This window comes from Exiguobacterium sp. R-39 (assembly GCF_049942815.1).
Lineage (GTDB): Bacteria > Bacillota > Bacilli > Exiguobacteriales > Exiguobacteriaceae > Exiguobacterium_A.
Window position 1 is genome coordinate 2,393,192 of the sequence record NZ_CP187965.1, and the last position, 230,686, is coordinate 2,623,877.

Sequence of the window (230,686 nt, forward strand, 5' to 3'; positions counted from 1 at the left end):
CTGACTTAGACTGTATATTTGTTCGCTTCGATCAAACGTTTCGCAATCAAACGTTTTGTTCCGATCGAGTTGATCGGCTGGTACCGGCTGAACTTCTTCAGTGCCGACAGCAGCATCCGTAACTCGTCGCCGCTCGCTGCGGCGTACAACGTTTCCTTCGCGTCCCGCTCCACGCCTTCAAAGGCTTGTTGTGCGAAGACTTCCGTGTAACGGATTTTCAATTCGTTTTTCTCGACGCCCTTGGCAACAATCGCTTTTTCCGTCCGGACGATGGCTGACTCCAATGCATAGATCGCACTCATGATGTCTGCCGTGTTTGCGAGGATTTCCTGTTCGCCTTGGAGCTTGTCCTGATACTTCTGAACGGCTGTTCCGGCAGTCAGCAGGAAGATTTTTTTCATCATCGCAAGTAAATGACGTTCACGGTCGAGTGGTTCCGATCCGACTTCCGTCGGCATGAAGCTCATGACTTCCTGTTGCAGACGCTGGGCTTCTGCGAGCAACGGTAAGTCCCCTTTCATCGCTTTCTTCAACAGCGTGCCCGGTACGAGCAGACGGTTGATTTCGTTTGTGCCTTCGAAGATCCGGTTGATCCGCGAATCACGGTACATGTTTTCGACTTCGTATTCGGCCATGAAGCCGTATCCGCCGTGAATCTGGACCGCTTCGTCGATGACGTAGTCAAACGTTTCCGATGCAAACACTTTGTTCATCGAGCATTCAATCGCATACTCGGCAATCGCATCGGCGATTTTCTTGCCGTCCTTGCTCTCTTCTTCCGACAACTGATCGAGACTGTCCTGGAACAATCCGCCGGTCCGGTAGACCGAGCTCTCCATCGCATACGTCTGCGCTGCCATCGTCGCCAGTTTTTCCTGGATCAACGGGAATGAGCTGATTGGTGTCTTGAACTGTTTCCGCTCATTGGAATACTGGACGGCAAGGTCGATTGCCCGTTTTGATGAACCGACCGCACCGACTGCTAATTTATAGCGACCGACGTTCAAGATGTTAAAGGCGATGACGTGTCCGCGACCGATTTCACCAAGAACGTTTTCGACCGGTACTTCCGCATCTTGCAGGATCAACGTCCGGGTTGACGATCCTTTGATTCCCATTTTCTGTTCTTCAAGTCCGGTCGAGACACCCGGATACGATCCTTCGACGAGGAATGCTGTAAATTTGTCACCGTCGATTTTAGCATAGACGACGAACAGGCTGGCAAAACCGGCATTCGTGATCCATTGTTTTTCCCCGTTCAGGATATAGTGTGTGCCGGCTTCATTTAGGACAGCCGTCGTTTTCGCACCAAGGGCATCCGAACCTGAGCCCGGTTCTGTCAACGCGTAAGACGCAATCCATTCACCAGACGACAGTTTCGGGAGATATTTTTGTTTTTGCTCTTCGTTCCCGAAGAAGACGATTGGCAATGAACCGATTCCGACGTGGGCACCGTAACTGAGGGCAAACGAACGGCCGCGGGCAAACTTCTCCGTGATGATTGACGATGAAATCTTATCCATTTGATACCCGCCGTATGCTTCCGGGACATCAGCACCAAGCAAGCCGAGCTCGCCTGCTTCGCGTAGAAGACCGACCGACAATTCGAACTCATGTTTTTCGATCCGGTCGAGGACTGGAACGACACGGTCTTCGACGAACTTCGCCGTCATGTCACCAACCATTTTGTGTTCTTCCGAAAAATCTTCCGGTGTAAAGAGACGATCCGCTTGTAACTCATCCAGTACAAAACTTCCACCTTTAATCAATTCGTTTGTTGTTTGGCTCATTGTCCTGTTCCTCCTTCAACTAGTTCGAATACACCGGCAGCACCCATCCCGCCGCCGATACACATCGAGACGACGCCGTATTGGACGTTCCGTCGTTTCATTTCATGCAAGAGTGTTAATGTCAGTTTCGTTCCGGTACACCCGAGTGGATGACCGAGCGCAATCGCGCCGCCGTTGACGTTGACGATGTCTTCATTCAGTCCGAGTTCACGAATGACACCGAGTGACTGGGATGCGAAGGCTTCGTTTAATTCAATCAATCCGACGTCTTCGAGCGTGATGCCGGCGAGTTCCAGTGCCTTCGGAATCGCGACGACCGGTCCGATGCCCATGACTTCCGGACGGACACCGCCGACTGCAAACGATTTGAACTTCCCGAGAATCGGCAGGCCCTGGCGTTCCGCTTCTTCGCGTTCCATGATCAGGACGGCAGCTGCACCGTCTGATGTCTGCGACGAGTTCCCCGCTGTGACACTGCCGCCGAGACGAAATGCCGGACGGAGCTTGGCAAGACCTTCCGGTGACGAATCAGCGCGGACACCTTCGTCATGTTCGACGACCCATGTCTTTTCTTCAATTTTCAACTCATCGTTGACGTACTGTTCCGTGACCGTCACCGGCACGATTTCATCGGCGAATTTGCCGGACGCGATTGCAGCGGCTGCTTTTTGATGGCTTTTCAGGGCAAAGGCATCCTGATCTTCCCGTGAGACGTGGTACGTCGCGGCGACCTGCTCTGCCGTGTGTCCCATGCTCATGTAATATTCAGGCTCCGTTTCGACGATTGACGGATTTGGTCGGACGACGTGTCCCGGCATCGGTACTTGGCTCATCGACTCAAGACCACCGGCAATGACGGCTGTTGCTTGACCCGTCATGATTTTCATCGACGCATCGGCAATCGACTGGAGACCGGACGAGCAATAGCGGTTGATCGTGATCGCCGGCACTTCATGTGACAGTCCGCCGAGGACGGATGCGTACCGGGCGATGTTCATCCCTTGTTCCGCTTCCGGTAAGGCGCACCCGAGAATGACGTCATCAATTGCTCCCGTATAGTTCGCCCGTTTCAACGTTTCCTTGATGGCGATACCTGCGAGTTCATCAGAACGCATTGACTTAAATGATCCTTTTTTTGCTTTGCCGACCGGTGTTCGTGCACCGGCGACGATTACTGCTTCCTTCATTCGAATCCCCCCAGTCATCAGTTACGGAGCGGCTTGCCTTTGACAAGCATATGTTGCATCCGTTGTTGTGTTTTCAGTTCGCCAATCAAGCTCAGGAAGGCTTCCCGTTCGATATCGAGCATATATTGTTCGTCGACTGCCGTTCCGAACGAAACGTTCCCACCGGCAATGACGTGTGCGAGTTTACTGGCAATTTTTAAATCATGTTCCGAGATATAGCCGCCGTAGAACATTTCACGGGTCGCGAGCTCAAGCGTCGCTTTCCCGGCCCGGCCGACGACCGGAATCTTGGTATGTGCCGGCGCCGTGTAGCCTGTCCGGTCGAGTTCGAGCACCAATTGTTTTGCATCAAACGTCAAGTGATCCCGGTTCATCGAAATCTGATCGACGGTCCGGACATAACCGAGTTCCCGTGCTTCAAAGGCCGATTTCGAAACTTTCGCCATCGCGACGTTCTCAAACGTCTTCTGTGCGGCTTTTTCGATGTTGACGAGTCCGTCCGGTGTATTTTCGAGCAGACGACGATACGTGTTGACGTTTCCGCCGCCCCCCGGAATCAGACCGACACCGACTTCGACGAGTCCCATATAGGTTTCAAGACCGGCTTGCAAACGGGCTGCCGGAAGCGAGATCTCCGTTCCACCTCCAAGCGTCATCCCTTGCGGCGCGACGACGATCGGACGCGATGCATAACGGATTTTCTGAATCGATTGCTGGAACTTGTTGATGATCCAGTCGAGTTCGAACCAGTTTTCATCCTCTGCTTCCATCAACATCATCGCCAGGTTCGCCCCGACACAGAAGTTTTTGCCGTCGTTGGCGATGACAAGACCCCGGTGATTTTTTTCAACGAGATCAATCGACTGTTCGATCATCTGCATGATATCGACGCCGATCGCGTTACTCTTCGACGTGAATTCAAGGACGGCGACATCGTCTCCCAGATCAAGCAGACGGGCACCGTTGTTTTCAAGCAGGACGCCGTTTGATTTGCGGACGTCGCGTAAACGGATTTCTTTCGGATTGACCGCACTGCCGACATATTTTTGTGACTGCGCATCGTAAAACTGACCGTCTTCGTTATAGAAGCTGGTGACGCCTGCTGCGAGCATCTCATCGACCCAGACCGGGACATCGTATCCATCCTGTTTCATCTTCGCGACCGTCTTCTCGACGCCGAGGGCATCCCACGTCTCGAACGGTCCCATCTTCCAACCGAAGCCCCATTTCATCGCTTCGTCAATCGCTTTGATGTCATCCGCAATCTCGTGTGTCAGTTGCGCCGAGTACAGCAATGTTTTCGCATGGATCGGCCAAAGTAACGCACCGACACGGTCCTTCGCAAAGACAACGGCTTTCAGTTTATTTTTAGCGCCCGGAAGAGCTTTTGCCTGACCGATCGACGGTTCGGTAAGCGCTCTCTTTTCAACGTATTCAAAAGTCGTTAGATCGAGTTCGAGGATCTGCTTGCCGGCTTTTTTATAGAAGCCTTGACCCGACTTCGCCCCGAGAGATCCTTCGTCAACCAATCGTTTCATTTCTGCCGGTACGGCGAACGTATCTTTTTCCGCCCCGTCCGGTAACAGGTCGTAGACGTTGTTCGCAACGTGAACGAATGTGTCGATCCCGACGACATCAAGCGTCCGGAACGTCGCTGAGCTTGGACGACCGAGTAATGGTCCGGTGACGGAATCGACCTCCCCGATCGAATAGCCGCCTTTTTTCATCTCATCCAGTGTGACGAGCAGACCGTATGTCCCAATCCGGTTGCCGATGAAGTTTGGTGTATCTTTTGCGATGACGACCCCTTTACCGAGACGCTCTTCTGCAAACTGTTTCATGAACCGGACGACTTCCGGATCCGTATCACGTGTCGGAATCAGTTCGAGTAACTTCAAGTAACGCGGCGGGTTAAAGAAGTGGGTCCCGAGGAACCGGGCATTAAACGATTCCGAGCGTCCTTCGCGCATCGCTTCGATAGAAATGCCTGACGTGTTGGAACTGACGATCACATCTTCACGTAAGAACGGTTCGATTGTCGCAAACAACTGTTGTTTGACGTCAAGCCGTTCGACGATGACTTCAATCACCCAGTCCGCTTCTTTGAGGCGTTCCAAGTCGTCTTCGAGGTTTCCGACTTCGATTAAATCAATTAATTGTTTGGAAGCGAGTGGTGCCGGATTTTGTTTGAGTAACTTCTGACGGTTGTCACGGGCAATCCGTGAACGAACTGCCGCATCTTCCAGCGTCAATCCTTGTTTCGTCTCCTGCGCGGTTAATTCTTTTGGTACGATATCAAGCATCAATGTCCGGATTCCCGCGTTCGCGAGGTGTGCGGCAATCCCTGCACCCATGACCCCTGAACCGATAATGACGGCGAATTGAATATGTTTCGTCGTGTGTACTGTGGTCGGCTGACCGATTTGACTCGCCATGATAGACCCCCTGATTCGTAATTGAATGAACAACCATTCATTATTCTGACAAAAAAAGAAGCCGTCCGTTTTTTCACTGCTTCCTTCTACCTCTCCATCATAAATGAATTATCATTCAGTAGCAATAAAAAATCATCTATTGGTCAAATTTTCCTGTTAGACTGAAATCAAAAGGGGGAGTTCTCATGAAATCGACGGAACAACTATGGAATCAAAAAGCGACGGATTGGGCCGACCGGTCGGAGATGATGTGGACGACAGGCAGCCGGAAAACAATCATCCCGTTTCTGAAATCGGTCATCACGTCCGGTAAGTTACTCGATTTAGGATGCGGCGACGGCGCGGCTTGCCGGCTGCTCGCAGACGCGTTTCAAGTGACGGGTCTTGATTTGTCGGAAGAAATGATCCGGATCGCCCGTGACAAATCACCGGCACTCGACTTCGTCGTCGGAACCGGTGAAGCATTGCCGTTTGCGGATGATACGTTTGACGTCATCCTTGCCGTCAATTCACTCGAATGGTCGACGCGTCCCATTACGGCCCTAAAAGAAATCAGCCGGGTCGCCCCGCTCGTCGTCATCAGTCTGCTTGGACCGACGGCAGCACCACGGGCGTTGTCCTACCGTCGCCTGCACGGAGAAGACGCGCCGATGGGCAATACGATGATGCCGTGGGAACTCGTCCAACTGGCAGATGAACTCAGCTGGACGTTGCTTGAGGAAGCCGTCATTCAAAAAGAAGGTGCCGTCCTGACCGGTCACCGGTTGCTCGATCAGGCCCATGCGTTTTCCTGTTTGTTTGCGTTTCGGACGCGGTAAACGGATTGAGTGTTGAAGAACCAAAAAATCATACGTTCTAAAACAGACGTATGTCCACCCGCTTTTCTCGGGCGGGACGCAAGCTAGCTGTCATCTCAGCGATGGCCGGGTCTTGCCTGTCCCTGACGGAAGAAAGCTTCCTTTTCCCGTAGAAGTCGGGTGGATACGTCTTTTTGCTGATAAAACCCATTCAACGCAATCGTTCATCTGCTCACACCTATCAAGTAGAAAAAATCACTCGATTCATGCAACTCCTACAGGAAAAAGCACATTTTTTTTGCGCTGTCAGAGACAAACAAGACCCGACTTGCGAATAGCAAAGTCTGGCTTGTGTCTCGCCTGAGGAAAGTGCATGAATAACGAGTGATTTCTTTTGAGTCTCCCAGCCATATTAGCTACGAAAAGCACGGACAGAAAAAATCTTTCGAACAATTATTAAAAAATGATAAAAAAAGATGAAGCCATGACAGCTCCATCTCACGTTTCCCTATTAACCTTTAACCATGCCTTTAAGGACAAACGCCACGTTCGCTGGACGTTCCGCCAAACGGCGCATGAAGTAGCCGTACCAGTCACGACCGTATGGGACGTAGACGCGGACTTTGTAGCCGAGCTTCACGAGTTCAAGCTGACGTTCGACGCGGATACCGTAGAGCATCTGGAATTCGAATTTGTCGTTGCCGATGCCGTTGTCTTTTGCGTAACGGATGATCTGTTCAATCATCGCATCGTCATGCGTCGCAACCGCGGCATAGTTGCCGAGTGACAATTGCAGTTTGACGAGCTTGATGTAGTTGTGGTCCACATCTTCTTTTTCCGGGAAAGCGACCGTTGCCGGCTCTTTGTATGCCCCTTTGACAATCCGTAAGTTCGTCTCGAATCGTCCGACGCGTTTGATGTCGTCTTCCGACCGGTACAAGTACGACTGAATGACCGTTCCGATGTTATCAAAGGATTGACGTAATTCTTCGAACAATTGAATCGTTTTTTCACAACGCGGCTCATCTTCCATATCGATTGTGACGAAGACGCCGACTTCCTTCGCCCGTGTCAAAATCCGTTCCATGTTCGAGCGGATCAATTCATCCGAGATATCAAGACCAAGTGACGTCAATTTCAGTGAAAGTTGCGAGTCTAGTTTCTCTTCCGCAATCATTTCCACCGCACGAATACATTCCTGCGTCATCATTTCCGCTTCTCCGACCGTCGAAATGAATTCACCGAGGTGATCCATCGTGACGCACAATCCTTTTGAGTTCAAGTCTTGGATCGCGCGTTTTGAGGCTTCGAGTGAATCCCCAGCCACAAAGCGCCCTGCACCGAACTTCAGACCATACCGTTTCGCCAGACCATTCAATGTCTTATTTTGCGATAAGAAGATAAAACCATCCCGTAATACTCGTTCCATCACTCATTACTCCCCCTAAATAAATGCTAGGCTGTTTTACCATGTCGGTTCACATCTCTGCATTCATATTATGACATAAAGCGCTTACATGTGCTCGATGTTTTGTTTTTTTCGTAGTTTTCGTTGGGCAAAAAAACCAACGATGAAAAAGAGCAGGTACAAGAAAATCGCAAAGAAAAATTGCCAGGAAAACGGATCGCGCAGGCTGGCCCCGATATTGTTGTAAACAAAAGCTCCGGGAATGATGCCGAGGTAACTGGCGAGCGCAAACTGACGAAATTTAATTTTCGACAGACCGGACGCATAACTGATCGCGTCAAACGGAAACAGTGGAATCAACCGGACAATCAAGACGACGACGAATCCATTCGTTGCGATCCGTTCATCGAGAACCGTCAATTTACCGGTTCCGATGATCTTTTCGATGCCGCGTCGACCGAGCAGACGGGCAATCCAAAAACTTAATAAACTGCCGGTTCCGGCACCGACGACATCGAGAATCGTCCCGATCCACGGACCGTAGGTATAACCGCCAAACACCGTCAACAGGCTCGCCGGGAAAAAGACGAGCGGACGGATCGTATAAGCCAATATGTACAGCAACATGCCGAAGGCGCCCTGCTGACGAATCCAGTCAGACAAGGCTTGAATATCAAACTGCTCCATCATTCCGGAAAAACGGAAATACAGGAGCAGTCCAAGTCCAACAAGCATGTAGAGTGTAAACGGGAGCCAGTCCCGTAACTTTAAGTTTTTCAAGACATCGGTGCCGGTGTCGGAGCGACGTAATAGAAAATCGATAAGAAAATCAAGATACTGCCGGCGAGGACAAACAAATGCCAAATCGCATGATTATAAGGCAAACGGGCCCAGACGTAAAAGATGACACCAAGGGAATAGGCGAGACCGCCACCGAGCAGAAGTAAAAATCCTTGTAAGCCAAGCGCTTCATACATCGGTTTGATCGCAAACAGACAGCACCAACCGAGAATCAAATACGAGACGTTCGAAATCCAGACGTGTTTTCCGGTCGAATACAGTTTCCAGATGATACCGAGAATACCAACACCCCAGACGATGCCGAGCAACGTCCAGCCGAGTGGTCCGCGTAAGGTGATCAAGGCGAACGGTGTATAGCTCCCGGCAATCAATAAGTAGATTCCCGCGTGATCAAGGATCTGCAGCACTTTATTGGCACGCGTATGCATGAGTGAGTGCATCAATGTCGAGAACAGATAGAGTAAAATCATCGTCGCGCCAAAGATACTGACGGCGGTGATGTTCCAGGCACTGCCCGACTTCGAGGCTTGCAGGACCAGCAATACTAAAGCGACGATGCTGAAGATGACACCGAGTCCGTGGGTGATGGCACTAGCCACCTCTTCTTTAAGCGAGTCGCCTTTCGCAAGCAACTCTTCAATTGTTTCTTTTGATTGTTCTTTGATCGTTTTCGTGATTTCTTTTTTCGTGATCAAGATGACACCTACTTTCTGGACAAACAGACTATGCTCTTGATTATACGCCCGCTTTCTACTAAATGCCTATCAAAATGTTCTGACGATTTGATGACACTTCCTTTGTTGTTTTCCCACTTTTTTCAGCAAAAAAACTCTGCATCCCGTTCGAGGAATGCAGAGCCGTCGATTACCACTGTTCAATATCCGGTCGATCCTTAAACGTCGACTTCGTCCCGTGACGTTCGTTCAAAACCGCTTCAACGTCGGTAAACGATACTCCGCGATCAGCGAGCAACACCGTCAGATGATACAGCAAATCTGCTGTCTCTTCCGCCAGTGTATCGTCGCCCGCGAGGACGACTTCAAACGCTTCTTCGCCAAACTTCTTGGCGATTTTTTCCCGGCCGGCTTTGACCAGATAGTTCGTATAAGACGCCTCATCTTGTGACGCGATTTTTTCTTTTACTGTACGTTCAAGTTCATGTAGCATGCGGCACCTCCACTTCTGTATAGAAACATGTCCGATTGCCGGTATGGCACGTCGGTCCGTTCGCTTTGACAGTGATCAACAGACTGTCCTGATCGCAGTCGATCCACATACGGCGCAGTTCGAGCGTATGTCCGCTCGTCTCGCCCTTCGTCCAAAGGCGGTTCTTCGTCCGCGAGAAAAACGTGACGAGTCCGGTCACAAGCGTTTTGTCGTAAGCCGCCTGATCCATAAAGCCGACCATCAGGACATCGTTCGTCGTTTCATCTAAAATCACGGCCGCGACGAGTCCCTTCGAAAAATTCAATTCGATCATCGGACGTCGACTCCTCTCGCCTTCAAATAGTCTTTTGTCTCCGGCATCGTATAGGTCGCTTCGTGGAAAATCGATGCTGCGAGTGCTGCATCGGCTCCCGCTTCGAGCCCTTCCGCCAAGTGTTCGAGTGTCCCGACACCACCGGAGGCGATCAACGGCACATTGACGACTTCGCGTAAACGTTGAATCAATTCCAAATCGTAGCCATCCTTTGTTCCGTCTGCATCCATCGACGTGACAAGCAGTTCACCGGCTCCAAGCGAGACGGCTTCCTTCGCCCACTCGATTGCATCCCGTCCGACAGCTTGTGTGCCGCCGTGCGAGAAGACGCCCCACGAGTCACCGGTCCGCTTGGCATCGATCGCGACGACCGTCGCCTGAACGCCAAACAAGCGGCTGATGTCTTGAATCAGTTGCGGGTTCTGTAACGCCGACGAATTGAGGGAGACTTTATCGGCACCGGCACGAATCAAGCGTTTCGCGTCTTCCAGCGTCTTGATGCCGCCGCCGACCGTAAACGGCATGTAGATGACTTCTGCCACCCGCTCGACGATATCGAGCATCGTGTCGCGTCCTTCCTGCGTTGCCGAGATATCGAGCAAGACGAGTTCGTCGGCACCTTGTTCGTAATAGTATTTCGCGACGGCGACGGGATCTCCGAGGTCGCGCAGATTTTGAAACTTCACGCCTTTGACGACGCGCCCCTCCTTGACATCGAGGCAAGGAATGATCCGTTTCATCAACATACGCGAAGCACCTCTTTCAATGACAACGAACCGTCGAGCAAGGCACGACCGATGACGGCACCATCCATCCCGATCTCTTTTAAGCGGGCGACGTCTTCAACCGTCGTCACACCACCGGACGCAATCAGTTCAACGCCGTCCCGTTTTAAGCGGTCGAGTCCGTCGACATCCGGTCCCTGCATCATCCCGTCGCGGGAGATGTCCGTGTATAAAAAGGTCTTAATGCCTTTTTGAATCAAGTGTTCAATCGCCCGTTCGAGCGTCCAGTCACTCGCTTCGAGCCAGCCACGTGTCTGGACGATGCCGTCTTTGGCATCAAGTGCCACAGCCAACTTATCGCCGGCCCGCTCAATCATCTGTTCGAGCAACGCTTCGTCTTCGAGCGCGACCGTCCCGATCAAAATCCGGTCAATCCCGGCGCCAACGTAGGCTTCGACCGTTTCGATGTTGCGGACGCCGCCGCCGGCTTCAACGAACAAACCGGTTTCTTTTTTGATGTCCGCGATCAGGCTCAAGTGAAGAGGTTCACCGGCTTTGGCGCCATCAAGATCAATCAGGTGAATCGCTGTCGCACCATCTTCTTTAAACCGTCTCGCAATCGTCAACGCATCTCCGAAAAAGGTCTGCTGTTGAAAATCACCTTGTTTGAGCCGGACGGCCTGTCCGCTCATTAAATCGATTGCTGGGTAGAGTTGCATGTCGTCTCTCTCCATTCCTTAAGTAATTTCAATCCGACTTCGCCACTCTTCTCCGGGTGGAACTGCATCCCTGTCACCAAGTCCTTTTGGACGATGGCCGGGACGAGTCGTCCGTATTCGACCGAGTCGACGATCCAGTCCGGATCACAGACGGCACCGTACGAGTGAACGAAATAAACGGCTTCCCCATGATTCTTCAACTGATGCCAACCCATATGCGGCAAGCGAACGTCACTCGGTAACTTTTCGACTGTTCCCGGTAAAATACCGAGCCCTTGCGTCTGTCCGTCTTCATCACTTGATTCAAACAATAGTTGCATCCCGAGACAAATCCCGAGGAATGGTTTTTTCGTCGCTTGTTCTTGTAAGAACTCAATCAATCCCGTCTCTTCTAACCGGGCCATTGCCGGGGCATAGGCACCGACCCCCGGTAAGACGAGCGCTTCCGCCTGTCCGAGCAATTCCAGATCACTCGTGACGATGACGGCTTCTCCGAGCTCTTTTAACGCCCGTTCGATGTTGGCGATATTGCCGACACCATAATCTACGATCGCGATCATTGGTCAATCAGTCCTTTCGTCGACGGGACGCCGTCACCGGTTACGGCAACCGCTTGACGGACAGCCCGACCCAGTGCCTTGAACAGTCCTTCAATCATGTGGTGCGTATTCGAGCCGTAGAGGACTTGGGCATGAATCGTCATTCGGGCACTGCGGGACAAGCCTTGGAAAAACTCTTCCGCCAGTTCCGTATCGAAATCACCAAGCTTCGGATTCTTGAATTCGGCGAGGAAGACCGTATACGGACGACCGCTGAAGTCGAGGACGACCGAGGCAAGCGTCTCGTCCATCGGCACACGTGATTCGCCGTACCGTTCGATGCCGGCTTTGTCGCCTAACGCTTCCGTCAAGGCAGCTCCGAGAACGATGGCCGTATCTTCAACCGTATGGTGGGCATCGATCCAGAGATCGCCCTTTGCTTCAATCATAAGACCAATCCGGGCCTGGAAGGCAAACAACGTCAACATGTGATCGAAGAAGCCGACACCTGTCTTAATCTCAACCGGTCCGCCACTGAGGTCGACCGCGACCTTGATTTCTGATTCTGAACTTACTCGTTCACTTGTCCCACGACGCATTGCAGTTCCTCCTCTACACATTTCTCTAAGATTTCCATCGCTTCCGTCGAACCGCAACTGACACGGAAGGCTCCGTCAAACAAACGGATCCGCAGTCCGGCGTTGGCACAACGTTCAGTGAAGCGTTCAGCTTCGTCGTATTCAACGTAAACAAAATTCGCCGCACTCGGATACGTTCTGCCGAGCGGTTCGACCAGACGGGCAATCGTGTCCCGGCTCGCGAACGTCTCTTCCAAGACGAGATCCAGTTCCGGCTCGGCCATGATGGCAATCCCGACTGCAGCCGAGAGTCCAGAAACGTTATACGGCGACTTGATTGATTCGACTTCCGCGACGACCTGTTCACTCGCAATCAGGAAGCCGAGTCGCAAGGACGCGAGGCCAAATGCTTTGGATAACGTCCGGAGAATGATCGCGTTCGGATACTCATCGAGTAAACCGACCATCGATTGTTCGAGGGCAAAGTCGATGTAGGCTTCATCAATCACGACATATTTTCCGCTGTCGAGTAATCGGCGGATATCCGCTTCCTTCCGTAAAATCCCCGACGGATTATGCGGGTGACTGAGGAAGATGATGTTGCCCGGCGCAGCGAGCAGTCCGTCGACATCAAGTTCCATCCCATCGAGCAACGGGACTTTACTGAAGTCGGCGCGTGCGCGGTCGGCATAAAACTGATACATGACGAAGTCCGGTTGCGAGGCGATGACCGGTGACTCTGGACCGGCGTAGCGGGCACAGAGGTAACCAATCAGTTCGTCGGAGCCGTTCCCGGCTACGAGTTGCGTCGGACGGACACCGGCATAGGCGCTGTACGATGCTTTGGCTTGGTCGATGACTTCGACCGGGTATTCATTGATCGGAAACGTCTCGACGAGTCGTTTGATCGTCTCGATGCCAACCGGGCTGTGTGCCGTAAATCGTTCGTTTTGGTGTAATCGCATCAGTTCTCCCTCACTTCTATCGCTTGTGCGTGTGCTTCGAGTCCTTCGACGCGGGCGACCGTTTTCGCGGCATTTGCCAGTCGAGCGACACCTTCCTGTGTCGCTTCGAGCATCGTCTGGTGACGTAAGAACGTTCGTGCCGATAAGCCGGACGCAAAGCGGGCCGTCCCCGATGTCGGTAAGACGTGGTTCGTCCCGGCGACATAATCCCCGAGCGTTTCCGGTGTTTCGTGTCCGAGGAAAATCATACCGGCGTGACGGATCAACTTGACGACCTCTTGCGGGTTCGCGACAGCGAGCTCCAAGTGTTCGGCTGCCAAACAGTTTGCTTCTTCAATTGCTTCATCAAGTGAAGCAACGAAGACACCGCCGTTTTCCATCGCCCGGCGTGCAATTTCCTGGCGCGGTAACTGTTGCAAGCGACGTTCGATGTTCGCATCGACGTCCGCTTTCATCGCTTCTGTCGGGACAAAGGCAATCGCAACCGCGTCACGGTCGTGTTCCGCTTGTGCCAGGAGATCGGCGGCAATTCGGTCCGGATGCGCCGTCTCATCAGCGATGACGACGACTTCCGACGGTCCGGCGACCGAGTCGATGCCGACGATGCCGTAGACTTGACGTTTCGCTTCGGCAACAAACCGGTTACCCGGTCCGACGATCAAATCAACCGCTTGAATCGATTCCGTACCAAATGTCAAGGCAGCGACGGCTTGGGCGCCACCAATCGTATAGATTTCCGTCACACCGGCGATTTTCGCCGCGACCAACACTTCCGTGCTGAGTCCGGTGACCGGTGTCACCATGACGACCCGCTCCACACCGGCGACTTTAGCCGGAATCGCATTCATCAGGACGGTCGACGGATAACTTGCTGCTCCGCCCGGGACATAAATCCCGACCGAGTCAACCGGAACAAACCGTTGGCGACGGGTGACGTCCGCTTCGACGAGCTCGATGTCGGACGGCAATTCTTGTTCGTGCCACTCGACGAGTCGAGTCGCCATCAGTTTTAACGAATCGACCAGATTCGGATCGGCTTGATCAAACGCTTCTTGAATCTTCGTTTCATCCAAACGGAAGTCGGTCAGATCCACGCGGTCAAATTCACTTGTATAGCGACGGACGGCTGCATCGCCGTCGTTTGCCACTTGTTCCAGAATCGACCGGACGGCTTGCTCCGTCTCGCGGTCGACACTGAAGTTTTTTGTCGTTGCCATTACCGAGTCACTCCTTCTGTCAGCTGTTCGAGTAATTGAATCACTTCGACGCGTTTGCGTTTCAACGTCCACTCGCTTGTAAAGAATCGGGCGTTGATATCGATGATTTTTTCATATTCATTAAGACCGTTCGCCCGGAGTGTCTCACCCGTTTCGACGATATCGACGATCGCATCGGCAAGTCCGAGCAATGGTGCCAGTTCAACCGAACCGTTCAGCGGCACGATATCGACATCGACACCAAGTTCACTGAAGTAACGTTTCGCGATGACCGGATATTTGGTCGCAATCCGGACCCGGCGTCCGCCTTCGAACTGCAACGGTTCTTTCGCACAAACCGACATCCGGCAAATCCCGAATGGCAGCTCTGCCAGTTCCGACAATTCCTGATCCGATTCGAGCAGGATGTCGCTGCCGGTGATGGCGACGTCGAGGACGCCTTGGGCGACGTACGGAATCAAATCCGATCCTTTCATGAAGACGAATTCGTGTTCGCCGCGTTTGACGATCAATTCACGTTCGATCGCCCCCCATGTTTCGACGCCTGCTTCTTTTAAATACCGTTCCGTCGTTTTCGACAGCCGGCCTTTCGTAATCCCAATCCGCATTTAGAGCACCTCCGCGAGTCGTTCGACGGAAAATCCGATCCCGAACGCTTGTTGTTCCTGACCAAATTGTTCGTACAGCCGGTCGTATCGTCCTCCGACCAATACCGGCTCCGTCACACCTTCGATGAAACCGTGAATCGTCACGCCATCATAGTATGTCTGCAGCCCCATCTGTCCAAAGTCAAGATCGGCATTGACGGCGTCCGCTAAATCGATGACAGCATTTAAGCGGGTTTCGTCGACATACGGCAAGATCTGTTCCGCCCCTTCCCGACCAAACAAGAGCGGGAGTTTGGCGAGCAAGGCATCATCGAGTTCCCGGGCAATCCGTTTCAGTTCGATGACGTTACGTAACCGCAGCATCTGTGTCACTTGATCCCGCAGGTGGTGATCACCGACCCGGGTTTCAATCAAGTGTTCAATCAGTCCGGCGTCGCCGATCGACAACGTCACTTCTTTACCGGTCAATTCTTCGATCAACCGGACACCGAGTTGGATCGCTTCGACCTCGGCAATGACGCCCCGCTCTTCAAAACCGACTTGGAACTTTTCTTCCGGCTGGAAGACCGAACCACTGTAAAAGACGCGTTTATATTGTTCGCGGCCCCGCTCACTGAGCGCCCGCGCGACACTTGTCGTAAAATCCATCCGAATTTGTTCCCGACCACCGACTTCTTCAATTAAAGGGGTGATTAATCGGGTATAGTTAGATTGTTCGAGCCCATCCTCGAGTTGGCGGATGACACGTTGCAGGCGTTCAGCTGATGGCCCGACGTAGTCCGTCGCCCCGTCTTTGAGTCGAATCGTAGAAAATGATTGCATGTCGCCACTCCTTTATCTTGTTATCACTGTACCACGCTAAATTATTTAACGATAAGATACCTTTTTTGTGGTTCGATTGTCAATCCTTTTGCCTGTTTTCGTACTAAAAAAAACATATTGGAGGTTTTGTCATGCAATTGATTAAATGGGACGGTCACGTCCACAGCCCGTATTGTCCGCACGGAACCAAGGATCCACTTGAAGCGTATATCGAACGCGCCCTGTTACAAGGTCTCGAACGGATCAGCTTCACCGAGCACGCCCCGCTGCCGGAAGGACTCGTTGATCCGGCACCCGATAACGATTCCGGGATGTCGTTTGCGACAGCCGAACGCTACCTTGAAGAGTTAAAAACATTACGTGACACATACAAAAACGATATCGATATCCGGATTGGGATGGAGTTTGATTACTGGGAGCATGACGTTGACGGCACGCGGGATATCATCGCCCGTTATGGTCCCGAGCTGACGGACGGCATCCTGTCGCTCCATTACCTCTGGATCGAGGACCGGTATTACATGGTCGACTTCAGCAAGGAAAGTTTTGGTGAGATCGTCACGGCGACCGGCAGTGTCACGGCGGCTCACGAACGCTATTACGAAGGCATCCAGGCGCTCGTCATGACGAACCTCGGGACACATCAACCAAAACGCCTCGGTCACCTGACGTTGCCGACAAAATTCATTCAAGCCTATCCGCTCGAGCAGACGCCGGCGAACCTCGACGAGACGGTCCGGAAAATCCGGCAGGCGGACTTTACGCTTGATCTCAATACGGCAGGATTGCGGAAACCGTTGTGCGGTCTTTCCTATCCTTACCCGGAACTCCTGCAACTCACGCAGTCTTTAGGCATTCCGCTCGTTTACGGATCGGATGCGCACCTCGCGAAAGACGTCGGTGCTGATTTTGATTTGAAGTGGTAACAAAAAAATCCGGATGCCCCATGGCGTCCGGGTTTTATTTTTACGTCGGATACGGAAAACCATCCGAGCTGACAGGAGCGATCGTTACAGCCAACTGTTGCAGTTGAGAAAGCGACAGATTTCCGGTCACAAGGACGAGTTGATCGTCATCCACATAATACAGGTTTGTACCTTGCTTTTTCTGTTGTACGTAAGCCGTTCGACCGTCTGCAAGTGTGCTTGCCTTCCAATCAGATGAAGGAACGTCTTGTTTCGGAAGGACGGTAATTACTACAGCATCAGTTTTCGTATGAAATAGCCACATCCGACTGGAATCTTCACTGGAAATTGAACTACTGCCAATTGCTTGAAATGTCGAGAACGGTAGCTTCAGACCGTTCGCCGCACTTATAATTTTTATCGGTTTGATATCTTCATAGAGACCGCTCTTTAAGATCCAGCTCTTTGCCTGACGTTGGTACGTCAAGATGGCAAGACGCTTAGCACCTTTCGGGTACTGGAGCGTGACATAGGAACGGTCTCCGACGACGACACTACTCCAAAGATCGTTCGCTGTCGGATGAGCCGACGTCCCATCCCTAAATTGAAACTTCAGGTGACGACGGACACCTTCTTCAAATGAATCTGCCTCTTGCGGAAATGCATCAACCTTGATTCTCTTCACGATGGCGTCTGATGTGGTTCCACCATCAACAGTGGTATCGTCTATCCATTTCGTTTCTTGCTGACTGGATGCAGGAATTTGTTCCGGTTCCGCGCAACCGGTCAAGATACCCGTAATCACTAGGGCACTGACCAAACATGTTCGTTGAAATCGCATAGGTCTCTCCCTTTCCTTGTTTTTCCTTTCTTCCAGTATCGCACGGTTTATCATGACGCTTTTCATCAAACTGACAAAGAAGGGAAAATAGAATTTCCTCAAAAAAAGATTAGCCATCTCTTCAATTTAAGAAGAAGACTAATCTTTTTCACATATCTATTTCACTCTAAATTGGCATGTTTGCCGTACATTGTTTTTGAATCAAGTTGTTTCGCCGCCATGATGTGGAGAATCAAAGCATCGTAGAACAGCAACATCGTTTGTTCAAATAATGATCCCATCGGCTGAACCGTTTCGTCTGCCGTAGCCGTCCGTTCTTTCGGCACTCCCGGTAGCTTGACGGTTAAGTCTGCTAACTTCGCCAGTGTCGACGTCGGCTCAATCGTGACGACCGCGACGGTTCCACCGATCTGTTTCGCTTTCTCGACGATTGGGACAAGTGTTTTCGTCTCACCGGATCCTGATCCGATGATCAACAAGTCTCCTTCACGCAAGTTCGCGGTGACCGTCTCACCGACGACATATGCATCGAAGTTCATATGCATCAGACGCATGACAAACGCTTTTCCCATCAAGCCGGAGCGACCGGCTCCAGCGAGAAAAATCCGGTCTGCCTTCAGAACGGCTTCCGCGAGTTGCGTCGTATCGGCTTGATCAATCGCTTCGACCGTCGACGTCAGCTCTTGTAAAATCGTTTGAATATGTGTCATTTACGCCTCTTGCAGCATCCAACGCATCGTTGACGCTGTTCCTTGTTTGTCGTCTTGTCCGGTAATCCCACCACCGACGATGATGAGGTCTGGACGCGCTGCGATGACTTCTGGTAATGTCTCCATCTTGATGCCACCAGCAACTGCTGTTTTTGCGTTTTTAACAACTGATTTGATTGTCGCGAGATCCTCGAACGAGTTTTGACCGACGGCTTGAAGATCGTAACCTGTGTGGACACAGATGTAGTCAACACCGAGTTCATCAAGTTCTTTCGCACGTGTCGCGATATCTTTGACAGCGATCATATCCACCAAAATCTTCTTGCCTGATTTTTTCGCTTCTTCAACGGCACCCTGGATTGACATATCTTCGGCAGCTCCAAGAATCGTCACGATGTCGGCACCGTGTGCGACAGCTTGGCTGACTTCATAGCCGGCAGCATCCATGATTTTTAAGTCGGCGAGAACCGTTAAGTTCGGGAATGCGACTTTCATTTCTTTAACAGCGCGAAGCCCTTCGTTGATGACGACCGGTGTCCCGATCTCAACGATATCCAAGTTTTCTTCACCAATTTCTTTGACTAAAGCGATGGCACCAGCTGTATCGACTAAATCGATTGCGAGTTGTAATTTCATGATCTATCTCTCCCATTCTTCTCTCTATTTATGGATCCTGGCACTTCCTTCTGACGTTCATGAAGGAACATGACTAAATATAATCCTCATAGACGAACTTGGGAAGTACGCACTTTTAATTTACATAGTGCGGTTTTTCATACATAGTGCGGAAAAGTATACTGTCGATGACAAGAGGGCTATACTAAAAAAGGAGGTGGATTGATGCCACATTTTGAAGACCGGCAGTTTAACTGTGAAAAGGAATTGACCCTATCGATCATCGGGGGGAAATGGAAAATGCTGATTCTTTGGCACCTCGGTAAAGAAGGCACCAAACGCTTCGGAGAGCTGAAAAGTCTGATGCCCGGCATTACGCAACGGATGCTCGTCAATCAATTACGGGAGCTGGAAGATCACCATATCATTCACCGGGAAGTCTATCCGGTCGTTCCGCCGAAGGTTGAATATTCATTGACGCCACATGGCTACAGCCTGATGCCGATTTTAGATGCGATGTATGACTGGGGTAAGGATTATGCGAAAAATGTCCTCGAAGTCGAGTTCGAACAACAAAAATTATCACAATAAAAAAGATGCTCGTCTGTCCCGTCTCAATCTGAGAGGAGGCAAGCGAGCATCTTTTTTAGATTTCTTCTGCTGTAAAAATCTTTGACATCGCCAGTTCGTCGACGTATTCGCCGTCAATGAACAGCGAGGCAATCCGCGTTCCTTCGATGTTAAAACCAAACTTATGATACAACTCGATTGCCCGCAGGTTATCTTTCCGAACCGTCAGTTCCAGCCGGACGAGTCCCGCTTCAACGGCAAAGGCATCGACTGCTTCGAGTAATCCGGCACCAAGCCCGCGACCCGTATAAGCATCCAGCAAGCCGATGACGAGATTCGCGCGGTGACGGATCCGACTTGGTTTGCCACCGACGACCAACACATAGCCGACAAGTTGCTCATCGACATCAACAACGAAGATATCTGAGTTCGCGGCCTGACCAAACCGTTCGATGAACGCTTCCGCCTGCTCCGTCGACATGCTGCGTTCTTCCGGTTCATACAACATATATTTCGTTTCCCGATCAATCCGTCGCATCAAATCCGATAAGGCCTTTCCGTCCATCAACGTGGCACGTCGTATCATAGATGTCAGCTCCATTTCCATAAAACATAATATGAAAAAAATTAGTTCTTTTAGTGTACTTGATTAAAACGTAACACGTAACCCTTTTTGACATCTTGAATTGCTCTGCACTGCATTTCTTATCAACAAAGATGTCGTTTAAGTAGTATACGTGTAATTCGGTACATTCCCCTTTTTATGAACAGGGTGATTCTTTGATTTGATGAAGAATTAAGTCCACGATGTCTTGTTGACTCATATCGGTGGTGAGCATTATTTCTCCGTTTATCCCTAACTGATCGTTCGGAATCCACCAGGTATTTAAACGTTCTTCTCCAAACTCTTTTGCAGAGGAACGTAACTTATGTCGCTCGACCGTTTCTGTAAAAGGTAAATCAAAGTAATAGGCAAAGACGTGATAATCAAAGTAGTCAACGAGATCAAGTAGTAGTTCTTCATAAACTTGTTTTTTCAATATTCCCTCTAAAATAACCACTTTGCATGTACCTTTACCAAATTCCGTAATTCTTTTAATTAGCTCGATTGACATATTCCCCAGTGAGTCCGGTACCATTAGCATCTCGCGACGCACAATATCTTGTGAAACAAGCAGCGTTTCTTCCCCTAAATTTTTTTGAAGCATTTTTGCAATTGTTGTTTTCCCGCTTCCAGAATTCCCACGTAAAATAATCAATTTCGTCTCGACTTTAATCAGACCTTTCAAAATTAAATTCCGAAATGAATCATGTACTTTTCTTCTTCTATCGCTTTTGTAATAATCAAAATCAGTTTTTGAAGTTCCTTAGATTTTTTAAAATAACTTGAAGAAATGACGATACTATAAAATAACGAAAGTGACTCAGGTGGAATAATTGTAGTGCCATGGTACGCTAAACCACAAGCTGATCGATTAAATGTCTGGAAATATGTTTTCATAATTAACAGTTGCTCCATTAAGTCGCTAACAATATTGTCACCAACACTAATGCAATTAAACTTCTTTGGTTCATAATCAATATAAATTGAGAGATTTTTGTGGTTATCAATAATCCCAAACTCGTGGGTAAGTGCTATAGTTTTCACCTTCTCATAATTAATGTATTGGGCTTAACTTCATTATTCCAAGTATATCTTTTTAGTATTAATACAACTTTTTATTTTTAAGGTTCAATAAAAATCTATAAAAAAAACCCTTGATTTACAAGGGTTTTGACAATCTTTGAAATCCTTAAGATTTCAGGGTATGGAGACGGTGGGAGTCGAACCCACGTCCGAAGGCATCGTATACTTAAGCTTCTACGTGTGTAGTCAATTTATTGGGATCTCGTCGTCAGGCTGCCAATTGACAGGCGTCCGTCCGACCAGTCTGATTCCATCTCTTCTCTTTCCCTCCAGACGGAAGGGTCCAAGCGTAGCCTGTTTAAAGTGAGACCCTAGAAATCAGCCGACCAGGCGACGGCTGCTAGGATCCGTAGTAGCTATTAAGCTGCTGCGAGTTGTGTGTTAGTTTTGCCAGTTATGGCTGATGCGTTTTAACGAGGCCGACCCCTCGACACGCCACAGAAGACCGAACTACCCCCGTCGAATCCGTAACGTCCCCAAGATATAAAATTGGGGCTTTCCGAATACTATTATAATAGCAGAAAAGTGTTACGGGTTCAATACTTTTGCTTGTCGCGTAACGCACGGTCGATATCACGCTTCGCATCCTTCTTCTTCAGATCGTCACGCTTGTCGAATTTCTTCTTCCCGCGGCCAAGTCCGATCAGACATTTAGCGTAGCCGTTCTTGATGTAGACCTTTAGCGGCACGATCGTGTAGCCGTCTCGCGAGACGAGTCCCATTAAGTTTGCAATCTGTTTTTTGTGCAGCAACAGTTTCCGCGGACGGAGCTGTTCGTGGTTGTACCGGTTCCCTTGTTCGAAGTGGGCGATGTTCGAGTTCCAGAGAATCGCTTCCCCGCCGTCAAAGCGGACGAACGCGTCGCCGATACTGATTTTTCCTTTACGGACCGATTTGATTTCGGTTCCCGTCAAGACGAGACCCGCTTCAATCGTATCTTCAATCGCATAATCAAACGACGCCCGTTTGTTGTTGGCTAATACTTTTGAACTTGTACCTTTTGGCATCTCTCTTCCACCACATTTCTAAACAGAAGCGCTTATTTGCGCTTCCGTTTTTTATTCGAGACCGCTTTATGGAACGGCGGTTTATCCTTCTTGTCCTTCAGCGCGAAGCCTTTGCCTTTCGACTGGTCCTTCGGCTTACTCGGACTCTTCGACTTCCCGCGACGGTCGTCTTTCTTGTCGTCGCGTTTTTGTCCCGGACGGCCGCCGCTTGAACGGATCGTCTTCGACTCAAAGCGTTTTTTCGGTTGGCGTTCCGGCATTCCGACGACTGCAAAGTCGATCGTCTTCTCATCGATGTTGACACCGGTGACTTTAATCTCGACGACGTCGCCGATCCGGAACTGTTGTTTCGTCCGTTCGCCCATCAATTGATAGTTCGCTTCGTCGTAGCGGTAGAAGTCATCAGTCATCGCCTGGATGTGGACGAGTCCTTCAATCGTGTTCGGTAACTCGACGAACATCCCGAAGTTCGTTACGCCACTGACGACACCTTCAAACGTCTCGCCAATGTGTTGTTCCATATACTCGGCTTTCTTGAGTGCATTCGTTTCGCGTTCCGCGTCAACGGCACGACGTTCGCGTTTTGAAGCGTGATCGGCGATTTCCGGCAAAATCGCAGCATAACGGTCCTGTGTGTTTTGCGATTTATCATTAAAGATGATGTACTCGCGCAGGAGACGGTGGACCATCAAGTCCGGATACCGGCGGATCGGTGACGTGAAGTGTGTGTAGAAATCAGTCGACAGACCAAAGTGACCAATCGGTTCGACGTCATATTTAGCTTGTTGGAGCGACCGTAACATGACCGTACTGACGACGGCTTCTTCCGGTTCGCCTTCAACGGCGTTCAGGATCGATTGCAACGTCTTCGGTGCGACCGACTCACCTTTACGTTCAACGTTGATGCCGAAGTTCGCGATGAACTTGAAGAACGTATCGAGACGTTCTGCTTTCGGCTCATCGTGGATCCGGTACATGAACGGCAGTTTTTGGTGCTGGACGTGCTCCGCGACTGTTTCGTTCGCGGCGAGCATGAACTCTTCAATCAATTTTTCAGCAACCGACCGTTCGCGTAAGATGATTTCGCTTGTCTTACCTTCTTCGTTGACGAGGACTTTCGCTTCAGGGAAGTCGAAGTTGATTGCACCACGACGCGAGCGGCGTTCACGGAGAATTGCAGCCAGTTCCGCCATCTGATCGAAGTTCGCGACGAGATCATGATATTTTGCGACCACTTCTTCGTCTTCGCGTTCGATGATTTTACGGACATCGGTATACGTCATCCGCTCCACGGTCTTAATGACACTCTGTAAAATCTCATGGTTGACGACAACCCCGTTTTGATCGATCTCCATGATACAGCTGAGTGTCAACCGATCAACGTGCGGGTTGAGTGAACAGATCCCGTTCGACAGACGGTGCGGAATCATCGGAATTACCCGGTCAACGAGATAGACACTGGTTCCGCGTTCGCGTGCTTCTTCGTCGAGCGGTGAATCTTCCTTGACGTAATGTGAGACGTCGGCGATGTGGACACCGAGCTCGTAGTTGCCGTTTGCAAGTTTCTTGACGTGGACTGCGTCATCGAGGTCTTTTGCGTCCGCGCCGTCAATCGTGACCGTGACTTCCTTGCGTAAGTCGACGCGACCGACGAGATCTTTCTCATCGATTTGATCCGGAATGTCATTTGCTTCCGCAATCGCTGCGTCCGAGAAGTCGACGTTGATGCCGTGCTTGTGGACGATCGACAGGATATCGACACCCGGGTCGTTTTTATGCCCGATGATTTGTAAGACTTTTGCTGTTCCGGCGTAACGGCCGTCCGGATACTTCGTAATCCGCGCGAGGACTTTATGTCCGTCGACGGCACCGAGCGTATCTTCGTTTGCGACGACCGGCAGGAACGTCAACTTCGAATCATCCGGCTCGATGTAGGCGATTGACTCAATCCGTCCTTTTGGACTGACAAACGTCCCGACGAAATCAGCCGGTCCGCGCGAAAGAATCTTGAGTAACTTTCCTTCACGGCGGTCCCCGCCGTTTGATTCAGCAAAAACTTTGACGAGGACACGGTCCCCGTTATAGACATTGCCGAGCTCCGGTGCCGGCAGGAAGATATCGCCTGCAGAACCGTCTTCCGGTGAAACGAATCCGAATCCACGTTGATGGACCGAGATTTTTCCGGCGACTTGTCCGATTTGAGCGAGGGTTCCGTATTTGTTCGAACGGGTCCGCGCGACAAGCGCTTCTTCTTCGAGTTCATTTAACGTCCGGATCAGTTCCTTGAACTGTGCCGTATCCGTTAATTCCAGTTTTTTCGTTAATTGATCAATCGACAACGGACGTTCGTCCGCCGCGATGACCTCTAATATGCGTTCACGTAATTCCAACGTGACACCTCCAGTTAATGGCTCCAGTTCAAGCCGTCCAAAAATTCATGGATGTCTTGGTGGAGCGTTTCTTTTTCTTTGTCGAGCGTAATGACATGACCTGAGTTCTCATACCAGATCAGATCTTTTTGTAAGGCACTGACACCATCATGGATGATATTGGCTGAATCGGTGTTGATCATATGATCATTGCGGGCTTGGATGACGAGTGTCGGTGCATAGACATCTTCGAGTGAATCGCGTGTCTCTTTCAGCAAGGCTTGCAGATCCTTTAAGGTCGGCATCGGTTCGAACACAGCCATCTCCTGTTCGATTTCCTCGACCGATTTTCCTTCTCGCTTCTTAAATTCTCTGGCATACTCCGTGACTCCTGCATACATGACGTCTTCACTTTTGATGTAAGCCGGTGCACACATCGGAATGACCGCTTTGACCGGACGATGCATCGAAAGTCGAAGCGACATGACACCGCCGAGCGACAGTCCGCAGACCGCAATCTCGTCGTATCCTTTCGCTTTTAACTCTTCGTAACCGTCGAGGACATCCTGCCACCAGTCGGCTGGCCCAGTCTTCGTCAGCTCTTCGGGTGGGGCAGCGTGCCCTTTATATTGTGGTGCCAGTGATGTATAACCATGTTTTTGCAGGTAACGTCCGAGCATCCGGACATCGGCGCTTGAGCCAGTGAAGCCGTGCAACAACAGAACGGCCCGGTTGCCGCCTTCAAAAAAGAATGGTTTTGGTAATGTGATTTTCATAAAATGATTCCCCCTCTAACTCTATACCCCAAAATGAAAATTTAGAAATCGAGAAATACGAAAAAACGACAGCGCAATCGGACGGCTGTCGTTTCAGTACTCACTTATAAAAAGCGACGAGTAACGCCAAGATAAAGAATAATGCCCCTAAAATAGACGCTACACGATTTAGGACCGCATCCAAGCCACGGGCTTTTTGGCGACCAAATAATTGTTCTGCTCCACCTGTCAATGCTCCGAGTCCAGCCGTACGGCCTGACATCAAGAGAACGACGATGATGAGAAGAACGGAAACGACGATGAGGCCGACAAGAGCCACGTTATGAATGATCATCGATGATCCTCCTTCAGTAATATACGCTTCTTTCATTATAGAGAAAAACAACTACGGGAACAAGGTATAGATTCGCGAAGTTCATCTTACCTCCAAAAAACACCAGCCGGCTGACAAAATCAGCCCGGCTGGTGAGGAAAATTATTGTTTGATGAGATCGAGTTCGACTGGAATGTTCTTCTCGACTGTTTCCCCTTTAAGGTGTTTGATCGCTGTGTCGATCCCCGTTTTACCGATTTCTGCCGGTTTTTGAGCAACGGTTCCTGCCATTTTACCATCTTCGACTGCTTTGACCGCATCGTCTGTTGCGTCAAACCCGATGACTTTGACATCTTCCATGCCCGCTGCTTTCAACGCTTCGACGGCACCAAGGGCCATTTCATCGTTGTGTGCGAAAACCGCTTTGATGTCTTTGTTGTTTTGCAGAATGTTTTCCATGACCGACAGACCTTTTGCCCGGTCAAAGTTTGCGGATTGTTTCGCAACGACGTCAAGCTTGCTGTCGACTGCCGCATGGAAGCCTTCGCCACGGTCGCGTGTTGCAGATGCGCCCGGGATTCCTTCGAGTTCAACGACTTTCGCTTTGTCACCAACGAGTTCGATCATGTACTCACCCGCTTGTTTCCCACCTGCGACGTTATCCGACGCGATGTGCGCGATGACGTCGCCGGCTTCTGCATTGCGGTCAACTGTGATGACTGGGATGTCAGCATCGTTTGCTGTTTGAACAGCTGCACCGACTGCTGCTGAATCGGTTGGGTTGATCAAGATAAGATCGACTTTCTTTTGAATCATGTCTTCGATGTCGCTTGCTTGTTTGGCCGCATCATCTTGTGCATCCGCGACTTGTAATGTTGCGCCTTGTGCTTTTGCTTCTTTTTCTGCCCCTTCTTTAAGTGAAACAAAGAACGGGTTATTGAGCGTCGAAATCGACAGACCAATCTTGAAATCTTTTGTTTTCTTCTCTTTTTCCGTGTCACTGCCCGGTTGTTCCGTCGAACAAGCCGCTGCGAACACCATTAAAGCCATCATGACGAGTGCGAGTAGTTTTTTCATATCAATATCCTCCTTTTGGATGGTAAATCACGTAGTTTGTTTCCGGTCCGCGAGTACCGCGAACAGGATGACGAGCCCTTTGACGACAAGCTGGAAGAAGGACGAGACACCAAGCAGGTTCAGTCCGTTGTTGAGTGTCCCGATAATCAAGGCACCGATCAACGTCCCGACGATCCAACCGCGTCCGCCGGATAAGCTTGTTCCACCAAGGACGACCGCTGCGATCGCATCGAGTTCGTACGATGTTCCGGCTGTCGGTTGCGCCGAGTTTAGACGCGACGTCAAGATGATTCCAGCAAGTGCTGCCATTAAACCAGACAGCGAGTAGATCAAAATCTTTACTTTGTTGACTTGAATCCCCATCAGTTTTGCAGCTTCTTCGTTACCGCCGATCGCATACGTGTAACGCCCGAACGTCGTTTTCTTCAGGATGAAGTACAGAACGCCAAAGGCAATCAACATCGTGACGACCGGAACCGGGAAGATCCAAATGTAGCCGCGGCCGAATAATTCGAACCAGCCACCCTGGCTAAGTCCCGTAATCGGCTTCCCGTCCGTATAGACGAGTGTCAGACCACGGAAGATCGTCATCGTCGCGAGTGTCGCGATGAATGGTGCGACTTTCCCGAGTGAGATGACCATTCCGTTTAAAGCCCCCATGATCGCGCCGACGATCAAACCGGCAAGCACGGCGAGAATCGCGGACGTTCCGTCGGTCATCAGACCGGCGACGAACGCGGATGACAAGGCGAGGATCGAACCGACCGATAAGTCGATTCCGCCCGTTAAGATGACGAACGTCATCCCGAAAGCAATCAAGGCATTGATCGAAACTTGGCGTAAGATGTTAAATAAGTTATTAAGCGTTAAAAAGTCCGGTTCCATGATCGAAACGACGAGAATGATAGCGAACAGTCCGGCGAGCGGACCGAGCTTTTGACCAATCCCGAGTCGTCTCGGTTTCTTTTCTGTCAGTTTCCCTTGCATCAATTCCATGTCATTGTCCTCCTGTCGCAAGCGTCATGATACTCTCTTGCGTTGCCTCTTCTTGATTGAGCATGCCGCTCACTTGCCCTTCACGCATTACATAGACGCGGTCGCTCATGCCGAGGATTTCCGGCAGATCCGAACTGATCATGATGATTGCAACGCCCGATGCGGCCAGTTCGTTCATAATCATATAAATCTCTTTTTTCGCCCCGACGTCGACACCGCGTGTCGGTTCGTCAAGAATCAGGACATCCGGTTTTGTTCCGAGCCATTTCGCGAGGACGACCTTTTGCTGGTTTCCACCGGACAAGGATTTTGCCGGTTGATCCATCGAGCTGTGCCGGACAGATAACGACTTCAGATACCCTTCCGCGAACTGCCGCTCCGATTGATCGGAGATGACACCGGACTTCGATAACGACCGGATTGTCGGCAAGGAGATGTTTTCCCGGAGTGAAAAATCGAGGAACAATCCTTCGCCTTTTCGGTCTTCCGTCAAGAAGCCGAGTCCCTGTTTGATCGCATCGTGCGGTGATTTGATTTTGACGACGTTGCCGTTTAAGCTGATCGTCCCTGCTTTCATCCGGTCGACCCCGAACAAGCCGCGCATGACTTCTGTCCGTCCTGCGCCCATCAAGCCGGAAAAACCGACGATTTCACCGGCCCGGACTGAAAATGACACGTCTTCAAACCGTTTGCCGGTTGCGCCTGTGACTTCGAGGACCGTCTGACCGAGTGTCACTTGCCGCTCCGGATAGCGTTCGCCCATCTCGCGTCCGACCATTTCGCGGACGATCTGTTCAAATGAGGTGTCGGCAATCCGGTGGGTCGAGACAGAGACACCGTCCCGTAACACCGTGATCCGGTCACACAGTTCGAAGATTTCTTCCATCCGGTGTGAGATATAGACGATCGAGACTCCTTGACCCCGCAATGCCGTCGCGACACTGAACAAGGCGCGGATTTCACGCTCTGTCAAAGCGGCCGTCGGCTCATCCATGATGATGACCTTCGCGTCCGTCATCAAGGCTTTGGCGATTTCAATCATCTGCTGTTGTCCGACCGATAACGTCCGGGCGAGCTGATTCACGTCCATGAAGACATTTAATTCTGCCAGTTCGCGTTCAGCGAGCCGTTTCATTTCCGCCTGTTTCAGGACACCAAATCGGGATTTCAGTTCCCGTCCGAGAAACAGATTTTCAGTGACCGTTAAGTCCGGTAAGATATTCAGTTCCTGGTGGATGAAGGCAATTCCCGCTTCTTCCGCCAGTTTTGGATTTTTATACTGCTGTTCGACGCCGTCGACGAGAATCGTTCCTTGATCGGCTTTATGAACACCGGTCAAAATTTTCATAAGTGTCGATTTTCCGGCACCGTTCTCTCCCATCAAGGCATGAATCTCACCGGTCGCGAGAGTGAAGTCGACTCCCTTCAAGACGGGAACGGGACCAAACGCTTTTGTGATACCTGTCATCTCAATTTGCATCGTACTTCCTCCCCTTAAAAAATGACGCCGGCGTGTAAGATGACGTTCGCATACGGTGTCGCTTCACCCGTCCGGATGATGACTTTCGCCTGCTTCGTCAATTCCTTGAATGCTTCGTGCGATACATAGTCTTGCGGTACGTCGAGTTTCGTTACGGCCTCGAGTGCAACCGAATTAGCTTCTTTGATTTCTGTCGCCAGTGTCACCTGTTCGACGGCCATATCGTCGGCAACGATCCGAACAACATCGACGAACGATGGCGTTCCGAGTTCAAGTGCCAAATCAATCCGTGCTACACCGGCCGGAATCGGCAGACCGCAGTCGGCAATGACGATTGTATCGGTATGACCAAGATCGGCTAAGACTTTACTGATCTGACTGTTTAAAATACCGTGTCGTTTCATGCTTCAACCTCCATCTGTTCACGTGTCGGCATCCCGCCTTGTGCGCCAAGCGCGCGGACGGACATACCGGCTGCTTTATTGGCAAAGCGAATCGCTTCCGTTAAGGTTGCACCGTCGGTCAGGCTGACCGCGAGTGCACCGTTGAACGTATCACCGGCACCTGTCGTATCAACGACGTCCGTCTTGATCGCAGGGACCGTCACGATCGCCTCCCCGTCATAAAAGCGGGCACCCCGGCTGCCTTCCGTCACGATCAATTTATTCGGGTATTGCGTCAACCAATGTTCGAGCGGTTGCTGTTGTCCGAAGATCAAACCGCATTCATGTTCATTTGGTGTCAAATACGTCACGTCTGCAAGTAACTCGTCATCAAGCACGATGGCTGGCGCCGGATTCAAGACGACGGGAATGCCGTGTGTCTTGCCGTAACGCGCCACCTGTTTGACGGTCGCGAGCGGAATTTCGAGCTGTAACAAAATCATGTCTGCCTGACCAAGCAGGCTGTCGAGTTGATTCTCGTCATAGACGACCGCTAAGTTCGCCGACTGGACGACGACAATCGAGTTGTCACCTTCTGCGAGCGTGATGTGGGCCGTTCCGGTCCGTTCATCCGCAATCGTCTGCAGATGGGTCGTCCCGACGTGCTCTGTCTCGAAGTTCTGACGAATCGCCACGCCGTTCGCATCGTCGCCGACACAGCCGACCATTTCGACGTGACCGCCGAGGCGGGCAATCGCAACTGCCTGGTTCGCCCCCTTGCCTCCCGGTACCGTATGGAAAGCGGATCCGATGACCGTTTCGCCTGCTGAGGGACGACGATCGCTTTCGACGACTAAGTCCATCGAGATACTTCCGACTACACTGATTTGTTTCATAACTGTTCATCCTTCCGCTTCGTTGTTTCCCGTTCAATGACTTCGACCATCAATTCGTGATGGACGGCTGCAATCTCATTTCCTTCAATCCGTTGAATCAACAGCTTCGCTGCCAGTTCGCCCATCTGATAAATCGGTTGGGCAATGGTCGTCAGTGGCGGCGAAATCATCTGACCGAGTTCAATTCCGTCATAGCCGATGATTTGCAACTGCTCCGGAATCGCGATTCCCCGCTCCGCTGCAACCTGAATCGTCGCCGCTGCGATGACATCGTTTGCTGCGAAAATTCCGTTGCAGTCGTAATGGTCAAATAAGTAGTTGGCTGCTCCGAGCGCCCCCTGGAAATGAAACGGCGACTCGATGCTTGCGACCAGATGTTTACCGGCAATTTCTTCAAATCCGTCACGCCGCTTGCGGATCGTTGGTAATTTCGAAGGACCGCTGATGACGACCAGTTCGGTTGCCCCGTGATCAAGCAGAAACTGGGCGGCTTTTTTCCCGCCGTCATGCCCGTTTGAGGTCACTGTCGGAATCGCTCCCTGTAACACACGGTCCAGGGCGACGATCGGTACTTCAAGTTTTTCGTAGTTCGGATTGTTCGAATAGTTAGTTGTGATGATCAATCCGTCAACATGCATCGCTTCGAGCGATTGAATATATTCTTGTTCTTTCTGAAACTGTTCGTCTGTGTTACACAAAATCACCTGAAATCCGTGTTGATGTGCCATATCTTCCACAGCACGTGCCAGTTGCGGAAAAAACGGGTTTGTGATGTCAGGTACGATCAAACCGATCAATCCGGATCGTTTTTGAAACAACGACCGGGCGACCCGGTTTGGTCGGTAGTCCAGCTGCTTAATCGCTTGCAGGACGGCTGTTCTTGCTTTTTCGCTGACGTATCCTTTTTCATTCATGACACGCGATACCGTCGCGACGGATACATTGGCCACTTTCGCTACTTCCCGGATGGTCGACATGTTCGCCACCTCTTTCTTTTGATAACGCTTACAATATGTATCATATTGTGTAACCGGTTACACATCAATCCTTTTTACGAAAATATATTTTATTTTTTTCGGAATGCAACAAAAAAAGTCCTGATAAACGTTGCAGCAGAACGTTTGTCAGGACTTTTTCGAATGATTCGGATGACGCTTTTCATAAAACCGGCGAAACAATGCTATCAAAAATGCTAGAATCGCGAGTGGCTCCAGCAAATAAATCAGTAAAAATGTAATATCAATGATGGCATCTTCCGGATTATAGCGAAGAATATAGATAGCTCCCGGCAACAAAGCAATCAGACCCGTCACTCCAAGGAGCGTACCGAGAATCATGCTTTGGCGTGAGAAACGGCTCGTAATTTGAAACAGTCCGATAAAGAAGATCAGTTCTGTAAAATAGATGATGCGCAACTGAATATCGTCCATCGTGGGGTCCAGACCCAAAAACAAGTAACGAAACAGCATCTCCATCCCCCCCTACCTCTTTCTGTACCCGGTTATCCGCTCCCTTAATGCCCTGATTCCAGTTTATCTGCATATCCTATCTGACTTTAGGGAATAGCTTGATAGTAACAGTACTTTTAGAAAGTTGGGGGTTCGTATGAAAGAAGATCATTCGATGAAAGTCGTCAGTTGTTTAAACGATTTTTTTCAACGGAACGAAGAACCACTACAGGTCGACTTATTACGAGGCCTTCCGCCCGTCGTATTATTATTAAAAGATGAGGCCAAACGGTCTTTTACAGCGGAAGAAAATCTTCATGACGAATTGCTCAGTGACATTAAACGGTTGGTGCAGGAATGTCTAGATCCACAGACATTACGTGAACTCGATATCGATGCCGATTTACCCGAGTTTTTCGTCACGCGTGCTCCGCTCTATTCGGCACATCATTACCTCGTTACGTTTATCGAGGACTGATTTATACAGCTTTCATTTTCTGATCACGGGATTCGACAAGACGTCGAATCCCGTTTTTTTTGCTTTTCTATGTAAGGAGTATCAAGCATTTCATGCGACTCCTACAGGAAAAAGCGCAAGTCCGCTTGCGCTGTCGAGACCCGTTTGTGTCTCGCCTGAGGAAAGTGCGTGAAAAAAGCGTGATACTTGAAAAACCTATACGATCCCATTTCACCTCAGAAAAGAAAGAAAATAGCTAATTTCACCTGATACTCAATATAAAAAAACAGCCCTCCGCAATCGGAAGGCTGTCGACTCAAATAATACATCGATGCTTAATTTTCAACTTCAAGAATCGCTTCGATTTCTGCTTCGACTTCTTTATTCACCATCTGCGAACGTTTTTTTCTCAATTCAAGATCCATTTCTTGATCAATGAACTCGTTCGTATGCTTGTCAAAGCAGCTGTAGCAGATCGGGTAAAAGTCTTTTTCTTCTGTCTTCAAAGAATTGAATTCCCATGTGTTCAGTTCCAAATAACTGACTTGGTTCTTCGTCTCTTTTCCGCATATTTCGCACGTCATGTTTTTAGTGCTCCCTTCCTTATGCATCAATCTTCGTTTTTGCTTCTTGACGGTCCTTGATCCGTTTCAAACGCCCGTGATATTTCATGATGTTCGCTTGTGACTGTTTCGCTTCTTCGGTTGTAGGTTGCAGGTTCTCAATATCCCAGTATTTTACGACGACATCTAATACTTGGTCAAAGTATTGGAGTGGTCCGTAGTTTGTATCAATTGCAATCGTCTTCATACGCTCGGTAAAGTCCGGCATGATCGCACCCGGCATTGAGAAATTGATGATGACGTCTTCAAAGAACACGATGAAGTTCGGATCGAGTTCAAGGTGCGCTTTCACCGTGTCACGGTAGAACGCATAATGAAGAGCTTCGTCTTTTGCCAAACGGCGGAGCAGTGTCGCCAAGTCTTTATCATGCGCACCGGCCACTCGTGCTACGTTGTTATAGAAAACGAGTGTCGCAAGCTCTTGCAACGACGTATACGCCATAGTCGCTAATGGATTCGTGAAGTCCGGGAACCAGCCGCTTTCAACGACGCGTCTTCTTAACTGATGCAACCGTGTCGGATTGACGTTTCGCGTCACGAGTAAATACGTTTCCAGTAAGCTCGAATGCTGGTCTTCTTCCGCTGTCCACGTACGGACGAAATCATTGATGACTTCCATCGAGTTTTTAAACGTGTAATCCAAGTGCGACGTATACCAAGGTAAGTTCACTTCTGTCAGTAATGCCGTTTCCACGGCAACGATGACACCTTCCGGAAGCGTGACTTGACTCTCCTCCCAAGGAACGCGTTTAAACGACATCGCCTTGTCCCATGGAATGAATTCGTGATAACTCCAATCAATATTGGCTGAACGCTCCTTATGTAAGCGATACAATTCTTTAATGCGTGGTTCTAAGCGTATATCTAAATCTGAATTTAACATGATCATTTCTCCTTTAGATGTTTTTTGAACCTTCACCCGTTCAAATGTATTTAAGCCTTATAATGATTGTGCTTAAACTTATTTATAACTATAACATTTTAATGACCAGGTAGTAAAAGAAAGGTCTCATAAATTTGATTTTTTACCCCTTGGAATTGAATGGCGTTGGTATGTACTCAATGGCAAAACCATTTGTTTTGAATCATTTCTGATGTCAGATCGAATTCAACTTCTTTTACTCAATGAATCATGAACACAAAAAACCTCCTATTCGTGTGCGGATCGCACACATGAATAGGAGGTTTCGGCTGTACAGTGAATGTACAACACACGTTAAATTATCAACCTGGAATTACTTCTTGAGGTTGTAGAATGATTTGATTCCGTCGTAGACAGCAACGTCTGAAAGCATGTCTTCGATGCGGAGAAGTTGGTTGTATTTCGCGATACGGTCTGTACGTGAAAGTGAACCAGTTTTGATTTGACCAGCGTTTGTCGCAACAGCGATGTCAGCGATTGTTGAATCTTCTGTTTCACCAGAACGGTGAGAAACAACTGCTGTGTAACCAGCTTTTTTCGCCATTTCGATTGCGTCGAATGTTTCAGTCAACGTACCGATTTGGTTAACTTTGATGAGGATCGAGTTCGCGATGCCTTTTTCGATACCTTCAGCGAGTTTCTCTGTGTTTGTTACGAACAAGTCATCACCAACGAGTTGGACTTTGTGTCCGATACGATCTGTAAGAAGTTTGTGGCCATCCCAGTCGTTTTCGTCACAGCCATCTTCGATTGAGATGATTGGGTATTTGTCAACGAGTTGTGCATAGAATTCAACAAGCTCTTCTGTTGTAAGGACTTTGCCTTCGCCAGCGAGGTTGTATTTTCCAGCTGCTTTATCGTAGAACTCAGAAGAAGCGACGTCCATAGCGAGGTAAACATCTTCGCCTGCTTTGTAGCCAGCTTTTTCGATTGCTTCAAGAATAACTGTGATTGCTTCTTCGTTTGATTTCAAGTTTGGAGCGAATCCACCCTCGTCACCGACTGCTGTGTTAAGACCCATTCCGCTAAGAACTGATTTCAACGCGTGGAAGATTTCAGCACCCATACGAAGAGCTTCTTTGAATGTTGGAGCTCCAACAGGCATGATCATGAACTCTTGGAAATCAACGTTGTTGTCAGCGTGTGATCCACCGTTGATGATGTTCATCATTGGAGTTGGCAATGTTTTCGCGTTGAATCCACCGAGGTACGTGTAAAGTGGAAGACCAAGCTCATCTGCAGCAGCACGTGCAGCAGCCATAGAAACACCAAGGATTGCGTTAGCGCCGAAGTTCCCTTTGTTTTTCGTACCGTCGAGGTCGATCATCTTTTTGTCGATTCCTGCTTGGTCGAAAACATCGTAACCGATGATTTCAGGTGCGATTTTTTCGTTGACGTTGTCAACTGCTTTTAAGACACCTTTACCGAGGTAACGTGATTTGTCGCCATCGCGAAGCTCAACTGCTTCGTGCTCACCAGTTGATGCGCCTGATGGGACGAGTGCGCGACCAAAGCCGCCGTCTTCTGTATATACTTCTACTTCTACTGTTGGGTTACCGCGTGAGTCAAGAATCTCGCGTGCATAAATCTCTGTAATCATTGACATTTAAATTCGCTCCTTTTTGTTTGAGAAAGATTAGTTTGTGGTGAGACAGTGACAAGTCGATCGATTGACGGGATTATTTCTTTAATACAATCGATTTCCCCGTCATTTCTGCCGGTTGATCTGCTCCGAGTAAATCGAGAACAGTTGGTGCCAAGTCTGCCAATACGCCAGTCAATGGCTCAAGGAGTTCGACGTCCTCGACCGTGACGATACATGGAACAGGTTCTGTCGTGTGAGCCGTCATCTTGCTACCATCGGCATTGAGGACTTTGTCCGCATTCCCGTGGTCGGCTGTGATGATGGCTGCGCCACCCTTGCTGAGAATCAAATCAACGACTTGTCCAAGACATTTATCTACCGCTTCGATCGCCTTCTTCGTCGGCTCGAGCATACCCGAGTGACCGACCATATCGGGATTGGCGAAGTTGAGGATAATTGCGTCATGTTCGTCCGAGTTGATTGCGTCAACGAGCGCTTCTGTGACTTCATAGACACTCATTTCCGGTTTCAAGTCGTATGTCGCGACTTTTGGAGACGGGATCAGAATCCGATTTTCTCCTTCGTACGGCTCTTCACGTTGACCGTTAAAGAAGAACGTGACGTGCGGGTACTTTTCAGTTTCCGCAATCCGCAATTGTTTAAGGCCTTGTTTCGATAACGTTTCACCGAGCGTATTTTTGATGTCTTCCGGTGGGAAGACGATGTCCGTATCAATCGCATCCGAGTACTTCGTCATCGAGACGAGCAGCAGGTTCTTCGGCGCATTGTCCGGCAATTCAAAACCATTGAAGCCTGTTTTTTCTTTATACGTCTTGGCGAGCTGAATCGCACGGTCCGGACGATAGTTGAAGAACATGATCGCATCGTTATCGTGGATCGGTGCTACTGGAGTACCGTCTTCCTGCACGACTACCGTTGGTTCAATGAACTCATCTGTAACGTCTGTTTTGTACGAAGCTTCGACCATCGCGATTGGGTCTTTTGTTGTCGGACCGTCTGCGAACGTGATGACGTCATAGACTTTCTTGACGCGTTCCCAGCGGTTGTCGCGGTCCATCGCATAATAACGACCAGAGACACTTGCGAATTGACCGACGTTTAACTCGTCCATCTTCGCTTGGGCATCACGGAGGAAACCGGCTCCTGATTGCGGATCACAATCGCGGCCATCCGTGAAGGCATGGAGATAGACTTTTTCGATTTCGTGAAGTTTTGCGAATTCAAGCACGGCATACAAGTGGTTGATGTGACTGTGGATTCCACCGTCAGAGACCAGACCGAAGATATGAAGGGCTGAACCGTATTTTTTCACGTGACCTGCCGCATCGTTCATCGCTTGACGCGAGAAGAACGAGCGATCCTTAATGGCATTGTTGATTCGGGATAGCGATTGGTAGACGACGCGACCTGCACCGATGTTCAAATGACCCACTTCTGAGTTCCCCATTTGACCTTCAGGCAAACCGACGTATTCTCCTTGCGCATTCAACAACGTATGCGGGTACTGTTCCCAGTACCGGTCGAAGTTCGGTTTGTTTGCTGCCGTGACAGCATTTCCGAACTCCTCGTCACGCATACCGAAACCATCAAGGATGATCAGTGCGACTGGACGTTTTTTCATTTAAATCGCCTCCAACAGTTTGAGGAACGATCCTGTCTCAAGACTTGCGCCACCAACTAAAGCACCGTCGATGTCAGGCTGAGCCATATATTCTTTGATGTTGTCCGGTTTGACACTGCCGCCGTACTGGATGCGGACTGCTTCTGCAGCTTCCGTACCGAATTCAGCTGCGATGACATCGCGAACGAATTTACAAGAATCTTGTGCATCTTGTTCTGTTGCTGATTTTCCTGTTCCGATTGCCCAGACAGGCTCATATGCGACAACAAGGTTTTTAACCTGATCGACTGTTAAGCCTTTCAAGCTGTTCGTTGTTTGTTCACGGATGACTGATTCGAATTTCCCGCCTTCGCGTTCTTCGAGTGTTTCACCGACACAAACGATTGGCACGATACCATGCTCAAATGCTTTTTTCGTTTTGCTGTTGATGAACGCATCTGTTTCTCCGAAATACTCACGACGTTCTGAGTGACCGAGGACGACGTATGTTACGCCAAGTTCTTTGAGCATCACTGGGCTGATTTCACCTGTGAATGCGCCGCTCTCTTGGTCATACATGTTTTGAGCGCCGATTTTCAGGTCCGTTCCAGCTGTCGCTTCTGTCAAGTGTGCAAGGAATACAGACGGTGCACAGACAGCCGCGTCGACTTTCGAAGAAGCGGGTACAGTTCCTTTGACTTCCTCAGCGAATGCCACAGCATCCTTGAGGGTAAGATTCATTTTCCAGTTACCTGCGATAATTGGTTTACGCATTGAAAACACTCCCTTGTGAACTTTAGATTACTTGTCGTTAAGCGCTTCGACACCTGGAAGAGCTTTACCTTCCATGAACTCGAGGCTTGCGCCGCCACCAGTAGAAATGTGACTCATTTTATCTGCAAGACCGAATTTCTCAGCCGCTGCAGCAGAATCTCCACCACCGATGATCGAGTATGCATCGCTGTCCGCTAATGCTTGAGCGACACCTTTTGTTCCGTTTGCATATTTATCAAGTTCGAACACACCCATTGGTCCGTTCCAGACAACGAGTTTCGAATCCTTGATTGCTTCTGCATACAGTTCGATTGTTTTCGGACCGATATCGAGTGACATATGATCCGCTGGGATACTGTCGATATCGCGTGGTCCGACGTATGTTTCTTCGCCGAATTCCTTCGTGATGACACAGTCGACCGGCATCAAGAATTTAACGCCTTTATCTTCTGCTTTTTTCATGAATTCCTTCGCCTGTTCGATTTTGTCAACTTCAAGAAGTGACGTACCGACTTCATAACCTTGAGCTTTAAGGAATGTATAAGATAATCCTCCGCCGATGATCAACGTATCGACGATATCAAGCAAGTGATCGATGACGCCGATTTTGTCCGCGACTTTCGAACCACCGATGATCGCTGTAAACGGACGATCCGGGTTTGAGAGGGCTTTACCGAGAACCTGAAGTTCTTTTTCGATCAACAATCCTGCTACAGCTGTCTCGACATGGTGTGCGATTCCTTCTGTAGAAGCGTGCGCACGGTGCGCTGCACCAAATGCGTCGTTGACGAAAACGTCTGCAAGTTTCGCAAAACCTTCTGCGAGTTCAGGATCGTTTTTCGTTTCGCCTGGGTAGAAACGAACGTTTTCAAGAACGATGACGTCTCCTTCTTCAAGCTTGCTGACCGCTTCTTCAGCGACCGGACCGTATGCTTCTTCAACGAGCTTGATGTCCTTACCAAGCAGTTCGCTAAGGCGTGCTACGACTGGTGCAAGTGAGAACTCAGGGTTTTTCTCGCCTTTTGGACGTCCCATATGGCTTGCGAGGATGACTTTCGCTCCACCGTCAACCAAGTGTTTGATTGTCGGAAGGGCAGCACGGATCCGTGTATCATCTGTGATTTTGCCGTCTTCTAGCGGTACGTTGAAGTCCACACGTGTAAACACGCGTTTTCCTTTTACATCGATATCGCGAATTGATTTCTTATTCATACATTCGTCCTCCGTCTCATACGTATAGTGAGGGGCTGATGCGCCCCTCCAGACTTTTTTCCGCAATAAGAGCGGAGACTGTATCGTTTCCGCTCTTATTCAATTGCTATTTAATTGCTCGAATTACTTAGCGATTTCTGCGAAGTGTTTGAGTGTGCGAATGAGCTGGCTAGTGTAAGACATTTCGTTGTCATACCAAGCAACTGTTTTAACGAGTTGTTTGTCGCCGACTGTAACGACTTTCGTTTGTGTTGCATCGAAGAGTGATCCGTAAGAGATACCAACGATGTCAGAAGAAACGATTTCGTCTTCAGTGTAACCGTAAGATTCGTTAGCTGCTGCTTTCATTGCCGCGTTAACTTCTTCAACTGTTACTTTCTTCTCGAGAACTGTTGTGAGCTCAGTGAGTGAACCTGTAGCAACTGGTACACGTTGTGCTGCGCCATCAAGTTTACCTTGAAGTTCTGGAAGAACAAGACCGATTGCTTTAGCAGCACCAGTTGAGTTAGGAACGATGTTAGCTGCCGCTGCACGTGCACGACGGAAGTCACCTTTAGGGTGTGGAGCGTCGAGTGTGTTTTGGTCGCCAGTGTAAGCGTGGATCGTTGTCATGAGACCTTGAACGATTCCGTACTGATCTTGAAGAACTTTAGCCATAGGCGCGAGACAGTTCGTAGTACATGAAGCACCAGAGATAACTGTTTCAGTTCCGTCAAGAATTTCGTGGTTCGTGTTGAAGACAACTGTTTTCATGTCGCCAGTAGCAGGTGCTGAGATAACAACTTTCTTAGCTCCAGCTTTCAAGTGAAGCTCAGCTTTTTCTTTGTCTGTGAAGAAACCAGTACATTCGAGAACGATGTCAACACCGAGCTCGCCCCATGGGAGTTCTTCTGGGTTGCGGTTAGCAAGTGTTTTGATTTCTTTACCGTTGACGAGGAAGTAACCGTCGTGTACTTCAACTTCTCCGTCGAAACGACCTTGAGTCGTATCATATTTCAAGAGGTGTGCAAGCATTTTAGTGTCTGTAAGGTCATTGATTGCGACTACTTCGATTCCGTCAAACTGAAGAATTTGACGAAGTGCCAAACGTCCGATACGTCCAAATCCATTAATACCAACTTTTACTGCCATGATAATTTTCCTCCTTTTAATGTAAAGCGAGTTATCTATTATTCAAAAGGGGGCTACCCTTTCAAAATCGTTGTTGCTGCCCCTTCATCCGTAATCAGGATGATGTCCGGGGACTGTTTGACATACGCATTGATTGCTTCTGCTTTAGAATGTCCTCCGGCGACGACGATGACGTGTTCGACTTGTTTTAAGTCGTCGAGTTGAAGACCAACTGTCTTCACCCGGTGCACGATTTTTCCGTCCCGATCGAAGTAATAACCAAATGCTTCCGCTACCGCATGTTCCTGTTCAAGCTGTTCCAGTAACTCGGTCGAAGCGCGACGACGTTTTGCCATCGTTTTTGCCTCACCAATTCCATGTACCACGATTGAGGCATCTTTAATCATTTGTAACACATTTTTAATGCTTGGCTCTTCCACCATCTTCACAAACGTTTCCTTACTGACCATGTCTGGTATGTGCAATAAGTGATAATCACTTTGTGCACGGGATGCCATCCGTGAGCAGACCGTATTCGCTTGCAATTCAAGGGTTTCGCCTAAGCCGCCACGTGCCGGCACGAACGTCATCGGACGGTTTTCCTTATCGGGCGACATCATCGCCGCGACGGAAGCCATCGTCGTACCTCCTGTGACTGCAATCGTGTTGTGTACTTCTGAAGAAAGTTCCCGTTTCAAGCGTGCGACCGTCGCACGTCCCATATCGCGTTGCACCCAGAAGGTTTGATCCGAATCCCCTGGTACGATGACGACATCCCGGACACCCAGTTTTTCCTGTAAGGCTTTCGCCATGTCAGAAATACCGGCCAGTTCTGCCATCACGCTGTGCATACTTCGTAAGACGATCCGCCCTTCATCCGTCAAAGACATTCCTTGTGTCGCCACTTCGAGCAATCCCTGCTCTTTCAGGAAGTCCACTTCCCGGCGTAATACCCGTTCCGTCAAGCCGAGGCTTGTTGCCAGGGTCCGCCGGCCAATCGGCTGCATGAGCCGGACATAATGAAGTATGTCGTAACGTGTCTGCATTTCTTCGATCAGATCAGGCACGATTCGTTTTTGGATCTGTACTAACTGCCGAATCATGTATTCCCGCTCCTCTCAAGTTGCTGGACACTTTACGTCCCGCGTGTCATATCTTGTCCCACTTGGTACATCCTCATCATAACAGCCCTCGTACAAGGATTCAAGCCTCGCCCTTTAACTTTTTTCAAGTAAGCGGTTTCTTATCGCCTCTGTCTCAAATTTGCCATAACTCCAAATTTCAGACTGATGCATGACGACAGGAATTTCATATAAAAAACGGAGACTGAGCGCAGCATCTTCTTCAATGTTCATTTCTTCGAACGTCCAATCCGGAAATTCATCGAGTACGAAATCAAGTAAGAAGGCGGCTTCCTCACATAGCGTACATCCGGGACGTGAATACAGTGTTAAGGTCGTGTGTTCTTTTGATGGCATCATTCATTCGCCTCTCGTCGTTTCGTCATGTCGGACCGGGTCAAGTGCAGACCCGCCCGATACTTCGCGACTGTCCGTCTTGCGACCCGGATGCCTTCCAGGTCGAGACGGTTGACGATCTGTTGATCCGACAACGGCGAGGTCGCTTCCTGAATCAATTGTGCGATTCGGGCCTTGATTAAAAAGCTCGATGTGCCGCTTTTCGTCTTCGATACAAAAAAATTCTCAAGCTCAAGGGTTCCCTGAACCGTCCGGATCGTTTTGTTGGCAATCGCCCGACCAATCGTCGAAGGATGGTATCCCGTTTGTTCGGCGACTTCTTTTTTCGTCAACGGTTCTAAATGAAGTTCCCCTTTGAACCAACGGATTTGCCGCGCAATGATAACGTCCAGAATCGAATGCAAGGTTTTGCGTCGTCGTTCATAGGCGCTCAAAAAAGGTGTTGCTTCCTCAAGATCCGTCCACGACGTATCAAGTGTTAAGCTATACCAATTGACTTGCACCTGACCGTCGACCCACTCGACATCGGCTTCCGGGATCGTCATCGTGGTCGATGTCGGTAAGAGTGGGGTTTTCGGTAACCGTTCAATCCGTAGCTTCATTTGTTTCCGCTCTGTCCCGTCATTAATCTTTTCCAAGACGTTTGTAAGAGATTGCCCGTCTGACAGATCAGCGACCAAATCAATCAAACGGTCTTCCTCAAGCTCCATGGCATGCAACAGGCGACACTCCGCTTCCGAGCGTGCCGCGATTCCGGTCGGTTCACATTGCTGAAGCAGTTGTCGTGCCTGCTTGATTGTCGACTCCTCACAGTCAAGCAAAACTGCTAATCGTGCATCGGTCGTTCTGAGTAATCCATCCGCGTCTAAGTACAGGATGAGTTGTTCCGCCATATATCCTATTTCCTGTCTGACCGATTCTAAACGTATTTGCTGAAGAAGTTCCGCTTCAAATGAGTCAATCCGGTCTGCAACCTGCGCTAAATCCGGCGGAATCATTTTTCTTCCATTATGTTCAGTCCGAGTAGCACGACGGATGATTCGGTACAATCGTTCCTCGAGTTCTGCCCGCGTCTCTTCCAGCACCGCCAATTGAAACAACTGAGCGGCTGACATCACGAGACGTTGTGCTTGTTCCTGTCTCTGTTCCATCCGTTCCCCTCCCTTTCCCGATTAAAATAGATTCTGCTTCTATTATATAGGATGGACCTTCATTCAATCGTCTCTTACGTTTTGACAAAAAATCAGCAAACTTGAAAATCTAGTATTGCTTTTCTGAAAAAATGTCGGTATACTATTAATTGTTCAGTAATTACATGCACCCGTAGCTCAGGGGATAGAGCACTGGTTTCCGGTACCAGGTGTCGGGAGTTCAAATCTCTCCGGGTGTACCATACTTGAATCTTCAGGCAATGCCGTTTACGGTGTTGCCTTTTTTCTATACTGATATGTTTAGCAGCCACTGTTTCCGGAAAAATACATAAAACCTACAGCGTATCTTTTGACCAATGTTGACCAAAGGATTATGATAAGGACAAGTCGAATATGTGCTACATACCAACCATAAGGAGGCAAAGACTATGTTAATTCCAACAGTCATCGAACAAACCAACCGCGGGGAACGTGCTTACGATATCTATTCCCGTTTGCTCAAAGACCGCATCATCCTTCTCGGGAGCGCGATTGACGACAACGTCGCCAACTCAGTCGTTGCCCAGTTACTTTTCCTAGCAGCAGAAGATCCAGATAAAGAAATCTCACTTTACATCAACAGCCCAGGTGGCTCAATCACAGCAGGTATGGCGATTTACGATACGATGAACTTCATCAAACCGCAAGTTTCAACCATCTGTATCGGAATGGCTGCTTCAATGGGTGCATTCTTGCTTCAAGCCGGCGCTAAAGGAAAACGTTTTGCACTTCCAAACGCCGAAATCATGATCCACCAACCACTCGGTGGAACACAAGGTCAAGCATCGGACATCAAAATCCATGCGGAACGCATCATCAAAATGCGTGAACACTTAAACAAAATCATGGCTGAAAATACAGGACAACCACTTGAAGTCATCGAGCGTGATACAGAGCGCGATAACTTCATGTCTGCTCAAGCAGCCGCTGACTATGGTTTAATCGACCGCGTCATGGAACGTGCGTAATTTTCACCAGACCGTCTTCGCAGATTGCGAGGACGGTTTTTTTCCTGTGTACAAAAAAAGACCACTGTCCTTTGCGTCACTCTTCTCAGAACAGACGCGGACAGAGGTCCTATTTTTTAGTCGATCAAATCTGTGATATCAGATACGATATCGTGGTTTTCGCGAATCAATGTGTAGATTCCGTTCGCATGAGGTGAAAGTTCTTCTTCCGCCTGCAATTGTTTCAGGAACAACGATGTCGCAAAGGCGACGAGCGTACTTTTTGGTACACCGATCGTTTTCGCTTTTTTCGTAAGCACTTCATCAAACTTCGCATCAACTGTCAGCGAAATACGTTTTTTCTCATTAGCCATTTCAAAAACTCCTTAATTCGAACATTTAGTTGCATCGACTATATATTATAGTAGACTATGGTTCATCTCGCAAGTTACTCCCTAAAGAGCCCCGGTCATCGACTCCCCGTTTCGGATTTTATCCGCAATTTGATCAATCTTGCGCAATCGATGATTGATCCCGGATTTCGAGATGGAACCACTCTCGACCATCTCACCGAGTTCCTGTAAGGTTACGTCTTGATGTGTCACCCGCAAGATGGCGATTTCTCTTAATTTGTCCGGCAAGACATCAAGTCCGACCGTCCGTTCGAGAAACTTAATGTTCTCGACCTGGCGTAACGCCGCCCCGACGGTTTTGTTGAGGTTCGCCGTCTCACAGTTGACGAGCCGGTTGACCGAATTCCGCATATCTTTTAAAATCCGGACATCCTCAAACCGTAACATCGAATACGTTGCTCCGACGAGCTTAAGAAAATCAGAAATCTTCTCACTTTCCTTGATGTAGAGAATATGTCCTTTTTTCCGTTCAATCGCTTTTGCATTCAAATCAAACTGATTCGTCAGGCTGCGTAAAGCAGCATTATGTTCTTCGTACAGACTGAATATTTCCAGATGGTACGAAGACGTCGCCGGATTGTTCAACGAGCCTCCGGCTAAAAAGGCACCGCGCAGATAGGCCCGCGCACGCCGTTCGTCGTTGACGATCGAATCACTAATCGAACGGATCATCGTAAACCCTTCCCCTAAAATACCAAGGTCTTGTAAAATCTTATCCGCCTGTTGTTTGACGCGGACGATATAGACATTATTTTTCTTCAGACGCATTTTTTTCCGGACGAGTAAATCCAGATGGACGGCATAGGCGCGTTTGAGCAAGGAATAAATACGGCGGGCAATCGAAGCGTTTTCCGTCGAGATATCCAGTGTCAGTCCACGTCCCAGTCCAAATGAGATTGCTCCATTCATCCGGGCCAAGGCAGCAAGTTCCGCCTTCATTTCATGATCGGTGATCGCGATTTGCGTTAACTCTTTTTTGACTTCTGATGCAAAACTCACGTCAGTTCCTCCTTCCCTTCGAATTGACGCACGCGTCGAATGGATAGAACTTTCCGCATGACGAGGCTTGCGACAGCATCCGAGTCATGACGGATGAAGTGATGGTTATAATCCACGATATCGTCCGCGAGTACTTCAATTCCTGCTTCTTCAAAGCTTGATTCATCATAGGTCACGATGTCGGCATGATCCTTTTGATACTTCCGCAGATAACTGACATCAATCGATTCGTTGTTGACGATGATTGTATCAATCACCCCTTTACCGAGGAATCGTTCCAACACATTCAAGTGATCATTTGCCGTAAAGGCTGTCGTCTCACCCGGTTGCGTCATGACGTTACAAATATAGACGACCGGCGCAAGCGATTGACTGATGGCGTCCCGGATTTCCTCAATCAGGACGTTCGGAATGACACTCGTATAGAGACTGCCGGGACCGAGGACGATGACATCAGCATCAAGAATCGCCTGAATCGCTTCCGGAACCGGACGGACATCCTCTTCCTCGAGGAAAATCCGCTCGATGACTTTGCCGACTTTCGGAATCAGGGATTCCCCTTTGACGATCGTTCCGTCTTCAAACTCGGCGCATAACGTAATCGTCCGTTCCGTCGCCGGATAGACTTTCCCTTCGGCATTCAAGAGTTGTCCCATGACACCGATCGCTTCGACGAAGGAGCCGTTACAGAGCTGCGTCGCTGCCGTCAGCATCAAATTACCGAGTGAGTGCCCGTGCAGACCTTCTCCCGTCTCAAAACGGTACTGCATGATCCGGTCCATCAACGTTTCCGATTTCGACAGCGAGACGATGACGTTCCGGATATCGCCCGGCGGTAACATGTTAAACTCCGTCCGCAGGCGGCCCGAGCTTCCGCCGTCATCCGCGACCGTAACGATGGCCGTGATATCAAGCGGATAGTGTTTTAGTCCGCGCAAGAGAGTCGATAGGCCCGTTCCTCCGCCGATAGCGACGACTTTTCGTTCCCATTTCATTATCTCTCCTCCTTCGCGTGGACATAGTCCCGGTGATTCGTCACGATATGGTATTGGTTCTTAAACTCTTTACTGATCGCTTCAGCAAACGTAATCGACCGGTGTTTTCCACCGGTACAACCGAGCGCCACGACGAGCTGCGATTTTCCTTCCCGCTCATACTGGGGAATCAGGAATTCGAGCATGTCGACGAGCTTTTTATAAAACAGCTTCGCTTCCGGCCACTGCATGACATAAGACGAGACTTCAAGATCGAGACCGGTCTTCGGTCGGAGTTCCGGAATGTAAAACGGGTTCGGCAGGAAACGTAAGTCAAACACGAGATCTGCGTCGAGCGGCAGACCGTGCTTGAAACCAAACGACATGACATTGACGGTGAACGGAATCCGTTCCCCTTCGGTAAACTCTTTTAAGATCCGTTCCTTTAAGGCGAGCGGTTTAATATCACTCGTATCCATCAGCAACTGGGCTTTATCGCGGAATCCTTCGAGCAATGTCCGTTCCCGTTCGATGCCGATCAACGGAGACGCGGTCGGCGCCAACGGATGCGACCGGCGGGATTCTTTATACCGGCGGACGAGTACATCATTGCGGGCATCAAGATACAACATCCGGATTTGCAGATTCGTTTTTTTCAAATCTTCATAAACGACAAAGAAGCTGTCAATGAAATCACGAGCCCGTGTATCGATGGCAACGGCGATTTTCGGACGCACCTGCCCAATCACTTCAATCAATTGTGGCAATAACGTCGGTGGTAGATTGTCGACACAAAAATAGCCTAAGTCTTCAAAGCTGTTCATTGCGACCGTTTTTCCGGCGCCACTCATTCCTGTAATGATGACCAGTTGCGGTTGATTCTGTTCCATCTCTTCGCCCTCCAGACAACAGTTCCGTGTGTATTTTTTACTCTCGTTTCAGTATAACATAAAAAAAGAGCCAGCTTGATGGAAGAGCTTCCCAACCAAGCTGGATCTTGAATTAGACTTGTGATGATTCCTGTAATTCTTCAAGCAACGCTTCGATATAGTGTTGCGCGTTTTGCGCCGCAATCGAACCGTCGTTTGTTGCTGTGACGACTTGACGAAGTGTTTTTTCACGGACATCGCCGGCTGCAAAAATACCTTTGATGTTCGTTTCCATGCCTTCGTTCGTCACGACATATCCTTGATCGTTTAAGATGCCGAGATCCTGCACATATCCTGTGATCGGGTTCATCCCGATGTAGATGAAGACACCATCAATCGGATACGTCGTCGTTTCCGCTGTTTTCGTATTGATCAATTCCACGCCGCCGACTTTTCCGTTATCTTCGTTGATCTGTTTGACCGTATGGTTCCAGATGAAATCGATTTTCGGATTGTCGAATGCACGTTTTTGAAGAATTTTTTGAGCGCGTAACTCTTCACGACGGTGAACAATCGTGACTTTTTTCGCGAAGCGTGTCAAGTAGACACCTTCTTCGACAGCCGAGTCACCGCCACCGATGACGAACAGTTCTTTTTCTTTAAAGAACGCACCGTCACAGACCGCACAGTAGGAGACACCGCGTCCGCCGAGTTCTTCCTCGCCCGGCACACCGATTTTCTTGTACTGGGCTCCTGAAGCGATAATGATCGCCCGAGCATGGTAATCCTTGTTGTGTGCGTGAACGGTCTTGAATGCCGGACCGTCTTCGATGCTGCGAACGTCTCCGTACGCATACTCTGCACCAAATGCTTTGGAATGGTCGAACATTTTTTGTGAAAGATCCGGTCCAAGAATGCTGTCATAGCCCGGATAGTTTTCGATGTCTTCCGTGTTGGCCATCTGTCCGCCCGGAATACCGCGTTCAATCATCAAAGTCGAAAGGTTCGCACGTGATGCGTAAAGTGCCGCTGTCATGCCGGCAGGACCGGCACCAATAATGATGACGTCATAAATTTTCTGTTCAGTTTCTGTCATGATTCCACCCCATCTGTATTTTCGTTGTAATTTGAGTATAGGTGAGAATCGTACAAACGTCTAACACTTTGCACGGGCCGGGTTCAAAACGCGTTGATAGGAACGGATCGTCGCTGCGGTATCATCAAATGAAACATGAACGAGTGACGCACAGTCTTCAATCAACATGCCGTCGCGGACATCGTGAAACAGATAGATCAAGGCCGCAGCCGACTGTTCGACCGAATCAAACGTCTCACCGCTCAGGAAGAGTCGGGCAAATCGTTCGTAAAAATCACCTTCGAGGCTCATTCGTTCTTCATCCGAAACAAAACGTTCCGCCAAACGGATCGTCATCAAGGCACGTTGAATCCGAGCATTGATCACTTCGTGCTCCCCGTTCATCTCATGAATGATTTGTTCGGTCAGTAATAAAACGTCCGGATGATCCGTCACTTCCGGCATCATCGATAATGCGAGCTTCGCTTCTTCATCGTTCAGCTTGCCGAGTAACAAGGCCGTAAAAATCCGCGAGACATCATCTTCCGTCTTCAAGGCCTGGATCAAGGCGGAGCGGAACTGGAGGTTATGACGGATGTCGTAAGCTTCCCGTTCTTCCCGCATGCCTTGCGCTTCTTCTGATTGAAGGAACGCAGCCGCTTCTTCGATGTGTCCCGTCTTGAATGCTGAAATCGACAACCAGTGGCCAAACAACGGGTCTCCCCGGTAGCCGCGACGTTCAAGTAACTTCAGTTCTTCGTACGCCAAATCGTGGCGACCGATGATCGCAAGCGTTGACGCGACCTTATAGCGCGTCTCAAGATTCACAGAGCGGACGTGTTCGAGTTTGTTCGACAAACGGTGTGCTTCTTCATCTTGTCCCATCTCATGCAACAACACGAGCGTGTTACAGAGAGCATGCAGGTTTCCCGGATTTCCATCAAGGACTTGTTCGAGTGAAGCAAACGCACGATCATTTTCACCGAGGTAAAACTCGACGATCGCAAGATTGTTATAGGCCGGCCAAAATGTCGGATACTGGGCAATCAACGACTCCAATGTGTCCTGCGCCGCAAAGAGCATCCCTTTATCGATTTGACGTTGTGCTTGAGCATGTAAACGAATCAATTCATCCTCATCGTCATCTTCCATCTCTTGTTCGAGATCGATTAATTCCACGAGCGCGGCCGATGCCTCTGCGTGTTTCCCGTTTGGTGCACTGGATAAATATTCAAGCGCGTACTTTTTCGCCTCTTCATATAAGGAGACATGCGCGTAGTTATTCGCTAAATAAAACAAGGATTCCGTATTTGACTGGTCGAGCGTCCGCACTTGTTTCAAGACATCATTTGCATGATTGATTTCGCCTGTCTCGAATAAAACACGGGCGTAACGTAAAAGGTAACGGATGTCACTCGGCTGAAGTGTTGTCGCTTCGTCGAGGTGATAGACCGCCTCTTCCAGTCGCCCTTCCCGGTGCGCCTTCCGTCCGCGGAAATAAAAAAGCTCCGCTTGGCGCGTTGTAATCGCAAAGGGGTCTGCTTTGTATTCAGTTAATTCCATCATGATTCAAGCCCCCATAGATCTAAATCTAGTTTCGTAGTTGCAGAGACAAGAATAACCTATCTCGGAAACCGTTGCAACAGAAAAAAACGCCGAGGTTTATCCCCAGCGTTTCGCATAAATCGATTCCAGTTCCTTGTAATTCTCCAAGCATTTTTGTACGAAAGCATCCGTCTCCGGGTTTTGTCCATTCAAACGTTCGACTTCCTTGTCATATGCCTGGCGTAAGCTTTCGGCATAGCTCGGAATCTCACCTTCATAGGCATAGACGACACCGGGGGCGACCGTCACTTTTTCGTGCGGGTGTAAGGCAGTACGGACATGGAAGAGCGGGACGTCGACCTGATTCGGATTGTGCAGATCACCTTGAATCGGATGTTTCTCGACGGCCAATACTTCGACGACCAACCCTTGCGGACGTTCGGCAAATAATCTTCCGAAATACTTTCCTGTTTTATACGTAAAGCGGATTTGATTCATCTCGTCCTCTCCTCCTTCTCACATTTTTGTCACATTTCGTGCCGGCGGAGCGGCTGACTCGAGACCCGTTCGCCGGGCAGAATATCCCGGTGGACGACGGAACCTGCTCCGACCATCGCACCGTCCCCGATCGTCACTCCGGGCAGAATCGTCACATTCGCGCCAATCAACACATCGTTCCCGATCGTCACGTTCCCGATCCGGTATTCGGTCGTCAAGTATTCGTGACAAAGAATCGTCGTATTAAATCCGATGATCGTATTGGAGCCGATCGTAATCCGTTCCGGGAACATCGTATCCGGCATGACCATCAGAGCGAGTGCCGTCCGGTCACCGATTTTCATCCGTAAACACGTCCGGTAGAGGCTGTTCTTGAAACGAAGCGACGGTGAGAACCGGCCAATCGTGATAATCGTAAAACACCACATCACTTTGAAGAACGACACCGTCCGGTACATATGCCAAAGCGGGTTCGTTGCCCCGACGTGATACCGGTCAGTCCGCCGTGGCATTTTCGGCCTCGATCCAGTCACTTAACTGTTCCATCGAATCAATGATTAAATCCGGCTGCAATGCTTCGAGATACGCACGTCCTTTAATGGCCCAGCCGACAGCAACGGTTTTCAGACCGGCATTTTTCCCGCCGTGGATGTCCGTATCATTATCGCCGACCATGATCGTTTCTTCCCGGGTCGAACCGAGTAACGCCATCGCCTTTTCAAACGGTTCGACAGCCGGTTTCTCTTCCGTCACATCATCTGCTGCGATGATGGCATCAAACAGATGCGTCAATCCAAACAGTTCGATTCCTTTTAACGCGACGCGGCGACTCTTCGACGTGACGATCGCTAATTTATAACCTTGTTCCTTCAATTTTCGTAATCCGTCGAGGACACCCGGATACTCGAGGACAAGCGCATCATGCATCGCGATGTTGTAACTCCGGTAAAAAGCGACCATCTCTTTCCACTGGTCCGCATTCATTTCCGAAAACGACTTTTCAAGCGTCGGTCCGATGAACGGAAGCAGTTCCGCTTCCGTAAACGTCCGGTCCGGATAGTAATAATCGAGCGTGTGGGCAAAACTTTTTAGAATGAGCGGGTTCGTATCAATCAACGTCCCGTCGAGATCAAATAGAATCGTTTGAATCATCGGTTCATTTCGCCTCCCGTTTTGTTCCGTCCAAATAACGGACAGCATTTTTACGAACGAATAGCATGATCAGACCAAAGACAATCAAACAAATCGAGACGATTTGCGCGGTCCGGAGTCCGCCTCCCATCATCAAACTGTCCGTACGTAAACCTTCGATGTAAAAACGGCCAATCGAATACCAAATCAGGTAACCGAGGAACACATAACCGCGGCGCGGGTTGAACTTCATCCGCCAAACGATCAATAAGATGACACCGATTATGTTCCAGATACTTTCATATAAGAACGTCGGAATGTAATAGACACCGTCGATGTACATCTGATTGACGATCCAGTCCGGTAAGTGCAACGTATCCTGCAGGAATGTCCATGTCGTTTCTCCGCCGTGGGCTTCCTGGTTAAAGAAGTTCCCCCAGCGTCCGACCGCTTGTCCGAATAACAGCGACGGCGCCAAAATATCAGCAATTTGCCAAAACGAGATGTTTTTCTTGCGCGTATAAATCAGAACGGTCAAAATCGCACCGATGATCGCACCATGAATCGCAATCCCGCCCTGGCGGATGTTGATGATTTGATCAAGATTCTGACCATAATAATCCCATTCAAACGCGACATAATAAATACGGGCACAGATGATACTGATCGGAATCGACCAGATGACAACGTCGACGGCATACTCTTCGTTAAAGCCAATCCGTTTGGATTCAAAAATCGCAATCATCAGACCGACGACAGCGCCAAGCGCGATGACGATCCCGTACCAGTAAATCGGAATCGGGCCCAGTTCGATGGCTACCCGATCAAACGTCGGTTGGACACTCGCTAATGTTCCCATCAAAGACCACCGTTCCCATCTTCAATCGCTTGCGCGAGACGTCCCGCAAACTCTTCTGCTGTGTTGATGCCCATATTTTTCAGACGGTAGTTCATCGCGGCTACCTCGATAATGACGGCTAAGTTTCGTCCGGGACGAACCGGAATCGTCAAGAACGGGATTTCCGTATCGATGATTTGCAGTGTTTCCTGGTCCAGTCCTACCCGATCGTAGACTTTCGCCTGATCCCAAATTTCCAAATTACAGACGAGGCTGATTTTCTTGTGCGAACGAACGGCACCGGCACCGAATAACGTCATGACATCGATGATGCCGATTCCGCGGATTTCAAGCAGATGCTGAATCAATTTCGGAGCCGTCCCGACGAGGATTCCGTCACCGGTTTGACGAATCTCAACCGAATCATCGGCGACCAAACGATGTCCCCGTTTGACGAGTTCAAGTGCCGTCTCGGATTTCCCGACGCCGCTTGCCCCTTTGATGAAGACACCGACGCCGTATATGTCGACGAGCACGCCGTGCATCGCGGTCGTTGGTGCCAGTTCCGCTTCGAGGAAGTTCGTGATTTGCGATTCGACCGATGTCGTATGTCCCTTCGTCGTCAAAAGCGGGACGTTCGTTTCGTCCGCTGCTTTGACGATCGCTTCCGGCACATCAAAACCACGTGTAATCAAAATTCCCGGTGTTTCATCCGTACAGAGAACATTCGCCCGTTCCAGCTGTTCTTCGTACGTCAAGTTGTTGAAAAATGTCAATTCCGTTTTTCCGAGAATCTGGAGACGTTCTGCTGGATAATAGGCATAATACCCGGCGAGAACCAGACCCGGTCGACAAAGATCAGCCGTCAGAATCGGACGGTGTAAGCCCTCTTCTCCGGTGACGATTTTTAAATTGAATTGCTTTACGATTTCAGCTGTTCGCACTTTTGGTTGCACGCTCAATCAGCCCCTTTCACTTGAAGTATTGTACCATATTTTTACGGAAATCAAGGAATTCGATTAGAAGTGGACGATCTTGGGAATGGATTACAGATAACATAAAAAGGAGGGATATTATGATGGACGCTTCAGGCAGTGGCATAGGTTTCATCATCATCATGATTTTATTCGGTATTCTTGCCATCGTCGGCTTTGTTTACCTTATCATCGCACTGATCGACATGTGGAAAGCTTACTCGCGCAATCAGGATCAAACAGCATTACTGTTCTTCATCATCTCGATTATCGGAATCTTTATCAGCGGTTCATTTATCTCGTACATTTTGGCTATCATTTTCTATTGGAACCGCTCACGCCGGAAGAGTTGGATGGGAATCGGATTGATCGTTCTTTCGATCGTCCTCGGCATCATCGGTGTCATCGCATTGCTCTCGTTTGGTTATGACATGAACAATTTCGAAAACATGAATTTTGACGATCCGATGATGGATCAGGATTACGATTATTAATGAGTATCACTTTTTGACTCGGCGACTCCCTATCCTTTGATAGCGGGTCGTCTTTTTTCGGCAAAAAAATCCCTGCCTCCCGATTGATTCAGGGGCAGGGATCACTTTATAGGGTTTGAGGGCTCAAATGAACACCGTGTGTGACTGAAATCGTACCCGTCTTCGTATCGGCAGCGACTTCAATCTTTGGCGTCCGTCCACGACCTGACAGGAAGTGGAGTTTCCGGTTGACGACTTCTTTTTGATCACGAATCAATTCCATCTCATCCAGGTTACAGTTCAATCCGCCAAAGTTCGTTTCCAGTTCACCGTAGACTTCCGCACCATGCGGTAACATCAAGGCGATACTTCCCGCAAGCGATGAGGCCTGAATCTTCGCATCCTGAACCGTCTTCAGTTCACACCGGACGTTTCCGTTCGCCGTCTTCAGCTCAGACCGTTCAAATACACCGGTTGCGATGATTTGACCATTGGCTGTCTTCGCTTTTAACGACTTGATTTCCGATTCTTCGATTTCAATCGAACCGTTGGCTGTTGATGTCTTCACTTCTTCACTGAACAGGTCGCGGACATGGATCCGTCCGTTTGCTGTCATCAGTTGCACCGACGTCGCATCGAGTGACGATAACGTCACTTCCCCGTTTAACGTCTGCAAGATCAATGATTCATAGTGACGGCGCGGAATCTTCAAATGAACCGTCGCCCGAACACGTTTATCTTTTAAACGAATCGATAACGTATTCGCAGAGACAGAGTGCTGAAGTGCTGCTTGCAGTTGCTCCAGTGCCTGTTCTTCGTTAACTTGACGGAGCGGGCGACCGGTAACGGTCAACTCACACTCTTCCAGGTCACCGGGCTCAACGATGGCATTGGCATTAAATAAATCCAAATGAATCGTCTCACCACTGAACGGGAATTGTTTGACGTACGTGACGTTCGGTCCGGATGTTTGGTTGAGTGACAAGTCACTCTCTTTGATCCGGTTGACGAGGCCGTCAAAAGCTGACATGACCTTTGTTGTCAAAGAATCGACCGTATAATGATCGACCCGGTCGTATTGTTCCGGTTCATCCACATATTTATGCTGACTTGCCGACGACGGGTTCTGATCGATTGCTTCAAGCCGTTCGAGTTTGTCGAGCGCTTCGTCAATCGTCAGCTTTCCTTCTTTCACCTGTTCAAGTATCAGTTGGCGCATATCTTGCTTCATCAATATTTCCCTCCTCTGATCTGGTACACGTTAATCGATGTGACTTGCTTATTTACTTCGTTCTACTTTCCTTACTTCCCTTTTTACGATTCCTGAATCAAAAAAGTTTCACGATTCGATTCGGGCAGCGTCTCGTTCAAGAACAGGAGCGAGGTAATGACCTGTATAGGATTCCTTGACTGCTGCGATTTCTTCCGGTGTTCCGGTCGCGACAATCTTCCCGCCACCGTCTCCGCCCTCTGGTCCGAGATCGATCAAATAGTCGGCTGTTTTGATGACATCCAGGTTGTGTTCGATGACGAGCACCGTGTCTCCGTTGTCGACGAGTCGTTGCAAGACTTTCAGCAACCGGGCGATATCGTGGACGTGCAGCCCTGTCGTCGGTTCATCGAGAATATAAATCGTTTTCCCGGTCGACCGTTTATGCAGTTCCGATGCCAGCTTGACCCGTTGTGCTTCTCCGCCGGACAGTTCCGTCGCCGGTTGTCCGAGACGCATGTACGTCAGACCAACGTCGGCAATCGTCTGCAGTTTGCGGCTGATTTTCGGAATCTTTTCAAAGAATTCCAACGCATCTTCGACTGTCATCTCAAGGACATCAGCAATCGTCTTGCCTTTATATTTCACTTCCAGGGTTTCACGGTTGTAGCGTTTCCCGTGACAGATTTCACACGGCACGTAAACATCCGGCAGGAAGTGCATCTCGATCTTGATGATTCCGTCGCCGCGGCAGGCTTCACAACGTCCGCCTTTGATATTGAAACTGAAACGGCCTTTTTTGTAACCGCGGAGTTTTGCTTCATTCGTCGACGCAAAGACATCACGGATATCGTCAAAGACACCGGTGTAGGTTGCCGGATTCGAACGCGGTGTCCGACCAATCGGAGACTGGTCGATATCGATGACTTTATCGATTTGATCGAGTCCGGAAATGCCTTTGTGCGCGCCCGGTTTTTCTTTCGCCCGGTTCATCTCATGGGCAATCGTCTTGTAGAGAATCTCATTGATCAATGTCGATTTTCCGGAACCGGATACTCCGGTCACGGCAACGAACAAACCAAGTGGAATGTCGACATCGACGTTTTTCAAATTGTTTTCCGATGCTTTATGAATCCGTAAGGCCCGACCGTCCGGTTGTTTCCGTTCAGACGGCACCGGAATGAACTTCTTGCCGGAGAGGTATTGTCCCGTCAACGAGTTCGGATCCTGCATCAATTCTTCCGGACGTCCCGCTGCCGTGACGAATCCGCCGTGATCGCCGGCTCCCGGTCCGATATCAATCAGGTAATCCGCCGCCATCATCGTATCTTCATCGTGTTCGACGACAATCAACGTATTCCCGAGATCGCGCATCGTCTTCAATGTATTGATCAGGCGGTCGTTATCGCGTTGGTGGAGTCCGATTGACGGTTCATCGAGGACGTAGAGAACGCCTGTCAAACGCGATCCGATTTGCGTCGCAAGACGAATCCGTTGCGCTTCCCCACCGGATAATGTTCCGGCAGCACGCGAGATTGTCAGATAATCCAAACCAACGTTTTCGAGGAACGACGACCGTTCATGAATTTCGCGGACGATCATCCGTGAAATTGTCTGATCCTTTTCTGATAATTTACTTGGTAACTCTTCAAACCAGACGACTGCTTGTTTGACGGACATCTTCGTTACGTCACCGATGTGAATCCCTGACACTTTGACCGCAAGTGATTCGCGTTTCAAGCGGTGTCCTTTACACGTCGGACAAGCTTTTTTCGCCATATATCCTTCCATCTGTTCACGGATGTAGTCCGATGACGTCTCTTTGAAGCGGCGTTGCAGGTTATTCAAGACGCCTTCAAAAAATAACGATGTATTCCGGACCATCCCGAAGTCATTTTCATAGCGGAACTGAATCTCTTCCTTACTGCTACCATTTAATACAATATCGCGGTGTTCTTCCGACAACTGTTCGAACGGCGTATCCATATCGATGTTGAAGTGACTGCAGACCGCTGCCAATAGCTGCGGATAATACTGTGAACTGGTCGGTTCCCAGGCAATGATTGCCCCTTCGTTGAGCGATTTATCCGGATGCGGCACGACGAGATCGACATCAACTTCCAGTTTCGTTCCGAGACCGTCGCATGACGTACAGGCACCAAACGGTGAGTTGAACGAGAACATCCTTGGTTCAAGTTCACCGATGGAGAAGCCGCAGATCGGGCAGGCATGGTGTTCGCTGAACAACAGTTCGTTCCCATCCATCGTATCTACGATGACGCGGCCGTCGGCAAGACGGAGTGCCGTCTCAAGAGAATCGGCGAGGCGGGCTTCGACGTCCGGACGGACAACGACCCGGTCGACGACGACTTCAATCGAGTGTTTTTTATTTTTCTCGAGTTCGATGTCATCCGTCAAATCAATCGTTTCTCCATCGACACGGACGCGGACGAAACCTTCTTTTTTCAAATCTTCGAAGACTTTGACATGAGCGCCTTTTCGTCCGGAAATGATCGGCGCGAGAATTTGCAGACGGCTGCGTTCCGGCAGTTCCATCACTTGGTCGACCATCTGACTGATCGTCTGGCTCGAAATTTCAATGCCGTGATTCGGACAGATTGGTTTCCCGATCCGTGCATAGAGCAGGCGGAGATAGTCATAGATTTCCGTGACCGTCCCGACCGTCGAACGCGGGTTTTTACTCGTCGTCTTTTGGTCGATTGAAATGGCCGGACTAAGTCCTTCAATCGCATCGACATCCGGTTTGTCCATCTGACCTAAAAACTGACGGGCGTAAGCGGACAGACTTTCGACATAACGCCGTTGTCCTTCCGCATAAATCGTGTCGAACGCGAGCGATGATTTCCCCGATCCTGATAAGCCCGTCAGAACGACGAGCTGATCGCGCGGGATTTCAACATCGATGTTTTGTAAGTTATTGACGCGAGCGCCCTTGATGATGATCTTGTTCTTTTTTTCTGCCAACTTAGGCACCTGCTTTCAATTCTAAGATAAGGTCACGCAATTCTGCTGCCCGTTCAAACTGCATATCTTTCGCCGCTTGACGCATCTCTTGATCGAGTTGTTCGAGCAATGTTTCGCGTTCCGGTTTTTTCAATTTGTTGAACTTCTCGAGTTTTTCGACGGTATCATCATTCTCAATCGTCGTACTGATGACACCCCGGACATCTTTTTGAATCGTTTTCGGCGTAATACCGTGTTCTTTATTAAAGGCGAGCTGAATGTTGCGCCGCCGTTCCGTTTCATCAATGGCCCGCTGCATCGAGTCGGTCATCTTATCGGCAAAGAGAATGACGTGTCCCTCCGAGTTCCTTGCGGCCCGGCCGATCGTCTGAATCAGAGACCGTTCCGACCGCAGGAATCCTTCTTTATCGGCATCGAGAATCGTTACGAGCGAGACTTCCGGAATATCAAGTCCTTCCCGCAACAGGTTAATCCCGACAAGGACATCGTATTTGCCGAGCCGCAGATCGCGGATGATTTCAATCCGTTCGAGGGTCTTGATTTCCGAGTGCATATAGTTGACCTTGACGCCATGTTCTTTCAGGTAGTCCGTCAAGTCTTCCGACATTTTTTTCGTCAGCGTCGTCACGAGAACCCGTTCATTTTTCGCGACACGCTCACGGATGTTATCCATCAAGTAGTCGATTTGTCCCGTGATCGGATGAATCTCGATCGTCGGGTCGACCAGTCCGGTTGGCCGGATGATCTGTTCGACCATCTCTTTTGTATGTTCGATTTCGTAAGGACCCGGTGTCGCCGAGATATAGATCGCTTGGCTGACCTTCTCTTCGAACTCCTCGAACCGGAGAGGTCGGTTATCCTTCGCCGACGGCAGACGGAAACCGTGATCGACGAGGACTTGTTTCCGCGCCTGGTCCCCGTTATACATACCGCGGATTTGCGGCAATGTGACGTGCGACTCATCGGCAACGAGTAAGAAGTCTTTCGGGAAATAGTCGATCAGCGTATACGGTGTCGAGCCCGGTGGCATTAAGTTCAAGTGACGGGAATAGTTTTCAATCCCGGAACAGTAGCCCATTTCACGCATCATCTCGAGATCGTAGTTCGTCCGTTGTTCGAGACGCTGGGCTTCAAGCAACATGCCGTCTTCACGCATCTTCGCGAGTTGCGTTTCGAGCTCAGCCTCAATGTTCGTAATCGCTTTTTGCAGACGGGTATCCCCCGTCACGAAGTGGGATGCCGGGAAAATCGAAATGTGTTCCCGGTCGGCAATGATTTCCCCTGTCAATGGATCCATATCACGAATCCGTTCAATCTCATCTCCGAAAAATTCGATCCGGACACACTGTTCATCGCGGGACGCCGGGAAGATTTCAACAACATCACCCCGAACACGGAACCGCCCGCGCTGGAAGTCGATATCATTTCGTTCATATTGAATGTCGATCAGACGACGCAACATCTCGTTTCGTCCCATCTCGTTTCCGACACGCAACGACAGCACGTGGTTGTTGTACTCTTCCGGATTACCGAGACCATAGATACACGACACCGACGCGACAATCAGGACGTCTTCCCGTTCGAACAGGGAAGATGTCGCCGAGTGACGCAGCTTGTCAATCTCATCGTTGATCGATGAATCTTTTTCGATGAACGTATCCGTCGACGGCACATAGGCTTCCGGTTGGTAATAATCATAAAAGCTGACGAAATATTCGACCGCGTTATTTGGGAAGAACTCTTTGAACTCCGAATACAGCTGACCGGCAAGCGTCTTATTGTGTGCCAAGACCAGCGTCGGCTTCTTAATCTCTTTGATGACGTTCGAGACGGTAAAGGTTTTCCCTGTCCCTGTCGCGCCGAGCAACGTCTGATGGCGTTCACCTTTCTTGACGCCTGCAATCAATTTTTTAATCGCTTCCGGCTGATCGCCACCCGGTTCAAATGGTGATACTAACTCAAAATCCATCGTATTCTTCCCCCTCATCCAGTTCAAAAAATCTATTTTTATTGTACCACTTTACGAACAAACATTCGACTTTGAAGTGCTCCTCTTAGAAGTTACCCGTTTTTCGCCAAAAGAAAAAGTCCAGCCCGTAGGCTGAACTGTTTTTTGAGCTGGATTTTGATTTTGAATCACTGAAGCGTCCGGATTTTCGTCCGTTTATTACCGGGCTCACTGACGAACAAAATCCCGAGATCGTGATGATCCTGTTCATAAAAGGCCCGCTGTGCGAACCGGACGTCTCCGTTATGGTTCATGACTTCGAGACGCAGGTACGGTTTATGTTTTTGAATCGCTTCATAAAATGATTTCTCCGACTCGACGAACTCCCCGTTGACTTTATAGATTGCTTCACCCGGAACAAGCCCCATCTCGGAAGCCGGTTTCTCCGGTAATGTGCCGAGAATGACGACGCCACGTTTACCGTTCAGGAACAACGGGGTCTGGGACCGGTTAAGTCGTTTCGTCCGCTGATGCAGAATCAGGTGAATAATGAGCAGGGCCGGCAACCCGTACAACCAGATGTCCTGTCCGGTCAGGAATGCGCCTACTACGAGCACGACGGACAACAAGAACGTAATCAGCCGCCCTTGGATCAGGGGACGGATCAGCTGGTCCGGCAACTGGCCGGTAAAGAGGAAACTGAAGCCGATCGGCAGGAACAAGACAATCGGAACGAACTCCGGAAACGACCATTGCGGGATCAAGGCTTCGAAACTGCTTCCCGGCACGAAGACGATGAGCGGAATCAGCCACAGTTTGTTGGACGACAGCCCGCCGATGTAACGTCCCCGTTTCGATAAGACGAGCGAAGGCGATAAATTCTTTTTCCCCCGCCAGATCAGCAACAGCAATTCGGCGCCTAACGACAGGGCCGCAAGCAGCATCCAATCGCTGACGCTGACATCACGGAGACCGTCAATCCGGTCACTCGTCATGAACCAGGTGAGACCTGCCAGGATGACAAGCGGTCCGAGCGGTAAATTGAATCGGATGATACCCGTCAACAAAATAAAAAACGTCAACACCATGAAGGCGATCAGAAACTCTGACGAGACCGTCAATGTCAGACTTACACTGATGATGGATAAGACAAGACCAACGACGAAGCCTGGAATAAGCGTTTCGAAGACATCGGTCCGCTTGCTACGCGTGCGTGACCGGAACAGATTCCGTTCGCGTTTAATACGTCGCATACTGAGTAAAAAACTGACTAGAACTGCTAACCACAAGATTGGACTAGCGAAGAGACTAATCACTGTCCAACCGAATCCATCGAGTAATTCCACGCTCATTCAGACCTCTTTCTGTGAGTTATTGTGCTGCGACGTCCAGCGCTTTGATGCGCTGAACATCATTTTTTTCATCTTCCAGTTTCTTCAGGAGACGGGTTTCCATTTCGGACGCCGTCACTTGATCGATTTTACCGGTCACTTCGAGTTTCGCTTCTTTTTGAAGACGCTCGACGGCCTGCTTCATCGTATCGCCATAGTAACCGTCCTGCCCTTTTGGATCGAAGCCGATTGCTTCGAGGACCAGGTGCGCGTTTTCGACGGCTTTGCCGTAATCCCCAGTCGCAAGTGTCTTGTCATCGGTTAGAATCTTCGTCACATTAAAGTAATCTGGCTGCTTGACTTCGACCGTCGGCTTGACCCCCTTTTTATGAATCCAGTTTCCGTCCGGAGTCAGCCATTTATTCGTCGTCAGCTTCAAATCACTGCCGTCTTTTAAATCATAGGCACTTTGGACGATTCCTTTCCCGAACGACTTCGTTCCGACCACTTCCGCACCGGCGCCTTCTTTGAGACCGGCTGCCAGAATTTCCGAAGCCGAGGCCGATCCGCTGTCTTCGAGGACAACAAGCTTATAAGGTTTCTTCTCGTCCGCTTTCCCGAATTCCTGCGTCCGCTCCCCTTTGTTGTCCTCTACCTGGAAAATCGGTGTCTCTTTCGGAATGAACGGCGCAATCATTTGCGAGACGGCCGTCAGCAGGCCGCCCGGATTTCCCCTGACATCGATGACAAGTCCATCAATGTTTTTCTCCTCGAGCGCTGCGAGTTGTTCCTCGAACTCTTTTGCCGTCGGATCCGAGAATTGTGTCACCTGCAGGACACCAATCGTCTTGCCATTAACTTTTTCCGTCTTCGAATAGACGGTTTCAATCGGAATCGTATCGCGGACGATCGAAATCTTCATCGGATCCTGTCCGCCGCGTTGAATCGTCAAGACGACTTTCGTCCCTTTTTCGCCGCGGATTTTCTTGACCGCTTGATCCGTTTTCTGTCCTTTTGTTGATTTACCGTCGATTTCTAAAATAATATCCCCCGGTTTGATACCGGCTTTTTCAGCGGGCGATCCCTTGATCGGTGAGACGATGACAATCGATTCGCCTTTTTGTTCGAGCGTCGCACCGATGCCTTCGAATGAAGACGACAAATTCGTGTTGAACGATGCCGTTTCCGATTCGTCCATATAGACGGAATAGGGATCTTCGAGGACTTCCGTCATTCCCGTCAGTGCCCCTTCGAGCAACTCCTGATCCGTCACGTCCTCGAGATAATTTTGGGAAATCATCTGTCTGACCTGATCAATCTTTTTCCAATCTCCCGTTGCGTTAGACGAAGAACTCGTCACCACTGAATCCGTTCCACCTGCCGCTAACATCCCGACAGCCCCTGCTCCAAGACCCAAACCAAACGTACTGACCGCTATGACGGCCGTTGTCGATTTTTTCACGCGTAATTCCTCGTTTCTGGTGTAAACCTGCTATTTTTTTCAGTATAGCAAAAAAAGATAGGTTACCCTATCTTTTCGTCAGTCGCTCGTTGAAGTTATAAGATGTACGGTGCCGGATTAACCGCATTTGGTTGCCCGACAGCCCACTCGCCGCGATGGATCTCAAAGTGGAGATGCGGTCCTGTCGACCAGCCGGTTGAACCGAGTTTGCCGACGATATCCCCCGGCATGACTGTTTGTCCCGCCTTGACCGAAACCGAATCGAGATGGCCGTAAACAGTCGTCCAGACCTTTCCGTCAATCAGGTGTGTAATCATGACGACATTTCCATAGCCGGTCGCACTTCCGGCGCGGAGGACAATCCCCCCTGCCGCTGCTTTAATCGGGGTTCCTTTAGCATTAACGAGATCCAGTCCGGTATGCCGTTCCGATTTTCCGGTCAACGGATTGTTGCGGGGACCGAACGGGGACGAGACGTAGCCGGTGACAGGCAATAGGAAAGGCTTTACGATCGTGCCCGGTTCCGATGTCTCCGGTTGGGCAGAAGGTGTTTCCGTCACCGGTTCCGAAGCCGTCGGCGGACGGGACGTTGGTTGATTTTGTTCTTGCTGTTCTTTTTCTGCTTTTGCTTCCTGTTCTGCCTGCCGCTCAGCTTCTGCTGCTGCCTCTGCTTCCCGGGCAGCGGCCGCTCTTTGCGCCGCTTCGGCACGTTCTTTTGCTTCTTGTTGCGCCCGTAGTTCGGCCGCCCGCAATTCTTCCAACTGACGGCTGATCAGACGTTGCTGGTCTTCAAGGATTGCAGCTTCTTCCGCTTTCGTGAACTGTTCCTGTTGTAACTGTTCGACCTGACTGTTCAACCGGACAACCAACGTCCGTTTGACTTCTGATTCCGCGATGATCCGGGTCTGCAAAATCAACAGCTTCCGCTGCTCTTTTTTTAATTGTCCGAGTACGAGTTCCTGCTCGGACCGTTGTTCGGTTAACTGTTTGACGTTCGCCTGGTATGTCTGCAGGACACCGTCGTCCTGCTTGATGATTTCGCTGACAGTACTGAAACGTGAAATCAAATCCCCGAAATCCTTGGCATCGAGCAATACTTCGATGTATTTGACATCCCCATCCCGTTGGACGGACCGCAACCGGTCCCCGATCAATTTTTCCTGTGTCCGGAGTTTGGATTCCGTTTGACCGACGGCACGGGTGACGATCGCCAGTTCCTCTTTGGCAACAGAAACAGCCGCCTGTTGATCCGCAATCTTACTCGCTAAATCTTCCAGACGGCTGTTGACTTCATCAAGACGCACTTTCGCTTCCTTGCGCTCCTGTTTCGTCAAGACTAACTTCTCCGATGTCTGATTCTGCGATTGTTCCGTCTCTTGCAGACGGGACTCGACCTCCTGTTGTTCCTTCAACAAATCTTCCTTGGACGTTGCCTGAACGGATACACTTGAACCAATTAATGCCAAGCTTAGGACGGTAGAACAGAATCGGACCTTCATGAGAAGCATCTCTCCTCTATCTTTTATTTGATTTTCAGAATTTAAATCTTCAAGAAACGGCCAAGTGACGTCGTTGATCCCCATACACCGATGAAGGCACCGAGCGCCAGCAGGATGACGGAAACCTGAATCGACAGTTCACCCGGTGGAATCAAGGTGAAGATCGAGGCATTCAATGATACGAGCTGTGGTTGCAACGCATTGTACGTCACTTCGTATCCGAAGTAGACGACGGCAATCGGGATTAAGGCCCCGAGGACACCCATCAACAGTCCTTCAATGAAGAACGGTGCACGAATGAAGCCGTTTTTTGCACCAACGAGTCGCATGATTTCAATCTCACGGCGACGTGAGAAAATCGTGACCTTGATCGTATTCGAAATGAGGAACATCGCCATGAATGTCAAACCGACAATCAGGATGATTCCGCCGATCCGAACCCCTTCAAGGAAGTTGAACATCTTCTCAACATAATCTTCGCCATATTCGACACTATCTATATTTTCCATTTTTTTGACGGTATTTGCAATAGTTTCTGTCTCATTTGGTGAAGTCGCCTTGACGATATACCGGTCGTGGAGCGGATTATCCTTCTCAACCGACTGGTAGGCTTGTGATCCTTCGCCAAGCTGTTCCTTGAAGCGGTCCAGTTCTTCTTCTTTTGAGCTGTAACGAACAGATTCAACACCCGGCATCTGTTCTAGTTTTTTTCCAACTGCATCGATTTTTGCCTGATCGGACTCTCGTTCGACGAACACTTGAATTTCGACGTCTTTTTCGACGTTATCGGAAATCTTGTTGACGTTGAACATGACCATCGCAAAAATCCCGACGAGTAATAAGGTCACGGTAACGGCACTGACGGAAGCGAATGTCATCCAGCCGTTTCGGACGAGACCTTTTGCCCCTTCCCGTAAATGACGGAATCCATTAAACTTCATAGCCGTACATTCCTTTCTCTTCGTCTCGGACGATTTTTCCACCGTCAATTGCGAGGACGCGATGACGCATCTTATTGACGATATCTCGGTTGTGGGTCGCCATTACGACCGTTGTCCCACGGCGATAAATCTCTTCAAATACTTCCATGATCTCCCATGCTGTATCCGGGTCGAGGTTTCCTGTCGGCTCATCGGCGATGACAAGTGAGGGACGATTGACAATGGCTCTCGCGATCGAGATCCGTTGTTGTTCTCCACCGGATAATTCATCTGGATAGTTTCGTTCCTTGTGCTTCAGCTTCACAAGATCGAGTACTTCAAGCACTTTCTTACGGATTTGCGAGCGGTCTTCCCCGACGACTTCAAGGGCGAACGCGACGTTTTCATAAACCGTCAAGGACGGGAGTAGTTTAAAGTCTTGGAAGATGACGCCGATTTGGCGACGAAGTTCGGGGATTTGGCGGTTTTTCAACTTACCTACTTCAATTCCTTTAAATAAAAACGAACCGCTTGTCGGACGTTCTTCGCGATACATCATTTTCATGAATGTCGATTTCCCGGCTCCGGATGGACCAACGATGTAGACGAATTCACCTTGGTTGATCGTCAAATTGACTTCACGAAGTGCCGTGACACCGTTCGGATAAATTTTGCTGACTTGTTGCATCTTGATCACTTGCTTCACATCCTTACTTGATTACTGATGGTGATCAGATAGGTCTTAACGCCTACCGAACCCCATTATAACAGGCAACAATTTTTAAGCACATTACAATCAAATGTCATTTCCGGCTGATTTACATAAAAAAAGGGAGCCGGACAGCGAACATTTGTCATGTTCGTCATCTCTAGCCCCATACTATCACATAATTATTTTTTGTCAGCTAACCAATCCGCAACGGCGACGATTTCTTTATCGTCTTTCAGGATACCGGCCGGCATTTGCCCTTTACCGTTTTTGATGATTTCCTGAATTTCTTCCGAAGAATATTTCGCTCCGACTTTCGTCAAGTTCGGTCCGACATTTCCCTCGAGATTATTCCCGTGACACGAGGCACAGTTGTTGGCGAAGATTTTTTCAGCGTCAACCGCTGTTTCTGTTTTTGACGAATCATCGCTCATCGTCGATTCGTCTTTTGATGTATCCGACGAACTTGAATCGTCACTGCCACATGCACCGAGTACAAGCGTCGCGCCGAGTCCGGCTGCGAGTAAAAGGTTTTTCAGTTTCATCCGTATATCCCCCTTAGTAAGTACCAAATAACGTCGTTTGTTATTAGAGTATAACCGTTATCGCTACTTTTTAAGCGTGATTTCACAAAAACTTCACGAATAATAAACGATTACGGCACATTCCGGTACCGTTTATCATCTGAAAAACCAAGTCCCAGCACTTCATGGGCTTCACTGACGACCAAAAAGGCTGTCGGATCGATGTGCTTGACGATTTCCTTTAACGTCGTGATTTCCCCCTGCCGGACGACGACCATCAACATCGGTTTGCGTGTCCGTGTGAAGGCACCGGCGGCTTCGATTTCCGTCGCTCCCCGGTCAAGCGTTTGGAAAATCTCTTTGACAAGCGCTTCCCGTTGATCCGAGATGATATACGCCAGTTTGTCATTCGTGATACCGAGTTGCACAACATCAATCATCTTGATCGTAATGAACAAGGCGACGAGGGCATACAAGCCGATTTCAAGCGAGAAGATGATCGCAGCACTGATGACGATCGTTCCGTCGAGCATGGCGATGCAGAAATGGAGCGGAATTTTCGTGAAGCGGTGCAGAATCTGGGCAATCAAGTCCATCCCGCCGGTCGAGGCGCGGGCTTTAAAAATCAGACCGAGACCGATTCCGACACCGGCTCCGCCGAAGATGGCAGCAAGCATCGGATTCATCGTCGCTGCCGGTACGTCAAACCGTTCATAAACCAGGATGACGACCGGTAAAAAGATCGAGCCGACCAGTGATTTGACGCCAAATCCCATCCCGAGAATCATCCAGCCGATTGCGAGCAGGACAATGTTGGCAATCAATTGAAACAAGCCCGGTGAAATCCCGAACAGATCGTTTAAAACGATCGACAGACCGCTGACGCCTCCGGAGGCCAACTGGTTCGGTGCCAAAAATAAACTGAAGGCACTGGCGACGAACACAGAACCGAGTAATAAATAAATATAGTCGCGAACGACTTCCTGACGTGTTGATGTCATAACGTTACATTTCCCCTTCTATAAGTTCTACAACCCGTTTTTCATTTTAGCGGAAAAACAGAGGAGCGACTAGAAGGGCTGAGCAACTCGCAGTGGTTCTCTTATACCGCACTAAAGGGTTTCGAGTACCGGACGACACCACGAATCCCTTTTAACGCCTGCCGCTCGAGCGGCATGACGAGAAAGACGTCCGTCGGTACCGGGAATGGCGCTTCGATACCGTAATCGACGGCCCGCTCGAACCCGAACTGTGGATAATAACTGTCATGACCGAGGACGACGATATGCGATTCACCGGCTTCCTGGGCATCTTCAATCACTTGACGGATCAGTTCCGACCCGATACCTTTCCGTTGCCAGTGTGGTTTGACACCGACCGGCGCAAGTGCGAGCGACGGGATGTCTTCGATGTAAATCCGGCTCAGTAAGACATGTCCGACAATCTCTCCCTTGTCCGTGACGGCGACGCGGCTGTAGTGCGGGAGTGACGCCTCGTCTTCCCGTAACGCTTCGACAAGATCGGCTTCCGTCCGCTGACCAAACGCGGCTTGATGGACAAGCCGGATTCCGGCCGCGTCTTTGAATATTTCTGTACGAATCTGCATCTGTTTCGCCTCCTGAATCGATTAGTAGAAAAAAACCGCCGACACAAAGGCCGACGGGATATAAACTTACATATTCATTAAGCGCAGGTACGCATCGATGAAGCCCATGATGTCTCCATCCATTGCCCCTTGCGTATTCCCGACTTCGTAGTTCGTCCGGTGATCCTTGACCATGCTGTATGGGTGGAAGACGTACGAACGAATCTGGCTGCCCCACGCGATGTCTGATTTTTCACCGCGGATTTCGTCGAGTTTCTTTTGCTTCTCTTCGATTTCACGTTGGTAGAGTTTTGCTTTCAACATCTTCATTGCCGCTTCACGGTTCTTGATTTGCGACCGTTCCTGCTGACATGACACGACGACGCCTGTCGGGATGTGTGTGATCCGAACGGCAGAGTCCGTCGTATTGATGTGCTGTCCACCGGCACCGGATGCCCGGTACGTATCGACACGTAAATCTTCCGTGCGGATATCGATATCGATGTCATCGTTGAATTCCGGCATGACGTCACACGACACGAACGACGTATGGCGACGGCCTGACGAATCAAACGGTGAAATCCGGACAAGACGGTGAATCCCTTTTTCCGCTTTCAAATACCCATAGGCATTGTGCCCTTGAATACGGAGCGTGACCGATTTGACACCGGCTTCGTCACCCGGCTGATAGTCCATCGTTTCGACTTTCCAGCCCTGCTTGTCGCAAAAACGCTGGTACATCCGGAGTAACATCGATGCCCAGTCCTGCGACTCGGTTCCGCCGGCTCCCGGGTGTAATTCGAGAATCGCGTTGTTGGCATCGTATTCGCCGTTCAACAGGATTTGCAATTCGAACTCGTCAAACTTCCGTTTGATATCGCCGAGTTCCGACTCCAGTTCTTCCTGCAATTCGACGTCCGGCTCTTCTTTAATCAATTCGTACGTCAGGACGATGTTTTCGTGACCGTCTGCGAGGTGCTGGTATTTATCGACCATTGCCTTCAGACCGTTTGATTCGTCGATGACTTTTTGCGCCGACTCCTGATTGTTCCAAAAGTCCGGGTATGTCATCTCATTTTCAAGCTCCTCGATGCGTGAGATTTTGTTCTCGAGATCGAGTGATGCCTTGTATTCATCGAGTTTCTTTTCCATCCACTCGGCGGTATTGCGTATTTCTGCTAATTCCATTGTGTTCCACCTTCTCTTTCCGTCAAAAGAGGCAGGAATCTCCCGCCTCTCTCAGCCGCTTCGTCACTTATGCCTGACGGCCGTGACAGTTCTTATATTTTTTACCGGATCCGCACCAACATGGGTCGTTACGTCCGATTTGTTCATTTGGATTTTTACGGACCGGTGCTTTTTTGACGACCTTGTCCTCTTTACCGGAAACGGCGACTTCGTCTTTGACGACTTTTTCGCGTTTCAAGTTCGGATCAAGATCCGCCCGGAGAACGAACTGTGTCACTTCTTCCGCAATCGCTGCGTTCATCGTATCAAACATCATCGAACCTTCCGATTGATACTCACGAAGTGGATCGTTTTGACCGTAGGCACGTAAATGAATCCCTTCACGCAATTGATCCATCTGATCGATATGGTTCATCCAGTGCTGATCGACAGCGCGGAGAACGATGACTTTCTCGAACTCGTCAAACGCTTCTGCCGGTACTTCCGAGCGTTTGTGCTCGTAATGGGCGAAAGTCCGTTCTTTTAACAGTTCGATGATTTCTTCGCGTTCCTTGCCGAACAGATCCTGTTCCGACACTTTTTCTTCGAGCGCAAGTGTCTGGTTCGCCCACTCTGCTAACGCACCGATGCTCCACTCTTCCGGCACGAACTCGATTGGCGTGTACTGATGGACACCCGCTTCAATCGTCTGTTCGATCATCGGACGGACGATGTTTGAAACCGACTGGGCATCAAGAATGGCTGCCCGGTCCGCGTACATGACTTTCCGTTGGTCCGCCATGACGTTATCATATCCGAGAACTTGTTTCCGGGCATCAAAGTTATTTCCTTCGACCCGTTTTTGTGCCGATTCAACGGCCCGTGAGACCATCCGGCTTTCGATGGGTTGGGAATCGTCCATTCCGAGACGGTCCATCATCGATTGCAGGGAATCTGATCCGAAACGGCGCATCAATTCATCTTCGAGTGACAGATAGAACTGTGATGCCCCCGGATCTCCTTGACGTCCGGCACGACCACGAAGCTGGTTATCAATCCGGCGTGATTCGTGACGTTCTGTCCCGAGGATATAAAGACCGCCTTTTTCGATGACCCCTTGTCCAAGCTTGATGTCGGTACCACGACCGGCCATGTTCGTTGCGATCGTTACCGAGTTCGGTTGTCCCGCATTTTCAACGATTTCCGCTTCCCGTGCATGGTTTTTCGCATTCAAGACTTCGTGGCGGATGCCGCGTTTCTTGAGGATGCTGCTGAGGAGTTCAGACGTCTCGACCGCTACCGTACCGACAAGGACCGGTTGTCCTTCGCGGTGGGCACGTTCGATTTCGTCCGCGACTGCCGCAAATTTCCCGTTCATCGTCTTGAAGATCAAGTCCGGCTGATCGTCCCGGACGATTGGTTTGTTCGTCGGAACCGGAACGACATGCATGTTATAGATGTTACGGAACTCTTCTTCCTCGGTTTTTGCTGTCCCGGTCATTCCGGCAAGCTTCGTGTACATCCGGAAGAAGTTTTGGTACGTGATCGTCGCAAGTGTCATCGATTCACGTTGAATCTCGACGCCTTCCTTCGCTTCAATCGCCTGGTGCAGACCTTCCGAATAACGGCGGCCTTCCATGACACGTCCCGTGAACTGGTCAATGATCATGACTTCGTCTTCACGAACCATGTAATCAACGTCCCGGTGCATGACGGAGTTCGCACGTAGCGCAAGACTCAAGTGATGGTTCAACGCGATGTGGTCGAGCGCAAACAGGTTATCGATGCCGAAATATTTTTCAGCACGGTCGATTCCCTGTTCCGTCAGTAAAACACTTTTCGTTTTGATGTCGACGGTATAGTCTTCGTCTGCTTTCATCATCTTCGCGAACGTATCCGCCTGCGAATAGAGCGCTGTCGATTTTTCGGCAGAACCGGAAATGATCAGCGGTGTCCGCGCTTCATCGACAAGAATCGAGTCGACTTCATCGACGACAGCGAAGGACAGCGGACGCTGCACGCGGTCTTCTTTATAGAGGACCATGTTGTCACGCAGGTAATCGAATCCGAACTCATTGTTCGTTCCGTATGTGATGTCACAGTTGTAAGCCGCTTGTTTTTCCTGGCGCGACATGCTCGACAAGTTCAGACCGACTGATAAACCGAGTGCTGCGTAAAGTGGTTCCATGATGTCCCGGTCACGTTTCGCCAAATATTCATTGACGGTGATGACGTGGACGCCGTTTCCGGCGAGGGCATTCAAATAGACAGGAAGTGTCGCAACAAGCGTTTTCCCTTCCCCGGTCTTCATTTCAGCGATATCGCCGTTGTGCAGGACGTATCCGCCGATCAGCTGGACACGGTAATGACGCATCCCGAGGACACGCGTTGAAACTTCGCGACAGACCGCAAAAGCTTCCGGTAAAATATCATCGAGGTCTTCCCCGTTCTCAAGACGAGTCCGGAATTCGACCGCTTTTCCTTCTAATTCTTGATCCGATAAGGCAGCGACTTGTGCCTCAAATGATTCCACGGCATCCGCCGCTTTTTCTGCTTTTTTCAGAACACGTTTCGTCGGTGCGAATAACTCTTTTAGAAAATTAGCCATGCCTTACAGTCCCCTTACTTCGAACGATTCTTTAAACGAACAGAATTCCGAGATTTTTCCTTTATTCAGTGTACCGAATACGCCGTCAAATTTCAACACGCGGACCATCCGCGTCACGGGAAATCCAACTTTAGTCTGAGACAACTTCTATTCATGAATAGTTTTTTATCATACCAAAAGAGGACTTACTCCATGGAGTAAGTCCTCTGTAGATTCATTATTCTGGTTCAATCAAGCCGTAACGGCCATCTTTTCGACGGTAGACAACGTTCGTGTTACCCGTTTCAGCGTCCGAGAAGACGAAGAACGTGTGACCGAGCATATCCATTTGAAGAATTGCTTCTTCCGTATCCATCGGTTTGAGTGTGAAACGTTTTGTCCGAACAAGTTCGAGTTCCGCTTCATCCTCTTCGTAGACAGGTGCTTCTGCCTCCGGTCCTTCGAGCGTTTTGAAGTACTCCCCAATACCGCCTTCTTTGGCACGGCCTCTCCGGTTGATCTTCGTTTTATGTTTCCGGATCTGACGTTCGAGCTTATCGACGACAAGGTCGATGGCTGCGTACATGTCGCCATTGACATCCTCTGCCCGTAACAAGAGGTTTGGCATTGGAATCGTCACTTCGACTTTTTGTTTCTCATTGTTAACTTTGAGATTAACATAAGCCGTCTGCGCTTCCGTAGGAGTTGTGAAGTAACGAGTTAACTTTTCAAGCTTTTTCTCGACGTAATCCTTGAGAGCATCTGTGACGTCCAAGTTTTCACCGCGAATGTTGTAGATCATGTAAACTCCTCCTTAAGTAACCGGTTGAACCTATGAATTCGTCATCGTTTCAGACGTTTCCTTCTGAAGATTCAAAATTCTTTTGGTTCGTAATTATTATACCACGATAAGCCATGCAAGGAAATGAAAACGATGACATTCTGTTGAACATCCACCTTGAACCTTAGCGTACTATAATAGTTTTGCATGTTGATACTAGCGTATATACCCTTAACAAATTGAGATGAAACAAAAAAACCGCTTTTAGGAGATTCCTAAAAACGGTGGCGGCTGCTAACGGGATTACAGTTTCGAGACGTTTGCTGCTTGCGGACCACGATCGCCATCGACGATTTCGAATTCTACTTCTTCGCCTTCTTCAAGTGATTTGTAGCCCTCTGCTTGAATTGCCGAGAAGTGGACGAAGACGTCTTTTGCATCCGATGTCTCGATGAAGCCGTAACCTTTTTCAGCATTAAACCATTTTACTTTACCTTGTTCCATTCGAATTCACATTCCCTTCGCAAACTGGATAGCGAGAGCAAGCTCTCTACCATCTATACTAGCAAAAGAAACAATTATTGACAATTAAAAATTCTGATTAATTTGAATTCAATATCATATAAAACCTATTAAAGGCACTTATTACTCTTTTTTTCAAAAAATTACATTGTCATTACAGGTGTAGTATTGTATTATATCGTTAGTAATTACCTATTTTATCCATTGTCCTATCTAAGGAGGATGCAGTCGAATGCGACCATTCCATAATGACGAAAAGTATCGAATCACGAAGCGGACCGTTGCGATTTTACCGTGCTATGACATGATGAAACAATCCATCATCGTCTTAGAGGACGGGTCAACAATCATGACGCCGCTTCGTCCGTATCAACTCCTGCAGTTATCCTGCAGACAGTACAACAGTTCCATTGAGGAACGGATCGTCACAGCCAAACGTGTCGCTTCCGTGAAAGGAAAAGTCCCTGTCGTCATCGAACCGACACTCGGTCTCGTCTTTTTCCCTACCAAATCACCGAAACGTGATGATTGCGAGTGGTACGCCTGGAGCCACATGTCCGAAGTCATCGAGGAAGACGGACAGACTAAACTCAAAACTCGTAATGGCATGATCCTTCCCGTAAACGCCTCTCCTTACATCGTCCGCAACCAAATGAAAGCAACCGGCGAGCTGATGGCTCGTTACCAACAATTAAACGCGATGACATTAGAGGACCGCTTTAATGCAATTAAATCTTAAAAAAAATGGGTTGGGCGATGATTTCGCTCAATCCTTTTTTGTTTGTGCCGATATATAATAAGATGAAGAATTTTTCAAGAAAGGAGGTTCATCGATGAATATCCAGATGAATCCAACAAGTCCGACCCGTTCCGCCCCTGCGGCTACCTTATCGGAGACTAAAACATACAGCGGAACCGTCCTTGAAAAGACAGGACCGAATACAGCCCTCGTCCAAGTCGGTCGCGAAAAGGTCGAGATGACCTTCACGGGAGATGTCCCGGAAGGCACGTTCCAATTCCAGGTCAAAGGCCAAACGACGGAAGGTTACCTGATCGAACAGGTGACGGAGCAGGCCGATGTCCCGGTGACCGGACCTGCCAAACCCGATTCGTCTGGTGTCGATGCCACCTTACTCGACGATCTCCCACCGGAATTAAAACAAGCCGTTGCCCGACTGCTTGCGACCGGTCAACTGCCGCAGACGCCGGAAACGGTTGCCCGCCTCGTCGCTGCCCTGCAGGGGACCTACAAGGACTTGGTTCTCCAGCTCGTGACCCGCCCGTCCGACAGTGCGTTGCCGCCCGATGCCGATGTCTTGATTGCCCAGTTGCTCGGCTCAACCGATGCATTGGTCGACGTTTTACCGGAACGACAGGCCGTCATCGACAAACCGACGCTCAGCAACGTCATCGCGCTCGACGTCGCCCGTACGACGCTTCCGACGCATCACGATATCGATCAAGCAACACCGGTCGCCCTCCGGCAGATCGTAACGCATGTCCCGCACGACGCTCAACCGGACATCCTCGCCCGGATCGACCGTGGTGAGTTGACAGAGGTCCGGGAGCAGCTGCGGTCCTATTTTCCGAGTGAACGCCCCACACTAACGGAACGGCCGGTAGCAAGCAAGCTCGAACAACTGACGGCCGTCATCGCTCAGGCGCAAGCAACGCCGGCAGAAAAAATTAGTCCGCCCGCCGCACCCGTCCGGTCGAATCTGACGGTCATTGCCGAAGTGACACCCCGACTCGCCGAAGTGACAAATGACTTCCGGCGTGAGCAACGGACGATTGTCTCGCAACTGCGGCAAATTGAACCGCTTGTCGAGGAGCGTCCGCTCCAGATGGCCCAAGTCATCGAAAGTACGGCAAATCGCCTGCGGCAAACGTTCCAGCAGACGGACGCAATGTTACATACGAGCATGCGTGATGAAAAACAATTGATCCAACTGTTATCAAAACTCGAACGGGGAACGGAACTCGCCCTGTTCGGACGCGGCGCGGAAGCCAAAGCCGTCGTCCAGGATGTCCGCCAAACACTGGAAGCGTTTCGCTACTCTCCGGCGAATGTCCGGACAGCTTACTTACCGGAACTGAATCCAAGCTTACGGCCGGCTGTTGCAAACACGCAGCAAACACCGGTACCGCAACAAAGCCAGCCGGCTTCGACCGCGCAACGACCGATTCCCTATGAACCGGGACAAAACAGTCCACGGGTTTTACAGGAGACAGTCCAGAAAACGCTCCAGTTGCAGACTTCAGAGTTGAAACTCGCGACACCGGCAGCGAATCCGGAAGCGGCGAAACTGCAAACGTTCCTGAACACACAGCAGCAGGTCAATAAACCGGACAGCAACCAGCAGTTGCAGCAACTGTTGCTCGCCCTGCCCGTCCAGCTCGTCGAAGGCACCGCCGGACTCCACGTCCACTTACAAAACAAACGACCGGATGAAGTGATCGACTGGGAAAACAACACGTTGTATGTCCAGCTCGAGACACCACGTCTCGGTGACATCGGCGTCCGTGTCGAGACCGTCAGCCGGAAGATGCAGATTACGATCGAAAATGATTTCCCGCTCCTCGAGCGTCTGGCAACACCGTTCCTCGAACGGACGACGGAAGCGTTACAAGCAACCGGTTATCAGGACGTCCGTATCCGCTTCGATGCTTTCACGAAAGATCAGACAACACCGGAAACCGTCAAACCGGACGAGACACCAACCGGTTACGATTACCGGATTTAAGGAGGCCCTATGTACCAGAAAATTGATTTAAAACACCGTAAATCAGCGGCCGTCCTCCGGTACGATGAAGCGTCCGGTAATGCGCCGGTCGTCGTCGCCCGGGCAACCGGTGCCGCAGCGGACCGCATTTTGCAAGAGGCGCGTGCCAGCGGCGTCGCGATTGAACAGGATACGTCGCTGCTCGGTCATCTGCTCGACCTTGATCTTGGAACGGCGATCCCGCCGCAACTGTATGATGTAATGGCCGAATTGTTATTATTGATTGAAGAACTTGATCACGCGAAAGGACGGAACTCATGACCGAACAGGAACTGTATCAAATGACTCCCCAACAATTGACGGAGACGATGTTAAAAGGTCTCGTCTTTCAATATGAACAGGCAATTACCGGTCGCGACGAGCGACGGTTCGATGCCGTCAACGTCCGTCTGCAAAAAGCCTACCAATTGCTTGAAAAACTGCAGGCCGGACTGAACGACGAAGGCGGCATCATCACCGCCCAGCTCGATCAACTGTATTATTACTTAGCAGAACAGACGTTACAGGCTTACATCGAGCCAACGCGTTTAAACGAATTGTTGCAACTGACGGAAGAACTGCTGATCACCTGGCAAGCGGCCAGTCTGAAGAAAGACCGTCCCCTCGTCCGGGCGGCACACCATGAGCGTTACGAAGGGATGGACTATTAATGCGGATTTCAAACAACGTACAGGCTTTGAAAGCCTATCGAAACTTAAGTGCCAATCAGATGAACGTCAAGACGACGATGGATAAACTGTCGAGCGGTCAAAAAATTAACCGCGGCGCTGACGATGCGGCCGGTCTCGCGATTTCAGAAAAGATGCGGAACCGTCTCAAAGCACTTGATAAAGCGGAACAGAACGTCCTCGACGGAATTTCAATGGTTCAAACGGTCGAAGGCGGACTCAGTGAAACACACAACCTGTTGCAACGGATGCGGGAACTGGCCGTTCAAGCAGGGAACGGAACACTTGCAACCGAAGACCGGACGGCGATCCAGGAAGAAGTCAATCAGTTGACGAATGAAGTCTCACGGATTGCCGAGACAACCCAGTTCAACGGTAAAAAACTATTGACAGGTGGCTTCAGTACAGAAGACAATGCGGTCTTCATTCAGACGAATGCCGGCGCGAACGAAGGCATTTCTTTAACGATTAATGATATGCGCGCACTCAACATCGGAATCAGTACGACCGTCAAACCCAACGCCGACGCCCGGACACTCGATTATCCAAGCGTCAACACAACACCGGAATACGCGCTCAGCGTCATGACGAACAGCGACGCCGATGAAGCTATCAGCCGTTATACACAGGCCATCGATACGATTTCCCAGCAACGGGCAAAACTCGGAGCGATCCAAAACCGGTTCGAAGCAACATCGTCCGTCCTCAGTGTCAGTAAAGAAAACCTGACGGCGTCCGAGTCACGCATTCGTGATACCGATATGGCGCGTGAGATGATGGAGTACGCGAAGTACAATATCCTCAATCAATCAGGCATGGCGATGATCGCCCAGGCAAACGCCTTACCGCAAGGCGTCTTACAACTACTCAACTAATCAAAGGAGGAATCCCCGATGGACATCCGGCGCATCCAAGAAACAAGCCGCCTGCAGACACCGAAGACCGGACCACGTGAGGTCGAAGCCTCGACGACGTTTTCTGCCTTGATGCAGGATAAGCGTGAACATAAAGGCTACGAACGTCTCCAACAAAAACTGATGCTCGTCGAAGAGCACGGTCAGTTGCTGGCGGAAAGCCAGACAATCGAGAACCTCGAAGAATATAAAGAAAAGATCAAGGACTTCCTAAAAGATGCCCTCGATCAGTCGCAACAACTCGAAGAAAAGCGTGGCTTCAACCGCCGTGGCCGAACGAAAATCTACAAGGTCGTCGAACAGGTCGATGCGAAGTTGCTGCAACTGACCGACAACGTCATTTCCGGCGAATCCCGCCGACTCGAGATTCTCGACCAGATCGGTGAAATCAAAGGAATGCTCGTCAACGTTTTTGTCTAAATTTATCTTGAGGAGCACGTATCATGCCTGATCTTTATCTTAAAAAATGCCGTTGCCCCTACTGTCTCAAAGAAACGGAGACGAAACGTGTCTTGAGCCGCCATATTCGTGTCAAACACACCGATATGGATGGCTTCATTCATTATCAGGGACCTAACGTCTATTTTTACGAACCCATCCAATGTAGCCACTGTCGTTTCATTTTCCATGAAGCGTTTGAAAAACTACGGCCTGATGTCCGAACGCTACTAAAAACGGACATCTTATCAACGCTTCCGGTCTTACCTTTCTCTGCAACAGAACGTTCTGTGAAACAGGTACTGTATCTATACAAACTATGTTTGTATATGGCACAAGTCACGTTACAAAAAGACAGCATCCAAGCGATGCTTGGTATTCGAATTTCATGGATGTATCGGTTGCTGGAAGATTTGGAACAGGAACTTTCTTGGACGATGCGATCTGTCCAAAAATACGAAACCATCTATTTTGAGTATTCGGATGCGGTCCGAACGGGTATTCCTCACGATGTCTTACTTTTACGGATCAGTGATTTGTATGCGACGTTAGGCGATACAGATAACGCCAAACAATGGTACGGTCTCATTTTCCAAAGTAAAACGGTTTCCGATCGAATTAAAAAAGAAGCCCGCGAGCACTGGGAACTGTACCGCGAACAACATCCCATTTAATTTTCTCCCCTGTTTGTCTGCGATGTGTTGGACGAAACAGGGGTTTTCTTTTTGGTTGACGAAATCCATACATATAAGACATCGAGGAAGGAGGCGAACACATGACGAGACCTTACGCAACCAGTCTTTATTTACTTGTGACCTATCTGATTCTAGCATTGACGTTTGACCAGACGTGGACCCCTGCCATCGCCGGCAGCATTACCTTAATCGGCTTAAGTTTCTGTTCCTGGTCAGCGTTTGTTCATTTTTTAAGACGACCGAATCATCCGTACCGTAGAATCGGTCAGGCGATTGTGTTATTTTGGCTCGGAATTGTCATCAACTCTGTTTTAGCATCGTTACCCGACCGGTTCCACCCTGTTTGGTCTGACGCCTTGGCAAATGTGACACTGACACTTTTCTTATTCTTGACCGCGATGACCTTGGCCCAACTAATCGATTGGTCCTCGTTCCGTCAAAATCGGTTGCTTTATCTTGATGGCTTTATTTTATTCGGCATGTCGTTCGTCTTCGGTTACGTGATGATTTTACAGAATGTGCCTGATTTTTCCCGAAATACCGTCGAACTGATTGCGATGACCATCTATTCGCTCTGTTTCATGGCACTGATTTTGTTTTCTCTGATCCTCTACACGACGGGGCTAAGCGATACAGTACGTCACCGGACGCTCATCCAGGCCATTGCCCTGTTTTGTGTGGCGAACTTCGGTTACTACACGTTTTTGATTCGTGGCCAGTTTGATCTTGCCGTTTTTTTCTTACCGCTTTATCCACTCAGCTTGTTTGAACTCATCCGTTACTTCCGCCGCGTCCCGGCATCGACGACACGAAAATATACGTTGTCGCGTCCGTATTTACCGTACATTAGCCTGGTGCTGTTGCTCGTCTGGATTTCCTTTTTCCAAGTTCCGCTTCTTGTTTACGTCTTGTCAATCGCCTTATTGTTTTCGTTGTTTTTAATTCGTCAGTACTTTTCAGAACGGCTAAACCGGCGTTTATTAGAAGAACACGAAGTCATCCAGCTTGATCTCGCGCAGCAGGTCAAGGAACAGACATCCCTCCTCGAACTGCGGAAAGAAGAGTACCGGCGATTGTTTCTCGATCATCCGGAACCGATTCTTCAAGTCAACCGGATGGGGACCCTCCAAACGATGAATCCGCCGGCCTTGCAGCATTTCGGTCAGCAACTCCCGGAATACCTGTCGTCACAACTCCGTCGAGAAGTCGGGCGCCTGGAGACAAGCCGGAAGCTATTGTTGCATGAAGGAACCAGAACATACGATACGACGCTGATTCCCGTTCCGGATCACGAATATGTCTACGTCCTGCTGTCGGATATCACTGAAACGCTCGAACAGCAACAGTGGCTCGAAGAACTTGGCTATCACGACGCCTTGACCCGGTTACCGAACCGCCGGTATTTCGAAGACTTTCTGCAGGACCGATTGGTGCAGATTGAATCCGGTTCGTTGCTGTTCATTGACCTCGACGGGTTCAAACAAGTCAATGACAGGTACGGACATGACGCCGGCGATTATGTCCTGCAGGAGACGGCGAACCGGCTCAGGCTTCATCTCGGGGAAGATGAAGTTGCTGCCCGGCTCGGCGGAGACGAGTTCATCGTTTTCTTACCCCGTTCGAAATCTGAGACAGTTCACTATACTGAAGACTTGATCAATCAGCTCAATCAGCCGTTTTTGTTCCACGGGACAGCAATATCGGTCACGCCGTCGATCGGGATTGCCCGTTACCCGGAAGACGGCGTAACGATAAGTTTGTTACTGATTCAAGCGGACGAAGCGATGTACAGCGTCAAACAACATGAAAAAAATGCATACCGTTTTACATGAAAGAGGACCTCCCACGGTGGAAGGTCCTCTTTCGTTACAACGACTCGCGTCGATATTTTTCTTCTTCATACGCATCCGGTAAATCAGAAATCGGACGTTCGGCTTCTTCCCAGGATTCCGACTCGACATCCGGTTCGATGAACTGATCGTACGATCCATCGGAACGGTAAAATGGTTTGACGACCTTTCGTTTCTTGTCTTCACGTTTTGGCACGCGAGATCCCTCCCTACGTCTAGAAAGTTACTGACGAGAATCAAAATACGGTGAAAAACTACCTTCGACTTCTTCGTACGGATCGATATACGATTTTCGACTTGTTTTCGTCTGACGCAATTGATTGATTTGTACCCCTAATTTAGCGGTTTCTGACGATAATTTCAAGTCGATTTTTTGACTTTCTGCAACCAGCTCTTGAATGACGGCTTGATTGGCGCCGGCCAGTAAGTTCGAATGAGCGGCGATGAACGCTTCCCGTTCGTTCAACAAGTTCTGGATTTTCAGTAACCATTCGTCATAAACGTCTTCGTCCGGTGTCTGCTCAAGCAGTTCCATCAGATGTTTCGTCTTCAGACGGAGCGGATCAAGCGGACTCATCGTTGACGCGCGAGCTTCATCGCTTCTTTCCATGTCTCGCGAAACTCTTCCGCAAAACCGATCACTTCATCAATCGCAACGACATCACTTTTGACATTGGCATCAATCAGACGACCTTGCATATAGTCGTATAGATTATTCAGGTCTTTTGACAAGGCAATCGACTTGTTGAGCGTCAATTGTAACTCGAGAATGATAGATTGTGCTTTTTGAACATTAGTATTTTTTTGTTCAATCAAACCTTGTTCGATTGCCCGTTTCGCAAGCATCGAGAACTTAATCAGTCCTTCATACAGCATCAACGTCAAATCTTGGGGTAAAGCGGTGGTCACTGAGTTCGTTTGGTACGTCGCGTATGGGTTTGCCATCTGAAGTCCTCCTTATTGTCCTAAGTATGAAGCGAGCGTCGCCGACTGGCTGTTCGCTTGATTCATTGCCTGTTCCATCGCCGCAAAGCGACGATAATAACTGTCTTCTTTTGTTTTTAATTTATCTTCCCATGTCAACATGGTCTTATCGAGGTCAGCGAGGGATTTACCAAGTCGATACGTCGTCGAGACAGCACCATCAAGTCCAGCTACTTTCGAAATTTTATCGCGCATCGTCGTTGCGAAACCTTGAATTTGACGAACAAATCCGTCGAGTCCACCTAGATTTGGTGTAACTGAGCCATCAGGATTCTTAACAGGTTCCGGAGCATCAGCTGTAAATAGTTTATAGACGCCTTCTGGCTGTTCTTCTAGCATCTTCTTCAATTTTGTTTCATCGATTTTCAGTTTCCCACCGTCGCGGAAATCATTGGTTGATGTGATACCGATTTGCGACATATAGTTCAATTGAATTGTATCAGTTCCTGACGTATACGAATATCCTGTATCAATCTTTGCAGAGATTGCACTCCGGAACGACGTCATCCCATCACGAAGAAAACTGTCATTTTTCAATACACCGCTCATCGCTTTTTCTTCCCATTTTTTCACTTCGTCTTCACTCAGTTCTTTTCGCTGGGCATTTGTCAATGGTTGGAAGTCACGATATTTTTCTTCCCGGACTTTTTTATTCATTTTATCGATCAAATCGTTATACTTATCAACAAATTTCTTGATGGAATCAAAGTTTGCTTGGGTGTCGAGTTTTGTATTAATCGTTGTGGCTGTTGTAGACGTTCCGTTTAAAGTGATCGTTAGACCGTTTTGGGTGAAGGTGTTTGTCCGTTGTTCGAGCTCTTGCCCACCAATTGTATACTTGGCGTTTTTGCCGTCTTGCCCCATCGTCGCTGACTGTGAATTAACAATCTCAGCATTGGCATTTACATCACGAATTGTTATATCTGCACCATTTGTATTCAGTTTTCCGGTACTTGTTTTCGTTAAAACCAGTTTACCTGTAAGATCGTTATAGACCGCACTCATGCCTAGACTTGTTTTACCATTGATCGCTGAAGTTAAATCGGACAGTTTTTGTGTTGCATCGAGTGAAATCATTTCACTAATTGCTGTTCCGTCAGCAGCAAAGCTATTGATTTGAATATTGACTTTTCCATCAGTCACCGTAAACATGCCACTGTCAGAAAGCGTTATATCAGATGACTTACCTGCTGTTGTCGTCATTGTTACAGATGCTGCTGATGCCAGCTGACCAATTTCATCAATCGTTATACTACCAGCTGTTGATGCTGGACTTGCCGACACAGACACTTTCGAAGTGTCAGAGCTTATTGCAGTTTTAGTAGTATAGTTTTTTGATAACAACATGTCACTTGCAGCTGTTCGTAAATCGAGTAAACCACGGTTCATTTCGCGGTAAGCATCACGTTGCCATGTCAACGTTTGTTTTTTTTGAGAGAGACGATCAACGGGTGCACGTTCTGCCTGCATCAGTTGTTTAATCATCGTTTCTGTATCAATCCCACTTGCCAGACCACTAAGACGTATTCCTGCCATGTAATCAGCCCTTTCCTATTAAATTCGTTTATCAATCAGTTGATTAAATTCCATAAAGGCAGCAAAAAAATCAAGTTCCTTTTTACTCGGTATTTCTTGAACGACGTTGTTATTGGTATCTACGACTTGAATATAAAATTCATTAAGTTTTTCATGTTTAACGAACTTTAAACCTGTACGTTGCGCTTCGAGCTGAACGTTAGCCTTTTCGATTGCGGTTTCAAGCTTTGTGATATGCTGAGGTGTCGGCAAAACGACGATCCCATCCTGCGCCAACTCCAACTGATTCGCTTCGATAAAGACATTCCGAGTCGCTTCGTATGGTAAGACATTTTCAGGCAGGTGAAGCCGAATTTCCGTATTGATGGAATTCATGGACAAACACTCCTTTTTCTTCTCTATGTAGTATATCGGTTTAGACCATTCTTTTTATTAGTTTTATTTTAAACTTCATAAAATCAGGAATAAAGGAACATACGTTCTTTTATGAAAGAAGCTTTGCTATGCTGATTGATAGATTATCAAATGCTCAACAAGCTATCTCACTAGCAAGTATTTTAGTCGAGGGTGAAATCACAAAATGTTATCTAAAATCTCGTAGGAAAAACAAAATAGTGAACGAGAACACTTTGGTGAATCGCAACGATTTTATCGTGAAGACTACTCGTGTCAAAAATACATTTACATTTTTGGAGCAAGTTTCACCGTATGCAGTGGACTTATCAAAGTTTGCTCATTAAGTTAGACTGACAGGCTCGTCTCAACCAACTTAAATATGAACATCCACAGTATCAAGTACTCGCCTCAAACCCTTCTAGACCGTATACATCAGAAGAATGCACTACCATTCTGGAACTCAAGACAAGCGGATGGACGACACAAGCAATCTCTGAAAAATCCAACCGGACATATTGGTCCGTCACCTATAAATTTGGACAACTAAAAAAAGGCCATGGAACAAGTCCATGACCTTTAAGTAAATGATATGACCAATTACGATTAACGGAGTAATTGGAGAACGCCTTGCGGCTGTTGGTTCGCTTGCTACGCGCATTAACTTTCGCTAATGATAAGACTATATCTTCATCCTAGTTTTACTAGGAGCTGGGCGCTTCCCCCGCCGTTTACGGAGTACGGATTTCATAACCATCGGAAGTGTCCATTAGGTCGTCTATCCTAGTCGTTGAACCTTCACCAAGGTTTCCCTACAGGTGCTTGGCTGCTGATTGTCCAATCCTTGACGTTTTTCAGAACGGTCACGCTCGCCGTTTCCAGCCACGTTGTCGTACATCAAGGCTCTAAAGGAGTTCCAGCAATTCACCCAGTCATGCTCTGATCAGTTACCCAATCAGACGCCCGGTGGAATCAAATTACCGAAGGAGTTGAAGCACGCCTTGAGGTGTTTGATTCGATTGAGCCAACATTGCTTGTGCAGCTTGCGCAAGAATCGAGTTCTTTGTTTGGTTCATCATTTCTTTCGCCATGTCAACGTCACGAACACGTGATTCAGCCGCTGTTAGGTTTTCAGAAGATGTTTTAAGGTTATTGATTGTGTGCTCTAAACGATTTTGAGTAGCACCAAGTTTAGAACGCTCTGCTGAAACTGTTTCAATCGCATCGTTTACTGTAGTGATAGCTGTGTTAGCACCAGTCTGAGTAGTAATGTCAATACCAACTGTTGAAGCTTCATCTGTTCCCGTACCAACTGCAAGTGCAGTTGCATCCATGTTACCGATGACTAATGTAAGGTTTTGTGATTCATTTGCACCAATTTGGAACACTTTACCGTCAGTATCTGAACCATCAAGTAATTTTTGAGTGTTAAACTCAGTAGTTTTAGCAATACGTGTAGTTTCTTTTGCTAACTGAGTAAATTCTTTTTGTAATTCTTCACGATCAGTAAGTGTGTTAGTATCGTTGGCAGATTGAGTCGCTAATTCACGCATCCGTTGAAGAATGTCATGCGTTTCGTTCAATGCACCTTCAGCTGTTTGAATCAATGAGATACCGTCTTGTGCGTTACGTGAAGCTTGATCAAGTCCACGAACTTGTCCACGCATTTTTTCAGAGATTGCAAGACCAGCTGCGTCGTCGCCTGCTTTGTTGATGCGAAGACCTGAAGCCAGTTTCTCCATTGATTTCCCTTGAGCTGAAGAAGCTGCAGAAAGTTTGTTGTGTGTGTTAAGTGCTGTAATGTTGTGATTGATAATCATTGTAAGTTTCCCTCCATAGGAATAAATTTTTTGTCTCTTTGAAGATCCTTCTTCTCCGAGATGCGCCCCCTGGCCGGCCCAAGAGTAGCGCGGTGGTTGTAGTCGATGACTGCTTCCACTCTATATATCGTCGCCGTACCGAAATGTTTAACAGTTTCTCTCAAAAAAAATAAAAAAGTTTAAACAAAAATCGCAGACGCTACTTCCGTCTACGATTTCTGATTTACAGACGCGTCGCGCCTGTCTCTTCCTGTAGTTGTTCTGCGACTGCAACCAACTCTTCCATCGCGCCGTTGACCTCACCAAGTGAAGCCGCTTGATGGCTTGATGCCTGCAAGACCTGTTCCGCATGTTTCGATGCTTCTTCGACCATCGCGAGGATATTCGCCGTCGTCAAACCAACCTGATCGATTTCTTTATCTGACTTGATGACGAGTTGATCGACCGACTGAACACGCGAATAAACACTTTCTGTCGACTGATGAATCTCTTCAAACGACGAACCGGCTTGTTCGACGAGACCGACACCGGTTGCCACTTCTTTTTGGACGTCCGTCATCGCGTTCGCTGTATCATTGACGAGACGTTTGACACCGGAAATCAAATCGGTGATTTCTTTCGCTGATGTTGCAGTCTGTTCGGCGAGTTTTTTGACTTCCGCTGCGACGACTGCAAATCCACGTCCCGCATCGCCGGCACGAGCCGCTTCAATCGAGGCATTAAGACTGAGTAAGTTCGTTTGGGCCGAGATGTCACTGATGACATCGGTAATCCGTGAGATTTCACCTGTCATACCGGTCAGTCGACTGTTCAATGTCGCTGATTGTTCCATCTTACTTGAAATCATATGCATCGCTTCGACCGAGTCTGTCGCCAGCGTCTTCCCGTTCTCAGCTTCCGTCTGCATGACCGTTGCTGATTTCAATGCTTCGTTCATTTCTTTGGCGACTTCGTCCATCGTCCGTTTGACGGCGCCGAGCGCATCCATCGACAGATAAGCTTGATCGACGTTTTCATTCATCTTCGTTGAGAGCTCTGCCATCGCCGAGCGGATGCTTTCGCCTGATGCATTACCTTCTTGGACAGCAGCCGCGATTTCCTGCGCTGACGCCGTCAGTTTATCACTTGAATTGCCCATCTGTGTTGCCTGTTTGTGGATATGTAAGACCATGACTTCGAGTTCATGCATCAACTGATCAACTTCGTCGCCGCGTTTTGCTTCTTCGAAATCGACGTTGAAATTACCGTTTGCGACTTCACGTGCTGTTTCCGTCGCTTTTTCAATCGCTTTGATTGGTTGACGGAGAATCAATTGGATCAATGCTGAACCAATGATGGATAAAACTAAGCCAATCCCGGCACCTAACCAAATCGACGGTCCGTCCGCGACATCAAGTCCTCGGTTTAAAAACAACGTCAACTGTGCTGAAATCCCACCGGTAATGACTGAAATCGCCAAGACCCAGACAAACAACCGCATCTTTAAATTTTTGCGTAATCTACTCATCTTCGAAACTCCCTTTCCTGTTTCAAATCTCATCACCCTACTTATCGGCAGGTTCTGAGAACGCTTTAAGTGAATTGACCTGATTTTGCAGTTCACACCTTCATACTTTCGTCACATCGATAATAGACATAACAAAAAAACATCCAGTCAATACCTTCTATAGAAGAAGGAAGTTGACTAGATATCTGTTGGTGTTACTTTATTTGCGGTCAATCTCAACGTATTTATAGGAAATATCTGTTCCGACATTGTGACGGGCCAGGTTTTTCACTTCCGTGTTTTGAAGGAAAGCATTTTTCCGTTGGTAGACCGGTGAAATCGCTTGATCGTCGAGTAACATCGTTTCGGCTTCGCTTAAGAGTTCCAAACGTTTGTCCTGATCGAGTTCGTTTTCCGCCTGTTTCAAGAGTTTGTCATACTGTTTGTTCGAGTAGTCCATCATGTTGAACGGATTTCCTGTCATGAAGAGGTTCAAGTATGTTGTCGCATCTTGATAATCCGGAGCCCAACTCGCGAGTGACAAGTCATAATCCCCTCGTCCTTCACGCGCCAACCGTTCTTTTTTCGGCAGTGACAACAGCTTAACATCGACATTTTGTTGTTTCAGTGAACCTTGGATGTATTCGCCGATTTTCTTTGAGACATCGTCGTCTTCAATGATCATCGTCAACTCGAGGTTTTGATCCGCGAGTACTTGTTTCGCTTGTGCTGCGTCAAACGATGATTCAATTTGACGGGTCTTGTCGTATTTTGGATCGAGTTCCTGCGGGACGATGTAATCGGCCGGCAGTGAGCCGTTTCCGAGTAACGTTTCTGTCAGTGCTTTTTTATCGTACGCCGCATCAATCGCCTGGCGTGTTTTCTGATCTTTCAGCGCGTCCGTTTTTTGATTCATCCGGATGAAGAACATCCGTGAGTCGCTGAACGTGTTGTACTCTTTTTTGTTTTTGTACGTGACGACATTTTCGGAGTTGAGTGGTGCAACATCGAGTTCTCCTGTTTCAAACAGATTGATCGCAAGCATCGGATCTTTGATGATTTTGACATCGACTTCGTCAATCTTGACGTTTTTGCGGTCCGCGTAGTCTGCGTTTTTCGCGAGCGTGTAGCCTTGCTCGGCCTGATATTTTTTGAACGTGAACGGTCCGTTGTAGACGTTTGTTTTTGGATCCGTTCCAAACTTTTTACCTTGTGCTTTGACGATGTCTTCCCGGACCGGCATGTAAGTACCAAACGTCGTCATGCTGAGGAAGTATGGTGTCGGGCGTTTGAGTTCAATTTGTAACGTCTGATCGTCGATGACCTTTGTTTCTTTAACCGGCTCAAGCAGGTACGCGAACGGTGAATTCGTGTCGATGACGCGCTCGTAGGCATAACGGAAGTTTTCCGCTGTGACCGGTTTGCCGTCAGACCATTTAGCGTTTTTGTCCAACTTAAACGTATAGACTTTTCCGTCTTCCGACACGCTGTGCGACTTCGCTGCTGCCGGTACCAGTTCATTGTTTGCGTCAAAGCGGTAGAGTCCTTCATAAATCTGGTTAAAGATATTTGACGTGATGGCGTCTGCCGGGTCGACCGACAGGAGGTCATAACTTTCCATCGTGTGCAGGACTTTCTTGTCATTCTTATTTGGTGTTGCTTGTTCTGTATCCGTTGTGGAGCATCCTGCGAGCAGGAACGCCGTACTTGCCGCCGCGATCAATGTCTTTTTCATAAATAATTCCTCCTAAAGATAATGTGCGTTGGATGATTCGGCGTTCCTTGACGTAAACAAAAAAGACACCCTCTATGCCACAGCAAAAGCTGATGCATAGAGGACGCCTGTATCCGCGCGGTGCCACCTCTAGTTGAGATTAAAAATCTCCTCTTGTCGCTGGTCCAACAACCAGCTAGCCCGGTAACGGGGGCAACCGTCCTGTCTACTGAATCGTTCAACAGGCTCTCAGCGGTCCATTCCCTGATCAGCTTACCGCGTCAGGCTCTCACCTTTCCTGACTCGCTTTGTCGGCAGTGTTGACGGTACTTACTCCGCGTCGTTGATTTGTTTGATATGGCTTAACTTGTTGTTTACTTTACACGGCTTGTTTTCAACTGTCAACGAAAAAAGCTTAGAACGGATGATCCTCTTTGCGTTCCTGCTCTTTCCGGACCGGACGGGGACGAATCGGTTCAACGCGTTCGACATGTGTCCGCGTGATAACCCGATTCCCGAATGCCGCATCCAGCAAGATCGTAATCGCTGCCGCTAGATGCAAGAACATGCCGACGACCGGAATGACACCGACTGTTGATGCGACGATTCCGACGATATTTCCTTTTGACACCCGGCCGGCACGTGCCGTCAAAACGACGACCACGATATGGAACGCTAACATGACCCAAAGCGCATTGTAACCTGTTCCAAAGACAATAAATAATCCACCTAGTACCGGAATCCCGAGCATTGCCTCTAAACCACCTGATACCCACTTCAACGTCCGTAATGAATCTTTACGACATTCCATAACGTCGCCTCCTCTTTTTTTCCATATGTGTAGTATACGACAAAACCGCGAGAAGGTTTCAGATTTCTTTTAGAATGTGAACTTGTTTCCCCCTGTTATTTACTTCACCATTTGTCACAAGTTTCCTAACAAAAAAGTTTCCGTCGTCCGGGTGCGACTCCTGCGGGAAAAGGAAGGGCTTGTCCCTTCCGTCAGGAACAGGCAAGACCCGGTCGTCCGAAGAGGACGATCGCGGCTTGCGTTCCGCCCGAGGAAAGCGCACCAACGGACGACAGGAAACGATATCGTATTTCTTTAAATAGCGGACAGACCTGTGGTCTTTGAATTCTACAAAAAAAAAGCCCACTCGCGTGGACTTTCTGTAAAACAATTATAAGCCAAGTACGTGGAACTGGTAACCACGTCCGACAACGAACCCAGCCTCTTTATAGAGATCAAGTGCCCGGGCATTATCTGTCTCAACATCGAGTTCAAGCTGCGTCCGACCTGTGCGGAACATCGCCTGAACCATCAGCTTCAGCATCTTTTTGCCGTATCCGTTGCCTTGTGCTTCCGGACGGACGGCAAACGCGTGAATGCTCGCCTGCGTCTCGGACGCTAAGTAAGCCCGAATGACACCAACCGGCTTGCCGTTTGAGACACCGATGAACGTGACACGATCATCCGATTCAATCGCTTGATAGATGGATTCCGCTTCATCCGCTGTGTTGCCGAATGACGAACCAAGTGTCTCGACGATGAACGGACGATCGTCCGCTGTCGCTTCCCGCAGTTCAAAATCTGGATCCGCTTTTAGGAACAATTGCGCTTTTTTCAGGACCATGTTGTATTCCGTCATCCGGTACTCGGCACCGAGCTGACCAAGGACGGCCTGGCCCGATTTACTTTCATCATCAATGACGAACGTAAACGCTTCGACCCCTTGCGGACGGGCTGCCTCTTTCGCCGCTTCGACGAGTTGCGTGAAGACACCCTGTTTCCGGTAATCCGGATCGACGAAGACATTGATTTCCCACTCTGTCGGTAAGTAAGCGAACGCTTGCAGATAACCGATTAATTTCGTATCGTCATAAATCGCGAAATCATTTTGTCCGACCCAATCTGCGGCGACTTTCAATTCAATTCCGTCGTGATCGTTGACACATTTCTCAAGTTGTAAGACTTCTGTTGTTTGTTTAACTTCTGTTACTGTCCATTCCATTTCACTTCACCTCAACCTTTACTATATCGGACCATCAAAAGAAGCACTAGCAAAAGCTGGTGCTCCTTGCAGTTTCCTCATTTTAATTTGAATGTCTTCATCATCGCCGGCACATCGTGTGTGATTAAGTCGGCAATCTTTTGTTTCCCGGCTGCGCCTTTGACGGCTTCCGTCGGTTGCACATAATAGTATGTTTTATTGCCTTTTGTGCCGAGATAGGTTCCGAACCCGACTTGTTTCTCAAATTGTTTTTTCGTTAATTTTTTCGGTTCAAAGTTCAAGTTGACGAGCATTTGATCTTTTCCCTTTACTTTATAGTAGAGCGAAAACGTCCCGCTACGTGTCACGATACCGTATTTCGTCTTGACGGTTTTGTTTTTGACGACATCGATCTTATCCTGCTTGATCGCTGTCTGCAAGGCTGTCGTCGCCTTGACGGAATAGCCGAAGTCCTTGTTTTGAATCGTACCTGTTTTGTACGTCACATTACTTGCGCCGAAAGCTGTCACCGGAATTAGACATGCTCCGATTAATACCCCTGTCATTGCTACTCGTTTCATGCTAACTCCCCCTTAACTCTTCGATAGTAAAGGAATTCCCTTTTGTGAAATAGGTAAACTCTATTCTTGAAAAAGATTTGACGGAATTGTCTAAATTTCTTACGATAGAACTAACGAAACGAAATGGGGTTAAACTGATGGCTGAACAAGAACTATTAACGCAAGAACAGCTCGATAATCTGCTGAAAAATTCGTTTGCGATGCAGGTACCAATCCTCGAGAAGTTCATGAAAGATACACATGACCGCTATGCACTTGCAACGACATCGTTCAAACGCGACATGGATACGATGAAAGAATCAGAGTGGCACCAGTTCTTCGCCGGTAAATTGTTACCGCACTTCTTCCTCGAGCATCTTGGTTTCGGGGCGTCGTTCCGCTTTAACGGACACGACAAGGAAGTCGATCTTCCGGAAAACGTTGTCCCAGTTCGCAATGATGCCGATGATCAAATCGCAAAAGTCGTCCTCGGCGTTGAAAAAGCGATGAAGGATATGCACATCAAAAATCATAGTCTGGTGGCGAAATTCTATCAGGAGACACTCGAACTCGCTTGTCAGATGGGCAGCCGCGTCGGGATGAGCGATGAGTTCTATACGCTCGTCAAACCGAGTCTCGTTCAAGCCAACGATTCTGAATAACCAACAGGTCCCGCTCTTCACTCAGGTGAATGACGGGACCTTTTTTTCTTTTGCTTATTTGAACCGGATATAAAAGCAGGCACCACCAAGCATGCTGTCCCGGACACCGTACGCTAAGCCGTGACTGTCGAGAATCAACCGGCTGATGGCAAGACCGAGACCATGCCCGGAGCCGCCGGTCTGTTTGACATACAAATCCCAGATCGTTGACCGGTCGTTTTCTGCGACACCGCTTCCGGCGTCCTCCACCGTCAATTCGGTTGCTGTCAGCCGGACGAACACTTCACTTCCGCTCGGGGCAGCGACATGGGCGTTCATCAGAAAATTAACGAGAACCCGTTCGAACATCCGCCGATCAAGCGAGAACAGGACCGGTTCTGTCTCGACCGTCAAACGAAGACCGTCTTTTTTGAACGTCGATCGTAACCGTTCCGCCGTTTCTTCGACTAATTGATCCACGGCCACCTCCGTCCGGTCAAGCGGCATCATTCCGCCGGCGAGTTTCGAATAGACCAGCGTCTCGTCAATCAACAGCCCGAGCCGATCCGTTTCTTCGATGATACTGGTTGTGACGTCCGGCAGTTCGTCGACTGGAATCACTCCGGCCGCCAGAGCTTCCGTCTCGTTGCGGATGATGGCGAGCGGTGTCCGTAAATCGTGCGTGATTCCGGCAATAAACGATTTTTGTAATGCTTCTTTTTGGACAAGCTGTTCCTGCATCTCATCGACGGCATGAATCAGATCACCGACTTCATCATTCGGTCGGTCCGGTAACAGAACGTCTTTTCGTCCGTCGCCAATCTGTTTGGCGACCGTCCGCAGTTCCATGATCGGTCGGATGAATTGCCGTCCCATATAATAGGCCAGTCCGGTTGCGAGCAGTAAGGCGGCCAGTAACGCAACACCGATCGCCAGATAGACGCCGTCGAGGGCACTGCTTGCGAGCGGTGCTTCGCGAATCGTCGTGATGACCGTATCGCCGCTCTTCAACTGATACGTCAACAGCCGGTTCCCCTGGACTTCGATGATGTCTTTTTGTTTGAGATCGTCAAGAATCGGCAGTTCGACGACTTGCCGTCCCCGTCCTCCGATTCGTTCCGTCACTTCGTCACGGGTGATAAACCCTTGAATTTCACGCGGTACCGGACGATTTTCTGCCAGTGCTTCCTCGATGATATTTGCTTCCCGCATCAACTGACTGTAACGTTCATCTTCCGCAAACCGGTTGACGAGGAACGCCGTCAGACTGAAACTGAGTACGCCCATAATCAATAACGGCGCAATGACCGCCAGCAAAAACTTTCGCATCAACTTACTCATTCGATTGCCTCCAACCGGTAGCCGACCCGGTGGACCGTCTTCAACTGCTGTTTAATCGTCGGCATCTTATCCCGCAACTGTTTGACATGTGTATCGACCGTCCGCGTATCGCCTCCGAACGTATAGCCCCAGACTTCATCGAGAATTTGATCGCGCGTCAGTGCTTCACCCATGTGCTCAAAGAAATAGACCAACAGTTCGAATTCCATTTTCGTGAGACTGACGGTGTCCGTTCCACTTTGGACACGGCGCGCCTTCTCATCAATCGTCACGTCACCTAACTGCCGACCGACCGGCAACCGTTGCTTCAACGCCCGCTCGAGCCGGATGATCAATTCCTTGAGGACAATCGGCTTGACGAGATAATCATCTGCTCCCAGTTCCAGTCCGAACACCCGGTCGTCCGCTTCCCCGCGTGACGTCAGCATGAAGACGACCGGAGCCGGAACCGTCGCTTTGATGCCCGGGACAAGCGACCAGCCGTCCCCGTCCGGCAGGCGGACATCAACGAGGGCAGCGTCAAACGACGTACTCGCAAGTTTTGTTTTAGCCTCCGCAAGCGACGCCGCGATCGTGACCGTATAGCCGTGATGACGCAAAAAACGTTCCGTCACCTGTGCCAGCTTCAGTTCATCTTCTATCACTAAAATGTTCATCTTCATCCCTCCACTTGTAGTGTACCGTCTTTTTTGAACGGTTGACGTTTCTTTGCGATTTCCTTGCAACTTCCTCACAACTTCGCAGACGTATCCCGCTAACATAAAAGGTGAAAGGAGTGATCACCCATGCATTTCAAAAAACAATGGATCACCGCACTGACAATCAGCGCCTTAACAGTAGGAGGGGCTTCTGCTTATGCTGCAACCAATGACAGCTCGACAGAAACGAAATCAGAACGTCCGCATTTCGAAGGGATGAAACGACTCGACTTTACGTTACTGCTCAAAAAACTCAATCTGACCCAAAAACAAGTCGATGCCGCCCGAGAAAAAGGCTTATCAATCGCAGATCTTGCGAAACAAAAAGGAATTTCGTTCAGTGACTATAAAAAGGCGGAACTTGCCGCCGCAAGAGAACAGCTCGCTTCACTCGTCAAATCAGGTGACTTAACGAAGTCGCAGGCAGCGGATATGTTAAAACATCATACGGAACGCTTTAGCGGGGTTTCGAGTTATGCCGATTTAAAAGAACAGATGCCAAAAGGACATCGCGGTGACAAAGGCGGCTTCTTCAACGAATCGTTGATTGCCGACGTCTTGAAGGCACTCGGTCTGAGCCAAGATAAATTCGATGCAGCCAACCAATCGCTCGCTGCTTATGCGAAAGCCCAGTCAATCAAGTTCGCGGATTACAAAAAAGCATTGCTTGCAGCGCAGACGACACAGCTCGATCAATTCGTCAAAGACGGGAAGATGACGAAAAAACAGGCGACCGAGATCAAAGCCCGCCTGACAGAAGAGTTCTCGGATGCCAACAGTTACGATGACTTACCGGACCGCGGTCAACATGGACCAGGCGAACACGGTGGACCCGGTCATGACGTCTTCGGTGATACAACGTCCGCTATCTTGAAACGGCTGAATCTCGATGCGACGAAGTTCAAGGCAGCGAACCAACCGTTACCGGAATTTGCGGAAGCGAACAACATCTCCTTCGCTGCTTTTGAGAAGGCTGTCCTTGCCGAACAAACGAAAGCAATCGATGCGAAAGTCAAAAGCGGTGCCATCACGAAAAAACAAGCGACGGCGATCAAGGAACGGATGCAGGAACGGGCCGATGAAGTCTCAAGCTATGACGACTTACAGCAAGGACCACGCGGACATGGACCGGGACGCCATCATGGCATGAACGATTCCGACCGACCGGATCAGGCTGATCCCAATGCCAGCGAGACTTCTGTTGATCTTGCCATCTAATATGTAAAGCACTGACAAACTCCAGCATATGCCATTCAACAGGCATCGGCGGGGTTTGTCTTTTTGTCTTTTTGTCTTTTTGTCTTTTTGTCTTTTTGTCTTTTTGTCTTTTTGTCTTTTTGTACGTTTCCTTCGTTGATGATTTTTTATATTTTTTACCCGATCGAATGATTCGGGTACGTCTGCTTTCGAAGCTCGACTTCTACGGGAAAAGGAAGCTTTTCTTCCGACAGGAACAAGGAAGACCCGGTCGACGGTCACGACGACCGCGGCTTCCGTTCCGCCCGAGAAAAGCGAGCAAAAGAAAGTAGATTTCCCGTCCCACCCTCTTCTTTTCCATTCCACTTCCTCCCATTCTCCAAAAAATGATTCGCTTTTTTTGAAAAAAAAGTCTATTCTTCGAACTTTGATTGCAATTGATCTTCGTTTACTCCGATACTAAGAGTGAGAGAAAAAATTCGAGTGAGGAGATTTGTCTATGACTTTTTTCGACGCGATGCAACGGCTGAGTCGTTCATCTACATCCCCTCTGCTGATTGGCGGGTTAGAACTGTCACGACCAGAACGTGTGGAACCTTTTTTCCAGCAAAGTACAGATGCTGTCTTTTTCTTTAATCATCTTGGTGAAATCATCTATTTCAACGAACAACTTCCACGGATGCTCGGTTATTCGAAGGAAACTTTATATAATCATTTCGCCGTCTTCAATCCACCGGAACAGCATGCGTCCGTCACGGCATTTTTCGAGCGGGCCCTGGCCGGTGAGACGGTCCACTATACGGCACAAGGTCTGCATGCCGATCAACACCGGCTGACGCTCAAAATCACGAATATGCCGATTGAACAGGATGGGCATGTCGTCGGGGTGTACGGGATCGCACGTGACATCACACGCGAAAAACAGTTGGAGGATGATGTCGTCCACATCCGGTCGCAACTGGAACTGACGGAACAGATTCCGGAACTGGTCGTCTTTCATTACGATCCAGTGAACCGGACGATTGAGTATTCACCCTCTTTGATCAAATATTTGGGAATCGAGTCCAGTCTGGTGAATCCCTTTTCGAATGAACAGTTACATCAACGGATCCATCCGCGTGATTTTGATCCGCTCCGTTTTCAGATGATTCGCCTGCTTGATGGAGAAATCGATACGTTCGAACAGGAAGTGTCCGTCCTGAATGCTGACTACGAATACCAACTGTTACGTCTGAAGGCATTACGACGCGACGGTCCGACCGGATTGATTTCTCTGATTCTCTATGATTTGTCAGAAGTCAGTGAAGCGCGCCGTGAACTGGCACTCGAACGGGAACAGACGCGTGAAATCTATGAAGCACTCGAAGCCGCCATCTCGCAAATCGATTTATCAACCGGACGCCTGTTGTTTCATTCCAAAGGGTTTTTCCAGATTTTCGAAGAGTTGCCGCACGATTTGATCCTCAGTCAGGACTGGCTGTTCGAGCGACTTGACCCGCGTGACGTACCGGCAATGAAACGCTTCATCTTACAGTTGCAGTCTGGTAAAGCAAGTTCGATCCAGTACCGTCTGTCGTTCCCGGATGGGCGTATGAAATGGATTGAGGACCAACAAATCCCGGTCTTCCAGCTGGACGGTTCGATTGCCTATACGAACAGCATCATGCACGACATTACACTCCAAAAAGAGTACGAGGAACGCTTGCAACAGCTGGCGATGTATGACTCGGTCACCGGTCTGCCGAACCGCCTGTCGTTGACGGAGACGATCCGTGACTGGATGCAGGCGAACACGGCATTTTCGATTCTGTCGATTTCGTTTAACCGGATTTCGGATATCAACAATGCGTTTGGTCATGCTTCCGGTGACCAGTGGATTCAGGCGACAAGTGCACTCCTCAACACCTCAAAACCGGAGGGCGTCTTTTTCGGGCACCTCGGAGGCGACGAATATGCGATACTCGTTCCGTCGAGCCTCAAGGACGATATCACGTCCTATGCGGAAACGTTGTTATCTTTATCCGTCGAACCGATTTTGATTGATCCTTATGCCTTGTTCACCCGTGTCTCGATCGGCATCAGCCGTTTTCCGGACGACAGCAACGATCCGGTCGAATTGATGAAACATTCGTATACGGCGCTCCGGCGGTCACGACGTGAAAATCAGAGTACCGTCCATCATTATGCGTCCAATCTCGATATCGATTATTACCGCCGTTACCGGCTCGAACAGGATTTACACTATGCGATTGAACGGAAGCAACTGTTTCTTGAGTACCAACCGAAAGTCGACAGCTGGACGGGGAAAATCATCGGTCTCGAAGCGTTAATCCGCTGGCAACACCCGGAATGGGGACGGATTCCGCCCAATGATTTCATCCCGCTCGCCGAGGAAAGTGCCCTGCATATCGCAATCGGCGACTGGGTCGTCGAGACAGCGTGCCAGGCGATGCTTGACTGGTCCAGTGCCGGTGCTGATCTTGTCCCGGTATCCGTCAACGTCTCGCCGAAACGGTTTTTGATTCCCGGGTTCGAACACCAGATTGAACAGATACTGGCTACGTATCAATTGCCGGCCGAGCTGTTGGAACTGGAAATCACCGAAGCGGCATTGATCATGGATGATCCGAATATCAGCCGGACGCTGGAACATGTCAGCCGGCTCGGTGTCCGGATTGCGCTCGATGATTTCGGAAAAGGATATTCATCAATGGTCTACCTGCAACGTTATCCGATTGATGTCGTCAAGATCGATCGCCAGTTTGCGGTACATATCGCCGAGGATAAGAAAGCACAAGCTATCGTTAAAAGTATTCTCTACATGGCGAAGGAGTTTAATCTTGCCGTCATCGCGGAAGGCATTGAAACGATTCAACAGTTGGAGATGTTCCGGGCTCTTGAATGTCCGAACATCCAAGGGTATTTATTCAGCCGACCGGTGTCCGCGGCCGTCATGGAAAGTTTTCTGATCCGGGAAGTCTTGTATCCGATCGAAGCCTGTTCGCTTGCCTCGGATAACGTACCGAGCTTTACGGTCCAAGGCAAAATCAAGATGCTGCAACATCAAAATCAGACATTCGACTTTAGTTTTTCCGAGATTCAAGCCCACCGGACGAGTACACGTCATCTCTACTTTACGACCGATACTCCCTTACCTCTGCAAACCGCGACGTTTGAAGTCCGGTTGTCGGAAGGTCTTCAGCTGGTCTCCTGCACCCTGACTGTCACTGCTTTTGAGGACGGACAATATGTCGGACGCTATACGACGACGCAAGAAGCGGAACTGGTCTTACGGTTTTTCCAGACATTACGCTACAACGGGTGAAATAAGCACTAAGGTCGTTCTCGCGTGCCTTAGTGCTTTTTTGTTATAGTAATGAAAAGTATATGCAAAAGGAGGGGTTCGATGCCCGCTGCTGAACAGGCCAAACGACACCGCCGTTCAACGAAATGGCAACTGGTCCGTCGTTTGTTGTTGCTCACGATCGGTGCCGTGATTTTCGCCATCGGACTCAAAGGATTCCTTGTCCCAAACAGTATCATCGATGGTGGGATTGTCGGCATTTCCATCATCGGATCGAAGTTGACCGATTCGACACTCGCGTTGTGGTTATTCTTTCTCAACATCCCGTTCATCTTCTTCGGTTATAAACAAATCGGGAAGACGTTTGCCTTATCGACGCTCTACGCCATTTCCGTCATGGCGATTGCGACAAAGTTACTGGAAGACATCGGTCCGATGACACGGGTCGATCTCCTCGCAACCGTCTTCGGTGGGTTGATTCTCGGAATCGGTGTCGGGATTGTCATCCGGGCGAGTGGTTCACTCGACGGGACCGAAATTTTAGCGGTCTCGTTCAGTCGCTCGACACCATTTTCCGTCGGTGAAATCGTCATGTTCTTCAACGTCTTTATTTTAGGCGCTGCCGGTTTCGTCTTCGGTTGGGACCGGGCCATGTATTCCTTGATTACTTACTTCATCGCCTTCAAGACGATTGATGTCGTCATCGACGGGCTCGATCAGTCGAAGAGTGTCTGGATTATTTCTGAAAACCATGAAGAAATCGGTCTTGCCATCATGGACCGGCTTGGTCGGACGATGACGTACCTGAACGGGGAAGGTGCTTTTTCCGGCGACGACAAAAAAATCATTTTTTGTGTCATCAGTCGGTTGGAGGAAACAAAGCTGAAGGAAATCGTCCGCGATTTTGACGAAGAAGCCTTTATCGCGATCGGCAACATCCATGATGTCCATGGCGGTCGTTTCAAGAAAAAAGATATTCATTAACGTATCCTACTGCAGAGAGGAAGAATCGCCGTGTCGTTTTTGAAAAAACATCGCAAGAAATTGATTGCCGGACTGATTGTCCTCATCGTCTTAGTGTTGATTGCCATCGTCGGCATTTCTGCTTATGTCGGTTCTTCCTTAACGGAGCCGCCCCGGGAACCGTTGACGACTAATCCGAAAAAGGCGGAGGATCTGGCGTACGAAAATATCTCGTTCCGCTCTTACAAAGACCGGACCCGTCTGTCCGGCTGGTGGATTCCGAGTGAAGACGCCAAGTTGACGATCGTCTTTGCCCACGGGTACGGAAAAAACCGGGAACAAAACGATGTCCCAGTGTTGCCGCTGTTCAAAAAGTTCCATCAAGCCGGTTATAACGTCCTGACGTTTGATTTCCGCGGCTCCGGTCAATCGGAAGGCAAACGCGTCACGGTCGGAGCGAAGGAACAGGATGATTTATTGACCGCCGTCCGCTATGCGAAGTCCCGGGCATCAGAACCCGTCGTCCTCTACGGAATCTCGATGGGCGCCGCAACGTCTCTCGTCACGGCACCGAAAGCCGAAGTCGCGGGTGTCATCGCGGACAGTCCGTTCAGTGATCTCAAGAACTATCTTGCGACGAATCTGCCGGTCTGGAGCGGTCTGCCGAACTTCCCGTTCACGCCGGTCATCCTCCAGGTGACACCGCCTTTAACGGGACTGAACCCGGAACGCGTCCAACCGCTCGAAGCCATCCGCCGGATTGATTATCCGATTTTGATGATTCACGGGAAGGACGATGATGCGATTCCGGTCACGGAAAGTATGCGGCTGCAAAAAGCGGCTCCACGGTCTGAATTGTATGTGACGGAAAACGGCGGGCACGTCCAGTCGTACAAACATGACCGGCAAGCCTATGAAGAAAAAATTTTATCGTATCTCGAAGATATCCGCTAAAAAAAGAGACATTGTTCCGAGGAACAATGTCTCTTTTCGTCTATCCATTATCGTTTTAGAACGGCACTCCCGACAATCTTCAGGACTTCCGGCCGGCTGAGTTTTTCTTTTCCCCGTGCGAGCGCATCCAGTGTTCCGTGGGCGAGTGCAAGCGGAATCTTGCAGAACTCATAGATCGTCGTCTCTCTTGGAATCGAGGCGAGATATGCATCGGCTTCCGCCAGATTCTCCCGGGCATACTCGAACATCGTCTCCGTCGTCCAACCCGGTGGGAAATAGCCGACACCGCGTTCGGCGTCCTCCTGTTGATTGCGCAGGATGTTGACGGCCTGCAGTCCCCGTCCGAATCCGATCGCCTGCTGCTTGTCCGTCACGATACCGGCTTTCCAGTACCAGATGTCGGATAACATGACACCGACCAGTCCCGCAACGTAATACGTGTACTCGTCAAGATCTGCTGCCGTTTTGACCGTCCAGTCCCGTTCTGCCCAAGTGGCCATGCCTTCTGCCATCTCGGCTGTCGATTCCAGGACTTTCGTTCGAATACCCGCCGGACAATACGCAATCCACTCTGACAGGCGCAGTGTCACTTCCGGCAATTGATTCGCGTAAGGGGCAATCATCGTCCGGTATGTCTGCTCGTCGAATGTTCCCCGCATCATTAACGCCGTTTCGCGCAATAATGTCGTCTTGACCCCGGTCGGCAATTCTTCGTGGTCTTCGATTTCATCGATGGCCCGCATACATAAGTAAGCCGCTCCGACGGCTTCCTGTAGTTCCTGTGACAGACGGCTGATCGGTATATAAAAGGTCCGGCTCGTCGCTTTTAATACACGATTCGCATCTTTCTTCAGCTGCTTCGTCTCATTCATCCATTACACTCCCTCTTTAGTCAAAAAGGTTTCTTTTCTCTACATTACTATACACGATTCAAAAGAATTGAGCATTTTTTTGTTGAACGAAAAAACAGGACCGACATTGAAGTCCGTCCCGTCCTGGTCATGTATCTGTTCGTTGTTTTAATAATTGGCTCATCAGACCGGTACTTTGCGAAGCTTCCGCATTTTCATCCTGAATCGCCAGATAGATTTCTTTGCGGTGGATATCGATTTGCCGGGGCGCATTGATACCGAGTTTGACTTGATCCCCTTCGATCGCGAGAATCGTCAACTCAATATCATCCCCGATTTGAATCGCTTCTCCCGTTTTTCGTTTTAAGACGAGCATCAGCGGCCACCTACTTCGGTCAAACTGCCGATCATCCGACGATTCGCGTACGTTTCATCGAGAATGATTTGTTTCGCTTGACGGCGTTTCGTCTCCATGACGAATGGTGCCCGTAAGTTCGTCGTCGATTCCTGGAACGGTTCACGTAACGTGACCGTCGTATAGACGGCGACTTGTGCCGTTTCCTGAATCCCAAGTTGCTCCTTCGCCGATTCCGGTAATTCAAACACGTAATCCGGATCAATCCAAAATGGATTCGTCACGACAAACGCACACTCCGGCTGGTCAATCGATTGGAATGACCAAAAAGGAATCCCTTCGCCGAACGGTAAGAGGATAAAGCGTCGTGCTTCCGGAAAACCCGGTACTTCCGAAGCGAAAGTAATGATTTCACTTTCGTCCACTTGAACCGGACCAAAAAAATCAGTAATGATTTGCATATGATTATCCTTCCCCATCGAACATGCCGCCGACCGGCCACATATCCAGTTGATTTTGTTCCCGCAGATAAATTTCGACCGTACCTTCCGTCACATTCAACTCCGGTCGATTGACCTGAACCTCGATTCGCGGTCGTTCTGCTGTGTAATTGAGTTGCACTTCCACCGGTGTATAATTGATTTTGACGCGTTCGAGACTGCGTGGCGAAAAGCCGAGTGTCGTCACTTCAGCAGGCGGTGTGTCCCGCGATTTTGCGACGCGGGATACCGCATTTCCCCCTTGCTCGATTCGCATCAATTGATCGCCTTCAGACGCTGCCCGGCCAACTGCCTGTTGCCCCATCTGACGACCATATTCCGCATAACGCTGGACTGACTCAAAAGCTGGAAGTCGTCCCGTTTCAATCATCGCTTGGGTCGAATCAATTTCGAGTCGTGCTGCGACGGTTTCGATCGACAGATTCCCTTTCGGTTGTTCAATCGATAATGTCGCCGGTGCCTGATGTTGCTCAAGTGTCGCACGGGTGGTGTTGATTCCAATCTTCGCTGACGTTTGACGCATCTCAAGATGTGGCAGATTCACCGTCCGTCATCTCCTTCTTAACGTAAGAAATCAAGCAAGGTTGGCTGAATGATCCGCGCCCCCGCGCTGAGTGCCGCACGATGTAACGTTTCATACGACTTCAGTTCCATGATGACTTTTTCGGCTTCGATGTCTTCGTTATCCGACATGACCGATTTTGCGATAATTTCTTGATCTTCCAGACGAGATGCGTTCAGTTCAAGTCGGTTGACCCGCGCCCCAAGGTCAGCACGCGTTTCGACCGTCTGATTGAGCATACTATCAAGATCTTTTAACATCCCTGATAATTCGGCTCCATTATTTGAACTATCGACGGCACCTGCGTCTGAAACCCCACCAAGAGCATCGTATAATTTTTTGAGCGTCGTGAACGTCTCCGGACTAAATACATTTGTCGGTGAAACGTTGACTTGAACTTCAATTCCGGAAGAGATTTCATAACGGATGACTTCTTCTTCTTTTAGAGTTGGATCACCGTCTGTAAATACGGTATTAACCGACTTACCCGGTGTCGTTAAATATTCTTTCAGACCTTCCATCGAAATGAAGGGTTGATCCGTCTTTGTTCCATTAAAAATGGCTTTTTCATTATATTTCGTGTTCGCCAGTGTCCCGATATGTTCAATCAACTGACCCACTTCGCTCTGAATTGCTTTCCGTTGCGTAGCATCATACGTATCCGTCGCAGCTTGTGTCGTCAATTCGCGGACCCGACTCATGGCGGATGTCACTTCGTTGAGTGCCGAGTCCGTCAAGTCCATCCAACCTGTCGCTTCATTGACATTTTTTTTGAACTGTTCGACTTCACGCACTTCTGTCCGGTAACGAATCCCTTGCATTGCGACGACCGGATCTTCAGATGGTCGCTGAATCTTTTTTCCACTGATCAATTGTTCCTGCATCGCACTCAGTTTTTGATAACTGGCAGAGAGATGTCCGATATTTGTTTTCGTCAGCATCGTTTGTGTTACGCGCATTTAGTCATCACCGTCCTACGATTCCCATACCATTGATGATTTTATCAAGCATCTCATCAACCGTAGTAATATTACGCGCTGCCGCGTTGTATGCATGTTGGTACTGAATCATCATCGTCATCTCTTCATCGATTGAAACAGCCGAAACCGACATACGGCGCTGTTCCGCACTTTCCATCAAAACGGCAGAACTCTGACCGAGCCGAGCGACCTGATCCGTTGCGACTGCCATGTCTCCAATGACATTTTGGTAAAACGAACCGATTGTCGTCGTCGTATCGGATCGTTCAAAACGAATGCTTGCCGTCTTCATGTTGGCCAGTTTCAAGGCACCGGCACTATCACCGATGTTTCCGTCTGTCGAGGTAGCAATGTTATCCAGGCTCTTTTTAATGTCTGCTCCAAGCGTGATCGACTTCGCTGTGATTACTCCTCCGTTGGAAGAAACAAAAAATTCACTTGTACCCGCTGTTTTGTCTTTTTTTACATTCGTCGCATGCGCTTCGTTGAATGCTGTCGCAAACGTTGCTGCCATCTCATCCAGGTGTCCCTGCATATTGACATACTCACCCGTTGCTTGACCATCCTCAACGTGTCCGTACATCTCAATCAGACCAATTAATCGACCTGATGAAAAACCGCCGGCTGCGTCAAATGAGATCGTTTGTGAATCTGTTTTGAATCCTGTATAGAGACCATTGTCATCTGTTGTAAAGGTCAACGTTCCTGCTTTTGGTAAATCTGAATCCACTGCAAGCAACTTGTCACCATTCGGTAATTTGATTCGAACATCAATCCGGCCTTCTGCCGTTTTAACCGTATTCCCAAGTGTTCCTTGCTGAATCGCATCACCGTCGACTGATACTTTTTCAAAATCGACGTACTCTGCGAGTTCATCGAAATAACGGTCTCGTTCATCATAAAGTGCATTTGGTAACACACCAAGCGGTTCGACTGTATGAATTTCAGCATTGATATTATGAATCTTTTTGAACAGATCATTTACTTTTTTAGTCGAGACCTCAATTTCACTTTTCAGGTCACCTTGTACTTGATTAAGTGCCTTCGCCATGTAATTAAACGTTTGTGTCAATGTCTCCGCTTTTTGACGGACGACACTCCGGGCACCTGAATCCTGGGGATTCGTTGATAAGGTCTGAAGGGATTCCCAAAACCCGTCAAATGCTTTGGACAAGCCGGTATCGGATGGTTCATTGATGACATCTTCCATACGACCGAATGCTGCTTCTTTTGTACCATAGTAAGATGTCTTCGTTGCCTCGTCTCGATATTGTTTATCGAGCATGACATCGCGGACACGTTCGAGGAGTTCACCTTTTACACCCGTACCGATTTGTCCCATTTTACCCGTACCGATTGCCATCGACAGTTGTTCCGTCGTCGCCATGACAAGACGTTGCCGCGAAAAGCCGGCCGTTCCTGCATTGGCGATATTGTTTCCGGTCGACTGGAGCGCCCACTGATTCGTCGTCAGTGCACGACGACCGGTTTCAAGCCCCATGAATGTTGATCCCATGTATTTGCCTCCTTAAGCATTTCGATTGAAATGTGCGCGATCAAGCGCGGACTGACCATATGTAAAATCATCTGCTTCTGGTATCAACAATTCCAGATGCCAGTTTAAGTAGTGTAACGATTGGGTCAGTAAATCAGCATTTAATTCGTTGAGTACTTTTAACTGACCAATCGTTTGAAGTAACCGACGCATGGAATTGACATCCTCCGGGTGGGCTTGAAGCCACTCCGTCATCGTCATCGTGCCCATCTGCGTCAGGCGTTGTTGTTCCAACTGTTCGATTCGTTTTAAATGAATCGGCTCTTCCTTGACGAGTTGCGAAAGACGTTGCATATCATTTTGAATCAAGACCTGCTTTTTTTCTTTTGCCAATTCAAGTAGTGCGGCATGTTCCGCCGTCAGCTGATCGATGAGTTCCATCCGTCATGGCCTCCTCTTCCGTCTATGTTCGTTCATATAAAAAGCGACCCGCGCATCCGTGCCCCGAGTCGCCTCTATTGTCTAAGTTAGTCTTCTTACAAGTTCAAGAAACGTTCCGCGATTTTCTTCGCATCCGGTTTGTAGGTTCCATCCTGAATGGCTTGTCGAAGGGATTCGATTTTTTCGGTCCGTGAAGGCGTCGTTTCATTGAAACGCAGACGCGCTTCGCTTGAAATCGTCACTTCATCCGGCCGATTCGTGCGTGTTGGTTCTGTTCCTTCTACTTTTTGATTTCTTTCGTACGTTTTAGGCATGTTAACCCATTTCGTAGAATCAATTCGCATGTGAACACCTGCTTTCTAGACTACAAGATTCTTAATTCAAGTTCGATACGTTCGCGGTTTCGAAGGGGTAGAAGAATCTAGCATCGCTTGGGCGAGGTCACGTCGCAGTTTTTCACGACATCCGGCACAAATCGTGCCATCACGGGAGGGCTTCCCGCAACTCTCACACATGATGTCCATCTGAGAAATCTCAGAGATCAACAATCGCCCTTCTTTGATGTAACGGAAGACCGTTTCTCTCTTTACTCCGATAACCATCTCAACATCCTTAGGTGAGGTTCGGACTTTTCGCCGTTCTCGCAGGAACTCACGCACCTTCTCAAAATCAGTATGATCTTTTCTGATACAATCGACACACAGATCAGAAGATTGACGAACAAATAACTTCCCACAAGTTTTGCAGTTTAATACATCCATTTCCTTCACCTCATATTGAGTATCGGCAGAAATGAAGATTTTTTAAACACTTCGAAATAAAGTTACCGCAGAAATTTCTTTGGCGCCGGCTCCATAAAGCCGCGAAGCCGCTTGGTGCAAGGTGATTCCGGTCGTATAGACATCATCGACCAGCAAAATCGTTTTTCCGGTCACCGGCTGAATGACGTGATACGGATTGTCCCGTTCCAGTCGTTCGTGCCTCGTCTGATGGCTGAATGCGGCTCCATCCGCCCGTTCGAGCACAAGCCGGACCCGTCCCCGCATCATCCGGGCGATCAGTTCCGCCTGATTGAATCGGCGTTCGCGCAAACGTTCCGGACTGAGCGGAATCGGGACAATCCAATCCTGTTTGACTTTTACCTTTTTGAGCTCTGTTTTAAACACGTCGAGCAAAGCCGTGTCCCCGAGAAACTTATACCGTTTCATGAACGCCTTTGCTTGTGTCTGATAAAGAAATAGCGGGTGCGTGACCAATCGTCGTCCCTGGTTGCGCCAGTTCTGACAATCCGAACAGAGCGGCAGTCCCGGTTTTCCGCAATCCTCACACCCTCCGCATTCCCCTCTTTTTACAAATTCTATTTTACAGGTCGGACACAGGGTTTGACTAGTCCAGACATTTGATAACGTCCAGCCGGGTAAAAAGTCCTGCCTGCACAGGTAACAGTTCATCGAAATCCCTCCCGGTTCGCTCGTTTAATGTGATGAATCGCTTGGTACATCGCATCGGACCGGTCATTCGCAAACAATACGACGTCCCCTTCCGGAAAATCAGCATTTCGTCCGACCCGTCCGCTGATTTGAATCAAGGCCGCACTGCTGAAAGATTGATCGGCATCGAGAACTGCCACTTGAACGTCGACTAACGTCACGCCCCGTTCGAGGATCGTCGTTGTCAACAAAATACCGGTCGTCTGACGGAAACGGGCGACCTTTGTGACCCGCTCCGGATCGGCAGCATGGACGGTTTCGCACTCGATCCCCTGCTGATGCAAAAAGGTCTGCCATGTCTCAAGCGCCGCGACTTGCGGCACGAACAACAGACGTGGTTTAGTCGCATGCGTCCGAAGCCAGTCTACGATATCCTGTTTCGTATAGGGAATCTGCAGGCGGGGAATCGGCAACGGAAAACCATGATAGCGGCGCATCAAACGAACCGTTGGCAGGCGTTGATCGCGCAACGAAGGTGTCGCACTGAGTAAAATCAAAGAAGAACCGGGAGCCGTCGCCTGACGGACATAGCGGTGTAACGTCCGATCGGTCCGGTACGGAAAGGCATCGACCTCATCAATGAAGACGACGTCAAAACACGCGCGGTAATGAATCAATTGATGGGTCGTACTGATTGTGATGTCGCCGAGTCCCAACCGGTCAGCGGACCCTCCAAACAACGAAACGATGGTTGCCTGTTGAAACGCCCTTCTCAGATGCCCTGTCAATTCCCGGACGACGTCCGCGCGCGGCGTCGTGATCAGGACACGGCGATTCGTACAAAGTGCCCGTTCGATGCCCGGAAACAACATCGGCGTTTTTCCGGCGCCGCAGACGGCATGGACAAGCAGCTTCTCTTGTTGATCAATCGTCCGGATAATCGCATCGGCAATCCGTTGCTGATCACTCGTCAAATTCAGTTCCGTATGATAATCGGGACGGACGGGGTCAAGCGGGCGCGGATCCGTGACAAGGCGGTCACACGTCCGCAGTTTGCCGAAAATCAAACAATGGCGGCAGTAATAACAGCGTTTCCCGCACGTACACGGTCCGCGGGTCGGTAATTTTCCGCACCGCTCGCAACGCCACGTGACAGCCGGCCGGTATTCAAGAGGAGCATCGACCGACATGTCGAGCCGGTAGTCGGGAATCAATCGTCCACGTAAATCCATAAGTCACTTCCTTTCGTTGACTGACTCTCCTTTTCGGCAAGTCGAACGGACTTCCTGCCGCCGCCTGGAAGCATCCATTTAGCATAACGGGACGAAAAAAGCGTACCTGCTTTCGCAGATACGCCGTTGTTCATTGTATGTCCTATGGATAATACAGGGTTACGCTTCTTGATACCAGGTGATGCCGATCGCACCGGGTCCTAAGTGGGTCCCGATGACAGGACCAAACACACTCATCTCAATCCGGGCGTCCGGGAACCGTTCTTGCAGGACGGCAATTTCCGCTTCCGCTTTTGAAGAGTCTTCCGCATGGATGACACCGATGACATGACCGGCACCGGTTCCTTGAATCGTCTCATCCATCATTTCCTCAATCCGTTTGACGGCCCGTTTGAACGTCCGGATTTTTTCGAACGGCACGATTTTCCCGTCAACGAAATGAAGCACCGGTTTGATTTTAAGGAAAGAACCGACGACAGCTTGTGTCATGCTGAGACGTCCGCCGCGTTGGAGGTGTTCCAAGTCATCGACCACGAAATAGGCACGGATGACTTCTTTTAATGCTTCAAGACGGGCGACGATGTCAAGCGCCGTCGCACCGGCATCACGCATCCGAACGGCTTCTTTGACTAAAAAGGCTTGCGGCATACAGGAAATCCGCGAATCAATCGGATGGACCTGAACGTGTTCGACCATCATGTTAATCGTATGTAAGGCCTGGTACGTCCCACTGATTCCGCTTGATAACGTGATACCGATGATATCCGTCCCTTGCGGAAGTTGTTCAAACGAATCAACAAGATCACCGATGTTCGGCTGTGAGGTCGTCGGTAAACTTCCCGTCTGAATCCGTTGATAAAAATCAGGTACGGAAATATCGAGTCCTTCACGATACGCATCTCCGTCAAAGATGACACTGAGCGGTGCAACATGGACATTGTTTTCTTCACAATAGGTAGTTGGCAGATAGGCAGTACTATCCGTTAAAATCACAATCTGGCTCATTCGTGAATTTCCTCGCTTTTAAGAGTTCCGTCGTGACATAAGGTATTCTGACAGGTCACAATCGGTTTTTATCATATCACAGGTTGAAGTCTAAAAAAAAGAAAGACGGAGCCGAATCGGCTTCCGTCCTGACCTTAAACGACGACGACCCAGCCGCGGCGAATCGCTTCGACGACAGCACCGGTCCGATCGGGTACATTCATCTTACGTAAAATAGAGGATACGTGGTTTTTAACGGTTTTCTCACTGATGAACAACGTATCGCTGATCGCCCGGTTCGAGAAACCGTCCGCGAGCAGCTGCAGGACTTCACATTCCCGGCGTGTCAACACATGTAACGGTGCTTCGGCGACACGTTTTTCAATCGGTTGTGAAGACATCGTCTGCTTCATCTTCATCAGACGACGGTATTCCTGTAACAGGTTCGGTGTGACTTTCGGGTGGACATATCCGCCTTCCCGGTACACAGACCGGATCGCATTGACCAGTTCATCCGTCGCCATCTCTTTTAAGAGATAACCGACCGCCCCTGCTCCAAGCGCATGCATGACATACGTTTCATCGTCATGGATTGACAGGATGATGACCCGGACTTCCGGATGGACTTCCATCAAACGTTTCGTTGCTTCGACCCCGTTGACTTTCGGCATATTTATATCCATTAAGACGATATCCGGCTGATGTGCTTCAACGAGTGGAATCACGTCTGCTCCACTCTCGCCCTCCGCGACGACGACGAACTCTTCTTCGAAATCAAGAATCCGTTTGACGCCTTCCCGGAATAACTGATGATCGTCGATGATGACTACTTTTACTTGCTCGTTATTCACAGTGTTTCTCCTCTCACTCCGGATTCCTCAACTGGAATCCTTACCTTGATGACTGTCCCTTTACCTGGCTGCGTCTCAATCTCAAATTCCCCGTCTATCAATTCAATCCGTTCCCGCATCCCGATCAGTCCGAATGACTCATCACACGATTCGACGATGGAATCAAAATCAAATCCGATCCCGTTATCTTTAACATGAATTCGAACGGAATGTTGATACTGTTCTATGATAATACGAATGTCCCCTGCTTTGGAATGCTTAACTGCATTTTGGACCGCTTCCTGCACAATTCGGAAGACGGCGACTTCATATGTGGACTCAATCCGTTCGCCGCCTCCGAGATAATTAAAGTGAATCGGGATGTTGGAAATTTCCTGCATATGTCGTAAATAGCGTTCAAGTGTCGGGACGAATCCGAGATCATCCAGCGTCATCGGCCGTAAATCATAGATGATACGTCGAATGTCAGCTAATCCATCACGAATCAATTTCCGCAGACGATGTATTTCTTCAAAGGCCGCTTCCGCGCCATTATGCTGGTGAATCTTTTCAATCAAATCAGCCCGGATCAACACGTGGGCAAGCGTCTGCGCAGGACCGTCATGCATATCCCGCGACAGGCGGCGGCGCTCATTCTCTGCCGACTGGAATACTTTTAAACCCATCTCTTGTTTTTGCATCGCTTTTTCGTACTTTTCGTTCATGACCTGCATGTCGTCCGTCAGGAAATTCAACACGACCGAAACACGGCTGATCAGCATGTCGGCACGTTCTATCGTTTCGTCCAGTTGAATCAAACGTCGTTCGAGCTCGTCCCGCCGTTTGCGGCAGTTCATCTCATCGCGTTGATTGATGAATGACTCGAGCTGAAGCGAGTTCGCCGTCTCATAAGCAGAACGAATATCTTGTTCCGAGTAGTTGTCGAAGTTTTTGCTCACGATAACGAGTCGCGCTTTCGAATCCTTAATGTGTCGTTCCAGCCGTTCAGCTTCTTTAATGTAGTCGTGAACACGTGTCTTCAACTCCCGTAGCTCCTGCTGAATTTCAGCATACTGCTCACGTGAACTTTCGGTAATCCGGACGATTTCTTCCCGGCTTTCTTCTACGACACCAATGATGTTCTGTACGATATCATTCAAGGACAGTCGCTCCCCCATCTCATTCGTCATACTACTCCCTCCGTTCCTTGCCAGTCCCCACGGTTGTCTCTCTCTCAAATCGTCGTTATGCTAGAAAGAACTAGTTAACGAGGAGGACATTTTTGATTATGACATTATTTAATTATTATACAGTAAAAGAAAACGGTTTCCATGAAATCATTATCCAAAAGTCACGATTTATTACATATTTGGCGCGTGCCACCTCGGAAGAAGAGGCTCAGCGCTTCATTGCGGACCTCAAAAAAAAACATTCGGATGCCAATCATAATTGCTCCGCCTACATCATCGGCGAACGCAATGAGATTCAAAAAGCCAACGATGACGGCGAACCGAGTGGAACGGCAGGCGTCCCGATGCTGGAAGTCTTAAAAAAACGGAATCTCCGCAATACGGTCGTCGTCGTGACCCGATACTTCGGCGGCATCAAGCTCGGCGGCGGCGGATTGATCCGGGCTTACGGCTCGAGTGTCTCGGAAGGCCTGAACGCTGTCGGTATCGTTGAACGGATTGCCCACGATTTAGTGGAAATCACGGTCGACTACACCTGGCTCGGAAAGCTGGAAAATGAATTACGGGCAACCGAACACATCATTGATCAGATTCATTATCTTGATCATGTCAAAATCGATGTCTGGGTCGATGAAACAGCCGTCCCCGCCTTCCTTGAGTGGATGACGAATTTGACGAACGGGCAAGCCCTGCTCGAGAAAACGTATTCGCGCTATGTCGAACGTGACATTCAACCTTGACCTGCTATACTGATTGTAAAGAATTTAAAAATTTTCTAATAATTCAGTAAAGTAAGGAGTAATGAATCGTGGATGATTCCAAACGATCCCGTTCTACCAAACCAAAACCAAAGCGGTCGTGGTTTAAAGTGTTCGTCACCGTTTTTCTAGTCGTATTTATCGCTGGAGGTGCTGCATTTGCCTATGTCGCTAATAAAACGTTCCAAACCGCCAAACAATCAGAAGTCGAACTGTCACGTGGAGATAAATCAGATAAGCGGGCTGCTGCCGTCGACTTAACGAAAGATCATTTTTCCGTCCTGCTCGTCGGAACGGATGAACGTCCGGGTGATACGTCCTCGCGTGCCGATACGATGATTGTCGCAACGTTCAACAAAACGGATAAACAAGTCAGTTTGCTGAGTATTCCTCGTGATTCCCTCGTCATGATCCCGTCTGTCGGGTACGAAGATAAAATCAATCATTCCTATGCGTTCGGCGGCATTGATTCAACGATTGAGACCGTCGAAAAGTTGCTCGATATCCCGATTGATTATTACGGTTCAATCAATTTCAATGGTGTCGTTGCGATTGTCGATGCTGTCGGCGGCATTGAAGTCGATGTCAAATTACCAATCGATACGTTAAACTCTTCCGACAAAAAGGGCGGCGTCAAACTCGAGCCCGGTCTTCAACGCTTAAACGGTGAGGAAGCTCTTGCCTATGCCCGGATGCGTTACGAAGATCCAGAAGGAGATATCGGACGGACGAAACGCCAACAACAGGTTGTCCAAGCGATCATCGATCAATCGACATCCTTTGGATCCATCACAAAGCTGAACAAGTTGATGGATGCGACCGGGGATAATTTCACGACAAACATGTCCCTGACGGAAGCGTTCCAATTACAGCCGTTCGTCAAATCCTTGAATACCGTCAACCGGATTGATTTAAAAGGGACGGATACCAAGATCAACGGTGCCTACTATTATAAGCTCGACCCAGGTTCTCTCGCCGATGCGAAAACGATGTTAAAGGAACAGTTGAACTTGCCTGATACAGCGGATGAATCGACTTCAACACCGGAGGTTACCGATGATTCAACGACTGGAATCAACTGATTATCCCGAACTTTACCGGCTTCAACAACAGGCTTACCGGGTCGAGGCAGAATTGATCGGTGCCGCTCTCTTTCCACCGCTTCTTCAGACAGAAGCCGCGTTGCACGAGGAGCACCCGATCGGTTATATCATGCGTCTTGACGGGCGACTCGTCGGAGCGGTAACAGTCGAAGGTGAGACCATCACCCGGTTGCTCGTTTCCCCGGATTATTTTCGTCAAGGTATCGCCACGCAACTGCTCCGGTATGCCTGCGAAAAACAACCGCTCCGCTTCGTCTCTACAGCTGCCTTAAATGAGCCGGCGATTGCGTTGTATCAAAAATTCGGATTTCAATCCATCCGTCAAGTCAAACAAGATTCAATCGTACTCGTGACACTTGAATGCGATGACGTTTCCGATACGTGATTGGTTATAGAGAGAGGTTAACTTAAACGTCAGTCTCTACAAAGAAAAGGGTGGCAGAACAATTCTGCCACCCTTTGTCTTGTTCAAAATCAGAACCAGCCCATGACGGATCCAATCAATGCACCCAAAATAACAATCCGGAGCGGTGATTGTTTATAAAATCGGAGCAGACAAAACAAACCGAATGCAACGAAAAAATCGACTCCTGTTTTGACGCTCGACGTGAAGATCGGATCATATAACGCAGCAAGCAGAATTCCGACGACCGCCGCATTGACACCAATCAACATCCGGCCGACCTGTTTGTTGCCACGGACCCGGTCCCAAAACGGCAGGACACCGAGGACAAGTAAAAAGCCAGGCAGGAAGATGGCGAGAGTCGCAAGGATTCCGCCCATCAGTCCGTTCACGACCGTCCCGAGGTACGTCGCGAAGGTAAAGAGCGGTCCTGGGACGGCTTGCGCTGCCGCATACCCGGCAAGAAAACTATCACCCGTCAAAAAGTCCGGCACAAGCGACTGCTGTAAGAATGGCAGGACGACATGTCCACCACCAAACACGAGTGCACCTGCACTGTACATGATACTCGTCAGTTGAAGATTTCCTGTCGCGTTAGCGGCTAGGAAAGGTGTCACGACGAGCAGGACGACGAACAAAATCAACGCACCGATGCTGAGAACACGTGGCACACGAATATCTAGTTTCCCACCACCCGCAGGTTCATCTTCAAACCAAAATAGACCAATCAGTGCCGCAACAAGCAAGACACCGACTTGTGCCAATGGATGGGCAAGCACCAAGACACCGGCCAACGCCAGCAACATTAAAAATAACCGTTTCGGACCAACTGCAAGTTTTGTTCCCATACCGAGAACCGCATCCGCAACGATGGCGACCGCAACCAGTTTCAGACCATGGATGAAACCGGCTTCCGTTAAATCAAATTCGGTTGCGAGCAACGCAAAAATGATTAACAGAATACTTGATGGTAACGTAAAGCCGATGAATGAGACGATCGCCCCGACGACTCCACCCCGGACAAGACCAATTCCCATCCCGACCTGACTCGAAGCCGGTCCTGGCAAGAATTGGCAAAGGGCGACGAGATCGGCATAGGCTTTCTCATCCACCCATTTCCTTCGCTTGACGTATTCCTCGTAAAAGTAGCCTAAATGGGCAACCGGTCCGCCAAATGATGTTAATCCAAGCTTCAAGGACACGATAAAAATTTCGATCCATCTGTTCATATAACCACCTCCACGCTGAATTATACGAAAAATTTGTAAATTTTCTGTGACCATTCAGACGTTTCGTGATTTTTCCCCGCCATATGTGACAGTTCTCCAAAAAGTCTCCACAGGACCTTGACGATACCGTTTCAGGTACCAGCTCGAGAACAGGATTTGCATGACTAGTACGACGATAACCAGTAACATTCCCTGCCAGAGCGGAATCGTCCCGTATCGCCCGGTTACGAACAGCACCAGTGTAAAGACAAACGTCTGCGTGAGGTAATTCGTCAAGGCCATCCGTCCCAACACTTGAAATCCCATTAACGGACGTCCTGACCGGACGAGTAAAGCAATCCCCGCTGCATAGGCGACAGCGAGTGTGCGCCCCGACAGCCAGACAAAAAAGTAGTTGGCCAGTCCATCCGGGATGCGCCCCTGATGAATCTGAACGATCGGATAGAGTAACGGTAACGACAGCAACAGACTGACGCCGAACACGAGACCGATTGTTCGGGTCGCCGGCGGTCGGGCCGTGAACCGTTCCATGAAGTAAGCCCCGATTAAAAACAGGGAAAGAATTTCCGGCCAAATCGCCAGTGAATTGTTTAAACCGTGCGGTAATTGAACGGTCGCATGATAGGTGACGAATTCCATAATGTCACGTGCCGCCACGATGGATTGCAGGGCCATATCCGGGTTCGGAATCGACCGGTCCCCGACAGACTGGGCATATTGATAAATCGAGAGATAACGAAAGAAGACATACAGCTGTAAGGCAAGACCAATCCATAGTTTCGTTGATGATCGTGTGTGGACGAAGGCAAGCAACATCAAGCCGCAAAGGGCATACGTCTGCAGAATATCCCCTCTCCAGAACAACAGATGGATAAGACCGAATAGAAATAAAGCCAGCAAGCGGCGGACGAAAATCCACAGTGATTTTTTCTTCACCCGCAAGCGATTGATGAATAAGATAAAGCCGGCTCCAAATAAAACACTGAACAACGTGTAAAATTTCGTTTGGATGAACAGGTCAAAAAGCAGGCGCAACACCTGATCGGCAGTTCCCATCTCATTCGTGAAACGTTCCCCAAGGAAACTCGGCATATTGACAAAGAGGATTCCGCATAAAGCAAATCCCCGCAAAACATCCAGATAGACAATTCGGTCTGCTCGTTCAATCGGATTCATCTCGACTCTCCCATCGCCAAATCAGCCGCTCAAACGGATTTGAGCGGCTGATTGGTCATTTTGATGTCATGCGTTCCAGCAAATCCAGTAACGGTCGATAACGCTCACCCAGTAAGCCCAGCGATTCGACTAAAATATCGAGTACCAGCAATAACATCAGCAAGGATACCAGTGCTCCAAGCGAAGTCGTTTGTGAAAAGAGGATCGCTGTCATCCCGAAAACGGCACATAGTCCGTAAATGACGAGTACCGCCTGCCGCATCGTAAACCCAAGGTCGAGTAACCGGTGATGAAGATGGGCTTTATCCGGCGCAAACGGTGGTTTTCCCTGTAACACCCGTCGAACGATCGCAAACAAGGTATCGGAAATCGGGATACCGAGCAGGATGACCGGAACCGCGAGCGAAAACAAGGTGACGTTCTTGAAACCGAGCAATGACAAGACACCTAACATATATCCGAGGAATAACGCCCCGGTGTCCCCCATGAAAATCTTTGCCGGATAAAAGTTGTGGAACAGAAAACCAAATGTACTCATTAATAAGAGAATCGCGACAATCGTCACGTAGACATTGCCCTGAATGACGGCGAGACTGATCAGCGTCAGCAAAACGATACTCGACACCCCTGCCGCCAGGCCATCCAGCCCGTCAATCAGGTTGACGGCATTCGTGATACCGATAACCCATAGAAACGTCAGCGGGACACTCCACCAGCCGAGAAATAATTGTTGATCGAACGGCAGATTGATGAACTCAATCCGGATACCGCCGTTTAAGACGACCACGGCCGCGACGATCTGCCCCATTAATTTAAGCCGGGCATTTAATTGAAAACGGTCATCGAGTGCTCCCGTCAAAATCACGACAAAGCCTCCGACCAGGATATGTGTCGCATAGGGACTGGAAGGTTGCAAAATAAAGTAACCGATCATGAATGCGATGTAAATCGCAAGTCCGCCTAACCGCGGCATAATTCGTACGTGTACCTTTCGCGCGTCCGGACTGTCAACGGCACCGACTGCAATCGCAAAGCGTTTTACAACGGGTGTGATCAGTAAGGCCGCGATAAAACAGACAATGGACGCCGTCCATAACATAATAACATCACGCTCCTGCGCGAATTATATCATAAAAAAAAAGAGCCGACGAGCGGCTCACATGAAGATCGGGACTTCTGCAGATGGATCATATGTATAGATACCGCGTCCGACTTTTTTAATCGCAGGATTCGCTTGTTCCACTTTGGCCATCAATTGATAGATGTTGCTGATTTGGTGACGGTACCGGAGTTCGAGTTCCATTTGGATATCGCGTGCCGACATCGACTCGCGCTCACGCATCAAGTCACTGATTTGGTGGACATACACTTCCAGCGGGTAACGTTGATTCACTCGGCGTTGTTTAAGGGGACGTTCTTGTGTCACCGCGATTTCTTTTGCTGAATCGCTTGTTCCCCGGCTTAATTCTGCGATTAAATATTCAGCGCGTCGTTGCAAACGACGGTATTCCTCTTCGATTTCCATCAGTTCTCGGTAGATATGTTCACTCGATCCCATTTGTTAACCTACTTTCCTAAATTAAACATAAATATTTCAATTATGTTTCAATTGTATGTTTTTTGAAATAAAACAAACTACATTTTGCCTCTTTAATATATAATTTTATTATATATTTAATTATTCTGTAATATTTTTCTCTCATTGGTTGTCACTTGACTACACTTCATATTAACAGAAAGGAGCTAGAACGGAATAGATAAATTATAAATTAAACTATTTTAAAAATACTTAATTGACTATATAAGGTTTTATACGTATTCATTCTACTTAAAAGGAGACTGGAAATTTAATGGACAAATTAACTAAAATCTTAACAATGGCACTATTACTTTTGCTTCTGACTACCATCGCTTTTCCGTCCCCATTAGTATCGGCTGCATCCGGCGTAACGTTTACGAAAACAATCTATCAAACAACAGATTTATTGAATTTACGTTCGACTGACTCGATCTCTTCGAAAAAATTAACAACGATTCCGAAAAAAACGTCTCTGACGTCCAACTACCGGATCGGGGAATGGTATCGTGTAACACACAATGGCAAGACGGGTTATGTACTCGGTCAATACTTAACGAAAGTCGTCACCGGGACGAACTTTACAAAAACGAATTACCAGACGACAGATGCTTTGTCGTTACGACAGGCAGCCTCGACGTCTTCGGCACGTCTGTTGACGATTCCCTCGAATACGACGCTCGCATCAAGCTTCCGGGACGGCGATTGGTACAAAGTGATGTATAACAAACAGACCGGTTTTGTATCGGGTGCCTATTTAAAGAAAGCGACGGCATCATCGACAGCTTATACGACGACCGAACGGCTGAACTTCCGGAGTGCCCCGACGACATCCGGTGCCTTATTGATGACGATTCCGAGCAATCAAGTCGTCCAGTCCCTATCCGTCAGTTCGAACTGGCATAAAATCAATTACGGGGGCAAGACCGGATACGTCATCGGTACGTATTTGAAAAAGGGAACAGCTTCCCCTACTGCACCGTCTGCCGGAAATGCGGATTACAGCGGTAGCAAGATGTATGTCCTGATTGATGCCGGCAGCACCGTTGCCTTACGGTCATCCGCTTCCGTCCTCAGCGGACAACTCACTCGTCTCGGCCGCGGTACGCCGGTTGTCGTGACAAACAGTCTTCATAAGACACGTGGTTTTGTTGCTGTCCAAACAGCGGACGGACGACGGGGATATGTCGAAGCCACTTACTTGACGATTTTCCAGCCAAGCCCAACGAATCGTCCCTTGATTGTCCTCGATCCCGGACACGGTGCTTATGATCCCGGTGCTGTCCGGGCAGGGCTCGCAGAACGGGACATCGTCCTGTCCGTCGCGCGTCAAGTCGCCGGTCTTCTACAGGGAAAAGTAGATTTGACGCTGACGCGTTACACAAACGATTATTATCCGTCATTAGGCGAACGGAGTGCGATGGCGAATGCCTTGTCAACGTCACGGTTCGTCAGTATCCATATCAATGCTTCAAATGCCGGTAGTGCGTCCGGTGCGGAAAGTTACTACTATAAGGGAACCACTTCGGTTCAACTCGCCCAGGCGATCCAACAACGGATGACAGGTTATGCCGGTATGCGTGACCGGGGTGTCCATTTCGCTAACTATGCCGTCATTCGGGGGACGCAGGCACCAGCCGTCCTGGCGGAACTCGGTTTCCTATCCAATACGTCTGACCGTGCGAAACTGGCGGATCCCGCTTATCAAGCGCGTTATGCCCGGGCGATTGCCGACGGTATTCTCGCGACACTTTAAGTACTGCAAAAACGCTCATTCCGTTTGTCGGAACGAGCGTTTTTTTATATGACAAAAGGACCGCTCAGGGAAGCGGTCCTTTTGTACTCACATGAAAAGAGATCAATCAGATAAACCTATCTGCCATCAGGGAATGGCGGATGGTCATTAGCGACTAGCTAGGATCTGCTCAAGGGAAAGCAAATCCGTCGAATCGACACGATAGTCTGCCTCATGTAACGTCGTTTCCGGACCGACGCCGACAGCATACATACCCGCTGCGTGAATGGCCGTGATTCCTGCTGCTGCATCTTCTACACCGATACAACGTTCAGGTGCGACGTCAAGCGCCTCTGCTGCCCGTAAAAACACTTCAGGGTGTGGTTTTGACCGGGCGACGGTTGCCGCATCGACGATGTCGTCAAAATAATGCCGAACTCCAAGTGCCTCAACGACAGTCAACGCATTTTTAGAAGCTGACGCCATTCCGATCTTCAGCCCAGTCGCACGGATTTCGTCAAGGAACGCAATGATTCCCGGCAGAAGATCCTGTTCTGAGATGTGCTGGATCAACGTGACGTAATGGTCGTTCTTCTTCGTTGCGAGCGCAACTTTCTCTTGTTCCGTGAAAGCATCCTGCTTTCCGCCAAGTGTTAAAATCCGCTCCAGCGAATCAGTCCGACTGACGCCTTTCAGTGTTTCATTGAACTCCCGGTCGAACGGGATATCCAACTCCTCACCCAGTTGTTTCCAAGCCAGATAATGATACTCGGCTGTATCGGTAATTACGCCGTCCAAGTCAAAAATGACCGCTTCAATCGTTGGTGCCATTCGACATCCATCCTTTCATCCATCGTACATGAAAGACAAGAAATCGAATGATTTGCGCAAACGATTGCACTTGCCTCAAGAATTATTTTACCTGTTCCCCACATTGTTTGCAAGCGTTATCAAAAAACAAATCCAAATCATTAGTCTTTCCCCAAAGAAACCGTTTTCAATTTCAAGGGAATGTTTTACTTATTTCGCTCTTTACTATTCGTTTTACAATTTTTAACTGTTATAATAAAAGCGAGTTTGACAGTCGAACCGAAGGAGTGACCAACTATGTTTCAGCGTGTTAAACAATTAATAGATGAACAGAGCCGCAGAATGCGCCGTTATGAAAAAACCGTTTTATTAATTAACAGTCTGGAAGCAGAAATGGAACAAAAAACGGATGAAGAATTAAGGATTTTGACACAATCCTTAAAAACCCGCCTTCAAGCTGGTGAGAAAATCGAAGCCCTCACCGGGACAGCGTTCGCGCTTGTCCGTGAAGCGAGCAAGCGGACACTCGGTCTTCGTCACTACGATGTCCAGTTACTTGGTGGATTGGCCCTTCTGTCCGGACACATCGCCGAAATGGCGACCGGTGAAGGAAAGACACTGGTCGCGTCACTTGCAAGTTTCACCCAGGCTTTACACGGTCAAGGGGTTCATGTCATCACGGTCAACGAATATCTCGCCCGGCGTGATGCGGAACAGATCGGTCAGATTCACCGGTTTTTAGGTTTAACGGTCGGCATCAATTCAGCAGAACTGTCATTCGAAGAAAAACAACAGGCCTATGCGTCTGATATTACATACGGAGTCGGAACGGAATTTGGTTTCGATTATCTGCGCGACCATTTAGTCATGCGACAAGAGGATCGTCTGCAACGCCCCCTCCGCTTCGCCTTGATTGACGAAGTCGACAGCGTCTTGATTGACGAAGCAAAAACACCGCTTATCATGGCGGAACGCGATACCGTCCATGAAGGATTACAGCAATTGGTTCGTCATGTCGTCAAAGACTTTAAAGAAGACGCTGACTATTCATACGACGAAGAAATCAAAGCGGTCGCCTTGACCGATCAAAGTATCGAGACGATCGAACGGATTTTCGGTATCGATCAGCTGTTCGCGGCCGAGCATGCCGTCCTGTTCCACTATGTCATCCAAGCACTTCGGGCCCACGTCGTTCTGAAACGGGATGTCGATTATATCGTCAAGGATGATAAAATCGCGCTCGTCGACTTATTCACCGGACGGTTGATGGAAGGACGAAGTTTATCGGATGGCCTCCATCAAGCGCTCGAGGCGAAGGAACACGTCAGCGTGACCGAAGAAAACCGGACGACGGCGCAAATTACGATTCAGCATTACTTCCGCATGTATCATCATGTGTCCGGAATGACAGGTACTGCTGCCACGTCTCGCGATGAATTTTTGAAGACGTACCGGATGGATGTTGTCTCAATTCCACCGAATCGTCCTAAAATTCGGATTGACGAAGCCGATGTCCTGTTCTTGACGAGTTCCGAGAAATATTCAGCGATTGCGGCAGCGACCGAAACGGCTCATTTGACGGGACAACCCGTCTTGATCGGAACGACTTCAATCGAACAATCCTTAAAGGTTGCCGATGTCCTTGATCAACGTCAGATCCCTTACGAAATACTGAATGCCAAGACCGTCGATCAAGAAATTCGGATTATCGAGTCCGCTGGCCGCCACGGTCGGGTGACGATTGCGACAAACATGGCAGGACGCGGAACGGATATCCTGCTTGATGATGCGGCGAAGGCACAGGGCGGTTTGTTCGTCATCGGCACGGAACGGCACGAGTCCGTCCGGATCGATAACCAGTTGCGTGGTCGGGCAGGACGCCAAGGCGATCCCGGCCTGACCCGGTTCTACCTGTCGCTTGAGGATGATCTGCCCCGCCGGTTTGCGCGCGAACGGTTAGAGCGTGTCACAAAGAAACTTGGTCCTGTCAACGGTCCGGTTCATGCAAAAGAAGCTCAGCAACTGATGGCCTATGCTCAGGAAACGTGTGAATCTGTCAACCGCAGTGTCCGTGACGACCTTGTCCAACTCGAGGAAGTCATCAGTGAACAGCGCCTTGCCATTTATCGTCTTCGCAACCAAATCGTTGATTCGGCGACGCTGGAACAATTTGTTCAGCCGTTTGCGGCTCGGACCATCCATTCCTATCTCGAGCAATATTTGACGGATGATCTCGTTCCGGAAGAATGGCCAATCGAATTATTGACGGCGGAACTGGAGCAGCTGCTGCATCAACCGGTTGAATTGGTCCTGGGTGACTCGATCGAGACCATCCAACAACAAATGGAACCGCTGATTACTTCAGTCGATCAAAAAATGGCCTTGCAGATTGCCGAAGATGAAGAGACGGCACGACGTTTCATGTTACTTGCCCTGGACGAACAGTGGACGAGTCACTTGACGGCGATGAACTCGCTCAAGGAAGGAATTCATTTACGCAGTTACGGTCAAGAACAGCCGGTTCGGATCTTCGAACGGGAAGGCATGGATTATTTCCGTTATGCCATCTTCAGTTTTGAAAAACAAGTCGTGTCTGGACTATGTCGTCTGGACGAGACTACTTTGCAAGGAGGACTGCTTCATGCAACCGTCGATTGATTCTGACATTCAACCCGCGCTTTACTTTACCGAGGATATGCCGATTGTCAAAGAAGACGAGTATGTCTTTCGCTATGCACTCAATCAGTTACCGAAACTCGGACCCAACCAGTTGGCGATCCATCTCTTTCAAGTGTTACAGACCGAACCGTTACACGTGATTGCGTTGTTCCAAAATACGCTTCCGCGTTCTTTCCAGCTGAATGATTTGGTCGTTCTCGTCCTGTCAGGTGACCAGCTCGTCGCCCGGAAAATATTCACGATTGAGGAAGTACCGGTCCTTCTTCCGACAGCGACCTTACCGCTTTGGCTCGAGTTTTCCGATGAAGAACAGTTCGTTGATTTATCGACGCTTGATGCACCGCTCGAACTCGTCTTCTCGAATGAACAGCTGACGGATCTCGTAATCGATGAGTCGTTCTCTGCTCCGGAACAGCGTTTGATTCGCCAAATCGCTTTCTCGCACCCTGCCCCGCCGACAGATGGATGGTCCCTGTTACCGGTCTCGATTTTTAAACAGGAACAAAAGGTCGAGGCCATCGTGCTGGTCCGTAATCCGAGCGGACAGTCTCTCGAGCTGGATTCGCTGTCGTTTGAGTTACTGCTTGGTGATCAGGCCGTCGCTGCAACCCGGCATACTTCGCTGACCGTGTCCTCGCAGAGTGAACACGCAATCCGTTTAAGCTTTGATTACGTAGCACATCCGGCCGATTCACTGGATTTACGGTATCTGCCGGAATAATCCCCTCAAAAAAATGGACTTCTCGTCAATGACGAAAAGTCCATTTTTGATTATCCTTTTAATAAACCGATTACACGTACATTAATCGCTTGCGGTTGGAATGCTAACATGTTTTCCATGTCTTGTGCAATCCGTTCCTGTACTTTTCCTGCTGTCTTGATGATCGACATCCCGTATTTGATATGGACCGAGAGACTGACCGTAATCGCACCGTCCACATCTTCGACCTTCACGAGTTTGACCATCTGTTTTTCCTGTAACTTCGAATCGTCCTGTGTAAAGGCAATTCCTTCTGTTTCCTGAACTGCTACCCCGGCAATCACTTCAATGACTTGTTGGGAAACGTTTACGACACCATCCGCATTGTTTAAGTTATATGACATACTTTCCACGCCCTTCATCTATTAATCGCTCTACTTTAAAGTGTATAGCATTTAGCCTTTTTTTGAAAGGTCTTGTCGTTCTTCGACGATTGGACGAATGTCGATTTCAATCAGTGGACGCATCAGGCGGACAACGAACGGATGAATGATTACTCCGACGATCAACAGGGCGACACCGATGACGACCAGCAAGGCGAGCCAAGTTTGCGGCACGAAGGCTGTCGTCGCGTACTGACGCCATGCCATGACGAAGAAAACATGAAGCAAGTAGACATATAAGCTGAGCTCACCCGCCCGTGTAACAAGCGGCAGACGACGCATCGGAACGAGCATCATGAATCCAAGCGATGCTGTAATCGACAGGAAGTAGATCACACTGTGCTTCAACACACCGATCCAGGCATCACTGTCATATTGTTCGACATACGGGAAGCGGTGCTTGAATGCATTCGCCAGAGCGACGATTTCTTGCGGCGTATCGCGCCACGCTTCATATAGGAGAAAACCGATGACACTCGCGAACGCCAGTCCGCCAATTAACCGGACATTCATTCTCCGTTTGAAGCTTTTCGGCATTTCAAAAATCCGGATGAACTCATGTTCCGACAAGTAGTTACCGAGCAGGAAGTAGGGATAGAACATGATCAATTTCCGTAAGGCCAAAAAACCTGTGTTTTCGAGCTCAAAGCCGTACAATAAAGCAAAGGCGAGTCCGAACCAGACATACCCACGCAGATGGACGACATACGGTGTAACGATATACCAGACGACCATGACGAACAAATACCAGAGTGCCCAGTAGGGACGCAACAGATGCGTGCCGAGATTTTGTCCGGACAACAACGGCAATCCTTCTCCAAACGTCGCCCATGAACCAATCAGGATTTGCCAGACACAATAGACGGCAAACAGTTGGATGACACGCAAGTACTTGTTTTCACGGAAGAAGTAGCCGCTTAAAATAATAAATAATGGCATGTGAAACGAATAAATGATCAAGTACACCGTTTCGAGTAACTTTCCATCGTAATCAAACCGTAAATCCGTCAGCATATGACCAATTACTACGAAAATGACAAGGAATCCTTTGATATTATCAAACCACGGATTTCGATTCATGTTACACTACCCCTTATACTCCCTCGAAAGGAACGATTGTTTTATGAAAAAAGCACTAGTCATTCTCTCGGTCGTCGCAAACGTCGTCCTCCTCGCCCTATTGCTCGGACGCAAACCGATCGAGTTATTCGAGCAGGCCTTTCCTGCCACCACTACACAACCCATCACGACATTCCAATATACGAAAAATCCGAACTACGTCCGGTTGAATAGTCTCTTTCATACTTATCAATACCCAAAATCACCGAATTCTGTCATGCTCGGTGACTCCATGACGAATTTTGGTGATTGGCGGATTTTGCTCAATGATCCGACAATCGTTAACTTCGGGATTCCCGGCGATACGACGGAAGGATTTTTGACCCGGCTTGACCTGATTGTCGAGTTGAAACCGAAACGTGTCTTCCTGATGGGCGGCATCAATGACATCCGTCACTTCACTCCGATTCCGACCATTACGGAAAACATGACGACGATCGTGACGACGCTGCGAAAAAATAACATTGATGTCGTCATTCAGTCAACACTACCCGTCGCACCCAAGTATTCCGATTCGGTCCGCGTCAATCGTGACGTCGAAGCCCTGAACCGGAATCTTGAACAGCTTGCGAAATCTGCTGGTATTCCCTTTGTTGATTTACGACCTGAGTTGACCAATCAGCAAGGTTACCTTCAAAACCGGATGACGTACGACGGGCTTCATTTGGTCGGTGGCGGCTATCTTCGATGGAGCGACGCACTCAAACCGTTTGCTGAAAAAATTCAGATTACGGAAAACAAATAACAGTCATTAAAAAAGGAGATTCCGATTTTTACGGAATCTCCTTTTTTCAGCACTCATCTACACGGTGACAGGCACCATGTCATTAGTCTTCCTGGTTTTTGACACCCATGTATGCGGCAACGCTTGATGCTGAAAATACAGCAATTGCGACGATACCGACTGCAATCCATACCACTTGATCCATCATTTTTCCCCCTTGTATGTAACCGTTCACTTTCTTTTTTTAGCGTACACGAAATTCGTCAAGAAAGAAACACATTTTCTATGTCTAACGACTAGACGTTTCGGGAAAAAGTAACTATAGTAGAAGGACAAGTATAAATTGTCAGAAAATTCGATTATTTAAAAAAGGAGGTGATTCTGATGTCAACCCCAATCCTGAAACCCCGATTTCAGATGAAGCAACAACAACGAAGTATAGTCAACTTTAGTTATTGGCTTGTCATCGGTATCATTGGATGGACGATGATCAGTTTCGTAACCGGACTTCGCAATCAGCTGGCGGGTCTCCCAATCTACGAAAGCATCCCGCTTGTGTTGGCTGTCCTCTTAACCACCGGCGTCCTGTTAAAAATGGCCCGGGATGAATGGTGGATCCGGTATCTCAATCGTCAAACCCAGTTTTACATCGGTCATGAAACCGTCGTGACCTGGTGCCTCATCATCGATAGCATGTGGTTGATCCGTAAACCGATGCGCCGTGAACTCCGTCACCTCTACCGACACATCACCCAAACGAAAACATCATCAGAAGCCATCGAGACGCTTGCGAACGAGCTCGTCGAACGTGGTGTCCTCATCGTCTATTCCCGTCCTAAGAGCGACCATCCTGCTTGAACAAAAAAAGAGCATGGAATGTCAGGACATCTGCTCCCTGCATCCCGTGCTTTTTTGCTGTCGTTATTTTTGAGTCAGCCATTCTGCTGCTGCTTCGATCGTCGGCATGACGAGCTGATGACCGTGCTTTGACCAGGTCACATCAACCGTAGCTCCTGCCTGTTCAAAAATCGCTTTCAAATCTTCCGTCTCCGAAGCCGGACAGATTGGATCGTTCGTTCCGGCTCCGATAAAGATTCGAACCCGCGACGAATCCGGTAACGTCACACCGCGACGCGGTACCATCGGATGCAATAAAATCGCCTGTTCAAATAACCGTTCTTCAAACATCATATTCGCTGCGATGTTGGCACCATTCGAATAACCGACCGGGATGACATCTTGAAGCGAAAAGTCCGACGTGCGGCTCATGTCTTTCACGAACTCCATCAAACGGGCTGTCCGGAGGGCGAGATCCTCTTCATCAAAAACCCCTTCCGCCAATCGTTTGAAGAATCGGGGCATTCCGTTTTCCGTCACCTCACCCCGGACCGACAGATAACCGGCCTCCGGATCGAGGAGCCGGACGAGTCCGACTAAATCCTGTTCCGTCCCGCCTGTTCCGTGCAATAAAAGAAAAATGGGTGCGCCTGGTCGTTTAGCAGGTTCAAATAAATGAATCATATGAGTCTCCCCTTTGGTAGTCTGATGGGTGCGACATGTCCTTCAATTGTCGCCCGGTGTGCTTCGAACTGTTCCGGTAATTTTAACGCTTCTCCTAATACTTCAAATGCTTCATCGACCGCAAATCCCGGATTATCGGTAGCGATTTCATGCAGAATCCGTCCACGGTCGTGGAAGTAGACCGATGTAAAGTAATTCCGGTCTTTCACTTCTGTCGTCATCAAGCCAAACGTATTGATTTGTTTCATCCAGTCCATTTGCTGTGCCTGATCATCGGCCCGCCACGCGATATGGTGGACGGTCCCGGCACCCGGTCGCCCAACCGGTACGTTCGTATGCAGGATATCGACGGTGTTGCCGAATTCGCCTTCCGCTTCATAACGATCCATCGTCTCGGAACGTTTCGCAACCGTTAATCCGAATACATCCGTTAAGAGACGTCCTGTATCTGCCGGATCATGCGACAACAAGGTCGCACCGGCAAACCCTTTGATGGCGACATCGGTTGAGATGCCGTCGATTTCAAAGCGGCTGTTTGCGCCTTTGCTGCGTTCGACGAGTTCAATCTGTAATCCGTGCGGATCCTGAAAGACAAGTTGTTTTTCGCCGAAACGTTCGGCTTCTTCAAAGACAACTCCTTTTTCCGTCAAACGGTTTTTCCAAAAGTCATAGCTCCCAGTCGGAATCGCATATGCCGTCGTTCCAACCTGCCCCGCTCCGACTTTCCCCTGCTGCATGCCTTCAAACGGGAAAAAGGTGATAATCGTCCCGGGTGCACCCGATTCATTGCCAAAATAAAAATGATAGGTTCCCGGATCGTCAAAGTTGACCGTTTTCTTGACGAAACGCAGACCAAGCGTCGTACCGTAAAAATCAAGATTTTCCTGTGGATTACCGACCATTGCTGAAATGTGATGAATGCCTTTTGTTTTCATATTCGTTCACGCTCCCTTCTCATCATTCCCTTTAACACAATAATAGTAACTTATTTACTAAAAGTAAATTATTATGCTTGAACATCTCTTTTTTGGAACCTTTCTTCCATTTCCCCGTAAGAATAAGAGATACTTCAACTGGACCATGCATTTTATCTGAATGAGGGAGGACTGATTCCATGCTTGAAATCAAAGCCATCACGAAACGATTCGGGACGTTCACAGCGGTCGACGATTTATCATTCGAAGTGCCGGAAGGACAGATTTTCGGATTACTCGGAGCGAACGGGGCCGGAAAAACAACGACGTTCCGGATGTTACTCGGTTTATTGAAACCGACGGAAGGGTCGATCACCTGGAAAGGACAGCCGATTCCTTTATCAAAAATCGGTTACCTTCCTGAGGAACGTGGCTTGTATCCGAAAATCCGGGTCGACGAACAATTGATTTTTTTAGCCGAACTACGTGACATGAAACGAAAAGATGCTAAACAGTCTTTACTCGAATGGCTCAATTACTTCCAGATTCCGCAGTACGAAAAGATGCGTGTCGAACAATTATCAAAAGGTAATCAACAAAAGATCCAATTGATTTCTGCCGTCTTACATAAACCGGACCTGCTGATTTTAGATGAACCGTTCAGCGGACTCGATCCCGTTAACGTCGAACAACTGAAAAAAGCGGTCCGGAAACTGACGGCAGAAGGAACGACCATCGTCTTCTCGAGCCACCGAATGGATCATGTTGAAGAACTGTGCGAACATGTCGCTATTCTCGATCACGGGAAACCGGTCGTCGCCGGTTACCTGCCGGAAATCAAGGCCGGATACGGCAAGACACGGGTCTTGTTGACGACAGATGCCCCTGCCCTGCTTTGGGATGCATTGCCGGGAATTCTCCAGGTCGAATCAGACGGAACCGGTCACAATTTACAGGTGGAATCGAAAGAAGCTGCCGATTCCCTGCTCCGTCATTTGATTACGGAAGGATTCCATGTCGAACGATTCGTCTGGGATCAACTATCCCTGCAGGACATCTTCATCGAGGAGGTTGGAAAACGTTATGAACCGTAAATTCCTGACATTGTATCGGTTTAGTCTGTTTCAAAAATTACGCGCGAAAAGTTTTCTCATCTCGACCGTTCTGATGATTGTGTTCCTCGTTGGATTCAGCAACATCGAACGGATCATCGACTGGTTTTCGGGCGATGACCCGAAAATCGCAGTCGTCAGCTCCCTGGAAGCTCCGATCATTCCCGTCTTAAAAGACGTCGGTATCAAAACGAAGATTACCGAAAAAGACTATTCCCTGAAACAGGCGCGACAAGTCGTCGACAAAGGAACGTATGATGCTGTCGCCTTATTGTCCGACGATCCGTACCGGGTGACGTTAATCAGTGCCAGTCCGGAACAGGAGTTGCAGACGCAACTGTCTGCCGCTTTAAAACAGGTCCGTGATCAGACGGTCATCACTGACGCCGACGTCGATCCGGCGTTGCTTGCTTCGCTTGCCGCTCCCATCGACGTCAAACAAGAATTGACATCGACCGGCGGCAAAAGCGAAGACGAATTGTTCGCTGCTTCCGCCCTCGTCTATGTATTGCTGTTCCTGATGTACTTTACGATTGCCATCTACGGCGGCATGATCGTGACGGAAATTGCCAATGAAAAATCATCGCGTGTCATGGAATTGCTGATTTCTGCCGCCAGCCCGATTCAGCATATGTTGGCGAAAATCACCTCGATCGCCACCGTCAGTCTGATTCAATTATCGTTACTCGTCGGAGTCGGCTATTACAGTGCCCAAAGCAGCAGTCTGTTTGATCAGCTGTCGCTTGATTCACTGAGCGTCAAGACGATTGTGTATCTGTTCGTCTTCTTGCTCGGTTATCTGCTGTATGCGACGCTGCTCGCCGCCCTCGGTTCGCTCGTCAGTCGGGTTGAAGATGCCCAACAGGTCACCTTGCCGGTCATCATGTTGATCGTCGCTGCTTTCACGGTGTCGATTTTCAGCCTGAACGCCCCGACGAACCAGGCAGTCGTCATCCTGTCATTCGTGCCGTTCTTTACCCCGATGTTGATGTTCTTACGTGTCATGCTGACGGAAGTCCCGGTCTGGCAAGTCGCGTTATCCCTCCTCCTGATGGGAATCAGCATCGCCCTCGCCCTGTTCGTCGGAACACGATTCTATCGCGGGGGTGTCCTCTTTTACGGATCAAATCCGTTGAAGCAACTGCGTCGTATTTTAGGTGGCCGCCAGTAGTAGTTTACAAGACGAACCGTTTCCGCTATCGTTAGGTGAGAAAAAGCCTTGAGGAGGAATTACGTTATGCGGTCTCGTTTTTGGGCAGCGATTTTATTCACAGCTGCCGCCATCGTCTCGTCCCTTGTCATGTTTACGAAATTTCCACAAGCAAGTGAGACATGGAAGCTGGTCCTCGCTTATGGCGGAGTGACATTCATCGTCAGTTTATTTTATTGGTCTTTCGTCGCTGTACGCGTCCAGTCCTCCCGTTTATATGGAAGCTGGATCGGCGTCTTTATCGGTGGAACAACAGTCTTACTCGTTTGTGTCGCTCGTTTCCTGATTCGGGGAGACTTCATGATGATTTTAAAATGGCAGGCCATGCTTGGCAGTCTGACTTTAAACTTCGGATATGTCGGCTGGGTGCTTGTCATCGCAAATGCCTTCATCGGTTTCTTGATTGGACGGACACGACAAAAAGGACGCCGGGCACCACGTCCTGCGCCACAGCGTTAATTCATTTAAAACAGAACTGACTTGAACGTCAGTGTTCATACAAACGAGGAAGACGGATATTACATCCGCCTTCCTCGTTTGTTTATCCTTCCGTTCGGATCGTTTATTTACGGTGATAACGTGCCCGGTCAACTGATTGACTGAACTTCGTATAACAATCGGTTACTGTCGTCTCGGTTTCTTCCGTCAGACGATTGAGGTATTCATCGAGTTGAAGCATCGTCGGGAGTTTGTCCGCAAACAATTCGAACGTCTCGTTCGCCTCTTCCCGTTGCAGTTCCCCCGCCTCCATGACTGCTTCCACCAATTCGTGAAAAATCCGCTGTTCCGTCGCACTCATGGTCTGTTCAATCCGTTTGACGTCTTCGTCATACATTAAATCGAACAGGCGCATCCGTTCTTCCAGTTGTTGTTCAATCATTGTTTCATCTTGTCCCATCGTCTGTTCATACGCCAATCGCATTTCTTCGAGCGGCGTTCTTTCCTGCATGACGAACTTCAAGGACTCCCCGGTCCAGATGTGTCGTGCCAAGTAACTGGAATCGATATGCAGGGCCTCCGCCAAAGATTCGATATACGCTTTCGTCGGATACACTTCGCTGAGTTCCGTACGACGAATGAAATAGGGGGCAACCCCAAGATTTTCCGCCAACTGGTCGATTGAAATTCCGGCACGTTCCCGTAAGATTCGGATGCGGTCACCGTATCCCCGGTAAGGTGAATGGTCCAGCATATTATCCCTCCTCGCTATGCTATTATCATACCCTTGAATCGGGTATCGGATACATCGAACTTTCGCACGATTTTTTCATCAGATGCCGCGGATAGCGGACCCATAAAGGCAAGATACTGATGAAATAACAGCCGGTGACGATTCCGATCCAGGTGAAGGATAAGGGAAGAAACGGACCGATTTCCAGTCCCCCATTCGATAAGATGACCTGAAAGAGCAACCAGGCATGAAAAATCGAAATGAAGTACGGAACCATCAAGACCGTACCGTATTTGATGAACAGGAAACGACGGATGCTCCGTTTACTGAAACCGAGCGCAGACAATGTCTTTAACCGCTTTTGTTCACGTTCTGCCGTCATCTGCATCCAGACGTGCAGGAAGCTCGCATTGATGACAAACAGCCAGACCGTCAACAGAATGACAACAAACGAGACCAGCCGGATGATGCGAATCCCGTCCAGTTTATCTTCCGTCTCATTGATCAGCTGGTACGGAACCGGAGTGTTTTTACCTAGCTCTGCTTTGGATTGAATTTCCCGGACAATCGACATCCAACGCGTCCAGCGGTCCGTCCCGTAATCGGCATACGATGGTGTATCAAAGACACGGATATGGAATACCGGACGATCCATCGTGGTAAAAGCACGGTCACTGACGACGAATAATGTTTCAATCCGGTCATTGTACCCGAATAGCAGACGATGTTCCGCCATCGGCTCAAGCCGGTAGCCGGCTTGCTTCATCCCGGCTTTTGCTTTTTGCATCGTCGGTGTCACTTCCTTGACTTGAACCGGACGGGCCGGAATCATGAAAGTTTGTTTGTCCGTCAACAGCGTCCGTTGCTCATGACCCAGATGCTTCATCAGTTCGTTATAATCCGATAACGGAATTACGTACCGGGTCTTGACTCCTTTGAGCCGGACATCCTGCCGGTATTTGTCCGGAAACGTTTTTGTCATCGTCCGTTCCAGTTTTTCCAGACGTTCGGACGGGACGGCAGCTTCTTCGTAATAGACCAGTCCGAATTGATTGTTCGACGACAGATCAAATCCGATCAGTTGAAAGATAAAGACGAGACCGACGGCCGTCAAAGCACAGGAGGTCAAGATTGTTCCGAGCGCGACCAGCGTACTGTTCGTTTTTAACTGAATCGCGATTTCCGAGACGATTAACTTCCGTAACGACAACCGTCGCGGACGATACAGTTTAAGCACCATCGGGATGACGTGACGGCAGAAAAAGAACGAGCCGACAAAGATGATGAAAGGAAAGACGAACAGAAAGGTATCTTGTTGTGTCAATGCCATGAAATATCCGTAAAACAGAATGAGCACTGCCACTCCCTGCATCGTAAGACCAAACCGGATCCGGAAGCGCGAACGGGACCGGACAGGACGATCCGGTCGGAATCTATAAATCGCGAGGACGGTCGCAATCAAGAGGGTCAGGAGCGCACCTGCAATCAACACTAAAAACGAGGTAAGGGACAGTTCAATCGTCAGTCGCGGTAAGAACATTACTTTTTCAATCGAGAGTAACATCAGTTTCGTCAGGACGACACCGAGCGTGATACCGCCGATGATCGCCAGCCCGCCGACAATCAGGATTTCAATCATAAAATATTTCAGGAAATGCGAAAATCCGCTTCCGAGCGTCCGCATCACCCGTAAATCGTTTTTCCGGTGCTCGAGCATCGTATACGTTGTCGAATAAATAAACAAGATACTAAAAAACAGGATGATGACTTCGGCAATGAATACAAACAGCATCGTCAGTTCGATGACCTGATTGAGTTGACTTAAAACTTTGGCGATGTTCTGAAACGATTCGCTGACGACGAGGTTCCAGTAACTCGTCGCAATCGTCATCGCGACGATGATCGTCAACGCGTATCCATAGTAGAGACGCTGGTACCGCTTGATGTTACGTAGGGCGTATTGCAGATAAGTGATGTTCATCCCCTCCTAATAACGAGAGCGACTCAATGACACGCTGAAAGAAGACCCGGCGTGGTTCATCCCGGAACAATTCCGTTTGAATGCTGCCGTCTTTCAGGAACAGGACGTGATTGCAATACGAGGCGACCGTCGGATCATGGGTGACGATGACCATCGTCATGCCTGCCGCATTCAATTCTGCCAGCAATTCCATGACGTGTTTCGTCGCCTGAAAATCAAGAGCGCCCGTCGGTTCGTCCGCGAGCATCAGCCGCGGTGCGTGAATCAGGGCACGCCCGATCGCCGTCCGTTGCCGTTGCCCGCCGGATACTTCATCCACCTGTTTGTCGAGCAATTCGTCAATCTGCAACCGTTTTGCGAGATGTTGCATTTCTTCCCGGGCTTCCTTCGTCTTTTTTCCGCTGAGCATCAGAGGAACGAGCATATTTTCAGCCACCGTCAACGAATCCAGCAAGTTGAACTCCTGAAAGATGATTCCGAGCGTCTCACGCCGGAAGCGGGTTGTTTCTTTCCGTTTGAACGTTGCCGTATCGATATCTTCAATCAAAATCGATCCCCAACTGGGTTGATCGAGTGTCGCGAGCAGGTTGATCAAGGTCGACTTTCCGCTGCCGGACGGTCCCATGACGGCGACCATCTCCCCTTCCTCCACCCGAAAGTTGATATCCGTCAATGGTTGTTCCGTCACTTTTCCGGGATAGACTTTTCCTAACTGTTTGACTTCAATCATGTTGTTTCCCTCCTACCAGTGTAAGACGACAGGTCGTTCCGACACCTTCCGTGCTGTCGAGTTCAATCGTATGCCCGAGCTTCAGACAAATCTGACTGACGAAGTACAGTCCCATCCCGGTTGATTCTCCGTAACGTCGTCCATTTTCGCCCGTGAAAAATGCATTGAAGACACGCGGGACGTCACGTTTCGGAATCCCGACGCCGTCATCTTCAATCGTCAGCACGATTTTCCCGGATTGTTCGACCGCCCGAATGCAGACTTCGTGACCATGACCGGCTGTATATTTGACGGCATTCGTGATCAATTGCAACACTAAAAAGCGGAACCACTTCGAGTCGGTATAGATATAAAAATCCGGTGAGAGTTCCAGCTTCGGATACACTTTATTTTTGACGAACAGCCGTTTTTCCTGATTGATGATACTCGTCACCAGCGTCCGAAGATTTAAACGCTCCGCCTTCAAGTCCGTTTCAATCGCTTCGAGACGCGACGAATACAGCATCTGATCCAGTCCGATTCGCATCCGGTCGACTTCATGGCGTAAGTCCGCCTGGAACTGTTCCCCCGGATGCTCGAGAATCAATTCGATGACCGAAAGCGGCGTCTTCATTTGATGAATCCATTGATCGACGTACCGGTGCCGTTCCTTTTCCTTCCGCCGCTCCGCAAACAGACTGTTTCGAAAGACGGTCTGTTGCCGTTCTAAAAAGTGTTCGACGGCTGCCGCAAGCGGTTCGTCGCTGTCCGCCCGGATGGGTTCTGCGACCGATTGAATCGGTGTCTGCAATCGTTTGAGCAACGGTAACATACTAAAGAAACGGTAACTTAAATAAATCAGCAAGGCGATTGCATTTAAAAGAGCAATATAAAAAAAGGCAGCCGGGCGATAGAGGTCATATAACCATAAGATGAGGAACAAGGCTACCATCTGTCCGCTGAAGAAAAGAATGCCCGGAATCGTATGTCTGAAAAAAAGTCTCATTTGTCGAGGACCAGTTTATAGCCGACTCCCCGGACCGTTTCAAGGCCCCCGATTCCGATTTCCGCCAGTCGTTTCCGTACACGGGTGATGTTGACGTTCAGCGTGTTTTCATCGACGAACGCTTCATCATCCCAAATCCGTTCCAACAAGTCACCCCGACTGACAATCCGTGGACTCACCGTCAATAACATCTCTAAAATCAATCCTTCTTTTTTCGATAGTTCAATAGACCGTTCCTCATGTTCGACGATATAACGATCCAAATACAATGTCAGACCGGCACGACTGACCGTCCGCTCCTCACTCTCCTGGGACAATGTCCCATACGCACGTCGAATCTGACTTTTGATTTTCGCAATGACGACGGCTCCCTGGAAGGGTTTGACGATATAGTCATCCGCTCCATATTCGAGTGCCATGACTTGATCCATCTCCCCGACACGGGCCGAGATGAACAGGATGGGTGCCCGCGTCTTCATCCGGAGCTGACGGCACCAATAAAATCCGTCAAACTTTGGCAAGTTGACGTCCAACAGGATGACGTCCGGTTGCGTTTCTTCGAATCGAGCGACGACATCTCCTAATCCATCTTCGTGAATGACATGAAAATCGTACCGTTCCAACAGTTCTTTTAATAACAGTGCAATCTGTTGATCGTCTTCTACTAATAAAATGGTTTCCATCTGCAGATTCAACTCCTTCTTCCTCCATGATACCGAACAAAAAATGGACTGGAAACGATTATTCGTTTCCCGCCCATTTGAATTAGATGACGATCCGCCGATAAGCACGCACCGTGACGAGATAGTACAACAGATAAACGATGGTATAACAACCGATTGCAAGTGACATCGGTAACCGCAAATCATAGTTCAACAATTTTTGCAGAACTTGCATCGCAAACAGACTGTGGACCAGACCAAGCAGATACGGCAAGACGAACATGAAACCGACCGAGCGTCGGATGATACCGGTCTGCTCTTGCTGATCGACACCAATCTTTTGAATGATTTCAAACCGTTGTTTCGATTCTTCTGCTTCCGCAAGCATTTTAAAGTAAATGATGGATCCAGTCGCCAGTAAAAAGACGAGTCCGAGGAATCCGGCGGCAAAGGCAAGCAATCCTGTCGTCGCCGTCGTCATGGCGTAGACCGGATAATAGGCTGCCATCTCTGTCTCTGCTTTTTCACCATACAACTGCTCCAGTCGGTTGATCAGCCCGTCATCCGACCGTTCGTCGGAGAACTGATAGTTCGTCAGCATGGCAGCTTTTTCCGGCATTATCGCAAAGGCATCATCCGAAACAGCAAAGGCCAACCGTTTTTTCGCATACAGTTGAGTAAGTGGTAGATTCGTCGCACCGGTAATCCGAAAGGACGAATGTGTGTCTTTAAACGTCACTCCGATTGGGGACCGAACGGATTCCTCCAATAAATCATTGCCTTTGAACGTCTCAAGGACAATCGCTTCGCCTGTTGCCGGTTCGGGTAGCACACGTTTTCCGTTACTCTTCGCGAGCTTCTGATAATCGGAATAACTGATATAACTGAACTGTCCGGGTTCCCCGTCAAACGCGTATGTCTGGTACGACGTCGTAAACGACAGCGGATTCGGCAGCTCCTCGAGCGTATGATTGACGTTCTTGACGTTGACCATCGTCCGCGACTCAATTGTCTGATTCGATGACCGGATTAATTTTTCTGCCTCTGCTTGTTTGCTTGCAACTGACAAGCTGTATGGCATTTGTTCCTCGACCGTCCGATCGATGTAATAGTAGATCGATGTCGCTGTCCCGACTGTCGTCAGCGTGACGGCAGTGATGACGGTGATCGTCGACAACATGACAGCATTCGATTTAATCCGCGATATCAATTGCCCGTGTAAAATCAAGTTCGTGCCACGGTAATGCCGAAGGCGTTTACTGACGACACGCAGTAAAAAAATCGTGAAGTAGCTCATCGTGCCGAACGTTCCGACAATGATACAGACCATCAAAATCGGTGCGACGATTGTAAAGTGAGCGAGCAACGGTTTCCCCGTCAAGTAATAACCGGTACCAATCAATAAGACGGACACTACGGCAAGAACCGGATGCACTTTCGGGATGGTTTCAACCTGCTGTTTCGCCTTAAACAATTCGATCAAGGTAAACCGGTAAATCGTCCGGGCTGAACGGAGCGCAATCACAAGGAAGATTGTCAAGAAGACAACAACCGTCTGACCGATTGCACCGGCGTTGATCGAAAAATCTGCTTCAATCGTCATTCCCATCACGTACGCCAACAGTTGGACAAAATACTTCGAGGCGACCGTACCAAGCAGAACTCCAATCAACAGCCCAATCAATCCATACCCCATCGTCTCAAGAAACAGCAACTTCGCAATCTGTTGGCGTTCGAGACCAAGTAAGGCATACAGACCGATTTCCTGTTTCCGGCGTCGTAAGAAAAAATCACTCGAATACCAGATAAAGATGGCGGAAAAGAGTGCCAGAATCACACTCGAACCTGTAAAGACCGTCCCGAGTTTTCCGTACAATTCATTGGCTTGTAACATCGCTTCATTGGAGCGGATTGCTAAAAACGTATAGTAAATTAAAATCGCAAACGTGACAGCACCGAGATACATCACATTCTGACGGATGTTCTTTAAATTCCGGAAAGCTAACTTAAACAAGTTCACGAACCGCACCTCCGAGTTCACGTTGAACTTCCATGATTTGCTCGAAAAACTCTTTGCGTGTCCCGAACTGATGAATTTCACGGAACAATTCGCCGTCTTTGACGAACAGAACCCGTTCCGCATACGACGCGGTTACCGGATCATGCGTCACCATCAAAATCGTCGCCCCCTGTTCGTTCAGACCGGCCATTGCTTCAAGCAGACCGGTCGCTGATTTTGAATCGAGTGCACCGGTCGGCTCATCCGCTAAAATCAGTGACGGCTGATGGACGATTGCACGTGCGGCGGCCGTTCGTTGTTTTTGACCACCAGACAGTTCGGACGGCCGTTTCGCGAGTAACTCCCCGATTCCAAGCTCTCGGGCGACAGATGCGACCCGAACCAAAATATCGGCTTTCGGGACCTGCTGTAACGCAAGCGGTAAGGCAATGTTTTCTTCGATGGTCATCGTATCGAGCAGGTTAAAATCCTGAAAGATAAAACCAAGCTGTTCCCGCCGAAAACGGGCCAGCTGTTTTTCCTTCATTGCGGTCACATCTTCCCCGTTAATCTGAATCGTACCGTCCGTCGGTTGATCGATCGTTGACAATAGATTTAACAATGTTGATTTTCCGGCTCCAGACGGACCCATGATACTGACGAATTCTGCGTCGTGAATCGTCAGTGTCGTCGGCCGGAGAGCCTCATGTCGGGCATTTTTCGTCTGATAGACTTTCGTAATCTGTTCTGCGTGTAAGATGGCTTTCATGATGTGTTTCCTCCCGTATTCTTCATGTTGCTTTTAGTATAAGGAACACCATTCCTTTCAAAGAATCGGCTAGACTTTCATTCATCTTACAAAACAGTAAGCTCGGGTATGAGACGACAAAAAAAGCCCCCTCATCTAGGACAAGGGGACTGATTCGGTGTGTAATTATTTATGTGTTGCTTTGAAGAGTTCTGTTTCGCCTGCGACAACAGATGTTCCTTCAGCCGGTACTACAGAAAGTGTAAATTGATCGTGGTTCGTCACGATGATTGGTGTGATTGTTGATGGTGCGTTCGCACGGATGAAGTCGAGGTCGAATTCAACAAGAACGTCACCGGCTTTCACTTTATCACCAGATTGGACGTGTGCTGTGAAGCCTTCACCTTTAAGGTTAACTGTATCTAATCCAACGTGGATCAATAACTCAAGACCGTCTTCGCCTTTAAGACCAATCGCGTGTTTTGTCGGGAAAATGGTTTCGACCGTTGCGTTGATCGGTGAAACGACTTTACCTTCCGTTGGTTCGATGGCGATACCGTCGCCCATCATTTTTTGCGAGAAAACTTGATCGGGTACGTTCTCGATGCTGACGATTTTACCTGTAAGGGCAGAAGCAATTTTCGTGTTTCCTTCATCATTACCACCAAACAATTTTTTAAAGAATCCCATGATACTATCCCTCTACTTTCTCGATCGTTTTCTTCTTGACGAAGATTCGATTTTTTTATAGGAGCCAGTTAAATACGAACTCGCTCACGTTCTCACAAAAAGCATACGTTTGTAACTCTGGTTTTGCAAGTATTTTTGTGTGATAATAGTTAGAAATCACAAGGAGGCGCTTACATGTTAACATTTTCAGAACTTACATATGTCCGTCCTGACCTGAACGTCCTTGAAACTTCCATGCATGCTGCAATCGCTCGTTTGCGTGAAGCAACTGAGGTAGACACAGCAAACAATGCCATCTCTGAGATTAATACCCTTAGAAATCAATTTGAAACAGCCAGTCAACTCGTGGAGATTCGTCACACGATCGATACACGCGATGGTTTCTATGAAACGGAGCAAGGTTTCTTTGACGAAGCAGGTCCGGTTTATCAAGGATATGTCTCGAGTTATTATCAAACGTTAACGACGCATCCCCTCCGCTCTTCACTTGAATCCACATGGGGGAAACAACTTTTCTTACTGGCGGAAGCCAGCTTAAAAACGTTTTCTGACGCCATCATTCCAAAACTCCAGGAAGAAAATCGTCTGGCAAGTGAATATACGAAGCTGATGTCGGCGGCGCAAATTGAATTCGACGGCAAGACATTGAACTTGTCCCAGTTTGGTCCATATCTTCAGTCGGCCGACCGGACTGTCCGAAAAGCCGCTTCTGAAGCACGTTACGGCTACTTAAAAGAGCACGGCGACGCGATTGATACGATTTACGACAAACTTGTTCATGTCCGGACCGATATCGCGAAGACACTTGGTTTCCCGTCATTCGTTGAACTCGGTTACGCCCGGATGTTGCGTGTCGATTACGATCAATCGATGGTCGAAAACTACCGGGAACAGATTCTCGAGACGATTGTCCCGATTGCAACATCCCTCAAAGAACGCCAGCAACGCCGGATTGGTGTCGATTCTCTTTATTATTACGATGAAGGATTTGCTTTCAAATCCGGAAATGCGACACCACAAGGCGAAGAAGCGTTCATCATCGAAGGCGGAAAGAAAATGTACCGCGACATGTCACCGGAGACAAACGAGTTCTTCGAGTATATGCTCGAACGCGGCGCACTCGACTTGACGGCCAAACCGGGGAAAGCCGGCGGCGGTTATTGTACGTATATCGCTGATGAAAAACTGCCGTTCATCTTCTCGAACTTTAACGGAACGGCCGGCGACATCGATGTTCTGACACACGAAGTCGGACACGCCTTCCAAGTCTATGAGAGCCGTCATTTCACGGTGCCGGAATATGGATTCCCGACGTACGAAGCGTGTGAAATCCACTCCATGTCGATGGAATACTTCGCTTACCCGTGGATGGAAGAATTCTTCGGCGATCAGACGGCGAAGTATAAGTTCAGTCACCTTGCCGGTGGCGTCACATTCTTACCATACGGCGTCGCAATCGATGAATTCCAGCATGTCATCTACAATCAACCGGAACTGACACCGGCAGAACGCCGGACGGCATGGCGTGATATTGAGAAGAAATATCTGCCACACCGGAACTATGAAGAAAATGATTATCTCGATTCAGGTGCCTGGTGGCACCAGCAGGGTCACGTCTTCGGCAGCCCGTTCTATTATATCGATTATACGCTCGCACAAGTCTGTGCCTTCCAGTTCTATGCCTGGATGGAACAAGACCGGGAAGCCGCTTGGAAATCGTATCTCGAGCTCTGTAAAGCCGGTGGATCGGAAAGCTTCCTGACACTCGTCGAACGCGCCGGACTGAAATCACCATTCGCTCCTGGTACGGTCGGTGCAGCCGTCGAACCGATCAAAGCTTATTTATCAGAAACGGATGATCTCGCACTCGACCGTGTTTGATTGATTCGCAAGAAAGAACATCAAAAAACGAACCGCCGGATTCCTGATTAGGGTAATCTTCGGTTCGTTTTTTGATTGGTTGTTTCACGAGAAGAATCGAAAGAAAGTTCCGTTCAAACGAAAAATGACCGCTTCCCACCATCAGACGGGAAGCGGTCATTTTGTATCATCGAGCCGGTCATCATCCCGACAGTTTAATATCCTCTTGATACCGGTCATACCAGATTTCAAATTCATCGGCTGGAACCGGACGGGAGTAATAGAAACCTTGACCATATTCACAGTCCAGTTTTCGTAAATTCTCTCCCTGTTCGGCTTGTTCGATTCCTTCCGCCACGACATCATATTTTAACGTGTGGGCGAGTCGGATGATCGTCTCGATCAACGGTGCGTTTGAACAGGCATCGGTCCCGCTGATAAACGACCGGTCAATCTTCAGACGCTGAATCGGAAGACGGCTTAAATACGACAGCGAGGAATAGCCGGTCCCAAAGTCGTCGATCGCCAGTCGGTAACCGAGCTGATGCAACGTCTGCAACGCATCGAATACGCGTGTATCGGAAAAGACACCAAATGATTCTGTAATTTCAAGTTCCATCCGTTGTTCAATCCCGGGATAACGGTCCCTGACATCCGTTAACAACTCGACGATTCGTCCCGAGACCAACTCTTTGACGGATAGATTGGCAGACACACGAAGCGACGCAAGCGGTGTCCCTTCCCATCGTCTGACCTGATTGACGGATTCCTGGACGACCCACATCCCGATTTCTTCGATCAACATCGATCGTTCGGCAATCGGAATAAAGACGGCCGGACTGATCATGCCACGCTCTGGATGGAACCAGCGGAGCAGGGCTTCGCATCCATCGACCGTTTTTGTCTTCAGATTGATTTGAGGCTGATAAAACAGTTGCAGTTCGTTTCGGGCAATCGCTTCCCGTAACTCTGCTTCTAAGACGACCGATTCGCGGTATTCTTCACTCATCCAGGACTCAAACCAGATGGGTCCACCCGTTTGTTCCCGTTTCGCATGTTGCATCGCGATATCGACTGAAGACAGCAACGAGGTCACCGCGACCGCGTCATCCGGATAACGGACCATACTCATACTGATGTTGACATCAATTTTTTCACCATCGATTCGGTAAGGACGTTCCAAAATCGTTTTCAGATCGCGGTAATCGACAATGTCCTGTTGGAAAATCAGGACGGCAAACTCATCGCCGCCAATCCGGGCTGCCGAACCTGTCCCGATGAAATGATGCCGTAAACGATTCGCCATTTCCTTTAAGATTTGGTCACCGGCACTGTGTCCGTAAATATCGTTGATCCGTCTGAACTGACGTACACCGATCGTGACCAATTCTCCCGGTTGCGGTGCAGCGATGGCTTCTGCCATTTTTTGTTCAAACCCGTTCCGGTTCAACAAGGAGGTCAGCACATCATACAATGCCAATTGTGTGATTCGTTCTTCCCGTTTGAATTGATCCGTCTCGTCATGACAGGTTAAATAAAGTGCTGTCCCATTGTCATTTTTCGACGGGACATGAATGATATTGACGAACATGTTCCGGATGTCTTGTTTGAAAATCATTTGGCAACGGATTGTCTGACTGTATCCCTCGATTGCCCGATTGAGTGCCCGGCGAAACCGATTTAAATCCGCCGGGTGAATCAGTTCTTCAATCGTCATCAATTCAGAGGATTGGGCCAGATGCTTGAAACGGTCGTTACTGCTAAGCAATTGAAAATCAGACGACAGCGCGACGATTGGATTCGTATTTTGAGAAAATAAGGACTCGATTTCCGCCTTCTTCTGTTTGATTTCCCTTGTTTTTTTATCGTTATAATCCAACAATCCGGAAATGATTGTCGTCATCGTCCGGAAGGCTTCGACGACCGGATGGAAGTCATTTGATTCCGGCACCTGATGATGCGACTGCTTCGGACCTTCCGCAAAAAAGTCTGCTTCTGCCTGCAGAATATGTAAGTCTTTTCGGAATGCCCGTAATAAGGATAACGTCAACAAAAGCAGCAATAGAATGACACAACACGTCGCGACGAACATTAACCAGGCATTTTGGATAAGTGTTGTCCCGTGTTCAGTCATTTCAGTCTGAACATTAGCAATCCCTTGATCGAACGAACGGTACATACTTGCCTGATACCGCCCTGCCACGTCATCAATCGTTCCATATTGCCGGAGTTCCGGTTGATTGATTGTCGCATCAATCATTCGTAAGTAAGCGTACATCTGGTTGCTCATGACGGAAATATCACGGCGACGATCTTCATATTCCGGTCGCATCGTCGCATAGAGGGACTGGATTAATGCATTGTTCCGCGAATTCAGCTCCTGGCGTATCTGCCGAAGGCGCAACAAATCAATCGAATTCAATTGGTCCTCTTTAGTGACACTGACTAAGAACTGTCCCGCCCTTCCGAACTCTTCCTGCATTAAAAAAAGATTTGAGAAGAACGAGTAATAGGTGCCGGTCTCTCCGCTTAAGTACAGTTGATTAAACAAGACTTCACTTTTATACGCAGTCGCTACCCGAAAGAATTGATGATCCGACTGATATCCTCCGGTCTGCAGACGGTTGATTTCAGCTAGGAGATCCTTTTGAGCAGGTCCTTCCATCTGTATTTTTTTAATCTGTTGACTCAATGCTGTCAGTTCAGTTTTCGTTTGTTGCCACGTATCGGTCCGTGCCGGAACGACATCTCTCGTTGTTTCACTTAAGGTGAGGTAATACTCATTCGTCAAATCCCGTTCGACCTGATTGAGTTGTTCAAAAATATCCATCCTATCACTTGATCGTTTGAACTGATACCCGTCTTCAAGATTTTTAGCCAGTTGTTGCATCGCGATTAGTAACGCTAACAGACCAATAACTGAAATCATCCATGAGAACGTTTTGTAGTAGGAGCGTTTTCGGAATGCTTCTACGATGGAGACTGGTGATAAACGTCGCAACACATCGTCCTCCCTAACTTGTCATTATGTTTCTATATCGTCCAACACAACCGGTTCTTGAAGTGAAAACGGGTCAATAAAAAGCACTTCTCTCCACTTTTCGTGAAAATCAGTGCTTTTTTTACTGGATTTCAGTATTGAACGTTTTCCCGCGCTACTTTTTTAGCAAAGTAGTCAATGATATCGCGTCGGCGAATGATCCCGATGAAGTGTTTTCCATCATCGATGACCGGTACGAAATTTTGATCGGTGATGACTTCAATCATCTCTTCCATCTGCGCTGTGATGGAAACCGGTTTGTACCGGACACGTTGCTTAATATCCGTTAAACGGGTTTGCAGGACATGATCATAATCCGCATGTTCAAGATTTTTTTCAAGTGCCCACAAGACATCCCCTTCCGTCAGGGTTCCTGCATATTTTCCCTTGTCATCAACGAGTGGGACCGACGTGAATCGATGATGTTTCATCTTTTCGAGTGCTTGTCTGACCGTTGATTCCGGATCTAAGTATTTGACTTCGTCTTTTGGTAATAAGAAAAAAGCAATATTCATTTCTGTTCCTCCCTAGCCACTCTGTGACACCCCTTCTATTTTATCATGAACTCCGGTTACGTTCAGTTCCCAAATCATGAAAATCTCCCCACAATTCCTTCATATTTAGTACTACCCTTCCGATAATCAGAATAGACAGATTTTATAGACTATTTCAAAAGATAGGAGAATTACATATGCGTCTTCCGATAACACGCCGTCTTTTCATCGGGTTGATTCTATTACCTGCCCTCACGTTAGGGGTCTCGACCTGGTTTTCCTACGATCAGACGAGTCAGACCGTCGAGCGACTGGTCGATTCGACTTCTCAAACGGCCTTAAAACAACTCGAACAATCCTTTTCCCGCATCATCGATGATACTAAAAAAGATACCACCCTGTTAGCCGGTCTTCCGTTCAACCGGACGAACGGACAACTACCGAATTACATACGCAATACTCCGGAGATTGGTGCGGAACTGCCTTCTCAAAAAGCAAAAGATATCTACAGTGTCCTTGAGAAATATGGTTCATCTAAAATCGAAAATTCCTTTGTTCAGTATGCCGATGTCAAAGGCGGTTATTTAAACTGGCCGAAACAGGAAGCAACGTCGGGTTATGATCCCCGTCAGGACGTTTGGTACAAACAGGCATTAGAAAATTCAAGTACGGTCGCAATGAGCGAACCCTACTATGATCAGGCGACCAAGCTTTCCGTCATCGGTTTTTCAAAAGCAGCGCTCGATGATCAGGCGAACATCAAAGGAGTCTTATCCGTCTACAAGAGTGTCGACCGGTTATCGGAAGACATGAAACGGATTGAAATCGGTCAACAAGGATTCGTCTTCAGTTATACGAAAGACGGTAAAGTCGTCACGCACCCGAATAAAAATTATTTCTTCAAAAAAGTCGATCAGTTACGTGAAGGTGGAAAAGCATACTTTGAAGCACCGAAACAAATGATCGACCAGGAATCCGGTTCGACGATCATGGATGTCGGCGGAAAAAAATCGGTCGTCATCTGGCAGTTGTCCTCGAAGACCGGCTTTAAATTAGCCGTCGTTCTCGACTACGCCTCGTTGTATGCGCCGAAGGATGCGATGCTGAAACAATCGTTAATCAATTTCGTCATTGCGATTGCCTTAGCGACATTGATCGCCTGGCTCATCGGCCGGTCCATCAATCGCCCGTTAGCCGGACTGCGTAATGAAGCATTAGCGATTGCGAGCGGCGATTTGCGATCAACGACCCGTCCGAAACGATGGATCCGCGATGAACTGTCTGATCTTGGCGAAAACTTTGACGCGATGCGCCAAAAGCTTCGTCAAACGATTACCGCGATGACTCAGTCAGCCGGAACCGTCCGGGATGCTTCGCAAGATTTGTCATCAAATGCGACCCACGTTCAAAATGCATCGGTTCAAATCGGACAGACGATGGAAGAAATCGCTTCCGCCGGTGAGACCCAAACCAAGCAAGCGGAACGGTCTTCCCAGGCGGTATATGGCGTCAAGGAACGGTCTGTCGCAATGCAGGCATCGGCTACCCAAACACTGAATGAAGTCGCTTCCGTTGCAACTGCAGCGGCACGCGGCAGCAGCTTAACGAAACAAACCATCACCGATTTATTACAGCATTCCGACTCGCTGGAGCAGGAAATCCAGAATACATCCGATTTCCTCAGCAATCGTTCGGAAGAGATCGGTAAAATCCTCGGAACGTTACAGGCCATCTCGAGTCAAACCAACCTGTTGGCCTTAAACGCGGCCATCGAAGCGGCGCGGGTCGGAGAACAGGGACGCGGGTTCGCCGTCGTCGCAAGCGAAGTACGGAAACTTGCCGAGGAAAGTGATCAGTCCGCGAAACAAATCAAACAGCTGCTCGATAACATCCAACATGAAACACAGACGGCGATGGGCGCGATGAACGGCGTCATGGATGACTTAAAGCAATCGCTCGAATCGGTCAAGACGACCGGTGTCGATTTCGAACAGATCGCCGGATCCGTCCAGCATGTCTCGAAACGGACAGAATCCTTAACGGGTGACATCAGTGCGCTGACGACGGCCACCGAAGAAGTCTCTGACGCGATGGGAACGATTCTTGCCTTGACGGAAGAAAATGCTGCCGGGATCGAGACGAGTGCCGCAAGCATCCAGGAAACGAATGCGACAATCGAAGCGGTTACGACAGCAGCGGCCCATCTCGCGCAAATCGCAACGGAACTTCATGCCCTGACCGTCGATTTCCAAGTGGATGAACCGATTGGCGGGGACGACCTTCTGCCGCCTGCCGAAGTATCTGAACCGGTTGTTAATGACACATCTTACGATCAAGTAGCGACGGCCTCACTCGATGAGCTGCCTGAAACCGAGGACGTATCAACTGATATCGAATCAATTGATACGGTCGACTCAGACTTTGACGACGCGCATCGTTAATCGATTTCACTTAAGACCAAACAGACATCAACAGCCTGAGCACGCAGGCCGTTGATGTCTTTTGATTTTTCGGCGTCCCCCGTGTCCAGGCGATTCTTGCTATACAATCGCCTGGACACGACGTAAACTGAAAACAACACGTTTAGAAGAAAGGAGGATTTCCAGTGTCACCCTTATCAACAGAAGATTTAATTCAGATCGCGGAAAGTCTTTACGGGACGACTGGTTTTTTTGTTTCGTACCAGCCCCTGACCGGTGAAGAACTGGACATCAGTCCTGTTGCCCCCTCCCATCCAAGCCGTTTATCGATCGAACAGGAGTGGCCTGCACCGGATCAGACACCGCTCCTGTATACATTAAAAGACGGGACGGCCTATCTGTTCATTCCTGTCCATGAACAAGGTCAGTACCGGATCGGTCCGGTCTTACTGCAGTCGGCCTTGTTCCGTGCGCATATCCAGGATGAAGCGTTCCATCAATTTTATAAATCCTTGACTCGAACGACGGAAAACCGGCTGATTGACTGTGCTCATCTGGTCCACCGCTTATTGACCGGCCAGCAACTCGCCAAACGGGACATCCGGACTGTATCGGAAAGCGAGGAGCAGGAAATCCCGTTGATTGCCGACGTTTCTCCCCATACGGCCACAACCGCCTACATCAAAGCATGGGAGCGGGAACAACAGATCATTGAATGGATTTCTTCCGGACAAAGCGAACGCTTAGCGACGACCTACTCTCTCCCCGCTTACGGTGAGTTCGGATCATTGGCACGTCATCAACCTTTACGGGCAGAAAAAAATCTTCTGCTCGGTACCGTTTTATTGAGCGCCCGGGCTGCCATCAATGGCGGGTTGGAACCGGATGAAGCCTTTATGCTCAGTGACCGGATGATTGAATCGATTGAGGCGGCAACCAGTATTTCCGAACTGCGAAACCGTCATGTCCGGATTACGGTCAGTTTTGCAGAAGCCGTCAAACAGATCCAGGAGTTACGCCATTCGCCGCACGTACTTGCCGCGATCCGTTATATCCAGCAGCATCTGTATGATCCTCTATCGGTCTCGTCAATCAGCCAGGCCATTCATGTCTCGGCGAATTATTTATCCGTCCTGTTCAAGGAAGAAACGGGTCTTCCACTCGCACGCTATGTCATTCGTGAACGGATCCGTGAAGCGAAAAGGTTATTGCGTTCGACGGATGATTCCTTACTGACCATCTCGAACAAGTTACATTTTTCGAGTCAAAGTCATTTCAGTCAAGCGTTCAAACAGACGACGGGCGAGACGCCGACTCATTACAGACAACATCATTTTTAAAGGAGCATGACATGACACAGCTATTTACGAAAATCCGTCGCAAGAAAATCCATAAAGGATTACTTCTCTATCGACTGTTTCAAAAGCTTCCGGTTCAACAGAATCTTGTCCTGTTTGAAAGTTTTTTAGGACGCGGTTATTCGGACAATCCGAAGGCGCTCTACCTGACGCTTCAAAAACAGCATCCGGAACTGCAACTCGTCTGGATTTTTGCCAAAGAACCGACCGCTACAGTCAAGGCAGCTTGTCCGAACTGGGTATTGCGGAATAGCCCGAAATACTATTATCAGATGGCCCGGGCCAAGTACTGGATTTTCAACACGCGTCAGCCGCTCAGCTTAAAGAAACGGCGGGAGACGCTGTATTTACAGACCTGGCACGGGACACCCTTAAAACGGTTGGGACTCGATATGGACGAAGTTCATATGCCGGGTACGAATACCGAACAATATAAAAAAAACTTTTCGTCACAGGCACAGGAATGGAATTACCTGCTTTCACCCAATGTCTATTCCAGTGAGATTTTTAAACGGGCGTTTGATTTCCGGGGACAACTTCTCGAAACCGGTTATCCGCGAAATGATCTGTTGTATGCCCCGAATCGTCAGCAACAAGCCGAACAGATCAAACAGTCATTACAATTACCGCCTGACAAAAAAGTCATCTTATATGCACCGACTTGGCGTGACGACGAGTTCGTGACGAAGGGACAATACCGTTTCAATCTCAAGCTGGATCTGGAACAGATGCAAGCCCAGTTAGGTGATGACTATATCGTTCTGTTACGAATGCACTACTTGATTGCGGAACATCTCGATCTCAGCGCACAGGCGGACTTCGCTTACGACGTTTCCTCTTACGGCGACATCGCAGAACTGTATCTGATCAGCGATCTGCTGATTACCGATTATTCGTCCGTTTTCTTTGACTATGCCCACCTGAACCGTCCGATGTTGTTTTTTACGTATGATTTAGAGAAATATGCTTCTGTTCTCCGAGGATTCTATTTTGATTTTGAAGCAGTCGTTCCCGGTCCCTTGTTAAAAGAAAGTGACCAGGTAATCGACTATATCGCAGACATCGAGGCACACTCCAGAAAATACGCAGATAAATACACGGCATTCCAGGAACGCTTTTGCAGTTTGGACGACGGGAAAGCCAGTCAACGCGCGGTGGATGCGCTATTCGCTTCTAAGAGCCAGTAAACATTACGCATAAAAAAACGAGAATCACTTCACCGTTCTTGCGGTAAGTGATTCTCGTTTTTTTGTTAGTATAGAGATTTTTAGTTTTCTTCACGTACGAACAAAGCAACGCTCTCAACGTGTGTCGTATGCGGGAACATATCAACAGGTGTCACTTCCATCAGCTTGTAGCCGAGTTCAGCCAAAAGCTTGGCGTCCCGTGCTTGTGTTGAAGCGTTACAAGAGACGTAGACAATCCGCTTTGGCGCGACTTCAGCAGCAGCACGGAGGAATTCTTCGTCACAGCCTTTACGCGGCGGGTCAACGACGATGACGTCAGGCTTGATGCCGCCTTTCACGAGTGCCGGCATGACCGTTTCTGCAGTTCCGTATTCGAACGATACGTTATCGATGCCGTTTGCTTTTGCATTCCGGCGTGCATCGTCAATCGCTTGTGGTACCATCTCGATGCCGTAGACGTGTTTCGCCTGTTGCGCAAGCGACAATGAAATCGAACCGATACCGCAATACGCATCGACAACGATTTCATCGCCAGTTAACTGAGCGTATTCAAGCGCTTTTCCGTACAGTTTTTCCGTTTGTAACGGGTTGACCTGGAAGAACGAATGCGGTGAAATTTCATACGTCAATCCGGCAATTTGATCGCGGATGACAGATGGTCCGTGTAAGACGATGTTACGTTTTCCTAAGATGACGTTCGTCTCATCCGGATTGATATTTTGCTGGATTGATGTGACGTTCGGGACAGCTTTTAAGATGCCTTCGACGATTTTATCAGCACCGCGCAATTGTTTGACCTTCGTCACGAGGACGATCATCAATTCGTTTGTGTGGTAACCGTGGCGTGCCATGATGTGACGGATGACACCGCTGTTTTTCTTTTCGTCGTAAGCCGGAACCTTCAGGTCAGCCAGTACTTTCCGGACGGCTTGAATTGCATCATCATTCTCTTTATTTTGGATCAGACAGTAATCCATGTCGATGATCCGGTGACTGCGTTTTTGATAAAAACCGGCCATTAACTTGTTGGATTGGAACGCGACCGGCACTTGTGCCTTGTTGCGGTAACCCCATGGATCTTCCATACCCATCGTTTCGTGGACCGGAATCTCAAGACCGGCAAGACGCGCGAACGCATCACGGACACGGTTATGTTTGAATTTCAGTTCCGCGTCATACGAGAGATGCTGCAGTTGGCAACCGCCGCACTGGTTATAGACCGGGCAAGGCGGCTCAACACGATCGACACTCTTCGTTTTTTGACGGATGATCCGTCCGAAACCGTACGATTTCGTCGTTTTCGTAATTCTGATTTTGACTTGTTCCGTCGGCAAGGCACCGGGAATGAAGACGGTGTAGCCGTCAATCCGGGCAACCCCTGAACCGTCGTGCGTCAAGTCGACGATATCGACGACGTGCTCATCGTTTTTTTGTACTGGGATCATGTTATTTTCCTCCTAGAAAATCCCGCGTCTTACGCGAGATTCGTTTCCTGTTCTTGTGCCTGTAGCTGTAAATTGATCGTTTCCATCTCGTCGATCCGGAACTTCGGCGTCATGACGTCGAAATGTGATTGAAGATTCGTCATCTCCCCTTCACAAATCCCGCCAAACTCGCCATCGATGTTCAAGCTCATCTCGGATGTATTTCGCATCCGGACAAACGACGTCGTCACATGTTCAATACATGGATCAGAGAAGTGGTCTCCCTTTAACGCCAACCGCATGACACGGATTAACTCAACGAGATTACATTTTTTCAAAATGAATAAATCAAAGCGTCCATCATTGAGGGATGCATTCGGTGAAAGTTTTTCAAAACCGCCTACGGAATTGGTATTCGAAGTCAAAAACAACATGACTTCACCTTTAAATATCCCGCGTTCATGTTCAAGCTCGACATAGGTCGGACGGATTTGCGGGAGTTTTTCCATCCCTTTGACGTAATACGCCAATTGTCCAAGGGCCGTCTTGAGTTTTGATGGAACTTCGTACGAGAGTTCCGTCATGATGCCACCACCTGCGATGTTGATGAAATAGTGGGTACCTGTCGCCCCTTCGATCTTCCCGATGTCGACGGGCATCGTGTACCCTGTACAGATGACATCCATCGCACCCTCGATCGTCAAGGGAATCCGCATTGCCCGACCGAAGTCATTGGTCGTTCCGACCGGTAAGACACCCAGTTTCGGACGAACCGGATACGAGGCCATTCCACTGATTACTTCGTTTAACGTACCATCTCCACCTGCAGCAACGACAAGGTCAAATTCGGCTTCGCAGGCCCGTGCTGCTTCATATGTCGCGTCACCGACCGCTTTCGTCGAATAGACGGAAGTCTCATAACCCGCTGCTTCCAGCCGGTCTAAGATATACGGCAGATTACGCTTTACCATCTCTTTCCCGGAAGTCGGGTTATAAATCACTCGCGCTCTAGGTCTCATAAGATTTTCTCCTTTTTTACTCAACCGATCCATTTGATACATAACTGTTTTATTTTACATGAAGTTCTGACACATTACAAAGGCAAAAAAAGAAGCACCGCTTCCTCCCCCTGATTTAAGGAAGGACACCGGTACTTCAACAAAGCTTATTTTAATTTTTCGAGTTCTTCGTAGAACAGTTGATCGAGCAATGCCGGATTCGCCATTCCTTTTGTTTTTTTCATGATTTGACCGATGACGAAACCTTTTTTCCGGTCACGGCCGTTGACAAGTTCTTCAACAACCGCCGGATTTGCTTCAAACATCTCGACGATAAGTCCGCGAAGGAGTCCTTCGTCCGAAATTTGCGCGAGTCCTTGTTCTTCGACGTAAGCACGCGGCTCGACGCCTTGTTCGATGACAGCCGTGAAGACTTGTTTCGCGATTTTCGATGAAATCGTTCCGCCGGCAATCAGTTCGATCATTTCGGCGAGACGGACTGGTGTCAGCTTGATCGTATCAAACGTTTCCGTCGATTTGTTCAAGTGACCTTGGACTTCCCCGACCGTCCAGTTGGCAGCGGCTTTCGGTTCAGCACCGGCTGCAATCGTTGCTTCGAAGTACTCGGCCATCTCACGTGTGACCGTCAATTGTTTCGCGTCATAGGCCGACAGACCAAGCGCTTCCTGGTAGCGGACACGACGGGCATCCGGTAATTCCGGAATACCGGCGCGGATTGCTTCTTTCCAGTCATGATCGAGGACCAGCTTAACGAGATCCGGTTCCGGGAAGTAGCGGTAATCGGATGCGCCTTCTTTGACCCGCATCAGGACTGTTTGTTTTTTCGTTTCGTCAAAGCGGAGTGTCTCCTGACGCATGACGCCGCCGGATAACAACAGCTTGCGGTGACGGTCTTCTTCGAACTCAAGACCTTTTAAGACATTTCCGAACGAGTTCAAGTTCTTCAGTTCGGTTTTTGTACCGAACTTCTCTTGTCCGTAGGGACGGACGGAGATGTTACAGTCGCAACGTAACGACCCTTCTTCCATCTTAACGTCCGAGACGCCTGCATACTGCAGGACTTCTTTCAGACGCTCGAGGTAAGCGACCGCTTCTTTTGGTGAGCGCATGTCGGCTTCACTGACGATCTCAATCAACGGTGCGCCGGTCCGGTTGAAGTCGACGACCGAATGGTTGGCGCCGGTGTGGTTCATCTTCCCGGCATCTTCTTCGAGGTGGACGCGTTCAATCCGGAAACGTTTTGTTTCGCCGTCGACTTCCGCATCGATGTAGCCGTCAAAACCGATCGGCTGATCAAACTGCGAAATTTGATAGGCTTTTGGCGTATCCGGATAAAAATAGTTTTTCCGGTCGAATTTCGTTTGATCGGCAACGTGACAGTTCAAGGCCATGGCTGCACGAACGGCGAGTTCGACTGCTTTTTCATTGATTTTCGGCAGGACACCGGGATGTCCGAGACAGATCGGGCACGTCTTCGTGTTCGTTTCCGCTCCGTATTCCCGGGCACAGCCGCAAAACATCTTTGTATTTGTATTTAATTCGGCATGGACTTCAATACCGATGACCGTTTCAAAGTTCATAAGGCATTCTCCTTTATAGCTTCGGAAGCGCAAATCCACCGGTCGCAAGCTCGAATGCATGCGCAGCACGATAAATCGTCGCCTCGTCAAAGTGTTTTCCGATGATTTGCAGACCGACCGGTAATCCGTCGACGAGACCGGCTGGAACCGAAATCGCCGGCACACCTGCCAAGTTGATTGGAATCGTCAGGATATCGTTGGCATACATCGTGACCGGATCATCGTTTTGTGCCCCGAGTTCAAAGGCAGGTGTCGGTGCAGTTGGTCCGATGATGACATCGTAGTTGGCAAGGACCTGGTCAAAGTCTTGTTTAATCAATGTCCGTGCTTGTTGTGCTTTTTTATAGTAGGCATCGTAGTAGCCTGAGCTGAGGGCATACGTTCCGAGCATGATCCGGCGTTTGACTTCGTCACCGAAACCTTGAGCGCGCGAATACTTGAAGACATCTTCGAGTGCATCGGCTTCGGCGCGGACACCGTAACGGATACCGTCGAAACGGGCCAGGTTGGATGAAGCTTCTGAAGAAGCAAGCAGGTAATACGTCGCCAACGCATATTTCGAGTTCGGAAGTGACACTTCATCAACCGTCGCACCAAGCGACTCGAGTTTCTTGATGGCGGCACGGATATTTTCCTTGACACCTTCACTGATTCCTTCTCCGAAATATTCTTTCGGAACGGCAATCTTCAGTCCTTTGATATCCCCTGTCAGTGCTTGTGTGTAATCCGTCGGGTTGACGTTCGCTGACGTCGAATCCATGTCACAATGTCCGGCAATCGCACTCAATAAGTACGCATTGTCTTCGACCGTCCGTGTCAATGGACCGATTTGGTCAAGTGACGAGGCGAAGGCAACGAGACCGTAACGCGAGACGAGACCATATGTTGGTTTTAAACCGACGACACCACAGTAAGCAGCCGGTTGACGGATCGAACCACCCGTATCAGAACCGAGGCTGAATAAGACTTCGCCTGCCGCGACAGCTGCTGCTGAGCCGCCTGACGAACCGCCTGGCACGTGTTTCGTATTCCATGGGTTGCGGACCGGTTTATAAGCCGAGTTTTCGTTTGATGAGCCCATCGCGAATTCATCCATGTTCAATTTCCCGATTGTGATGGCTCCTGCTTCATGCAGACGCTCGACGACCGTCGCATCATGCGCCGGAACGAAGTTTTCGAGGAACTTCGAACCACATGTCGTCGTCATCCCTTTCGTGACGATGTTGTCTTTGACACCAATCGGTAACCCGAATAACGGGTTTGCTTCATGTTTTGCAATCTCGTCCATCCGTTTTGCCTGCTCGAAAGCATCTTCGTTCAACGATAAAAATGCGCCGATGTTTCCGTCCACGCGGTCAATCCGGTCAAACGATTCCTGGACAAGCTCGGATACTTTGACTTCTCCGTCTTTGACGAGTGTGTGTAAATTCTTTACACCATGTTCAAAAAGTGACATATCGGTGGTCTCCTCCTTATTCGAATACTGCCGGGACACGGACTTGTCCGTCTTCCCAATCAGGTGAGAGTCGTTCTACTTCCGTGCGCGGAAGCGATGGACGTACTTCATCTTTACGCAAGACGTTTTTGAGATCGAGGACGTGTGTCGTCGGTTCGACGCCTGTCGTATCGAGCTCATTTAATTGTTCAGCAAACCCGAGAATCTTCTCAAGTTGAACGGTAAATTGTTGGACTTCTTCATCTGTTACGGCGAGACGTGCTAAATGCGCCACATGGCGGACTTGTTCTTCATTAATCTTTGCCATCTGATTCCACCTCCGGAACTTTTTCAATATATTTTACACTATTTCTAATCATAGCACTTTTTGTCCAGACAAAAAAGACGATGGTGCATCGGGGGGAGGTCCGCACCATCGTCCTTATAGGGGTAGCAAAGCTTCCGGGCAGAAAGCTTCTAGTAATGAATTACCCGAGCTGCCGGTAAGCAAAACAAAAAATCTGATTATTCAAAATAAAAGATCAGCTAACAGATAGACGTTGAAGATGATAACGATACTGACAATCGTCCAAGCGGAACCTTTCGTCAGCGGCCGATTTTTATATTTGCCCATGATCCGTTCACTTGATGTGGCACGAATTAATGGAATCAACGCAAACGGAATCCCGAACGATAAGGCGACCTGGCTCCAAATCAACGCGCGTGTCGGATCAAATCCGGATAACAGCAAGAGGATAGCCGGTAACATCGTGATACTGCGTCTGAGAAAAAGCGGAATCTCCATCTTCAGGAAACCGCGCATGATGGCGTCGCCGGACATCGTGCCGACACTCGATGAAGCGAGTCCGGAAATCAACAGTGCTCCGCCAAACAGATAAGGTGCTGCACCGCCGAGTGACGTCCCGAGCCCGTGAAAAATACTTTCCAGCGTCTCTGCCTGTTGGCTCGTCCCGAAGAAAACGGTCGCCGCAATGACAAGCATCGCGGCATTGACTGCTCCCGCAATCAACATGGCCGCCCAAATGTCCATTTTCTGAATCCGTAATAATCCTTTTTTATCAGCGATGTTCCCCATCCGTCGTTTCGTTAAGTCGGAATGGAGATAAATCGCGTGTGGCATGACCGTTGCCCCGAGCATCCCCGCTGCGAGAACAATACTCGACGTCCCCGAAAATCCGGGAATCAATCCACCGGCAACATCCTGCAGAACCGGTCTGACTTCGATGACTTGGATCGCAAATGCGAGTGCGATGACAAGGACCAGGGTTCCGATGACGGCTTCAAAATGCCGTAATCCTTTTCGTTCGAATCCAAGGATGATGAACGAAGCAACCGCCGTCAGCAAGGCGGCGATTTTCAAATCGATGCCGAACAGCAGGTTAAAACCGAGTGCCGCCCCGACGAATTCGGCCAAGTCCGTCGCCATGGCAACGAGTTCGGCCTGTGCCCAGTAAATGATCCGCATGACCGGCGATAATTCATCCCGAATCACTTCCGCGAGACTCGTATTGCTGACCAGCCCCAGTTTCGCTGACAGCGTCTGAATCATGACGGCCATCAAGTTTGCTGCGATGATCACCCACAGGAGTAAAAATCCGTACTGCGCTCCTGCCGTCATGTTTGTCGCAAAATTCCCCGGATCGAGGTAAGCGACGGCAGCCACGAACGCCGGTCCGATATAGTGTCTTTTTTTCAAACGCTCCACTGGAACGATCGGTTGACTCATCACTTTGCCTCACCTCTCTTTAGTTGTTAGTATACGCTTTTTTTGCGTATAGGCAACATATATGTTTTACGTAAAGATATGTTCACTTAGTTAGTTTCTTCTATATAAAAAGAATGTCCGGCGCACGAGGCACCGGACATTCTTTTCGTTATCATCATACGATTTTCCGTTGTTGTTCTGCTCCTTTGAGTTGAGCTTGTACTTCATCGAATTCATCATACATCGCTTGACTCGGTGCTTTCGTCAAGAGACTGCCGACAACAAGTGCGACGGTGGAAGCGATGAATGCAGGAATCATTTCATACATCTCCGAGATATAAAACGGAAGATCTTTGACATACACCTTCACCAAAATCCAGACGATGACGACGACTGTTCCTGTAATCATCGAGGCAAGAGCACCATGTTTGTTCATCCGGCGCCATAATAAACTGAACAAGACGACCGGTCCAAATGCAGCGCCGAATCCGGCCCACGCATATCCTACAAGTGTCAGAATGGATTTTTGAGCACCAAATGATAAGCCAATGGCAAGGAGTGCGACGACGAGAACCATGATCCGTCCCATGACCATCAACTCTTTATCTGACGCATTTCGTTTCAGGAAACGCTGATAGAAATCATTAGTTGCGGCACTCGATGACACAAGCAGCTGCGTCGAAATCGTTGACATGATGGCAGCGAGCAATGCCGCCAGTAATAATCCCGTGATGAACCCCGGGAACAGATCACGTGACAGTTGAATGAAGACGTTCTCTGGATTTTCGAGTTTTCCACCTTGTTGCGTGAAATAAGCGTATCCGAATAGTCCGGTTACCATTGCCCCGACAATCGAAAACGTCATCCAGATCATCCCGACCCGACGAGCCGCTTTCATTTCATGCAAGTTTCGAATCGCCATAAAACGGACGATGATGTGCGGTTGACCAAAGTAACCAAGTCCCCAGGCAAGCAGGGAAACGATACCGATCACAGTCGTTCCTTTGAACAGTTCAAGTTTCGAACCATCTGTCGAACGGATCGTCTCAAGCGTCTCATTAATCCCGCCGCTGAGCGCAAGCGTAACGGCTGGGACGATCAGCAAGGCGATGACCATGATCATTCCTTGGACGACGTCCGTCCAACTGACTGCGAGGAAACCACCGAGGAATACATACGCGATGACGACACCTGCCAAAATCCATAAGCCGGTTGTATACTCGAGTCCGAAGACCGATTCAAACAAACGACCGCCGGCGACAAAACCACTTGAAGCGTACATTATAAAGAATATTAAGATAACTCCAGCTGAAACTGTACGCAGGACACCACTTTTATCGTGGAACCGCTTTTCAAAGTAGTCGGGAATCGTAATCGCATCCCCGGCATGCGCCGTATAAGCACGTAAACGTGGTGCAACTAGCAACCAGTTGGCATACGCACCGAGTAGTAACCCGATGACAATCCATCCACTGGACAGACCAGTTGCAAACATAGCGCCTGGTAATCCCATCAATAACCATCCACTCATATCACTCGCTCCGGCTGAGAGCGCTGTGACGACCGGTCCGATCGTTCGTCCTCCAAGCATATAATCGTTCATGTTTTTTGTCCGATAATACGCGACGACGCCTAGTATGACCATCAAACCCAGATACAACAAAATCGCGAACCACATTCCGTTCATCTCGTGCTCCCCCTTTTCTAAAGAAAAACGGGTATGCAGGTCGCATACCCGTTTCATCTATTAAACATCATTTTAGAACATTTCAGAAGTAGTTTTTGCTTGAAGGTGTAAAGTCAAGTAATCCGGTCCGCCTGCTTTTGAATCCGTTCCTGACATGTTGAATCCGCCAAACGGTTGGTATCCAACGATTGCCCCTGTGCAACCACGGTTGAAGTACAAGTTACCGACATGGAAGTTCGCACGTGCGTATTCCTGGTTCGTACGATCCTGAGTGATGACAGCACCTGTCAAACCATATTCCGTGTTGTTGGCGATATCGATTGCTTCTTTGAAGTCTTTTGCTTTTGTGAAGGCAACGACCGGTCCGAAGATTTCTTCCTGCATCAAGCGGTCAGTCGGTTGAACGTCAGCGACGATTGTCGGCGAGACGAAGTATCCTGTCGAATCATCCGCCGTACCACCCGCTGCAATCCGTCCTTCTTGTTTTGCGACATCGAAGTACGATGTGATTTTTTTGAAAGCTGCTGCATCGATGACAGGTCCTACGTTGTTCGTCACGTCGACCGGGTTACCGATACTAAGTTTGTTTGTGTTTTCAACGACTTTTGCGAGCAATTCGTCATAAACCGAATCAAGTGCGACGACACGTGAACAAGCTGAACATTTTTGTCCTGAGAAACCGAATGCCGCTTTTGTGATCATGTCTGCTGCGTAGTCAAGATCAGCTGACTCATCGATAACCATTGTATCTTTTCCGCCCATTTCCGCGATAACGCGTTTGAGCCAGATTTGACCGTCGTTCAATTTAGAAGCCCGTTCGTTAATACGGAGGCCGACATCACGTGAACCCGTGAAGCTGATGAAACGTGTTTTCGGGTGATCGACGAGGTAATCGCCGACTTCTGCACCTGGTCCCGGAATGAAGTTCAAGACGCCGGCCGGAAGACCAGCTTGTTCCATGACTTCAACGAATTTGGCAGCGACGACCGGTGTCGTCGATGCTGGTTTCAAGAGGATCGGGTTACCTGCCACGATCGCAGCAACCGCTGTTCCTGCCATGATGGCAAGCGGGAAGTTCCATGGTGAGATGATGACACCGACACCCAGTGGAATGTAGTCGTACCGGTTGTATTCACCCGGACGGCTCTCGACTTTTTTACCTTCTTTTAGTACGAGCATCTGACGCGCATAGTATTCGAGGAAGTCGATTGCTTCTGCTGTATCCGCATCCGCTTCGTTCCATGGTTTACCTGCTTCTTTAACGAGATAAGCCGAGAATTCATGTTTGCGTTTGCGAATGATGTTTGCCGCTTTGAATAAGACGTCCGCACGAACACTCGGATTGACGAATTTCCACGTCTCAAATGCTTTGACTGCCGCTTGCATTGCATCTTCAGCGTGTGCTTGTGTCGCTTTCGAAACGCGTCCGACGATTTCTTCTTTGTTTGCCGGATTGACAGAAACGATTTTGTCCTCTGTCGTCACACGTTCTCCCCCGATGACGAGCGGATAATCTTTCCCAAGCTCTTTCGATACAAGTTCAAGCGCCTCTTCGAACGCTTTCTTGTTTGCTTCCTGTGAGAAGTCCGTGAATGGTTCGTGTTTGTACGGAATCATCTCTATTCCCCCTTTTATACTTGCTTTTAATCGCTTACATTCTCCATTGTACAGAAGCATGTCGCCGCTTACAATTATTCTGGACAAAAAAATGAAGAAGACCGTGGAGGCCCTCTTCATTTGCGATTCATTGCTTGGCCTGCGAGAAGACGATCTCTTCATTTTGAACAGATACTTCGACATCCTGCCCCTGGAACAGCCAGTCATCCTGATCCGAGACGACGAAATGAATCCCGTCGACGGTTTCTTCAACCGCTGCCCGGTCGACGGTCTCCATGTGTACGCCGACCGAAAACCCTTGCGTCAAATCGGTTGATCCGCCGTATTTAGCGAAAAAGCGGATTGTATCGCCTTCTTTTGCTTCCATTTCTTCTTTGAAATACTGTAATGCTTCGTCTGTTACGTGAATTTTCATGTTGAACCCACTCTCCTTTGTGATAGTGTACCTATTTCCTACTCAAAAAAGCGAATTTCCTGTATGGTGAAGACATAGATGATTGATGTTGTTTATATAGGAGGAACTGAAAATATGAAACGATTACTGACGGTACTCGTGTCAACGGGTATCATCCTTGCAGGGTGCGGAAATGATGCTGCACCGTCTACTGATACTGAATCCCCGAAGTCAACGGAAACGAAACAAACGAAGCAGGCAGGTCAAGACGTTCTTGACGTCTACAAGACGTATCAACAAACCGTTGGACAATCGGGTACGGCTGACGCCAAGGCACTTGCCCGGATTGAATATACCGGTGATGGAAAATTACTCCGTCCTGCCATGCTCGGTGCTAACAATTTAAACATCCGGCCGGGTAAGGTCGTCAAAAGCTTTCAGGAAGGTGATGTCGCCTATATCATCCATGAATTTAACGATGAGGACGGGTCTCCCTTACCGAACCGTGCTTCAAAACTGTTATTGAAACAGGACGGTGAATGGAAAATCGTCATCGTCCCGACGAAATTTGACCCTGAAGTCTTTACGACCCTCGCCTCCCTGTTCGAATCCTTTAATGCCGACGAGTACGGCGTCAACGCGAAAGCGGCGGAAGCGGTCGGCAACACGAAGGAAGACGAGCAGGATGAAGTTTTCACGCGGGTCAATGCCCAGACGGACTACATGGCGCTCGAGATGAACAGCAACATCCTGATGATTTACGGTCCTGCCCTTGGTAACAAAGGTAATCCGGAGACGCTCGTCAAGTATTATGAAGATTATGCCGACTGGTACCGCGAGGAACAGACCTTGCTGCTGAAGACAGCCAAGGCCGGGACCGATTACGAAAAATACCTGATTGCGCTAGATCCGTTAAAGGAAAGTCTGCAGAAGAAACTCGAAAAATATGCTGACCAGTTGAACATGGAACTGGGTTGAGGAGGACCATTCATGAGCACACTTGATTTTACACTGCCGAATGCACAGGGAGAGCCGATTACATTAAGTGATTACCGCGGAAAAAAAGTGATCGTCTACTTTTATCCAAAAGACTCGACCCCCGGTTGTACGACGGAAGCCTGCGACTTCCGGGATGCTTCCGCAGCCTTCGCTGCGAAGAACACGGTCATCCTCGGTATTTCCGCTGACAGTCAGAAGCGTCACCAGAATTTTATCTCAAAATACGAACTTCCATTCGAATTATTGTCTGACGTCGACCATACCGTCTGTGAGCAATACGGGGTTTGGCAACTGAAGAAAAATTATGGAAAGGAATATTATGGAATCGTACGTTCCACTTTTTTAATCAATGAATCCGGCGAATTGATTCAGGAATGGCGTTCCGTTAAAGTCAAAGACCACGTCACAGAAGCACTTTCCTTCCTCGAACAACTGAACTGATCGAATTAAAACACGCCATTTTATGTGCGTGTTTTAATTTTGGAATCATTTTTACCTCCCAATATTATCCTTCTCAAAAATTATTTTTACAAAAAAAACGTTGATATTACACGAAATTTTAATAAATTTGAAATAATCTGAAAATAAGCTATTGATTTTTCTGAATATTGTATTTATTATTGGTAACAAGTTGATCCGGTGCTTTCCTTCAACAAAATAAAAGGCGATGACCCCTCTTATTTTTTTAATAGGACACCGGATCGCTATTCTAATCGGTACTCATTTTTCAATCATATATATTCATTCTTGGGAGGGAACTTATTATTATGAAGACGAAAAAAACACTTGCACTCGTTGGCGCCCTAGCTATCGCCGGATCAAGCCTTGCTGCTTGTTCATCGACAGATGATTCAAAAGATACTTCAGGATCGACAGACACGAAAAAGGCGTCGGACAAACAAGTCCTCAACCTGACAAGCGGTTCCGACATCCCGGCACTCAGCCCGACGGTCGCAACGGACTCGGTTTCATTCACGGTCTTAAATAACGTACAGGAAGGTCTTTTCCGACTTGATGACAAACAAGAGCCGACACCTGGTGTTGCTGAGAGTGTAGACGTCTCTGAAGATGGTCTTACATACACATTCAAACTACGTGATTCGAAATGGTCGGACGGCAGTGACGTCACGGCAAAAGACTTCGAATATGCTTGGAAACGTGTCCTTGATCCGAAAAGTGGATCGCAATATGCATACATCATGTATATCATCGATGGTGCTGAAGCCTACAACACAGGAAAAGGAAAACCGGCTGACGTTGGTGTCAAAGCGGTTGACGACAAGACACTCGAAGTCAAACTGACACAACCGGCCGAGTACTTCAAAGCGTTGACTGGCTTCGGTTCATTCATGCCGCTGAAACAGGAATTCGTTGAAGAAAAAGGAAAAGATTTCGCAACAAATCCAGAGAACTTTCTCTACAACGGACCGTTCCAACTGACGGACTGGAAAACAGAAGTCGGCTGGAGCTACAAGAAAAACGACCAGTACTGGGATGCTGATACGGTCAAACTGGAAGAAGTCAACTACAAGGTCGTTAAAGAAGTCTCGACTGCCGTCAACCTGTATGAAAAAGGTGACATCGATACAGTCGGTCTGACAAGTGAATTCGTCGATCAGTACAAAGACAGCGAAGACTTCGATACACGTCTTGACGCTTCGATGTACTACATCCAAATGAACTTCAAGAACGAACTGCTTAAAAACAAAGACATCCGTAAAGCAATCGATTCCGGGTATGACAAAGAGCAGATGGCGAAAGTCCTCTTAAACAACGGATCGATCCCTGCTTACTACTATGTACCAAAAGAATTTGCTAAAGGTCCGGACGGAAAAGACTTCCGTGACGGCAACGAAGGATTCGGATCGTTTGATGCTTCGTCAGCTAAATCTTCGTTTGAAAAAGGCCTCAAAGATATCGGCAAAAAATCCGTCAAGCTTGAGCTTCTTTCATACGATGACGACAACTCGAAGAAAATCTCCGAGTACCTCAAAGGCGAGTGGGAGAAAAACCTTCCAGGTCTTGAAGTGACGATCAAACAACAACCGTTCAAAAACAAATTGGATCTCGAGTCTAAAGGTCAGTTCGAACTTTCATTCGCAGGATGGGGCCCTGACTACCAGGATCCAATGACATTCCTCGACATGTGGATGACTGGCGGACCGTACAACCGTGGTGGTTACTCAAGCGACAAGTATGACTCCCTCATCAAGTCGGCGATGAAAGAAACAGATGCTGCAAAACGTTGGCAGTCACTGAAAGACGCTGAGAAAATCTTACTTGAAGACGATCAAGCTATCTCCGTTATGTACCAACGCGGTGCTTCCCTCTTACGTAAGCCTTACGTTAAAGGAATCGTTAACCACAAAGTCGGTGCGGATACTTCGTTCAAATGGACGTATATCGAAGGAAAATAAGTATGACTTAAGACCAGTCTCGCTCCATGCGGGTCTGGTCTTTTTTTCCATATGAGACAAATGTACTGTTTTTATCCTGTTCATTAAAAATTGGTAACATTCTGTTTTCATTTGAATTGCTTCGATTTATACTTAGCAGAAGAACGATTTTCACTTTATTTACAATATTTCACGGTAATTATTCATAATTAATGGAAATGTGCCGATATATTCTATACAGAGGACTTTTGCCTCAAAAATTATGATTTATTAGGAAGGAGGACTCACCCTTGAAACAACGTGTACTTACGAGTCAGCAAACGTGGACGGAAGAACAGCTTGAAATGATTCAAGCCATCCAAGCCTTAGGCGAACTCATTCAGGATCGTCCCCGTCGGACGATTTATCGTCGTTATGCCATCGAACATGGCTGGCCGCAACCGGAGACCATCATTCGTCAGTTCGGTTCCTGGCCGGAAGCTTTATCAGCAGCCGGTTACGAGTGGCATATCGATCAGCAGCCGGAAGAACTCGAGCGCGCTCCGAAATATACCAAAGATGAAATCCTGAAGTCGTTTCACCGGTATGCCCAGGATGTTGGATCAACCATCACCTTAAAAAAATATCAAATCTGGCGAAAATCGGTTCATCATGCTCCGAGTCATTATCATATCGTAAAGATGTTCGGATCTTGGCATGATGCCTGTACAGCTGCCGGATTAGAAGCCAGTGTCACGTATTCCAAAGCAGAACTTGCCGCTTCACTCCGTCAAGCCATCGAGGAAGTCGGTTTCTCGCTTTCATTTGAAGCGTACCGCGAGTGGGCGAAACGAAACAATAAACCATCGACGAAAGCCTTGTTACACCGTTACGGTTCCTGGTCTGCTGCCATTCATGCCATCGAAAGTGAAATCCGCATCAGCAACCAACAGGCCCAGTAATCCAGCCTTCATCTTTTTTCTTATATTCCATCCCTTATACGTTATAGCCGAGCCTCCTTCTCTTGCAGAACGAGGCTTTTTTTTCGTACGATTTGACGCCTCAGACAGCTTTTCGCCAGCGCCCTCCTCCACTGTATTCAAAATACTCTCGACACGCTCTATCAGTCGCTAAGGCGTCAAAAAAAACCGCTGACAACGTCAACGGTTCTTGCAGTGAAAGTTAGACAACACGTTCTTTCCATTCTTGGTAGGATGCGACACGGTCACGTCCTTGGAACTTCGCACCGATATACATCGCGCGGTCGGCGTTGCGGATCAGACTTGCTAAATCGCCCAACTCGTTTAACGTATCGACACCGATACTTGCCGTAATCGTTAATGAATCCGCTCCCACTTGAATAGGATTCGCATGTAACGTCTCGCGAATCCGCTCTGCTACGATTTGGGCTGATTCCAGATCCGTGTTCGGTAACAAGACGACGAATTCCTCACCACCATACCGGGCGACGAGATCGGTGATCCGTGTCGCCTGCATCAACAGTTTAGCGACTTCAAACAGGACGACATCCCCGACCTCATGTCCATACGTATCATTGATTTGTTTAAAATGATCCAAATCGATCATCAAGGCAGAGAATGGATATAAATCACGTTGCCGAATCCGGCGGTCGCCCCATTCCTGTAACGCCCGGTAGTTTGGCAATTTCGTCATCGCATCTGTCCGGCTGTCCGTCAACAGACGTTCCCGTTCCTGTGCCCGTTCGACTGCCCACGATAGGACCCGTAAAGCCCGGTACAGCTCATATCCAAAGTCTTTTGTGAACTCTCCGCTTGCTTCAGAAGCCAAGAATAAGGAGCAATTGATTTTTTCCGTCGCTTCCGGTTGGATGAACAGAATCGATTGGGTTTCTTCCGGGACACAATCATATAAACGGATGTCCCACTCCTGTTGCATGCCGTACAGCAAAACTTCGTCTTTTTCTTCAATGATTTCTTCAATGATGATCCCACGGACATGGTCCGCCTTTAACTTCCGACCATCTTTCAACGAATAATAAATCGAATTCCCTTCACCAAAATCAAATTTAATCCAGGCGATGTCCGGACGAACAAAATGGTTCAACTGACGTAAATACCGTTCAATGATGAACTGGGCATCGCCATCTTTCCAGGCCGCTTCTTTTAATCGTTCAATTTGCTCCCAGTGCTCGATCCGGTCACTGGCATGGACGGAACTGCCAAGCGACCGTTTGATGATGAACAGCGCAAAGGCCGTCATGACAAGACCGCTGTTCCCGTTGTTTTGAACCATCAATGTACTGAAAATCCCGAATAACAATTCGGCAGCAATGACGACCGCCTCGAACCGAAGCAACGGTAGCATGACACTGCTTGGAATGTTTTCACCGAGTAAAAAATTCGATAACTTATACTGGAACAGTAAAACGAGCCATAAAATCAAGACCATGACGAGTAACGGTCCGATGTTTCCGATTAACGCGAAGTCGTTCCCGTGCGTTCCACCTAACGCGTTGTAAGCGAGTCCCGCAGGTAAAATCAATAACAGCTCGAGCGTGACATTAAACGGATAGTTATGTAGCATACGCCGGCGGCCAATCGCTGTGTGGAACGTCCGCAATTGATAGATCAACATCGTCAATTGTCCGACACAGACGGCAGACAACAATCCATACGTCAAAAACGTAAATAACACGAATCCGAAATGGAACGTAAAGCTCATATGTCTTCTGCGGACCGGATCGACGACAAAGATCGTGGAGAGTGCAACAACAAGCGTGAACGTAAAAAAGTCGATGCTGAGGCTGTAGTCTCTTGATTTCGCCAGTAAATCGATTCCGATGACGACAAGAAAAAATACAATCCAGCTTCGAAGGAGATATTGTTGAAAGCGACGCATGTTGACTTCCCCTTCCTAACACATTTTGTATATATATGGAAAACAAAATCTGATTATCACTCATTTGAGCATTGAGGTCTATTTTTAATGCTTTGATTTGTTACACTAGCAATAGAGGTGATAAATCAGTGACTACACATTTTACGAAAGAAGCATTTGATACATTTGAGATTGAAGGACTGGAACAACGGATGGACGCGATCCGGGAACGGATTCAACCTGTCTTCAAACAAATCGGGCAAGAAGTATCACCGGATTTAACGGTCCATCTGGCAGAAGATATGTATGTGCATATTGCACAGCATGCCCGCCGGAAAGTAAATCCACCGAAGGACACATGGATGGCTTTTTCCCCGAACAAACGCGGATACAAAAAACATCCGCATTTCCAAGTCGGCTTATTTGATGATCATCTGTTCATCTGGCTCGCTTACATTTACGAACTTCCGAATAAATCACAGTACGCTGCTAAACTACTGGATCACCAGGAGCTGTTGCATGCACTGCCGTCCGATTTTGTTGTTTCTTACGATCATATGAAGAAAGAGGCACAACGGATTGACGAGAACAGTCTAGAACAAGGACTCGTTCGGTTCCGCGATGTCAAGAAAGCAGAATTCTTAGTCGGCCGTCATGTATCTGCGGAAGAAGTCAGTACGATGTCGCACGAGGATTTAGTAAAATTGATTCGAAATACCTACGAACAACTCGTACCAATCTATAAAAAAATTCAATAAAAAGGATGGCCTAAAAGGTCATCCTTTATTCGTTAGTTATATTTTACTAGAATTGACATGACTTGTGTACGGTCAGAATTTAAATTTAGATAAATGTTGACCTCTTTTGTTGAAATGGTCATCAAGTTAAAGGTTTTATCGAGTTTCGCAGTCGAGTACGCTTTTTTAACTTCTTTGACGGTAATCGTCCGGTCGATCATTTTCGGATTGTAAACGATGGCAGAGACTTTGGCTTTGCGATCAGGAACACCGAATGTCGAGCAATAATGAATGGCTTTGTTTGGCGCGACCAGTCCTTTACCGCTCTGACACCACGTTGAATTTTTTTCCCCTTTGTACGCGCTATGTACTTGGGCTAATGTTGTTTTTTCTAATGTTACTTTTCCATCAAGTGACTTGGCTTTTGCAGCGGTCGTTTTGACTTGTTTCAGCCAATCGACATCCGTCGGCTTCGCTGCCTCGGCAGATTCGTTATATGAAGGACCTGAGACAAGGCTCATGGTAAGTGCAGCAGTTAAAATAAGTCCGAAAAATTGTTTCATGATGTGCTCCCCCTTGAAATGCTTTGATAAATATCTCATTCCCCCATTTTAGAAATAATATTCACTTTACATACATTTCTTTAAAAAATATTTCAAAAAAAAGTTGTTACCCGTCCGGGCAACAACTTTTCTTGTTATTTCTTATGCATTTTGAACTCTAAAAATAGTTCATTATAATGAGCGAGCATTTCCTTACCTAAGTTTTCATATACTTCGAGTGTATCCGTGACCTGTTTATCCGGATAAAAACGTTTGTCTTCCCGCACGTCACGATCGAGCAATTTCAAAGCCGCTTCGTTTGGTGTCGAGTATCCGACATAGTCCGCATTTTTGGCGGCATTTTTCGGATCCAACATGAAGTTGATGAATTCATGGGCACCTTTTACATTTTTAGCCGTTTTCGGAATGACGATGTTATCGAACCAGACGTTCGATCCTTCCTTTGGAATCACGTAGTTCAAATTTTCATTTTCACTCATGATTTCATTGGCATCACCGGACCAGACGACACCAATCCCTGCTTCTTCGTTTGCAAGCAACAACTTGATTTCATCACCGACAATCGCCTTGACGTTCGGTGTCAGATCCATCAGGTTCGCTTTCGCTTTCTGCAGTTTGGTTTCATCGGTCTCGTTTAAGGAATAACCGAGACTGTTCAGACTCATCCCCATTACTTCACGTGCACCGTCTGCGAGAAGAATTTGATTTTTCAGCGCCGGATCCCACAAGTCCTTCCAACTGGTCGGTTTCTTTCCGTCAATCAACTTTTGATTGTAGACGATTCCGACCGTCCCCCAAAAATAAGGGATCGAGTACTTGTTGCCCGGATCAAACGATAAATCGAGGAACCGCGGGTCGATATTTTTCAGATTTGGAATTTTTTTCTGATCAATCGGGACGACTAAATCTTCTTCGATCATCTTCGCGATTGCATAATCGGAAGGGACGGCGATATCATACGTCGTTCCGCCCTGTTCGATTTTCGTCAACATCGCTTCGTTCGAATCAAACGTTTGATAGACGACTTTGATGCCGGATTCCTTTTCGAACTGATCAATCAATTCCGGATCGATGTAGTCGCCCCAGTTATAAATGTTCAAAACGTTTTTTCCGGAATACCCTTGTGTTGCATTCAACCGGTTCAACGCAAACAAGATGATACCGGATATCAAAAAAATTGCGACAAATAATTGAATGAGCTTTTTCATCGCTTATTTCACCTCCGGTCGGGACAGCTTCATGGCAGAACGTTGGTTCAGGAAGTAGTAGCCGATGACGAGTAAGAACGTAAACAGGAAAATCACGGTCGACAAGGCATTGATTTTCATCGAAATTCCTTGGCGGGCAAGCGAATAGATTTCAACGGACAACGTCGTAAATCCATTCCCCGTGACGAAAAACGTCACCGCAAAATCATCCAGTGAATACGTCAATGCTGTGAAGAAGCCGGCGAAGATGCCGGGTGTGATGTACGGCAAGATGACTTTCGTCAGAACATCGAGTCGGCTCGCTCCCAAGTCACGTGCCGCATCGACGAGTGTCGGACTCATTTCCTGCAGTTTCGGCAGGACTAAAATGACGACAATCGGGACGGAAAACGCGATATGTGACAACAGGACCGAGGTGAAGCCGAGTTGAATGCCGAGCATCGTGAAAAAGATCAGGAACGACGCACCGATGATGACGTCGGGACTGACGATCAGGATGCTGTTCAGCGTCAACAGAGAGGTCTCGACCCGTTTTTTGCGGACCGCTTGAATCCCGATGGCCCCGAGGACACCGATGATCGTCGAGATTGCAGCGGACAGGAGCGCGATGACCAGCGTATTTAAGACGATGATCAAGAGACGGGAATCCTGAAAGACTTCCTTATACCAATCCCACGTGAAGGAATCAAAATTCGTCATGTTATCGGCACTGTTGAACGAGTAGAAAGCCAGATAAAGAATCGGTGCGTACAAGATGATGAAGACCCCGATCAAGTACAGATTTGCTAATTTTAATCGTTTCATCATGTCGTCGCCCCTTTCTTCCGTTTCGTACTCGTTAATGCCAGAATGATTGCCATCGCAATAATCAGGAAGACGGCAATCGTCGCGCCCATTCCCCAGTTTTGCGTGACAAGAAACTGTTGTTCAATCGCTGTTCCGAGCGTGATGACCCGGTTCCCGGCAATCAGACGTGTAATCATGAATAACGACAGCGCCGGAATGAAGACGAGCTGACAGCCCGATTTAACTCCGTCAAGCGTCAATGGAAAGACGACACGACGGAACGTCATGAAATTCGAAGCCCCGAGATCGCGGGCCGCAAACACAAGTGACGGATTCAATTTTTCAATCGCGTTAAAGATCGGCAGGATCATGAACGGAATGAAGATGTAGACGGAAACGAACACAAAACTGAAGTCCGTGAACAAGATCTGTTTCCGGCCGATTCCGATCGCTTCCAACGTCTGGTTCGCCCATCCGTATGTGCTGAACAGACCGATGAAAGCATAGGCTTTTAAGAGCAGGTTGATCCAGGTCGGCAAGATGATCAACAGCAGCCACAATTGTTTATGCTTTGTTTTCGTCAGCAGATAGGCGGTCGGATAACCAATTGCCAGTGAAAACAGTGTGATCAAAAAGGCATACCAAAACGAGCTGAGCGTCATCGTCAGATACGTCGAGGTGAAGAACTTCTGGTAGTTGACGAGTGAGAAATGTCCTTCGAGATCGAGAAACGAATAATAGACGACGAGGACGATCGGCGCAATGACGAACAACGCAATCCAGAAACTATACGGAATCAGGTACCAGTTACGTGTCTTCTGCATCACAGCACCCCATCGTAGGACTCAAGTCGTTTGTCGAATTCCTCTTCCGTCTCATTCAGACGCATGACGTGAATCGCTTCCGGATCAAACGTCAAGCCGATCTGTTCCCCAACCGTCGCTTTTTTCGTACTGTGGACGAGCCATTCGTTTCCGACTTCATCCATGCAGGCAATCTCATAGTGAACACCGCGGAACAGCTGGGAATCGACGGTCACGCGCAACTTCCCTTGGGCGACGCTGGTGATTTCCAAGTCTTCCGGACGGATGACGATTTCGACCGGTTCATTTAATTCGAGACCGCGGTCGACACATTCAAATTCTTTTTCTGCGAACGAGACCCGGTAATCCATCAACATCCGTCCCGGGATGATATTCGATTCCCCGATGAAATCAGCGACGAAACGGTTGATCGGTTCGTCATAAATATCCGTTGGTGTACCCGACTGCTGAATCAGACCGTGATTGAGGACAAAGATTTCGTCCGACATCGCCAGTGCCTCTTCCTGATCGTGCGTGACGAAAATGAACGTAATCCCGAGACGACGCTGTAAATCACGCAGCTCATACTGCATTTCCGTCCGGAGTTTCAGATCGAGTGCCGATAACGGTTCATCCAGTAAGATGACTTCCGGTTCGTTGACGATCGCCCGGGCGATAGCGACACGCTGGCGCTGTCCGCCTGACATCTCCGTGATTTCACGGTTTTCGTATCCGGATAAGTTGACGAACTTTAACGCATCGAGCACACGTGTCTTGATTTCCGCGTCTTTCATCTTTTTGATCCGCAATCCGAACGCGATGTTCTCAAAGACGTTGAGGTGCGGGAACAACGCATAATCCTGAAAGACCGTGTTGACCTGCCGTTTGTTGGCGGGAACATCGTTGATCCGTTTTCCATTGAACAGAATATCGCCTTCCGTCGCTTCGGTGAACCCGGCAATCAGCCGTAAAACCGTCGTTTTCCCGCAACCGGATGGTCCGAGCAGCGTATAAAATTTTCCACGTTCAATTTCAAAACTGACGCGTTCAAGAACCGTCTGATCGTCAAAACGTTTTGTCACGTCTGTAAATTGAATGATCGTATTGTTGTCTGCCAAATCTTATTCCTCCTTATAAGTACGAATCCGTGGCCGTCACGAGTACTTTCGTTTCCGCCTTTGAATCATTTCGTAACTGATGAATTTCTGAAGCTTTATAATAGAGCGTCTCGCCTTGCGTCGCCACGAATGATTCCCGGCCAAGCTTCAACGTGACCGCCCCTTCAAGTACATAGACGAACGTTTCCGATCCGGACGGTTCGTATGCTTTAAAGTGTCCGCCCGGTGCCAATCGCAGTAAGACAGGCTCCATTTCCTTTTCATTCGATTCCGGAATCAGCCATGTCACATGATACCCTTGTTCCGGGTCCTCATAACGCGTGACATCTTTTTGCGAATAAACGACCTTTTGATTTAATGTGTCTTCATCAAAGAAATCCTTTGCCGAGATGCCGAGTACTTCCAGAAGACTGAACAGCGTCTCAATCGACGGTGAACTGATCTCACGTTCGATTTGCGAGATGTATCCTTTACTTAAATCCGTCCGTTCGCCAAGCTCCTCTTGCGTCAAGCCTTTTTGAAGACGCAGATTTTTGATTTTGTTTCCGATCGTCCGCAATCCGCGCCCTCCTTTCCAAATAACAGTTTAGTATAAGACGACTTCAAGTTTACTAATCACGTACCGATTATAGCGTATTGGGCCAGTTAATCAACTAAAATGTTTCAAAAATTTAAGGGTTCATTTGACAGCGATAACGCTTACAACTACAATTAATACCAGGTACTAAAATAAGGAGGAAACAGCATGAAGATTGCATGGATTACAGACAGTACGACGATTTTGCCCGATTCGATTTCTCAGCACGAAGACTTGACCGTCGTCCCTCTTCTCGTCATGAAGGATGGTGAAAGTTTTACGGACGGCGTCGATGTCGAGGCCGAGACCGTCTATCAATGGATCGATGCGAAACATAAGGTCACGACCAGCCAACCGTCGATCGGTACGTTCACGGAACACTATGAACGGTTAAAAGAGCAGTATGATATCGGCTTTGCGATCCATCTTTCAAGCGAGCTGAGCGGGACGTATAACGCTTCTGTTCAAGGGGCTGAAATTGCCGGATTCCGGTTGATTGCCATCGATTCCCGTTGCGGCATCTATCCGGCGGGCCAATTGCTTGCGGAAGCGATGCAACTCGCAGCAGATGGAATGGCAGTCACAGAGATCGAGCAGTATATTTTAGAGCGCCGCTTCGATCATCATATCGAGTTCACGGTCGCGAACCTCGATCAGCTGCAGGCAGGCGGACGCATTTCCTCGACGAAGGCGTTTGTCGGTAACTTACTTCAATTGCGGCCTCTGTTTCATTTCGAAGAAGGGAAAATCGTACCGTATCAGACGGTTCGAACGTTCAAGAAAGCGCATGGGAAGATTTATGACCATCTCGTTGAAATGCTTGAGAGCGGAACGGTCACTGATGTTTCATTATTCCATGCAACTGCCTACGATTTGGCGTTCGAGTGGAAAACGAATCTCGAAAAGCGGTTCGATGTCACAGTTCGCATCGATAACTTAACGCCTGTTCTCGGTTCACATACCGGTAATCCGGCCATCGGCATGTCGTTCTTAAATCCGACGAGCCGACGCTGATGTCTAAAGAGTCAAATATCCGGGTAAACCTCCTTTAGAGATTAAAGGAGGTTTTTGTATTGAAAAACAAATGGATTTGGCTCAACTGGCTTGGTTTTGTTTTTACGATCGCTGTCAATGCGCTTGACGGTGGAAAGACAGGACGGATTTCGGACACGATCATGACCTATTTCAAACCCGCAGGTTATGCTTTCTCAATTTGGGGACTTATCTATCTTGTTTTGCTCGTCTGGTTGATCATGCAGACGATTCCGAAATTCAAGGAACATGATATCGCAAAAAAAATCGGACCGTGGTTCTTGATCAGTTGTCTGTTCAATGCCGGTTGGATTGTTACGTTCTCATACAAGTTATTCCCGCTGTCGGTCGTCGTCATCGTCGGTCTTCTCGTTTCACTGATCGTGATTTACTCAAAAATCGACCGCGAGACAAAAGCCTTACGCTTTAAATTGCCGTTCTCGCTTTACCTCGGTTGGGTATCGGTTGCGACGATTGCCAATATCTTCTTGACCATCGATACCGAAAACATCAACTCATGGCTTGGAATCGGCGATGCCGGTTGGACGATGATCATGCTTGGTGTTGGTGTAGTTCTCGCCTTGTTGTTCATGTTCTTTAACCGCGATCCGATTTATCCGCTCGTCTTCGTCTGGGCTTACATTGCAATCAACTTCCAGTCGGATAACGGGCTTGTTGATACAGTTGTTCTCGGAAGTGTCGTCGTCCTGCTTGCCGGATATGTCTTCCTGCTCGTCCGGATGCGCCGGCAAATGCGCGTGAGCAACTAACGTTATTTTCTGCCCGGTTCGGCGTATAATGAAGTCAAAGGAGTGAATGTCATGCATATCACATTTACAGAAACGGCTCTGGCACGCATCGACCAGTTACGCGGGGATACTCCCGGTCAACTGCATCTTTATTATGATACGGAAGGATGCGGTTGCGGGAACTCCGGCATCTTCAGCATCCGGCTCGTCGAAGGGGCGGCGGACGAAGATATGACGATTGATTCAAACGTCGGACCGGTCCTCGTTAAACGGTGGTCGAGCCATTTTCTCGATCAGGAAATGACGCTTGATTACAATCCCGAGAAAAAATCATTGATTCTAAAAAGTGATGGTCAATACTTCAATACGAACGTCCTCGTTACCGATCAGACCGGCTGCCAGTTGACAGCCAACCGGTAAGACGACAAAAAAGGCAGCTTCCCTTGTGGAAAGCTGCCTTTGTAGTGTGATGGACAGACAGGTACTGGATTGAGTAGAGAGCTGAGCAACCATCGAAATGTACGGCGATTCTGTCTGCATCTTGCACAAGTCGAACAAATTCCTGCCCGGAATTCGTTCACGAAGCCATTGCGTCCCCCATGATCGCACACATATTCCTCGTGTGCTTATCCAGTATACGTAAAAAGACACGGATTGGATTGAACGGATGTGCTGTCAGCCCACATCCAGGACAGTTCGTTCAATCGTCTGCTGGTCGAGATCCTTGACCTTGACCGGACGGCTGTAATAATAGCCCTGCCCATAGTCACATCCGAGTCGTTTCAGGAATTCATGCTGCTCAAGCGTCTCGACGCCTTCCGCCACCACTTCAATCCCAAGACTCTTCGCCAACTGGATGATCATTTCGGTAATCGCCGTTCCCCGCTCATCATGCGGTACTTCATCAATGAATGATTTATCAATCTTCAAGATATCGATCGGTAAATGCTTTAAATGCGTCAGCGAGGACAGTCCTGTCCCGAAGTCATCGAGCGCAATCGTCAAACTCAATTGCTTTAATTCTCCGAGCATCAATAAGGCCCGCTCCAGATTTTCCATGACGGATGTCTCCGTAATTTCCAGTTGAAGTTGCAATTCTCCGCCGTTCTTCAACGAATGATGAACGATTTCCTTGATCATCAGATTATGCGATTCCGACCGGAAATGCATCGCTGACAGGTTGACGGAGACTTGACGGATGAAGTGATCCTCTTCCCGCCAGACTTCCATTTGCTTGACAGTTTCCTGCAGTACCCACTGGGTCAGCCGATGGATCAGACTGTACTTTTCAGCGAGTGGAATGAATTCCGCCGGTGAAATGAAACCGAATTTCGGATGATTCCAGCGAATCAGGACTTCTGCCTGCTCGACCTTGCCTGTTGCCAGCGCAATTTTCGGTTGATAGACGAGATTAAACTCTTTAAAGTCCGTCATGGCCCGACGGAGGGAACCGACGATTTGTTGTTCCCGGCGATCCGAATGGAGCAGTTCATCGTAGATGACAAAACGGTCCCGTCCTTCATTTTTCCCTGCACGCAGGGCGCTTTCCATCTGACCAATCCGCATTTCCAGTGTATCCGTAATATTCGGAACGATGATGCCGATGGTCGCAGTCAAATGAATCTCCTGCCCGTCGAGAAAAATCGGTTGCCGGATTGCTTCCAGGACATCCGTGAAGGCCTCTTCGAGCAGATCGGGATGGATGTTTTGAATCAGGAAAAATTGGGTTCCATTGTAACGGATACAAGCTTCATCTTCTTGAAGTAACGCTTTGATCCGGTCCGAGAATTGCCGAATGACGATGTCTCCCTGATCAAAGCCGAATGTATCATTGATCCATTTGTACCCGTCCAGATCGAGCAACGCCATCGTCATCCGCTTTTTCGTCCGGCTGTATTGTCCGTCGACTTTTGACATATGATGATCCAGCCAACGGCGATTGTGCAATCCGGTCAAATGATCCGTATACGCCATCATCTGTAAGGCCCGCCGTTCAAGATGAATATACAGTCCGACGATCAACAGAACGATTAAAAAGACCGGAACTGCCACGTCGCTTAAGATATTTGATGTGACGGGGCTGGCTGAGACGTCCACTCCCGAAGCACCGGGAACACAAAACGTCGTCCCGAGCATTCCGACATAGTGCATCGTTGAAATACCAAACCCCATTAAGATGGCAACGGGAATCAAAATTCGTTTTTTATCGACATGCCGTGTCATATACAGCAACAGGAGGGCGACATAAGCGACCGTGATGGCAATCACAATCGATAACGTGAATAACGCCGCATCATAGCGGACATCCCCATCGAACTGCATCGCAACCATACCAAGATAATGCATCATGGCGATTCCCATCCCCATTAACGTTCCGGCAATGATGACTTTTTTCCGTGTCAGCTCCGAATAATATAAGAGATAAAAGGCAATCCAGGCAGCCGTCACGGCGGGGACGATTGACAGGAACATCAGCACCCAGTCGTATTTGACCGGTACCGCCAACTCAAATGCCCCCATGCCAACGAAGTGCATACCCCAAATGGATAATCCCATCGTCAAGGAAGAGACGAACAATGCTCTTTTCTTTAAAGATACGGCTTTTGCCAACCGGCGATTTAATTCAAGTGAGGCATAGGATCCGACAATGGCCACGATGACCGATAGGATGACCAGTGTCTCTTCGTAATGTTTCGTTAAGGTGATCCATTCATTCATGATAAGTGCCTCTCTTTTTTGACTGACATTCCTATTAGTATCGTCTGCTTACCGGTATTTTTTCAGTCTTCTGAAGAAATTTCATTAGAATGCGTGTGCTTTTTTCTAAAAGAGGCGGATATACTCGAAAAACGAACAAAAAAAGGGATGCTGTTGATATCGCATCCCCTTACTGTTATCTCTCATTCACTGATTGTTATAACGCGACGGAAGCCACGACTTCGCCGGTCGGTTTTTCTAAATCCGGTTCAGGTTCGACTGTGATGGCGACCGCATCAATTGTTCCGTCTCCTTTGATCGGGAAGACAGCTGCCGCTTCCCCGTCCTGTTCGATGACCCCGTTCGCACGAGGCGTATCACCTTGAATCGTCCAAAGTTGATACAACTCACCCTTCTTCAGCGGCGGTAAATCTTTCAGTTGGACAAGCATGAATTCCTGATCATCTTTTGTAAAAATCATGCTTGACCCCTTAATTGAGGCCGTACTTTCAAAGTTGCCCATTCCTTTGACTTCGTCCATCGCAAACTCTTCCGCCGGAGAAGACTCGTCTTGCGACAAGAAGTAGGCGTTGGCACCAAGTGACAGGATCAAGGCGGCTGCGATACTCATCAACCATCCGAGCGGCACAGACCGTTTTTTCTCTTTCTTCGATCGTACTGCGTCGAGGTCAGACAAGTGCGTCTCCTCTACAGCCGGTTTTTCAACTGCTGCTTGCACCGGTTTTTGTCCTTGTTTCGTCGATCCAAGGACTTCACCGAGAATTCTTGACTTCATGCCGGTTGGTATCGGTCGTTCCGGAAGTGATTCCGCGATGGGCAGCATCAAGTCTTGCATCTCTTGGAGCGCCTGTTTGCAGTCATCACAAGTCGCCAAGTGTGCCTCGAACGCGTCGCGATCGGCAGCTGATAATGTTCCGTTGAAGTAATCGATTAAATCATGACAACGTTCTTCCATCAACGTTCCCTCCCGTCTAGTAATTTCCGGAGTGCCTGGATAGCACTCCTTATTCTGGTTTTCACCGTTCCAAGCGGTAAATTAAGCTGATCTGAAATTTGTTGTTGTGTCAGGCCTTTAAAATAAACGAGTTCAATTAACTCTTGTTGATCGGGTTTCAGTTCATTGACGGCATCGCGGACTTCCGTCGCCGTTTCCCGCTGCATGACCGTCCGTTCGACCGGTTCATCATATCCGCCGTCCCGCTCCTCGACTTCAATCGTCGGTTGGCGTTTCTCGCGTCTCAGACAGTCGAGCGCTGCATTGCGGGTAATCGTTAATATCCAAGAGGAGAACTTTCCTTTATCGGTATTAAAATCGACCCGTCCGTTCCAAATCTTCATCCAGACTTCCTGGATGACTTCTTCTGATAAACGATCATTGTTCGTAAAGCGATGAGCGAATGAGAACAACAGTCTTTCATACTTGTCATACAGTACTTCGAGAGCTTGTTCATCTCCACTGCGCATCTGATGATAAAGCGATTCATCGGATTGAGTATGCATCCTTCTCCTCCTTGGTGATCAGTCAGCCTTATCATATAGTATACGCAAGCTGACGCAAAATCGTTTTAGTTTTTTCACTTTATTTCATTTTTTTGTCCACCACATCCATATTCCCTATTCCGCTAAAAAATATAGCTGAAAAAAGCGGTTAGATTGACAGCAATACCGTGATGGGCATAGCATAAAGGTATCGAACAGACGGATTGCATCTTAGAATGGAGGAAAATGAATGGATTACGATCGTAAAATGAAGAACCGGGTCAGCCGGATCGAAGGACAACTTCGCGGTATTTTGCGAATGATGGAAGAAGGACAGGATTGCCGTGATGTCATCACGCAACTGTCGGCTGCCCGCTCCGCCATTGACCGGACGATTGGTGTCGTCGTCAGCTCCAATCTGATCGAGTGTGTCAAAGAAGCCGAACAATCCGGCGAAGGACAGACGGAGGAATTGGTTAAGGAAGCCGTTAACTTGCTGGTAAAAAGCCGCTAATCGATTCCTTGGAATCGTTGATAGTCTTGCTCTGCTTGGATGCGGTGCAAGACTTATTTTTGTTTCCGCTGTATGTTTTGGAATCGAGATAAAAAGGAACAATAAAAGGCATGACGAAAAGTGACTTGAACATGAGGAGGAACCGAATATGGCTACGTATCAACTCGATCAGGACCACAGCTCCATCACATTCTCAGTCAAACACATGATGATTTCAAAGGTTAAAGGAGAGTTTCGTGACTTTACCTTCGATGTCAGTGGAGAAGCACATGATTTGGAAAACGCTTCTGCTGTCGTAACGATTCCGGTCGCTACGATAGACACACGCAGTGCGGACCGCGATACACATTTGAAATCAGCTGATTTCTTCGATGTCGAGCAGTATCCGAACATTACTTACCGTGTGACTTCGTTTAAAAAACACTCCGGTGACGAATATGAAGTGACCGGTGATTTGACGATTAAGGATGTTACGCGGACAGAAACGTTTAAGGTCGAGTATGAAGGCAGCGGTGTTGATCCTTGGGGTAATACACGTTCCGGTTTTGAAGTCGACGGGAAGATCAAACGGGAAGACTACAATCTCACCTGGAACGTCGCGCTCGAAGCCGGAGGTGTTCTGGTCGGCAGTGATGTGAAGTTCCAATTGCACCTCGAGTTCATTCACGGGTAATTAGTAGAGATCATAGTAGACGTAGGGGGAAATCAGATGACAGTTTCACTTTTTATTGATGTTGCATGTAAGACCGGGGAATCACCGGTGTATGACGCTAAAACCAAACGATTTTATTTCGTCGATATTCCGGGCAAGCTTCTTTTTTCATATGACTTAACGACAGAGGCTTTAAAACCGTACCAAGTACCAAGTGCCATCACATCGATCGCTTTGACGGATGCGCCGGATTTCCTTCGTGTCACGTCGGCACATGGTTTCGGAACGTTTGATTTAAAGGAAGGACACCTCTCACTGGAAACCCAATTGACGCTTCCTGACTCCGACCGGATGAATGACGGGAAACTTGATCCATCGGGTCAGTATGTGGCCGGAAGTATCAATGAAGAGGACGGCGAGACCGCTTCCCTCTATCGTCTGCGTCATGACGGTTCCGTCGATGTCCTCCTCGAAAACTTAACGAACTCGAACGGACTCGTTTGGTCCGAGGACGGTAAGACACTCTATCACATCGATACGCCGACGAAAAAAGTCTATGCCTTCGACTATGCTGCGGATCAACCGTTGACAAACCGCCGGGTGGCCATCGACTTAGAGGACGAAGACGGTTTCCCGGATGGTATGACCAAAGACACGGAAGGTCATGTCTTCATCGCCCATTATGCCGGATCATGCTTAACACGCTGGAATCTTGAAACCGGTGAAAAACTCGCCCAGATTGATTTCCCGGTTTCGAACCCGACTTGTCCGATTCTGTACGAAGACCGTCTACTGGTCACGACAGCAGCAGACGGGGACGATTCCGAACATGCCGGAGCCGTTTTCGAAGTGACGTATTAACACATTTGCTCCCTCACGAGAGGGAGTTTTTTTGTAGACGTCTGTACTAAAACAGGCGATACTAAAACAGAAGTGTATATTATGACGAGGGAGTGTAATCGGATGCATATTTCGACGATCGAACGACTTCATCAACTGCAAACAACGCCGTCCTTCTTCCCGGTCAACTGTTACTTATTTGAAGAAGCGGACAGCCTCACCCTGATTGATACGGGGATTTCACTGAATGCCAAAGCGATTTATTCCGTCATCAAGTCGTTTGACAAACCGTTACAGTCCATCATCCTGACTCATGCGCATGCCGATCACGTCGGATCCCTTGATTTTTTAGCAAGTGCTTTCCCGCTTGCCGAAGTCTCGATCAGTTACCGGGATGCGGCTCTCCTCAGCGGGGATGAGTCGTTGCGCGAAGGCGAGACGACACCGCTGAAAGGCGGCATTCCAAAAAACATCAAAACCCGTCCGGACCGGTTGCTCGAAAGCGGTCAACAGATCGGCAGTTTAAGTGTCATTGCTTCTCCGGGACACACACCGGGTTCCATCTCCCTGTGGCATGAAGGCAGTCGGACGTTGATTGCCGGTGACGCTTTCCAAACTCAGGGTGGTCTGGCGGTTTCGGGGGACACGCGTTGGCAGTTCCCCTTCCCGTCACTTGCGACCTGGGATAAGGAAGTCGCCCTCCAATCGGCACATCAGTTGACGGAATTGACACCGGACGTCCTGGCAGTCGGTCACGGACCGCTCGTCGTCGCACCAAGCTTCGATATGCGCCAGGCAGTCGACCGGTTCGAACAGCTCTTATCCTCGAAAAAGCGCAACGGCTATACGTAAAAAAATCAGCTGGTTCAAAAAAATCCGGACATTTCCTGCTCCTCATTTAGAAATGAAGAGTAGAAGATGTCCGGATTTTTTCTGTTGACCGTCGCCGCCAGTTAAGGCATCTCATATTGGTACAATCGGGCTTCGTACGGTGCCAATCGATTGATGTCCGCGGTCTCATAATTCGTCAGAATCAACTGTTCTTCCGGTAAACCAAACGTCGTCGTCACCGGTTCATCATGGACGTTCAAGACGATCCGCCAAACCACTCCGCCCAGGACCCGTTCATAGACATACAGGTATGGATCCTGAATCGCCAGATCACGATAACCTCCGTAAACCATGACCGGATGAGTCTTCCGTAAATCAATCAGTTGCCGGTAAAACACCAGCACGGAATGCGGATCCTGTTCCGCTGTTTCGACGTTGATGTCACGGTAGTTCGGATTGACCGTCATCCATGGCGTCGCTGCGGTGAATCCGGCTGCTTTGCCGGTATTCCACTGCATCGGTGTCCGTGAATTATCTCGCGCCCGCAACTGCATCGAGGACAGGACGGTTCCGGGTGATTCGCCGGCGGCAATCCGTTCGGCGTATTGATTCCGAAATGCGACGTCCTGATAAGACTCGGGATCAGAAAAACGAATGCCGGTCATGCCGATTTCTTCACCCTGATAAATGTACGGGATGCCCGGTAACGTGTGCAGCATCAAGCCCAGTAGCTTGGCACTTTCGACACGATACCGTTCGCTTCCGAACCGGGTCACCTGACGGGTGTGGTCATGGTTATTCAAAAACTGTGACGCGACTCCGCTCGGATAAAGCGCTTCGTACCAGCGCTTCTGGATTTGTTTGAAGCGCGGTAAATCCATCGTCTCCATGTCATCCGCGACTTCGAAGTGAAACAGCGTCCGCAACTCATTCCGTTCCTCACCGACATACAGTAACCCGTCTTCCGGGCCGACGAACGGAATCTCACCGACGGTAAAGAGATCGGTTCCCGCCAGTACTTCCTGGTGCATCTCCTGCAAGAATTCATGAATGCCCGGCTGGTTCCCTAAGTAGGATAAATTCAGAGGATCTGCGACATCATCATACGTCGCCCGTTTCTTGATCAGGTTGATGACATCCATCCTGAAGCCGTCGATTCCTTTCTCGGCCCACCACCGCATCATCGTATACACAGCCTGCCGGACTGCAGGATGTTCCCAGTTCAAGTCCGGTTGCTCCGATGCAAAGGAATGGAAGTAATACTGCTGGCGTGTCTCATCCCACGTCCAAGGGCTCGGCGCAAAATACGACCGCCAATTGTTCGGCGGTGTTCCTTTGACCCCGTCCCGCCAAATGTACCAATCGGCTTTCTCGTTTGTCCGACTGCTGCGGGATTCTTTAAACCACGTGTGTTGATCACTCGTATGATTGACGACCAAATCAAGAATCAGTTTCAGTCCCCGTTCATGGGCGGACGCAATCAGTTCTTCCAGATCCGACATCGTTCCCGCCTTCGGCATAATCGAGTAATAATCCGAAATGTCGTATCCGTTATCGACATCCGGTGATGTATAACAGGGATTTAACCAGATGACATCGACACCAAGGGAAGCGATGTAATCGAGTTTTTCAATTACTCCGCGTAAATCGCCCATCCCGTCTCCGTTCGAATCTTTAAAACTGCGCCAATACACTTGATAGACAACGGCTTCTTTCCACCAGGCCCGATTCATCCCATCATCTCCTTTGTGATTCAATCGTATTCTAGTTCAGTGTATCAAAAACACGAAAGCCATCGGTTCTTTTTCCCAATTATCAGCAATTATTAAAAAACTCTTTTCTTTTTTCTGAAAATTCGTTATCCTTGACGACAATACCCAACAAGGAGGAAGACAGATGAAACATTTCTCCCCATCGATTGCGATTGATCGGTTACCCGCTCCGGTCTTCGCCGAGCTCGCCCAGCGGATCGGTGCCGTCAAGGCTGCTGGTCATGACGTCATCACGCTTGGTCAGGGAACACCGGATCAGACGACACCCGTACATATTCTGGATGCCTTGAAAGAAGCAATCAATGACGCTTCAAACCTCCAGTACCCGCCATTTCGCGGACACGATTTCCTCAAACAGGCTGTCGCGGATTTTTATCAGTCAGAGTTTGGCGTAAACATCGATCCGGCCTCTGAAGTCGCCATTTTGCTCGGCAGCAAAGCCGGTATCGTCGCTTTACCGCAAACGATCGTCAATCCCGGTGAAGGTGTCATTGTTCCTGATCCCGGATACCCGGATTACTTATCCGGCGCCGCCCTTGCCGGAGCTTACCCGATCACATTGCCGCTCCTTGCGGAAAATGCTTTTTTACCTGACTACACGTTACTTGATACGACAGATGTCGAACGGGCCCGGATGTTGTTCCTCAACTACCCGAGCAATCCGACCGGGGCGACGGCAACAGCGGAAGCCTTCGAGCAAACGGTTTCCTTCGCTGATGCGAACGACATTTGCGTCGTCCACGACCTCGCCTACGGCGGAATCAGCTTCGACGGTCCGACCCGCAGTTTCCTCCAGACGGAAGGCGCAAAAGACGTCGGAATCGAACTGTTTTCATTATCGAAACGTTTTAACATGTCCGGTTTCCGAATCGCCTTCGCCATCGGGAATCCGTCCGTCATCGCAAGTATCGAGACGTACCAGGAACACTTATACGTCAGTGCTTTCACACCGATTCAACAGGCAGCAACCGTCGCTCTTTCAAGCGATCAGACGTGTGTCCGCGAACTGAGCGCTCTGTATGAAGCGCGGCGTGATGCCTTGTTCGGCAAGTTACAGGAAATCAGTTGGGACGGACCGATCCCGGGCGGTTCGTTCTTCGTCTGGTTGCCGGTCCCGTCCGGCTACACGTCCCAAAGCTTTACCGATCACCTGCTCGACGAAGCGCATGTCGCCGTTACACCGGGACATTTCTTCGGCGAATACGGGGAAGGTTACGTCCGGATCAGCCTGATTGCTGACGCCGAACGACTCGTCGAAGCAGCTGAACGGATTGGTCAATTGAATCTGTTTCGCCAGACCGTTGCGGAATAATTCTGAAAAAACGTTTGACAAATGGGAATGATTTCCGTTACAGTAAGTCCCAACAGCATATCTACTTATCGAGAGCGACCGAGGGATTAGGCCCAACGACGTCCGGCAACCACCTTTAAGGAACGGTGCCACATCCTACAGAATGTTTCATTCTGAGAGATAAGTTACGAAATCTTACACTTCGTCGCTTTTTTCTGGTTGCTCTTAACTGGAAAAAGGCGATTTTTTTGTATAGGGAGGAAACGACAGATGATTGAATTTAAAGGGATCACTAAACGGTTCGTTCGTGACCGGACACCCATTTTTGCCTTACGTGACGTCAATTTAACGATTCAGCAAGGTGAAATCTTTGGCATCATCGGTGAATCCGGTGCCGGAAAAAGCACCCTGCTCCGTCTGATCAACGGACTGGAGACACCGACACAAGGAACAGTTAAAGTATCGGGCACTAATCTGTCCGGCCTCTCCAAAGGCAGCTTACGTGAACTGCGTTTGAACATCGGGATGATCTTTCAACACTTCCAATTGATTCAATCCCGGAACGTCGCCGATAATATCGCCTTCGCCTTAAAGGCTGCCGGCGTCAAACGGACTGACTTCCCGCAACGGATCAAAGAGCTCGTCTCCCTGGTCGGACTCGAAGGCTTCGAGACGAATTTCCCGAGTCAGCTCAGCGGCGGTCAAAAGCAACGGGTCGGGATTGCCCGCGCCCTTGCGAATAATCCGAGTGTCCTGTTATGTGACGAAGCGACGTCCGCTCTTGATCCGGTCACGACGCTGCAAATTCTCGAACTGCTGAAAGACTTGAATGAACGGCTTGGCCTGACGATCATTCTCATTACCCATGAAATCGATGTCGTCAAACAGATCTGTCACCGGGTTGCCGTCATGGCGCAAGGTGAAGTCGTTGAAGTCGCCCGTACATACGACCTGTTCAGTCAGCCGGCACATGATGTCACGAAACATTATGTCGATACGGCACTCCAGATCGAGTTACCGGAACGGATCTTGCGAACGACACCGGGAAAAATTATCCGCCTGCAATTCACAGGTGAAAAGACCGGTGAAAGTACGTTATCGGAAGCAATTAAACAGTTTGATATTTCCGTCAGCATCCTCCACGGTAAGGTCGACTATATCCAGAACGTCGCTTTCGGAGTGCTGATTGTCAGTTTGACCGGTCCGACCCTTCACGTGAACCGCTCCTTGACGTGGCTCGAAGAACAACTTCACACGCTTGAGGTGATCCAGGATGTGGCTTGAACGGATTGAAACCATGTTACCGGATCTTGCGAAAGCGTTAGCGGAAACGGCTTTGATGGTCGGAATCTCACTCGGCTTCGCCCTCATCATCGGGATTCCACTCGGGATCTTACTGTTCATCACGGACCGGGGACTATTTTTCCAAAACGTCGTCGTTCGCAGCATCTTGGACTTTTTCGTTAATATCGTCCGTTCGTTACCGTTCATCATCCTGCTCGTCGCGTTGATTCCGCTGACACAACTGTTACTCGATAATACAATTGGACCGACTGCTGCTTCCGTCAGCCTGAGTGTCGCCGCCATTCCGTTTCTCGCCCGACTGGTCGAGACATCGCTCCGTGAGATTCCACCGGGATTAATCGAAGCAGCAGAAGCCTGTGGTGCGACACCGTTTCGGATCATCATCAGTGCACTCTTACCGGAAGCCCTTCCCGGCATCATTCAAGCCGTCACTTTGACGACCATCAGTCTGATCGGATTTTCCGCCATGGCCGGTATCGTCGGTGGTGGCGGCGTCGGTGACCTGGCCATCCGCTTCGGCTATTACCGGTACGACAATGTCGTCATGATTGTGACGATCGTCGTCCTCGTTATCATTGTTCAAAGTATTCAAGGGCTCGGCAATGTTCTGGCCCGTCGTGCTGATAAGCGTTAACCAAAAATAGAGAATCGTAAGGGAGAGAATGAATATGAAAAAACGTTATGCCTTTTTAGCAACAGGACTACTCGGAGCCGGTATTCTTGCCGGTTGCGGCGACAGCAGCGCCAAAGAAGACAACAAATCGATCAAGATCGGGGCAACGAGCGGACCTTACAGCGACATGGTCAAAGAAGCGATCCAACCCGGGCTTGAAAAGAAAGGCTACGACGTCGAAATCGTCGAGTTCGGGGATTATATTCAACCGAACATCGCACTTGGCAGTGGCGACATCGACGCCAACTTGTTCCAACACTCGATCTACCTGAAGACATTTGCGAAGGAAAAGAACCTCGACCTTAAAGGACTGATTACTGTCCCAACGGCGCCGATGGGTTTATACAGCAAATCCTACAAGTCGCTTGATGACGTCAAGACGGGAGCAGAAGTCGCGACACCAAATGATCCGACGAACCAGGCCCGGGCACTGAATCTGTTGGCTGAACAAGGTTGGATTGAACTCAAAGCCGACGCGGATCCGTTGACGGTCTCGGAAAAAGATATCGTCAAGAATCCGAAGAAACTTGTCATCAAGCCCCTCGAGGCCGCTCAATTACCACGTGCCATTGACAGTGTTGATATCTCTGCCGTTCCGGGAAACTTCGCGTTAGCTGCGAAATTTGATTTACTCGATGCACTGGCACTCGAAAAAATGGATGAGCAGTACCGTAACCTGGTCGCCATCAAAACTTCTAATGAAGATAAACAACTTGCGAAAGACTTGACGGCTGTCGTCAAATCAGATGACTTTAACGCTGTCATCGAAAAGTCTTTTAAAGGCTTCAGTAAACCCGAGTGGACAAACTGACATAACTCTTTTTGTCTCTTAGTTCATCTAAAGATGATATAAAACCCCTGAAACAGCTGCCTCCCCTTACAAAAAGGAGGTGGAACGGTTTCAGGGGTTTTCCATTGAATGATGACTCTTGGAGAAGACAAGGCTTCGTCAATCAAAAGCCTGCTCTCATTTTTCAAGATAGGATTCAAATCTAGATGGTGCGTCATCCATCTACAGATTGATCCACACAAAAGAACCCCAATTCTGCTTTCGCAAAATCGGGGTGATACGTACACTTTCGTTTTAAATGTTGCTTCAGGGTGTCCGGAAATTAATCGTAAAGTACGGTGAATTGTCACGGAACGCAACACCGGTATCCGCCTGTTTGAAGGTCTTGTTCATGATGTTGTCCCGGTGCCCTTTCGAGTTCATCAAACCCCAGTGTGCCGCAAAGACATTCGGATAGCCCATCGATAAGTTTTCTCCGGCTGCCGAGAAGCGGATCCCGTTCTCTTTCATCCGGTCAAACGGATCGCGTCCTTCCGGATCAGTATGGGAAAAGAAATTATTTTTTGCCATGTTCTCACTGTGTGCCCGCGTGACCGGTTTTAAAGTACTGTACGGCGTCAGCGCTCCGAGTTTATAATCGGCCCGGTCCCAGTTCATCAGACGCAACATCAACTTCTCGTCCGTTGTCCGCAATGCACTGGATGCCTTGCCATAAAATCCACTTTTCTTCGCTTCGACCTCTTTCGGTATCGCGAGTGTCGCTTTCACTTTGTTGCCGTCGTGCTGATCAAAGAAGTAGGTCACATACCGGTCCTTTTTTTCATAGACGGCGGCATGATCGAGGTTCAACAAATAATTCGTATTGCCTTTCCGGTACGACTTGACGGCTTTCCAGCCTTTTTTCGCAAGGGTCGTTTCCGTGTCTTTATTTAAGACGGCCCCTTGCGTCGTCACACCGTTTTTCGAACGGTACTTTCCGTAATCCTTTCCGTCTTTCGTCAACGCCACGAACTCCTCTGTTGCTGTCCGCCTGACTTCCCAGTCATAACCCGGGTATTCACTTGTATATCGATCAATCAGCGTTCCGCCGCTTTTCGGGTAATCCGCTTCTGCTTGTTCCATCGGGGTATTTTCATAACTGAAGAAAGCGACCGCTGCTACTCCGAGGACTAACCACTTTTTCATGTACCTTTCGCCTCCTCATGTGTTCCATTACCCTAATTTTAAAAGAAATGCGTCCGTTCGAACAGTCTAAGCTGTCGTTTCAAGTGAAATCACACGATTCCCTGTTCCGCTTCACAGTTTTGACACATCTCAGATTTTTTGTGCAAAAGAGGTCTGACGTCTTTATTTATGGCATTCTCACACCATTATCATACATAAAATAAACTATTCTTTCCCTGTTGTTAAAATGTGTGAACATTCTTTTATTTTTATTCCCTTTAAATGTTGTTGCCGTTCCTGAAAACCCTCGCTATCATTAGAACTCGTAAGGAAAAAATAAGGAAATTCCATATAATATTCACTTCCAAAGGAGTATGCCATGATTCTACTTTATTTTATCTATGAATCGATTACGTTTTTACCGATTCAGCAGTATCTGTTTTCCGGATGGCTGATTTTAGTGTTGTTGACCGTCTCGTTCAGTCTCGCGAATGCCCATGAAGAAGTCCACATCAGTCAACGGTTCGGCTTCGAACTTCTCGTTCCTGGTGTCGGTCATCTGTTACGCAAACAGTTTCTTCCCGGTCTTGCCATCATTCTGTTATTGATCATCATTCATTTTACGTACATGTTCCGGGTCGTCCCGTTACACCTCGCGTTATTACTTACCTTCTCGATCAGTCTGCTGTCCTTTTTCTCACTCTTTATCCGAATACACAAAAAAGCGGACAATTAAGTCCGCTTTTTTTAATACAACTGCTTAGTATTTCGTTGTTTCTTTTAATTTGTAACCATTCGACAGTTCAAGCCAAATCGTTTTCCCTTTTTTCGTTTTCACCTGGATATACGGACGACCTTGAGAAACACGCAGTTCAAGTAAATCTCCTTGTTGATCGGCATGTGTTTCGCTTGCCTTGTCCCACTTCCCGGCAAGTTGACGCTCGATGAAGATATGCTTTCCTTTTTGAACAGCACGCCATTTTCCGATTTCTGCTTTACCATTTACTGCGACAGCACTTTCCATTCCTTGAATGGAAATGATGGCTGGATCGTGGTCACTCGCACTGCCGTCCGCTTCCATATAATCCGAGTTGATGTTGACGATATCAGACGATGTATACGGCTTCAGGTTTTTCGAAATCAAGACATGGTCGAGAACCTGTGCGTTTCCGTTATAGACGTAAGAATAACGTTCCGATTTCGGAAGATCATCCACTGTGTTCCAGAGGTTGTCCCCTTTTAAGATATCAAGTGTTTTCGAGAACTGGAAGTCATTCAAGTCACCCAGTACGACGACGTTCGAGTCTTTCACTTCTGTTTCCAGTTCATTGACGAAGTTTTGGACGATGCCAGCGATTGCGTGACGCTGAACTTCACTCTTACGAACGACCGGTTGATTTTTACCGAAGTCCGCTCCATCGCCACCTTTTGAATTAAAGTGGTTGACGATGATGTGATACGATTCGCCTTTAAAGATGAATTCGCCGACGAGCGGTTTCCGTGAGCTGTCAAAGTTTGGATCGTTCGGTTGAATGCGACCCGGGTTGTTCGTCAGCTTACCGTTTTCAACGGCAACAGCTTCTGTCGCTGTTCCTTTTTCACCTGGTGCAAGTGAAACACGAGCCGGGTTGTATAAGAAACCGACACGGATATTTCCGCCCGGTTGTCCGCCGTCTTTTTTATCTTCCGGTGCGATATCCGTATACGCATAACGGACACCTGTTTTCGCTTCGATTGCTGTAATCAATGTCTCAAATGATTTCGATGCATCGACTGTGCCGCTGTCTGTCGCCCCATCGTTATCCTGCATCTCTGTCAAACCGACGATATCCGGTGTTTTCAGGAATGTCGCGATTCCTTCCGAGACACGGTCGACTTTTCCGGCATCCGCCGTTGAAGCAAAGTTTTCCACGTTATACGAAGCAACCGTCAAACGTGAATCGCCTGTTTCAATGTTCGTCGGTTGACGATCGACTTCACTTGTAATCAGTTTCGGTAAGTCTGCTGCTTTCGCTAACACTTTATACGCTGAGTAATTATAGCTCATGACTCCTTCGATTGTTCCTTCGAAACGGTCCCCTGATTTCGCGCGGTACGAGCTGCTGCCCATCTCGACGAACAGACGCTCCGGATTGGCATTATCCGCTGTCAGAATCGGTGTGCCGCGTTTCGTGTAGACTTTATCCGCTGTTTGCGTACGGACCGGAATCGTCCGGTTGGCCTGCGGTCCCGTGACGATGGCATTTGGAAGCGCGACACGCATTCCTTCGACACTTTCGTATAAATCGATTGCATCTTCAGCCGGATCAAACTCAGCAAATGAATCGTTGTCGATGACTTTCGTCGGAATCAAGACACCGTTTTCCCCGAGAACGATACTTGCCGGCAATCCTGAGTTCAATGCACCTTTAACAAGATTAACGGTACTGATTTCCGTCACCGCGAGATCCGTATCGAACTTGTCACTGTATCCGCCAAGCAACCATTCTTTGACGTATCCTGTAGTTGCGACAGTCTGTCCGACTGCTGCACCGTGGTTTTTCGCGTAGACCAGCACTCCTTCAGACGTTTTACTGTTGTTATCCGGATTTGGATCCTGCATGTAGAAGTTGTTGGCATCGACGATATATGTGACGACACCCGTCGTCCGGACAAGTTGATCCGCGTATGGTGATGTATGCGCGACTCCTTGAATGCTGCTGATTTTCGTGATTGGAGGTGCGATGTAGTATTTGAATGTCGAAACAGCAGACGTTTTTCCGTCTTTGACGGCCACTGCCTGAATCGTCATTTCTTCATTAATTGTAATCGGACCGGAGTAGACCGGACTTTCAGCAGTCGGTGTTGATCCGTCGACGGTATAGTGGATCGTACCTTCTCCGTTTAACGTCACTTGATCGCCGCGATCGACTTCTCCGACCGGTGACGCCGTCGGTGCGACTAAAATGTCTCCGGCTTCAGCAGCGTGCGTCCCGAGATTCGTTAACGTGTCGACCGGGAAGCTTGTCCATTGTGATGGTTCGTATGTTTTCGAACCGGCTGTTACGTTTGAGTTCCGAACGAGTGTCGTATCTTTCGCGAAATCAGCACTTGAGCCGACCGGACCGATAATATCGAGGACGACATCGCCTTTTTTCAAGGCAACAGGATCATTTCCGTTAAAGTTTAGTGAACCTGTTGTTTGCTGAGCTTTTCCTTTAATGTCTGCATTCGCACTTGAATTGGCAATGACAAATGTTTTTCCCGGCTCAAGCGTTCCCGACAGTGTAATTTTTGACTCCGTCGGTCCACCATTCGTATATTGAACAAGCGTGTAATCTGAAAGATTGATGATTTGACCCGAACCATTATAAATTTCAATCGCTTTGTTGTTGCTTGACCCCTCTATGTACTCGGACAAGATGACGCCTTCGCCTTCTGCCCCGACCGTAATGCCTGCTTGTGGAAGAATTCCTGCTGTTAATGCTCCGACCAATGCCCACTTCCCAAACGTACTGACGTTCTTCATGATGTTGACCCCCTATGAATTTTCTGACACTTCTTTATATTATCAGATTAATTCATGAATAGTGTATGTTTTATGTAAAAAAAGATGTTAATATTCGTAAAAGAATAACTTGTTAACGCTTACAAAAATTAATCATTCGTCTTTCAGGATGGAATGCTCAGCTTCCGTAGTCATATTTATGAAAAAACGGCATAAAAAAAACGCCTTTTCAGCGTGTCTGTTTTTTAGGTGTCATGAGAATCGAGGATACAGGTGATCAAAACACCTGAAACGACGAAAGCCCTACCTCTCTTTCGTTGTTACGGCTCCTTGGCCGCGCCAGCTGAATCAAGCGTTTTAGCAAGAATCAAGTTACGCGTTGGGTTGCGTATTTACTGGGATTTTTAGAATTTCGCTCGGAAATGAGCTGAAAAGTATCGAATGGAAGGTTTATCTTGCTGGGTCAACTTCTTCTCGTTCAACAGAAGAAGGACAAAATAAAAGCGATGACTTATGTCTGACTCATTTGTCAGTAAGGTCTAAAAATCCTGACCTGATTATTAAATTGTGTATTTTTGTGATGGATTCTCACATGAGTGATCATCCCCGATTCATGACAAAATTTAATATACCACGTTTTATTTTATAAAGTCAATCTTTTTTAAGAAACTTCTATTTTGGATACGGGTCCTTTTGTTGATTCATCTCCCGAACACCGGTATCGTTAAGGTTATCAAAAGACGACTGACTATTACTATAGAAGAAACGAGGTTTTAGAGATGGCGACGAATCGACTGATCAATGAAAAAAGTCCTTATTTACTCCAACACGCCACCAATCCGGTTGATTGGTATCCATGGGGGGAAGAAGCGTTTGCCGCTGCCCGTTCGGCGAACAAACCGATTTTCCTGTCGATTGGCTATTCGACCTGTCATTGGTGCCATGTTTTGGCACACGAAAGCTTCGAAGACGAAGAAACGGCCCGGATGCTGAATGACTGGTTCATCTCGATCAAAGTCGACCGGGAAGAACGACCGGATATCGATCAGATTTATATGACGGCGGCCCAACTGATGAACGGACAGGGCGGTTGGCCGCTCAGCGTCTTCATGTCCCCGGATCAGACACCTTTTTACATCGGTACCTATTTTCCGAAGACACCGCAATTCAACCGCCCGAGCTTCCGACAGGTTCTTTTGCAGCTCAGTGAACACTACCGGACCGATCCGGGCAAAATCAAACGGGTCGGACAGGAAATCATTCAGGCGTTAACGGCGGTCACGACCTTCGACTCAGAGGATCCACTGGATGAGGCATTGGTCCACGAGACATTTGATCAGGCAATGCGTCAGTTTGATGTGGAGAACGGCGGGTTTGGCACAGCTCCTAAGTTCCCATCGCCTTCGTTGCTGACTTTCCTGCTCGATTATTACCGGTTCGCAGAAGATGAGACCGCCTTGCAAATGGTCATGCGGACCTTAACCGCGATGCGGGATGGCGGAATCACCGATCACGTTGGATTCGGTCTTTACCGGTATACGGTCGATGAACGCTGGGAAATCCCGCATTTTGAAAAAATGTTGTATGACAATGCCTTATTTGCGACATTATGTATCGAAACGTATCAAGTATCGGGTAGAGAACGGTTTAAACAATATGCGGAAGAAATTTTTGCGTACATCGAACGCGATTTGTCCTCTCCGGACGGTGTGTTTTATTCGGCAGAAGATGCGGACAGCGAAGGTCGCGAAGGTCTTTTTTATACGTTCACATTCGATGAACTGACGGATTTACTCGGACAAGACGCCGTTTTCCCACTTCTCTATCAAGCCACGCCTCAAGGAAACTTCGAAGGGCGGATTGTTTTTCGGCGGACCGGTCAATCGATTCAGCAACTCTCGGCTGATCGAAATACCGCTGTCCAAGATATCCTGATCCAACTCGAGCAGGAGCGCCGGACCTTGTTGCTCTTCCGTAGTCAAAGGACCCGTCCGTTCCGTGACGATAAGGTCTTAACGTCTTGGAACGCCTTGATGATTTCTGCCTATGCGAAAGCAGGACGTGTTTTTAACGATGAGCGGTATACAGAGCGTGCCCGACAGGCTTTGACGTTCCTTGAGACCCATTTGATGGACGACGACCGGTTACACGTCCGGTACCGTCAAGGTCATATTCAAGGAAACGGTTATCTCGATGACTACAGTTTCTTGACGGAAGCTTATCTCGAGCTGCATCAAACGACACAGCACATCCCCTATCTCAAACAGGCAATCCGGCTGACAGAGCGGATGATCGGGGACTTCTCTGACGAAGACGGCAGCTTTTTCTTTACTTCATTTGAGGACGAGACGTTACTCATGCGGCCGAAAGATGTTTATGACGGCGTCAAACCGGCCGGTAACAGCACGGCTGTCTCGAATCTGCTTCGTTTATCCCAGCTGACAGGCCGGACCGACTACCGGGATCAGGCCCAGCGGAACTTCTCGACGCTTGCTTCCGAAATTAAATCTCAACCGACCGGTTTCGCCAGTCTTCTGAGTGTCTACACGCGGACGTTGATGGAACCAAAGGAGTTGATCTTGTTGACGGAATCTTACACGGACGTCGCCTCGTTTCTGACGCAGCTCCATCAGCGCCGCCTGCCTGAACTTTCACTGCTCGTCGGTTCAAAAACGGACTTGCTCGAAATCGCTCCATTCCTTGCCACGTACGATGCTCCGACTCGACAGGCGACAGCCTATCTTTGTCATGATTTTCAATGCGACCGACCGACGACTAATCTGTCGGAACTTTTTCAAAAAATCATGATATGACTTAATTCCCTTCTGTTTCCTAAAACAGAAGGGTTTTTAAAAAAACTAAACCCCTTTTTTCAAAAAAAATCTAAATATACTGTAGATAAATGTTTTATTGTCGATAGTAAGTATAGGCAAATTAATTTCACATCTTAGAATTGACATCCTAGAGCCCGAAACGTCTTCGGACGAATTCTAACTAGGAGGATACGATCTTTGAACACGACACTATTCACGAAACCCTTGAAGATGCTGGTCAGCTTTATCCTGGTCCTCGGCATATTTGTTTCTTACAGCCCTTCACTCGAAGCTGCGACGACCAAAGCAACGACCTACCGTCTGTCTGCCGATACTTATCTGTATGACAAGACGACATCTTCACGGAAACGCTTGTTGACGATCAAGACCGGAACTATCGTTTCATCCACGTATGAGTCGTCTTCTGGCTATTTCAGAAGAGTAGCATACGGCGGAAAAACGGGATATGTCGCGTCAAAATATCTAACAGCATTTGATCAGAAAGAAACGATTAAAGGACAACGGTTCCTCGTTTCGAAAAAGACGCCCCTTTATACATCAGCGTCGGCGACAGCTCCTGTCATCGCTACTTTAAATGAACAGGATGCGTACTACAGTTCACAAAAAATCACGAATTCGGTTGGCGAAATCTTTTATCGTGTCAAATATGACGGCAAGACGGTTTATGCCCGTGCCTTAAACGCGACACCGATTGCCTACACGAAAATGTCGAAGACTGCTTTAAAAACGACAGACGGTTACATCCTCCGTCAATATGCCGGTACAGCCTATCCGCGGCAGATTGTCGTTCCAACAGGGACTTCCCTGCAAACGACCGGACGAATCGGTGACTGGTACAACGTCACTTATGCAGGTAAGTCAGGTTATATGCATAAAGGTGCGTTCGCCGGCTCTTCTAAACAAGAGGTAACAACGATTCCGGAAACCGCATTCCAGACGAAATCGGCTCTTGTCCTGTACGACACGACGGACGGAACAAAACGACCGCTTGTCACGATTCCAAAAGGAGCAATCGTCAAATCGACTGCCCGTTCTGGTCTCTATCACCGCATCACGTATGACGGCAAAACAGGTTATGTCTTGACTGCTGCTTTAAATGAATACACGGCGAAGGTCAAGTTAGCCTCGTCACGCTTCCTGTTGTCGAATTCGGTTGAAATCAAAGCTACACCGGTTTCTTCCGCTGCGACACTTGCCAGCCTGCAAACAGGAAACGTCTACTACACGACGCAACTTGTGACAAATCCGCTTGGCGAGCAATGGCATAAAGTCTCAAAAGACGGCAAAACCGGTTATGTCAAAGTCAATCAGGGAAAAACGATCAAGTATTATACGGTCCATGATCTTTCTCTAAAGACAACGACAGCAACGGCCTTGCACTCGTATGCCGGTCCTTCGTACGGTGTCATTAAAACGATTCCAAACGGGACCGTCGTCAAAATCCAAGGACAGATCGGCAACTGGTATAAAGTCTCTTATGACGGAAAATCAGGTTACGCAGCCGGTACGACCTTTACGGATTATGTGACGACACAACCGATTCCGGCGACCGATATCCAACTTGAAACGGATGTCGCGATGAAAGCAGTACCGAAAGCCAACGCTGCGACCGTCACGATGTTCAAGGCAAAGGATATCTATCAAACGAATCAACTCGTCACGAATGGTTCGTCTAAATGGCATCGTGTCATAAAAGACGGTCAGACAGGATACATCCCGGTCGATCAAGGGACACCTGTCGATTACAGTTCAGAGAACATGGCAATGAAAGCGACAGAAACGACTGTACTGCGTACATATGCAGGAAATTCATATGCGACTGTCGCAACCATCGCGACAGGTACGAACGTTCAGGTCATCGGAAAAATTCAAGATTGGTATAAAGTATCGGCTAACGGGAAAACCGGTTATGTTGTTGCGGATACGATGACTGAATTGATTACAAAAAAAACACTGCCGGCTTCACGATTCGTCTTATCGAAGTCAGTCGACGTAAAGAAATCGCACCACTCGACAGCCGATACGTTGACGACACTCTCGGTAAATGACGTCTACTACACGACACAACTCGTCACGAACGGCCGGTCGGAACAGTGGCACCGGATGACAATCGACGGAAAAACCGGTTACGTTCGCGTCAACCAGGGAACATCGATCGACTATCAGGCATTACCGGCTACAAAATATAAAACATCAGCTTCAACACCGCTCCGGTCATATGCCGGACCATCGTACGCTTCGGTCACGACCATTCCGAACGGAACAGTCGTCACGGTGACAGGAAAAATCGGCAACTGGATGAAAATCACCTATGCCGGTAAAAGCGGTTATGCAGCTACTTCCACTTTGACGGAGTTCTCGGACACAACGACGATTGCAGAAGTCCGCTTCTTACTCGACGCTCCGGTCGCTGTCAAAAGTGATGCAAAAGATACGGCAACAACAATCGCCAACTTAAACAAAGGCAATGTCTACTCGACGAAAACCCTTGTCACGACATCCGTCAACGGACAGTGGCATCAAGTCACTGTCAACGGAAAAACAGGTTACATCAAACTCGGTCAACCGACTTCACCGATCGCTTATGAGCCGATTGAAAAATCATTCGTCCGGGCAACCGGTACGACTTCGCTCCGGTCTTACGTCGGGGATGCCTATCAGCTCGTCGCTTCCATTCCGGTGAACACGATTTTACCGGTCACCGGTAAAATCGGCAGCTGGTACGAAGTTTCTTATGAAGGGAAGACGCTTTATGCGTACAACGGAACCATGGTCATGACATCAGCCAAGCTGAACGTCTATAATTCGGTCGCCACTCCGTATACGTTTGACAGCTTCATCAGTGCCCAAATGAAACTGAATCCGCCACCGCAAACTGATTTATATGCTTCGAAACTGATGTATGTCAGTTCGGATTACGTTCGCCTCGGCGGTGCACTTGATCCTGTCAACGGAACGATTGCCACTGTCACGGCAACGACACCGCTGAACATCCGCTCCGGTGCGACGACTGCCAGTCACGTCTATGGTCAGTTCAAACCGAACGTGATGATTAAGGTCTACCAAAACGTCAGCGGATTCTATACGACCTATCCGCGTGTCTATACATCGACTACACGCTATTCAACGATTTATTGGTTGAACGCTCTTGAAGCCGATGTCCGGAATGCGGCCGACCCGTTAAAAGTCGACCGTCAATCCTCTGCCTATTACCAGTTCCTTGATCTATCCAAATCAACAGGTGCTTCAGCCGCGACGCTGAACAATATCCTCGCGACAAAAGGAATCTTCGGTAAATGTACGACAGGCAGCTGCGGCCAAGCTTTCATCGATGCCGGTGCGAAGTATTCGGTTAACGAAGCGTACCTCATCTCACATGCTTTACTTGAGACAGGGAACGGGACGTCGAAACTTGCGACAGGCGTCACTTGGAACGGACGCACGGTCTACAACATGTACGGAATCGGCGCGTATGACTACGATGCCATCAATACAGGTGCTGCATATGCGTACAGCAAAGGATGGTTCACACCGGAAGCCGCCATCGTCGGTGGTGCTGAATTCATCAGTACGACATACATCCACAATGCTTACGATCAAAACACACTCTACAAAATGCGTTGGAGTCCGATGCGTCCCGGTGTTCACCAGTACGCGACGGATATGGGCTGGGCGGTCAAACAAACAACCCAAATCTACAAGCTGTATGAACAGATGGACAGCTATACGGCCGTCTTTGATATTCCAGTCTTTACGCGTTAAGAAATACAAAAAAATCCAGACATTGAATCAATCGATTCGTGGTCTGGATTTTTTTGTGTGCTTTGACCGCCACCATCTGACGGAAGACGTCCCCTGCATTTACGCGGAAGAGACACCCTGTCAGACTTGATCATCAGCGACGATTTGCAAATCAATGCCCCGGTTTTGGCGCATGATTTGATTGACGATCGAACCGCGCCGGATTTCCTGCCACCGGGTCCGTGCGGATTGACCGAGCACGATTTGTGTAATGCGGTGATGTTTTGCGGCCGCCGTGATGGTCTCCGCAATCGAACGTTCTCCTTGAATCCGAATTAAAACTTCTGCGTCAAACAGGGCACCACTTTCCCGTAACATCGCCAGTACTTCTTTTTGAAATGCCGGCAACTGGTTTTCCGGTTTGGGTAGAATCGTCAAGATATAGAGATCCGCTTTCATCCGGCTCGCCATCCGAAATCCACGATAGATTAACTTTCGTGCATTTTCGTTCAACTGGACACAGACCAAAATTCGTTCCTGTAATAATGTCGGATCTTTTTCAATCAGCAGACGGGCTTGATACACTTGATCGTCGACTTCATCTGCGACTTGCCGGAGCGATAACTCCCGTAAGCTCGCTAAGTTTTGTAAGGAGAAAAAAGAATTCAAGCTTTGTTCAATCTTCTCTTTTTTATAAATTTTCCCGTGTTCCAACCGCTCGCGCAATGTTTGCGGCGTCACGTCCACGAGTAGAATCTCATCCGCCTCCCCGAGAAAGGGATCCGGAATCCGCTCCCGGACTTCGACCCCTGTCATTTCTTTCACCTTAAACAGCAGGCTTTCGAAATGCTGGATGTTGACAGCCGAATAGACATTGATTCCCGCTTCAAGCAGGACAGAGACATCCTGGTACCGTTTTTTTCGAACCGAACCCGGCGCATTCGTATGTGCCAGTTCGTCAATCAACACAATATCCGGCTTGCGGGAAATGATCGCTTCGACGTTCACCTCAAGAAACACTTTCTCTTTATAATGGACGTCGAGTAACGGCACCTGCTCGAGCCGTCCAATCATCTCTGCCGTATCGCGTCGGCCGTGCGTCTCAATCAAGCCGATGACGACGTCCTTCCCTTCCCCGACTAACGCATGTGCATCCGCGAGCATTTTATACGTCTTCCCGACACCTGGAGCCGAGCCGATGTACAGCTTCAGCTTTCCGCGTGTCATGATGGACTCCGATCAAGCTTCAGATTCAACATCAGAACGTTCACATATTGATTGTTCCCTGCTTCCTGATCAACTAATCGTCGAACGGCATCAGGCGAGAGGTTTCGTTCCGTTGCAATCCGTTTCACCTGGGCCCGTGCATAATCGAGCGAGATGTGCGGATCGAAGCCAGAACCGGATGTCACGCGGGCATCGTCCGGAAGCGAAGCGCCGTCCACCTGATTCTGTTTTTCGTATTCCGCCATCTGCTTGCCAAGCTCCGGGTTTGACGCGGCCAGGTTATCCCCGGCAGAAGCTCCCGCTAATTGATCCACCGCTGACGGACGTCCGTGAAAATACTGTTTCGACGTGAACGGTTGAGCGATCAATTCCGATCCGATGAATTTTCCGTTTTCCTGCAGCAAAGAACCGGCTGCTTTGTCCGGGACGAGTAACTGACCGAATAAGGTCAGCAAAGCGGGAAAGACAATCCCGCACAACGCGGTGACGAAAACCGTCACACGAATGGCCTGTTTCATGATTCTGTTCTCCTTATAGGATGCTTGCGAGCAAGACATCAATGATTTTAATGCCGATGAACGGGACGATGACGCCGCCGAGACCATAGATGAGTAAATTCCGACCAAGTAGCTGATCCGCTGTCATCGGTTTATACGAGACACCTTTCATCGCGAGCGGAATCAGCATTGGGATGATAATCGCGTTAAAGATCAAGGCCGAGAGAATCGCGGTCGTCGGCGAATCGAGTCGCATGATGTTGAGCAGTTCCATTTGGGGAATCGCGACCATGAAGATTGCCGGAATAATCGCAAAGTATTTCGCGACATCATTGGCAATCGAAAACGTCGTCAACGCGCCGCGTGTCATCAGCAACTGTTTCCCGATTTCGACGACTTCGATAATTTTCGTCGGATTGGAATCGAGATCAATCATGTTGGCTGCTTCTTTTGCTGCCTGTGTCCCGCTGTTCATCGCAAGACCGACATCGGCCTGAGCGAGCGCCGGCGCATCGTTCGTTCCGTCCCCCGTCATCGCGACCAGGTGTCCTGCGTCCTGCTCGCGTTTGATGACCCGGATCTTATCTTCCGGTGTACATTCGGCGACGAAGTCATCGACTCCGGCTTCCCGGGCAATCGTCGCTGCCGTCAATGGATTGTCGCCGGTACACATGACGGTTTTAATCCCCATCTCCCGCAGGCGGTCAAATCGTTCCCGCATGCCGGGTTTGACCGTGTCTTTCAAGTAAATGACACCTAAGATCGTCGAATCGATGGCAATGACGAGCGGCGTGCCGCCAAGACGGGAAATCTGCTCGACCGTTTCCTGAAGATTGCCGGGGATGTCTCCCCCTTGATCAACGACCCACTGTTGAATCGCTTGACCGGCCCCTTTTCGAACGCGGCGACCGTCTGCTAAATCAAGTCCCGACATCCGTGTTTCCGCGCGGAACGGAATGATTTCCGCACCTTGCAAACGGTCATGTTCGATCGTCATGTTTCGCAGTTCGGCAAGTTCCAGAACCGAGCGGCCTTCCGGTGTCTCGTCGGCAAGTGATGAGAGCGTCGCGCCGGCAAAGGCGGCTTCCTGCTTTGCGTCACCGACCGGTAAAATGTCAGATGCCATCCGGTTCCCGAATGTAATCGTTCCGGTTTTATCGAGGATAATCGTTTGGATGTCGCCTGCCGCTTCGACCGCCTTCCCGCTCATCGCGATGACGTTGAACCGGGTCACCCGGTCCATTCCGGCAATTCCGATTGCTGATAACAATCCGCCGATCGTCGTCGGAATCAAACAGACGAGCAGTGCAATCAGGATCGGACCCGATAAGCTGAATCCTAAATAATTCGTAAAGACAGGCAGTGTCATGACGACGAGTAAAAAGATCAGCGTCAAGCTTGTCAGTAAAGTCGACAGCGCCAACTCGTTTGGTGTTTTTTGCCGGCTTGCCCCTTCAACGAGCGCAATCATCTGATCGAGGAATGACTCGCCGGGATTGCTCGTGATCCGGACTTCAATTTCATCACTGACGACTAACGTTCCGCCGATGACGGACGAAAAATCGCCCCCTGCTTCTTTAATGACAGGTGCTGACTCACCTGTGATTGCCGACTCATCGATTGAAGCAAGCCCTTTGATGATTTCGCCGTCCCCCGGTACATATTCACCGGTCCGGACGAAAACGATATCACCTTTACGCAGTGTCGCCGAGGACACGTTCTCGATCATTTGACCGACCCGTTTCCGTGCCATGACATCGGCTTTCGAGGCTTTCAAGGAATCCGCCTGTGCTTTCCCGCGTCCTTCGGCAATCGATTCGGCAAAATTCGCGAACAAGACAGTCAGGAATAGGATGATACTGACGGCTAGGTTAAAGCCGCGCATCTCATCGATGAAAACCGTATAGCCGATTGCAAGCAGGCAACCGATCCAGACGACGAACATGATCGGTTGTTTCACCATATGAACCGGGTTTAGTTTCTTCAAGGCATCCAGTGTCGCTTGTTTCGCAATCGATGGATTGACAGTTGCTGTTGCTTCTTTTTCCGGAACGTTCGGTTTCTGCCCAGTAGGTTGATCTTTGATTGGTTCCATCATCTTTCATTATCTCCTGTTCACATCGTCAGCCAATCCGCGATAGGTCCAAGCACGAGCACTGGCAGGAATGTCAGTGCACCGACGAGTACGACCGTACCGAGGAAAACTGTACCGAAAAGTGGGGTATCTGTTTTAAAAGAAAATTCATCCTGTGGAACAGCCGGTTTCGCTTTTAACGATCCGGCAATCGCAAGCATCAGGATTAACGGGATGTAACGACCGAAGAATAAGGCAAACGACGTTGAGACATTCCAGTAGACGTTCGCATCGCCAAGTCCTTCAAAGCCGGAACCGTTGTTGGCCGTCGCCGAGGTGAACTCATATAGAACTTGGGATAGACCATGGTAGCCGGGATTGGAAATCGCTCCGACACCCGGTGCGACGTACATCGAAATCGCGGTTCCCACCAGAATCAGAAACGGCGGAACGAGTAACGTAATTGCCATCAGCTTGACCTCAAACGTCTCGAGCTTTTTGCCGAGGAAGGTCGGCGTCCGCCCGATCAATAGTCCGGTCAGGAAGACCGCGACAAACGCATATAGCAGTACGTTCAGGAAACCGGCACCCGTTCCGCCGTAGACGACATTCAGCATCATGTTTCCGAGCTGGATTAATCCGGCAAGCGGATGAAGCGAATCGTGCATCGCATTGACAGCACCTGTTTCAGCCGCTGTCGTAATGGAACTGTACAAGACAGTTCCGACTTGACCGAACCGGAGTTCCTGACCGTGTGCGGTCGGATTCGCAAACAAACTGCCCGCCATCCCGAACGTCATCAGCATAAACAGGATGGTCATGACACTGAGGAAAAGACGGCCTTGTTTTGCTGAGCCGATCAGTTTTCCGTAAGCGACCGGAAGTGACATCGGAATCAGCAGCATCAAAAACATCTGGATAAAGTTGACGTACTGATTCGGGTTTTCAAACGGGTGGGCGCCGTTCGCCCCGAAGAATCCTGCACCGTTGTTCCCCAGCTGTTTAATGACTTCAAAGGCAGCGACCGGTCCGCGGTAAATCAACTGCTTCGCGCCTTCGAGTGTCGTCACCGTCACGGCACCGCCAAACGTCTGCGGGACGCCGAGTAAAATCAGCAACACGCCAAATACGAAAGACACCGGAAGTAAGACCCGGATGATGAAACGAACGAAGTCCGCATAAAAGTTCCCGAGCGGCTGATTCGCCAGGCCGCGGATGACGGCGATGCAGACTGTAAAGGCCATCGTCGGTGCGACGAACAGCATCGTTCCGAGGACAAACGTCTGTGACAGATAGGATAATGCTTCACCAGAGTAATGCTGTTGATCCGTATTCGTCATGAAACTGATGGTCGTATGCAGGGCAGTCGACCAGTCAAGATTAGCGGCACCGTTCGGATTCAAAGGCAGGATGCCTTGAAAACGGAGTAACACGTATCCTCCGACGAAGAACAACAGATTGACGAGCAGCAGACTTTTCGCATAACCGACCCATGACTGGTTCTGTTTTCGTTCGTCGACGCCGAGCAACAACAAGAGTCGTCGTTCCACCTTACCGATCCAGTCGTTTTTTCGAATGGCCACAGGTGCAAAGACCGTTCCGATGTACCGTCCAAGCAAAACGGCCGCTCCCAGGGTGATGATCAGTAAAATCCAAAATTGAATTAAAAATTGAGTCCACATGATTTGTTTCTCCTATGCGATTAGAATTTTTCTGGATAAATCAAACAATAACTCAGATACAAAAAGACAACACAACCGGTAGCCAGCAAAAACCAGGTCATTTCCGGTCACCTGCCCGCCATTGAATCCGTTCAATCAAACCAATCATCAAAAACGAACTTCCGAAAAACAATGCGAGTAACAAGACACTCCAAAGGTCCCCCATGTTGAAATTACCTCCATATTATTCAATATTTTTACAATTAAACACGGCAAAAAGACGATGTGAGGCAGTAACGGCCCCAGCATCGCCTAAAAAAATTGGCATCACTGAATAAGAGTCGTTCCCTCCTAAAACGCCTGCGAGGTTAGCTGTCGGATTCGGGCATACCTAGGATTTCGCCCTACTTCTCTTACCTGAGAAGATTCACCCCGTGTCACGTGTCGTGACGGTTGGGTCCCCCGCTTCAATCATGAATTCGGCGTACTTTGAGATCGAAGCATTAACATGTTAGTGTTCGTTGATGAGATGGATATTACTCCGATTATTCAAGCTTGTAAATAGAATTTCTAAAAAAAATATAGTCAGACTTTTTGATGACTTACTTTATAAAAATAGTGTTTTTACGACCTATGTTATAGAAGGAAAAAAACCGCAGGAACCGGTTCCTTCATCTGAATGGAAACACTCCTTCAGCAGGAACTCGGACTGCGGTTTTTTGAATCAACATCGGTTATGATTGCTCATTCAGTTTGGCCTGGACCGTCAAAGGAGCTAGCATCGTCACCCAAAGGGCGACCACTCCAGAAACAAGAATCACAATATCACGTTCGAATCCGAGGGTCAGCAGTGTAACAACACTTGCAACCAAGACGAGACAAAGCGTCGCGATCATGACAAAACGCGATTGTTTCAACATCTTTCTCATGTGGCATCTCTCCTTTCTTTCCAAAGTCTTTTGTATTTTATCAAACTTTATAATTGTTCCGGGCGTCTGACACCGGATTGTGAAGGGATTGTCATCTGATGACCGTTTTTCAGGCGAAAGCCGGACGCATTTGATACACTGATGGTAAGACCATAAGGGGGAATTTTATGTTACAGGAACAGACGTTTCAGCGGATTGATGGTACGGAAGCAACGTTAAAAGATTATCCGGGACAGGCTTGGCTGATTGTCAACACAGCGAGTAAATGCGGCTTGACGCCACAGTTCGAAGGGCTTGAACAACTCCATCAGGATTACCGGAAACAAGGACTCGTCGTCCTCGGTTTTCCGTGTAATCAGTTTGCCGGACAGGATCCGGGAACGGACGAAGAAATTCAAAGCTTTTGCCAAATGAACTACGGCGTGACGTTCCCTGTCTTCTCAAAAATCGAAGTCAACGGAGAAGGAACACATCCATTGTTCGCAGAACTGAAGGCACTTGCGCCAAACACTACAGGCGAGCAGGATGTCGAATGGAACTTCACAAAATTTTTAGTGACGCGCGACGGGGAAGTGACACGGTTTGCTCCAAAAACCAATCCGACGGATCTTGTCGCAGCCATCGAACGGATTGTCGTTGCGGTCTAAAATCGATGAACAAGAGTTACGTATCACACACACATAACGGGCTGACTCAACGGTCAGTTTTACAAAGACAAGGGTGGCAGATTACAATTCTGCCACCCTCGTCTCGTTCAAAAAAGAATCACTTGCTTCACGTAATTTTTGCGTGATGACGTGCCGTACATCAAGGTGTCCCCGGCTCCAAGTGCCCTTTAATCATTTCTTCCGCCAATACTTTCACGTCCTCGACATCGCGCATTTCCGTAAACGGATGTCCCCAGACATCAAGCCATTCGATTTCTTCAATCGGCTGGGTCCGGAAACGTTTTCCGGTCGGCTCAAATGATCCGGCTGCCGTCGATTCGAAGGCGGCATACTTCAACAGCCATGGTTTATCGAGCAACAGTTTTGCCGTCTGTTTCGGGTTTTTGAACATGACGTCTCCGACCAGGACGACCGGATCAAACCGTTCGTGGAGCGGATGCGTGTATTGAACGGACACAATCAGCGCATGATTCGAGACTTTTTCATTTTGACGTGTGTAAGACCGGGTCAAAAAATGCGGAACCAGTGACTCCGCGCTGTCTTTCGTCTGATGAATGCTGATGCCGTGTTCCGTTTGGACGACATCCGGTAAAATCGGTTCGTACCCCCGATTGGCGAGTTGTTGATCGAGCTCCTTGAATAACAATAATGTATGTTCGACGAGTGCCCGGACTTGTCGAAATGACAGTTGAATCGACTGATTGATCATGGTGGTGACCTGCCTTCCAATTGATAGAGTAGTATAGTTTCTTTTACCCTAAGCGCCAGCGCTTCATTCCTTTTCCAGTCAACCATTTCCCTAAATTAGAAAAGTCATTTCAGGTTTAAACGCCGGACGATTTGTTCTGCCCGTCGCGCCAACCGTTGTTTCGTGATGAATGGATCGAGTGTCTTCCCTTCACCCAGATCATGAATTGCTTCGCAGATCCACGCCTGTTCCAATCGTTCCGTGACTTCTCCTGCCAGGACGATACAAGGAACATCCGCACGATCAGCTAATGCGCTGACTTGTGAAGGAAGCTTTCCCATCGCGGTTTGACGATCGACCCGTCCTTCCCCTGTCCAGACATAAGCGGCTCGTTCGATTCGTCCCTGCGCATGAATCATCCGGAGGACAAACGATGCTCCGGATTCGATTGAAGCGCCGAGCGTATATGCCGCTCCACCAAGTCCTCCGGCAGCCCCTGCCCCTTTGATATGGTCGATGTGAAGTTGGCTTCCAATCTCTTTTAACCGGCCATCGAGTAAATTGATGTCGGATGTGATCAGTCCTTTTTGAGGTCCGAAGACGTAAGCAGCTCCTTGTTCGCCGGCGTACGAAGCCGTAACGTCGGCCAATACGTGTAAGGAACCGGACCTTGCCGGCAAACGGATTTGTTTCGTTTCCATCAACGGATTCGTTTGCCATGGAATCGGCGCACCGGTTTGTGTCAGCAAGTCAGCCCCCAGTTCCGCCAAAAAACCAAGTCCGCCATCGGTCGTCGCCGTACCGCCCAAGGCAAGAAAGACATCCGATACACCAGTCGCCAAAATCTGCCGGACGAGACGCCCGACTCCTCGTGTATGAACTGAAAACGCATCATCCTCCGGACGTTTCAAGTGCAACCCACAGATTGTCGCCACCTCAATCACGGCAATCCGGTCTTTTTGAGCATAGAACATTTCAATCGGCCGACCAGCTAAATCGATTGTCGGAGCAACGATTTTCTCAAATCCGTTGGCGGATAACACGTCAATCGTACCTTCTCCACCGTCCGCGACAGGGCTCCAATCAATCGTCGCGTCAGGATCGGCGTGTAAAATCCCCCGTTCGATGGCATGTGCTGCATCCGACGAGCTGATGCAGCCTTTGAAGCTGTCGATACAGATGAAATGATGCATCTTGATTGCCTCCTGTAACTTGTCTTTATTTTGACCATCTAAAAAAAGTAAAATATGATATGATAATTGTCATGCACACGACACGTTCTGTTTGTTTTCGCCGTCGAAAACAGACGATTTTTTATGAGGAGGTTCTACCCCGTGAGTCTTTCCAAGACATTATTACGGATGGCACGATTCGGAAAAACGATTTTGCCAGCACCGAAAAAAAACAGTCCAAAACGATCGAATTTCAAACAATTCCTGCAACTGGATTCCACATTCCAAGAACAGACCCTTTCAGGAAAACTTTCTGATACTACAGTGACGGTCGAAGCCTTACTTGTTCGCGATCGTCTTTTAAACGAAGTAATCGCCTTACCTAACACGCACAGCTCAGGAGGACATCAGTTTTCCTTTTCGTTGACGCATGACATACTTCCTGCCCTCGTCAATCGTGTCCTCGAAAATCAGGAACTGACCGAGCAGGAACAGCCGTTGCTTTTGAAAGAGGCTGAAGACACGTTAGAAAGCTTAGAGACAGATGCTTCTGACGACACGACTGAAGAGGAGACAGAACTCCCTTCCGGACGTTTCTCGCTCTGGCTCAAATTCTCGAAAAGCGTCACTGATTTCCAACCTGCGACGCTCGAGAAATGGGAAACAAACGGCTTACCGAATCACGCCACGATTATTGATGATCTCTTCACACGTGAAATCATTCTCGGCCGGTTCTCGGAGACCCGGATCGCCGCGCCATTAAAACCACTGCTTGATGCGGACTTCCAACATGTTGCCCACCTGTATACGGATTTAAAAGGGAATCTTCGCCTGTTATTAAATAAGGAACCAAAGGTCAAACCGAAGATGCAGATTGATGCGATTGATTCTCCAGTCGCCGATCAAACGGAAATCAAAGGGAAAATCTTTACCCGGCATGCTTTCATCCGAAAAGGAACGTTACAACTCGTGCACCGCGAGACGGGTGAGCAAATCCCGGTCCCGATTGATTGGGTATACGATAACGCCCGGAGTGCCGAAAAATTTGGTCTCTACCGGTATACGTACCGGACAGTCATCAATTGGACACGTCTGCATCAGGAGCATCAACTTTTACAAGAAGGCATTTATGATGCTTTCGTTGCTCTGGACTATTACCACCGTTCTGCCCCAACGTTGCTTCGCCTTGGACGGGCACGTTATATCACCCGTCAATTGACCCCCGAAACACGGGGTCAAGGAGATGCGACGACGATGCATATCATCCCGTACTTTACGGTCGGACACCGGAATCTGTCGTTCGAAATGACGGAATTTACGAATGACAACTATGCTTATTTGAATCATATGATGAAGTTTGCTCCGCTCTATCGACTGTTTGCCGAAAAGAATACATGGCTCGTCGGCGAACGTCCTTACAAAGCACAAGACAACGGTTATCATTTCTTTAAATACATGCGCGAGACGTATCCCGATCGTCCTGTCTATTACGTGATTGATCCTGAGTCCAATGAATATTCGCAAGTCGAACAGCTAGGACATGCGTTACCGTTCAAGTCAAAGGAACATATTTATCATTCACTGATGTCGAAAAAAGTCATCGGGACGCATCATGCTGAATATCTTTATCCGCTCCGGTCGGAAGCCTTCAAACGGAAGATGAAAGCTGATCGTGTCTTTATCCAGCACGGTGTCCTTGGGACGAAAAACATGGACGACCAGTACGGCAAATTCGCACCGGCGTTCGATACGGATTTATTCCTTGTCAGTTCAGAACGGGAAAAACGTCTTGTGACTCAGGACATGGGGTATCCGGAACGGGAAGTCCGGATTACCGGTCTGTCCCGCTTCGATGCTTTGCTTGCAAAAGATGTCGAAGTCAAACGACAAATGTTGATCATCCCGACATGGCGTTCTTGGTTACAGACACCGCTTCAATTCTTTGAATCCGAGTATTATCAACAATATCAGACGTTGCTGACAAGTGAACGATTACACCGATTCGCGGACGAACATCAGCTCGAAATCGTCTTTTGCCTGCATCCGAACATGCAACAATATACGAGTCACTTCGAAGACTTGCCGATCACGGTCATCCATCAGGGTGAACGGGACGTACAAGGATTAATGAAGGAAAGTCTGCTCCTTGTGACCGATTATTCGAGTGTCGCGTTCGACTTTAGTTTCTTGAATCGTCCGGTTCACTATTTCCAATTTGACCCGGTCCGGTTCATCGGACCAAAGGGTTCTTATCTGGATCTGGAACAGGAATTACCGGGACCGATCTCATCGACACTCGATGAGTTGTTTAATGATCTCGACGCGACGGCTGCCCGTTCGTTCGCGATGGCGCCGGAATATCAGGCACGTGCTGCAGCCTTCTTGCAACCCGTCGAGTCTTCGTATTCGGAGAAAATTCTTCAAACAATCGTCGATTTTAAGAAGGAACGGAATTGGATCGAACAAATCCAGACGGCGGAAGCCGCCAATATTCTCTTCCGTCTGTATCGCCGGAGCCGGTTCTACTTCCCTTCAATGAAACTGGCCTATCGTTTAATGCAACGGTTGCCGGTCGACCCGAAACTTGTCGTGTTTGAAAGTGGACTCGGTAAACAGTATTCCGACAGCCCGCGTTATATCTATGAAGAATTAAAACGACGTGATCTCGATTATAAAGTCGTCTGGGTCTATCATAAGCGTCTGTATCTCGGGGATCCGAATGCCAAAGTCATCAAACGTCTGTCACCTGCTTACTTCTATTACCTGGCGACGGCGAAGTTCTGGGTCAACAACCAGAACTTCCCGCATTACTTCACACGCCGGAAAGAGACGACCTATATTCAGACGTGGCACGGCACACCGCTCAAGAAGATGTTGTTCGATTTGGACGAGATTCACGGACGGGACGAGGGATACATCGACCGGGTCACGAACTCGATCAAGCAGTGGAGCGTCTTGTTGTCTCCGAGTGCTTATGCCTCGACGATTTTCAAAAGTGCCTTCCGGTATGATGGACCGATTTTTGAATCCGGTTATCCGCGCAATGACTTGTTCTTCTCGAACAATCAGCCGAAGACAATCGAAAGCATCCGGACGAAACTCCAATTGTCGGATGATAAGAAAGTCATTTTATATGCTCCGACTTTCCGCGATCATCAGTCGCTCGGAAACGGAAAGTTCTTCTTTGACTATCCGTTCGATTTCAACCGCGTCGCTGAAGCGCTCGGAGACGAGTACGTCTTCTTGATCCGGACCCATGTCCTTGTGACGAAGAAACCGCGGATTCCTGCCGAACACCGGGAACGTTTCATCGATGTCACGAGTTATCCGGATATTCAGGAACTCTATTTGATCACGGATTTATTGATTACCGACTATTCGTCCGTCTTCTTTGATTTCGCGAATATGAACCGGCCGATGTTCTTTTATGCTTACGATCTTGATTTATACCGCGATACGTTACGCGGTTTCTATCTTGATTACTACAAAGACTTACCGGGACCGATTCTTGAGACCGAAGATGCCTTTATTGAGGCCTTGGCGAATATCCCGCAATTGACGAACGACTACCAGTCGCGACTCGATTCCTTCCGGGAAGCGTATTGTGCGATGGAAGATGGTTCGGCGGCTTCACGTGTCGTCGACAGCTATTTTGCGAAAGACACACTCGAGTTAACCGAGCAATCGGACGGCAGTTATTCCGTCTAAGAACATGAAAGTTTCATATGAGAAAGGATTCTTTCCACACCCGTGGAAAGAATCCTTTTTTCTGTTCAGCCGAACAACTACCGCCTTCAGCCCATTGCTTTTTGATTTGATTTCCAATTAATGTTATTCTAAATTAGAATTTCAAAAATATTATTCGACACAAAAAATATTATGTCATTTTACTTAGGAGGGATGGTTCATGGAACGTTGTTCACTTTGCGGAACACCATTGGAAACAGAAGCGACAGCATGTTCCTACTGCAAACATCCTGTCCTCAAAAAACAACGCTTCGATGAGGAATTACCGGTCACGCCGGTCAAATCCAGCCGTCACATCTTATCTTTCATTATCGTTTTCGCGTTAGCGGTTGGATCGATCGGGACATGGTATGCCTTGACGCAAACCGACTCAGCCCGCACGACGCTGGCGGCGCCCGTTCAAGCCTTACCTTTGTCGGATTGGTCCGATGAGACATCCGCCTACAATCAAACCTATTCGTCGGAAAACCCTCCGGCCTCTTACGATATCTTGAAGTTCGTCCGTCAATATACACAAACGGTTCCGGAAACGGCCAATTATTCAAAAGCGACGGATACACTGGAAACGTTCTCCGCCATCCAGTTCGCGACCTTGGATGCCTTTCAGTCAGAAGTCGGGGCGTTACGGACGATCCATGCCGCTTCCGACAGTCCGATTCCACCGCGCCTCCAGACAGTTGACTTTAAGGGGTTCGTCTCAAAAGGAGATTCCTATCAGGTAAGGACGATTGAAACGTATCAACTTCCTGCCGGTCATCAGCTCGTCACGTACGTTGTCCGTTACAGTGTTCGGTTACATACGGATCACCTGCAGATCACGCACATCGTCCGGACGGAGGTGCCCGCATGAGAGTGTTCGCCATACTTCTTTTATGCAGTCTGCTGATGGGGTGTTCCCAGGAGCCGTCACGTATCCAGGACGAACTGGACATGGGACAATATACGAAAGCCGTCGATCAATCGACCCGTCAGGACCCGATGGATGAAGCAGCTCAGTTGATGGTTCGCTTGGAAACGCAATTTGCGAGTTACCATTTTCATGACGCCGTCACTATTGCCCGAAAGATTGAACAGTTGCCGTTAACACAAGATAATTCGGTTCGCTTGCAGGCAAAGTCGATTCAACTCAGTGCCGAAGCGATGATCGAGCGCTTAAAACAAGCAGCGGGTACTTATCAAATCGAGCGCAGTATTCTCGATGACGGGCTGCAAGAACAATCCTTCCCTGCCACAGGTCAAGTGAAAGTATCATTCGGTAAACCGCACACGTTGCTGGCAACGATCCAGTATCAACAGTTCGGAACGACTGATGCAACCCGGAGTGATACAGAGACAGTCCGCTTCGAACCGGATTTATCGGCCCGCCTCGCCCAATCCGAAGGGCTCGTCAGTTATGTCTTCAGCCGGGCAGGTCTTACCGTCACCTTCGAAGGTACGGGCGGGAAACGAATCTATCAATTAAAAAAAGCTGATCAGTAAACGAAAAAAACGAACGCCGTCTCTTGATGATTCAAGAGGCAGCGTTCGTTTTTACTTACATAAAAGAATTACAATGCATCCAGTCGACTGACGATTTCCGCACACAGCTCGTGCGTCGCCAGACTGTCTTTCCCCGTGACAGATGCTGACGGATTTCCGTGGACGGTTTCGATGAACGCATCTACCATCTCAACGAATCCGCGACGGTGAAGCGTCGGCTCCCAGTTGTCGAGCGGAAGACGCAACGTACCGGCTTTCGTCAGCCGTTCCACCGACGTCACATCTGTCGCAATCCGTTTTTCATTTGGTCCCATTACTTCGACGCGTTCTTCCGTCACGCCGTTGTTCCGGTTCATGATGCCGATCGCCGTGATACCGTTCGATTCGAATTGAATCGTCACGTGATGCAACAACCCATCGACTTTTTTACCGCGGACTTGCAACTGTTCGATTTCACCTCGTCCCGTCAGGAATCGAAGTGTATCCGCGACATGGACGAAGTCATCAAAAATGAAGGTCTTCGCATCTTCGATGAAGGATGTCCGGTTTTTTTGCATGACGACCAGATTCGGTTCTTCGACTTCAAGTAAAGTTCGATGTGCTGATGCAAACCGGCGATTGAAGCCGGTGATGAAATGCAGTCCTTGTTCTTCCGCCTGTTCTGTTAAGGCCCGGACTTCCGCGACTTCGAGCGAGACCGGTTTATCAATGTAGAGATGGACACCTGCCGTCAGCAGCTGTTTCGCTTGTTCCGCGTGGGCTTTCGTTGCTGAGTGAATCATCGCGACTTGAATCCCCTCTTTGATCACGTCTTCGAGTGAAGACAATGTTCCGGCAAACCGGTAAGCGTTCCGTAACCGTTCTGCTTTTTCCTGATCCGTTGAAACAAGATAGACCTCTAAGTCCGTCCGCTCCGCATAGACCGGTAAATATGCCTTTTGAGCGATATCGCCTAAACCAATTATTGCAATCTTCATCTAAATTCCTCCTTGGACACGTCTTTTGCTCTCATACCCTATGTTAGCGGTTTTCATACACTTCGTGTAACTAAAGTATTTTTTTAAAAAAGAAGATAATTTCCTTTTTTTGTTTTATGATAAGAACATATTTTGCAAAAGGAGGGAATGAGTTTTTTTATGAAATCATTATTCAGGATTGGTTTGACGCTCGTCCTACTTATTACGTTATGTCTCCCGGCCGTTCCTGCCCAAGCAGCAAGCTACCAGGTCATCGTCACGTCGACGATTGGAGCGAACATCCGGTCGAAGCCGAGTACAAGCTCATCTGCAACCATTACCCGTCGTGCTCCGTATAAAGCTAAATTCACAGCGGTCTCCTATTCGAACGGTTGGTACAAAATCAAAGATGGAAGTGCCTATCGGTATCTGTCGAATCAAGTCGCTAAAAAGGTGACAACAAGTTCCGTCAAGACATATAAAATCATCGTTTACTCGACGGCCGGCGCAAACGTCCGCACGTCACCAAGTACAGCTTCCTCTAAAAATATCAAGCGGCATGCTACATACAAGTCAAAGTTCAATGCCGTTTCCTATTCGAATGGCTGGTATAAGGTCAAAGGGAAAACGAACTACTATTATGTTTCGAACCAAGTCGCCAGAAAGCTGACGACGAGCTCTCCTGCTCCAGCGAGCGGCAGTTATCCGGTTGCTTCGATGCGTTATTTCAAGCTTGGATCATCCGGTTATGAACTGACGAAAGAAAGCTTTGCCCGCCGTTACCCTGCGAGTACGACAAAATTATTGACGGCCCTTGTCGCTTATGACGCGGCTGCAAAAAAGGGGACACTCGATCAGACATTTACACTGACGTATTCGATGTTGTCTGTTCCTGCCGGCAGCAGCTCCGCTGGTTTCCGATCGGGTGACAAAGTCACGATGCGTCAACTGTTAAACGGGATGCTGATCCGGTCAGGCAACGATGCCGCGAAAGCCATCGCGGTCCGTACGGGCGGTTCGGAGTCGAACTTCGTTTCCATGATGAACAGCCGAGCGAAAGCAATCGGCATGTCGGCCAGTCATTTCATGAATCCACACGGCTTCTATCATCCAAGCCACTATACGACGGCGGCGGATATGCAGAAGCTTGCCAATACCTATGCCAAGTACAGTTATCTGATGACGGTCAGCGGACGTAAGTCGTTCCAGACGACCGTTAAAGGACCGTATGCCCGGACGTTGACGTGGTATCACACGAACACGTCACTTCCAGGTGATACGCGTGTCTATGCAAGCAAGACCGGTTACACTCCGGAATCTGCTTATACACGGGTCTTCTTCATTAAAAAAGGTTCAACACGTTACGGTCTCGTCACGTTAAAAGGGACCCTTCCTCAAACAGAAACGACGTTACGTTCCGTCCTTAATCGTTAAGAACAGACTCTCGGATCCGCTTTCTTCGGAAAGTGGAATCGCGAGTCTTTTTTGTTGATTTTCTCTTAAAAATTTCACTTGCAATGGAAGCGAATTCATCATATGGTGGAGATAACAATCAGACGTCTGACGTCTTAATGGAGGAATTCACGTGGGAAATGTAAGTTTGTTATTCGGAGGCGTCGCCCTCTTTTTAAATAGTCTGTCGCTGTTCGGTAAAGTCGATTTGAAGAGTGCAGGCCTGTTCAGTCTGTTGACCGGATTACTGCAGACGTTCATCGCGACCTGGCTCGTCATCGGGGCAGCCGGAGATCCGGCATTGACGTTCGGCTATGCGAGCATCTATTTATTTGCGTTTACGTACCTCTATGTCGGCATCACCTTTTTATTTGGTCTTGATGGGAGCGGCGTCGGCTGGTTCTCGTTGTTTGTCGCCATCTCCGCGCTGTTTTATGCAGGGGTCAGCTTTAGTACCGGCGATTTCATGGGTGGTGCGACGTGGTTATTTTGGGTCATCCTGTGGGGATTATTTTTCCTCGGGATGGGATTAAACATCAGCATCGATGCTCTGACGGCACGGGTTGCGATTGTCCTCAGTTGGCTGACGCTAATCGTTCCGGCTCTTGTCGGACTGCGGTTCGGGACGAACGGTGCCAGCTACCAGCTCATCTGGAGTGCAGCCGCTATCATGACGGTCTTGTATTTCATCTATGCGGCCGTTAAGTTCCTGCCTGTCCGGACGATTGTCCGTTCGAAAAACTAAAGACAACCATCCATCCTGGCTTCAACGTCGGGCATGAATATGAAAAAGGGCGGCGGATTTTAATCTGCCGCCCTTTTTCGAGGACTATAACCATCATTTCAGTTCCTTTTGCAACTCGGTCCGGACCTGCTTCAGCGAAGCGGCTGTCGGATGCCAGTAATAGATCTGATCCGACTCAATGCCGCCGCTTCCTTCAAGCGACAACGTCTCGACTTGTTTCAAACTGTCCCGGTAATCGGTCGCAAGCTTCCGGACGACCGGGAACGGGATATCCGTTTTGACATTTTTACCGAGTGCCGTCAACACATCGTTAAAACGCGTCAAGGAAAAATCAGCCGTCAGTTTATCTGCGGCGGCCTGAACGACCTGCCGTTGCCGGATTTGCCGTCCAAAGTCCCCCCGCGGATCATCGTGACGCATCCGGGCATACGCAAGAGCTTCCTTTCCGTTCAGTGACACTGGACCTTTCGGGAACTGCATCTCATAATAGGAAAAATTAATATCATTTTCAACGGTCACTCCATCAACGGCATCGACTAAATCGGTGAACCCCTTGAGATTGATTTCGGCGAAGTAGTCGATTCGCAGATCGAGTAGATGCTCGACCGTATCCCGTGCCATTTCCGGACCTCCGAAAGCATAGGCATGATTGATTTTATCGTTCGAACCGACACCGATGATTTCCGTCTTCAAGTCGCGGGGGATGCTGAGCATCTTGCTTTCGCCGGTTGCCGGATTAACCGTGACGACGATGATCGTATCGCTCCGTCCTGCTTCGTCTCCCCTTTGATCCACACCAAGCAATAAAAACGACAACGCCTTTTGTTGATTTGCCGGTTTGCTCTTCGAGGCTTTTGCCGGTTGAGATTGAGTCGTCGCCTCGACATGTGTCGAATCGGCCACCTCCGCCTGCTTGCTCGTCGGATGATCTGCCTGCTGGATGTACCCACCTGATCCGAAAAAAACGAGTAACCCGATACCAACCACTGTTATGATCAGCCACGTCCATTTTTTCATCATGATATCCCCTTTTCCTTCGGATCAAGTCGATTTACGATTGCTGGTCGGAGACGATCATCACCGCATTGCTCCAACTGCCGAACAAGGCCGTGATGACACCGATGCTCGGCGCCTCCCGTCCCTCACTGAAGCGTTGATAGTGTGCAATCGTCAAACCATCCATTTCAACCGATGCCTCCCGTAAAATGCGTAACACTTCCTCTTCCGTCCAGCGTTTGCGTGGTTGTTCAATCCCGATGATTTCCAGAGCATTACTCCACGATCCGTACCGTCTCGCAATCGTTGCCACCGTCGGCCGGTTTTTTCCGGCTGCCCATTTCGTATACGTCTGGCTCGTCAGGACGGATAACGTCTCTTGTGCTTCGAGTAACGATTCGATGATCCGGCGCTCCATCTCCTGCACCCGTTCTTTTAAAATTTCTGCTTCCGATAATGCCTGCTGCCACGAGTTGAATTGATGGACGATATCGGTCAAGCTCGGCGCCTGATGTTGCTGAGCCCATTCACGATACGTCGCACTCGTGAAGGGTTCCAGTTCTTCCTTCGCGGCTCGTAAGGCCTCGACGATATCCGACTTGGTAAAGGCTACCCGGACATGGCCGATGCCGGCCCGTTCGAGAGCGATTTGCCATGATCCGAATAAAATCAGGATTTCCGCGACGCTTGGATACTGGGTATTCAGTTGCCAACGAAAGTAGGTATTTGCCGTCAGTTCATTTTTCCCGTTCGCAGCGAGACGGAGTGCTTCAATCGCTTCCTCCAAATCGCTCATCACGATGTCTCCCTCCCACACATTCATAACTGAACATTTCGTCGAACATCTTCAACGAGTCCCTGGCGAACAAAACGAATGACGAGTGCCTGATCCGTAAAACTCATTTGCGAAGCGGACGGTAAACAGATTCCTTCCTCGAACAGACGGCGACTGACATCCTCCTCATTCGCCGTGATATACGGAACATCCCGGTAGACGGGTTGCAGATGCATCGGTTTCCAGACCGGACGCGCCTCGATGTTTTTTTGCTGCAACTGTTGAATCAACATGTCCCGTTGTTCCATGCCACCCGGTAACGTCAGTGCCGTAAGCCAGCGGTTTGCGCGGCTTCCTTCGATTTCCTGTTGATAATGCGAAGCATCGACCGTCTCGAATGCCCGGACGTATCGATTAAAAATCGTCCGCCGTGCCTCGACGCGCTCTTCGATCACTTCCAGCTGTCCGCGTCCGATGCCGGCAGAAACGTTACTCATCCGATAGTTAAAGCCGACTTCCGTGTGTTCATAATGTAAGACGGGCTGACGGGCTTGCGTCGCGAGATAAAAGGCCCGCTCAATCAAGCTGTTGTCATTTGAGACCAGCATGCCGCCACCCGACGTCGTGATGATTTTATTACCGTTAAACGAATAGATGCCGAACGTTCCGAACGTGCCCGTCATCCGGCCGTTGACCGTTGATCCGAGAGATTCTGCCGCGTCCTCGATCAACGGCACATCATACTCCTCACAGATGGCGGCGATCTCCTCGATCTTCGCAACGACCCCGTACAGATGGACGACGATGACGGCTTTCGGCAGGCGTCCCCGGGTCGCGGCTTGAATCATCGCCCGGCGCAGTGCCGCCGGTGACATGTTCCACGTTTCCGGTTCGGAATCGATCAGAACCGGTCTTGCGCCGACATAGCGGATCGGATTCGTCGAGGCGACAAAGGTTAACGACTGGCAAAAGACATCATCCCCTGCCGTGACGCCGAGCGTCGCCAAGGCTAAGTGGATGGCTGCGGTCCCGCTGCTTGTTGCGAGTGTCGCTGCTGCACCGCTGTACGTTTTCATTGCCGCCTCGAATGCTTCGACATTTGGTCCGAGCGGCGCGACCCAGTTCGTTTCCAAAGCTTCCGTAACATAACGTATTTCCTGACCACTGAGATGCGGGATTGATAACGGGATGTGTTTCATAATGACTGCTCCTCCCTTGGTGACAGTTGGCGGACAGGTGTCCGGTATGCCGGAAACCAGTCTTGCGACGACGGGATGTGGTGTGTGAGATGCTGTTCGGATAATTGCCGGTACAGTAAAGGATGGAGCACTGATGTCCCGAGCGTATACGATGTCTGGCGATGGCTGAAGGAACGTTTATAGGCGAGCAGGCTGTCGTCCTCGTTCCGCGTCGTTCCTCCTCCAAGATGAAGGGCCGTTTTTCCGAGTGCCTTGGCACGGCGGATCATTTCAGCGAACAGAAGATGATTCGGACGGGCTGCCAGTTCCGCCGGATCGGATGCACCGAGATGATAATGTGCAAACTGTTGACCGTAGAGAACGATACAACCGGCAATGATCTTTCCTTCCCGCTCAGCGACCAATAATTCGGCCGGCAGTCGCCCATCCTGAAACTGGTGAAAGTAATGGTCGGTGAAGTAATAACGGGCATCGGCCTGGTGTTTGTCCATCGTCAGCCGGTAAAGCCGGATGAAACGGTCATATTCGTCCTGTCCCGCGACCCGGACCGTCACGTCTTCCCGAATGGCTTTTTTGATGTTCCGCCGTGTCATCGAAGAGAACCGACTTTCAATCGTCTCAAACGAATCGGTCAGATCGACCGTCACCGTCTGTTGCAGAACTGTCGTCGTCTCACACCAAACCTGTCCAAGTTCCTGATTTTCAAGGAGCGGATGAAAACGAATCGTTTCGCTGACAATCCGTTCCGCGTGACAATAATCGAGAAAGTGGCGGCGGATATCCTCGACTTGATCGCTCGACCAGCGTCCGACGAAGACCGGTCCGCCGTATCCGTATGGAGTCGTTAAGTCTTGAAACGGTGTGCCGGTTATTTTACGTTTCAAGTACGGATAAATCAGCACACCGGACTCGGAAGGATGAATGTACATCTCGGGTACCGCTTCCGGTTCTTGCGCCAGTTCAAAGTAAGCGTATTCATAATAACAATCAAGTCCATATCGGGCGACAAGGGCATCCCATTCCAAGGGATCGTGAATCAGACGTTCATTGCTTAGCGACATCATGATGGACACCCCCATCGAGTCCCTTGAACTCACCCATCCCCGTCTGGTGGTCGGTCGAATTCCCTTCTGAAGAAATGACAATCTTGACGGTCTTCCAAAGAATATATAAATCGAGTCGGAACGTATGGTTCGCTGCATACCATTGATCCTGTTCCAACCGTTCCTGCCAGGTCGTCGCGTTTCGACCGTGGATTTGTGCCCATCCGGTCAAGCCCGGCAGGACGTCATGCCGTGTCATCTGTTCTTTTGAGTAATGGTTCAAATAGCTGACGAGCAGCGGACGGGGTCCGACGAAACTCATCTGTCCCCGCAGGATGTTAAAGAACTGGGGGATCTCGTCGAGACTCAGGCGCCGGATCCATTCGACCGATTTTGGAATCCGGTCGGCATCCGGTAACAGCTTGCCGTCCGCATCGGTTTCGTTCGACATCGTCCGGAACTTATAAATCTTGAACAGTTCTCCTTTGTACCCCGGACGGACTTGATTAAAGAAAATCGGTCGTCCGAGCTTCGTATAGACGAATACGGCGACGAAGGCATAGACCGGCAACAGGACGAGGATAGCGAGTAGACTGACAGTGAAATCGAATGTCCGTTTCATGATAACGTCCTCCTTCTCATAAGTTCGAAAAGAGATTGAGTTGCCGCTTGATGACATCTGCTTCGTTAAAGTGTTTCATCGCCCGTTCGAATCCGGCCCGTCCCATTTCAGACGCGACGTCCGGCTGTTCGACCAGATTCAGCATCCGCCGGGCCAGTTGTGTTTCATCCTGTACCTCGACCAGATAACCGGTTTTGCCGTCGACTACTTCTTCCCGACAGCCCCGGATGTTTGTCGCAATGACCGGTTTCGCCGTCGCCATCGCTTCGATGATTGAGCGGGGAACACCTTCGCGGTGCGACGGTAACACGAACGCATCGACTTGATGCAACAGTTCCGGTACATCTTCGACGAAACCGAGATAATCGATGTTCGGGATTTCCCGGATCCGTTTCCTGAACGTATGTTTCGTCGTCTGATCGCGTTCGCTTTCCATCATCTCACCGGCAATCATCAACCGAACGTCCGGTTGGACCGCAACAACCTGTTCGAAAGCGTTCAACAGTTCGAGAATTCCTTTTTCTTCGACGATCCGCCCGATGAATAAAAACGTAAAGGGTCCGGTTGTTTGGCGGGGACGTGGATAAAACCGGGTTAAATCGATCCCGTTCCCGAGGTGCATCAGACGGGTCGTATTTTTGAACCGTTTGCGGTTCGCCAGTTCGTAGTCTTCCTGACTTTGGAGCAATAGATAATCGGTCGCGAACCGTGCCAGCCATTTCTCAACGGAATACGTCAGCTGGTAGGTGACACGTCCCATCTTTTCGTGAAAATAAAAACCGTGTGCCGTATAGACGATGTGTTTCGTGCCCGCCCGCTTCGCTGCGACCCGGCCAAGGGCGGCCGCGACCGGCGTGTGCACATGCACGGCGTCATATTGTTCGGTCTTTAAAATCTGGACGATTGAACGAATCGTCTTCCAGTTACTCGTCCAGTCGATTTTCCGTTCGATTGGAATGTCGTGCATCGTAAATCCTTGCGCCGCGAGTTTCGATGCTGCCCCGGTGTCGGCACAGGCAATGCCGACTTCATGTCCGGCATTTTGCAAGGCTAACAGCAACGGTTGTAACATCGTCTCGGCCGTCGTATCGAGGGCGCAGACCTGAAGAATTTTTAAAGTCGCCATAAATGCACCCCTTCCGGTTTTTCCGCCGGTTCCAGCATCCCTTTGATATCGATGACGATTCCGCGACCGACTTTGAGCAGATGTTGCGCCAGCAGCCAGTTGCCTTCGACATATTCTTCGTGCGAGACGGCGAAGATGACGACGTCGGCGGGTTTCAAGTTTGCCATATCAACTAAATCGATTCCGTATTCGCGTTTGGCATCTCCTTTTTCGACAAGGCGGTCCGTCACCTGGACTTCGATACCGAATTCTTCGATTTCCTTGACGAGGTTCGCGACTTTCGAGTTCCGGATATCGCTGACGTTTTCCTTGAACGATAGACCGAGGACCGTCACCCGCGCACCGAGAACCGGCATGTTTTGTTTGATCAGATTTTTTACGAGCGAGGTGGCGATGAAACGTCCCATCGTATCGTTGATCCGGCGTCCGGCCAGGATGACTTCCGGATGGTAACCGAGCGACTCGGCCTTCATCGTCAAGTAGAACGGATCAACCCCGATGCAATGACCACCGACGAGTCCCGGACGGAACGGTAAGAAGTTCCACTTCGTTCCGGCGGCTTCGAGAACCTCAAGCGTATCGATGTTCATCCGGTCGAAGATGATCGCCAGTTCGTTCATTAGCGCGATGTTCAAGTCGCGTTGCGTGTTCTCGATGATTTTTGCCGCCTCGGCGACTTTGATCGAGGACGCCCGGTGGACGCCGGCTTCGACGACCGCTTCGTAGACTTCAGCAACGATATCGAGTGTTTCTTGATTTTGGGCCGAGACGATTTTTTTGATCGTCTTGAATGTATGCTCATGATCACCGGGATTGATCCGCTCCGGCGAGTAACCGACGAAGAAGTCGATCCCGGCCCGCAGACCGGATGCTTCTTCAAGGACCGGAATACAATCTTCCTCCGTCGCTCCCGGATAGACCGTCGACTCGTAGACGACGATATCGCCTTTGTTGAGTTGGCGTCCGACGAGGTGTGAAGCGCGCAGAAGCGGTGTCAAATCCGGTTGATTTTGGGCGTTGATCGGTGTCGGGACGGCGATGATGATGAAATCACTCACACCAAGTGCTGTTGCGTCCGTCACGTATTCAACGTCGGCATTTTTGAGGACGAACGGACTGAGTTCAAGCGTTGCGTCGATGCCCTCTTTCAGTTCGGCGACCCGCTGTTCTTTGATGTCAAAGCCGACGACTTCCGTTTTTTCGCCAAAGGCGACGGCGACGGGAAGACCGACATATCCGAGACCGACGACGGCAATCGAACGGTTGGCGATGGGGAGTGATCGTGTTTCGGCTGCTGTCGTATCTACGATGTGTTTGACTGCCTTGTTCATGATGGATTCCTCCTATTTCATCGACTGTTTGACAATCAGTGTTTTTCCATTCGGTTCCTGCTTCATCTGCCGGACCGGCTCGAGGGTGACCTGCATCGACGATCCGAGGAGTTTCTGCATCTCCCGCAACAGGATTTTTTCATGTTTCGGCACGAACCGCTGCTCGTCGGGAATGTAACGGAGCGTCACACGATTCAGCGCATGTTGTTCCACCTGGAGGCGTAAGACCGAGTTCGGCAGTTCCCGGGCGATCGTCGTGATGTCGCCTTCAAAAACCTTGCCGCGTTTCTCGCTGACGATATAACTCGTTCCACGGCCGTCAATCGACTCGATGACAGGACCGTTCAGTCCGCATGTGCAAGCCTCTTGTCCGAGTGTCATCCGGTCGCCGATCCGGTACCGGACGAGCGGTGTACCGCGGGTCGTAAAACACGTGACGACGACCTCACCCCTGTCTCCATACGGTTCAATGATGCCCGTCTCGTGATGGAGATGGAGTTTGTGTGCCCGGCATTCCGAGATGATCGGTGCCCCTTCTGATGAACCGTATTGGTCAAAAACCGGCGCTTGAAACGCCTCTTCGATTAACCGGCGCATCTCCGGCGTCACCGTTTCCGATGTCGGGAAAATCGCGATCAAGGGAAAGTCGAGCCGTAACTCATGTTTCAGCAGATATAAAGCAATTTCCAGCATCGCGGTTGGTGTGCCGTCGAGTGCCACCGGCCGAAACCGGTTCAACTCTTCGATATAAGCCGGAAAATTTTCTTCTTTCATATGAAAGATTGATAATAACAATTGATTGAGTGGCCGGTTCTTCCGCCAAAAGATTGGCTTTTTCTGATCGATCGCGGTCAACGTCCGCCCGGTGAAGCTCGCACGTCGCATCCCGGAATGAAAGCCGTGCAATTCTTTGAAGTAATCGAGATGCGCCATCCGTTCCTGAACGTCTTCCCGCATGAAGGCGACTTGGAGGGATTTCCCGCTCGTCCCGCCGGTCCGGCCGCGAACCGGCGCGTCCACTTCCGACATGAAGGATTCGTTTTGTTGCCGTAATGTTTCTTTTTCAAGGATCGGAATCGTCTGTAACTGATCGATTGACGTGAACGGAAGACGGATATCGTGCTCCCGAAACAGTTTCCGGTAATAAGGTGTATGTTCCTGGATGAACAGGAGAAACGTATTCAGCCGTTCTAGCTGTTCGAGCCGGTAATCGACTGTCCGGTCTTTAACCCGTAGTTCTTGAATTTTTTTCTCATATCCCGGACCATAGCGTTCCTGCATCAGCTTTTTTCCGTACATGGATGTCAAAATATTCTGAATAAATATCGGAGAATTATAGTAAATCTCTTCTTTAAGCGCCATCCTGGACTTCCTCCTTCAGCCGGTAATGCTGTTCGTACCAGTCGATGAATGCATGGACACCTGCTTCAATCGTCGTTTGCGGCCGGTAACCAATCGTCTCGAATAACGATTCAACATCAGCAAAACTTTCGGGAACATCTCCTGCCTGGAGCGGCATTTCGTGTTTGATGGCTTTTTTACCAAGCCGCTCTTCAATCAAGGCGACGAATTCGTTCAGCCGGATCGGGCTGTGACTGCCGATATTAAAGACACGGTACGGAACATTGCTGCGGTCAGGCAACGGATTTTCCTGATCAAATGCCGGATCGGCAACCGGTTCCGTCTGCATCAACCGGTAGATGCTTTCGATGATGTCATCGACGTAGGTGAAATCCCGTCCCATCTCCCCGTAGTTGTAAAGATCAATCGGTTGTCCTTTCGCAATCGCTTCCGTGAACTTGAACAAGGCCATATCCGGCCGTCCCCATGGTCCGTAGACGCTGAAGAACCGAAGCCCGGTCGTCTTGATGCCGTAAAGACTGCTGTACGTATGCGCCATCAGCTCATTCGCTTTTTTCGAAGCCGCATAGAGACTGAGCGGATGATCGACGGCATCCGTCGTTGCGAACGGCATCTTCGTATTCGATCCGTAGACGGAACTTGAAGAGGCATAAATCAATTGTTCAACCGGATAGTGCCGGCAGGCTTCGAGGATGGACAGGAAACCGACGATGTTCGATGTGATGTAGACGTCGGGACGATCGATGCTGTACCGGACGCCGGCTTGAGCCGCTAAATGGAGCACCAGGTCAATCTGTTCCGTCTCGAAAATCCGACTGATTGTCGCCGCATCTTCGAGTGACACCCGGTAAAACGTATACCGATTCGGATCCAGTTCCATCAGGCGGGCTTCTTTCAGTGACGGATCATAATAATCATTGACTTCATCCAGTCCGATCACCCGGTACCCTTCCGCCATAAAGCGACGTGCCGCATGAAATCCAATGAATCCTGCAATCCCGGTAATTAAAATCGTCTTATTCTGCACGTTTCTCAACCTCCTCGAAGTGGTGGAGCACTTGATAGCGGATATAGTGGATCGATGTATACGCGATCAGCAGCATCGGAAACAGTTTATACCGGTGACGGATCGCTGTTCCGACGTTCCCTGTCCCGAGACCGAAAATGACGGCGTTAACCATGAACAGAATCAGCATGAACAGAAGCACACTGCCGAGCGGGTGTTGTTTCAAATATTTCAGATGCATCAGTGTCAGACCGCATAACAGGAGATAAAAAGCCGCATCGGCGAAGAAAATCGCGATGTTCATCACACTCGACCATTGCCATGGAAACGGCGAGAACAGGAAGTAAATCATCCGCAGCGGTGCGTACAGGACCATGTCCGACGGTCCGGTCACCATCAATCCGTTCAGATAGGCCGATCCTCCACGGTCATAACTCATCCCGCTGAACAGCTGTCCGTTTGCAGAGACGTGGGTAAATTTCGCGAACAACACGTCCTGGAAGCTGTAGACGATGAACCCGACGATGACGACTTGGACCAGCAACCGCTGTACTTTCGAAGCTTCAAAATCCATCCGTTGCGTCTCGTGATTATAAAAGGAGAAGTAGACGAGGAGGACCAGAATCCCGATTGCGAGACCCGAATGAAACATCGTACTGATCAAATAACCGAGATAGGCGAAAGTCAGACTCGCCACCGATTTATCAAGCGTCCAGCGCACCATGTAGTAGAGCGTATAGACGATTCCGAGTGCGACGAGCTGGTCGCGTAAGAGAATCGGTGATAACAACAGGCCCTGGGCAAAGAAGGCAAACACACCGGTTGCGATCAGGACGTAATGCATCGGCAGTTTCAAAAGCAGCAACGTTTTCGACAGGATGACGATCGAGACGACGCCGAGAATGACATTGAAGTACTGGGCGAGCATCCGCTCCGGACCAAACGCGAGATAAAAGATTCCTAAAAATTTGGAGTAACTCCCCCGGACGACTTCGTTGAACATCGTCGGGTCGGTATAAATCAGCAGTCCTTCGAGATGAAACGCTTCCGTATCGTCACCACTGTGCGGCGGGAGCCGAAACAGTTCCAAATCAACCAGCATCAATGTCAGCCGGATCAGGAACGCCGTCACGAAAATCAGGAACAACGGTGTCGTCTCGGCTTGCCGGAGAAGATAAAACATCAGCAAGACCGAGTTGATGGCAAGAACGGTTGCGACGTAACCTTCAGAAGTCAAAAAGAGCGGTCGGACCAATTGGCTGAGCAAGGCTTCCAGAACGACGACAATCAGAATCGGCCGCATGCTTTTCCCTCCTTTAGCTGCTTTGTTCAATTGCCAGTGTCAGTTTTCGTGGATAAAGCGAACGATAAAGGGCCGGAATCAACAGTCCGATCTGGGTGACGGCACATAATCCGTAAGCTGTCGTCGCCCCGTATAAACCGTACATCGGAATCAGGATGCTGCAGGCGACGATATTGACGATGACACTGCCGAAGATGGCAATCGTCTGAACACGGAACTGTTGAAAACCGGTCAACAACGCTTGGATGACGGTCGAATTATAAAAGAAGAGCGAGGCGACCATCATCAGGACGAAAATCGTATGGTACTGGACAAACGAGGCATTGTAGAAAATCGTCAAGCCCCACTTCCCGAAGAAAATCGACCCGATGATCAACAGGATACCGACTGCATTCGTCATGAGCAGCATCGACCGGGTCAGCTTCCGTAATTCCGGTAAGCTTTGCCGCTCCCCGCTGTCGGAGGAGAAGTTCGGCAGCAAAACGGCGACGAGGGAATGAATGAACAAGCTGCCAAGAACCAGGAGATACGCGATGCTCGCATAATAACCGAGTTCTTCCGTTCCGATTGCATGTCCGACGAACAGGCGGGGAATGTTGGCATTGAGAGCGATCAATAAGGCGACGAATCCGAGCGGGACTGCTTTAAAGAACAATTGCCGTCCCGTTTGATACCGTTCACTCATCTGCTGGTTTTCAAATCCGTGACCGACACGCCGGACGGTCGGTAAATCGTAAAGAATCAACATGATCAGGTTTCCGGCGACGAGTGCTAAGACGAAGCCATGGATCGAATGGGTCGTAAAAAGAATCAAGGCCGCACCTGAGACGTTGACGAGACTGCGGAAAATCTTGGATAAGGCGACTTCCTTGAACGCCATATGTCCTTGGAGAAATCCGTAGGCGAGATCAGCGAATGATTCCATATACTTGTTCAGGTAAACGAGTAACGTCAGCCAGAGGATATCGGCTTCCCCAAAGAAATAATAGACACCGAGAAGGACGAATACTCCGACAGATAATAAGGAAAAGCGGGTCTTGATGAACAAATTGAAATTTTTTAAGCCTGACCGTTCTGCCGTCAGGATCGTGCTGGCATTTAACCAGCAAAACATGACAATCGGAGCGGTTAAAGCGAGCGCGTAATTGAAGTAACCGATGTTGAGTGGTGTGCTCCATTTAATCAGCAGTGTCAAAATCATCCACTGATGGAGGGAATAGGCCGTATCTGCAATGAAAATCAGATTAAATCGTGACAGTTGCCGAACAGATTTCATCTCGTCTCCCCCTCATTCCCGGGCGATCCGAATCGCCGGTGGAATCGTCTCCGGCATCATGTCGGTCCGGTTCGTCGCTTCAAGTAGATACGTCCGTAACGCCTGTTCATCATCCAGCGTCAAGGCGATGTTCCGTAAATAAGGATCAATGGATCCGAACGGTCGTGTCTTCCCGACGAGAATCTTGTCAAAGACCCGTTCTTCATGTACTTCTTCCGTCGCGAGCAACTCTTCGTATAACTTTTCACCTTTTCGGATGCCGCTGTAGACGATTGGAATCTGTTGTTCGGTAAAGCCGCTTAAATGAATCAGGTTCCGGGCGAGCGTCGTGATGTTGACGGGTTCGCCCATGTCGAGGACGAAGACTTCTCCACCTTCTGCGAGGACGCTTGCTTGAATGACGAGCCGGCTCGCTTCTGGAATCGTCATGAAATACCGGGTCATTTTCGGGTCCGTCACGGTAATCGGACCGCCTTTCGCAATCTGGTCCTTAAAGAGCGGAATGACGGAACCCCTGCTCCCTAACACGTTGCCGAACCGGACGACAGCGAATGTCGTCTCACTGTTGCGGGCAATCTGCTGGATGGCCATCTCCGCGATTCGTTTCGTCGCTCCCATCACACTGCTCGGATTAACCGCCTTATCGGTCGAAATCATGACGAATCGCTTGACTCCGGCCGCTTCCGCGGCAAGCGCGACGTTCCGTGTCCCGTAAATGTTATTTTTGACCGCTTCACTCGGATTATCTTCCATTAACGGGACATGTTTATGCGCGGCCGCATGGTAGACGAGATCCGGTTTAAAACGTGCCATGACATCCATCATCCGGTCCGCATCCTGGACATCGGCGATAACGGAGTGGAGCGTGATTCCTTCCGTTACGGCTTCCAGTTCACGCCGAATCAGATAAATGCTGTTTTCTCCATGACCGAGTAAAATCAGATGGGCCGGTTTGAATTTAATCAGTTGCCGGCAAATCTCTGAACCGATGGATCCGCCGGCACCGGTTACAAGGACCGTTGCTTGACTGACACTTTTTTCAATCTCCGTGATATCGAGTTCCACCGGTTCCCGACCGAGCAGGTCAGCGATCGATACTTCGCGCATCTGATTGACGGAAACCTTGCCGGAAGCCAGTTCGACAAGCATCGGTAATGTATGGGCTTCGACTTTCGTCTGTTTGATCCGGTTCAGTAAGGCAACCCGGTCCGGATAGGCAAGTGACGGAATCGCCAGGACGACGGCTTCAATTTTATGTTCTTCAATGATGCATTCGAGCTGGTCAATCGTTCCGATAACCGGGACACCGTGAATCATCATCCCTTTCAGCTCCGTAAAATCGTCGAGTAATCCAACGACATTAAGGATGTGGGCTTTTTTCTGTTTCAGCTCTTTCGTGATCATCTGCCCCGATGCACCGGCACCGATGATCAACGTCCGTTTCCCGAGCGACCGATTTTCACGTTTCAGCTCGAGACTCCGTCCACGGATCAGCAGACGGACGAACAAGATTCCGTTCAGAACTAGTCCGGTTTGGAGGAAAACGGCGCGTTCGACGGCAAAATCGAACAACGCGTACTCAAGTCCGAGAAGGACGAAGCTGCTCGCAACAACGACGACGAGCAGCACACCCAAATCTCGGAGGCTGGCATACCGCCAAATGATTTGATAAAAACGCATCCAGTGGGCGACCAGCGTCAAGGCGACCCATTGAATCAGGGCGATTTCGATAGCATCCATCAGTTCAAAGTTGGCCGTGAGGTTCAGCGGGTTAAAGAAGTAAAAGGTCACGACCGTCGCAGCAATGATGATTGAGGCATCGATCAGCCGCAGTAGACCGATTTTCATATGCCGGCGATATTGCTGAAATGGCGGGGCTTGCATGATCGGCTCCTCCTTTCTTCAATCAAGAACGGCTGGGATGACTGACAGCTTGCGGGTAAGACGTCTCTTTTGTTTCTTCAACGACTGACTTTTTTCCGAGCGCCCGGGAATAGACGATCAATAATCCGAAGAGGAGTCCGAGAATCCCGCCGATTGCGGTATTCATCAGAATGTTCGGCGAGACCGGTTTCGTTGGAATCCGGGCTGTCGAGAAGACTTCCGTGCTGCTTGTTTTGATCAGTTGCGGCACATAATCCTGGAAGACTTCCGTCATCGTATTCGCCTGGATTGCGGCTTGTTCTGCCGATCGATCCGTGACCGATAAGGCGATGACTTGGGAGTCCAGGTTACTGGCAACGGTCAGACGATCCGTCAAATCAAAGATCCGTTTATCCGTGACGTCCATCTTTTGAGCGACCTGATCAATGACTTCAGGGCTTCTTAAAATATCTTGGTAGGTACTGACAAGCGTCGTCGTCGATGTCGCTTCCGCATCCTGTTGCGGGACGACAAGGATATAGGCAGTCGCTTCATACGTCGGTGGAATGACATAGGTGCTGACGGCATATCCGGCACCCGCTAAGAGAAGAGTCAGTAAGCAGAGTACCCACCACCCTTTCTTTAATGTCATCACATGGTCACCGAATGTCTTTTTTTGATGGATGGAATTCACATGGTTCACCTCTTTCTCACTACCTGACATGTTGGATGGACACTGGTTATGGTTACACCTTATTTCCAAACGACTGCCAAAACAATTAGAGCTTGGTGGAAATGATTATATTTTTTTGAGGAGTCATCATGCTTCGGTATCGTTAGTTCATCGAAAAAGATTGATTCACAAAAAAAAGACGATTCACAAAAAAATGATCGCCATTTTTTCAAAATCATCCGTGAAAACTGCATGAATTTTAGTAAATGAAGGGTAAATACCAATTTGATGATTAAAATACTGAAAATTCGGTAATAAGTCCTATATGAAGGGTGGATAGATACTAGTAATGATGTTAAAATCATACAATATACCTGAATCGATTGGCTTATTCCTCCTGGCTCTTTGGGTCCTGATCGATTTATGGACACGTCCTCTCTCCTTCACGGACGAAGTCCTGCCGAGTCATTGGAACATCTGGATCGCTCTTATCTATCTGATTCTGTTTACTGGCCTTTATCTTGTTACCCGTCCCTTGTATTTTCCGCCACGCGCCTTGACCCAACGACTTGTCACTTCGTTTTTACTTTATCTCACGTTTCACGCTATCATTTTCTTTTTTCGTCCAGCTGTCGATT

At 48.9% G+C, this 230,686-nt stretch carries 216 protein-coding genes, 1 tRNA gene, 1 other RNA gene, 1 pseudogene, 2 riboswitches and 1 other annotated feature (1 of these 222 only partly in view); of the genes and pseudogenes, 61 read left to right on the forward strand and 158 right to left on the reverse strand.

All coding sequences use genetic code 11. The features are described from left to right. Positions 1-5: 5 nt before the first annotated feature. The 3 genes from ACP26N_RS12585 to ACP26N_RS12595 are packed head-to-tail and all read right to left on the reverse strand — an operon-like array spanning position 6 to position 5,412. The gene (locus ACP26N_RS12585) at positions 6-1,790 is read right to left on the reverse strand and encodes an acyl-CoA dehydrogenase family protein (protein ID WP_426353967.1); all 1,785 of its coding nucleotides are present in this window, start codon (positions 1,788-1,790) and stop codon (positions 6-8) included. After that, the gene (locus ACP26N_RS12590; protein ID WP_354019691.1) at positions 1,787-2,977 is read right to left on the reverse strand and encodes an acetyl-CoA C-acetyltransferase; all 1,191 of its coding nucleotides are present in this window, start codon (positions 2,975-2,977) and stop codon (positions 1,787-1,789) included. Before ACP26N_RS12590 ends, ACP26N_RS12585 begins: the two co-directional genes overlap by 4 nt. A gap of 17 nt (positions 2,978-2,994) precedes the next feature. Continuing rightward, positions 2,995-5,412: a 3-hydroxyacyl-CoA dehydrogenase NAD-binding domain-containing protein gene (locus ACP26N_RS12595; RefSeq protein WP_426353968.1), complete on the reverse strand. Its 2,418-nt coding sequence runs from the start codon at positions 5,410-5,412 to the stop codon at positions 2,995-2,997. Positions 5,413-5,597: 185 nt separating this feature from the next. Between ACP26N_RS12595 and ACP26N_RS12600 the strand changes: the two genes are divergently transcribed. Further along, on the forward strand, positions 5,598-6,230 hold the full coding sequence (locus tag ACP26N_RS12600) for a class I SAM-dependent methyltransferase (protein ID WP_426353970.1): 633 nt from the start codon (positions 5,598-5,600) through the stop codon (positions 6,228-6,230). Between the two features lie 490 nt (positions 6,231-6,720). Here the strand turns inward: ACP26N_RS12600 and ACP26N_RS12605 are convergent, their stop codons facing one another. From ACP26N_RS12605 to ACP26N_RS12660, 12 genes and pseudogenes are all read right to left on the reverse strand, one after another. Continuing rightward, positions 6,721-7,638 (reverse strand): proline dehydrogenase family protein, encoded by a 918-nt coding sequence (locus tag ACP26N_RS12605; protein WP_026827616.1) that lies wholly within the window; start codon positions 7,636-7,638, stop codon positions 6,721-6,723. 84 nt (positions 7,639-7,722) lie between these two features. Next, the gene (locus ACP26N_RS12610) at positions 7,723-8,397 is read right to left on the reverse strand and encodes a TVP38/TMEM64 family protein (RefSeq protein ID WP_426353972.1); all 675 of its coding nucleotides are present in this window, start codon (positions 8,395-8,397) and stop codon (positions 7,723-7,725) included. Then, complete coding sequence (gene trhA / locus ACP26N_RS12615; protein WP_426355414.1) at positions 8,394-9,059, reverse strand: PAQR family membrane homeostasis protein TrhA; 666 nt, start codon at positions 9,057-9,059, stop codon at positions 8,394-8,396. Before trhA ends, ACP26N_RS12610 begins: the two co-directional genes overlap by 4 nt. Positions 9,060-9,282: 223 nt before the next feature. Next, positions 9,283-9,898, reverse strand: a pseudogene (gene hisIE / locus ACP26N_RS12620) (bifunctional phosphoribosyl-AMP cyclohydrolase/phosphoribosyl-ATP diphosphatase HisIE). Next, entirely contained in the window at positions 9,895-10,644 is a 750-nt protein-coding gene (gene hisF, locus ACP26N_RS12625; RefSeq protein ID WP_026827613.1) for an imidazole glycerol phosphate synthase subunit HisF, read from the reverse strand. Before hisF ends, hisIE begins: the two are co-directional and overlap by 4 nt. Next, the gene (hisA, locus tag ACP26N_RS12630; protein ID WP_214722093.1) at positions 10,638-11,342 is read right to left on the reverse strand and encodes a 1-(5-phosphoribosyl)-5-[(5-phosphoribosylamino)methylideneamino]imidazole-4-carboxamide isomerase; all 705 of its coding nucleotides are present in this window, start codon (positions 11,340-11,342) and stop codon (positions 10,638-10,640) included. The genes hisF and hisA overlap by 7 nt, the downstream gene beginning before the upstream one ends. After that, the gene (gene hisH / locus ACP26N_RS12635; RefSeq protein ID WP_119923365.1) at positions 11,315-11,902 is read right to left on the reverse strand and encodes an imidazole glycerol phosphate synthase subunit HisH; all 588 of its coding nucleotides are present in this window, start codon (positions 11,900-11,902) and stop codon (positions 11,315-11,317) included. The genes hisA and hisH overlap by 28 nt, the downstream gene beginning before the upstream one ends. Beyond that, entirely contained in the window at positions 11,899-12,480 is a 582-nt protein-coding gene (gene hisB, locus ACP26N_RS12640; protein ID WP_426353973.1) for an imidazoleglycerol-phosphate dehydratase HisB, read from the reverse strand. The genes hisH and hisB overlap by 4 nt, the downstream gene beginning before the upstream one ends. Further along, entirely contained in the window at positions 12,453-13,424 is a 972-nt protein-coding gene (locus tag ACP26N_RS12645) for a pyridoxal phosphate-dependent aminotransferase (RefSeq protein WP_426353975.1), read from the reverse strand. Before ACP26N_RS12645 ends, hisB begins: the two co-directional genes overlap by 28 nt. Continuing rightward, complete coding sequence (gene hisD, locus ACP26N_RS12650; protein ID WP_426353976.1) at positions 13,424-14,641, reverse strand: histidinol dehydrogenase; 1,218 nt, start codon at positions 14,639-14,641, stop codon at positions 13,424-13,426. The genes ACP26N_RS12645 and hisD overlap by 1 nt, the downstream gene beginning before the upstream one ends. Further along, complete coding sequence (hisG, locus tag ACP26N_RS12655; protein ID WP_012371233.1) at positions 14,641-15,249, reverse strand: ATP phosphoribosyltransferase; 609 nt, start codon at positions 15,247-15,249, stop codon at positions 14,641-14,643. The genes hisD and hisG overlap by 1 nt, the downstream gene beginning before the upstream one ends. Further along, on the reverse strand, positions 15,250-16,071 hold the full coding sequence (locus ACP26N_RS12660) for an ATP phosphoribosyltransferase regulatory subunit (protein ID WP_426353979.1): 822 nt from the start codon (positions 16,069-16,071) through the stop codon (positions 15,250-15,252). 131 nt (positions 16,072-16,202) lie between these two features. On the opposite strand from ACP26N_RS12660, the gene hisJ reads away from it, so the two are divergent. Continuing rightward, entirely contained in the window at positions 16,203-16,997 is a 795-nt protein-coding gene (hisJ, locus tag ACP26N_RS12665) for a histidinol-phosphatase HisJ (RefSeq protein WP_426353980.1), read from the forward strand. A 40-nt stretch (positions 16,998-17,037) separates the two neighbouring features. On the opposite strand, the gene ACP26N_RS12670 is transcribed toward hisJ, so the two are convergent. The 3 genes from ACP26N_RS12670 to hxlA form a co-directional block, all read right to left on the reverse strand. After that, on the reverse strand, positions 17,038-17,817 hold the full coding sequence (locus tag ACP26N_RS12670; protein ID WP_426353982.1) for a hypothetical protein: 780 nt from the start codon (positions 17,815-17,817) through the stop codon (positions 17,038-17,040). A 161-nt stretch (positions 17,818-17,978) separates the two neighbouring features. Continuing rightward, positions 17,979-18,527, reverse strand: a complete 549-nt coding sequence (hxlB, locus tag ACP26N_RS12675) for a 6-phospho-3-hexuloisomerase (protein WP_426353983.1) — start codon at positions 18,525-18,527, stop codon at positions 17,979-17,981. Further along, entirely contained in the window at positions 18,528-19,163 is a 636-nt protein-coding gene (gene hxlA / locus ACP26N_RS12680) for a 3-hexulose-6-phosphate synthase (protein WP_426353985.1), read from the reverse strand. Between the two features lie 204 nt (positions 19,164-19,367). Here hxlA and ACP26N_RS12685 point away from each other — a divergent pair, with 204 nt between their 5' ends. Beyond that, a complete protein-coding gene (locus ACP26N_RS12685; protein ID WP_012371239.1) occupies positions 19,368-19,733 on the forward strand; it encodes a winged helix-turn-helix transcriptional regulator in 366 nt (121 codons plus the stop codon). 55 nt (positions 19,734-19,788) lie between these two features. On the opposite strand, the gene ACP26N_RS12690 is transcribed toward ACP26N_RS12685, so the two are convergent. The 15 genes from ACP26N_RS12690 to ACP26N_RS12760 all read right to left on the reverse strand — a co-directional run bounded on the left by ACP26N_RS12690 (position 19,789) and on the right by ACP26N_RS12760 (position 32,165). Beyond that, entirely contained in the window at positions 19,789-20,298 is a 510-nt protein-coding gene (locus tag ACP26N_RS12690; protein ID WP_188004653.1) for a GNAT family N-acetyltransferase, read from the reverse strand. Between the two features lie 175 nt (positions 20,299-20,473). Continuing rightward, complete coding sequence (locus tag ACP26N_RS12695; RefSeq protein WP_426353986.1) at positions 20,474-20,971, reverse strand: AAA family ATPase; 498 nt, start codon at positions 20,969-20,971, stop codon at positions 20,474-20,476. Positions 20,972-21,003: 32 nt separating this feature from the next. Further along, entirely contained in the window at positions 21,004-21,351 is a 348-nt protein-coding gene (locus ACP26N_RS12700) for a short-chain dehydrogenase (RefSeq protein ID WP_426355415.1), read from the reverse strand. A gap of 167 nt (positions 21,352-21,518) precedes the next feature. Further along, positions 21,519-21,877, reverse strand: a transfer-messenger RNA (tmRNA) gene (gene ssrA, locus ACP26N_RS12705). Between the two features lie 58 nt (positions 21,878-21,935). After that, positions 21,936-22,406: an SsrA-binding protein SmpB gene (gene smpB, locus ACP26N_RS12710; protein WP_014971147.1), complete on the reverse strand. Its 471-nt coding sequence runs from the start codon at positions 22,404-22,406 to the stop codon at positions 21,936-21,938. A 32-nt stretch (positions 22,407-22,438) separates the two neighbouring features. Beyond that, positions 22,439-24,796, reverse strand: a complete 2,358-nt coding sequence (gene rnr, locus ACP26N_RS12715) for a ribonuclease R (protein ID WP_188004654.1) — start codon at positions 24,794-24,796, stop codon at positions 22,439-22,441. 14 nt (positions 24,797-24,810) lie between these two features. Beyond that, positions 24,811-25,551 (reverse strand): alpha/beta hydrolase, encoded by a 741-nt coding sequence (locus ACP26N_RS12720; protein WP_028105784.1) that lies wholly within the window; start codon positions 25,549-25,551, stop codon positions 24,811-24,813. A gap of 100 nt (positions 25,552-25,651) precedes the next feature. Further along, entirely contained in the window at positions 25,652-25,885 is a 234-nt protein-coding gene (gene secG, locus ACP26N_RS12725; protein WP_012371248.1) for a preprotein translocase subunit SecG, read from the reverse strand. A 141-nt stretch (positions 25,886-26,026) separates the two neighbouring features. Continuing rightward, positions 26,027-26,941, reverse strand: coding sequence for a ribose ABC transporter substrate-binding protein RbsB (gene rbsB, locus ACP26N_RS12730; RefSeq protein ID WP_026827595.1), 915 nt, complete (start codon positions 26,939-26,941; stop codon positions 26,027-26,029). A 27-nt stretch (positions 26,942-26,968) separates the two neighbouring features. After that, on the reverse strand, positions 26,969-27,937 hold the full coding sequence (locus ACP26N_RS12735) for an ABC transporter permease subunit (RefSeq protein WP_114595133.1): 969 nt from the start codon (positions 27,935-27,937) through the stop codon (positions 26,969-26,971). A gap of 1 nt (position 27,938) precedes the next feature. Then, a complete protein-coding gene (locus tag ACP26N_RS12740; protein ID WP_426353989.1) occupies positions 27,939-29,417 on the reverse strand; it encodes a sugar ABC transporter ATP-binding protein in 1,479 nt (492 codons plus the stop codon). Between the two features lie 14 nt (positions 29,418-29,431). Continuing rightward, positions 29,432-29,821: a D-ribose pyranase gene (rbsD, locus tag ACP26N_RS12745; RefSeq protein WP_131502180.1), complete on the reverse strand. Its 390-nt coding sequence runs from the start codon at positions 29,819-29,821 to the stop codon at positions 29,432-29,434. After that, on the reverse strand, positions 29,818-30,696 hold the full coding sequence (rbsK, locus tag ACP26N_RS12750; protein ID WP_188004656.1) for a ribokinase: 879 nt from the start codon (positions 30,694-30,696) through the stop codon (positions 29,818-29,820). Before rbsK ends, rbsD begins: the two co-directional genes overlap by 4 nt. Beyond that, a complete protein-coding gene (locus tag ACP26N_RS12755; protein ID WP_188004657.1) occupies positions 30,693-31,673 on the reverse strand; it encodes a LacI family DNA-binding transcriptional regulator in 981 nt (326 codons plus the stop codon). Before ACP26N_RS12755 ends, rbsK begins: the two co-directional genes overlap by 4 nt. Positions 31,674-31,820: 147 nt before the next feature. Then, a complete protein-coding gene (locus ACP26N_RS12760) occupies positions 31,821-32,165 on the reverse strand; it encodes a hypothetical protein (protein ID WP_188004658.1) in 345 nt (114 codons plus the stop codon). A gap of 136 nt (positions 32,166-32,301) precedes the next feature. Here ACP26N_RS12760 and ACP26N_RS12765 point away from each other — a divergent pair, with 136 nt between their 5' ends. Then, on the forward strand, positions 32,302-32,622 hold the full coding sequence (locus tag ACP26N_RS12765; protein WP_131972318.1) for a hypothetical protein: 321 nt from the start codon (positions 32,302-32,304) through the stop codon (positions 32,620-32,622). Positions 32,623-32,936: 314 nt separating this feature from the next. Here the strand turns inward: ACP26N_RS12765 and ACP26N_RS12770 are convergent, their stop codons facing one another. The 10 genes from ACP26N_RS12770 to ACP26N_RS12815 all read right to left on the reverse strand — a co-directional run bounded on the left by ACP26N_RS12770 (position 32,937) and on the right by ACP26N_RS12815 (position 43,077). Further along, positions 32,937-33,185 carry a hypothetical protein gene (locus tag ACP26N_RS12770; protein WP_214765746.1) on the reverse strand — a complete coding sequence of 83 codons (249 nt, stop codon included), beginning with the start codon at positions 33,183-33,185 and terminating at the stop codon, positions 32,937-32,939. 19 nt (positions 33,186-33,204) lie between these two features. After that, positions 33,205-34,107, reverse strand: coding sequence for an acyl-ACP desaturase (locus tag ACP26N_RS12775; RefSeq protein ID WP_188004659.1), 903 nt, complete (start codon positions 34,105-34,107; stop codon positions 33,205-33,207). A gap of 352 nt (positions 34,108-34,459) precedes the next feature. Beyond that, positions 34,460-35,752, reverse strand: a complete 1,293-nt coding sequence (gene eno, locus ACP26N_RS12780; protein WP_114595125.1) for a phosphopyruvate hydratase — start codon at positions 35,750-35,752, stop codon at positions 34,460-34,462. Positions 35,753-35,825: 73 nt separating this feature from the next. Next, complete coding sequence (gpmI, locus tag ACP26N_RS12785; protein ID WP_188004666.1) at positions 35,826-37,373, reverse strand: 2,3-bisphosphoglycerate-independent phosphoglycerate mutase; 1,548 nt, start codon at positions 37,371-37,373, stop codon at positions 35,826-35,828. Then, positions 37,374-38,126, reverse strand: coding sequence for a triose-phosphate isomerase (gene tpiA, locus ACP26N_RS12790; protein WP_026827585.1), 753 nt, complete (start codon positions 38,124-38,126; stop codon positions 37,374-37,376). A 27-nt stretch (positions 38,127-38,153) separates the two neighbouring features. Then, on the reverse strand, positions 38,154-39,338 hold the full coding sequence (locus tag ACP26N_RS12795; RefSeq protein ID WP_131502185.1) for a phosphoglycerate kinase: 1,185 nt from the start codon (positions 39,336-39,338) through the stop codon (positions 38,154-38,156). 123 nt (positions 39,339-39,461) lie between these two features. After that, positions 39,462-40,469, reverse strand: coding sequence for a type I glyceraldehyde-3-phosphate dehydrogenase (gene gap, locus ACP26N_RS12800; protein ID WP_188004667.1), 1,008 nt, complete (start codon positions 40,467-40,469; stop codon positions 39,462-39,464). Between the two features lie 53 nt (positions 40,470-40,522). Continuing rightward, entirely contained in the window at positions 40,523-41,551 is a 1,029-nt protein-coding gene (locus ACP26N_RS12805; RefSeq protein ID WP_131502186.1) for a sugar-binding transcriptional regulator, read from the reverse strand. Positions 41,552-41,665: 114 nt separating this feature from the next. Next, a complete protein-coding gene (locus ACP26N_RS12810) occupies positions 41,666-41,929 on the reverse strand; it encodes a glutaredoxin family protein (RefSeq protein ID WP_188004668.1) in 264 nt (87 codons plus the stop codon). Next, complete coding sequence (locus tag ACP26N_RS12815; protein ID WP_426353993.1) at positions 41,926-43,077, reverse strand: RNA polymerase subunit sigma-54; 1,152 nt, start codon at positions 43,075-43,077, stop codon at positions 41,926-41,928. The genes ACP26N_RS12810 and ACP26N_RS12815 overlap by 4 nt, the downstream gene beginning before the upstream one ends. 166 nt (positions 43,078-43,243) lie before the next feature. Here ACP26N_RS12815 and ACP26N_RS12820 point away from each other — a divergent pair. Beyond that, positions 43,244-43,319 (forward strand) — tRNA-Arg (locus ACP26N_RS12820). 153 nt (positions 43,320-43,472) lie between these two features. Beyond that, a complete protein-coding gene (gene clpP / locus ACP26N_RS12825; protein WP_255412930.1) occupies positions 43,473-44,084 on the forward strand; it encodes an ATP-dependent Clp endopeptidase proteolytic subunit ClpP in 612 nt (203 codons plus the stop codon). A 116-nt stretch (positions 44,085-44,200) separates the two neighbouring features. Here the strand turns inward: clpP and ACP26N_RS12830 are convergent, their stop codons facing one another. The 11 genes from ACP26N_RS12830 to hprK form a co-directional block, all read right to left on the reverse strand. After that, entirely contained in the window at positions 44,201-44,437 is a 237-nt protein-coding gene (locus ACP26N_RS12830) for a hypothetical protein (RefSeq protein WP_012371268.1), read from the reverse strand. An 81-nt stretch (positions 44,438-44,518) separates the two neighbouring features. Next, positions 44,519-45,475, reverse strand: a complete 957-nt coding sequence (gene whiA, locus ACP26N_RS12835) for a DNA-binding protein WhiA (RefSeq protein ID WP_131502189.1) — start codon at positions 45,473-45,475, stop codon at positions 44,519-44,521. Beyond that, entirely contained in the window at positions 45,472-46,470 is a 999-nt protein-coding gene (locus ACP26N_RS12840; protein WP_114595117.1) for a gluconeogenesis factor YvcK family protein, read from the reverse strand. Before ACP26N_RS12840 ends, whiA begins: the two co-directional genes overlap by 4 nt. Beyond that, positions 46,470-47,339: an RNase adapter RapZ gene (gene rapZ / locus ACP26N_RS12845; RefSeq protein WP_131502190.1), complete on the reverse strand. Its 870-nt coding sequence runs from the start codon at positions 47,337-47,339 to the stop codon at positions 46,470-46,472. The genes ACP26N_RS12840 and rapZ overlap by 1 nt, the downstream gene beginning before the upstream one ends. 112 nt (positions 47,340-47,451) lie before the next feature. Next, positions 47,452-48,414 carry a thioredoxin-disulfide reductase gene (gene trxB / locus ACP26N_RS12850; RefSeq protein ID WP_131502191.1) on the reverse strand — a complete coding sequence of 321 codons (963 nt, stop codon included), beginning with the start codon at positions 48,412-48,414 and terminating at the stop codon, positions 47,452-47,454. A gap of 60 nt (positions 48,415-48,474) precedes the next feature. Continuing rightward, the gene (locus tag ACP26N_RS12855) at positions 48,475-49,959 is read right to left on the reverse strand and encodes a tetratricopeptide repeat protein (RefSeq protein ID WP_131502192.1); all 1,485 of its coding nucleotides are present in this window, start codon (positions 49,957-49,959) and stop codon (positions 48,475-48,477) included. A 96-nt stretch (positions 49,960-50,055) separates the two neighbouring features. Continuing rightward, a complete protein-coding gene (gene kapB / locus ACP26N_RS12860) occupies positions 50,056-50,436 on the reverse strand; it encodes a sporulation phosphorelay system protein KapB (RefSeq protein WP_131972313.1) in 381 nt (126 codons plus the stop codon). Positions 50,437-50,465: 29 nt separating this feature from the next. After that, the gene (locus ACP26N_RS12865) at positions 50,466-50,948 is read right to left on the reverse strand and encodes an acyltransferase (RefSeq protein WP_188004671.1); all 483 of its coding nucleotides are present in this window, start codon (positions 50,946-50,948) and stop codon (positions 50,466-50,468) included. Then, the gene (ppaX, locus tag ACP26N_RS12870; protein WP_188004672.1) at positions 50,932-51,588 is read right to left on the reverse strand and encodes a pyrophosphatase PpaX; all 657 of its coding nucleotides are present in this window, start codon (positions 51,586-51,588) and stop codon (positions 50,932-50,934) included. The genes ACP26N_RS12865 and ppaX overlap by 17 nt, the downstream gene beginning before the upstream one ends. A gap of 4 nt (positions 51,589-51,592) precedes the next feature. Then, on the reverse strand, positions 51,593-52,426 hold the full coding sequence (gene lgt / locus ACP26N_RS12875; RefSeq protein ID WP_131502196.1) for a prolipoprotein diacylglyceryl transferase: 834 nt from the start codon (positions 52,424-52,426) through the stop codon (positions 51,593-51,595). Beyond that, positions 52,426-53,361: an HPr(Ser) kinase/phosphatase gene (hprK, locus tag ACP26N_RS12880; RefSeq protein WP_012371278.1), complete on the reverse strand. Its 936-nt coding sequence runs from the start codon at positions 53,359-53,361 to the stop codon at positions 52,426-52,428. The genes lgt and hprK overlap by 1 nt, the downstream gene beginning before the upstream one ends. Before the next feature lie 119 nt (positions 53,362-53,480). Here hprK and ACP26N_RS12885 point away from each other — a divergent pair, with 119 nt between their 5' ends. Further along, positions 53,481-53,873: a hypothetical protein gene (locus ACP26N_RS12885; RefSeq protein WP_131502197.1), complete on the forward strand. Its 393-nt coding sequence runs from the start codon at positions 53,481-53,483 to the stop codon at positions 53,871-53,873. Between the two features lie 106 nt (positions 53,874-53,979). On the opposite strand, the gene ACP26N_RS12890 is transcribed toward ACP26N_RS12885, so the two are convergent. The 15 genes from ACP26N_RS12890 to ACP26N_RS12960 form a co-directional block, all read right to left on the reverse strand. Further along, complete coding sequence (locus ACP26N_RS12890; protein WP_131972311.1) at positions 53,980-55,083, reverse strand: DUF4097 family beta strand repeat-containing protein; 1,104 nt, start codon at positions 55,081-55,083, stop codon at positions 53,980-53,982. A 108-nt stretch (positions 55,084-55,191) separates the two neighbouring features. Continuing rightward, a complete protein-coding gene (uvrA, locus tag ACP26N_RS12895; protein ID WP_131502199.1) occupies positions 55,192-58,047 on the reverse strand; it encodes an excinuclease ABC subunit UvrA in 2,856 nt (951 codons plus the stop codon). Between the two features lies 1 nt (position 58,048). Continuing rightward, a complete protein-coding gene (uvrB, locus tag ACP26N_RS12900; protein ID WP_370528945.1) occupies positions 58,049-60,016 on the reverse strand; it encodes an excinuclease ABC subunit UvrB in 1,968 nt (655 codons plus the stop codon). 167 nt (positions 60,017-60,183) lie between these two features. Next, positions 60,184-61,347, reverse strand: a complete 1,164-nt coding sequence (locus ACP26N_RS12905; protein WP_426353997.1) for a PDZ domain-containing protein — start codon at positions 61,345-61,347, stop codon at positions 60,184-60,186. Positions 61,348-61,366: 19 nt separating this feature from the next. Next, the gene (locus tag ACP26N_RS12910) at positions 61,367-62,788 is read right to left on the reverse strand and encodes a S41 family peptidase (protein ID WP_426353999.1); all 1,422 of its coding nucleotides are present in this window, start codon (positions 62,786-62,788) and stop codon (positions 61,367-61,369) included. 95 nt (positions 62,789-62,883) lie between these two features. Continuing rightward, positions 62,884-64,287, reverse strand: coding sequence for a peptidoglycan DD-metalloendopeptidase family protein (locus ACP26N_RS12915; protein ID WP_426354000.1), 1,404 nt, complete (start codon positions 64,285-64,287; stop codon positions 62,884-62,886). A gap of 41 nt (positions 64,288-64,328) precedes the next feature. Further along, positions 64,329-65,228, reverse strand: a complete 900-nt coding sequence (ftsX, locus tag ACP26N_RS12920) for a permease-like cell division protein FtsX (RefSeq protein ID WP_012371286.1) — start codon at positions 65,226-65,228, stop codon at positions 64,329-64,331. Continuing rightward, entirely contained in the window at positions 65,218-65,904 is a 687-nt protein-coding gene (ftsE, locus tag ACP26N_RS12925; RefSeq protein WP_014971187.1) for a cell division ATP-binding protein FtsE, read from the reverse strand. Before ftsE ends, ftsX begins: the two co-directional genes overlap by 11 nt. A 194-nt stretch (positions 65,905-66,098) precedes the next feature. Then, complete coding sequence (gene cccB, locus ACP26N_RS12930; protein WP_188004677.1) at positions 66,099-66,461, reverse strand: cytochrome c551; 363 nt, start codon at positions 66,459-66,461, stop codon at positions 66,099-66,101. Between the two features lie 110 nt (positions 66,462-66,571). Beyond that, on the reverse strand, positions 66,572-67,441 hold the full coding sequence (locus ACP26N_RS12935; RefSeq protein WP_131502204.1) for a YitT family protein: 870 nt from the start codon (positions 67,439-67,441) through the stop codon (positions 66,572-66,574). Positions 67,442-67,542: 101 nt separating this feature from the next. Beyond that, positions 67,543-68,046, reverse strand: coding sequence for a GNAT family N-acetyltransferase (locus ACP26N_RS12940; protein WP_426354002.1), 504 nt, complete (start codon positions 68,044-68,046; stop codon positions 67,543-67,545). A gap of 66 nt (positions 68,047-68,112) precedes the next feature. Next, positions 68,113-69,213 carry a peptide chain release factor 2 gene (gene prfB, locus ACP26N_RS12945; RefSeq protein WP_131502206.1) on the reverse strand — a complete coding sequence of 367 codons (1,101 nt, stop codon included), beginning with the start codon at positions 69,211-69,213 and terminating at the stop codon, positions 68,113-68,115. Positions 69,214-69,280: 67 nt separating this feature from the next. Continuing rightward, a complete protein-coding gene (gene secA / locus ACP26N_RS12950) occupies positions 69,281-71,800 on the reverse strand; it encodes a preprotein translocase subunit SecA (protein ID WP_114595099.1) in 2,520 nt (839 codons plus the stop codon). A 217-nt stretch (positions 71,801-72,017) separates the two neighbouring features. Then, complete coding sequence (gene hpf, locus ACP26N_RS12955; protein ID WP_026827559.1) at positions 72,018-72,581, reverse strand: ribosome hibernation-promoting factor, HPF/YfiA family; 564 nt, start codon at positions 72,579-72,581, stop codon at positions 72,018-72,020. A 282-nt stretch (positions 72,582-72,863) separates the two neighbouring features. Further along, positions 72,864-73,064, reverse strand: a complete 201-nt coding sequence (locus tag ACP26N_RS12960) for a cold shock domain-containing protein (protein WP_026827558.1) — start codon at positions 73,062-73,064, stop codon at positions 72,864-72,866. Positions 73,065-73,314: 250 nt separating this feature from the next. Between ACP26N_RS12960 and ACP26N_RS12965 the strand changes: the two genes are divergently transcribed. The 8 genes from ACP26N_RS12965 (at position 73,315) to ACP26N_RS13000 (ending at position 80,412) form a co-directional block, all read left to right on the forward strand. Continuing rightward, complete coding sequence (locus ACP26N_RS12965; RefSeq protein ID WP_026827557.1) at positions 73,315-73,821, forward strand: competence protein ComK; 507 nt, start codon at positions 73,315-73,317, stop codon at positions 73,819-73,821. Between the two features lie 94 nt (positions 73,822-73,915). Beyond that, complete coding sequence (locus ACP26N_RS12970; protein ID WP_426354005.1) at positions 73,916-75,826, forward strand: hypothetical protein; 1,911 nt, start codon at positions 73,916-73,918, stop codon at positions 75,824-75,826. A gap of 9 nt (positions 75,827-75,835) precedes the next feature. Continuing rightward, positions 75,836-76,126, forward strand: a complete 291-nt coding sequence (locus tag ACP26N_RS12975) for an EscU/YscU/HrcU family type III secretion system export apparatus switch protein (protein WP_426354006.1) — start codon at positions 75,836-75,838, stop codon at positions 76,124-76,126. Beyond that, a complete protein-coding gene (locus ACP26N_RS12980; protein WP_188004679.1) occupies positions 76,123-76,515 on the forward strand; it encodes a flagellar protein FliS in 393 nt (130 codons plus the stop codon). Before ACP26N_RS12975 ends, ACP26N_RS12980 begins: the two co-directional genes overlap by 4 nt. Further along, a complete protein-coding gene (locus tag ACP26N_RS12985; RefSeq protein ID WP_426354008.1) occupies positions 76,515-77,408 on the forward strand; it encodes a flagellin in 894 nt (297 codons plus the stop codon). Before ACP26N_RS12980 ends, ACP26N_RS12985 begins: the two co-directional genes overlap by 1 nt. A gap of 18 nt (positions 77,409-77,426) precedes the next feature. Then, the gene (locus ACP26N_RS12990; protein WP_131502211.1) at positions 77,427-77,867 is read left to right on the forward strand and encodes a YaaR family protein; all 441 of its coding nucleotides are present in this window, start codon (positions 77,427-77,429) and stop codon (positions 77,865-77,867) included. Between the two features lie 23 nt (positions 77,868-77,890). Further along, a complete protein-coding gene (locus tag ACP26N_RS12995; protein ID WP_188004680.1) occupies positions 77,891-78,559 on the forward strand; it encodes a DUF2225 domain-containing protein in 669 nt (222 codons plus the stop codon). A gap of 101 nt (positions 78,560-78,660) precedes the next feature. Further along, the gene (locus tag ACP26N_RS13000; RefSeq protein ID WP_426354010.1) at positions 78,661-80,412 is read left to right on the forward strand and encodes a diguanylate cyclase domain-containing protein; all 1,752 of its coding nucleotides are present in this window, start codon (positions 78,661-78,663) and stop codon (positions 80,410-80,412) included. A gap of 34 nt (positions 80,413-80,446) precedes the next feature. On the opposite strand, the gene ACP26N_RS13005 is transcribed toward ACP26N_RS13000, so the two are convergent. From ACP26N_RS13005 to ACP26N_RS13055, 11 genes are all read right to left on the reverse strand, one after another. Next, positions 80,447-80,626, reverse strand: coding sequence for a hypothetical protein (locus tag ACP26N_RS13005; RefSeq protein ID WP_026827549.1), 180 nt, complete (start codon positions 80,624-80,626; stop codon positions 80,447-80,449). 27 nt (positions 80,627-80,653) lie between these two features. After that, positions 80,654-81,040 (reverse strand): hypothetical protein, encoded by a 387-nt coding sequence (locus tag ACP26N_RS13010; protein WP_233494501.1) that lies wholly within the window; start codon positions 81,038-81,040, stop codon positions 80,654-80,656. Further along, a complete protein-coding gene (gene fliS / locus ACP26N_RS13015) occupies positions 81,004-81,375 on the reverse strand; it encodes a flagellar export chaperone FliS (RefSeq protein ID WP_188004682.1) in 372 nt (123 codons plus the stop codon). Before fliS ends, ACP26N_RS13010 begins: the two co-directional genes overlap by 37 nt. A 12-nt stretch (positions 81,376-81,387) precedes the next feature. Then, the gene (gene fliD / locus ACP26N_RS13020) at positions 81,388-82,950 is read right to left on the reverse strand and encodes a flagellar filament capping protein FliD (protein ID WP_188004683.1); all 1,563 of its coding nucleotides are present in this window, start codon (positions 82,948-82,950) and stop codon (positions 81,388-81,390) included. Between the two features lie 18 nt (positions 82,951-82,968). After that, a complete protein-coding gene (locus ACP26N_RS13025) occupies positions 82,969-83,325 on the reverse strand; it encodes a flagellar protein FlaG (RefSeq protein ID WP_188004684.1) in 357 nt (118 codons plus the stop codon). Between the two features lie 995 nt (positions 83,326-84,320). After that, entirely contained in the window at positions 84,321-85,163 is an 843-nt protein-coding gene (locus tag ACP26N_RS13030) for a flagellin (protein WP_188004685.1), read from the reverse strand. A 223-nt stretch (positions 85,164-85,386) separates the two neighbouring features. Further along, complete coding sequence (locus ACP26N_RS13035; RefSeq protein WP_426354012.1) at positions 85,387-86,670, reverse strand: methyl-accepting chemotaxis protein; 1,284 nt, start codon at positions 86,668-86,670, stop codon at positions 85,387-85,389. Positions 86,671-86,869: 199 nt separating this feature from the next. Next, complete coding sequence (locus ACP26N_RS13040; RefSeq protein WP_426354013.1) at positions 86,870-88,384, reverse strand: peptide ABC transporter substrate-binding protein; 1,515 nt, start codon at positions 88,382-88,384, stop codon at positions 86,870-86,872. Positions 88,385-88,480: 96 nt separating this feature from the next. Then, positions 88,481-88,716 (reverse strand) — a binding site (T-box leader). A gap of 62 nt (positions 88,717-88,778) precedes the next feature. After that, positions 88,779-89,174 carry a hypothetical protein gene (locus ACP26N_RS13045; protein WP_426354015.1) on the reverse strand — a complete coding sequence of 132 codons (396 nt, stop codon included), beginning with the start codon at positions 89,172-89,174 and terminating at the stop codon, positions 88,779-88,781. A 370-nt stretch (positions 89,175-89,544) separates the two neighbouring features. Next, positions 89,545-90,375: a GNAT family N-acetyltransferase gene (locus ACP26N_RS13050; RefSeq protein WP_426354016.1), complete on the reverse strand. Its 831-nt coding sequence runs from the start codon at positions 90,373-90,375 to the stop codon at positions 89,545-89,547. 77 nt (positions 90,376-90,452) lie between these two features. Further along, entirely contained in the window at positions 90,453-90,935 is a 483-nt protein-coding gene (locus tag ACP26N_RS13055) for a hypothetical protein (RefSeq protein ID WP_131502223.1), read from the reverse strand. Positions 90,936-91,072: 137 nt separating this feature from the next. Here ACP26N_RS13055 and ACP26N_RS13060 point away from each other — a divergent pair, with 137 nt between their 5' ends. Then, the gene (locus ACP26N_RS13060; RefSeq protein ID WP_114595083.1) at positions 91,073-91,576 is read left to right on the forward strand and encodes a hypothetical protein; all 504 of its coding nucleotides are present in this window, start codon (positions 91,073-91,075) and stop codon (positions 91,574-91,576) included. 54 nt (positions 91,577-91,630) lie between these two features. Here the strand turns inward: ACP26N_RS13060 and ACP26N_RS13065 are convergent, their stop codons facing one another. Continuing rightward, positions 91,631-92,896, reverse strand: a complete 1,266-nt coding sequence (locus ACP26N_RS13065; protein ID WP_131502224.1) for an ATP-binding protein — start codon at positions 92,894-92,896, stop codon at positions 91,631-91,633. Further along, positions 92,893-93,552, reverse strand: a complete 660-nt coding sequence (locus ACP26N_RS13070) for a winged helix-turn-helix domain-containing protein (RefSeq protein ID WP_131502225.1) — start codon at positions 93,550-93,552, stop codon at positions 92,893-92,895. The genes ACP26N_RS13065 and ACP26N_RS13070 overlap by 4 nt, the downstream gene beginning before the upstream one ends. 129 nt (positions 93,553-93,681) lie before the next feature. Here ACP26N_RS13070 and ACP26N_RS13075 point away from each other — a divergent pair, with 129 nt between their 5' ends. From ACP26N_RS13075 to ACP26N_RS13090, 4 genes are all read left to right on the forward strand, one after another. Beyond that, on the forward strand, positions 93,682-94,812 hold the full coding sequence (locus ACP26N_RS13075; RefSeq protein ID WP_426354018.1) for a hypothetical protein: 1,131 nt from the start codon (positions 93,682-93,684) through the stop codon (positions 94,810-94,812). Between the two features lie 478 nt (positions 94,813-95,290). Further along, a complete protein-coding gene (locus ACP26N_RS13080) occupies positions 95,291-98,116 on the forward strand; it encodes a sensor domain-containing protein (protein ID WP_426354020.1) in 2,826 nt (941 codons plus the stop codon). 81 nt (positions 98,117-98,197) lie between these two features. Continuing rightward, positions 98,198-99,079: a YitT family protein gene (locus ACP26N_RS13085; protein ID WP_114595077.1), complete on the forward strand. Its 882-nt coding sequence runs from the start codon at positions 98,198-98,200 to the stop codon at positions 99,077-99,079. 30 nt (positions 99,080-99,109) lie between these two features. After that, positions 99,110-100,012: an alpha/beta hydrolase gene (locus tag ACP26N_RS13090; protein WP_131502229.1), complete on the forward strand. Its 903-nt coding sequence runs from the start codon at positions 99,110-99,112 to the stop codon at positions 100,010-100,012. A gap of 47 nt (positions 100,013-100,059) precedes the next feature. Here the strand turns inward: ACP26N_RS13090 and ACP26N_RS13095 are convergent, their stop codons facing one another. The 14 genes from ACP26N_RS13095 to ACP26N_RS13160 form a co-directional block, all read right to left on the reverse strand. Continuing rightward, positions 100,060-100,884: a squalene/phytoene synthase family protein gene (locus tag ACP26N_RS13095; RefSeq protein WP_131502230.1), complete on the reverse strand. Its 825-nt coding sequence runs from the start codon at positions 100,882-100,884 to the stop codon at positions 100,060-100,062. Between the two features lie 127 nt (positions 100,885-101,011). After that, the gene (gene csrA, locus ACP26N_RS13100; RefSeq protein WP_026827533.1) at positions 101,012-101,239 is read right to left on the reverse strand and encodes a carbon storage regulator CsrA; all 228 of its coding nucleotides are present in this window, start codon (positions 101,237-101,239) and stop codon (positions 101,012-101,014) included. Further along, entirely contained in the window at positions 101,239-101,679 is a 441-nt protein-coding gene (gene fliW / locus ACP26N_RS13105; protein WP_251138601.1) for a flagellar assembly protein FliW, read from the reverse strand. Before fliW ends, csrA begins: the two co-directional genes overlap by 1 nt. Positions 101,680-101,683: 4 nt before the next feature. Further along, positions 101,684-102,262: a DUF6470 family protein gene (locus tag ACP26N_RS13110; RefSeq protein WP_426354023.1), complete on the reverse strand. Its 579-nt coding sequence runs from the start codon at positions 102,260-102,262 to the stop codon at positions 101,684-101,686. A gap of 17 nt (positions 102,263-102,279) precedes the next feature. Then, a complete protein-coding gene (flgL, locus tag ACP26N_RS13115) occupies positions 102,280-103,239 on the reverse strand; it encodes a flagellar hook-associated protein FlgL (protein ID WP_426354025.1) in 960 nt (319 codons plus the stop codon). Between the two features lie 7 nt (positions 103,240-103,246). Beyond that, positions 103,247-104,776 (reverse strand): flagellar hook-associated protein FlgK, encoded by a 1,530-nt coding sequence (gene flgK / locus ACP26N_RS13120; RefSeq protein ID WP_131972290.1) that lies wholly within the window; start codon positions 104,774-104,776, stop codon positions 103,247-103,249. 12 nt (positions 104,777-104,788) lie between these two features. Continuing rightward, complete coding sequence (locus tag ACP26N_RS13125; protein WP_131502235.1) at positions 104,789-105,196, reverse strand: flagellar protein FlgN; 408 nt, start codon at positions 105,194-105,196, stop codon at positions 104,789-104,791. Between the two features lie 95 nt (positions 105,197-105,291). After that, a complete protein-coding gene (flgM, locus tag ACP26N_RS13130) occupies positions 105,292-105,540 on the reverse strand; it encodes a flagellar biosynthesis anti-sigma factor FlgM (protein WP_012371329.1) in 249 nt (82 codons plus the stop codon). A gap of 459 nt (positions 105,541-105,999) precedes the next feature. Further along, positions 106,000-106,404, reverse strand: a complete 405-nt coding sequence (locus tag ACP26N_RS13135; protein ID WP_251138602.1) for a ComF family protein — start codon at positions 106,402-106,404, stop codon at positions 106,000-106,002. Further along, positions 106,391-106,516, reverse strand: a complete 126-nt coding sequence (locus ACP26N_RS13140; RefSeq protein ID WP_255508362.1) for a hypothetical protein — start codon at positions 106,514-106,516, stop codon at positions 106,391-106,393. The genes ACP26N_RS13135 and ACP26N_RS13140 overlap by 14 nt, the downstream gene beginning before the upstream one ends. Before the next feature lie 127 nt (positions 106,517-106,643). Further along, positions 106,644-107,858: a helicase-related protein gene (locus ACP26N_RS13145; RefSeq protein WP_131972289.1), complete on the reverse strand. Its 1,215-nt coding sequence runs from the start codon at positions 107,856-107,858 to the stop codon at positions 106,644-106,646. A gap of 159 nt (positions 107,859-108,017) precedes the next feature. After that, positions 108,018-108,863 carry a DegV family protein gene (locus ACP26N_RS13150; RefSeq protein ID WP_114595065.1) on the reverse strand — a complete coding sequence of 282 codons (846 nt, stop codon included), beginning with the start codon at positions 108,861-108,863 and terminating at the stop codon, positions 108,018-108,020. A gap of 134 nt (positions 108,864-108,997) precedes the next feature. Continuing rightward, positions 108,998-109,693 carry a response regulator gene (locus ACP26N_RS13155; RefSeq protein WP_012371334.1) on the reverse strand — a complete coding sequence of 232 codons (696 nt, stop codon included), beginning with the start codon at positions 109,691-109,693 and terminating at the stop codon, positions 108,998-109,000. Further along, positions 109,690-110,862: a sensor histidine kinase gene (locus ACP26N_RS13160; protein ID WP_131502238.1), complete on the reverse strand. Its 1,173-nt coding sequence runs from the start codon at positions 110,860-110,862 to the stop codon at positions 109,690-109,692. Before ACP26N_RS13160 ends, ACP26N_RS13155 begins: the two co-directional genes overlap by 4 nt. A 98-nt stretch (positions 110,863-110,960) precedes the next feature. Here ACP26N_RS13160 and ACP26N_RS13165 point away from each other — a divergent pair, with 98 nt between their 5' ends. The 3 genes from ACP26N_RS13165 (at position 110,961) to ACP26N_RS13175 (ending at position 113,108) form a co-directional block, all read left to right on the forward strand. Next, entirely contained in the window at positions 110,961-111,602 is a 642-nt protein-coding gene (locus tag ACP26N_RS13165) for a YigZ family protein (protein ID WP_426355417.1), read from the forward strand. A gap of 68 nt (positions 111,603-111,670) precedes the next feature. Further along, a complete protein-coding gene (locus ACP26N_RS13170) occupies positions 111,671-112,702 on the forward strand; it encodes an LCP family protein (protein WP_131502240.1) in 1,032 nt (343 codons plus the stop codon). Continuing rightward, positions 112,677-113,108 (forward strand): GNAT family N-acetyltransferase, encoded by a 432-nt coding sequence (locus ACP26N_RS13175; protein ID WP_131502241.1) that lies wholly within the window; start codon positions 112,677-112,679, stop codon positions 113,106-113,108. The genes ACP26N_RS13170 and ACP26N_RS13175 overlap by 26 nt, the downstream gene beginning before the upstream one ends. Positions 113,109-113,197: 89 nt before the next feature. Here the strand turns inward: ACP26N_RS13175 and chrA are convergent, their stop codons facing one another. The 4 genes from chrA to ACP26N_RS13195 are packed head-to-tail and all read right to left on the reverse strand — an operon-like array spanning position 113,198 to position 117,089. Beyond that, complete coding sequence (gene chrA / locus ACP26N_RS13180; protein ID WP_131502242.1) at positions 113,198-114,355, reverse strand: chromate efflux transporter; 1,158 nt, start codon at positions 114,353-114,355, stop codon at positions 113,198-113,200. A 54-nt stretch (positions 114,356-114,409) separates the two neighbouring features. After that, a complete protein-coding gene (locus ACP26N_RS13185) occupies positions 114,410-115,531 on the reverse strand; it encodes a DUF418 domain-containing protein (RefSeq protein ID WP_131502243.1) in 1,122 nt (373 codons plus the stop codon). A 55-nt stretch (positions 115,532-115,586) separates the two neighbouring features. Continuing rightward, complete coding sequence (locus ACP26N_RS13190) at positions 115,587-116,630, reverse strand: glycosyltransferase family 4 protein (protein WP_131502244.1); 1,044 nt, start codon at positions 116,628-116,630, stop codon at positions 115,587-115,589. 57 nt (positions 116,631-116,687) lie between these two features. Further along, the gene (locus ACP26N_RS13195) at positions 116,688-117,089 is read right to left on the reverse strand and encodes a hypothetical protein (protein WP_131502245.1); all 402 of its coding nucleotides are present in this window, start codon (positions 117,087-117,089) and stop codon (positions 116,688-116,690) included. Between the two features lie 292 nt (positions 117,090-117,381). Between ACP26N_RS13195 and ACP26N_RS13200 the strand changes: the two genes are divergently transcribed. Beyond that, complete coding sequence (locus ACP26N_RS13200) at positions 117,382-118,863, forward strand: N-acetylmuramoyl-L-alanine amidase (protein WP_426354031.1); 1,482 nt, start codon at positions 117,382-117,384, stop codon at positions 118,861-118,863. A 147-nt stretch (positions 118,864-119,010) separates the two neighbouring features. On the opposite strand, the gene pgmB is transcribed toward ACP26N_RS13200, so the two are convergent. Then, the gene (pgmB, locus tag ACP26N_RS13205; RefSeq protein ID WP_114595055.1) at positions 119,011-119,673 is read right to left on the reverse strand and encodes a beta-phosphoglucomutase; all 663 of its coding nucleotides are present in this window, start codon (positions 119,671-119,673) and stop codon (positions 119,011-119,013) included. Positions 119,674-119,949: 276 nt separating this feature from the next. Between pgmB and secA (ACP26N_RS13210) the strand changes: the two genes are divergently transcribed. Together secA (ACP26N_RS13210) and ACP26N_RS13215 are read left to right on the forward strand one after the other, a co-directional pair. Further along, complete coding sequence (gene secA, locus ACP26N_RS13210; protein WP_426354033.1) at positions 119,950-122,310, forward strand: preprotein translocase subunit SecA; 2,361 nt, start codon at positions 119,950-119,952, stop codon at positions 122,308-122,310. Continuing rightward, the gene (locus ACP26N_RS13215; RefSeq protein WP_214853203.1) at positions 122,294-123,052 is read left to right on the forward strand and encodes an SLAP domain-containing protein; all 759 of its coding nucleotides are present in this window, start codon (positions 122,294-122,296) and stop codon (positions 123,050-123,052) included. Before secA (ACP26N_RS13210) ends, ACP26N_RS13215 begins: the two co-directional genes overlap by 17 nt. Positions 123,053-123,102: 50 nt before the next feature. On the opposite strand, the gene ACP26N_RS13220 is transcribed toward ACP26N_RS13215, so the two are convergent. Both ACP26N_RS13220 and ACP26N_RS13225 read right to left on the reverse strand, forming a co-directional pair. Continuing rightward, a complete protein-coding gene (locus ACP26N_RS13220; RefSeq protein ID WP_233494498.1) occupies positions 123,103-123,435 on the reverse strand; it encodes an Asp23/Gls24 family envelope stress response protein in 333 nt (110 codons plus the stop codon). 51 nt (positions 123,436-123,486) lie between these two features. Further along, positions 123,487-124,554 (reverse strand): acyltransferase family protein, encoded by a 1,068-nt coding sequence (locus ACP26N_RS13225; protein WP_131502249.1) that lies wholly within the window; start codon positions 124,552-124,554, stop codon positions 123,487-123,489. A 43-nt stretch (positions 124,555-124,597) separates the two neighbouring features. On the opposite strand from ACP26N_RS13225, the gene ACP26N_RS13230 reads away from it, so the two are divergent. Together ACP26N_RS13230 and ACP26N_RS13235 are read left to right on the forward strand one after the other, a co-directional pair. Beyond that, entirely contained in the window at positions 124,598-125,338 is a 741-nt protein-coding gene (locus ACP26N_RS13230; protein ID WP_131502250.1) for an SGNH/GDSL hydrolase family protein, read from the forward strand. A gap of 363 nt (positions 125,339-125,701) precedes the next feature. Next, a complete protein-coding gene (locus ACP26N_RS13235; protein WP_131502251.1) occupies positions 125,702-126,175 on the forward strand; it encodes a hypothetical protein in 474 nt (157 codons plus the stop codon). 63 nt (positions 126,176-126,238) lie between these two features. On the opposite strand, the gene ACP26N_RS13240 is transcribed toward ACP26N_RS13235, so the two are convergent. Together ACP26N_RS13240 and ACP26N_RS13245 are read right to left on the reverse strand one after the other, a co-directional pair. Then, positions 126,239-126,838 (reverse strand): alpha/beta hydrolase, encoded by a 600-nt coding sequence (locus tag ACP26N_RS13240; RefSeq protein WP_426354037.1) that lies wholly within the window; start codon positions 126,836-126,838, stop codon positions 126,239-126,241. Then, positions 126,835-127,773 carry a VOC family protein gene (locus ACP26N_RS13245; RefSeq protein WP_426354039.1) on the reverse strand — a complete coding sequence of 313 codons (939 nt, stop codon included), beginning with the start codon at positions 127,771-127,773 and terminating at the stop codon, positions 126,835-126,837. The genes ACP26N_RS13240 and ACP26N_RS13245 overlap by 4 nt, the downstream gene beginning before the upstream one ends. Before the next feature lie 179 nt (positions 127,774-127,952). Here ACP26N_RS13245 and ACP26N_RS13250 point away from each other — a divergent pair, with 179 nt between their 5' ends. From ACP26N_RS13250 to ACP26N_RS13260, 3 genes are all read left to right on the forward strand, one after another. Continuing rightward, a complete protein-coding gene (locus tag ACP26N_RS13250) occupies positions 127,953-128,846 on the forward strand; it encodes an ABC transporter ATP-binding protein (RefSeq protein ID WP_131502254.1) in 894 nt (297 codons plus the stop codon). Further along, entirely contained in the window at positions 128,836-130,035 is a 1,200-nt protein-coding gene (locus tag ACP26N_RS13255; RefSeq protein WP_426354040.1) for an ABC transporter permease, read from the forward strand. The genes ACP26N_RS13250 and ACP26N_RS13255 overlap by 11 nt, the downstream gene beginning before the upstream one ends. A 66-nt stretch (positions 130,036-130,101) precedes the next feature. Further along, positions 130,102-130,533, forward strand: coding sequence for a hypothetical protein (locus tag ACP26N_RS13260; protein ID WP_131972279.1), 432 nt, complete (start codon positions 130,102-130,104; stop codon positions 130,531-130,533). Between the two features lie 103 nt (positions 130,534-130,636). Here ACP26N_RS13260 and ACP26N_RS13265 read toward each other — a convergent pair whose 3' ends face one another. From ACP26N_RS13265 to ACP26N_RS13300, 8 genes are all read right to left on the reverse strand, one after another. Continuing rightward, positions 130,637-131,266, reverse strand: a complete 630-nt coding sequence (locus ACP26N_RS13265) for a helix-turn-helix domain-containing protein (RefSeq protein WP_131502256.1) — start codon at positions 131,264-131,266, stop codon at positions 130,637-130,639. A gap of 25 nt (positions 131,267-131,291) precedes the next feature. Then, complete coding sequence (locus ACP26N_RS13270; protein ID WP_131972278.1) at positions 131,292-133,226, reverse strand: ABC transporter permease; 1,935 nt, start codon at positions 133,224-133,226, stop codon at positions 131,292-131,294. Beyond that, positions 133,192-133,956 carry an ABC transporter ATP-binding protein gene (locus ACP26N_RS13275; protein ID WP_131502258.1) on the reverse strand — a complete coding sequence of 255 codons (765 nt, stop codon included), beginning with the start codon at positions 133,954-133,956 and terminating at the stop codon, positions 133,192-133,194. The genes ACP26N_RS13270 and ACP26N_RS13275 overlap by 35 nt, the downstream gene beginning before the upstream one ends. Then, positions 133,949-134,941: a sensor histidine kinase gene (locus ACP26N_RS13280; protein ID WP_131502259.1), complete on the reverse strand. Its 993-nt coding sequence runs from the start codon at positions 134,939-134,941 to the stop codon at positions 133,949-133,951. Before ACP26N_RS13280 ends, ACP26N_RS13275 begins: the two co-directional genes overlap by 8 nt. Beyond that, a complete protein-coding gene (locus ACP26N_RS13285; RefSeq protein WP_131502260.1) occupies positions 134,938-135,624 on the reverse strand; it encodes a response regulator transcription factor in 687 nt (228 codons plus the stop codon). Before ACP26N_RS13285 ends, ACP26N_RS13280 begins: the two co-directional genes overlap by 4 nt. Before the next feature lie 82 nt (positions 135,625-135,706). Next, the gene (locus ACP26N_RS13290; protein WP_131502261.1) at positions 135,707-137,623 is read right to left on the reverse strand and encodes an FtsX-like permease family protein; all 1,917 of its coding nucleotides are present in this window, start codon (positions 137,621-137,623) and stop codon (positions 135,707-135,709) included. Then, the gene (locus ACP26N_RS13295) at positions 137,610-138,371 is read right to left on the reverse strand and encodes an ABC transporter ATP-binding protein (RefSeq protein WP_131502262.1); all 762 of its coding nucleotides are present in this window, start codon (positions 138,369-138,371) and stop codon (positions 137,610-137,612) included. Before ACP26N_RS13295 ends, ACP26N_RS13290 begins: the two co-directional genes overlap by 14 nt. 165 nt (positions 138,372-138,536) lie before the next feature. After that, the gene (locus ACP26N_RS13300) at positions 138,537-139,040 is read right to left on the reverse strand and encodes a PTS sugar transporter subunit IIA (RefSeq protein ID WP_426354045.1); all 504 of its coding nucleotides are present in this window, start codon (positions 139,038-139,040) and stop codon (positions 138,537-138,539) included. Positions 139,041-139,214: 174 nt separating this feature from the next. On the opposite strand from ACP26N_RS13300, the gene ACP26N_RS13305 reads away from it, so the two are divergent. Beyond that, positions 139,215-140,921, forward strand: coding sequence for a M3 family oligoendopeptidase (locus tag ACP26N_RS13305; RefSeq protein ID WP_131502263.1), 1,707 nt, complete (start codon positions 139,215-139,217; stop codon positions 140,919-140,921). Positions 140,922-141,102: 181 nt separating this feature from the next. Here ACP26N_RS13305 and ACP26N_RS13310 read toward each other — a convergent pair whose 3' ends face one another. After that, complete coding sequence (locus tag ACP26N_RS13310) at positions 141,103-143,904, reverse strand: putative bifunctional diguanylate cyclase/phosphodiesterase (RefSeq protein WP_426354047.1); 2,802 nt, start codon at positions 143,902-143,904, stop codon at positions 141,103-141,105. Between the two features lie 128 nt (positions 143,905-144,032). Continuing rightward, positions 144,033-144,455 (reverse strand): CBS domain-containing protein, encoded by a 423-nt coding sequence (locus ACP26N_RS13315; RefSeq protein ID WP_012371366.1) that lies wholly within the window; start codon positions 144,453-144,455, stop codon positions 144,033-144,035. Positions 144,456-144,631: 176 nt separating this feature from the next. Between ACP26N_RS13315 and ACP26N_RS13320 the strand changes: the two genes are divergently transcribed. From ACP26N_RS13320 to ACP26N_RS13330, 3 genes are all read left to right on the forward strand, one after another. After that, positions 144,632-146,875 (forward strand): methyl-accepting chemotaxis protein, encoded by a 2,244-nt coding sequence (locus tag ACP26N_RS13320; RefSeq protein ID WP_426354049.1) that lies wholly within the window; start codon positions 144,632-144,634, stop codon positions 146,873-146,875. A gap of 164 nt (positions 146,876-147,039) precedes the next feature. Then, the gene (locus ACP26N_RS13325) at positions 147,040-148,194 is read left to right on the forward strand and encodes a helix-turn-helix domain-containing protein (protein WP_426354050.1); all 1,155 of its coding nucleotides are present in this window, start codon (positions 147,040-147,042) and stop codon (positions 148,192-148,194) included. Between the two features lie 11 nt (positions 148,195-148,205). Beyond that, on the forward strand, positions 148,206-149,399 hold the full coding sequence (locus ACP26N_RS13330) for a CDP-glycerol glycerophosphotransferase family protein (RefSeq protein WP_426354052.1): 1,194 nt from the start codon (positions 148,206-148,208) through the stop codon (positions 149,397-149,399). Positions 149,400-149,479: 80 nt separating this feature from the next. Here ACP26N_RS13330 and rlmD read toward each other — a convergent pair whose 3' ends face one another. The 9 genes from rlmD to ACP26N_RS13375 all read right to left on the reverse strand — a co-directional run bounded on the left by rlmD (position 149,480) and on the right by ACP26N_RS13375 (position 160,302). Continuing rightward, complete coding sequence (rlmD, locus tag ACP26N_RS13335) at positions 149,480-150,844, reverse strand: 23S rRNA (uracil(1939)-C(5))-methyltransferase RlmD (RefSeq protein WP_026827490.1); 1,365 nt, start codon at positions 150,842-150,844, stop codon at positions 149,480-149,482. Between the two features lie 29 nt (positions 150,845-150,873). After that, positions 150,874-151,842, reverse strand: a complete 969-nt coding sequence (locus ACP26N_RS13340; RefSeq protein WP_131502269.1) for a diacylglycerol kinase — start codon at positions 151,840-151,842, stop codon at positions 150,874-150,876. 146 nt (positions 151,843-151,988) lie between these two features. Then, positions 151,989-153,422: an Asp-tRNA(Asn)/Glu-tRNA(Gln) amidotransferase subunit GatB gene (gene gatB, locus ACP26N_RS13345; RefSeq protein WP_426354054.1), complete on the reverse strand. Its 1,434-nt coding sequence runs from the start codon at positions 153,420-153,422 to the stop codon at positions 151,989-151,991. Positions 153,423-153,435: 13 nt separating this feature from the next. Continuing rightward, complete coding sequence (gene gatA / locus ACP26N_RS13350) at positions 153,436-154,878, reverse strand: Asp-tRNA(Asn)/Glu-tRNA(Gln) amidotransferase subunit GatA (protein WP_026827488.1); 1,443 nt, start codon at positions 154,876-154,878, stop codon at positions 153,436-153,438. Positions 154,879-154,894: 16 nt separating this feature from the next. Next, positions 154,895-155,185, reverse strand: coding sequence for an Asp-tRNA(Asn)/Glu-tRNA(Gln) amidotransferase subunit GatC (gene gatC / locus ACP26N_RS13355; protein ID WP_026827487.1), 291 nt, complete (start codon positions 155,183-155,185; stop codon positions 154,895-154,897). 201 nt (positions 155,186-155,386) lie between these two features. Continuing rightward, positions 155,387-156,604 (reverse strand): Nramp family divalent metal transporter, encoded by a 1,218-nt coding sequence (locus ACP26N_RS13360; protein WP_255508366.1) that lies wholly within the window; start codon positions 156,602-156,604, stop codon positions 155,387-155,389. A gap of 154 nt (positions 156,605-156,758) precedes the next feature. Then, entirely contained in the window at positions 156,759-158,270 is a 1,512-nt protein-coding gene (gene putP, locus ACP26N_RS13365; RefSeq protein ID WP_426354057.1) for a sodium/proline symporter PutP, read from the reverse strand. 72 nt (positions 158,271-158,342) lie between these two features. Continuing rightward, the gene (gene pruA, locus ACP26N_RS13370) at positions 158,343-159,887 is read right to left on the reverse strand and encodes an L-glutamate gamma-semialdehyde dehydrogenase (protein ID WP_114595027.1); all 1,545 of its coding nucleotides are present in this window, start codon (positions 159,885-159,887) and stop codon (positions 158,343-158,345) included. A 127-nt stretch (positions 159,888-160,014) separates the two neighbouring features. Further along, on the reverse strand, positions 160,015-160,302 hold the full coding sequence (locus ACP26N_RS13375) for a HesB/YadR/YfhF family protein (RefSeq protein ID WP_012371380.1): 288 nt from the start codon (positions 160,300-160,302) through the stop codon (positions 160,015-160,017). Positions 160,303-160,416: 114 nt separating this feature from the next. On the opposite strand from ACP26N_RS13375, the gene ACP26N_RS13380 reads away from it, so the two are divergent. The 4 genes from ACP26N_RS13380 (at position 160,417) to ACP26N_RS13395 (ending at position 164,617) form a co-directional block, all read left to right on the forward strand. Further along, positions 160,417-161,259 carry a hypothetical protein gene (locus ACP26N_RS13380; RefSeq protein ID WP_131502274.1) on the forward strand — a complete coding sequence of 281 codons (843 nt, stop codon included), beginning with the start codon at positions 160,417-160,419 and terminating at the stop codon, positions 161,257-161,259. Between the two features lie 12 nt (positions 161,260-161,271). Beyond that, entirely contained in the window at positions 161,272-161,721 is a 450-nt protein-coding gene (gene bcp, locus ACP26N_RS13385; RefSeq protein ID WP_131502275.1) for a thioredoxin-dependent thiol peroxidase, read from the forward strand. Between the two features lie 326 nt (positions 161,722-162,047). Then, positions 162,048-163,697, forward strand: a complete 1,650-nt coding sequence (locus ACP26N_RS13390) for a peptide ABC transporter substrate-binding protein (protein ID WP_131502276.1) — start codon at positions 162,048-162,050, stop codon at positions 163,695-163,697. A 269-nt stretch (positions 163,698-163,966) separates the two neighbouring features. Further along, positions 163,967-164,617, forward strand: coding sequence for a homing endonuclease associated repeat-containing protein (locus tag ACP26N_RS13395; RefSeq protein ID WP_114595023.1), 651 nt, complete (start codon positions 163,967-163,969; stop codon positions 164,615-164,617). Positions 164,618-164,837: 220 nt separating this feature from the next. Here ACP26N_RS13395 and ACP26N_RS13400 read toward each other — a convergent pair whose 3' ends face one another. Further along, positions 164,838-166,535 (reverse strand): GGDEF domain-containing protein, encoded by a 1,698-nt coding sequence (locus ACP26N_RS13400; protein ID WP_188004707.1) that lies wholly within the window; start codon positions 166,533-166,535, stop codon positions 164,838-164,840. Between the two features lie 128 nt (positions 166,536-166,663). Here ACP26N_RS13400 and ACP26N_RS13405 point away from each other — a divergent pair, with 128 nt between their 5' ends. Continuing rightward, complete coding sequence (locus ACP26N_RS13405; RefSeq protein ID WP_131502279.1) at positions 166,664-167,272, forward strand: YktB family protein; 609 nt, start codon at positions 166,664-166,666, stop codon at positions 167,270-167,272. Between the two features lie 32 nt (positions 167,273-167,304). On the opposite strand, the gene ACP26N_RS13410 is transcribed toward ACP26N_RS13405, so the two are convergent. The 6 genes from ACP26N_RS13410 to ACP26N_RS13435 form a co-directional block, all read right to left on the reverse strand. Next, complete coding sequence (locus ACP26N_RS13410) at positions 167,305-167,814, reverse strand: hypothetical protein (RefSeq protein WP_426354061.1); 510 nt, start codon at positions 167,812-167,814, stop codon at positions 167,305-167,307. Between the two features lie 134 nt (positions 167,815-167,948). Continuing rightward, positions 167,949-169,022: an ABC transporter substrate-binding protein gene (locus tag ACP26N_RS13415; RefSeq protein WP_131972268.1), complete on the reverse strand. Its 1,074-nt coding sequence runs from the start codon at positions 169,020-169,022 to the stop codon at positions 167,949-167,951. 3 nt (positions 169,023-169,025) lie between these two features. Next, positions 169,026-169,829 carry an ABC transporter permease gene (locus tag ACP26N_RS13420; RefSeq protein WP_131502282.1) on the reverse strand — a complete coding sequence of 268 codons (804 nt, stop codon included), beginning with the start codon at positions 169,827-169,829 and terminating at the stop codon, positions 169,026-169,028. After that, positions 169,826-170,632: an ABC transporter permease gene (locus ACP26N_RS13425; RefSeq protein ID WP_012371390.1), complete on the reverse strand. Its 807-nt coding sequence runs from the start codon at positions 170,630-170,632 to the stop codon at positions 169,826-169,828. The genes ACP26N_RS13420 and ACP26N_RS13425 overlap by 4 nt, the downstream gene beginning before the upstream one ends. Next, positions 170,632-171,729 (reverse strand): ABC transporter ATP-binding protein, encoded by a 1,098-nt coding sequence (locus tag ACP26N_RS13430; RefSeq protein WP_012371391.1) that lies wholly within the window; start codon positions 171,727-171,729, stop codon positions 170,632-170,634. The genes ACP26N_RS13425 and ACP26N_RS13430 overlap by 1 nt, the downstream gene beginning before the upstream one ends. A gap of 13 nt (positions 171,730-171,742) precedes the next feature. Next, positions 171,743-172,288 carry a helix-turn-helix domain-containing protein gene (locus ACP26N_RS13435; protein WP_012371392.1) on the reverse strand — a complete coding sequence of 182 codons (546 nt, stop codon included), beginning with the start codon at positions 172,286-172,288 and terminating at the stop codon, positions 171,743-171,745. Between the two features lie 186 nt (positions 172,289-172,474). Here ACP26N_RS13435 and ACP26N_RS13440 point away from each other — a divergent pair, with 186 nt between their 5' ends. The 3 genes from ACP26N_RS13440 to ACP26N_RS13450 are packed head-to-tail and all read left to right on the forward strand — an operon-like array spanning position 172,475 to position 174,507. Next, positions 172,475-173,320 carry a DegV family protein gene (locus ACP26N_RS13440; protein WP_131972266.1) on the forward strand — a complete coding sequence of 282 codons (846 nt, stop codon included), beginning with the start codon at positions 172,475-172,477 and terminating at the stop codon, positions 173,318-173,320. 59 nt (positions 173,321-173,379) lie between these two features. Next, positions 173,380-174,108, forward strand: coding sequence for a TspO/MBR family protein (locus ACP26N_RS13445; protein ID WP_012371394.1), 729 nt, complete (start codon positions 173,380-173,382; stop codon positions 174,106-174,108). A gap of 51 nt (positions 174,109-174,159) precedes the next feature. Then, positions 174,160-174,507, forward strand: coding sequence for an iron-sulfur cluster biosynthesis family protein (locus tag ACP26N_RS13450; RefSeq protein ID WP_131972264.1), 348 nt, complete (start codon positions 174,160-174,162; stop codon positions 174,505-174,507). 255 nt (positions 174,508-174,762) lie between these two features. On the opposite strand, the gene ACP26N_RS13455 is transcribed toward ACP26N_RS13450, so the two are convergent. The 3 genes from ACP26N_RS13455 to ACP26N_RS13465 form a co-directional block, all read right to left on the reverse strand. Beyond that, entirely contained in the window at positions 174,763-176,805 is a 2,043-nt protein-coding gene (locus ACP26N_RS13455) for a putative bifunctional diguanylate cyclase/phosphodiesterase (RefSeq protein ID WP_131972263.1), read from the reverse strand. Positions 176,806-177,001: 196 nt separating this feature from the next. Continuing rightward, positions 177,002-177,760 (reverse strand): anti-sigma factor, encoded by a 759-nt coding sequence (locus ACP26N_RS13460; RefSeq protein ID WP_188004708.1) that lies wholly within the window; start codon positions 177,758-177,760, stop codon positions 177,002-177,004. Further along, positions 177,760-178,305, reverse strand: a complete 546-nt coding sequence (locus ACP26N_RS13465) for an RNA polymerase sigma factor (protein ID WP_012371398.1) — start codon at positions 178,303-178,305, stop codon at positions 177,760-177,762. Before ACP26N_RS13465 ends, ACP26N_RS13460 begins: the two co-directional genes overlap by 1 nt. 229 nt (positions 178,306-178,534) lie before the next feature. On the opposite strand from ACP26N_RS13465, the gene ACP26N_RS13470 reads away from it, so the two are divergent. The 4 genes from ACP26N_RS13470 (at position 178,535) to ACP26N_RS13485 (ending at position 181,142) form a co-directional block, all read left to right on the forward strand. Continuing rightward, positions 178,535-178,798, forward strand: coding sequence for a metal-sensitive transcriptional regulator (locus tag ACP26N_RS13470; protein WP_012371399.1), 264 nt, complete (start codon positions 178,535-178,537; stop codon positions 178,796-178,798). 148 nt (positions 178,799-178,946) lie between these two features. Beyond that, positions 178,947-179,471, forward strand: coding sequence for a YceI family protein (locus ACP26N_RS13475; protein ID WP_131502291.1), 525 nt, complete (start codon positions 178,947-178,949; stop codon positions 179,469-179,471). 36 nt (positions 179,472-179,507) lie between these two features. Next, a complete protein-coding gene (locus tag ACP26N_RS13480) occupies positions 179,508-180,311 on the forward strand; it encodes an SMP-30/gluconolactonase/LRE family protein (RefSeq protein WP_214767472.1) in 804 nt (267 codons plus the stop codon). A gap of 102 nt (positions 180,312-180,413) precedes the next feature. Beyond that, complete coding sequence (locus ACP26N_RS13485; RefSeq protein WP_188004712.1) at positions 180,414-181,142, forward strand: MBL fold metallo-hydrolase; 729 nt, start codon at positions 180,414-180,416, stop codon at positions 181,140-181,142. A gap of 101 nt (positions 181,143-181,243) precedes the next feature. Here ACP26N_RS13485 and ACP26N_RS13490 read toward each other — a convergent pair whose 3' ends face one another. Then, positions 181,244-182,854, reverse strand: a complete 1,611-nt coding sequence (locus ACP26N_RS13490; RefSeq protein WP_214767466.1) for an alpha-glucosidase — start codon at positions 182,852-182,854, stop codon at positions 181,244-181,246. 163 nt (positions 182,855-183,017) lie between these two features. Here ACP26N_RS13490 and ACP26N_RS13495 point away from each other — a divergent pair, with 163 nt between their 5' ends. From ACP26N_RS13495 to ACP26N_RS13510, 4 genes are all read left to right on the forward strand, one after another. Continuing rightward, entirely contained in the window at positions 183,018-184,205 is a 1,188-nt protein-coding gene (locus tag ACP26N_RS13495) for an aminotransferase class I/II-fold pyridoxal phosphate-dependent enzyme (protein WP_426354069.1), read from the forward strand. Between the two features lie 62 nt (positions 184,206-184,267). Continuing rightward, positions 184,268-184,371, forward strand: a riboswitch (SAM riboswitch). 83 nt (positions 184,372-184,454) lie between these two features. Continuing rightward, positions 184,455-185,468, forward strand: a complete 1,014-nt coding sequence (locus ACP26N_RS13500; RefSeq protein ID WP_131972256.1) for a methionine ABC transporter ATP-binding protein — start codon at positions 184,455-184,457, stop codon at positions 185,466-185,468. Then, on the forward strand, positions 185,458-186,123 hold the full coding sequence (locus ACP26N_RS13505) for a methionine ABC transporter permease (RefSeq protein ID WP_131972255.1): 666 nt from the start codon (positions 185,458-185,460) through the stop codon (positions 186,121-186,123). The genes ACP26N_RS13500 and ACP26N_RS13505 overlap by 11 nt, the downstream gene beginning before the upstream one ends. A 34-nt stretch (positions 186,124-186,157) precedes the next feature. Then, on the forward strand, positions 186,158-186,973 hold the full coding sequence (locus ACP26N_RS13510; RefSeq protein WP_426354072.1) for a MetQ/NlpA family ABC transporter substrate-binding protein: 816 nt from the start codon (positions 186,158-186,160) through the stop codon (positions 186,971-186,973). A gap of 285 nt (positions 186,974-187,258) precedes the next feature. Here ACP26N_RS13510 and ACP26N_RS13515 read toward each other — a convergent pair whose 3' ends face one another. Further along, positions 187,259-188,137: a CAP domain-containing protein gene (locus ACP26N_RS13515; RefSeq protein WP_131502299.1), complete on the reverse strand. Its 879-nt coding sequence runs from the start codon at positions 188,135-188,137 to the stop codon at positions 187,259-187,261. Between the two features lie 358 nt (positions 188,138-188,495). Between ACP26N_RS13515 and ACP26N_RS13520 the strand changes: the two genes are divergently transcribed. Then, complete coding sequence (locus tag ACP26N_RS13520) at positions 188,496-188,852, forward strand: hypothetical protein (RefSeq protein ID WP_131502300.1); 357 nt, start codon at positions 188,496-188,498, stop codon at positions 188,850-188,852. A gap of 24 nt (positions 188,853-188,876) precedes the next feature. On the opposite strand, the gene ACP26N_RS13525 is transcribed toward ACP26N_RS13520, so the two are convergent. After that, entirely contained in the window at positions 188,877-191,624 is a 2,748-nt protein-coding gene (locus ACP26N_RS13525; RefSeq protein WP_426354075.1) for a chitobiase/beta-hexosaminidase C-terminal domain-containing protein, read from the reverse strand. 758 nt (positions 191,625-192,382) lie between these two features. Here ACP26N_RS13525 and ACP26N_RS13530 point away from each other — a divergent pair. Both ACP26N_RS13530 and ACP26N_RS13535 read left to right on the forward strand, forming a co-directional pair. Further along, on the forward strand, positions 192,383-194,416 hold the full coding sequence (locus ACP26N_RS13530) for a thioredoxin domain-containing protein (RefSeq protein ID WP_426354076.1): 2,034 nt from the start codon (positions 192,383-192,385) through the stop codon (positions 194,414-194,416). A 198-nt stretch (positions 194,417-194,614) separates the two neighbouring features. Then, on the forward strand, positions 194,615-198,199 hold the full coding sequence (locus ACP26N_RS13535; protein ID WP_426354078.1) for an SH3 domain-containing protein: 3,585 nt from the start codon (positions 194,615-194,617) through the stop codon (positions 198,197-198,199). 120 nt (positions 198,200-198,319) lie between these two features. On the opposite strand, the gene ACP26N_RS13540 is transcribed toward ACP26N_RS13535, so the two are convergent. The 5 genes from ACP26N_RS13540 to ACP26N_RS13560 all read right to left on the reverse strand — a co-directional run bounded on the left by ACP26N_RS13540 (position 198,320) and on the right by ACP26N_RS13560 (position 204,566). Then, complete coding sequence (locus ACP26N_RS13540; RefSeq protein ID WP_188004719.1) at positions 198,320-199,405, reverse strand: universal stress protein; 1,086 nt, start codon at positions 199,403-199,405, stop codon at positions 198,320-198,322. After that, positions 199,402-199,923: a potassium-transporting ATPase subunit C gene (locus ACP26N_RS13545; protein ID WP_131972246.1), complete on the reverse strand. Its 522-nt coding sequence runs from the start codon at positions 199,921-199,923 to the stop codon at positions 199,402-199,404. The genes ACP26N_RS13540 and ACP26N_RS13545 overlap by 4 nt, the downstream gene beginning before the upstream one ends. A 13-nt stretch (positions 199,924-199,936) precedes the next feature. Beyond that, complete coding sequence (gene kdpB / locus ACP26N_RS13550; protein WP_426354081.1) at positions 199,937-202,000, reverse strand: potassium-transporting ATPase subunit KdpB; 2,064 nt, start codon at positions 201,998-202,000, stop codon at positions 199,937-199,939. A 17-nt stretch (positions 202,001-202,017) separates the two neighbouring features. Beyond that, positions 202,018-203,658 carry a potassium-transporting ATPase subunit KdpA gene (gene kdpA, locus ACP26N_RS13555; RefSeq protein WP_426354083.1) on the reverse strand — a complete coding sequence of 547 codons (1,641 nt, stop codon included), beginning with the start codon at positions 203,656-203,658 and terminating at the stop codon, positions 202,018-202,020. Positions 203,659-203,979: 321 nt separating this feature from the next. Then, positions 203,980-204,132, reverse strand: a riboswitch (cyclic di-AMP (ydaO/yuaA leader). 239 nt (positions 204,133-204,371) lie between these two features. Further along, entirely contained in the window at positions 204,372-204,566 is a 195-nt protein-coding gene (locus ACP26N_RS13560; protein ID WP_012371418.1) for a hypothetical protein, read from the reverse strand. Positions 204,567-204,733: 167 nt separating this feature from the next. Here ACP26N_RS13560 and ACP26N_RS13565 point away from each other — a divergent pair, with 167 nt between their 5' ends. After that, entirely contained in the window at positions 204,734-205,213 is a 480-nt protein-coding gene (locus tag ACP26N_RS13565; protein ID WP_131502308.1) for a glutathione peroxidase, read from the forward strand. Positions 205,214-205,373: 160 nt separating this feature from the next. On the opposite strand, the gene ACP26N_RS13570 is transcribed toward ACP26N_RS13565, so the two are convergent. After that, entirely contained in the window at positions 205,374-205,943 is a 570-nt protein-coding gene (locus ACP26N_RS13570) for a hypothetical protein (RefSeq protein WP_131972240.1), read from the reverse strand. A 104-nt stretch (positions 205,944-206,047) separates the two neighbouring features. Further along, a complete protein-coding gene (locus tag ACP26N_RS13575; RefSeq protein WP_426354086.1) occupies positions 206,048-207,115 on the reverse strand; it encodes a glycerate kinase in 1,068 nt (355 codons plus the stop codon). A gap of 141 nt (positions 207,116-207,256) precedes the next feature. Here ACP26N_RS13575 and ACP26N_RS13580 point away from each other — a divergent pair, with 141 nt between their 5' ends. The 3 genes from ACP26N_RS13580 (at position 207,257) to ACP26N_RS13590 (ending at position 212,320) form a co-directional block, all read left to right on the forward strand. Further along, complete coding sequence (locus tag ACP26N_RS13580) at positions 207,257-210,802, forward strand: CDP-glycerol glycerophosphotransferase family protein (RefSeq protein ID WP_426354088.1); 3,546 nt, start codon at positions 207,257-207,259, stop codon at positions 210,800-210,802. Positions 210,803-211,001: 199 nt separating this feature from the next. Beyond that, complete coding sequence (locus ACP26N_RS13585) at positions 211,002-211,691, forward strand: zinc ribbon domain-containing protein (protein ID WP_131502312.1); 690 nt, start codon at positions 211,002-211,004, stop codon at positions 211,689-211,691. An 80-nt stretch (positions 211,692-211,771) separates the two neighbouring features. Further along, positions 211,772-212,320, forward strand: coding sequence for a hypothetical protein (locus ACP26N_RS13590; protein WP_426354090.1), 549 nt, complete (start codon positions 211,772-211,774; stop codon positions 212,318-212,320). A 68-nt stretch (positions 212,321-212,388) separates the two neighbouring features. Here ACP26N_RS13590 and ACP26N_RS13595 read toward each other — a convergent pair whose 3' ends face one another. Then, entirely contained in the window at positions 212,389-213,297 is a 909-nt protein-coding gene (locus ACP26N_RS13595; RefSeq protein WP_131502314.1) for a Gfo/Idh/MocA family protein, read from the reverse strand. A gap of 159 nt (positions 213,298-213,456) precedes the next feature. Between ACP26N_RS13595 and ACP26N_RS13600 the strand changes: the two genes are divergently transcribed. Both ACP26N_RS13600 and ACP26N_RS13605 read left to right on the forward strand, forming a co-directional pair. Then, positions 213,457-214,710 carry an SH3 domain-containing protein gene (locus ACP26N_RS13600; protein WP_251138605.1) on the forward strand — a complete coding sequence of 418 codons (1,254 nt, stop codon included), beginning with the start codon at positions 213,457-213,459 and terminating at the stop codon, positions 214,708-214,710. Between the two features lie 151 nt (positions 214,711-214,861). After that, the gene (locus tag ACP26N_RS13605; protein WP_131502316.1) at positions 214,862-215,473 is read left to right on the forward strand and encodes an AmiS/UreI family transporter; all 612 of its coding nucleotides are present in this window, start codon (positions 214,862-214,864) and stop codon (positions 215,471-215,473) included. 93 nt (positions 215,474-215,566) lie between these two features. Here the strand turns inward: ACP26N_RS13605 and ACP26N_RS13610 are convergent, their stop codons facing one another. From ACP26N_RS13610 to ACP26N_RS13670, 13 genes are read right to left on the reverse strand one after another with little or no spacing between them, the layout of a single operon-like run. Next, entirely contained in the window at positions 215,567-216,490 is a 924-nt protein-coding gene (locus ACP26N_RS13610) for an LCP family protein (protein ID WP_188004727.1), read from the reverse strand. A 34-nt stretch (positions 216,491-216,524) separates the two neighbouring features. After that, positions 216,525-217,265, reverse strand: a complete 741-nt coding sequence (locus tag ACP26N_RS13615; RefSeq protein ID WP_131502318.1) for a hypothetical protein — start codon at positions 217,263-217,265, stop codon at positions 216,525-216,527. Between the two features lie 23 nt (positions 217,266-217,288). Beyond that, positions 217,289-218,443, reverse strand: a complete 1,155-nt coding sequence (locus ACP26N_RS13620) for an aminotransferase class I/II-fold pyridoxal phosphate-dependent enzyme (protein WP_426354092.1) — start codon at positions 218,441-218,443, stop codon at positions 217,289-217,291. Continuing rightward, positions 218,440-219,507, reverse strand: a complete 1,068-nt coding sequence (locus ACP26N_RS13625; protein WP_131502320.1) for a GNAT family N-acetyltransferase — start codon at positions 219,505-219,507, stop codon at positions 218,440-218,442. Before ACP26N_RS13625 ends, ACP26N_RS13620 begins: the two co-directional genes overlap by 4 nt. Beyond that, the gene (locus tag ACP26N_RS13630) at positions 219,488-220,108 is read right to left on the reverse strand and encodes a sugar transferase (protein ID WP_131502321.1); all 621 of its coding nucleotides are present in this window, start codon (positions 220,106-220,108) and stop codon (positions 219,488-219,490) included. The genes ACP26N_RS13625 and ACP26N_RS13630 overlap by 20 nt, the downstream gene beginning before the upstream one ends. 16 nt (positions 220,109-220,124) lie before the next feature. Beyond that, positions 220,125-221,234: a glycosyltransferase family 4 protein gene (locus ACP26N_RS13635; RefSeq protein ID WP_426354094.1), complete on the reverse strand. Its 1,110-nt coding sequence runs from the start codon at positions 221,232-221,234 to the stop codon at positions 220,125-220,127. Next, positions 221,222-222,565 carry a nucleotide sugar dehydrogenase gene (locus tag ACP26N_RS13640; protein WP_426354096.1) on the reverse strand — a complete coding sequence of 448 codons (1,344 nt, stop codon included), beginning with the start codon at positions 222,563-222,565 and terminating at the stop codon, positions 221,222-221,224. The genes ACP26N_RS13635 and ACP26N_RS13640 overlap by 13 nt, the downstream gene beginning before the upstream one ends. Positions 222,566-222,577: 12 nt before the next feature. Next, positions 222,578-223,927 carry a phenylacetate--CoA ligase family protein gene (locus ACP26N_RS13645; RefSeq protein WP_426354097.1) on the reverse strand — a complete coding sequence of 450 codons (1,350 nt, stop codon included), beginning with the start codon at positions 223,925-223,927 and terminating at the stop codon, positions 222,578-222,580. Then, positions 223,917-224,954, reverse strand: coding sequence for an NAD-dependent epimerase (locus ACP26N_RS13650; protein WP_114594974.1), 1,038 nt, complete (start codon positions 224,952-224,954; stop codon positions 223,917-223,919). The genes ACP26N_RS13645 and ACP26N_RS13650 overlap by 11 nt, the downstream gene beginning before the upstream one ends. Continuing rightward, positions 224,944-226,236 carry a hypothetical protein gene (locus ACP26N_RS13655; protein ID WP_131502326.1) on the reverse strand — a complete coding sequence of 431 codons (1,293 nt, stop codon included), beginning with the start codon at positions 226,234-226,236 and terminating at the stop codon, positions 224,944-224,946. Before ACP26N_RS13655 ends, ACP26N_RS13650 begins: the two co-directional genes overlap by 11 nt. Before the next feature lie 13 nt (positions 226,237-226,249). After that, entirely contained in the window at positions 226,250-227,512 is a 1,263-nt protein-coding gene (locus ACP26N_RS13660) for an oligosaccharide flippase family protein (RefSeq protein WP_131502327.1), read from the reverse strand. A 12-nt stretch (positions 227,513-227,524) separates the two neighbouring features. Next, positions 227,525-229,396 carry a polysaccharide biosynthesis protein gene (locus tag ACP26N_RS13665; RefSeq protein WP_426354100.1) on the reverse strand — a complete coding sequence of 624 codons (1,872 nt, stop codon included), beginning with the start codon at positions 229,394-229,396 and terminating at the stop codon, positions 227,525-227,527. A 22-nt stretch (positions 229,397-229,418) separates the two neighbouring features. Next, on the reverse strand, positions 229,419-230,069 hold the full coding sequence (locus ACP26N_RS13670) for a YveK family protein (RefSeq protein ID WP_131502329.1): 651 nt from the start codon (positions 230,067-230,069) through the stop codon (positions 229,419-229,421). A gap of 328 nt (positions 230,070-230,397) precedes the next feature. Between ACP26N_RS13670 and ACP26N_RS13675 the strand changes: the two genes are divergently transcribed. Continuing rightward, positions 230,398-230,686, forward strand: the start of a protein-coding gene (locus tag ACP26N_RS13675) for an O-antigen ligase family protein (protein WP_426354102.1). The gene runs 1,001 nt beyond the window's last position; only the first 289 of its 1,290 coding nucleotides appear in the window; the start codon lies at positions 230,398-230,400; its stop codon lies beyond the right edge, outside the window.

Excerpts from the sequence above, each read along its gene's own strand:
- ACP26N_RS12585 (WP_426353967.1), bottom strand. The coding sequence starts at position 1,790 with ATGAGCCAAACAACAAACGAATTGATTAAAGGTGGAAGTTTTGTACTG.
- ACP26N_RS12590 (WP_354019691.1), bottom strand. The coding sequence starts at position 2,977 with ATGAAGGAAGCAGTAATCGTCGCCGGTGCACGAACACCGGTCGGCAAA.
- ACP26N_RS12595 (WP_426353968.1), bottom strand. The coding sequence starts at position 5,412 with ATGGCGAGTCAAATCGGTCAGCCGACCACAGTACACACGACGAAACAT.
- ACP26N_RS12600 (WP_426353970.1), top strand. The coding sequence starts at position 5,598 with ATGAAATCGACGGAACAACTATGGAATCAAAAAGCGACGGATTGGGCC.
- ACP26N_RS12605 (WP_026827616.1), bottom strand. The coding sequence starts at position 7,638 with ATGGAACGAGTATTACGGGATGGTTTTATCTTCTTATCGCAAAATAAG.
- hisF (WP_026827613.1), bottom strand. The coding sequence starts at position 10,644 with ATGTTGATGAAACGGATCATTCCTTGCCTCGATGTCAAGGAGGGGCGC.
- hisA (WP_214722093.1), bottom strand. The coding sequence starts at position 11,342 with ATGCAACTCTACCCAGCAATCGATTTAATGAGCGGACAGGCCGTCCGG.
- hisH (WP_119923365.1), bottom strand. The coding sequence starts at position 11,902 with ATGATCGCGATCGTAGATTATGGTGTCGGCAATATCGCCAACATCGAA.
- hisB (WP_426353973.1), bottom strand. The coding sequence starts at position 12,480 with ATGCGTCGTGGGACAAGTGAACGAGTAAGTTCAGAATCAGAAATCAAG.
- ACP26N_RS12645 (WP_426353975.1), bottom strand. The coding sequence starts at position 13,424 with ATGCGATTACACCAAAACGAACGATTTACGGCACACAGCCCGGTTGGC.
- hisD (WP_426353976.1), bottom strand. The coding sequence starts at position 14,641 with ATGGCAACGACAAAAAACTTCAGTGTCGACCGCGAGACGGAGCAAGCC.
- hisG (WP_012371233.1), bottom strand. The coding sequence starts at position 15,249 with ATGCGGATTGGGATTACGAAAGGCCGGCTGTCGAAAACGACGGAACGG.
- ACP26N_RS12660 (WP_426353979.1), bottom strand. The coding sequence starts at position 16,071 with ATGCAATCATTTTCTACGATTCGACTCAAAGACGGGGCGACGGACTAC.
- hisJ (WP_426353980.1), top strand. The coding sequence starts at position 16,203 with ATGCAATTGATTAAATGGGACGGTCACGTCCACAGCCCGTATTGTCCG.
- ACP26N_RS12670 (WP_426353982.1), bottom strand. The coding sequence starts at position 17,817 with ATGCGATTTCAACGAACATGTTTGGTCAGTGCCCTAGTGATTACGGGT.
- hxlB (WP_426353983.1), bottom strand. The coding sequence starts at position 18,527 with ATGACACATATTCAAACGATTTTACAAGAGCTGACGTCGACGGTCGAA.
- hxlA (WP_426353985.1), bottom strand. The coding sequence starts at position 19,163 with ATGAAATTACAACTCGCAATCGATTTAGTCGATACAGCTGGTGCCATC.
- ACP26N_RS12685 (WP_012371239.1), top strand. The coding sequence starts at position 19,368 with ATGCCACATTTTGAAGACCGGCAGTTTAACTGTGAAAAGGAATTGACC.
- ACP26N_RS12690 (WP_188004653.1), bottom strand. The coding sequence starts at position 20,298 with ATGATACGACGTGCCACGTTGATGGACGGAAAGGCCTTATCGGATTTG.
- smpB (WP_014971147.1), bottom strand. The coding sequence starts at position 22,406 with ATGCCAAAAGGTACAAGTTCAAAAGTATTAGCCAACAACAAACGGGCG.
- ACP26N_RS12720 (WP_028105784.1), bottom strand. The coding sequence starts at position 25,551 with ATGAAAATCACATTACCAAAACCATTCTTTTTTGAAGGCGGCAACCGG.
- secG (WP_012371248.1), bottom strand. The coding sequence starts at position 25,885 with ATGATCATTCATAACGTGGCTCTTGTCGGCCTCATCGTCGTTTCCGTT.
- rbsB (WP_026827595.1), bottom strand. The coding sequence starts at position 26,941 with ATGAAAAAACTACTCGCACTCGTCATGATGGCTTTAATGGTGTTCGCA.
- ACP26N_RS12735 (WP_114595133.1), bottom strand. The coding sequence starts at position 27,937 with ATGGAATTGATGCAAGGGAAACTGACAGAAAAGAAACCGAGACGACTC.
- ACP26N_RS12740 (WP_426353989.1), bottom strand. The coding sequence starts at position 29,417 with ATGCAAATTGAGATGACAGGTATCACAAAAGCGTTTGGTCCCGTTCCC.
- rbsD (WP_131502180.1), bottom strand. The coding sequence starts at position 29,821 with ATGAAACGACACGGTATTTTAAACAGTCAGATCAGTAAAGTCTTAGCC.
- rbsK (WP_188004656.1), bottom strand. The coding sequence starts at position 30,696 with ATGAAACAAATCAGTGTAGTCGGAAGTATCTCGATGGACTTAGTCGTC.
- ACP26N_RS12755 (WP_188004657.1), bottom strand. The coding sequence starts at position 31,673 with ATGTCGACCATCCGGGAAGTAGCGAAAGTGGCCAATGTATCCGTCGCG.
- ACP26N_RS12760 (WP_188004658.1), bottom strand. The coding sequence starts at position 32,165 with ATGCTGTTTCGTTACTTGTTTTTGGGTCTGGACCCCACGATGGACGAT.
- ACP26N_RS12765 (WP_131972318.1), top strand. The coding sequence starts at position 32,302 with ATGAAAGAAGATCATTCGATGAAAGTCGTCAGTTGTTTAAACGATTTT.
- ACP26N_RS12770 (WP_214765746.1), bottom strand. The coding sequence starts at position 33,185 with ATGACGTGCGAAATATGCGGAAAAGAGACGAAGAACCAAGTCAGTTAT.
- ACP26N_RS12775 (WP_188004659.1), bottom strand. The coding sequence starts at position 34,107 with ATGTTAAATTCAGATTTAGATATACGCTTAGAACCACGCATTAAAGAA.
- eno (WP_114595125.1), bottom strand. The coding sequence starts at position 35,752 with ATGTCAATGATTACAGAGATTTATGCACGCGAGATTCTTGACTCACGC.
- gpmI (WP_188004666.1), bottom strand. The coding sequence starts at position 37,373 with ATGAAAAAACGTCCAGTCGCACTGATCATCCTTGATGGTTTCGGTATG.
- tpiA (WP_026827585.1), bottom strand. The coding sequence starts at position 38,126 with ATGCGTAAACCAATTATCGCAGGTAACTGGAAAATGAATCTTACCCTC.
- ACP26N_RS12795 (WP_131502185.1), bottom strand. The coding sequence starts at position 39,338 with ATGAATAAGAAATCAATTCGCGATATCGATGTAAAAGGAAAACGCGTG.
- gap (WP_188004667.1), bottom strand. The coding sequence starts at position 40,469 with ATGGCAGTAAAAGTTGGTATTAATGGATTTGGACGTATCGGACGTTTG.
- ACP26N_RS12805 (WP_131502186.1), bottom strand. The coding sequence starts at position 41,551 with ATGATTCGGCAGTTAGTACAGATCCAAAAACGAATCGTGCCTGATCTG.
- ACP26N_RS12810 (WP_188004668.1), bottom strand. The coding sequence starts at position 41,929 with ATGATGCCATCAAAAGAACACACGACCTTAACACTGTATTCACGTCCC.
- ACP26N_RS12815 (WP_426353993.1), bottom strand. The coding sequence starts at position 43,077 with ATGGAACAGAGACAGGAACAAGCACAACGTCTCGTGATGTCAGCCGCT.
- ACP26N_RS12830 (WP_012371268.1), bottom strand. The coding sequence starts at position 44,437 with ATGGCTAATGAGAAAAAACGTATTTCGCTGACAGTTGATGCGAAGTTT.
- ACP26N_RS12840 (WP_114595117.1), bottom strand. The coding sequence starts at position 46,470 with ATGAAATGGGAACGAAAAGTCGTCGCTATCGGCGGAGGAACGGGCCTA.
- rapZ (WP_131502190.1), bottom strand. The coding sequence starts at position 47,339 with ATGGAACAGAATCAACCGCAACTGGTCATCATTACAGGAATGAGTGGC.
- trxB (WP_131502191.1), bottom strand. The coding sequence starts at position 48,414 with ATGACAGAAACTGAACAGAAAATTTATGACGTCATCATTATTGGTGCC.
- ACP26N_RS12855 (WP_131502192.1), bottom strand. The coding sequence starts at position 49,959 with ATGATGGAATTAACTGAATACAAAGCAGACCCCTTTGCGATTACAACG.
- kapB (WP_131972313.1), bottom strand. The coding sequence starts at position 50,436 with ATGAATCAAATCCGCTTTACGTATAAAACAGGAAAGTATTTCGGAAGA.
- ACP26N_RS12865 (WP_188004671.1), bottom strand. The coding sequence starts at position 50,948 with ATGCCACGGCGGACTGACCGGTATCACGTCGGGGCAACGAACCCGCTT.
- ppaX (WP_188004672.1), bottom strand. The coding sequence starts at position 51,588 with ATGATTCAAACGATTCTATTTGATCTCGACGGGACGTTGATTGATACG.
- lgt (WP_131502196.1), bottom strand. The coding sequence starts at position 52,426 with ATGGGAACATTAGCGAGTGTCCAACCGACGTTTGATCGGGTAGCCATC.
- ACP26N_RS12885 (WP_131502197.1), top strand. The coding sequence starts at position 53,481 with ATGATGGACGCTTCAGGCAGTGGCATAGGTTTCATCATCATCATGATT.
- ACP26N_RS12890 (WP_131972311.1), bottom strand. The coding sequence starts at position 55,083 with ATGAAGCAAGATATGCGCCAACTGATACTTGAACAGGTGAAAGAAGGA.
- uvrB (WP_370528945.1), bottom strand. The coding sequence starts at position 60,016 with ATGGATTTTGAGTTAGTATCACCATTTGAACCGGGTGGCGATCAGCCG.
- ACP26N_RS12905 (WP_426353997.1), bottom strand. The coding sequence starts at position 61,347 with ATGAGCGTGGAATTACTCGATGGATTCGGTTGGACAGTGATTAGTCTC.
- ACP26N_RS12915 (WP_426354000.1), bottom strand. The coding sequence starts at position 64,287 with ATGAAGGTCCGATTCTGTTCTACCGTCCTAAGCTTGGCATTAATTGGT.
- ftsX (WP_012371286.1), bottom strand. The coding sequence starts at position 65,228 with ATGAAGTTTAATGGATTCCGTCATTTACGGGAAGGGGCAAAAGGTCTC.
- cccB (WP_188004677.1), bottom strand. The coding sequence starts at position 66,461 with ATGAAACTGAAAAACCTTTTACTCGCAGCCGGACTCGGCGCGACGCTT.
- ACP26N_RS12935 (WP_131502204.1), bottom strand. The coding sequence starts at position 67,441 with ATGACATCAACACGTCAGGAAGTCGTTCGCGACTATATTTATTTATTA.
- ACP26N_RS12940 (WP_426354002.1), bottom strand. The coding sequence starts at position 68,046 with ATGCAGATTCGTACAGAAATATTCAAAGACGCGGCCGGAATCCGGCTT.
- prfB (WP_131502206.1), bottom strand. The coding sequence starts at position 69,213 with ATGGAATTAGCAGAAATACGCAATACCGCCGAGTGGATGGAAAAGAAA.
- secA (WP_114595099.1), bottom strand. The coding sequence starts at position 71,800 with ATGGCTAATTTTCTAAAAGAGTTATTCGCACCGACGAAACGTGTTCTG.
- hpf (WP_026827559.1), bottom strand. The coding sequence starts at position 72,581 with ATGATCTACAACATTCGCGGTGAAAACTTGGACGTCACAGATGCTCTC.
- ACP26N_RS12960 (WP_026827558.1), bottom strand. The coding sequence starts at position 73,064 with ATGGAACAAGGTAAAGTAAAATGGTTTAATGCTGAAAAAGGTTACGGC.
- ACP26N_RS12965 (WP_026827557.1), top strand. The coding sequence starts at position 73,315 with ATGCGACCATTCCATAATGACGAAAAGTATCGAATCACGAAGCGGACC.
- ACP26N_RS12970 (WP_426354005.1), top strand. The coding sequence starts at position 73,916 with ATGAATATCCAGATGAATCCAACAAGTCCGACCCGTTCCGCCCCTGCG.
- ACP26N_RS12975 (WP_426354006.1), top strand. The coding sequence starts at position 75,836 with ATGTACCAGAAAATTGATTTAAAACACCGTAAATCAGCGGCCGTCCTC.
- ACP26N_RS12980 (WP_188004679.1), top strand. The coding sequence starts at position 76,123 with ATGACCGAACAGGAACTGTATCAAATGACTCCCCAACAATTGACGGAG.
- ACP26N_RS12985 (WP_426354008.1), top strand. The coding sequence starts at position 76,515 with ATGCGGATTTCAAACAACGTACAGGCTTTGAAAGCCTATCGAAACTTA.
- ACP26N_RS12990 (WP_131502211.1), top strand. The coding sequence starts at position 77,427 with ATGGACATCCGGCGCATCCAAGAAACAAGCCGCCTGCAGACACCGAAG.
- ACP26N_RS12995 (WP_188004680.1), top strand. The coding sequence starts at position 77,891 with ATGCCTGATCTTTATCTTAAAAAATGCCGTTGCCCCTACTGTCTCAAA.
- ACP26N_RS13000 (WP_426354010.1), top strand. The coding sequence starts at position 78,661 with ATGACGAGACCTTACGCAACCAGTCTTTATTTACTTGTGACCTATCTG.
- ACP26N_RS13010 (WP_233494501.1), bottom strand. The coding sequence starts at position 81,040 with ATGGAAAGAAGCGATGAAGCTCGCGCGTCAACGATGAGTCCGCTTGAT.
- fliS (WP_188004682.1), bottom strand. The coding sequence starts at position 81,375 with ATGGCAAACCCATACGCGACGTACCAAACGAACTCAGTGACCACCGCT.
- fliD (WP_188004683.1), bottom strand. The coding sequence starts at position 82,950 with ATGGCAGGAATACGTCTTAGTGGTCTGGCAAGTGGGATTGATACAGAA.
- ACP26N_RS13025 (WP_188004684.1), bottom strand. The coding sequence starts at position 83,325 with ATGAATTCCATCAATACGGAAATTCGGCTTCACCTGCCTGAAAATGTC.
- ACP26N_RS13030 (WP_188004685.1), bottom strand. The coding sequence starts at position 85,163 with ATGATTATCAATCACAACATTACAGCACTTAACACACACAACAAACTT.
- ACP26N_RS13035 (WP_426354012.1), bottom strand. The coding sequence starts at position 86,670 with ATGAGTAGATTACGCAAAAATTTAAAGATGCGGTTGTTTGTCTGGGTC.
- ACP26N_RS13040 (WP_426354013.1), bottom strand. The coding sequence starts at position 88,384 with ATGAAAAAGACATTGATCGCGGCGGCAAGTACGGCGTTCCTGCTCGCA.
- ACP26N_RS13045 (WP_426354015.1), bottom strand. The coding sequence starts at position 89,174 with ATGGAATGTCGTAAAGATTCATTACGGACGTTGAAGTGGGTATCAGGT.
- ACP26N_RS13050 (WP_426354016.1), bottom strand. The coding sequence starts at position 90,375 with ATGGAATGGACAGTAACAGAAGTTAAACAAACAACAGAAGTCTTACAA.
- ACP26N_RS13055 (WP_131502223.1), bottom strand. The coding sequence starts at position 90,935 with ATGAAACGAGTAGCAATGACAGGGGTATTAATCGGAGCATGTCTAATT.
- ACP26N_RS13060 (WP_114595083.1), top strand. The coding sequence starts at position 91,073 with ATGGCTGAACAAGAACTATTAACGCAAGAACAGCTCGATAATCTGCTG.
- ACP26N_RS13065 (WP_131502224.1), bottom strand. The coding sequence starts at position 92,896 with ATGAGTAAGTTGATGCGAAAGTTTTTGCTGGCGGTCATTGCGCCGTTA.
- ACP26N_RS13070 (WP_131502225.1), bottom strand. The coding sequence starts at position 93,552 with ATGAACATTTTAGTGATAGAAGATGAACTGAAGCTGGCACAGGTGACG.
- ACP26N_RS13075 (WP_426354018.1), top strand. The coding sequence starts at position 93,682 with ATGCATTTCAAAAAACAATGGATCACCGCACTGACAATCAGCGCCTTA.
- ACP26N_RS13080 (WP_426354020.1), top strand. The coding sequence starts at position 95,291 with ATGACTTTTTTCGACGCGATGCAACGGCTGAGTCGTTCATCTACATCC.
- ACP26N_RS13085 (WP_114595077.1), top strand. The coding sequence starts at position 98,198 with ATGCCCGCTGCTGAACAGGCCAAACGACACCGCCGTTCAACGAAATGG.
- ACP26N_RS13095 (WP_131502230.1), bottom strand. The coding sequence starts at position 100,884 with ATGAATGAGACGAAGCAGCTGAAGAAAGATGCGAATCGTGTATTAAAA.
- csrA (WP_026827533.1), bottom strand. The coding sequence starts at position 101,239 with ATGCTCGTCTTAAAACGAAAAACGGGAGAAGCGATTCAAATCGGGGAT.
- fliW (WP_251138601.1), bottom strand. The coding sequence starts at position 101,679 with ATGCAAATCATTACTGATTTTTTTGGTCCGGTTCAAGTGGACGAAAGT.
- flgL (WP_426354025.1), bottom strand. The coding sequence starts at position 103,239 with ATGCGCGTAACACAAACGATGCTGACGAAAACAAATATCGGACATCTC.
- flgK (WP_131972290.1), bottom strand. The coding sequence starts at position 104,776 with ATGGGATCAACATTCATGGGGCTTGAAACCGGTCGTCGTGCACTGACG.
- ACP26N_RS13125 (WP_131502235.1), bottom strand. The coding sequence starts at position 105,196 with ATGGAACTCATCGATCAGCTGACGGCGGAACATGCCGCACTACTTGAA.
- flgM (WP_012371329.1), bottom strand. The coding sequence starts at position 105,540 with ATGCGAATTGATTCTACGAAATGGGTTAACATGCCTAAAACGTACGAA.
- ACP26N_RS13135 (WP_251138602.1), bottom strand. The coding sequence starts at position 106,404 with ATGAAACGGTATAAGTTTCTCGGGGACACGGCTTTGCTCGACGTGTTT.
- ACP26N_RS13145 (WP_131972289.1), bottom strand. The coding sequence starts at position 107,858 with ATGGATTTACGTGGACGATTGATTCCCGACTACCGGCTCGACATGTCG.
- ACP26N_RS13150 (WP_114595065.1), bottom strand. The coding sequence starts at position 108,863 with ATGAGCCAGATTGTGATTTTAACGGATAGTACTGCCTATCTGCCAACT.
- ACP26N_RS13160 (WP_131502238.1), bottom strand. The coding sequence starts at position 110,862 with ATGACGAATGAGATGGGGGAGCGACTGTCCTTGAATGATATCGTACAG.
- ACP26N_RS13165 (WP_426355417.1), top strand. The coding sequence starts at position 110,961 with ATGACATTATTTAATTATTATACAGTAAAAGAAAACGGTTTCCATGAA.
- ACP26N_RS13175 (WP_131502241.1), top strand. The coding sequence starts at position 112,677 with ATGATTCAACGACTGGAATCAACTGATTATCCCGAACTTTACCGGCTT.
- chrA (WP_131502242.1), bottom strand. The coding sequence starts at position 114,355 with ATGAACAGATGGATCGAAATTTTTATCGTGTCCTTGAAGCTTGGATTA.
- ACP26N_RS13185 (WP_131502243.1), bottom strand. The coding sequence starts at position 115,531 with ATGAATCCGATTGAACGAGCAGACCGAATTGTCTATCTGGATGTTTTG.
- ACP26N_RS13190 (WP_131502244.1), bottom strand. The coding sequence starts at position 116,630 with ATGTTATGGACGGCGTCCATTGTCTGTTTTATCGCGGCCTTACTGATC.
- ACP26N_RS13195 (WP_131502245.1), bottom strand. The coding sequence starts at position 117,089 with ATGGGATCGAGTGAACATATCTACCGAGAACTGATGGAAATCGAAGAG.
- ACP26N_RS13200 (WP_426354031.1), top strand. The coding sequence starts at position 117,382 with ATGGACAAATTAACTAAAATCTTAACAATGGCACTATTACTTTTGCTT.
- pgmB (WP_114595055.1), bottom strand. The coding sequence starts at position 119,673 with ATGGCACCAACGATTGAAGCGGTCATTTTTGACTTGGACGGCGTAATT.
- secA (WP_426354033.1), top strand. The coding sequence starts at position 119,950 with ATGTTTCAGCGTGTTAAACAATTAATAGATGAACAGAGCCGCAGAATG.
- ACP26N_RS13215 (WP_214853203.1), top strand. The coding sequence starts at position 122,294 with ATGCAACCGTCGATTGATTCTGACATTCAACCCGCGCTTTACTTTACC.
- ACP26N_RS13220 (WP_233494498.1), bottom strand. The coding sequence starts at position 123,435 with ATGTCATATAACTTAAACAATGCGGATGGTGTCGTAAACGTTTCCCAA.
- ACP26N_RS13225 (WP_131502249.1), bottom strand. The coding sequence starts at position 124,554 with ATGAATCGAAATCCGTGGTTTGATAATATCAAAGGATTCCTTGTCATT.
- ACP26N_RS13230 (WP_131502250.1), top strand. The coding sequence starts at position 124,598 with ATGAAAAAAGCACTAGTCATTCTCTCGGTCGTCGCAAACGTCGTCCTC.
- ACP26N_RS13235 (WP_131502251.1), top strand. The coding sequence starts at position 125,702 with ATGTCAACCCCAATCCTGAAACCCCGATTTCAGATGAAGCAACAACAA.
- ACP26N_RS13240 (WP_426354037.1), bottom strand. The coding sequence starts at position 126,838 with ATGATTCATTTATTTGAACCTGCTAAACGACCAGGCGCACCCATTTTT.
- ACP26N_RS13245 (WP_426354039.1), bottom strand. The coding sequence starts at position 127,773 with ATGAAAACAAAAGGCATTCATCACATTTCAGCAATGGTCGGTAATCCA.
- ACP26N_RS13250 (WP_131502254.1), top strand. The coding sequence starts at position 127,953 with ATGCTTGAAATCAAAGCCATCACGAAACGATTCGGGACGTTCACAGCG.
- ACP26N_RS13255 (WP_426354040.1), top strand. The coding sequence starts at position 128,836 with ATGAACCGTAAATTCCTGACATTGTATCGGTTTAGTCTGTTTCAAAAA.
- ACP26N_RS13260 (WP_131972279.1), top strand. The coding sequence starts at position 130,102 with ATGCGGTCTCGTTTTTGGGCAGCGATTTTATTCACAGCTGCCGCCATC.
- ACP26N_RS13265 (WP_131502256.1), bottom strand. The coding sequence starts at position 131,266 with ATGCTGGACCATTCACCTTACCGGGGATACGGTGACCGCATCCGAATC.
- ACP26N_RS13270 (WP_131972278.1), bottom strand. The coding sequence starts at position 133,226 with ATGAACATCACTTATCTGCAATACGCCCTACGTAACATCAAGCGGTAC.
- ACP26N_RS13275 (WP_131502258.1), bottom strand. The coding sequence starts at position 133,956 with ATGATTGAAGTCAAACAGTTAGGAAAAGTCTATCCCGGAAAAGTGACG.
- ACP26N_RS13280 (WP_131502259.1), bottom strand. The coding sequence starts at position 134,941 with ATGAGACTTTTTTTCAGACATACGATTCCGGGCATTCTTTTCTTCAGC.
- ACP26N_RS13285 (WP_131502260.1), bottom strand. The coding sequence starts at position 135,624 with ATGGAAACCATTTTATTAGTAGAAGACGATCAACAGATTGCACTGTTA.
- ACP26N_RS13295 (WP_131502262.1), bottom strand. The coding sequence starts at position 138,371 with ATGAAAGCCATCTTACACGCAGAACAGATTACGAAAGTCTATCAGACG.
- ACP26N_RS13300 (WP_426354045.1), bottom strand. The coding sequence starts at position 139,040 with ATGGGATTCTTTAAAAAATTGTTTGGTGGTAATGATGAAGGAAACACG.
- ACP26N_RS13305 (WP_131502263.1), top strand. The coding sequence starts at position 139,215 with ATGTTAACATTTTCAGAACTTACATATGTCCGTCCTGACCTGAACGTC.
- ACP26N_RS13315 (WP_012371366.1), bottom strand. The coding sequence starts at position 144,455 with ATGAATATTGCTTTTTTCTTATTACCAAAAGACGAAGTCAAATACTTA.
- ACP26N_RS13320 (WP_426354049.1), top strand. The coding sequence starts at position 144,632 with ATGCGTCTTCCGATAACACGCCGTCTTTTCATCGGGTTGATTCTATTA.
- ACP26N_RS13330 (WP_426354052.1), top strand. The coding sequence starts at position 148,206 with ATGACACAGCTATTTACGAAAATCCGTCGCAAGAAAATCCATAAAGGA.
- rlmD (WP_026827490.1), bottom strand. The coding sequence starts at position 150,844 with ATGATCCCAGTACAAAAAAACGATGAGCACGTCGTCGATATCGTCGAC.
- ACP26N_RS13340 (WP_131502269.1), bottom strand. The coding sequence starts at position 151,842 with ATGAGACCTAGAGCGCGAGTGATTTATAACCCGACTTCCGGGAAAGAG.
- gatB (WP_426354054.1), bottom strand. The coding sequence starts at position 153,422 with ATGAACTTTGAAACGGTCATCGGTATTGAAGTCCATGCCGAATTAAAT.
- gatA (WP_026827488.1), bottom strand. The coding sequence starts at position 154,878 with ATGTCACTTTTTGAACATGGTGTAAAGAATTTACACACACTCGTCAAA.
- gatC (WP_026827487.1), bottom strand. The coding sequence starts at position 155,185 with ATGGCAAAGATTAATGAAGAACAAGTCCGCCATGTGGCGCATTTAGCA.
- ACP26N_RS13360 (WP_255508366.1), bottom strand. The coding sequence starts at position 156,604 with ATGAGTCAACCGATCGTTCCAGTGGAGCGTTTGAAAAAAAGACACTAT.
- putP (WP_426354057.1), bottom strand. The coding sequence starts at position 158,270 with ATGAACGGAATGTGGTTCGCGATTTTGTTGTATCTGGGTTTGATGGTC.
- pruA (WP_114595027.1), bottom strand. The coding sequence starts at position 159,887 with ATGATTCCGTACAAACACGAACCATTCACGGACTTCTCACAGGAAGCA.
- ACP26N_RS13375 (WP_012371380.1), bottom strand. The coding sequence starts at position 160,302 with ATGAAAATTCACGTAACAGACGAAGCATTACAGTATTTCAAAGAAGAA.
- ACP26N_RS13380 (WP_131502274.1), top strand. The coding sequence starts at position 160,417 with ATGAAACGATTACTGACGGTACTCGTGTCAACGGGTATCATCCTTGCA.
- bcp (WP_131502275.1), top strand. The coding sequence starts at position 161,272 with ATGAGCACACTTGATTTTACACTGCCGAATGCACAGGGAGAGCCGATT.
- ACP26N_RS13390 (WP_131502276.1), top strand. The coding sequence starts at position 162,048 with ATGAAGACGAAAAAAACACTTGCACTCGTTGGCGCCCTAGCTATCGCC.
- ACP26N_RS13400 (WP_188004707.1), bottom strand. The coding sequence starts at position 166,535 with ATGCGTCGCTTTCAACAATATCTCCTTCGAAGCTGGATTGTATTTTTT.
- ACP26N_RS13410 (WP_426354061.1), bottom strand. The coding sequence starts at position 167,814 with ATGAAACAATTTTTCGGACTTATTTTAACTGCTGCACTTACCATGAGC.
- ACP26N_RS13415 (WP_131972268.1), bottom strand. The coding sequence starts at position 169,022 with ATGAAAAAGCTCATTCAATTATTTGTCGCAATTTTTTTGATATCCGGT.
- ACP26N_RS13420 (WP_131502282.1), bottom strand. The coding sequence starts at position 169,829 with ATGATGAAACGATTAAAATTAGCAAATCTGTACTTGATCGGGGTCTTC.
- ACP26N_RS13425 (WP_012371390.1), bottom strand. The coding sequence starts at position 170,632 with ATGCAGAAGACACGTAACTGGTACCTGATTCCGTATAGTTTCTGGATT.
- ACP26N_RS13440 (WP_131972266.1), top strand. The coding sequence starts at position 172,475 with ATGAAGATTGCATGGATTACAGACAGTACGACGATTTTGCCCGATTCG.
- ACP26N_RS13450 (WP_131972264.1), top strand. The coding sequence starts at position 174,160 with ATGCATATCACATTTACAGAAACGGCTCTGGCACGCATCGACCAGTTA.
- ACP26N_RS13455 (WP_131972263.1), bottom strand. The coding sequence starts at position 176,805 with ATGAATGAATGGATCACCTTAACGAAACATTACGAAGAGACACTGGTC.
- ACP26N_RS13460 (WP_188004708.1), bottom strand. The coding sequence starts at position 177,760 with ATGGAAGAACGTTGTCATGATTTAATCGATTACTTCAACGGAACATTA.
- ACP26N_RS13465 (WP_012371398.1), bottom strand. The coding sequence starts at position 178,305 with ATGCATACTCAATCCGATGAATCGCTTTATCATCAGATGCGCAGTGGA.
- ACP26N_RS13470 (WP_012371399.1), top strand. The coding sequence starts at position 178,535 with ATGGATTACGATCGTAAAATGAAGAACCGGGTCAGCCGGATCGAAGGA.
- ACP26N_RS13475 (WP_131502291.1), top strand. The coding sequence starts at position 178,947 with ATGGCTACGTATCAACTCGATCAGGACCACAGCTCCATCACATTCTCA.
- ACP26N_RS13480 (WP_214767472.1), top strand. The coding sequence starts at position 179,508 with ATGACAGTTTCACTTTTTATTGATGTTGCATGTAAGACCGGGGAATCA.
- ACP26N_RS13485 (WP_188004712.1), top strand. The coding sequence starts at position 180,414 with ATGCATATTTCGACGATCGAACGACTTCATCAACTGCAAACAACGCCG.
- ACP26N_RS13490 (WP_214767466.1), bottom strand. The coding sequence starts at position 182,854 with ATGAATCGGGCCTGGTGGAAAGAAGCCGTTGTCTATCAAGTGTATTGG.
- ACP26N_RS13495 (WP_426354069.1), top strand. The coding sequence starts at position 183,018 with ATGAAACATTTCTCCCCATCGATTGCGATTGATCGGTTACCCGCTCCG.
- ACP26N_RS13500 (WP_131972256.1), top strand. The coding sequence starts at position 184,455 with ATGATTGAATTTAAAGGGATCACTAAACGGTTCGTTCGTGACCGGACA.
- ACP26N_RS13505 (WP_131972255.1), top strand. The coding sequence starts at position 185,458 with ATGTGGCTTGAACGGATTGAAACCATGTTACCGGATCTTGCGAAAGCG.
- ACP26N_RS13510 (WP_426354072.1), top strand. The coding sequence starts at position 186,158 with ATGAAAAAACGTTATGCCTTTTTAGCAACAGGACTACTCGGAGCCGGT.
- ACP26N_RS13515 (WP_131502299.1), bottom strand. The coding sequence starts at position 188,137 with ATGAAAAAGTGGTTAGTCCTCGGAGTAGCAGCGGTCGCTTTCTTCAGT.
- ACP26N_RS13520 (WP_131502300.1), top strand. The coding sequence starts at position 188,496 with ATGATTCTACTTTATTTTATCTATGAATCGATTACGTTTTTACCGATT.
- ACP26N_RS13525 (WP_426354075.1), bottom strand. The coding sequence starts at position 191,624 with ATGAAGAACGTCAGTACGTTTGGGAAGTGGGCATTGGTCGGAGCATTA.
- ACP26N_RS13530 (WP_426354076.1), top strand. The coding sequence starts at position 192,383 with ATGGCGACGAATCGACTGATCAATGAAAAAAGTCCTTATTTACTCCAA.
- ACP26N_RS13540 (WP_188004719.1), bottom strand. The coding sequence starts at position 199,405 with ATGACACGCGGAAAGCTGAAGCTGTACATCGGCTCGGCTCCAGGTGTC.
- ACP26N_RS13545 (WP_131972246.1), bottom strand. The coding sequence starts at position 199,923 with ATGAAACAGGCCATTCGTGTGACGGTTTTCGTCACCGCGTTGTGCGGG.
- kdpB (WP_426354081.1), bottom strand. The coding sequence starts at position 202,000 with ATGATGGAACCAATCAAAGATCAACCTACTGGGCAGAAACCGAACGTT.
- kdpA (WP_426354083.1), bottom strand. The coding sequence starts at position 203,658 with ATGTGGACTCAATTTTTAATTCAATTTTGGATTTTACTGATCATCACC.
- ACP26N_RS13560 (WP_012371418.1), bottom strand. The coding sequence starts at position 204,566 with ATGAGAAAGATGTTGAAACAATCGCGTTTTGTCATGATCGCGACGCTT.
- ACP26N_RS13565 (WP_131502308.1), top strand. The coding sequence starts at position 204,734 with ATGTTACAGGAACAGACGTTTCAGCGGATTGATGGTACGGAAGCAACG.
- ACP26N_RS13570 (WP_131972240.1), bottom strand. The coding sequence starts at position 205,943 with ATGATCAATCAGTCGATTCAACTGTCATTTCGACAAGTCCGGGCACTC.
- ACP26N_RS13575 (WP_426354086.1), bottom strand. The coding sequence starts at position 207,115 with ATGCATCATTTCATCTGTATCGACAGCTTCAAAGGCTGCATCAGCTCG.
- ACP26N_RS13585 (WP_131502312.1), top strand. The coding sequence starts at position 211,002 with ATGGAACGTTGTTCACTTTGCGGAACACCATTGGAAACAGAAGCGACA.
- ACP26N_RS13590 (WP_426354090.1), top strand. The coding sequence starts at position 211,772 with ATGGGACAATATACGAAAGCCGTCGATCAATCGACCCGTCAGGACCCG.
- ACP26N_RS13595 (WP_131502314.1), bottom strand. The coding sequence starts at position 213,297 with ATGAAGATTGCAATAATTGGTTTAGGCGATATCGCTCAAAAGGCATAT.
- ACP26N_RS13600 (WP_251138605.1), top strand. The coding sequence starts at position 213,457 with ATGAAATCATTATTCAGGATTGGTTTGACGCTCGTCCTACTTATTACG.
- ACP26N_RS13610 (WP_188004727.1), bottom strand. The coding sequence starts at position 216,490 with ATGAAAAAATGGACGTGGCTGATCATAACAGTGGTTGGTATCGGGTTA.
- ACP26N_RS13615 (WP_131502318.1), bottom strand. The coding sequence starts at position 217,265 with ATGAGCGATTTGGAGGAAGCGATTGAAGCACTCCGTCTCGCTGCGAAC.
- ACP26N_RS13620 (WP_426354092.1), bottom strand. The coding sequence starts at position 218,443 with ATGAAACACATCCCGTTATCAATCCCGCATCTCAGTGGTCAGGAAATA.
- ACP26N_RS13625 (WP_131502320.1), bottom strand. The coding sequence starts at position 219,507 with ATGATGTCGCTAAGCAATGAACGTCTGATTCACGATCCCTTGGAATGG.
- ACP26N_RS13630 (WP_131502321.1), bottom strand. The coding sequence starts at position 220,108 with ATGAAACGGACATTCGATTTCACTGTCAGTCTACTCGCTATCCTCGTC.
- ACP26N_RS13635 (WP_426354094.1), bottom strand. The coding sequence starts at position 221,234 with ATGGCGACTTTAAAAATTCTTCAGGTCTGCGCCCTCGATACGACGGCC.
- ACP26N_RS13640 (WP_426354096.1), bottom strand. The coding sequence starts at position 222,565 with ATGAACAAGGCAGTCAAACACATCGTAGATACGACAGCAGCCGAAACA.
- ACP26N_RS13645 (WP_426354097.1), bottom strand. The coding sequence starts at position 223,927 with ATGGCGCTTAAAGAAGAGATTTACTATAATTCTCCGATATTTATTCAG.
- ACP26N_RS13655 (WP_131502326.1), bottom strand. The coding sequence starts at position 226,236 with ATGCGGCCGATTCTGATTGTCGTCGTTCTGGAAGCCTTGCTCAGCCAA.
- ACP26N_RS13660 (WP_131502327.1), bottom strand. The coding sequence starts at position 227,512 with ATGAAATCTGTTCGGCAACTGTCACGATTTAATCTGATTTTCATTGCA.
- ACP26N_RS13665 (WP_426354100.1), bottom strand. The coding sequence starts at position 229,396 with ATGCAAGCCCCGCCATTTCAGCAATATCGCCGGCATATGAAAATCGGT.